Source organism: Promicromonospora sp. NPDC019610 (assembly GCF_044389365.1).
In the GTDB taxonomy this organism is placed as follows: domain Bacteria; phylum Actinomycetota; class Actinomycetes; order Actinomycetales; family Cellulomonadaceae; genus Promicromonospora.
Window position 1 is genome coordinate 335,631 of sequence record NZ_JBIRXX010000003.1, and the last position, 221,980, is coordinate 557,610.

The 221,980-nt window shown below is 72.8% G+C and carries 193 protein-coding genes and 3 tRNA genes (1 of these 196 running past the window's edge); 124 read left to right on the forward strand and 72 right to left on the reverse strand.

Going from position 1 to position 221,980, the window contains the following annotated elements; translation table 11 throughout:
- A protein-coding gene (locus ACH45N_RS22715; RefSeq protein WP_397398627.1) for a penicillin acylase family protein crosses the window boundary here: on the forward strand, window positions 1–1,258 show its 3' end. It extends 1,277 nt beyond the left edge of the window; the window shows 1,258 of its 2,535 coding nt (coding positions 1,278–2,535); its start codon lies beyond the left edge, outside the window; its stop codon occupies window positions 1,256–1,258.
- Window positions 1,259–1,298: 40 nt separating this feature from the next.
- On the opposite strand, the gene ACH45N_RS22720 is transcribed toward ACH45N_RS22715, so the two are convergent.
- Window positions 1,299–1,943 (reverse strand): 5-formyltetrahydrofolate cyclo-ligase, encoded by a 645-nt coding sequence (locus tag ACH45N_RS22720; protein ID WP_397398140.1) that lies wholly within the window; start codon window positions 1,941–1,943, stop codon window positions 1,299–1,301.
- Window positions 1,944–2,170: 227 nt separating this feature from the next.
- Between ACH45N_RS22720 and ACH45N_RS22725 the strand changes: the two genes are divergently transcribed.
- From ACH45N_RS22725 to ACH45N_RS22780, 12 genes are all read left to right on the forward strand, one after another.
- Window positions 2,171–2,782: a GNAT family N-acetyltransferase gene (locus ACH45N_RS22725; RefSeq protein ID WP_397398142.1), complete on the forward strand. Its 612-nt coding sequence runs from the start codon at window positions 2,171–2,173 to the stop codon at window positions 2,780–2,782.
- A gap of 60 nt (window positions 2,783–2,842) precedes the next feature.
- Window positions 2,843–4,006: a hypothetical protein gene (locus tag ACH45N_RS22730; protein WP_397398144.1), complete on the forward strand. Its 1,164-nt coding sequence runs from the start codon at window positions 2,843–2,845 to the stop codon at window positions 4,004–4,006.
- A 127-nt stretch (window positions 4,007–4,133) separates the two neighbouring features.
- Window positions 4,134–4,206: transfer RNA gene (locus tag ACH45N_RS22735), tRNA-Ala, on the forward strand.
- 369 nt (window positions 4,207–4,575) lie between these two features.
- Complete coding sequence (locus tag ACH45N_RS22740) at window positions 4,576–5,289, forward strand: hypothetical protein (RefSeq protein WP_397398146.1); 714 nt, start codon at window positions 4,576–4,578, stop codon at window positions 5,287–5,289.
- Between the two features lie 494 nt (window positions 5,290–5,783).
- A complete protein-coding gene (locus tag ACH45N_RS22745; RefSeq protein WP_397398147.1) occupies window positions 5,784–7,229 on the forward strand; it encodes an MFS transporter in 1,446 nt (481 codons plus the stop codon).
- Window positions 7,230–7,566: 337 nt separating this feature from the next.
- Entirely contained in the window at window positions 7,567–8,046 is a 480-nt protein-coding gene (locus ACH45N_RS22750) for a hypothetical protein (protein ID WP_397398149.1), read from the forward strand.
- A gap of 97 nt (window positions 8,047–8,143) precedes the next feature.
- Entirely contained in the window at window positions 8,144–8,539 is a 396-nt protein-coding gene (locus ACH45N_RS22755; RefSeq protein ID WP_397398151.1) for a hypothetical protein, read from the forward strand.
- The gene (locus ACH45N_RS22760) at window positions 8,536–8,874 is read left to right on the forward strand and encodes a hypothetical protein (protein ID WP_397398152.1); all 339 of its coding nucleotides are present in this window, start codon (window positions 8,536–8,538) and stop codon (window positions 8,872–8,874) included. Before ACH45N_RS22755 ends, ACH45N_RS22760 begins: the two co-directional genes overlap by 4 nt.
- 206 nt (window positions 8,875–9,080) lie before the next feature.
- On the forward strand, window positions 9,081–9,512 hold the full coding sequence (locus ACH45N_RS22765) for a hypothetical protein (protein WP_397398154.1): 432 nt from the start codon (window positions 9,081–9,083) through the stop codon (window positions 9,510–9,512).
- Between the two features lie 109 nt (window positions 9,513–9,621).
- Window positions 9,622–10,449: a C40 family peptidase gene (locus tag ACH45N_RS22770; RefSeq protein ID WP_397398156.1), complete on the forward strand. Its 828-nt coding sequence runs from the start codon at window positions 9,622–9,624 to the stop codon at window positions 10,447–10,449.
- A gap of 223 nt (window positions 10,450–10,672) precedes the next feature.
- Entirely contained in the window at window positions 10,673–11,362 is a 690-nt protein-coding gene (locus tag ACH45N_RS22775; protein WP_397398158.1) for a M15 family metallopeptidase, read from the forward strand.
- A gap of 44 nt (window positions 11,363–11,406) precedes the next feature.
- A complete protein-coding gene (locus tag ACH45N_RS22780) occupies window positions 11,407–12,021 on the forward strand; it encodes a DUF402 domain-containing protein (protein ID WP_397398162.1) in 615 nt (204 codons plus the stop codon).
- A gap of 16 nt (window positions 12,022–12,037) precedes the next feature.
- Here the strand turns inward: ACH45N_RS22780 and ACH45N_RS22785 are convergent, their stop codons facing one another.
- Window positions 12,038–12,550: a MarR family winged helix-turn-helix transcriptional regulator gene (locus ACH45N_RS22785; protein WP_397398164.1), complete on the reverse strand. Its 513-nt coding sequence runs from the start codon at window positions 12,548–12,550 to the stop codon at window positions 12,038–12,040.
- 125 nt (window positions 12,551–12,675) lie between these two features.
- Between ACH45N_RS22785 and ACH45N_RS22790 the strand changes: the two genes are divergently transcribed.
- The gene (locus ACH45N_RS22790; protein ID WP_397398166.1) at window positions 12,676–13,614 is read left to right on the forward strand and encodes an NADP-dependent oxidoreductase; all 939 of its coding nucleotides are present in this window, start codon (window positions 12,676–12,678) and stop codon (window positions 13,612–13,614) included.
- A 131-nt stretch (window positions 13,615–13,745) separates the two neighbouring features.
- Here the strand turns inward: ACH45N_RS22790 and ACH45N_RS22795 are convergent, their stop codons facing one another.
- A complete protein-coding gene (locus ACH45N_RS22795) occupies window positions 13,746–14,549 on the reverse strand; it encodes an IclR family transcriptional regulator (protein WP_397398168.1) in 804 nt (267 codons plus the stop codon).
- Window positions 14,550–14,746: 197 nt separating this feature from the next.
- Between ACH45N_RS22795 and kduI the strand changes: the two genes are divergently transcribed.
- The 8 genes from kduI to ACH45N_RS22835 all read left to right on the forward strand — a co-directional run bounded on the left by kduI (window position 14,747) and on the right by ACH45N_RS22835 (window position 28,571).
- Window positions 14,747–15,565, forward strand: a complete 819-nt coding sequence (kduI, locus tag ACH45N_RS22800; RefSeq protein WP_397398170.1) for a 5-dehydro-4-deoxy-D-glucuronate isomerase — start codon at window positions 14,747–14,749, stop codon at window positions 15,563–15,565.
- Entirely contained in the window at window positions 15,562–16,353 is a 792-nt protein-coding gene (gene kduD, locus ACH45N_RS22805) for a 2-dehydro-3-deoxy-D-gluconate 5-dehydrogenase KduD (protein ID WP_397398172.1), read from the forward strand. Before kduI ends, kduD begins: the two co-directional genes overlap by 4 nt.
- A gap of 65 nt (window positions 16,354–16,418) precedes the next feature.
- Window positions 16,419–17,519 (forward strand): sugar ABC transporter substrate-binding protein, encoded by a 1,101-nt coding sequence (locus ACH45N_RS22810; protein ID WP_397398174.1) that lies wholly within the window; start codon window positions 16,419–16,421, stop codon window positions 17,517–17,519.
- A 2-nt stretch (window positions 17,520–17,521) separates the two neighbouring features.
- Window positions 17,522–18,535, forward strand: coding sequence for an ABC transporter permease (locus tag ACH45N_RS22815; RefSeq protein WP_377230743.1), 1,014 nt, complete (start codon window positions 17,522–17,524; stop codon window positions 18,533–18,535).
- A complete protein-coding gene (locus ACH45N_RS22820; protein WP_397398176.1) occupies window positions 18,532–20,094 on the forward strand; it encodes a sugar ABC transporter ATP-binding protein in 1,563 nt (520 codons plus the stop codon). The genes ACH45N_RS22815 and ACH45N_RS22820 overlap by 4 nt, the downstream gene beginning before the upstream one ends.
- Window positions 20,095–20,096: 2 nt before the next feature.
- Window positions 20,097–21,101, forward strand: coding sequence for an ABC transporter permease (locus ACH45N_RS22825; RefSeq protein ID WP_397398178.1), 1,005 nt, complete (start codon window positions 20,097–20,099; stop codon window positions 21,099–21,101).
- 59 nt (window positions 21,102–21,160) lie between these two features.
- Window positions 21,161–22,651 (forward strand): aldehyde dehydrogenase family protein, encoded by a 1,491-nt coding sequence (locus ACH45N_RS22830; protein WP_397398180.1) that lies wholly within the window; start codon window positions 21,161–21,163, stop codon window positions 22,649–22,651.
- Between the two features lie 166 nt (window positions 22,652–22,817).
- A complete protein-coding gene (locus ACH45N_RS22835; RefSeq protein WP_397398183.1) occupies window positions 22,818–28,571 on the forward strand; it encodes a LamG-like jellyroll fold domain-containing protein in 5,754 nt (1,917 codons plus the stop codon).
- A 118-nt stretch (window positions 28,572–28,689) separates the two neighbouring features.
- On the opposite strand, the gene ACH45N_RS22840 is transcribed toward ACH45N_RS22835, so the two are convergent.
- Entirely contained in the window at window positions 28,690–28,914 is a 225-nt protein-coding gene (locus ACH45N_RS22840; protein WP_397398185.1) for a 4-oxalocrotonate tautomerase family protein, read from the reverse strand.
- Window positions 28,915–29,096: 182 nt separating this feature from the next.
- Between ACH45N_RS22840 and ACH45N_RS22845 the strand changes: the two genes are divergently transcribed.
- The 5 genes from ACH45N_RS22845 (at window position 29,097) to ACH45N_RS22865 (ending at window position 37,603) form a co-directional block, all read left to right on the forward strand.
- On the forward strand, window positions 29,097–29,822 hold the full coding sequence (locus ACH45N_RS22845; RefSeq protein ID WP_397398187.1) for a YcnI family protein: 726 nt from the start codon (window positions 29,097–29,099) through the stop codon (window positions 29,820–29,822).
- Window positions 29,819–31,501 (forward strand): copper resistance protein CopC, encoded by a 1,683-nt coding sequence (locus ACH45N_RS22850; protein WP_397398189.1) that lies wholly within the window; start codon window positions 29,819–29,821, stop codon window positions 31,499–31,501. The genes ACH45N_RS22845 and ACH45N_RS22850 overlap by 4 nt, the downstream gene beginning before the upstream one ends.
- Before the next feature lie 231 nt (window positions 31,502–31,732).
- Window positions 31,733–33,133: a cryptochrome/photolyase family protein gene (locus ACH45N_RS22855; protein WP_397398191.1), complete on the forward strand. Its 1,401-nt coding sequence runs from the start codon at window positions 31,733–31,735 to the stop codon at window positions 33,131–33,133.
- Window positions 33,134–33,298: 165 nt separating this feature from the next.
- On the forward strand, window positions 33,299–35,929 hold the full coding sequence (locus tag ACH45N_RS22860) for a LuxR C-terminal-related transcriptional regulator (RefSeq protein WP_397398193.1): 2,631 nt from the start codon (window positions 33,299–33,301) through the stop codon (window positions 35,927–35,929).
- 15 nt (window positions 35,930–35,944) lie between these two features.
- On the forward strand, window positions 35,945–37,603 hold the full coding sequence (locus ACH45N_RS22865) for an MFS transporter (RefSeq protein WP_397398195.1): 1,659 nt from the start codon (window positions 35,945–35,947) through the stop codon (window positions 37,601–37,603).
- On the opposite strand, the gene ACH45N_RS22870 is transcribed toward ACH45N_RS22865, so the two are convergent.
- Entirely contained in the window at window positions 37,600–38,379 is a 780-nt protein-coding gene (locus ACH45N_RS22870) for a hypothetical protein (RefSeq protein ID WP_397398197.1), read from the reverse strand. The two genes, ACH45N_RS22865 and ACH45N_RS22870, sit on opposite strands and share 4 nt — an antisense overlap.
- Window positions 38,380–38,527: 148 nt before the next feature.
- On the opposite strand from ACH45N_RS22870, the gene ACH45N_RS22875 reads away from it, so the two are divergent.
- From ACH45N_RS22875 to ACH45N_RS22920, 10 genes are all read left to right on the forward strand, one after another.
- Window positions 38,528–39,010 (forward strand): DUF6325 family protein, encoded by a 483-nt coding sequence (locus tag ACH45N_RS22875; RefSeq protein ID WP_397398199.1) that lies wholly within the window; start codon window positions 38,528–38,530, stop codon window positions 39,008–39,010.
- Window positions 39,010–39,306: an SHOCT domain-containing protein gene (locus tag ACH45N_RS22880; RefSeq protein WP_397398201.1), complete on the forward strand. Its 297-nt coding sequence runs from the start codon at window positions 39,010–39,012 to the stop codon at window positions 39,304–39,306. Before ACH45N_RS22875 ends, ACH45N_RS22880 begins: the two co-directional genes overlap by 1 nt.
- Before the next feature lie 43 nt (window positions 39,307–39,349).
- Window positions 39,350–40,885: an APC family permease gene (locus ACH45N_RS22885; RefSeq protein ID WP_397398203.1), complete on the forward strand. Its 1,536-nt coding sequence runs from the start codon at window positions 39,350–39,352 to the stop codon at window positions 40,883–40,885.
- Complete coding sequence (locus ACH45N_RS22890; RefSeq protein WP_397398205.1) at window positions 40,882–41,331, forward strand: hypothetical protein; 450 nt, start codon at window positions 40,882–40,884, stop codon at window positions 41,329–41,331. The genes ACH45N_RS22885 and ACH45N_RS22890 overlap by 4 nt, the downstream gene beginning before the upstream one ends.
- Complete coding sequence (locus ACH45N_RS22895) at window positions 41,328–42,680, forward strand: dipeptidase (RefSeq protein ID WP_397398207.1); 1,353 nt, start codon at window positions 41,328–41,330, stop codon at window positions 42,678–42,680. The genes ACH45N_RS22890 and ACH45N_RS22895 overlap by 4 nt, the downstream gene beginning before the upstream one ends.
- A 176-nt stretch (window positions 42,681–42,856) precedes the next feature.
- Window positions 42,857–44,188 carry an ABC transporter substrate-binding protein gene (locus ACH45N_RS22900; RefSeq protein WP_397398209.1) on the forward strand — a complete coding sequence of 444 codons (1,332 nt, stop codon included), beginning with the start codon at window positions 42,857–42,859 and terminating at the stop codon, window positions 44,186–44,188.
- 1 nt (window position 44,189) lies between these two features.
- The gene (locus ACH45N_RS22905; protein WP_397398211.1) at window positions 44,190–45,134 is read left to right on the forward strand and encodes a carbohydrate ABC transporter permease; all 945 of its coding nucleotides are present in this window, start codon (window positions 44,190–44,192) and stop codon (window positions 45,132–45,134) included.
- Between the two features lies 1 nt (window position 45,135).
- The gene (locus ACH45N_RS22910) at window positions 45,136–46,053 is read left to right on the forward strand and encodes a carbohydrate ABC transporter permease (protein WP_397398213.1); all 918 of its coding nucleotides are present in this window, start codon (window positions 45,136–45,138) and stop codon (window positions 46,051–46,053) included.
- 24 nt (window positions 46,054–46,077) lie between these two features.
- A complete protein-coding gene (locus tag ACH45N_RS22915) occupies window positions 46,078–46,869 on the forward strand; it encodes an IclR family transcriptional regulator (RefSeq protein WP_397398215.1) in 792 nt (263 codons plus the stop codon).
- A 9-nt stretch (window positions 46,870–46,878) separates the two neighbouring features.
- Window positions 46,879–47,985 (forward strand): enolase C-terminal domain-like protein, encoded by a 1,107-nt coding sequence (locus ACH45N_RS22920; RefSeq protein WP_397398217.1) that lies wholly within the window; start codon window positions 46,879–46,881, stop codon window positions 47,983–47,985.
- Window positions 47,986–47,989: 4 nt separating this feature from the next.
- Here ACH45N_RS22920 and ACH45N_RS22925 read toward each other — a convergent pair whose 3' ends face one another.
- Window positions 47,990–48,799: an alpha/beta fold hydrolase gene (locus ACH45N_RS22925; protein ID WP_397398219.1), complete on the reverse strand. Its 810-nt coding sequence runs from the start codon at window positions 48,797–48,799 to the stop codon at window positions 47,990–47,992.
- Between the two features lie 143 nt (window positions 48,800–48,942).
- A complete protein-coding gene (locus tag ACH45N_RS22930) occupies window positions 48,943–49,608 on the reverse strand; it encodes a DUF4097 family beta strand repeat-containing protein (RefSeq protein WP_397398221.1) in 666 nt (221 codons plus the stop codon).
- Window positions 49,609–49,851: 243 nt separating this feature from the next.
- On the opposite strand from ACH45N_RS22930, the gene ACH45N_RS22935 reads away from it, so the two are divergent.
- Window positions 49,852–50,616 carry a helix-turn-helix domain-containing protein gene (locus tag ACH45N_RS22935; protein WP_397398223.1) on the forward strand — a complete coding sequence of 255 codons (765 nt, stop codon included), beginning with the start codon at window positions 49,852–49,854 and terminating at the stop codon, window positions 50,614–50,616.
- Here ACH45N_RS22935 and ACH45N_RS22940 read toward each other — a convergent pair.
- From ACH45N_RS22940 to ACH45N_RS22970, 7 genes are all read right to left on the reverse strand, one after another.
- Window positions 50,613–51,260 carry a hypothetical protein gene (locus ACH45N_RS22940; protein WP_397398225.1) on the reverse strand — a complete coding sequence of 216 codons (648 nt, stop codon included), beginning with the start codon at window positions 51,258–51,260 and terminating at the stop codon, window positions 50,613–50,615. The genes ACH45N_RS22935 and ACH45N_RS22940 overlap by 4 nt on opposite strands.
- A 50-nt stretch (window positions 51,261–51,310) precedes the next feature.
- On the reverse strand, window positions 51,311–52,306 hold the full coding sequence (locus tag ACH45N_RS22945; protein WP_397398227.1) for a Dyp-type peroxidase: 996 nt from the start codon (window positions 52,304–52,306) through the stop codon (window positions 51,311–51,313).
- Window positions 52,307–52,382: 76 nt separating this feature from the next.
- On the reverse strand, window positions 52,383–53,204 hold the full coding sequence (locus ACH45N_RS22950; RefSeq protein ID WP_397398229.1) for a hypothetical protein: 822 nt from the start codon (window positions 53,202–53,204) through the stop codon (window positions 52,383–52,385).
- Between the two features lie 299 nt (window positions 53,205–53,503).
- Window positions 53,504–54,079, reverse strand: coding sequence for a TetR/AcrR family transcriptional regulator (locus ACH45N_RS22955; protein ID WP_397398231.1), 576 nt, complete (start codon window positions 54,077–54,079; stop codon window positions 53,504–53,506).
- Window positions 54,076–54,777, reverse strand: coding sequence for a DsbA family oxidoreductase (locus ACH45N_RS22960; RefSeq protein ID WP_397398234.1), 702 nt, complete (start codon window positions 54,775–54,777; stop codon window positions 54,076–54,078). The genes ACH45N_RS22955 and ACH45N_RS22960 overlap by 4 nt, the downstream gene beginning before the upstream one ends.
- The gene (locus ACH45N_RS22965; RefSeq protein WP_397398236.1) at window positions 54,777–54,941 is read right to left on the reverse strand and encodes a hypothetical protein; all 165 of its coding nucleotides are present in this window, start codon (window positions 54,939–54,941) and stop codon (window positions 54,777–54,779) included. The genes ACH45N_RS22960 and ACH45N_RS22965 overlap by 1 nt, the downstream gene beginning before the upstream one ends.
- A gap of 65 nt (window positions 54,942–55,006) precedes the next feature.
- Window positions 55,007–56,095 carry a phosphotransferase family protein gene (locus ACH45N_RS22970; protein ID WP_397398238.1) on the reverse strand — a complete coding sequence of 363 codons (1,089 nt, stop codon included), beginning with the start codon at window positions 56,093–56,095 and terminating at the stop codon, window positions 55,007–55,009.
- Window positions 56,096–56,346: 251 nt separating this feature from the next.
- Here ACH45N_RS22970 and ACH45N_RS22975 point away from each other — a divergent pair, with 251 nt between their 5' ends.
- The 12 genes from ACH45N_RS22975 (at window position 56,347) to ACH45N_RS23030 (ending at window position 66,485) form a co-directional block, all read left to right on the forward strand.
- Window positions 56,347–57,156, forward strand: a complete 810-nt coding sequence (locus ACH45N_RS22975; RefSeq protein WP_397398240.1) for an SDR family NAD(P)-dependent oxidoreductase — start codon at window positions 56,347–56,349, stop codon at window positions 57,154–57,156.
- A 92-nt stretch (window positions 57,157–57,248) separates the two neighbouring features.
- Window positions 57,249–57,893: an SDR family oxidoreductase gene (locus ACH45N_RS22980; RefSeq protein WP_397398242.1), complete on the forward strand. Its 645-nt coding sequence runs from the start codon at window positions 57,249–57,251 to the stop codon at window positions 57,891–57,893.
- A gap of 202 nt (window positions 57,894–58,095) precedes the next feature.
- A complete protein-coding gene (locus ACH45N_RS22985) occupies window positions 58,096–58,992 on the forward strand; it encodes an endo alpha-1,4 polygalactosaminidase (protein WP_397398244.1) in 897 nt (298 codons plus the stop codon).
- Window positions 58,993–59,022: 30 nt separating this feature from the next.
- On the forward strand, window positions 59,023–59,799 hold the full coding sequence (locus tag ACH45N_RS22990) for a FadR/GntR family transcriptional regulator (protein ID WP_397398246.1): 777 nt from the start codon (window positions 59,023–59,025) through the stop codon (window positions 59,797–59,799).
- 45 nt (window positions 59,800–59,844) lie between these two features.
- Entirely contained in the window at window positions 59,845–60,231 is a 387-nt protein-coding gene (locus tag ACH45N_RS22995) for a hypothetical protein (RefSeq protein WP_397398248.1), read from the forward strand.
- A complete protein-coding gene (locus ACH45N_RS23000; RefSeq protein WP_397398250.1) occupies window positions 60,206–60,448 on the forward strand; it encodes a hypothetical protein in 243 nt (80 codons plus the stop codon). The genes ACH45N_RS22995 and ACH45N_RS23000 overlap by 26 nt, the downstream gene beginning before the upstream one ends.
- Window positions 60,449–60,676: 228 nt before the next feature.
- Window positions 60,677–61,996 (forward strand): extracellular solute-binding protein, encoded by a 1,320-nt coding sequence (locus tag ACH45N_RS23005; protein ID WP_397398252.1) that lies wholly within the window; start codon window positions 60,677–60,679, stop codon window positions 61,994–61,996.
- Window positions 61,996–62,958, forward strand: coding sequence for a carbohydrate ABC transporter permease (locus ACH45N_RS23010; RefSeq protein WP_397398254.1), 963 nt, complete (start codon window positions 61,996–61,998; stop codon window positions 62,956–62,958). The genes ACH45N_RS23005 and ACH45N_RS23010 overlap by 1 nt, the downstream gene beginning before the upstream one ends.
- Window positions 62,955–63,770: a carbohydrate ABC transporter permease gene (locus ACH45N_RS23015; RefSeq protein ID WP_397398256.1), complete on the forward strand. Its 816-nt coding sequence runs from the start codon at window positions 62,955–62,957 to the stop codon at window positions 63,768–63,770. The genes ACH45N_RS23010 and ACH45N_RS23015 overlap by 4 nt, the downstream gene beginning before the upstream one ends.
- A gap of 44 nt (window positions 63,771–63,814) precedes the next feature.
- Window positions 63,815–65,029 carry a D-mannonate dehydratase ManD gene (manD, locus tag ACH45N_RS23020; protein WP_020017137.1) on the forward strand — a complete coding sequence of 405 codons (1,215 nt, stop codon included), beginning with the start codon at window positions 63,815–63,817 and terminating at the stop codon, window positions 65,027–65,029.
- A 96-nt stretch (window positions 65,030–65,125) separates the two neighbouring features.
- Window positions 65,126–65,707, forward strand: coding sequence for an ECF RNA polymerase sigma factor SigK (gene sigK / locus ACH45N_RS23025; RefSeq protein ID WP_397398258.1), 582 nt, complete (start codon window positions 65,126–65,128; stop codon window positions 65,705–65,707).
- Entirely contained in the window at window positions 65,700–66,485 is a 786-nt protein-coding gene (locus tag ACH45N_RS23030; RefSeq protein WP_397398260.1) for an anti-sigma factor domain-containing protein, read from the forward strand. The genes sigK and ACH45N_RS23030 overlap by 8 nt, the downstream gene beginning before the upstream one ends.
- 97 nt (window positions 66,486–66,582) lie before the next feature.
- On the opposite strand, the gene ACH45N_RS23035 is transcribed toward ACH45N_RS23030, so the two are convergent.
- Window positions 66,583–67,263, reverse strand: coding sequence for a fasciclin domain-containing protein (locus tag ACH45N_RS23035; RefSeq protein WP_397398262.1), 681 nt, complete (start codon window positions 67,261–67,263; stop codon window positions 66,583–66,585).
- 163 nt (window positions 67,264–67,426) lie between these two features.
- On the opposite strand from ACH45N_RS23035, the gene ACH45N_RS23040 reads away from it, so the two are divergent.
- Complete coding sequence (locus ACH45N_RS23040) at window positions 67,427–69,241, forward strand: cytochrome c biogenesis protein CcdA (RefSeq protein WP_397398264.1); 1,815 nt, start codon at window positions 67,427–67,429, stop codon at window positions 69,239–69,241.
- A 67-nt stretch (window positions 69,242–69,308) separates the two neighbouring features.
- On the opposite strand, the gene ACH45N_RS23045 is transcribed toward ACH45N_RS23040, so the two are convergent.
- Entirely contained in the window at window positions 69,309–69,707 is a 399-nt protein-coding gene (locus tag ACH45N_RS23045; protein ID WP_397398266.1) for a PaaI family thioesterase, read from the reverse strand.
- Between the two features lie 77 nt (window positions 69,708–69,784).
- On the opposite strand from ACH45N_RS23045, the gene ACH45N_RS23050 reads away from it, so the two are divergent.
- Window positions 69,785–70,357 carry a TetR/AcrR family transcriptional regulator gene (locus ACH45N_RS23050; protein ID WP_397398268.1) on the forward strand — a complete coding sequence of 191 codons (573 nt, stop codon included), beginning with the start codon at window positions 69,785–69,787 and terminating at the stop codon, window positions 70,355–70,357.
- Between the two features lie 43 nt (window positions 70,358–70,400).
- Here ACH45N_RS23050 and ACH45N_RS23055 read toward each other — a convergent pair whose 3' ends face one another.
- The 3 genes from ACH45N_RS23055 to ACH45N_RS23065 form a co-directional block, all read right to left on the reverse strand.
- Window positions 70,401–71,513, reverse strand: a complete 1,113-nt coding sequence (locus ACH45N_RS23055) for a DNA alkylation repair protein (RefSeq protein ID WP_397398270.1) — start codon at window positions 71,511–71,513, stop codon at window positions 70,401–70,403.
- 219 nt (window positions 71,514–71,732) lie between these two features.
- A complete protein-coding gene (locus ACH45N_RS23060; protein ID WP_397398272.1) occupies window positions 71,733–72,161 on the reverse strand; it encodes an organic hydroperoxide resistance protein in 429 nt (142 codons plus the stop codon).
- Between the two features lie 173 nt (window positions 72,162–72,334).
- Window positions 72,335–72,919, reverse strand: coding sequence for a TetR/AcrR family transcriptional regulator (locus ACH45N_RS23065; RefSeq protein WP_397398274.1), 585 nt, complete (start codon window positions 72,917–72,919; stop codon window positions 72,335–72,337).
- 181 nt (window positions 72,920–73,100) lie between these two features.
- Between ACH45N_RS23065 and ACH45N_RS23070 the strand changes: the two genes are divergently transcribed.
- A complete protein-coding gene (locus tag ACH45N_RS23070; protein WP_397398276.1) occupies window positions 73,101–74,717 on the forward strand; it encodes a hypothetical protein in 1,617 nt (538 codons plus the stop codon).
- 48 nt (window positions 74,718–74,765) lie between these two features.
- On the forward strand, window positions 74,766–76,409 hold the full coding sequence (locus tag ACH45N_RS23075; protein ID WP_397398278.1) for a family 20 glycosylhydrolase: 1,644 nt from the start codon (window positions 74,766–74,768) through the stop codon (window positions 76,407–76,409).
- 54 nt (window positions 76,410–76,463) lie between these two features.
- Here ACH45N_RS23075 and rsmI read toward each other — a convergent pair whose 3' ends face one another.
- Entirely contained in the window at window positions 76,464–77,339 is an 876-nt protein-coding gene (gene rsmI, locus ACH45N_RS23080) for a 16S rRNA (cytidine(1402)-2'-O)-methyltransferase (RefSeq protein WP_397398280.1), read from the reverse strand.
- Window positions 77,340–77,372: 33 nt separating this feature from the next.
- Between rsmI and ACH45N_RS23085 the strand changes: the two genes are divergently transcribed.
- A complete protein-coding gene (locus ACH45N_RS23085; protein WP_397398282.1) occupies window positions 77,373–79,145 on the forward strand; it encodes a dolichyl-phosphate-mannose--protein mannosyltransferase in 1,773 nt (590 codons plus the stop codon).
- A gap of 57 nt (window positions 79,146–79,202) precedes the next feature.
- Here the strand turns inward: ACH45N_RS23085 and ACH45N_RS23090 are convergent, their stop codons facing one another.
- Window positions 79,203–79,799 carry an isochorismatase family protein gene (locus ACH45N_RS23090; protein WP_397398284.1) on the reverse strand — a complete coding sequence of 199 codons (597 nt, stop codon included), beginning with the start codon at window positions 79,797–79,799 and terminating at the stop codon, window positions 79,203–79,205.
- 138 nt (window positions 79,800–79,937) lie between these two features.
- On the opposite strand from ACH45N_RS23090, the gene ACH45N_RS23095 reads away from it, so the two are divergent.
- The 10 genes from ACH45N_RS23095 (at window position 79,938) to ACH45N_RS23140 (ending at window position 91,459) form a co-directional block, all read left to right on the forward strand.
- Complete coding sequence (locus ACH45N_RS23095) at window positions 79,938–81,188, forward strand: PQQ-dependent sugar dehydrogenase (RefSeq protein WP_397398286.1); 1,251 nt, start codon at window positions 79,938–79,940, stop codon at window positions 81,186–81,188.
- A gap of 118 nt (window positions 81,189–81,306) precedes the next feature.
- Entirely contained in the window at window positions 81,307–81,669 is a 363-nt protein-coding gene (locus ACH45N_RS23100; protein ID WP_397398288.1) for a hypothetical protein, read from the forward strand.
- Window positions 81,669–82,325 carry a nucleotidyl transferase AbiEii/AbiGii toxin family protein gene (locus tag ACH45N_RS23105; RefSeq protein ID WP_397398290.1) on the forward strand — a complete coding sequence of 219 codons (657 nt, stop codon included), beginning with the start codon at window positions 81,669–81,671 and terminating at the stop codon, window positions 82,323–82,325. Before ACH45N_RS23100 ends, ACH45N_RS23105 begins: the two co-directional genes overlap by 1 nt.
- Window positions 82,326–82,372: 47 nt before the next feature.
- Window positions 82,373–83,998 (forward strand): methionine--tRNA ligase, encoded by a 1,626-nt coding sequence (gene metG, locus ACH45N_RS23110; RefSeq protein ID WP_397398292.1) that lies wholly within the window; start codon window positions 82,373–82,375, stop codon window positions 83,996–83,998.
- 8 nt (window positions 83,999–84,006) lie between these two features.
- On the forward strand, window positions 84,007–85,005 hold the full coding sequence (locus ACH45N_RS23115; RefSeq protein WP_397398294.1) for a TatD family hydrolase: 999 nt from the start codon (window positions 84,007–84,009) through the stop codon (window positions 85,003–85,005).
- A gap of 90 nt (window positions 85,006–85,095) precedes the next feature.
- Window positions 85,096–86,268, forward strand: a complete 1,173-nt coding sequence (locus tag ACH45N_RS23120) for a ubiquitin-like domain-containing protein (RefSeq protein ID WP_397398296.1) — start codon at window positions 85,096–85,098, stop codon at window positions 86,266–86,268.
- Between the two features lie 218 nt (window positions 86,269–86,486).
- Window positions 86,487–87,824, forward strand: coding sequence for a transglycosylase family protein (locus tag ACH45N_RS23125; RefSeq protein WP_397398298.1), 1,338 nt, complete (start codon window positions 86,487–86,489; stop codon window positions 87,822–87,824).
- Between the two features lie 526 nt (window positions 87,825–88,350).
- Window positions 88,351–89,553: a ubiquitin-like domain-containing protein gene (locus ACH45N_RS23130; RefSeq protein ID WP_397398300.1), complete on the forward strand. Its 1,203-nt coding sequence runs from the start codon at window positions 88,351–88,353 to the stop codon at window positions 89,551–89,553.
- Between the two features lie 38 nt (window positions 89,554–89,591).
- Window positions 89,592–90,512, forward strand: a complete 921-nt coding sequence (rsmA, locus tag ACH45N_RS23135) for a 16S rRNA (adenine(1518)-N(6)/adenine(1519)-N(6))-dimethyltransferase RsmA (RefSeq protein ID WP_397398302.1) — start codon at window positions 89,592–89,594, stop codon at window positions 90,510–90,512.
- Window positions 90,509–91,459 (forward strand): 4-(cytidine 5'-diphospho)-2-C-methyl-D-erythritol kinase, encoded by a 951-nt coding sequence (locus tag ACH45N_RS23140; RefSeq protein ID WP_397398304.1) that lies wholly within the window; start codon window positions 90,509–90,511, stop codon window positions 91,457–91,459. The genes rsmA and ACH45N_RS23140 overlap by 4 nt, the downstream gene beginning before the upstream one ends.
- A gap of 12 nt (window positions 91,460–91,471) precedes the next feature.
- On the opposite strand, the gene ACH45N_RS23145 is transcribed toward ACH45N_RS23140, so the two are convergent.
- Window positions 91,472–92,281, reverse strand: coding sequence for an acetylxylan esterase (locus tag ACH45N_RS23145; RefSeq protein WP_397398306.1), 810 nt, complete (start codon window positions 92,279–92,281; stop codon window positions 91,472–91,474).
- Between the two features lie 86 nt (window positions 92,282–92,367).
- Entirely contained in the window at window positions 92,368–93,357 is a 990-nt protein-coding gene (locus tag ACH45N_RS23150; RefSeq protein WP_397398308.1) for an acetylxylan esterase, read from the reverse strand.
- Between the two features lie 127 nt (window positions 93,358–93,484).
- Here ACH45N_RS23150 and ACH45N_RS23155 point away from each other — a divergent pair, with 127 nt between their 5' ends.
- Together ACH45N_RS23155 and ACH45N_RS23160 are read left to right on the forward strand one after the other, a co-directional pair.
- Complete coding sequence (locus tag ACH45N_RS23155) at window positions 93,485–95,344, forward strand: ABC-F family ATP-binding cassette domain-containing protein (protein ID WP_397398310.1); 1,860 nt, start codon at window positions 93,485–93,487, stop codon at window positions 95,342–95,344.
- Window positions 95,341–95,808 carry an Lrp/AsnC family transcriptional regulator gene (locus ACH45N_RS23160; RefSeq protein ID WP_377227827.1) on the forward strand — a complete coding sequence of 156 codons (468 nt, stop codon included), beginning with the start codon at window positions 95,341–95,343 and terminating at the stop codon, window positions 95,806–95,808. The genes ACH45N_RS23155 and ACH45N_RS23160 overlap by 4 nt, the downstream gene beginning before the upstream one ends.
- 46 nt (window positions 95,809–95,854) lie before the next feature.
- Here ACH45N_RS23160 and ACH45N_RS23165 read toward each other — a convergent pair whose 3' ends face one another.
- Together ACH45N_RS23165 and ACH45N_RS23170 are read right to left on the reverse strand one after the other, a co-directional pair.
- Window positions 95,855–96,841: an LD-carboxypeptidase gene (locus tag ACH45N_RS23165; RefSeq protein ID WP_397398312.1), complete on the reverse strand. Its 987-nt coding sequence runs from the start codon at window positions 96,839–96,841 to the stop codon at window positions 95,855–95,857.
- Window positions 96,834–97,376 carry a MarR family winged helix-turn-helix transcriptional regulator gene (locus tag ACH45N_RS23170; RefSeq protein WP_397398314.1) on the reverse strand — a complete coding sequence of 181 codons (543 nt, stop codon included), beginning with the start codon at window positions 97,374–97,376 and terminating at the stop codon, window positions 96,834–96,836. Before ACH45N_RS23170 ends, ACH45N_RS23165 begins: the two co-directional genes overlap by 8 nt.
- A 54-nt stretch (window positions 97,377–97,430) precedes the next feature.
- Here ACH45N_RS23170 and ACH45N_RS23175 point away from each other — a divergent pair, with 54 nt between their 5' ends.
- The 3 genes from ACH45N_RS23175 to ACH45N_RS23185 all read left to right on the forward strand — a co-directional run bounded on the left by ACH45N_RS23175 (window position 97,431) and on the right by ACH45N_RS23185 (window position 99,497).
- Window positions 97,431–98,150 carry an SDR family NAD(P)-dependent oxidoreductase gene (locus ACH45N_RS23175; RefSeq protein WP_397398316.1) on the forward strand — a complete coding sequence of 240 codons (720 nt, stop codon included), beginning with the start codon at window positions 97,431–97,433 and terminating at the stop codon, window positions 98,148–98,150.
- Between the two features lie 131 nt (window positions 98,151–98,281).
- Window positions 98,282–98,812: a peptidoglycan-binding protein gene (locus ACH45N_RS23180; protein ID WP_397398318.1), complete on the forward strand. Its 531-nt coding sequence runs from the start codon at window positions 98,282–98,284 to the stop codon at window positions 98,810–98,812.
- 1 nt (window position 98,813) lies between these two features.
- Window positions 98,814–99,497 carry a hypothetical protein gene (locus tag ACH45N_RS23185; protein WP_397398320.1) on the forward strand — a complete coding sequence of 228 codons (684 nt, stop codon included), beginning with the start codon at window positions 98,814–98,816 and terminating at the stop codon, window positions 99,495–99,497.
- Window positions 99,498–99,579: 82 nt separating this feature from the next.
- On the opposite strand, the gene lat is transcribed toward ACH45N_RS23185, so the two are convergent.
- Both lat and ACH45N_RS23195 read right to left on the reverse strand, forming a co-directional pair.
- Window positions 99,580–100,887, reverse strand: coding sequence for an L-lysine 6-transaminase (gene lat / locus ACH45N_RS23190; RefSeq protein ID WP_397398322.1), 1,308 nt, complete (start codon window positions 100,885–100,887; stop codon window positions 99,580–99,582).
- A 56-nt stretch (window positions 100,888–100,943) separates the two neighbouring features.
- Window positions 100,944–102,158 (reverse strand): CynX/NimT family MFS transporter, encoded by a 1,215-nt coding sequence (locus ACH45N_RS23195; RefSeq protein WP_397398324.1) that lies wholly within the window; start codon window positions 102,156–102,158, stop codon window positions 100,944–100,946.
- 158 nt (window positions 102,159–102,316) lie between these two features.
- Here ACH45N_RS23195 and ACH45N_RS23200 point away from each other — a divergent pair, with 158 nt between their 5' ends.
- Complete coding sequence (locus ACH45N_RS23200) at window positions 102,317–102,733, forward strand: hypothetical protein (protein ID WP_397398325.1); 417 nt, start codon at window positions 102,317–102,319, stop codon at window positions 102,731–102,733.
- A gap of 113 nt (window positions 102,734–102,846) precedes the next feature.
- On the opposite strand, the gene ACH45N_RS23205 is transcribed toward ACH45N_RS23200, so the two are convergent.
- Window positions 102,847–103,350, reverse strand: coding sequence for a MarR family winged helix-turn-helix transcriptional regulator (locus ACH45N_RS23205; RefSeq protein ID WP_377227818.1), 504 nt, complete (start codon window positions 103,348–103,350; stop codon window positions 102,847–102,849).
- A 101-nt stretch (window positions 103,351–103,451) separates the two neighbouring features.
- On the opposite strand from ACH45N_RS23205, the gene ACH45N_RS23210 reads away from it, so the two are divergent.
- Window positions 103,452–104,495 carry a maleylacetate reductase gene (locus ACH45N_RS23210; RefSeq protein ID WP_397398326.1) on the forward strand — a complete coding sequence of 348 codons (1,044 nt, stop codon included), beginning with the start codon at window positions 103,452–103,454 and terminating at the stop codon, window positions 104,493–104,495.
- Between the two features lie 48 nt (window positions 104,496–104,543).
- On the opposite strand, the gene ACH45N_RS23215 is transcribed toward ACH45N_RS23210, so the two are convergent.
- Window positions 104,544–105,251 (reverse strand): class I SAM-dependent methyltransferase, encoded by a 708-nt coding sequence (locus ACH45N_RS23215; protein ID WP_397398327.1) that lies wholly within the window; start codon window positions 105,249–105,251, stop codon window positions 104,544–104,546.
- Window positions 105,252–105,962: 711 nt separating this feature from the next.
- The gene (locus tag ACH45N_RS23220; RefSeq protein ID WP_285105724.1) at window positions 105,963–106,565 is read right to left on the reverse strand and encodes a TetR/AcrR family transcriptional regulator; all 603 of its coding nucleotides are present in this window, start codon (window positions 106,563–106,565) and stop codon (window positions 105,963–105,965) included.
- Between the two features lie 233 nt (window positions 106,566–106,798).
- On the opposite strand from ACH45N_RS23220, the gene ACH45N_RS23225 reads away from it, so the two are divergent.
- The 7 genes from ACH45N_RS23225 (at window position 106,799) to ACH45N_RS23255 (ending at window position 116,609) form a co-directional block, all read left to right on the forward strand.
- Window positions 106,799–106,873, forward strand: a tRNA-Gln gene (locus ACH45N_RS23225).
- A 94-nt stretch (window positions 106,874–106,967) separates the two neighbouring features.
- The gene (gene glmU / locus ACH45N_RS23230; protein WP_397398628.1) at window positions 106,968–108,545 is read left to right on the forward strand and encodes a bifunctional UDP-N-acetylglucosamine diphosphorylase/glucosamine-1-phosphate N-acetyltransferase GlmU; all 1,578 of its coding nucleotides are present in this window, start codon (window positions 106,968–106,970) and stop codon (window positions 108,543–108,545) included.
- Window positions 108,545–109,528, forward strand: a complete 984-nt coding sequence (locus tag ACH45N_RS23235) for a ribose-phosphate diphosphokinase (RefSeq protein ID WP_397398328.1) — start codon at window positions 108,545–108,547, stop codon at window positions 109,526–109,528. The genes glmU and ACH45N_RS23235 overlap by 1 nt, the downstream gene beginning before the upstream one ends.
- A 78-nt stretch (window positions 109,529–109,606) precedes the next feature.
- Window positions 109,607–110,812, forward strand: a complete 1,206-nt coding sequence (locus ACH45N_RS23240) for a glycosyltransferase (protein WP_397398329.1) — start codon at window positions 109,607–109,609, stop codon at window positions 110,810–110,812.
- A gap of 220 nt (window positions 110,813–111,032) precedes the next feature.
- Window positions 111,033–111,644: a 50S ribosomal protein L25/general stress protein Ctc gene (locus ACH45N_RS23245; RefSeq protein WP_397398330.1), complete on the forward strand. Its 612-nt coding sequence runs from the start codon at window positions 111,033–111,035 to the stop codon at window positions 111,642–111,644.
- Between the two features lie 231 nt (window positions 111,645–111,875).
- Window positions 111,876–112,481, forward strand: a complete 606-nt coding sequence (gene pth / locus ACH45N_RS23250) for an aminoacyl-tRNA hydrolase (RefSeq protein WP_397398331.1) — start codon at window positions 111,876–111,878, stop codon at window positions 112,479–112,481.
- Between the two features lie 177 nt (window positions 112,482–112,658).
- Complete coding sequence (locus ACH45N_RS23255; protein WP_397398332.1) at window positions 112,659–116,609, forward strand: DUF4082 domain-containing protein; 3,951 nt, start codon at window positions 112,659–112,661, stop codon at window positions 116,607–116,609.
- Between the two features lie 62 nt (window positions 116,610–116,671).
- Here the strand turns inward: ACH45N_RS23255 and ACH45N_RS23260 are convergent, their stop codons facing one another.
- From ACH45N_RS23260 to ACH45N_RS23275, 4 genes are all read right to left on the reverse strand, one after another.
- A complete protein-coding gene (locus tag ACH45N_RS23260) occupies window positions 116,672–117,448 on the reverse strand; it encodes a hypothetical protein (protein WP_397398333.1) in 777 nt (258 codons plus the stop codon).
- 4 nt (window positions 117,449–117,452) lie between these two features.
- Window positions 117,453–118,484: a hypothetical protein gene (locus tag ACH45N_RS23265; protein ID WP_397398334.1), complete on the reverse strand. Its 1,032-nt coding sequence runs from the start codon at window positions 118,482–118,484 to the stop codon at window positions 117,453–117,455.
- Window positions 118,481–119,695: an MFS transporter gene (locus ACH45N_RS23270; RefSeq protein WP_397398335.1), complete on the reverse strand. Its 1,215-nt coding sequence runs from the start codon at window positions 119,693–119,695 to the stop codon at window positions 118,481–118,483. Before ACH45N_RS23270 ends, ACH45N_RS23265 begins: the two co-directional genes overlap by 4 nt.
- 393 nt (window positions 119,696–120,088) lie before the next feature.
- The gene (locus ACH45N_RS23275; RefSeq protein WP_397398336.1) at window positions 120,089–121,168 is read right to left on the reverse strand and encodes an acyltransferase family protein; all 1,080 of its coding nucleotides are present in this window, start codon (window positions 121,166–121,168) and stop codon (window positions 120,089–120,091) included.
- A gap of 154 nt (window positions 121,169–121,322) precedes the next feature.
- On the opposite strand from ACH45N_RS23275, the gene mfd reads away from it, so the two are divergent.
- The 6 genes from mfd to ACH45N_RS23305 all read left to right on the forward strand — a co-directional run bounded on the left by mfd (window position 121,323) and on the right by ACH45N_RS23305 (window position 129,494).
- Window positions 121,323–124,907, forward strand: a complete 3,585-nt coding sequence (gene mfd / locus ACH45N_RS23280; protein ID WP_397398337.1) for a transcription-repair coupling factor — start codon at window positions 121,323–121,325, stop codon at window positions 124,905–124,907.
- Window positions 124,908–125,022: 115 nt separating this feature from the next.
- Window positions 125,023–125,940 (forward strand): ABC transporter substrate-binding protein, encoded by a 918-nt coding sequence (locus tag ACH45N_RS23285; protein WP_397398338.1) that lies wholly within the window; start codon window positions 125,023–125,025, stop codon window positions 125,938–125,940.
- Between the two features lie 160 nt (window positions 125,941–126,100).
- A complete protein-coding gene (locus ACH45N_RS23290; protein WP_377229938.1) occupies window positions 126,101–126,403 on the forward strand; it encodes a helix-turn-helix transcriptional regulator in 303 nt (100 codons plus the stop codon).
- 56 nt (window positions 126,404–126,459) lie between these two features.
- A complete protein-coding gene (locus ACH45N_RS23295) occupies window positions 126,460–127,713 on the forward strand; it encodes a type II toxin-antitoxin system HipA family toxin (protein WP_397398339.1) in 1,254 nt (417 codons plus the stop codon).
- Window positions 127,714–127,786: 73 nt separating this feature from the next.
- Window positions 127,787–128,647: a tryptophan 2,3-dioxygenase gene (gene kynA / locus ACH45N_RS23300; protein ID WP_397398340.1), complete on the forward strand. Its 861-nt coding sequence runs from the start codon at window positions 127,787–127,789 to the stop codon at window positions 128,645–128,647.
- A complete protein-coding gene (locus ACH45N_RS23305; RefSeq protein ID WP_397398341.1) occupies window positions 128,640–129,494 on the forward strand; it encodes a hydrolase in 855 nt (284 codons plus the stop codon). The genes kynA and ACH45N_RS23305 overlap by 8 nt, the downstream gene beginning before the upstream one ends.
- A 199-nt stretch (window positions 129,495–129,693) precedes the next feature.
- On the opposite strand, the gene ACH45N_RS23310 is transcribed toward ACH45N_RS23305, so the two are convergent.
- Entirely contained in the window at window positions 129,694–133,089 is a 3,396-nt protein-coding gene (locus ACH45N_RS23310) for a discoidin domain-containing protein (RefSeq protein ID WP_397398342.1), read from the reverse strand.
- 266 nt (window positions 133,090–133,355) lie between these two features.
- Between ACH45N_RS23310 and ACH45N_RS23315 the strand changes: the two genes are divergently transcribed.
- Window positions 133,356–134,576, forward strand: a complete 1,221-nt coding sequence (locus tag ACH45N_RS23315) for a kynureninase (protein ID WP_397398629.1) — start codon at window positions 133,356–133,358, stop codon at window positions 134,574–134,576.
- 66 nt (window positions 134,577–134,642) lie between these two features.
- Here the strand turns inward: ACH45N_RS23315 and ACH45N_RS23320 are convergent, their stop codons facing one another.
- From ACH45N_RS23320 to ACH45N_RS23370, 11 genes are all read right to left on the reverse strand, one after another.
- On the reverse strand, window positions 134,643–136,295 hold the full coding sequence (locus ACH45N_RS23320; RefSeq protein WP_397398343.1) for an AMP-binding protein: 1,653 nt from the start codon (window positions 136,293–136,295) through the stop codon (window positions 134,643–134,645).
- Window positions 136,296–136,543: 248 nt separating this feature from the next.
- Window positions 136,544–137,347, reverse strand: coding sequence for a serine hydrolase (locus ACH45N_RS23325; RefSeq protein WP_397398344.1), 804 nt, complete (start codon window positions 137,345–137,347; stop codon window positions 136,544–136,546).
- A 22-nt stretch (window positions 137,348–137,369) separates the two neighbouring features.
- On the reverse strand, window positions 137,370–138,101 hold the full coding sequence (locus ACH45N_RS23330; RefSeq protein ID WP_397398345.1) for a type 1 glutamine amidotransferase: 732 nt from the start codon (window positions 138,099–138,101) through the stop codon (window positions 137,370–137,372).
- Window positions 138,098–139,360 carry an ABC transporter ATP-binding protein gene (locus ACH45N_RS23335; protein ID WP_397398346.1) on the reverse strand — a complete coding sequence of 421 codons (1,263 nt, stop codon included), beginning with the start codon at window positions 139,358–139,360 and terminating at the stop codon, window positions 138,098–138,100. Before ACH45N_RS23335 ends, ACH45N_RS23330 begins: the two co-directional genes overlap by 4 nt.
- Window positions 139,353–140,441 (reverse strand): ABC transporter ATP-binding protein, encoded by a 1,089-nt coding sequence (locus ACH45N_RS23340; RefSeq protein WP_397398347.1) that lies wholly within the window; start codon window positions 140,439–140,441, stop codon window positions 139,353–139,355. Before ACH45N_RS23340 ends, ACH45N_RS23335 begins: the two co-directional genes overlap by 8 nt.
- Window positions 140,438–141,376 (reverse strand): ABC transporter permease, encoded by a 939-nt coding sequence (locus tag ACH45N_RS23345; protein WP_397398348.1) that lies wholly within the window; start codon window positions 141,374–141,376, stop codon window positions 140,438–140,440. Before ACH45N_RS23345 ends, ACH45N_RS23340 begins: the two co-directional genes overlap by 4 nt.
- Window positions 141,369–142,373, reverse strand: a complete 1,005-nt coding sequence (locus ACH45N_RS23350; RefSeq protein ID WP_397398349.1) for an ABC transporter permease — start codon at window positions 142,371–142,373, stop codon at window positions 141,369–141,371. Before ACH45N_RS23350 ends, ACH45N_RS23345 begins: the two co-directional genes overlap by 8 nt.
- A 119-nt stretch (window positions 142,374–142,492) precedes the next feature.
- The gene (locus tag ACH45N_RS23355) at window positions 142,493–144,115 is read right to left on the reverse strand and encodes an ABC transporter substrate-binding protein (protein WP_397398350.1); all 1,623 of its coding nucleotides are present in this window, start codon (window positions 144,113–144,115) and stop codon (window positions 142,493–142,495) included.
- A 174-nt stretch (window positions 144,116–144,289) separates the two neighbouring features.
- On the reverse strand, window positions 144,290–148,534 hold the full coding sequence (locus ACH45N_RS23360; protein WP_397398351.1) for an endo-1,4-beta-xylanase: 4,245 nt from the start codon (window positions 148,532–148,534) through the stop codon (window positions 144,290–144,292).
- A gap of 366 nt (window positions 148,535–148,900) precedes the next feature.
- On the reverse strand, window positions 148,901–149,578 hold the full coding sequence (locus ACH45N_RS23365) for an ABC transporter ATP-binding protein (protein ID WP_285105773.1): 678 nt from the start codon (window positions 149,576–149,578) through the stop codon (window positions 148,901–148,903).
- Between the two features lie 37 nt (window positions 149,579–149,615).
- Window positions 149,616–151,142 (reverse strand): ABC transporter permease, encoded by a 1,527-nt coding sequence (locus ACH45N_RS23370; protein ID WP_397398352.1) that lies wholly within the window; start codon window positions 151,140–151,142, stop codon window positions 149,616–149,618.
- A gap of 290 nt (window positions 151,143–151,432) precedes the next feature.
- Here ACH45N_RS23370 and eno point away from each other — a divergent pair, with 290 nt between their 5' ends.
- From eno to ACH45N_RS23400, 6 genes are all read left to right on the forward strand, one after another.
- A complete protein-coding gene (eno, locus tag ACH45N_RS23375) occupies window positions 151,433–152,713 on the forward strand; it encodes a phosphopyruvate hydratase (protein WP_397398353.1) in 1,281 nt (426 codons plus the stop codon).
- Between the two features lie 259 nt (window positions 152,714–152,972).
- Window positions 152,973–153,980: a septum formation initiator family protein gene (locus ACH45N_RS23380; RefSeq protein ID WP_397398354.1), complete on the forward strand. Its 1,008-nt coding sequence runs from the start codon at window positions 152,973–152,975 to the stop codon at window positions 153,978–153,980.
- A gap of 74 nt (window positions 153,981–154,054) precedes the next feature.
- Window positions 154,055–154,555, forward strand: a complete 501-nt coding sequence (locus ACH45N_RS23385) for a DUF501 domain-containing protein (protein ID WP_397398355.1) — start codon at window positions 154,055–154,057, stop codon at window positions 154,553–154,555.
- A 90-nt stretch (window positions 154,556–154,645) separates the two neighbouring features.
- Window positions 154,646–155,596 (forward strand): exopolyphosphatase, encoded by a 951-nt coding sequence (locus ACH45N_RS23390; RefSeq protein WP_397398356.1) that lies wholly within the window; start codon window positions 154,646–154,648, stop codon window positions 155,594–155,596.
- A gap of 167 nt (window positions 155,597–155,763) precedes the next feature.
- Window positions 155,764–157,218 (forward strand): NAD(P)/FAD-dependent oxidoreductase, encoded by a 1,455-nt coding sequence (locus ACH45N_RS23395; RefSeq protein ID WP_397398357.1) that lies wholly within the window; start codon window positions 155,764–155,766, stop codon window positions 157,216–157,218.
- A gap of 200 nt (window positions 157,219–157,418) precedes the next feature.
- Window positions 157,419–157,492: transfer RNA gene (locus ACH45N_RS23400), tRNA-Leu, on the forward strand.
- Window positions 157,493–157,539: 47 nt separating this feature from the next.
- Here the strand turns inward: ACH45N_RS23400 and ACH45N_RS23405 are convergent.
- Window positions 157,540–159,789 carry an ATP-binding cassette domain-containing protein gene (locus ACH45N_RS23405; RefSeq protein ID WP_397398358.1) on the reverse strand — a complete coding sequence of 750 codons (2,250 nt, stop codon included), beginning with the start codon at window positions 159,787–159,789 and terminating at the stop codon, window positions 157,540–157,542.
- 124 nt (window positions 159,790–159,913) lie between these two features.
- Between ACH45N_RS23405 and ACH45N_RS23410 the strand changes: the two genes are divergently transcribed.
- Window positions 159,914–160,438, forward strand: a complete 525-nt coding sequence (locus tag ACH45N_RS23410) for a helix-turn-helix domain-containing protein (protein WP_397398359.1) — start codon at window positions 159,914–159,916, stop codon at window positions 160,436–160,438.
- Between the two features lie 40 nt (window positions 160,439–160,478).
- On the opposite strand, the gene ACH45N_RS23415 is transcribed toward ACH45N_RS23410, so the two are convergent.
- From ACH45N_RS23415 to ACH45N_RS23430, 4 genes are all read right to left on the reverse strand, one after another.
- Complete coding sequence (locus tag ACH45N_RS23415) at window positions 160,479–161,081, reverse strand: ClpP family protease (RefSeq protein WP_397398360.1); 603 nt, start codon at window positions 161,079–161,081, stop codon at window positions 160,479–160,481.
- A gap of 92 nt (window positions 161,082–161,173) precedes the next feature.
- A complete protein-coding gene (locus ACH45N_RS23420; RefSeq protein WP_397398361.1) occupies window positions 161,174–161,881 on the reverse strand; it encodes an ArsR/SmtB family transcription factor in 708 nt (235 codons plus the stop codon).
- A gap of 30 nt (window positions 161,882–161,911) precedes the next feature.
- Window positions 161,912–162,124 (reverse strand): hypothetical protein, encoded by a 213-nt coding sequence (locus ACH45N_RS23425; protein ID WP_397398362.1) that lies wholly within the window; start codon window positions 162,122–162,124, stop codon window positions 161,912–161,914.
- A gap of 119 nt (window positions 162,125–162,243) precedes the next feature.
- Window positions 162,244–162,735, reverse strand: coding sequence for a MarR family winged helix-turn-helix transcriptional regulator (locus tag ACH45N_RS23430; RefSeq protein WP_397398363.1), 492 nt, complete (start codon window positions 162,733–162,735; stop codon window positions 162,244–162,246).
- Window positions 162,736–162,791: 56 nt separating this feature from the next.
- Between ACH45N_RS23430 and ACH45N_RS23435 the strand changes: the two genes are divergently transcribed.
- Complete coding sequence (locus ACH45N_RS23435; RefSeq protein WP_397398364.1) at window positions 162,792–164,027, forward strand: MFS transporter; 1,236 nt, start codon at window positions 162,792–162,794, stop codon at window positions 164,025–164,027.
- Between the two features lie 210 nt (window positions 164,028–164,237).
- Complete coding sequence (locus ACH45N_RS23440) at window positions 164,238–168,146, forward strand: efflux RND transporter permease subunit (protein WP_397398365.1); 3,909 nt, start codon at window positions 164,238–164,240, stop codon at window positions 168,144–168,146.
- A 168-nt stretch (window positions 168,147–168,314) separates the two neighbouring features.
- On the opposite strand, the gene ACH45N_RS23445 is transcribed toward ACH45N_RS23440, so the two are convergent.
- Both ACH45N_RS23445 and ACH45N_RS23450 read right to left on the reverse strand, forming a co-directional pair.
- On the reverse strand, window positions 168,315–169,115 hold the full coding sequence (locus ACH45N_RS23445) for an ABC transporter permease (protein WP_397398366.1): 801 nt from the start codon (window positions 169,113–169,115) through the stop codon (window positions 168,315–168,317).
- 86 nt (window positions 169,116–169,201) lie between these two features.
- The gene (locus tag ACH45N_RS23450; protein WP_397398367.1) at window positions 169,202–170,155 is read right to left on the reverse strand and encodes an ABC transporter ATP-binding protein; all 954 of its coding nucleotides are present in this window, start codon (window positions 170,153–170,155) and stop codon (window positions 169,202–169,204) included.
- Window positions 170,156–170,332: 177 nt separating this feature from the next.
- Between ACH45N_RS23450 and ACH45N_RS23455 the strand changes: the two genes are divergently transcribed.
- On the forward strand, window positions 170,333–171,214 hold the full coding sequence (locus ACH45N_RS23455) for a Bax inhibitor-1/YccA family protein (RefSeq protein ID WP_397398368.1): 882 nt from the start codon (window positions 170,333–170,335) through the stop codon (window positions 171,212–171,214).
- A gap of 75 nt (window positions 171,215–171,289) precedes the next feature.
- Here ACH45N_RS23455 and ACH45N_RS23460 read toward each other — a convergent pair whose 3' ends face one another.
- From ACH45N_RS23460 to ACH45N_RS23475, 4 genes are all read right to left on the reverse strand, one after another.
- On the reverse strand, window positions 171,290–172,042 hold the full coding sequence (locus tag ACH45N_RS23460) for a hypothetical protein (RefSeq protein WP_397398369.1): 753 nt from the start codon (window positions 172,040–172,042) through the stop codon (window positions 171,290–171,292).
- Window positions 172,039–172,698 (reverse strand): TetR/AcrR family transcriptional regulator, encoded by a 660-nt coding sequence (locus ACH45N_RS23465; protein ID WP_397398370.1) that lies wholly within the window; start codon window positions 172,696–172,698, stop codon window positions 172,039–172,041. Before ACH45N_RS23465 ends, ACH45N_RS23460 begins: the two co-directional genes overlap by 4 nt.
- The gene (locus tag ACH45N_RS23470; protein ID WP_397398371.1) at window positions 172,691–173,539 is read right to left on the reverse strand and encodes an alpha/beta fold hydrolase; all 849 of its coding nucleotides are present in this window, start codon (window positions 173,537–173,539) and stop codon (window positions 172,691–172,693) included. The genes ACH45N_RS23465 and ACH45N_RS23470 overlap by 8 nt, the downstream gene beginning before the upstream one ends.
- 128 nt (window positions 173,540–173,667) lie before the next feature.
- The gene (locus ACH45N_RS23475; RefSeq protein WP_397398372.1) at window positions 173,668–175,695 is read right to left on the reverse strand and encodes a glycoside hydrolase family 15 protein; all 2,028 of its coding nucleotides are present in this window, start codon (window positions 175,693–175,695) and stop codon (window positions 173,668–173,670) included.
- 180 nt (window positions 175,696–175,875) lie between these two features.
- Between ACH45N_RS23475 and ACH45N_RS23480 the strand changes: the two genes are divergently transcribed.
- Window positions 175,876–176,298, forward strand: a complete 423-nt coding sequence (locus ACH45N_RS23480; protein ID WP_397398373.1) for a YciI family protein — start codon at window positions 175,876–175,878, stop codon at window positions 176,296–176,298.
- A 38-nt stretch (window positions 176,299–176,336) separates the two neighbouring features.
- Window positions 176,337–177,635, forward strand: a complete 1,299-nt coding sequence (locus tag ACH45N_RS23485) for an RNA polymerase sigma factor (protein WP_397398374.1) — start codon at window positions 176,337–176,339, stop codon at window positions 177,633–177,635.
- Between the two features lie 83 nt (window positions 177,636–177,718).
- Here ACH45N_RS23485 and ACH45N_RS23490 read toward each other — a convergent pair whose 3' ends face one another.
- Window positions 177,719–178,507, reverse strand: coding sequence for a hydroxypyruvate isomerase family protein (locus ACH45N_RS23490; protein WP_397398375.1), 789 nt, complete (start codon window positions 178,505–178,507; stop codon window positions 177,719–177,721).
- 129 nt (window positions 178,508–178,636) lie between these two features.
- Between ACH45N_RS23490 and ACH45N_RS23495 the strand changes: the two genes are divergently transcribed.
- The 7 genes from ACH45N_RS23495 to ACH45N_RS23525 all read left to right on the forward strand — a co-directional run bounded on the left by ACH45N_RS23495 (window position 178,637) and on the right by ACH45N_RS23525 (window position 187,968).
- Entirely contained in the window at window positions 178,637–179,533 is an 897-nt protein-coding gene (locus ACH45N_RS23495) for an NAD(P)-dependent oxidoreductase (protein ID WP_397398376.1), read from the forward strand.
- Window positions 179,530–181,653: a beta-galactosidase trimerization domain-containing protein gene (locus ACH45N_RS23500; RefSeq protein ID WP_397398377.1), complete on the forward strand. Its 2,124-nt coding sequence runs from the start codon at window positions 179,530–179,532 to the stop codon at window positions 181,651–181,653. The genes ACH45N_RS23495 and ACH45N_RS23500 overlap by 4 nt, the downstream gene beginning before the upstream one ends.
- Window positions 181,650–182,618: a D-2-hydroxyacid dehydrogenase gene (locus ACH45N_RS23505; protein WP_397398378.1), complete on the forward strand. Its 969-nt coding sequence runs from the start codon at window positions 181,650–181,652 to the stop codon at window positions 182,616–182,618. Before ACH45N_RS23500 ends, ACH45N_RS23505 begins: the two co-directional genes overlap by 4 nt.
- 82 nt (window positions 182,619–182,700) lie before the next feature.
- Entirely contained in the window at window positions 182,701–183,993 is a 1,293-nt protein-coding gene (locus ACH45N_RS23510) for an ABC transporter substrate-binding protein (RefSeq protein WP_397398379.1), read from the forward strand.
- Complete coding sequence (locus ACH45N_RS23515) at window positions 183,990–184,967, forward strand: carbohydrate ABC transporter permease (protein WP_397398380.1); 978 nt, start codon at window positions 183,990–183,992, stop codon at window positions 184,965–184,967. Before ACH45N_RS23510 ends, ACH45N_RS23515 begins: the two co-directional genes overlap by 4 nt.
- Complete coding sequence (locus tag ACH45N_RS23520; protein WP_397398381.1) at window positions 184,967–185,836, forward strand: carbohydrate ABC transporter permease; 870 nt, start codon at window positions 184,967–184,969, stop codon at window positions 185,834–185,836. Before ACH45N_RS23515 ends, ACH45N_RS23520 begins: the two co-directional genes overlap by 1 nt.
- On the forward strand, window positions 185,833–187,968 hold the full coding sequence (locus tag ACH45N_RS23525) for a family 10 glycosylhydrolase (RefSeq protein WP_397398382.1): 2,136 nt from the start codon (window positions 185,833–185,835) through the stop codon (window positions 187,966–187,968). Before ACH45N_RS23520 ends, ACH45N_RS23525 begins: the two co-directional genes overlap by 4 nt.
- Window positions 187,969–188,055: 87 nt before the next feature.
- Here ACH45N_RS23525 and ACH45N_RS23530 read toward each other — a convergent pair whose 3' ends face one another.
- Together ACH45N_RS23530 and ACH45N_RS23535 are read right to left on the reverse strand one after the other, a co-directional pair.
- Window positions 188,056–189,069 (reverse strand): LacI family DNA-binding transcriptional regulator, encoded by a 1,014-nt coding sequence (locus ACH45N_RS23530; RefSeq protein WP_397398383.1) that lies wholly within the window; start codon window positions 189,067–189,069, stop codon window positions 188,056–188,058.
- A gap of 99 nt (window positions 189,070–189,168) precedes the next feature.
- A complete protein-coding gene (locus ACH45N_RS23535) occupies window positions 189,169–190,140 on the reverse strand; it encodes a DMT family transporter (RefSeq protein ID WP_397398384.1) in 972 nt (323 codons plus the stop codon).
- 82 nt (window positions 190,141–190,222) lie between these two features.
- Between ACH45N_RS23535 and ACH45N_RS23540 the strand changes: the two genes are divergently transcribed.
- A complete protein-coding gene (locus tag ACH45N_RS23540; RefSeq protein ID WP_397398386.1) occupies window positions 190,223–191,134 on the forward strand; it encodes a LysR family transcriptional regulator in 912 nt (303 codons plus the stop codon).
- A 58-nt stretch (window positions 191,135–191,192) separates the two neighbouring features.
- Window positions 191,193–191,594 (forward strand): FKBP-type peptidyl-prolyl cis-trans isomerase, encoded by a 402-nt coding sequence (locus ACH45N_RS23545; RefSeq protein WP_397398387.1) that lies wholly within the window; start codon window positions 191,193–191,195, stop codon window positions 191,592–191,594.
- A gap of 92 nt (window positions 191,595–191,686) precedes the next feature.
- On the opposite strand, the gene ACH45N_RS23550 is transcribed toward ACH45N_RS23545, so the two are convergent.
- From ACH45N_RS23550 to ACH45N_RS23560, 3 genes are all read right to left on the reverse strand, one after another.
- Window positions 191,687–193,726, reverse strand: a complete 2,040-nt coding sequence (locus ACH45N_RS23550; RefSeq protein WP_397398388.1) for an adenylyl cyclase — start codon at window positions 193,724–193,726, stop codon at window positions 191,687–191,689.
- Between the two features lie 85 nt (window positions 193,727–193,811).
- Window positions 193,812–195,182, reverse strand: coding sequence for a class I SAM-dependent methyltransferase (locus ACH45N_RS23555; protein ID WP_397398389.1), 1,371 nt, complete (start codon window positions 195,180–195,182; stop codon window positions 193,812–193,814).
- Window positions 195,179–195,580: a DUF5997 family protein gene (locus tag ACH45N_RS23560; RefSeq protein ID WP_397398390.1), complete on the reverse strand. Its 402-nt coding sequence runs from the start codon at window positions 195,578–195,580 to the stop codon at window positions 195,179–195,181. The genes ACH45N_RS23555 and ACH45N_RS23560 overlap by 4 nt, the downstream gene beginning before the upstream one ends.
- Before the next feature lie 87 nt (window positions 195,581–195,667).
- On the opposite strand from ACH45N_RS23560, the gene ACH45N_RS23565 reads away from it, so the two are divergent.
- Window positions 195,668–196,624, forward strand: a complete 957-nt coding sequence (locus ACH45N_RS23565) for a LysR family substrate-binding domain-containing protein (RefSeq protein WP_397398391.1) — start codon at window positions 195,668–195,670, stop codon at window positions 196,622–196,624.
- A 142-nt stretch (window positions 196,625–196,766) separates the two neighbouring features.
- On the forward strand, window positions 196,767–197,438 hold the full coding sequence (locus tag ACH45N_RS23570) for an LPXTG cell wall anchor domain-containing protein (protein ID WP_397398630.1): 672 nt from the start codon (window positions 196,767–196,769) through the stop codon (window positions 197,436–197,438).
- Window positions 197,439–197,511: 73 nt separating this feature from the next.
- On the opposite strand, the gene ACH45N_RS23575 is transcribed toward ACH45N_RS23570, so the two are convergent.
- From ACH45N_RS23575 to msrA, 4 genes are all read right to left on the reverse strand, one after another.
- Window positions 197,512–199,680, reverse strand: a complete 2,169-nt coding sequence (locus ACH45N_RS23575) for an alpha-galactosidase (protein ID WP_397398392.1) — start codon at window positions 199,678–199,680, stop codon at window positions 197,512–197,514.
- A 111-nt stretch (window positions 199,681–199,791) separates the two neighbouring features.
- The gene (locus ACH45N_RS23580) at window positions 199,792–202,338 is read right to left on the reverse strand and encodes a glycoside hydrolase family 2 protein (protein ID WP_397398393.1); all 2,547 of its coding nucleotides are present in this window, start codon (window positions 202,336–202,338) and stop codon (window positions 199,792–199,794) included.
- A 122-nt stretch (window positions 202,339–202,460) separates the two neighbouring features.
- The gene (locus tag ACH45N_RS23585; protein ID WP_397398394.1) at window positions 202,461–203,063 is read right to left on the reverse strand and encodes a pentapeptide repeat-containing protein; all 603 of its coding nucleotides are present in this window, start codon (window positions 203,061–203,063) and stop codon (window positions 202,461–202,463) included.
- Window positions 203,064–203,170: 107 nt separating this feature from the next.
- Window positions 203,171–203,857, reverse strand: a complete 687-nt coding sequence (gene msrA, locus ACH45N_RS23590) for a peptide-methionine (S)-S-oxide reductase MsrA (RefSeq protein WP_397398395.1) — start codon at window positions 203,855–203,857, stop codon at window positions 203,171–203,173.
- 144 nt (window positions 203,858–204,001) lie between these two features.
- Here msrA and ACH45N_RS23595 point away from each other — a divergent pair, with 144 nt between their 5' ends.
- Entirely contained in the window at window positions 204,002–204,775 is a 774-nt protein-coding gene (locus ACH45N_RS23595) for a metallophosphoesterase family protein (RefSeq protein WP_397398396.1), read from the forward strand.
- Here ACH45N_RS23595 and ACH45N_RS23600 read toward each other — a convergent pair.
- A complete protein-coding gene (locus tag ACH45N_RS23600) occupies window positions 204,766–205,329 on the reverse strand; it encodes a hypothetical protein (RefSeq protein ID WP_397398397.1) in 564 nt (187 codons plus the stop codon). The genes ACH45N_RS23595 and ACH45N_RS23600 overlap by 10 nt on opposite strands.
- 99 nt (window positions 205,330–205,428) lie before the next feature.
- Here ACH45N_RS23600 and ACH45N_RS23605 point away from each other — a divergent pair, with 99 nt between their 5' ends.
- The 6 genes from ACH45N_RS23605 (at window position 205,429) to ACH45N_RS23630 (ending at window position 211,061) form a co-directional block, all read left to right on the forward strand.
- A complete protein-coding gene (locus ACH45N_RS23605) occupies window positions 205,429–206,028 on the forward strand; it encodes a YdeI family protein (RefSeq protein ID WP_397398398.1) in 600 nt (199 codons plus the stop codon).
- Window positions 206,029–206,316: 288 nt separating this feature from the next.
- Window positions 206,317–207,564, forward strand: coding sequence for an AI-2E family transporter (locus ACH45N_RS23610; protein ID WP_397398399.1), 1,248 nt, complete (start codon window positions 206,317–206,319; stop codon window positions 207,562–207,564).
- 29 nt (window positions 207,565–207,593) lie between these two features.
- Complete coding sequence (ilvA, locus tag ACH45N_RS23615; RefSeq protein WP_397398400.1) at window positions 207,594–208,853, forward strand: threonine ammonia-lyase; 1,260 nt, start codon at window positions 207,594–207,596, stop codon at window positions 208,851–208,853.
- A gap of 119 nt (window positions 208,854–208,972) precedes the next feature.
- Complete coding sequence (locus tag ACH45N_RS23620) at window positions 208,973–209,317, forward strand: YciI family protein (protein WP_397398401.1); 345 nt, start codon at window positions 208,973–208,975, stop codon at window positions 209,315–209,317.
- 11 nt (window positions 209,318–209,328) lie between these two features.
- Entirely contained in the window at window positions 209,329–209,670 is a 342-nt protein-coding gene (locus ACH45N_RS23625; protein ID WP_397398402.1) for a YciI family protein, read from the forward strand.
- Window positions 209,667–211,061, forward strand: coding sequence for an RNA polymerase sigma factor (locus tag ACH45N_RS23630; protein ID WP_397398403.1), 1,395 nt, complete (start codon window positions 209,667–209,669; stop codon window positions 211,059–211,061). The genes ACH45N_RS23625 and ACH45N_RS23630 overlap by 4 nt, the downstream gene beginning before the upstream one ends.
- A gap of 21 nt (window positions 211,062–211,082) precedes the next feature.
- Here the strand turns inward: ACH45N_RS23630 and greA are convergent, their stop codons facing one another.
- Window positions 211,083–211,565, reverse strand: a complete 483-nt coding sequence (gene greA / locus ACH45N_RS23635) for a transcription elongation factor GreA (protein WP_108495916.1) — start codon at window positions 211,563–211,565, stop codon at window positions 211,083–211,085.
- Window positions 211,566–211,770: 205 nt separating this feature from the next.
- Window positions 211,771–212,289: a DUF4307 domain-containing protein gene (locus ACH45N_RS23640; protein WP_397398404.1), complete on the reverse strand. Its 519-nt coding sequence runs from the start codon at window positions 212,287–212,289 to the stop codon at window positions 211,771–211,773.
- A 187-nt stretch (window positions 212,290–212,476) separates the two neighbouring features.
- On the opposite strand from ACH45N_RS23640, the gene mca reads away from it, so the two are divergent.
- The 4 genes from mca (at window position 212,477) to ACH45N_RS23660 (ending at window position 215,774) form a co-directional block, all read left to right on the forward strand.
- On the forward strand, window positions 212,477–213,364 hold the full coding sequence (mca, locus tag ACH45N_RS23645) for a mycothiol conjugate amidase Mca (protein ID WP_397398631.1): 888 nt from the start codon (window positions 212,477–212,479) through the stop codon (window positions 213,362–213,364).
- Window positions 213,361–213,747 carry a hypothetical protein gene (locus ACH45N_RS23650; RefSeq protein WP_397398405.1) on the forward strand — a complete coding sequence of 129 codons (387 nt, stop codon included), beginning with the start codon at window positions 213,361–213,363 and terminating at the stop codon, window positions 213,745–213,747. The genes mca and ACH45N_RS23650 overlap by 4 nt, the downstream gene beginning before the upstream one ends.
- Window positions 213,740–214,558: a carbon-nitrogen hydrolase family protein gene (locus ACH45N_RS23655; protein ID WP_397398406.1), complete on the forward strand. Its 819-nt coding sequence runs from the start codon at window positions 213,740–213,742 to the stop codon at window positions 214,556–214,558. The genes ACH45N_RS23650 and ACH45N_RS23655 overlap by 8 nt, the downstream gene beginning before the upstream one ends.
- Before the next feature lie 85 nt (window positions 214,559–214,643).
- Window positions 214,644–215,774, forward strand: coding sequence for a nucleoside hydrolase (locus ACH45N_RS23660; protein WP_397398407.1), 1,131 nt, complete (start codon window positions 214,644–214,646; stop codon window positions 215,772–215,774).
- Here the strand turns inward: ACH45N_RS23660 and ACH45N_RS23665 are convergent.
- Window positions 215,750–216,508 (reverse strand): hemolysin III family protein, encoded by a 759-nt coding sequence (locus tag ACH45N_RS23665; RefSeq protein WP_397398408.1) that lies wholly within the window; start codon window positions 216,506–216,508, stop codon window positions 215,750–215,752. The genes ACH45N_RS23660 and ACH45N_RS23665 overlap by 25 nt on opposite strands.
- A gap of 296 nt (window positions 216,509–216,804) precedes the next feature.
- Here ACH45N_RS23665 and ACH45N_RS23670 point away from each other — a divergent pair, with 296 nt between their 5' ends.
- A complete protein-coding gene (locus tag ACH45N_RS23670) occupies window positions 216,805–217,566 on the forward strand; it encodes an isoprenyl transferase (RefSeq protein WP_275006590.1) in 762 nt (253 codons plus the stop codon).
- Between the two features lie 137 nt (window positions 217,567–217,703).
- The gene (locus ACH45N_RS23675) at window positions 217,704–218,171 is read left to right on the forward strand and encodes a MarR family winged helix-turn-helix transcriptional regulator (protein WP_377234691.1); all 468 of its coding nucleotides are present in this window, start codon (window positions 217,704–217,706) and stop codon (window positions 218,169–218,171) included.
- Window positions 218,172–218,249: 78 nt separating this feature from the next.
- On the opposite strand, the gene ACH45N_RS23680 is transcribed toward ACH45N_RS23675, so the two are convergent.
- A complete protein-coding gene (locus ACH45N_RS23680; RefSeq protein WP_397398409.1) occupies window positions 218,250–219,149 on the reverse strand; it encodes a LysR substrate-binding domain-containing protein in 900 nt (299 codons plus the stop codon).
- 86 nt (window positions 219,150–219,235) lie between these two features.
- Between ACH45N_RS23680 and ald the strand changes: the two genes are divergently transcribed.
- Together ald and ACH45N_RS23690 are read left to right on the forward strand one after the other, a co-directional pair.
- Entirely contained in the window at window positions 219,236–220,354 is a 1,119-nt protein-coding gene (gene ald / locus ACH45N_RS23685; protein WP_397398410.1) for an alanine dehydrogenase, read from the forward strand.
- A gap of 26 nt (window positions 220,355–220,380) precedes the next feature.
- Window positions 220,381–221,529, forward strand: a complete 1,149-nt coding sequence (locus tag ACH45N_RS23690) for a glycerate kinase (protein ID WP_397398411.1) — start codon at window positions 220,381–220,383, stop codon at window positions 221,527–221,529.
- The last annotated feature ends 451 nt before the right edge of the window (window positions 221,530–221,980 follow it).

A 221,980-nucleotide genomic window follows, 5' to 3' on the forward strand; every position in this document is an offset into this window, starting at 1 on the left:
TCAGTACGAGATCTCGCTGCAGTGGACGGCGCTCCAGCCCGGGCACACCGCGGACGCCGTGTTCGCGATGAACCGCGCCAAGACGCCGGCGGACATGAAGGCGGCGGCCGCGAAGTTCGAGGTGCCGGCCCAGAACATCGTGTTCGCCACGACCGACGGGCACATCGGCTACCAGGCGCCGGGCAAGATCCCGGTGCGCGCGAGCGTCCCCGGCGCCGTCGAGTCGGACGGCACCTGGCCGCGTCCCGGCTGGGACGCCCGCTACGACTGGACCGGCTACGTGGACCCGGCGCAGATGCCCGGCGTGGTGGACCCGAAGGAAGGGTTCATCGTCGCGGCGAACCAGGCGGTGCTGCCCGGCGGCAACGGCCCGTTCCTCAGCCGCGACTGGGACTACGGGTACCGCTCGGAGCGCATCCGCACCCTGATCACCGACCGGATCGCGGAGGGCCGCAAGCTGACGGCCGCCGACATGTCCGAGTTCCAGATGGACCAGTGGAGCGTGTTCGCCGACACCCTGGTGCCCGTGCTCCTCGAGGTGGAGCTCCCGGCGGGCTACGACTCGGACGGCCAGGCCCTCCTGGCCGACTGGGACAGGTCCATGGACGAGGACTCGGCCGCGGCGGCCTACTTCGCGGCGGTCTGGCGCAACCTCCTGCGCACCACCTTCAACGACGAGCTGCCGGAGTCCATGTGGCCCGACGGCGGCAGCCGCTGGCTCGCCGTCATCCAGGGCATGCTCGACAACCCGAACGACGCCTTCTGGGACGACCAGTCCACGGTGGCGGTCGTCGAGAGCCGGGACCAGGTGCTGACGGAGGCGCTGGTCAGCGCCCGCCAGGACCTCACGGTCGAGCTCGGCAAGGACACCAGCGACTGGGAGTGGGGCACGCTGCACCAGCTCCGCCTGCAGCACCTGGTGCTCGGCGGGTCCGGCGTCCCGGCCCCGATCTCGACCTACATGAACCCGGCCCCGGTCAAGGTCGGCGGCGGCTCCTCGATCGTGAACGCGACGTCCTGGGACGCGGCCAGCGGCAGCTTCGAGGTGACCAGCGGCCCGTCGATGCGCATGGTCGTCGACCTCGCCGACCTGGACGCGTCCACCTGGGTGGTCGTGACCGGCACGTCGGCGCACCCGGCGTCGCCGCACTACGACGACCAGCTCGGCGCGTGGGCGGCCGGGGAGACCTTCCCGTGGCCGTTCACCACCGAGGCCGTGGGGCGCGCCTCCGAGGACGAGCAGACCCTGACGCCGTAGCGGCGTCGGTCCGCTCCGCTGCTCGACCAGCGCGCCGGCGTCAGCCCAGCCAGCGCCAGTCGGTCGTGGTGGCGACGGCGTGGACCGGGATGTCGTGCTCCTCGCGCGGCAGCGGGTGGTCCGCGGCGTCGTACACCTCCTCGGGGAAGACGACGGCGACGACCTTCGCGCCCGGCCGCAGGTGGGTCAGGGCGCGGTCGTACCAGCCGCCGCCCTGCCCGAGCCGCACCCCGCGGGTGTCGACGGCGAGGGCGGGCGCCAGGACCACGTCGGCCAGCTTGACGGCGTCCGTGCCCAGCGCGGGGCCGCCGGGCTCCGGCGGACGGCCCGGGGCGCGCTCCAGCAGGTCGTCCGGGCCCGTGTAGTCGGCCCAGTCGCGGGCGAGCCCGGCGCCGAGCACCGGCAGCAGCGCGCGGACGCCGCGGCCCGCGAGGCGGTCCAGGAGCGGCAGCATGCCGGGCTCTGCGCTGCGGGCCGCGTACGCCGCGACGCACCCGGCGTCGCGCACCTCGGGGATGGACTCGATGACGTCGGCGAACATCTCCGCGGCCTCCGCCCGGCGCCGGGCCGACCGCAGGCCGCGCTGGGCGCGGATCGCGCGGCGGAGCTCCTCCTTGGCGTCGCCCGTCTCCATCCCGGGGTGGACGGGGTAGGGCTGTGGCGTCGGAACAGAGATGCCGCTCATGACCGCTATTGTGCCAAGACTCCGAGACTGGATTGTTACGAACGGCGCACGAAGAAGGCGAGAACATGACCGAGCGGCTGCTCGACGGGTCAGAGGCCACCGAGCGTGGTAGACCCTCCTCCAGCGGGGGAAACCTCGCGGGGCGTGGCAGGGGGCGAACGATGTTGCCGTCGAGTAGGTCGGACGTGCCGGAAGGCACCACGGGAAAGTTTGTGAAGGGGTGGACGGTGGCCAAGCCATGGCCGGTGACGCTGCGTGAGGACACGCCGGCGGGGACTGTCGTGCTGCGCCCGCTGCGGCGTCGGGACGCGACCGACTGGTCGCGCCTGCGGGCCGAGAACGCGGCCTGGCTGGAGCGCTGGGAGGCGACGTCCCCCGGAGCGAACCGGTACATCGCCTCGACGTTCGGCGAGTACGTGCGGTCCCTCTCGGCGCAGGCCCGCGCGGGTACGTCGCTCCCGTTCGGCGTAGAGCTCGACGGCGACCTCGTGGGGCAGCTGACGGTCGCGTCCATCACCTGGGGCTCCATGTGCTCCGCGAGCATCGGCTACTGGGTCAGCCAGTCCGTGGCCGGGCGGGGCGTGATCCCGACGGCGGTCGCGATGGCCACGGACTACGCCTTCTTCCTGGGGCTGCACCGCATCGAGATCAACATCCGGCCCGAGAACAAGCCGAGCCTGCGGGTCGTCGAGAAGCTCGGTCTGCGGGACGAGGGCGTGCGCGAGCGGTTCCTGCACATCCAGGGCCAGTGGCGCGACCACCGCACCTTCGCGGTCACCCGCGAGGAGGTTCCCGAGGGCCTGCTGGCGCGCTGGCAGCGCCTGCGCGAGGCGCTGTGACGGCAGGACACGCCGCGCGCGGTGCGGCGGGGCGCGGCGATGCTCGCCTACCGTCGTGTCGTGGAATCGACCGCGGGACTCACAGCCGTAGCGCTGTTCGTCCTGTGGCTGGGCTACTGGATGCCGAGCATGGTGCGTCGACGGGCGGAGCTGGCCGACGCCCGGGTGCCGGACCGGTTCTCGGGCGGGCTGCGCATCGTCGCCATGAGCGGCTCGGGTAGGAGAGGAGGGGCGATGGTCAACGACGGCAACCGGCGAGGTACGAGCCAGGGCGTGCCACGCGTCGCCCACCCCACCCCGAAGCAGGGCCTCCCGCTCCAGATCATGGTGCGCGGCCGCCCGCTGACGGCGGAGCGCCTCCGCCGCGTCGAGCGCCGTGCGCGGCGGGCCGCCCGGGCGCGTCGTCGCTTCATCGTGTCGCTCTTCCTGCTCGTGTCGAGCGTCGTGGCCTGGACGCTCGTCGGCTTCGGCCAGCTGCACTGGGGCGCCGCCGTCGCGACGTCGGCCATGCTGCTGTTCGTGCTGTTCCTGGGGCGCCGTGCGGCCCGCGCCGCCCGCCGGGCGGACGCGCGGTGGCACGCGACGGTCCGGGCGGCGCGGCAGCGTGCCACGCAGGCCCGCGCGCTCGCGAACGGCGGCCCGTACGCGCCGCGCAACCGCGCGCAGGTCGTGGGGCTGGCGACGCGGGGCTCGGACACGCAGACGCAGGCGATCCCGCGGGTGGGCGGCAAGAACGTGCTCGACGAGATCCTCGACGGCCCGGAGCAGCCCAAGGTCATCGAGGTCCCGGCGGAGGTCGTGGACGAGGCGCCTTCGGGTGCCGGGTCGACGGCGGACGCGCCGGCCTCGACGGACGCTCCGCCGAGCGGGCGTGCCTGGGACCCGGTCCCCGTGCCGCTGCCCACCTACGTGACCAAGCCCAAGGCGCCGCAGCGGCAGCCGGCGGCGTTGCCGCCTGCCGTGCCGCCGGGCAAGGCGTCTGCGGGCGCCTCGGGTCGTCCGGGTGGTTCGGGGTCGGGTTCGGTGCCGGCTCTGGCGTCCGGTGCGGCTTCTGGTCCTGCCTCGGGTCCGACGACGGCGGCCGGTGCCGCTGGTGCCGCCGACGCCGGTGCCGACGCGGTGGCCGAGGACGAGCTGCTCCGGGGCGAGCCGCCACGCATGAAGTCGGAGACGCTGGGACAGCCGCTCGAGGAGATCCTGGCCCGACGCCGCGCGGCGGGGTGACCTGCCGCACCCCGCCGCCGGCGTCGTGGCTGGTCGGGTGTCGCGCGAGCCATGTGTTCGTGACCCGCGCGACACCCCATCAAGTTGCGGAGCACCGGCGGTGAAGTGCTAGTCTTCTGCAGTCCGAGGGGCTATGGCGCAGTTGGTAGCGCGTCTCGTTCGCAATGAGAAGGTCGGGGGTTCGAATCCCCCTAGCTCCACAGACGGAAACCCCGCTTGACCAGGGCAGATGCTCTGGTCAGGCGGGGTTTCTTCGTTGCCTAGGAGGCGTCTTCCTCGGATTGCGGCCCCCCGGCGGCCCCCGCGTTGTCGTAGACCCCGTCGTTCAGGCGATCCAGGCCTGCCTTGTCGGCTCCGGTACCGAGGTAGTGCAGGTACCGGTTCGTGGTCGCGCAGTCGCATCCGCTGGCCCGGCAGACCATCCGTGACTCTTGCAGATCAGCCGCCGTATCCCTGCGGATCTCCAGGACCTAGCGGAGCGTGCGGCTCTTGCGTGAATTGCTGTCTCACGACCCGCTTGACACATCGCCCTAGAAGCACGGGACCTCAGCGATGAGAGGATGCGCCTCATGACGCCTGACCTGACGGCTGCCCTGGCCCACGTGGACCGGGTCTTCAGCGGGTTCACGTGCCGTCCCGACAATGTCTGTCTGCACTGCTACGCGCTCGACGATGTCGCACCTATGGCCGTCGCTGGTGCGGAGCTCGGCACGGCCACGCTGGCGTCGCTCATGTTTCGAAGTCCGTTCTCCGTTGACGACCACGCAGCGCTGGTACGGCGACTTCTGCCACAGATGGCTCACGGCATGGCGGACGGATCCATCGAGATCACCTGGTCAGCGCACCACTGCTTGGCGCGCGGCGACTGGCGCGAGTGGCCAGACCGGCAGTCCCTGGCCGTCCGTCGGTTCGTCGAGGCATGGTGGTTTGACCAGGTCACGACGCCAGGGCACGAGACGCCGTTCGATGCGTACGCGGCGATCCTCGGCGACTTGCCGAGCGCGTTGGCGTCATGGCCCGAGCACCCGGTTGCGGACCGCTACCTGGTGGACGTGAGTGAGGGCTGGATAGACGACCTGATGGTTGACTGCAACCCGCTCTGGGTATCGGACGATGCCGACGATAGCGAGACCTGCGCCGTGTTGCGGGACTGGTACATCGGCACGGCGGCGGAACGACTGGTCTGTGCGGGCGCTACCGAACTCGCCACGGCCGCGCGCCTACTGGCGTTGCCCATAGACGAGCGCATGCGCCGCTTGTACGGGGCATCGCCGACAACGTGAGAGGCCGGCACCACGGCGACGTCCGCGCACAGCGACGAAGCGAGCCCCGGACCGCATTACAGCGTTTCCTCGCTGTCAGAAGGCCCGCTTGACCAGGGCAAACGCTCTGGTCAAGCGGGGTTTCTTCGTTGCCTGGGAGGCGTCTTCCTCGGATTGTGGCCCCCGGCGGCCCCCGAGTCGTCAGACACCCCTTCGTTGAGGCGATCCAGGCCCGCCTCGTCGGCTCCGGCACCGAGGGGGTGCAGGTACCGGTTCGTGGTCGCGATCGACTCGTAGCCGCACCATGCCTCCACCGTTCCGGGGGCGATGCGCCGTGCATGCCAGGGGCACGCCCAGTCGTGACGGCCGCCACAGCCGTCCGCGCTTACCGATCGGCCCTCGCGTCGTCTAGGTTGTCCCCGTCTGACCGACGACAGCGTCGGGTCTGGTCGAGTGCCGATGAGCGCCGATCGGGGCTGGAAACCCCGGACGTCCCCTCGTCGAAGGACACTCCCTTGACCTCGCCTGCCCTGGCCGCGCCCGCGCGGCGCTGGTGGATCCTTGCCACCGTCTCCCTGACCCAGCTGCTCGTCGTCCTGGACGGCACGATCGTCAACGTCGCGCTGCCGAGCGCGCAGATCGACCTCGGGCTGTCCGACACCGCGCGTCAATGGGTCGTCACCGGCTACGCCCTGGCCTTCGGCGCGTTCCTGCTGCTCGGCGGGCGCATCGCCGACTTCTGGGGTCGCCGCCGCACCTTCGTCCTGGGCCTCGTGCTGTTCGGCGCCGCCTCGGCGTGGGGCGGCCTGGCGCACTCCGGCGCCGAGCTGCTCGTCGCCCGCGGCGTCCAGGGCGTCGCCGCGGCGCTCATGGCGCCCGCCGCGCTGGCGATCATGACCGTCACGTTCCCCCACGGCCGTGAGCGCAACACCGCCTTCGCGATCTTCGGCGCGGTCGCCGGCGCCGGGTCGGCCGTCGGGCTGCTGCTCGGCGGTGTGCTCACCGAGTTCCTCAGCTGGCGGTGGTGCCTGCTGGTCAACGTGCCGTTCGTCGTGGCCGGCGTCGTCGCGGCGCTCGTGCTGCTGACCGAGAGCCGCGCCGACGGCGACCGCCGCTACGACGTGCTGGGCGCGCTGACGGTCAGCACCGGCCTGGCCGCGCTCGTGTACGGCCTGACGCTCGCCGAGGAGTCGTGGACGTCGGGGGCGACGCTGGGCCTGCTCGCGCTGGGGCTGGTCCTGCTGGCGGCCTTCGTGCTCGTCGAGTCCCGGTCGAACCATCCGCTGCTGCCGCTGCGGGTGGTGCGGCACCGGGCGCGCGCCGCGGCGTTCCTGCTCCAGGCGATCGCCGGCGCGGTGATGATCGGCGCGATGCTGTACCTGACCTTCCACCTGCAGATCGTGCTGGGACTCAGCCCGCTGCAGGCCGGGCTGGGGAGCTTGCCCATCACCGGCGGCATCATGGTCACGGTCCCGTTCGCGACGAGGATGCTCAACCAGATCGGCCCGCGGCGGCAGCTCATCCTCGGCCCGCTCATCAGCGCCCTGGGCGTCGCCTACCTCAGCCTCATCACCGTCGACGGCAACTACTGGGCCCAGGTGTTCCCCGGCGTGCTGGTGATGGGCATCGGCATGGGCTTCACCTTCGTCCCGCTGCAGAACCTCTCCCTGCGCGGCGTCGCCCCGCACGACGCGGGCGCCGCCGCGGCCACCGCCAACGCGTCCAACCAGGTGGGTGGCTCCATCGGCCTCGCAGTCGTGACGGCCCTGTACGTCGCGGTCACGGCGAACGCCGACGACCCGGGCTCGGCCGAGGCCGCGGTCGACGGGTACTCCGCCGTCTTCCTCGCCGCGGCCGGCATCCTCGTCGCGGCGGCGGTGGTCGCGGCGACACTGATCGGCAAGGACGCCATGAAGGAGGCGGCGGCCTCCGAGCAGATGCCGGTCCTGCACGTGGGCTGACGGCGGACGGGTTGCGACCGCGGCGTCTCGAAGAAGGGATGAAACCGTTTCGTGCTCCGAAACCGGCATGCCTGGCCATTTCGCGATCAATACCATCGAGCCCCGGGGCGGAAAAGGCTGCACCCTCGCAATTGTTCGGATTCCCGAAAGTTGACCCATCGCCGATGTGCAAATCTCTTCGAAATGTCGATCACGGCCCGTTCCGGGTGCGCATCCGATGAGTCCGGCTGCGAGCTATGAGACGCGTGTCAGCGGGCATCTGCTGGAGATCAGGGATGTTCGGCAAGATCCTGCAGCCGGCGGGCGCGCGTGGGGAACGGCCGCACGCCCCACGCTGGTGACCGGCATCGACAGCGGGCCGGTCCGGGTCGAGGTCGGCGTCTTCCGGGCACCGCTCGACGTCGACGGCGAAGGGTGGGACGAGGCCGCCGAGGTCAGCGTCCTGACCGGGCCCGGAGGAGTGGTCGTCGTGGGGATCGAGGACGGCGACTCAGGGGTCCCGCGGATCGGTGTGGGCGGCGGGCCGTACCGGCTCCGGGTCTACGCACGAGGCCGTTCCCTTGCTCCCGACGCGACCGTCTCGGCGGCGACCGAGACCTATCGCGTCGTCGCGTGGCCGGCGCCCATGGCCGTGCCCGCGGTCCTCGTGCGCGGGCGCGGCACGACATCCAACCTGGTGCAGTTCATCAGCCCTGAGGGGGCGGACGTCGTGGTCCTCGACGGACTCGGCGGTGCCGAGCCCGTGGAGGACGCGCTGGAGCGGACGGAACGTCAGCACGACAACCTCAGGCGGATGAGCCGACGGCGCCCCGAGTAGCAGGGCGAGTCTCCTGAGTCAGACGAATGACGCCGGATCCTGGTGAGACGGACTTCAGCCTGTGCCCAGAGCTGGCCCTCGTCTACGCTCAGCGGCCATGATCGCCGACGCCATCGACTCCCGCCTTGCCAATGCGCTCTTCGATGTCCGGGCTGCCGGAGTGGGCATTCTTGCTGAGCCTGCAGTTGCTCTCACCCGTGCGATCTACAAAGGGGTGTGGGTCGGTGGACGTGCAACACTCACACCTACCGAGTACCACTTTCACCCGAACGACATGAATCGTTCGGTGCACGACGGTCCGATCGACTTCGTCATCCCCCTCGTCGACATTGAGCACGTCGGCTTCAGACGAGGCGTCATCACCAGTATTGTCGTCGTGCGCGCCAGCGGCTGTGAGTTCAAGATCCGGTGTTACGGTGCCCGGAAATTCGCCGACCGGATCGGCGTGGCCGTCGCTACGGCCCGAGGAGAAAAGCCTGCATCATCGGCATGAACAACCCGGCCCGTCACTCCGGCCCGATGTACCCCGTGATCTCCCGGCCCTGCTGCCCGGTGTGGGTCGCCTTCGGCGCCAGCCAGCAAGCGATCGATGACCCGGCAGCCGAGCTCGGCCGGCAGCGGGGCGAGGCCCGGCCCGCCGTCGTCGAGCCACGTCCCCAGTGCATCGGTCGCCGGGTCGCCGGCGAGACGTTCGAACCAGACCGGCCGTGCGCCGCTCGCGCGCCCGGCCGCGGTGGGGCGGGCGACGACGACGTCGCCGCGGTTGCACTCGTCCAGGCACTCGGACAGGGTCAGCCGCGCGACGCCCCGGGTCTGCAGGCGCCGTAGGCGTGCGAGCTGCCCGCCGGGCAGGGGGTCGAGATCGCCGAGAGTCTCTCCGGCGCAGAGGCTGCACGCGGTGAGACCTGGCGATTCGGCGGCAGGTTCGGCCGGTACGGGGGTCGTGGACACCGGAGGAGGATACCCCCATTGGGTATCGACCATCACGCCGTGTTGCCCCGTTCCGTGTCCATACCGTTACTCTTGGGCTCGCCATGAACGTGACCCGCGCCGCCCGCTCGCTCCTCGCCGATCCCCGGCGAGAGGCCAAGAGTGTCCTGGCCGTCATGTTCCTGGTGTTCACCGTCCTGAGCGTGCAGCTGCTGTGCGGCGTCCACCTGGACGAGGCCGGACACCCGCACCCGCAGGCCACCGTCGGGCAGTACGCGGCCTCTGCCGTGGTGCCCGCGGGCGCCGAGGGAGGCTCCGGCCACCACGGTGAGGACCCGAACCACTGCTCGGAGAACCGCACCGTGACGGCGCGGTACGACCGGACCGTGTCGCCCTCCGCCGAGCTGGCCGGCGAGCCGGAGCTCGCCCTGCGGTGGCTGGTGCCCGACCTCGCGCACCCCCGGCACGGGACCGCGTCCGGCGTCGCCGACGCAGCCGCTCCGTCGCTCCACGCCCTCGGGATCTCCCGGACGTAGACCGCCACATCCCGTCGACACCACCCCCACTGGGGTGTCGACCGGTCTCGCGCGCCCCGAACCCGGGGACGCGTGTGGTTCTACTCCGATCCGAAAGGTCCCAGCTTTCATGGAGCCCAGCTACACCCCCGACCCGACCGTGCGCGGTCGTGGTCGCCACCGGGCGGTCCGCCCGGTCCTGGCCGACGTCGCCCGAGCCGCCACCGAACAGGTCACCACGCTCGCCGGCCGCACCGCCGTCGCCGCCGCGGCAGGTTCGGGCGTGCTGCTGTCCCTGGTCGCCGCCCCGGCTCAGGCCGCCCCGGCGTCCGGCACGGTCAGCACGTCCCTGGCCGGCAAGTCCGTCCAGGGTGCCCTCAACACGGCGGACCTCAACGCCCTGGCGGCCCAGGCCAAGGAGTCCGTCGCCGCCGCGCCGGTCGTGACCGTGGCCAACGACGCCGAGCTGAAGGTCGAGCGGGCCGCCGTCTCGGTCGTCTCCGCGGCCGAGAACGACGAGTACCAGGCGCAGCTCGCCGCCGAGGCGGAGGCCGAGGCAGCCGCCGAGGCCGAGGCCACCGCGGCTGAGGCTGCCGCGGCCGCGGTCGACCTCCCGGCCTCGGCGTCGAGCTCTGCCGTGGTGTCCATCGGCATGCGGTACCTCGGCGTGCCCTACCTGTGGGGCGGTTCGACCCCGGCCGGGATGGACTGCTCCGGGTTCACGTCGTACGTGTACGCCCAGGTCGGGGTCAACCTGCCCCGCACCTCGTCCGAGCAGCGGTACGCCGGACCGGAGGTCTCCTGGTCCGAGGCGCAGCCCGGTGACCTGATCTGGTCGCCCGGGCACATCGCGATCTATGCCGGCGACGGCATGCAGATCGAGGCGCCCGTACCGGGCAAGACGGTGCGCTACACGCAGATCTGGCAGTCCAGCCCGACGTTCATCCGCGTCCTCTGACGCGGTCCACGTGAGGGGCGGGCTCCGGCCCGCCCCTCACGTCCCCAGCCCTCGACCCTGCCGATCCCCTGGAGAAACACCCATGGCAACACCGACGCGAGCGCGCTCCCGGCGGGGCCGGCACCGCAAGGGCCGGCACTCCGCCGCGCCGAGCGGTGCAGGGTCCACGGTCACGAGGCGGTGGCCGTTGAAGCTCGGGGTGGGGGTCACTCTCGTCGCCACCATGTCGGTCACCGTGGCGACCGCGGGCGGGCCGGGAGGTGACGCGCGCGACCAGCCGGGAGCCGCCGTCGCGCTCACCGGCCCCTCGGCCGACGCGGTCGACGCGGCGCGGGGCCGGGACGGCGGCGCATCGCGCAGCCAGGAGCGCGCACCGCGCAGCGCGACCGACGCCGGCATCACCGTTCCCCAGGACGCCACGATGCCCGGCGGGGACAGCGCGCCCGTAGAGGTCGAGGCCCCGCCCGTCCTCCCGGGCTGCGACGGGGAGGCGACGGGCGCCGGACTCAACGGCCAGGTGCCCGCCGACGAGCTGTGCGATCTCTGGGACGGTTACCCGCCGGTCCGTGCCGATGCCGCCGTCGCGCTGGCCCGGCTGAACCAGGCCTACACCGAGCAGTTCGGCGAGGCGCTGTGCCTCACCGACGGCTACCGCAGCTACGCGCAGCAGGTCACCGCGAAGGCGCAGAAGCCGACGCTGACGGCGACGCCGGGCCGGTCCAACCACGGGTGGGGCCTGGCCGTCGACATCTGCGCCGACAGCTACGCCGGCGAGCGCTGGGACTGGCTCAAGGCCAACGGACCGGAGCACGGCTGGGACAACCCGGGCTGGGCGCAGGCCGGAGGATCGGGGCCGTACGAACCGTGGCACTGGGAGTTCACGGAGGCCGTCGCGCAGGTCGGCGGTCACTAGGGTCGGGGGTCAACGGTCCTCGGCGATTTCCAAAGGGGGCAGCGATGACCGTCCGAGATCTCGACTTCCATCCCGACGAGGGCTATGTCCGCTGCTTTCGCGTGCCGGACCCCGGCGTCCTTGTGAACGACGCCGGCAGGTACGTGCGCCAGAGCCTGGAACCGCTGGATCTCGGGGATGTGGGCGACAAGCTCGTCCTGCGGCACCTCGCCTTCTCGACCGAGTGGTTCAAGATCAACGCGACGTACGACCTGGCCGGCGACCTGAGGGAGACGCGGCCGCCCGACGGTGTGCCGTTCGCGCTCAACTGCGACATCGCGACCCCGATGGTCCGGGTCGGCGGCGACGTCTCGGCGGTCGACCTCTTCCTCGACGTGCTCGTCGGGCTGGACGGCACCCACCGGGTGGTCGACGAGGACGAGTTCGTGCACGCGTCGGCGTCCGGCCTGATCTCGCCGGCGGAGGCGCGCGGCGCGGAGCGCGGCCTCGCACGGCTGCTGGACTGGCTGCGGACGGGACGGCTCCACGAGCTGCTCGACGACGTGTCGTTCGCTCCGGTGACGACGGCGCCGGAGCCGCTGCCGGTCGCACGGACGCCCCTGAGCGAGGTCCCGTCGGTGTCCCCGGGGATCCGCCCGAGCTGGTCGGGGACCGAGTAGGCGGCGACGCCCGGACCTAGTCCGCCGCGGCCGCCTTCTTCCGCCGCCGCGCCCCCGCCGACCGCGGCGGCGTCTGTCGCATGTGGTCCCGCGCGCGGCCGAGGATGTCGGCGAGCGTCTCGATGTCGGCGCGCGACAGCGGGGCGAACAGCAGGTCGTCGAGCGTGGCGACGTGCCCGGGGAAGACGTCCGCGAGGACGGCCCGCCCCTCGTCGGTGATCGTGACGGTGACGCCGCGCTCGTCGTCCGAGGACTGTGACCGGGTCACGAGGCCCCGCTTCTCCAGCGTCTGGGCCTGGTAGGTGAGCCCGCTGCGGCTGTAGACGACGCCGTCGGCCAGATCGGTCATCCGCCGGCTGCCCGTCGGGGAGTCCCCGAGGGTCGCGAGGAGCTGGAACTGCACGTAGCTCAGGTCCCCGACGTCCCGCAGCTGCTGCTCGACGGAGTGCTTCAGCAGGCTGCTCGCCTCGATGAGGGCGAAGTACGCGCCCAGCTGCGTGGCGTCCAGGGGCGGCGGGGTCGAGGTCACGTCCCCAGCCTAGCCACGGGCCGAGAATGCTTCCAACTCGAAACACTTGCTTCGAATTTGAAGCGGTGCTAGCGTGCTCAGCAGTTGCTTCGAATCCGAAGCATGTGACCGAAGGGAACGACATCATGAAGGCAGTTCGGTTCCACGAGACGGGCTCCGCCGAGGTTCTGCGCTACGAGGACGCCGACCAGCCGGTCCCCGGCGCCGGCGAGGTGCGCGTCCAGGTCGCCGGCTCGGCGTTCAACCCGGCAGACGGCGGCATCCGCGGCGGCTTCCTGCCGTTCCCGGTGACGCTGCCGCACGTGCCGGGCTACGACGTCTCGGGCACGGTCGACGCGCTCGGCGACGGCGTGGAGGGTCTCGCCCTGGGTCAGGACGTCGTCGGGTTCATCCCGATGATCGCCGACGGCTCCGCGGCGCAGTACGTCGTCGCCCCCGCGGCCGACCTGGTGGCGGCCCCGACGAGCATTCCGCTGCCCGACGCCGCCGGGCTGCCGTCGGTGGGGCTCACCGCCTCGCAGGCGCTGTTCGAGGCCGGCGGCCTCCAGGCCGGTCAGCGGCTGCTGATCAACGGCGCCGGCGGCCCGGTGGGCGGGTACGCCGTGCAGCTCGCCAAGCGCGCCGGCGCGTACGTCGTCGCCACCGCGAGCCCGCGTAGCGAGCAGGCCGTCAAGGCGGCCGGCGCGGACGAGATCGTCGACCACACCACCACCTCGGTGCTCGACGCGGTGACCGAGCCGGTCGACGTGCTGCTCAACCTGGCCCCGATCACCGCCGAGGGGTTCGCCGACCTGGCCGCCCGGGTCCGCGACGGCGGCGTCGTCGTCTCGACCACGCCGAGGGTGCAGACGCCCGGCGACGAGGCGCGCGGCGTGCGCGCCGTCACGGTCTTCCTGCACCCGGACGCCGACGTGCTCGCGGGCCTGGTCGCGCTCGTCGACAGCGGCGACCTGCACGTGGAGATCGCGCGGCGCGTGCCGCTGAGCGAGCTGCCGGAGATCCACCGGCAGGCCGACGCCGGGCAGGTGCACGGCAAGGTCGTGGCGGTCCCGCCCGCCGTCTGAAAGGCCGGAGACCCCCAGCACCTTTGAGGCCCGGGTTTCTTCGCTTTGACCAGTGTCAAAGCGAAGAAACCCGGGCCTCAAAGGTGCTCGGCGAGTCTCCCTGTGTGCGGGGATGCGTCCGGGTCGGACCCTCAGCGCACCATGCTGTTCTCGTGCACGGCCGCGAGCCGCGACCGCACGCTGAGCAGGGTCTCGATGATGAGGTCCTCGCGCCCGTCGCCGAGCCGGCTGATCGGCACCGCGACGCTCATCGCGTCCACGGCGTGGTGGCCGAAGGGGAGCGCGACGCCGAAGCAGCGCACGCCCATGCACGACTCCTCGCTCTCGGTCGCGTAGCCCTGGTAGGCCGCACGGTCGATGATCTCCAGCACGGCCTCCTTCTCGGTGGTCGTGTTCGGCGTGATCGCGGCGATCGACTCGGGCACCAGGTCGCGGCGGGCCTCGGCCGGCATCTCGGCCAGCAGGGCGCGCCCCAGCGAGGTCGCGTAGGCCGGGAGGCGGCGTCCGACGGCGGAGTGCATGCGCAGCGGGTGCACGGACTCGCGCTTGGCGGTGTAGATGACGTCGGCGCCGTCGAGGCGGCCCAGGTGCACCGTCTCCTGGGTGGCGGCCGCCACCTCGTCGAGCACGGACTGGGCGCGGGCGAGCACGGGGTCGCCGTCCAGGTAGGCCGAGCTGACGACCAGGGAGTGGATGCCGAGCTGGTAGACGCTCCCCGTGGGGTCCGTCTGCAGCCAGCCGCGCTCGGTCATGGTCCGCAGCAGCGCGTGGAGGCTGCTCTTGGGGATGTTGAGGCGGTTCGAGAGCTGCAGCTGAGTTCCGGGGCCGCGGGCGGCGATGTCGTCCAGCAGGTCCAGGGCGCGGGCGGCCGACTTCACCGGCCCCGCGTCGGCGGCGCCGTTCGTCCCCGTCTTGAACTCCTTCTGAAGCTGCATGAACTCTCCTCTGGTCCTACCACGGTGCACCGGGCCCTCCCCGGGGGTGAATACAACGCTACCGCGAGTTCGCATACATGGACAGGTTTCCGCCCCTTGACCCGTGAGCCGGATCACGTCTATCTTCAGACCAGTTCACATAGACGAACGCAGTTCACAGACGAACGCGATTCGCAGACCGACCGAGGGGCAGCTACGTGATCCAGGTTCGATACTCGACATCTCCGTCCAGCGCGGAGACGGCCACCACAGCGGACCTGCGGGAGAACTTCCTCGTCCCCGACCTCTTCGTGAGCGGCGAGGTCAACGGCACCTACACCCACGACGACCGGCTGGTCATCGGTGGCGCCGTCCCCGCCACCGCCGAGCTCGCGCTGCCGGCCTGGTCCGACGTGCTGGGCACCGAGTCCCACCTGGAGGGCCGGGAGCTGGGCATCATCAACGTCGGGGCGGCCGGGCACGTCGTCGTCGACGACGAGAAGTACGAGCTCGAGCACCTCGACGGCCTCTTCGTGGGCCGGGGGAGCGAGGTGTCGTTCGGCGGCGCCGACGCCGCCTTCTACTTCGTGTCCGCCCCGGCGCACGCGACCTACCCGACCACGGCACTCAGCCACAACGAGGTGGAGCCGGTCGCACTGGGCTCGGCCGACGCGGCCAACGAGCGCAGCCTCTTTCGCTACGTCTGGGGCCAGGACGTCAAGACCTCGCAGCTCCAGTTCGGCGTGACGGTCATCGCCAGCGGTTCGGTCTGGAACACGTTCCCGCCCCACCTGCACGACCGGCGCACGGAGATCTACTGCTACGTCGACCTCGACGAGGAGGCCCGCGTCTTCCACTTCATGGGCAAGCCCGGTGCCACCCGGCACCTCGTGCTCCGCAACCGCGAGGCCGTCATCTCCCCGCCCTGGTCGGTCCACGCCGGGGCGGGCACGGGCTCGTACGCCTTCATCTGGGCGATGGCGGGCGAGAACAACGTCTACACCGACCTGAGCCCCGTCGCGCTGGAGGACCTGTGACGACCGGCCCGGCCGCCACGCCGACCGGCGAGGCGCGCTCGCCCTTCGACCTGCACGGCAGGTGCGCCGCGGTGACCGGGGCGGGGCGCGGCCTCGGCCGCGCGGTCGCGCTCGGCCTCGCCCGCGCTGGGGCCGACGTCGTGCTGCTGGGCCGGCCCGGCAACCAGGACGAGACGCGCGACCAGGTCCTCGCGCTCGGCGCGAAGGCCGACGTCGTGGACCTCGACGTGAGCGACCTGGACGCGGTCGAGCGGGTCGGCGCCGAGCTCACCGGCTCGCGGCAGATCGACATCGTGGTCAACAACGCCGGGATCATCGACCGCGAGGACTCCGTGGCCGTCAGCCGCGACTCCTGGCAGCGCGTGCTCGACGTCAACCTCAACGGGCTCTTCTTCCTGACCCAGCAGCTCGGCCGGCCGATGGTCGAGCGTGGCCACGGCAAGATCGTCAGCATCGCCAGCCTGCTGTCCTTCCAGGGCGGCCTGCGGGTGGTGTCCTACGCGGCCAGCAAGCACGCCGTCGCCGGGGTGACCAAGGCGCTGGCCAACGAGTGGGGGCCGCACGGCGTCCGGGTCAACGCGATCGCGCCGGGCTACATGGTCACCGACAACACCACCGCGCTCCGCGACGACGCGGACCGCTCACGCTCCATCCTCGAACGGATCCCGGCCGGCCGCTGGGGCACGGCCGAGGACGTCGCCGGAGCGGCCGTCTTCCTCAGCTCACCGGCTGCCGACTACGTCAACGGCCACGTCCTGGCCGTCGACGGAGGCTGGCTGGCCCGCTGAGCCCGTCCCTCCCACACCAGTTTCACCGCCGGACACCGGCACCGAACGAAATCGAGGAAACGACAATGAAGTTCACCTCTCGACACACCGCCGCTCGAGGCACGGCCGCCGTCCTCGGCGTCGCCCTGGCGGCCGCCGCGCTCACGGGCTGCACCGAGACGGCCGCCGGGGACGGCGGCACCGCCGAGGGCGGCGCCGCCTGCGACCCCGCCGACGTCACCCTGGTGGGCCAGGTGCGCAACGAGTCCAACCCCTACGAGGCCTCGTGGCTCGACGGCGGCGACGCCTTCGCCGAGCAGGTCGGCCTCACCCAGGAGCGGCTCACCTACGACGGCGACTCGACGCGTCAGCAGGAGCAGATCAGCCAGCTCCTCGCCGGCGACACCGAGTGCCTCGTCATGAACATCCTGCCCAACGGCGACTCCGACACCCCGCCCATCGTCGAGGGCGCCGAGGAGGCCGGCGCCTTCCTGGTCACCCAGTGGAACAAGCCGGCCGACCTGAACGTCACCGACTACGACCAGTGGCTCTCGCACATCACGTACAACGGCGTGGAGTCCGGCAAGCAGATCGGCGACGCGCTGTCCGAGGCCATCGGCGGCTCGGGCGGCATCGTCGCGCTCCAGGGCATCCTGGACACCGGCGCCGCCAAGGACCGGTTCGCCGGGCTCGAGGAGTCGCTGGCCGCCAACCCGGACGTCGAGCTGCTCGACGACCAGACCGCCAACTTCTCCCGCGCGGAGGCGCTGGAGGTGACCAAGACGCTGCTCACCAAGCACGGTGACGACATCAAGGGCATCTGGGCCGCCAACGACGACATGGCGCTCGGCGCGCTGGAGGCACTCCAGCAGGCCGGCCGCGACGACGTGGCCGTGGTCGGCATCGACGCCGTGCCCGACGCGCTGACGGCGATCGAGGACGGCACCATGACGGCGACCGTCTCCAGCGACGGCCCGTGGCAGGGCGGCATCGGCCTGGCCATCGGCTACTGCGTGGCCACCGGCGAGCTCGCCGTCGAGGACATCGCCGACGAGGACCGCGCCTGGTTCGCCGAGCAGTTCCTCATCGAGCAGGACAACGTCGCCGACTTCGTCTCCCCGGAGACCGACGAGGCCGACTTCGCCTGCGACAACCTCTTCAGCCGGTCGCAGGGCGCGATCTCGTGACCATGGCACCCCCCGCCGAAGCCGACACCGACGTCGTGCACGCGCAACGCCCCCGGCCTCGGCGGGGGGTGTCCCTGCGGGACGCGGGACCGCCGGTGGCGCTCGTCGTCATCTTCGCGATCTTCGCGGTGCTCAGCCCCGGGTTCCGCACGCTCTCCAACGTGCAGAACGTGCTGGACGCCGCGGCGGTCCTCGCGGTCGTCACCATCGGCATCAGCTTCGTGCTGATGATGGGGTCGATCGACCTGTCCGCCCCCGGGATCATGGGCGCGTCCGCCATCACGGTCGCCCTCCTGGTCGCCAACAACCGCAACGACAACGACTGGGGGCTCCTCGGGGTCGCCGTGGCGGTCCTGCTGGCCGCCGCGCTCGGCTGCCTCAGCGGGCTCGCCCTGGTCGTGCTCAAGGTGCCGTCGTTCATGGCCACCCTCGGCGTCTCCGCCGTGGGCCTGGGCGTGGCCACGCTCCTGTTCGCGGGCGTCCAGCCCAACGTCACCGACCCGATGCTGGAGGGCTGGGCCGTGGACCGGTTCCTCGGCCTGGCCCACCTGACCTGGATCGCGCTCGCCTGCGTGGTCCTGGGCGCCCTGGTGCAGCGCTACTCGCGCCTGGGCCGGTACGCCTTCGCGATCGGCGGCGCCGAGGAGGTGCTGTCGCTCTCCGGCGTGCGGGTCGCGCCGTTCAAGGTGGCGGTCTTCACCATGGCGGGCGCGTTCTACGGCCTGGCCGGCGTGCTGGTCACCAGCCAGCTCGGCGCGGGCCTGGTCCAGGCGGGCAAGGGCTACGACTTCTCGGCCATCACGGCCGCCGTCGTCGGCGGCACCCTGCTCACCGGCGGACGCGGTGGCATCCTCCACTCCACGGTCGGCGTGCTGCTGGTGACCGTCCTGACCAACGGCCTCGTCCAGGTCGGGGTCAGCCCGTACTGGCAGGGCGGTGTCCAGGGCCTCATCGTCGTCGCGGCCGTCGCGGCCGCCGTCATCCCACAGCGTCGTAGGAACCAGGTGACCAAGTGACAACGAACCTGCGGACAGAGTCCGCGCCCCGCGTGCCGGAGCCCCGGCACGCCCTCGAGGTGCGAGGGCTCGTCAAGCACTACCCGGGCGTCAAGGCCCTCGACGGCGTGGACCTCGTGGTGCGCCAGAACGAGGTGCTCGGCCTGGCCGGCGAGAACGGCGCGGGCAAGTCCACGCTGCTCAAGGCGCTGGTCGGGCTCGTGCGGCCGGACGACGGCGAGATCTGGGTGCGCGGCGAGAAGGTGCGCCTGCGCAGCGTCGTCGACGCCGCCGACCATGGCATCGGCATGGTGTTCCAGGAGCAGTCGCTGGTGCCCAACCTGACCGCCGCCGAGAACATCGTGCTCGGCAGCGAGGGTCCCGGCGTGCGCCGCGGCATCTACCGCTGGGGCACGATGCGCCGGCTCGCGCAGGAGCAGCTCGACAAGATCGGGTCGCACATCGACCCCCTCGCGCGCACCGACACCCTGAGCTTCGCCGACCGACAGATGGTCGAGATCGCCAAGGTGCTCCGCATCGAGGAGCGCACCTCGCACCCGCCGGTGATCATCCTCGACGAGCCCACCTCCGTGCTGGAGTCCAAGGAGATCGAGACCCTCTTCACGCAGGTGCGGCGGCTGCGCGAGTTCGCGTCCGTCGTCTTCGTCTCGCACCGGCTCGACGAGGTGCTCGACGTCTGCGACCGGGTCGCCGTGCTGCGCGGCGGCCAGTCGGTGGGCGAGGTGCCCGCCGCGGGCGCGGCCCCGGCCGAGCTGCACCGCATGATGATCGGCTCGACCGGCTCCGACGACCACTACCACGACGGCGCCGCCGAGCGGTCCGCGGAGCCCCGCCGGCCCCGGCTCGAGGTGCGCGGCCTGTCCGGCCGGACGTTCCAGGGCGTCGACCTCGACGTCCACGCCGGCGAGATCGTCGGCATCGTCGGCGTGCACGGCTCCGGCCGCGAGGACGTGTGCCGGGCGCTGTTCGGCGCGGAGCCCACCACCGCCGGCGAGGTGGTGCTCGACGGCAAGCGGCTCGACCTGTCCGGCACCCGCGCGGCCTGCGCCGCCGGCATCGGGTACGTCCCGGCCGAGCGCAAGACCGAGGGCATGGTCGGGCCGATGTCGGTGGCCGACAACATGACGCTCACCAAGCAGCAGGCCCGCTGCACCGGACCCGTCGTCCGGCCGCGCAAGCAGGCGACGCTGGTGGACACGTGGATCGACCGGCTCTCGATCCGCACCCCGCACCGGGGCACCGCGATCCAGCGGCTGTCGGGCGGCAACCAGCAGAAGGTCGTCCTGGCCCGCTGGCTGGTGGCCGGCGACGTCCGGCTGCTGCTGCTCGACCACCCCACGCGCGGCCTCGACGTCGGGGCGCGCTCGGAGGTGTACCGGCTCATGCGTGAGCTCGCCAACAGCGGCGTGGCCACCGTGCTGCTGGCCGACAGCCTCGAGGAGGCGATCGGCATGTCCGACCGGATCATCGTGATGAGCGACGGCCGCGCGACCACGGAGGTCGCCGCTCCCGCGGGGAGCAAGCCGACCCCGCTCGACCTCGTCAAGGAGATGGTCTGAGCATGTCCACGCCCGTCCTCACCCAGCCGGCCCCCGGGCCCGCCTCCGAGCCCGCAGCCACGGTCCGGCCGACCACGGCCCAGCGGCTCACGTCGTTCATGCCGGTCATCGCGCTCGTCGTGCTCCTGGCGGCGCTCACCATCGCCGACCCGAGCTTCCTGACCGCCAGCAGCCTCACGGCGGCGGTCCGCACCTCGGCGCCGCTCGTCGTGCTCGCCGCCGGCGCCACCCTGGTGGTCCTGTGCGGCGGCATCGACCTGTCGATCGCCGCGCTGTGCTCCCTGGCGACGGTCTTCTTCGCGCTGTGGCTGCCCGACCTCGGCGGGCTCACCACCCTGGCGATCATCGCGGCCACCGGCGCGATCGGCGCGCTCCAGGGCGTCGCCCACGTGCTGCTGCGCATCCCGTCGTTCATCGTCACGCTCGGCGGCATGAGCATCTTCACCGCGATCGCCCTGGTGATCTCGGACGCCGGCCCGATCCGGGTGGTCGACCGGGACGCCACCCACTGGCTCACGCTCTACGTGGCCGGCGTGGTGCCGATGTCGTTCTTCGTCGCGCTGCTCGTCGTGGTGGTGGTCTCCCTGGTGCTCCGGTTCACGCCGCTCGACGCCTGGATCCGCGCCACCGGCTACTCCGAGTCGGCGGCCCGCCTGGGCGGCGCGCCGGTCGACCTGGTCAAGGTCGGCGCGTTCACGCTCTCCGGCGCCTGCGCGGGCCTGGCCGCCGTCATGCTGGTCTCCCGCAACTTCAGCGGCAGCCCGACCATGGCGGACAACCTGCTGCTGCCCGCGGTGGCCGCCATCGTGGTGGGCGGCACCGCGATCACCGGCGGCCACGGCTCGCTCTGGCGCAGCCTCGCCGGGGCGCTCGTGGTGACGCTGCTGCGTGTGGGGCTGCCGATCGTCGGCGTGCCGTCGGCCTACGAGCAGATCCTCTACGGCGCGATCATCGTCGCCGCCGTCGCGCTCACCCTCGACCGGTCGAAGGTGCTGATCATCAAGTAGCCGCGGCCGACCTCGCCCCGAACCACCTCCTGAGAACCCGACACCCCGGAAGGCTCCCCATGTCCGAGAACTCCCTTCTTCTGCCCGCCGTCTCCTCGTTCCTGTCCTCGCCCAAGCAGCTGCTGATCGACGGCGAGTGGGTCGACTCGAAGGACGGCAAGACCTTCGCCACGGTGAATCCCGCGACCGAGGAGGTCCTGGTCCAGGTGGCCCAGGCGTCCGCGGTCGACGCCGACCGGGCGGTCACCGCCGCCCGCAACGCCTTTGAGCAGGGTTCGCCGTGGTCGCGCATGACGCCGCGCGACCGCTCGCACCTGTTGTGGCGCATCGGCGACATGATCGACGAGCGCGCCGAGGAGTTCGCCCAGCTCGAGTCGCTCGACAACGGGAAGAGCCTCGCGTCCGCCCGGGGCGACGTCGGCGTGGCCGCCGAGCTGTTCCGGTACTTCGCGGGCTGGGCCACCAAGATGGAGGGCACGACCATCCCGATGTCGGTGCCCGGCCGGGACTTCCACGCCTACACGCGCCGCGAGGCGATCGGCGTCGTCGCCGGCATCGTGCCCTGGAACTTCCCGCTCACGATGGCCGCGTTCAAGATCATCCCGTCGATCACGGCGGGCAACACCGTGGTGCTCAAGCCGGCTGAGCAGACGCCGCTCACGGCGCTCCGGCTCGGCGAGCTGCTGCTGGAGGCGGGCCTCCCGGCCGGCGTCGTCAACGTGCTGCCCGGGTTCGGGGACGCGGGCGCCGCCCTGGTCGACCACGCCGGCGTGGACAAGGTCGCCTTCACCGGCAGCACCGAGGTGGGCAAGAAGATCGCCGCGGGCGCCTCGAAGAACCTCAAGAAGGTGTCGCTGGAGCTCGGCGGCAAGGCGCCCAACATCATCTTCGCTGACGCCGACCTCGACGCCGCGATCGCCGGCGCCGCCCTGGCGGGGTACTTCAACGAGGGCCAGTGCTGCGTCAACGGCTCGCGCCTGTACGTGCAGCGCGAGGTGTTCGACCAGGTCATCGAGGGTGTGGCCGCGGCCGCCAAGGCCATCCGGGTGGGCGACGCGTTCGACCCGACCACCACGATGGGGCCGCTGGTCTCGCAGGAGCAGCACGAGAAGGTCATGGGCTACGTGCGGGGCGCGGTCGCCGACGGCGCCACGATCGCCGCGGGCAGCCCCGACCCGGCCGCGGACCGCGGCTACTTCTTCTCCCCGACGCTGATCACCGACGTCACCGAGCAGATGGCGGTCCAGACCGACGAGATCTTCGGGCCGGTCATCACCGCCATCCCGTTCGACAGCGAGGACGAGGTGGTCGCGGCGGCCAACAACACGGTCTACGGCCTGGCCGCGGGCGTGTGGTCGCGCGACCTGAGCACGGCCCACCGGGTCGGCGGCAAGCTCCGGGCCGGCACGGTCTGGCTCAACACCTGGCACGCGGACGACGTCACCCTCCCGCGGGGCGGCTTCAAGCAGTCCGGCTGGGGCCGCGAGCTGGGCTCGTTCGGGCTGGACGACTACACGGAGCTCAAGACGGTCATCGCCGAGCTGCGCTGACCGGGCACCCGAGGGCACCCCGTTCCAGGGGGCACCACATGTTCAGGGGGCACTGAACGCAAGACGCACCACCGGAGAGCAGCTCCGGGGCGGCCGACCCCGTGCGGGGATCGGCCGTCCCGGCCTGCCCTCCTGTCCATCAACCACGTGCGAAAAGGGATCAACGATGAACCTGTTACGCAGACCTGACCGGCGCCATCACGCGCGTCGCTCCCGCCGGGCACGCCTGGCGGCCGTGCTCGCCGCCTCCCTGGCGGTCGTGCCCTTCCTGGGCGGCGTCGCCCAGGCCGCCCCCGCGGCGACCGCCCCCGCGCAGACCGCGCCCGGCTCCGTCGACGACGGCGTGCTGCGCGTCCTGCTGTTCTACAAGTCCAACTTCCACGCCTCCCACGTCCAGGCCCGCCAGGCCATCCGCGACCTGGTCGCCGACCTGGGCGTCGAGTACGGGCAGCCGGTCGAGATCCAGGAGACCGACGACCCGGCCGCGTTCACCACGGCGAACCTCGCGACCAAGGACACGATCGCGTTCGCCCAGACCGGCGGCGTGCTGTTCAACGTGGACCAGCGCGCCGCGCTGGAGGCCTACATCCGCGGTGGCGGCGGCTACCTGGGCCTGCACTACGCGGGCTGGTCCGTCGGCCAGAGCGAGCACGACGTGAACCCGTTCTACGCCCGGCTCGTGGGCGCGGCGTCCGAGGGCCACCCGGAGAACCCCGCGGTGCGCCCGGGCCGCGTGGTGGTCAAGGACACCTCGCACCCGCTGACCCAGGGCCTGCCGGCCGAGTTCACGCGCAGCGACGAGTGGTACGACTGGCTGGTCAACCCGGCGCCCAACGTGCGCACGCTGCTCAACGCCGACGAGTCCTCGTACGGCGGGGGCAACAACGGCACGAACCACCCGATCACGTGGTGCCAGGAGATCGACTCCGGCCGCTCGTGGTACTCGGGGATGGGGCACGAGGGCACGGCGTACGCCGAGGCCCCGATCCGCACCCAGATCAAGAACGGCCTGGCCTACACGGCGGGCCTGCTGCCGGCCGACTGCTCCGCGCCGAACAAGGCCGAGCAGGGCGCCTGGAGCGGCGTCACGCCCTGGCCGCTGGTGCCGATCAACGCGGCGCTGACGTCCGACGGCAAGGTCCAGTCGTTCGGCAGCGTCTCGTCGGGCTGCACCGACAACACGCCCTACGACTTCTACGGCAACTCGTGCGTCACGCAGGGCGGCCAGATGGAGATCGACGTCTGGGACCCGGACGAGGAGCGCACGGCCGCCAACGTCAACGACGGCATCGTCACGAACTCCACGTACACCGACCTGTTCTGCTCGATGCAGGTCCAGATGCCGCACCGGCGGGCCACGATGACGGTCGGCGGTGACGACGGGCTGGGCGGCAACGCGCCCAACGACGCCGCGATCGGCGTCACCAGCTACACGACCAACCAGGGGCTGCGCAACGAGGCCCCGATGAACTACCCGCGCTGGTACCCGACGGGTACCACCCTGCCGGACGGCTCCGTCGTGGTGCAGGGCGGTAGCCTCAAGGGCGGCCCGGGCGGCCCCGGCGTGCTCACGCCGGAGATCTACACGCCGGACGAGGGCAGCTCCTGGAAGCTCCTGGAGGGCGCCACCAGCGCCGCGGCCTACGGCGACGGCGGCAACGGCAACGGGCCCGACGAGAACCGCTGGTGGTACCCGCGCGCGTTCGTCGCGCCGGGCAACGGCAACGTCTTCAACATCACCGGCACCCAGATGTACGAGCTCGACCCCTCGGGCGACGGTGAGGTGACGCTCCGGGGCACCCTGCCGGCGAACATCGCGAACCAGGGCAACCTCGGCAACCCGGTCGGCGCCACGTCCACCGCGACGATGTACCGGCCCGGCAAGATCCTCCAGGTCGGCGGCGGCTGGTGGGCCAACGGCGGCGGTCCGGACGGCGCCCGCGCCGGCTTCACCGTCGACATCACCGGCGGCACCGACGCGCCCGTGGTCGAGGCGACCGAGCCGATGCAGTACGCCCGGCACTGGGCCACGTCGACGGTGCTGCCCGACGGCGACGTGATCGTCACCGGCGGCTCGCGCGACAACAACGGCAACGGCGGCTACGTCACCACCGCCGAGATCTGGGACCCGGACACGGGCGAGTGGACCACGATCGACGTGCCCTACGAGCACGCCCGGCTGTACCACTCGACCGCCCTGCTCCTGCCCGACGGCCGCCTGATGGTGGGCGGCGGCGGCACGCCGGGTCCGCGCAACTACACGGACGTCGAGTTCTACTCGCCGTCGTACCTGTTCGACGGCGACGAGCCCGCGGTGCGCCCGGAGGTCACGGGCGTGCCGGAGAAGGTCGGCTACGACGGCACGTTCGACGTGCAGGCCGACGTCGACGTCTCGCGGGTCACCCTGGTCCGCAACGGCTCGGTGACGCACGGGTTCAACAACGACCAGAACTTCCAGGACCTGGCGTTCGCCCAGAACGGTGACACCCTCACCGTCGAGAGCCCGGTCGACGGCACGTACGCCCCGCCCGGCGCATACATGCTCTTCGTCTTCGACGAGGACGGCACGCCGTCGGTGGCCGACATCTTCCAGATCGACCCCGAGGTCGAGATGGACTCCCCGGCCCCGCACCTGGTCGACCAGCTCGAGTACCCCCGCCTGCCCGCCGAGTGGCGTTCCGCCAACCCGCCGGCCGTCGTGGACGTCGAGCCGGGCAACGGCCGGATGTCCCCGTGGGAGGTCGACAGCGAGGTCCAGCTCGTCCGCGCCGCCGCGCCCAGCCAGGGCGGCCTCGGCCTGACCGGCTACCACCTCGCCGTGGGCAGCGAGGGCAGCCTGACCCGCACGGTCAAGGGTCTCGACCCGGGCCGCGAGTACCGGGTCTCGCTGCGGTACGCCCGCGACAGCCGGTCCGCCGGCACGGCACCCGGCACCGCCGACCTCTCGGTCGGCGACCTGTCGACCACGCTGTCGGCGGGCACGGACCTGTCGTCGCAGAGCAGGTTCGGCACCTACGCCGGGACCTTCGTCGCCGGGGCACGGTCGCAGGACCTGACCCTCACCGCCGGGGACTCCGGCGCGGGCGTCATGATCGACGACCTGGTGATCGTGGGTTCCGACGCCGGCGCCTCCGACGTCCCGGTGCACTACGCGTTCGAGGAGGGCTCCGGTACCCGGGCCGCCAACTCCGGCACGGACGGGTCCGTGGGTGCTGCCACGCTCACGGGGACCACCGGCTGGAGCGAGGACGGCGTGTTCGGCGACGCCCTCGACCTCAGCGGCGGCAGCAACGCCAACGCGGTGGACCTGCCGGACAACCTGCTCCAGGGCGAGGAGAGCTTCACCACCTCGTTCTGGGTGCGGCCCGACACCACGACGAACTGGACAGGTCTGTTCCACGTCGGCGACGGGCTCGGGGACGCGGGCAGCTTCTTCCAGATCCAGATGCAGACCAACGCCGCCGGGGCCACCGGGCTCGCGGCGACGTTCAAGGCCAAGGGCGCCGCGCTGCAGGAACGGGTCTACGCCACCCCCACCCGGGACGTGGCGGCGAACGAGTGGAACCACGTCGCGTTCACCCGGCAGGGTGCTACCGGCACGCTCTACCTCAACGGTGAGCCCATCGCGTCCCGCGACAACCTGACGATCGACATGACCGACGTCGGGCCGACGGCCAACAACTGGCTGGGGCGCAACGGCTTCCCGGACCCGGCCTACGACGGCCTCATGGACGACGTGCGGGTCTACACCTCGGCGCTCGGTGACGACGCCGTGGCCGCCCTGTACGCCGACGGCAGCGCGCTCGCCACGACCACCACGGTCACGGTCGAGCCGGGCTCGCCGTCGCCGTTCGGCGCACCGGTCACCGTCTCGGGCGCCTTCGCGGCCGCGAGCGGCGGGGCCCCCTCGGGCGTCGCCGAGCTGTGGGTCGACGGCGCCCGCGTGGGCGGGCAGGTCGACGTCGTCGCCGGCGCGGTGGAGTTCACGGACGTGGCGCTCTCCCCGGGCGACCACGACGTGCAGATCCGCTTCCTCGCCGACGACGGGTGGCGCGACTCCGCGCAGACCGTGGAGCACACGGTCGAGCGGCCGCCGCCCGGCGAGGGCACGCCGATCCACTACACCTTCGACGAGGGTCAGGGATCGACGGCGGCCAACACCGGTCTGGACAGCTCGGTCGGGGCGGCGACGCTCACCGGGTCCACCGGCTGGTCCGGTGCCGGGAAGTTCGGCGGGGCGGTCAACCTGCCCGGCGGTGCGTCGGGCACGGGCAACCAGGTCGAGCTGCCGGACAACATCGAGGCCGGGATGGAGGACGAGTTCAGTGTCTCGATCTGGGCCCGTCCGGACGCCCTGCCCACGTGGGTGCCGCTGCTGCAGATCGGCAGCAGCACCGACACGTTCTTCCTGCTCCAGTCCAACACCCAGACCAGCGGGGCCACCGGCTTCGCGGCGACGTTCAAGGCGCCGGGCACCCCGGGCAGCGCCCAGGAGCGTCTGGTCCTGGGCCAGGGCAACGACCTGCCGCTGAACGAGTGGACGCACGTCGTGTTCACCCAGAGCGGCTCGGTCGGGAAGATCTACTTCGACGGCGAGCTCCAGGCCACGCGCAACGACTTCACCGTCACCATCGGTGACGTCGGGGTGGGCGGCCAGACGACGACCAACCTCATCGGCGGGACCAGCTGGCCGGACGGCCGCTGGGACGGCCTGGTCGACGACTTCCGGATGTTCGGGTACGAGCTGACCGCCGAGCAGGTGGGCGACCTCCACGCCGGGACGGCGTCGAACACGGCCCCCGTGGGTGCCGCCGACGCCTACGGCACCGTCGAGGACGAGGTTCTGGAGGTGGCGGCGCCGGGTCTCCTGGCGAACGACACCGACATCGACGGCGACGACCTGACCGCGACCGGGCTCTCCCAGCCGGCCCACGGCGACGTCGTCCTGCGGGCGGACGGGTCCTTCACCTACACGCCCGACAGCGGGTGGTTCGGGACGGACACGTTCACCTACCAGGCCTCCGACGGCGCGGCGACGTCCGCGGCGACGACGGTGACCATCACGGTGGAGGAGGGCGAGCAGCCCGCCAACACGGCTCCGGAGGCGGGCGACGACGCGTACTCGGCCGTGGGCGGTCAGCCGCTTACCCTCCCGGCGCCGGGTGTCCTGGCCAACGACACCGACGCCGACGGGAACGTCCTGACCGCGACCGCGGTGACCCAGCCGGCCAACGGCCGGGTCACCCTGGAGGCGGACGGGTCTTTCACCTACACCTCCGACGACGGGTTCTCCGGCAAGGACGTGTTCACCTACAAGGCCTCCGACGGCACGGCGACGTCCGCCGCGGCCACGGTGACCCTCACGGTGAAGTCGCCGACGGTGACGGCGGTGGCCGGTGTGGCCCTGCCCATCACCTACGGCACGGCGGGCACGGTCTCGGTGGCGGTCTCGCCGGACACGGCCACGGGCGGGGTCGAGCTGCTCGACGGGGACACCAGCCTCGCGACGGCCACGATCGCGGACGGGCGAGGAACCCTCGTCCTCCCGGCCAAGGGCCTGAAGCCTGGGGTGTACGACCTGACCCTGCGCTACGCGGGCGACGCCGACCACAAGGCCGCGACGTCCAAGGTCCGGGTCGTGGTCGACAAGGTGGTGCCCACCATGGAGATCACCGCGAAGAAGTCGGGCAAGAAGGTGGCCGTCGAGGTCGCCTTCACCGCCGCGAACGACGTCCCGGTGACGGGGCAGGTGCGCCTCGCGGTGCAGGACGGCCAGACCCTTCTCGGGACCATCCAGGACGGGAGCGCCCGGTTCGAGGTGGACCAGCCCAAGGGGAAGGACCTGACGCTGACGGCGTCCTACCTCGGCAGCGAGCTGGCACTCGCGGCGGAGACCAGGGTGACGCTCAGGGTGAAGTGAGAGAGGCCGGGCCCGGAGGACGTGTCCTCCGGGCCCGGCCCGAGATCCCCTTTGAGGCCCGGGTTTCTTCGCTCTGAGGTCGCTCAGAGCGAAGAAACCCGGGCCTCGAGGCGAACGGTCAGTCGTCCGCGAACGTGGCGACGACGCCGGCGCGGCTCTCGTCCTCGCTGGCGAGCACACCGCCGTTGGCGACGATGTCGGGGGTGATCTCGCTGAACACCATGCGGACGTCCTGGCGGCGGGCACCCAGGATCTCGACGGCGCTGTCGGCCACGGCCTTGGCGAAGTCGCGACGCTGCTCGATCGTGCGGCCGCGCAGCAGCTCGACGGTGATGTTGGGCATGTCTTCCCTCCGGTGGCGGCCGCTCCGCGGTTCACGGCTGCGACCTTGATTCAGTGACGTGAACCACCGTACGCGCAGCGCCACCCGAAATCCATGGTCGCGGGCGCATCAGTTCACATTCTTGACACTAGTTCGGCAGGCTGGTTTGGTGTGCGGGCCAGCTCCACTCCCCAGGAGTCACCATGAATCGCACGACAACGATCCGTCGCGCGGCCCTCACCGGCCTTGCCGCCGTGGGCCTCGTGGTCCTCGGGACGACGACGGCGTCAGCCCACGTGACCATCACGCCCTCCACCACCGCTGCGGGTGCCACGGCCGTGCTCCGCGTCGAGATCCCGCACGGCTGCGCGGACTCGGCGACGACCGCGATCTCCGTCCGGGTTCCCGCGGAGGCCACCGACGTGACCGCCGCCGGCACGGACCGCTGGGCCGTCGAGCAGACCCCCGACGCCCTGACCTGGTCGACCGACGAGCCGCTCCCGGACGGGGAGCACGCCGAGGTCGAGTTCTCCGTGCGCCTGCCCGACGACGCCGGCGCGACCCTCGTCTTCCCGGTCGTCCAGCAGTGCGAGGTGGGGGAGGCGGCCTGGACCGAGGTCGCCGAGCACGGGGAGGGGCACGACGCGCTCGAACGGCCGGCGCCGGTCCTCGTGGTGACGGCGGGTGAGGGCGAGCCCGCCGACGAGGCGTCCGCGAGGGCCGAGCCCGCCGCGGAGCCCACTGCGGAGCCCGCCGCCGAGCCGAGTGTGATCGCTGAGCCGGCCGTGTCGCCGGCCGGGGAGCCTGCCGAGGAACCTGCCGCCGCCGAGGCGCGCGGCTCGCTGGTCACCTACGGAGCGGCCGGTCTCCTGATCGCGGGCGCCCTGGTGGGCGGGGCGGTGCTGCTGCGGCAGCGCCGACGCGGATGACCCGCCGTACCGCGGGCCACCGCACCGCGGGGCGGCGCGCCGGCGGCTGGCTGCTCCTGCTCGCCGTCGCCTGGGCGCTCCTGCTCGGGTCGGCGAGTCCCGCCGCGGCCCACGCGACGCTCATCAGCACCGACCCGGCGCAGGGCGCGGTGCTCGACGCCGCACCCGAGCGGGTCACCTTCACCTTCAACGAGTCCGTGATCGGGGTCCCGGCGGGCATCAAGGTGTTCGACGCGACCGGCGAGGAGGTGGCGTCCACGGCCACGGTCCGCGCCTCGCGGCTCCTCGTCGACCTCGACGAGGACGTCCCGGACGGCACGCTCGTGGTGGTGTGGCGGCTCGTGTCGGAGGACGGGCACCCGATCGGCGGTTCGCTGAGCTTCTCAGTGGGGGCGCCCAGCGACGTGGTGGACGTGCCGACCGGCGCGGACGCCGGCACCGACGCGCCCGTGCTGCTCGGCGTCGTCCGCGGGGTGGGCTACGTGGGCCTGCTGGGCGCCGCCGGCGTGGCGGCCTTCGTGGTCCTGTTCCTCCCGCGCGACCGCGTGGCCGACCGGTCACGCGGTCGGCTCCGCGCTGTCGCCCGGGTGGCGGCCGGCGTTGCCGCCCTCGGCTGGGGGCTGGCCGTGCCGCTGGTCGCGCTCTACCAGCTCGGCCTGCCGGCGTCGGCGATCACGGACGGCTCGACCTGGTCGGCGCTCGCGCCCGCCGAGTACGCCGTCCCCGCCGCTGTGGTCGCCGGGCTCGCGCTCGCCGTCCGGTCGCTCCCGGCGGGTGCCGCGCCCGACCGGAAGCGGGTTGTCCTGGTGCCGGCCGGCTGCGCGCTCGCGCTGGCCGCGCCCGCGTTCACCGGGCACACGCGGGCGGCGACCCCCGAGGCGCTCGTGATCGGCGTGGACGTGCTGCACCTGGCCGCGGGGGCCCTGTGGCTCGGCGGCCTCGTGGCGGTCGCTCTCGTGCTCGGGGACCTCGCGCGGGGGGACGCCGGCGCCGTCGTGCTCGGCCGGTTCTCCACCTGGGCCTCGGTGCTGCTGGCGGTGCTCGTGGTCGCCGGGACCGTGCTGGCCTGGCGGGTCGCCGGAAGCTGGGGCGCGCTCGTCGACTCCGGCTACGGGGCGCTGCTGCTGGTCAAGGTCCTCGCCGCGCTCGTTGCTGTCGGGATCGCCGCGTGGAACCGCTTCGCCCTGCTGCCGCGCCTGCGGGCGGCACCGCGCAAGGGTCGTGCGGCACCCGCCGCACTGCTGGTCCGGACGGCGCTCGCGGAGGCCGCCGTGCTGGTGGTGGTCCTGGGCGTCACGGGCTTCCTGGTGGACCGCAGCCCGGAGTCCGCCCCGGCCGACACCGCCGCCGAGACCCGGGGGCCGAGCGCCGAGGAGTCGGTGCGGCTGGACGACATCTCGGCGCGGATCACCCTGGCCCCCCTCGCCGTCGGCCCCGCCACCCTCACCATCGAGATGACCGACGTCGCCGGGGCACCCGCCGAGGGCTACGAGGCGCCGCGGCTCGCGCTGGCCTCGGACGAGGTGGAGCTGGGCGAGGTGACGCTCAGCTCGCTGGGGCCGGGCGTCTACGCGGGCGACCTCGTGCTGCCGACCACGGGGGAGTGGGACGTGCAGGTGTCGCTGCGCACCACGGAGTTCGACAACCCGGTGCGGACGGTGACGTTCGAGGTGCCGTGACGGACACCGGCGGCGCCGTGCACCGTGTCCGGGCGCAGCCACTCTCCGCCGAGTCAGTCGACTGGTCCGACCAACCGGCTGACTCGGCCGGTCTGGTGTGGCGAGTCAGCCGGTTGGTCGGACCAGTCGACTGACTCGGCGGCGGGTTGGAGTGCGGACCGTAGGCGGGCAGCCGCGGGGCGCAGTCCCGCCCGGGCGCGGGGCCGGCCGCGCCCCCGTACGGTGGGCGGCATGACCGATGCCCCGGCGCTGATCTGGTTCCGTCGCGACCTGCGCGTCGCCGACCAGCCGACCTTTCTCGCCGCAGGTCAGGGCGCTCGCGCGCTCGCCCTGTTCGTGCTCGACCCGCGCCTGCTCAAGCCCTCCGGCACCCCACGGCAGTGGTTCCTCTACGGCTGCCTGCGGGACCTGAGCGCGAGCCTGGACGGCCGGCTCCTGGTGGTGCGGGGCGACCCGGTAGAGGTCGTGCCCCGGGTAGCCGAGGCGGTCGGCGCGGGCGCCGTCCACATCGCCGCCGACTTCGGTCCCTACGGCCAGGCCCGGGACAACGACGTCGAGCGCGCGCTCCACGAGCGGGGCCGCGACCTGGTGCGCACGGGCTCCCCGTACGCCGTGGCGCCCGGCCGGGTGAAGTCCGGGGACGGCGGCCGCTACCGCGTGTTCACGCCGTTCAGCCGGGCCTGGGCCGACCACGGGTGGCGCGCCCCGGCGGACACCGACGCCGGCTCCCTGGACTGGATCGACCCCGCGACCGTCGACGTGCGGGCGACGGAGATCCCCGACCAGCCCGCCGTCGACGCCGACCTGCCCGAGCCCGGGGAGGCGGCGGCACACGAGCGGTGGGACGAGTTCGTGCGCGACCACCTCCAGGAGTACGCGGACGGCCGGGACCGGCCCGACCGCCCCGGCACCTCGCGCATGTCCGTCTACCTCAAGTACGGCTGCGTGCACCCGCGCAGCCTGCTCGCCGACCTCGCGGCCAAGCGCTCGAACGGCGCCCAGTCGTTCCGCAACGAGCTCGCGTGGCGCGACTTCTACGCGGACGTGCTCGACCAGCGCCCCGACTCCGCCCACCGCAACTACGACCGCTCCTTCGACGCGCTGGTCACCGACAGCGGGCCCGAGGCCGACGAGCTGTTCGCCGCCTGGCAGGAGGGCCGCACCGGCTTTCCGATCGTCGACGCCGGCATGCGGCAGCTCCTGGCCGAGGGGTGGATGCACAACCGGGTGCGCATGATCACGGCGTCGTTCCTCGTCAAGGACCTGCACCTGCCGTGGTGGTGGGGCGCAAGGCACTTCATGAGCCGGCTGGTGGACGGCGACCTCGCCTCCAACCAGCACGGCTGGCAGTGGGTGGCCGGCAGCGGCACCGACGCCGCCCCGTACTTCCGGGTGTTCAACCCGGTGCTGCAGGGCGAGCGGTTCGACCCGGACGGCGCCTACGTGCGCCGGTACGTCCCCGAGCTCGCGGACGTGCCGGGCAAGGCCGCGCACCAGCCCTGGAAGCTGCCGGACGGTCCGCCGGCCGGCTACCCCGCACCCGTCGTCGACCACAAGGCCGAGCGCGCGGAGGCCCTGGACCGCTACGAGGCCGTCCGCACGGCGCGGGAGAGCCTGCGCGAGAAGGCCTGACCGGGCCCCGGCCGGACGAGCGCAGCCCGCCCGCGCCGTCCGGCCCCCGCCCGCCGTCCGCGCGGGCAGATCCCCCGAACCGGGTGATCACCCCTGCACCCGGGAGTGATCGACTGCGTGGTGTCGTGCCCACACGACAGTCAGGCGCATCAAGGAGAGTCGGACATGAGCGACTCGTTCGGCGGGAACGTGCTCGTCTACCAGGCGAAGCTGCGGCCGGCCGTGAACCCCGAGTACCTCGTGCGGCGGCCCCGTCTCATCGAGCTGCTCGACACCGCGGTCGAGTCGCCGCTCACCCTGGTCGTGGCGCCGGCGGGCTCGGGCAAGACCTCCCTGCTGCGCGACTGGGTGGGCTGGACCGACCTGCCGCACGCCTGGCTGTCCGTCGACGAGTCGGACCGGGACCCCGCGCAGCTCTGGCTGAGCATCCTCGCCGCGCTCGACGGGATCGCCCCGGGCTGCGCCGAGCCCGCCGCCGACCTCATCCGGCGGCGGCACGCGCTGCTCGACGCCGTGGGGACGCTGCTCGACGACCTGGAGTCGCGGCGGTACGGCCCGCGCGTGCTGGTGATCGACGACCTGGAGGCCGTGGACGAGGCGGTGGCGGGCGGGTCGCTGACGATGTTCGTCCAGCACCTGCCGCGGTGGCTGCGCGTGGTGCTGGTCAGCCGGCACGTCCCGCCCCTCCCGGTGGACCGGCTGCGGGCGCGGGGGCTGCTCGGCGAGGTCCGGTTCCCCGAGCTGCGGTTCTCGTTCGACGAGGCGACCGAGATGCTGTCCCGGCTCGCCCCGACACTTCCGCCGCAGCGCGTGGCCAAGGCCGCACGGCACGCCGGCGGCTGGGCCGCCAGCATCCAGCTCGCCGCGCTGGCCGCCCGGACGGCGGACGCCCGCGCGGCCCCGGACGCGCCGCGGCAGGACGACGTCGAACGCTACGTCGGCGACTACGTCTGGCACGAGGTGCTCAGCGGCGAGCCAACCGACGTCGTCGACGTGCTGATGGCGGTGTCCGTGGTGGACCGGGTGGAGCCCGGCCTCGCCCGGGTGCTCGCCGGCCGGCCTGACGCCCCCGAGCTGCTGGAGCGGGCCGAGGAGCGCGGCCTGTTCGCCGCGCGGATCGAGCCCTCGGGGGCGTACGAGACACACGCCCTGGTCCGGGACGCCCTCCTGGTCGAGCTGCGCCGGCGCGACCCCGAGCGCCTGGCCGAGCTGCACCGCCGCGCCGCGCGGTGGTTCGAGGACGGCGGTCGGTCGGTGGCGGCGCTCGAGCACCTGCTGCGCGCCGGCCAGGACCGCGCGGCGCTCCGGCTGCTGGCGTCCTGCGTGCCCCAGCTCTACGACAGCGGGCGTGAGGTCACCGTGCGGCGCATGCTCGCGGCGATCCCGGCGGCCGCCGCCGCGGTGGACACGGCGGCGGCGGTCGACCTCGCCTGGTGCCAGCTCTTCGCCGACCGGAACGCGTTCGTGCAGGCCGTGCACACCGTCCTCGCCCAGGCCGACGGGGACGGCGCGATCGAACCGGGGCTGCTCGCGCGGCTGGAGATGCTCCGCGCGGCGTCGGCGGCCGTCTCGGGCGACTGGGGCGCGGGGGCCCGGTCCGCCCGGTGGGCCCTCGCGACGATCGGGGACCGCTGGCAGGCCGACCCGCTGTGCCGGTTCGGCTGGAACTTGCTGGCCCGGGAGATCGCGCTGGCGGAGCGGTGGGACGACGCCGGCGCGGAGGTGCGCCACGTGGCCCGCACCCTCAACCCGGTCCCCGGACGGCGGATCGCGTTCGAGGCCACCCGGGCCCTGGGGGCGGCGCTCGCGGGGCGCCCGGTCGAGGCGCTGCGCCTGGTGTACGGCACGCGGGGCATGTCCGAGGCGGCGAACCTGACGACGGCGCAGACCGAGCTGATGGTCGCCGAGGCGCTGGCCAACCGGGAGATCGGGGAGCAGTCGGCGGCGCTGCCGCTGCTGTCGCGCCTGGTCGAGACCCCGTGCGACCCGGTGCCGCACTGCCGGCTGCTGGCGTCCCTGGAGCTGGCGCGGACGGCCGTCGACTCCGGGGACGGCGCGGCGGCGGAGCGGGCCTTCGGCGCCGCCACGGAGCTGGTCGACACGGAGCTCACGGGCCCGGGCAGCCGCACGCTCCTGGCCCGCACGGGCACCCTGCTGGCCCTGGCCGGGAGCCGCCTCGACGACGCCGCGCGCTGGGCCGCCGAGGTCGACGACCCCTTCTGGGGCGGCGTCGAGACGGCGCGCGTGCTCATCGCGGAGGGCGACGTCGGGGCGGCGGACACTGCGCTGCGCGCGGCGGCCCCCCGCTGCGTGCGGCACCACGTGCTCCTGGACCTGCTGCTGAGCCGCACGACCCGCGACGCGGACGAGGCCGAGGCCGCCCTGTCGCGCGCGGTGCGGCTCGCCGCCGCGCACGGCCTGGTGCAGACGGTCGCGTCCGAGGGCACGGAGGTCGTCGAGGCGATCGAGCGGCTGGCCTGGCAGGTGCCGCGGCCCTGGCTGGACCGGCTTCGCCGCGTCCCGCTCTCCGGGGCGTCCCCGCCCGGGACGGCGGTGGTCGAGCTCGTCGAGGACCTGACGGACCGGCAGCTCGGCATCCTGCGGATGCTCCCGAGCCGGCTCAGCCTGCGGGAGATCGCGGACGAGCTGTTCATCTCGGTGAACACGCTCAAGTTCCATCTCAAGGTGATCTACCGCAAGCTCGGCTGCGGGTCCCGGGCCGAGGCGGCCGACCTGGCCCGGGCACTGATGAACCGGTCCCGGCGCGGTCAGCCCGCGGGCGCCTGGCGGCGCTGAACAGGGGAGTGCACGATGACCGCTGACGCCACGGGGCGCACGGCCGCCGCGTCGCGGATCGTGCTGCCGACGCTGGCGTCCGGGCAGTTCCTCATGACCCTCGACAGCTCGGTCATGAACGTCTCGATCGCCCAGGTCGCCGAGGACGTCGGCACCACCGTCACCGGGGTCCAGACGGCGATCACCCTCTACACGCTGGTGATGGCGACCATGATGATCACCGGCGGCAAGATCGGCACGATGATCGGCCGGCGCAGGGCGTTCGCGCTCGGCTGCGTGATCTACGGCGCCGGCTCGCTGACCACGGCGCTCGCGCCCAACCTGGCCGTGCTCATCCTCGGCTGGTCGGTGCTGGAGGGCCTGGGCGCCGCCCTGATCATGCCGGCGATCGTTGCCCTGGTCGCGGCGAACTTCGAGCCGGACGCCCGGCCGCGCGCCTACGGCCTGGTGGCGTCGGCGGGCGCGATCGCCGTCGCCGCCGGGCCGCTGATCGGCGGCGCGGTCACCACCTACCTCACCTGGCGCCTGGTGTTCGCCGGCGAGGTGGTGGTGGTGCTGGCGATCCTCGCGCTGACCCGGAAGATCCAGGACACCGCCCCGGCGAAGCGGGTGCCGTTCGACCTCGTGGGGATGGTGCTGTCGGCGCTGGGCCTGGGCCTCGCGGTGTTCGGCGTGCTCCGGTCGAGCGAGTGGGGGTGGATCCAGGCCAAGCCCGGCGCCCCCGCGATCGCCGGCATCTCGGCGACCCTGTGGCTGGTCCTCGCCGGCCTGCTGGTGATCCGGGCCTTCCTCTGGTGGCAGGCCCGCCGGACGGCGCACGGCCAGGAGCCGCTCGTCGACGTCACGCTGCTGCGCAACACCCAGCTCTCGGGCGGGCTCGTGATGTTCCTGTTCCAGTTCCTCCTGCAGGCGGGGCTGTTCTTCACCATCCCGCTCTACCTCTCGGTGGCGCTCGGCCTGAGCGCGTTCGAGACCGGCGTCCGCCTGCTGCCGCTGTCGGTGGCCCTGCTCGTCGCGGCGGTGGCCGTCCCGAGGCTTCTGCCGCGGGCGTCGCCCCGCCGCGTGGTCGCCGCAGGCCTGGCCGCCATCCTGCTCGGGATCGTCGCGCTGGTCGTGGCGCTCGACGTCGGGTCCGGCCCGGAGATCGTCACGGTGCCGCTGCTGTGCGCCGGCCTGGGGGTGGGCGCGCTGGCCTCCCAGCTCGGCGCGGTCACCGTCTCCGCCGTCCCCGACGAGCTCAGCGGCGACGTGGGTGGCCTGCAGAACACGGCGACCAACCTCGGGGCGTCGCTCGGCACGGCCGTCGCCGGTTCGGTGCTGATCACCGCCCTCACCACGAGCTTTCTCCTCGGGATCGAGGAGGATCCCGCGGTGCCGGACGACCTGTCCGCGACCGCCACGGTCCAGCTCGCGGGCGGGGTGCCGTTCCTCGCCGACGACCAGGTGCGCAGCGGGCTGACCGACGCCGGGCTGCCGGAGGACCAGGTCGACGCCATCGTCGACGAGAACGCGACGGCGCGCGTCGACGGCCTGCGCACCAGCCTCGGGGTGCTCGCCGTGCTGGCCGCCGTCGCGATCTTCCTCACCCGGCTGCTGCCGACCCGCCCGGCCGGCAGCCGGGAGCCGGCCGGCGGCCGGCCCTCCGCCCCGGGCCGGCACTCGGCCTCCGGCTAGCCGTCCGCCTCGGCCCGGTCCACCTCCGGCGCCGTCAGCGCGGCGAGCGCCGCGCGGGTCTTGGTCTCCTGCGGGGTACCGAGGTCGAGGCCCTTGCCGGCCAGGACGGCCTTGGTCTCGGCGGCGGCCTGGAACGCCTCCTCCGGGGGTGCCTTGGTGGACAGCTCGAGGATCCGTGAGCCGTCCGGCAGGCCCCAGAGCTCGGCGACCATGCGGCGGCGGTACCCCTTGGCCCGGAACCGGCACTTGATCAGGTTGATCGGGCCCAGGACGACGAGGTCGTCGGCCTGCACGTCCTCGGGCATGCGCTCGCCCAGGAGGGCGCGCTGGTCGTCGTCGAGCAGGCCGTGGATGCCGCGGCTGCCGAGCATCACCTTGCGGACCCGGCGGTCGGGCGCCTCGACGGTCAGGGAGCACGAGCACGTGTAGCCGGCGGGGGACGCGTCCAGCTCCACCTTGAACCCGTCGTGCCCGCGGTAGCCGTCGGGCACGTCGTGCGGCATCGCGGGCCGGAGCTTGACCGTCAGGTCGGCGGGCTTGCGCTGGGTGCGGCGGGCGCGCAGCACCACCCCGGCGGACGAGAGCCGCAGGTCGGGCGTGTCGACGAACGCGACCTGGCGGAGCACGGCGTCGAGCGGGTCGATGCCGAGGATCCGGACGGCGGAGCGCTGGAAGTCGTCGGGGACGGTGAGCTTGAGCTCGACCGAGTCCACGTCGGGCAGGATCGCGAGCATGCCGCTGAGCTGCTCGGCGTCGTAGGTCGGGATGGCGGACATGGGGACCTCCGGGGGTCTGTCCCGTGATCATGGCCCGGGACCGGGTGGCGCAGGTCCACCCCTGTCCGGGTGGGCCGCGACCACCCCGGGTGCTGTCAGTGTCGGTGCGGAATCGCTGTACCCGCCCGTCACCGCAGGAGGTCCGGAGATGACCGAGCTGGACGTCGGACCGATCGACTACCTCGCCGTGGAGTTCCCCGGCAGCAGGCTGCAGGGCAAGGGCCTGGCCGCGCTGCTCGACCTCGTGGAACGCGGGATCATCCGGATCCTCGACCTCCGGGTCGCCCGGCGTACCGTCGAGGGCGACATCGTCGCCGTCGCGCTCACCGACCTGGACCACGACGGCAGCCTCGACCTCGCCGTGTTCGAGGGCGTGGGCTCCGGGCTCCTCGACGACGAGGACATGGCGCAGAGCGTCGCGCTGGTGGCCCCCGGCGACGCCGTCGGCCTCATCGTCTACGAGAACACCTGGGCCGGCCCGTTCGTGACCGCGATGCGGGAGGCGGGGGCGCAGGTGATCGCCACCGGCCGCATCCCGGTCGAGGACGTCGTCGCGGCGCTCGACGCGCTGGAGGCGCAGCAGACGGCCCCGAGCAGCACACCGGCACAGACGCAGGAAGGGACCACGTGATGGGACTCATCGGAGGTATGGCACGCACGGCCGTCGTGGCCGGCACCGCGACCGCGGTGTCCAACCGGGTCTCGCGGCGTCAGGCGAACCGCTGGGCGGCGCAGGAGTCCTACGCGGCCCCGCCGCCGCAGCAGCAGGTCTACGCGGCGCCCCCGCCGCCCGCCCCGGTCACGAACCCGGGCCCCGCGTCGGAGGACGTGATCGCGCAGCTCGAACGCCTCGGCCGCCTGCGGGACGACGGCGTCCTGACCGACGCCGAGTTCAGCGCGCAGAAGGCCAGGCTCCTCGCCGGCTGACGCATTGTCCCGCTGTGCCGCCCCGACCGGACGGAGGCAGGTCATGAGCGCCATGGACGCTCCGCACGAACCCGCACACGAGCACACGGCGCGGCATGCCGCCGAGCCGACACCCACCGCCCGGCCCGCGCCGGAGCCCATGGCCGAGCCCGCCGCCCAGGCCCGCGCCACGGTGCCCGCCACGGCGTGGATCTCGTGGGTCGCGCTGGCCATGATGACCACCAGCTCGGTCGCGAGCCTGCGGGCCGCGCCGACCATGGCGGTCTACGGGCTGGCGTGCGTGTTCCTCTACCTGGTGCCCGCCCTGGTCTTCCTGCTGCCGACGTCGCTGGTCTCCGCGGAGCTCGCCTCCGGCTGGAAGGGCGGCGTCTACAACTGGGTGGCCCGCGGCATCTCCAAGCCGATGGGGTTCCTCGCGGTGTGGTGCCAGTTCGCGATGACGATCTTCTACTACCCCAGCCTGCTGGGGTTCGTCGCGAGCACGCTGGCCTACGTCTTCAACCCGGCGCTCGCGAGCAGCGGCGTCTGGACGGCGTGCGTCATCATCGTCGTCTACTGGAGCGGCGTCTGGGTCTCCTCGCGCGGCACCAAGGGCGTGGCGGGGCTCGCGAGCGGCGGCCTCATCATCGGCACGCTGGTGCCCGGCGTGGTGCTGGTGGTGCTCGGCATGGTGTTCCTCGGCCAGGGCAACGAGTCGGCCGCGCCGATGACGGCCGACAACATCTTCCCCGCGTGGGCCGGGCTCGCCAGCCTCGTGCTCATCGTGAACAACTTCCTCTCCTACTCCGGCATGGAGATGAACGCGGTGCACGTGTCGTCGTTGCGGAACCCCGCCAAGGAGTTCCCGAGGTCGATGTTCCTGGCGATGGGCATGGTGCTGCTGATCTTCATCCTCCCGGCCCTGGCGATCAGCTGGGTGGTGCCGGCCGAGCAGCTCTCGCTCACCGCCGGCGTCATGCAGGCCTTCGACGCCGTGTTCGCGAACTTCGGGACGCAGTGGCTCACGCCGATCGTCGGCATCATGCTCGTCACGGCCTCGCTCGGCGGCATGCTCACCTGGCTGGCCGGCCCGTCCAAGGGCCTGCTGCTGATCTCCCGCCAGGAGGGCTACCTGCCCCCGTTCCTGCAGCGGCTCAACAGGAACGGCGTGCAGCAGAACATCCTGGTGGTCCAGGGCATCGTCACCACCGCGATCGGCCTGATGTACGCGCTGATCCCCAACGTCTCCAGCGCGTACTGGATCTTCTCGGTGATCACCACGCAGGTGTACCTGATCATGTACCTGCTCATGTTCGTCGCGGCCATCGGGCTGCGCCGCAAGTACCCCGACCACCCGCGCGGCTTCCGCAGCCCCATGCTCAAGTCGCTCTGCGGCGTCGGGTTCGGCGCGTCGCTCGCGGCCCTCCTGGTCGGGTTCGTGCCGCCGTCCCAGTTCAGCGGGGGCAACCCGGTGGTGTACGTCGTGATCGTCGTCGTCGGCGCCCTCGGCCTCGGGCTCCTGGTCCCGTACCTCTTCTACCGGGCCCGCAAGCCCTCGTGGAAGCTGGAGGAGTCGACGGAGGAGGTGACTCCGGAATGAGCACCCACACCGAGACCCAGTCCCGGCGCGAGCGCACCATCCTGTACGTGGCGGTGGGCGTCGTGATCGGCGTCCTCCTCGTCCTGGCCCTGGTCCTCTACCGCGCGGCCGACCGGACGCGCGACGCCGAGGCGAAGGCCGACGAGCTGATCCAGGCGCTCGACGAGGCGGGGGCCACGGTCATGCCGTCGAAGGACCAGATCGTCACGGTGCTCGGCGACGACGGCGGGGCGGTCTGCGCGAACCCCAACGACGCCCTGAACCGCGCGACGCTGCAGGCGCAGCTCGCCAACGGCGCCACCGGTCCCGGCGCGCGACCCGTGATCACCGACCGCAAGATCCTGCGCGGGCAGACGCTGATCATCCAGATCTACTGCCCCGACGAGCTCGACGAGTTCCAGCAGTACGTGGACGACCTCGCGACCGACGACGTGGTGGGCTCGTGACCGCGGACCTCCGCGCCCTGGTCGACCAGGAGATGCCGCGGGTCCGGGACGAGCTCGCCGAGCTCGTCGCCATCCGGTCGGTCGCGGACCCCCGGCAGTTCCCGCCCCAGGAGTGCGACCGGGCCGCGCAGTGGGTGCTCAGCCGGTTCGCCGACGTCGGCTTCCAGGACGCGCACCTGGAGCGGACGGCGGACGGGAGCATGGCGGTGGTCGGCTCGCGGCCCTGCGCCGACCCGGCCGCCCCCACCGTGCTGCTCTACGCGCACTACGACGTGCAGCCGCCGCTCGACGAGTCCGCCTGGCGCACGCCGCCCTTCGAGCTCACCGACGCCGACGGCAGGTGGTACGGCCGCGGCAGCGCCGACTGCAAGGGGAACATCGTCATGCTCCTGGCCGCCCTACGGGCGCTGGGCGAGCCGCCGGTGCACCTCAAGCTGGTGGTCGAGGGCTCGGAGGAGCAGGGCACGGGCGGCCTGGAGGCGTTCGTGCCCGAGCACGCCGACCTGCTGCGCGCCGACGCCGTCCTCGTGTGCGACACCGGCAACGCCGCCGTCGGGCACCCCGCGGCGACCGTCAGCCTGCGGGGGATGGTGAACGTGGTGCTCACGCTCCAGGCGCTCGGGTCGGAGGTGCACTCCGGCATGTTCGGGGGCGCGGCCCCCGACGCGCTGGCGGCCCTCGTCGCGGTGCTGAGCACCCTGCGCGACGCCAACGGGGACACCACGGTGGCCGGCCTCGACCACCGCGGGACCTGGGCGGGCGAGGGGTACCCCGCCGACCGGTTCCGGTGGGACGCGACCGTGCTGGAGGGCGTCTCCCTGCTGGGCGACGGCAGCGTCGCGGACCTGCTCTGGGCGCGACCCGCGCTGACGATCCTGGGCATCGACTGCCCGCCGGTGGTGGGGTCCGCCTCGGCGATCACGCCGCGGGCCTCCGCCCGGCTGAACCTGCGCATCCCGCCCGGCACCACGGCGGACCAGGCCCGGACGGCACTCGAGCGCCAGCTCCGCGCGGCGGCGCCCTGGGGCGTCGCCGTCCAGGTCACGGTCGAGGCGGAGGGCGAACCCTTCCTCGCGGCGGTCGACGGCCCCGCGTTCCACGCACTGGCCGCGGCGCTCGAGGAGGCCTACGGCAGACCGATGGCCCGGCTCGGGCAGGGCGGGTCGATCCCGCTCTGCAACGTCTTCGCGGACACCTACCCCGGGGCGGAGATCCTGCTGGTCGGCGTCGAGGAACCGCTCGCGGCCATCCACGCCCCGAACGAGAGCGTGGACCCCACCGAGATCGCGAACATGGCGCGCGGCACGGCCCGCTTCCTCCAGCGCTACGCGGAGGCCGCCGCCCACTGACCGTCCGGACTCCGCTCCCGGGCGGTGCTCGCGCAGGCTCTCGACGCCGAGGACCTGCGCGAGCACGTCTTTGCGGCGGACTCTTGCGCACGTTCCATGCCTTTCGATAGTGTCCCGCTCATCGACACAGCGGTCCCGATGATCGGGACGGCACACAATGAGGTGGGGACGTGGAGATGAGTACGCTCACGCGCCGCGCGGTCCTGCGGGCGATCGGTGCGGCCGGGCTCGCCGGCGTCGCGGCGACGATCACGGGCTGCGCGCCGACGATCGGGACGGCGCGGCTGCCGCGGGTCCCCGCGGCCTACGACGGGCCGCCGGTCACGCTGAAGTTCTGGAACGGTCTCACCGGCGGCGACGGGCCGGTCATGCGGACCCTGATCGACGAGTTCACGCGGGAGCACCCGCACATCGGCATCGACATGTACGCCCTGCCGTGGGGCGACTTCTACCAGAAGTTCCCCGCCGCGGTGACGAGCGGCCTCGCGCCGGACTTCGCGCTGATGCACAACTTCCAGGTGGCGACCAACGCCGCGCGGAAGGTGATCATGCCGGTCGACGACGTCCTGGAGACGGTCGGCCTCGTGGAGTCCGACTACCTCCCGGTGGTCTGGGGCTCCGGCGTCTACCGCGACCAGCGCTGGTCGCTGCCGCTGGACATGTGGCCCGACTCGCTGTTCTACAACCGCCGGGTGCTGGAGCAGGCCGGGCTGGACCCGGACGCGCCGCCGACCGACCGCGCCGCGTACGAGCACGCGCTCGACGCGCTGGCGTCGGCGGGGATCCAGGGCCACTGGCTGCCCGCCGTCGACCCGCAGGGCGTGGGGCGCGGCTTCGACTCCCTGCTCTGGCAGTTCGGCGGCGAGCACTACGACGCCGCCGGGCGGGCCGCGACGTTCGGTGCCCAGGCCGGCGTGGACGCCCTCACCTGGCAGCAGTCCCTCATCCGGGCCGGCTGGAGCCCGCGGAACGTCAGCGGCTCAGACGCCTCGACGGCGTTCAAGAACGACCAGAACGCGTTCCTCTGGGGCGGCCCCGGCGCCCTCATCAACGACCTCGGCTCCGTCGAGGGGCTCGACTGGGACGTCGCGCCGCTGCCGCAGATCGGCAGCGGGCGGGCGGCCTTCTCCGGCTCGCACCAGTTCGTGGTCGCGCGCCAGCCGCGGTTCGACGCCGACCGGCTCGCCGCCGTCGTGACGTTCCTCGGGTGGATCCTCGCGAACTCGATCGGCTGGGCCACCGCGGGGCCGGTTCCCGCCCGCCTGCCGATCCTGGACTCGCCCGAGCTGGCTGAGCTGACAGCGCAGTCACACGTGGCCGAGGGGGTGGAGCACATCCGGTTCTACCCGCTGGTGCCGGGGATCGCGGAGGTGCAGACGACCATCCTGTACCCCGCGATCGGTGACGCCCTGCTCTCGCTCGGCGACCCCGCGGCGGCCCTCGGGACCGCGACGACCCAGGCGTCCTTCCTGCTCCAGGAGAACGCCGAGAAGTACGGGAGGGCCTGAGATGACCGCCACCGCCGTCCGCCCGGTCACCCGGGCCGCCGCCACCACCGCCGTCGCCTTGCCGAGCCGGCCGCGGCCCTGGACGCCCTACCTCTTCCTCGCGCCGTTCCTGCTGATCTTCGGCACGTTCGTGCTGGTCCCCGCCGTGTCGGGGCTCTGGATGAGCCTGCACAACTGGGACTTCTTCCTGCCCGACCGGCCGTTCGTGGGCCTGCAGAACTACGTGGACCTCTTCACCCCGGACGCGCTGGTGGCGCAGCAGTTCTGGGAGAGCATGCGGGCCACCGGGCTGTTCGTGGTGCTCTCGGTGCCGCTGCTCATGGCCGTCCCGCTCGGCCTCGCACTGCTGCTCAACCAGCGGTTCCGCGGGCGCACGTTCTTCCGGGCCGTCTTCTTCGCGCCGTACGTGCTGGGCGTCAGCGTGGTCGGCCTGCTCTGGCAGTACCTGCTGAACGGCAACACCGGCCTGGTCAACGGGTACCTCGCGGAGCTCGGCGTCACCGAGGCGGTGCCCTGGCTGACGGCGACGCCGTGGGTCTGGGTCTCGCTGGTGGGCGTCACGCTCTGGTGGACCCTGGGCTTCAACTCCGTGGTCTACCTCGCGGGCCTGCAGAACGTGGACGACGCGCTCTACGACGCCGCCAAGGTCGACGGCGCGGGCCGCTGGCAGCAGTTCGTGCACGTGACGATCCCGCAGCTGCGCCCCGTGATCCTCTTCGTCCTGACGATGACCGTGCTGGCCTCGGCGAACATGTTCGGCCAGTCCTACCTGCTCACCGCGGGCAACCCGTCGAACGAGACGCGCACGGCCATCATGTTCATCGCCGAGGTGGGCCTGGAGCAGTTCCGCATGGGCCTCGCCGCCGCGATGAGCTACCTCCTGGCCCTGCTGCTGATCGCCGTCAGCGCCCTGAACTTCCTGTTCCTGCGACAGAAGGAGAGCTGACGTGGCGACCACCGTCGTTCCCCCCGGCAGCACCACCCGCCCGCCCACGACCCGGCAGCCCGCGCCCCGGCGCCGGCGCGACGAGGCGACCGGCCGCGGTGTCGTCGGCACGCTGCTGCTGTACGCGATGCTGCTCATCCTGTCGGTGCTGATCCTGGCCCCGCTGCTGTGGATGCTCTCGACGTCGTTCAAGACGACGGGCGACGCCACGGCCCTGCCGCCGCAGTGGATCCCGCCCACGCCCACCGTCGAGGGCTACACCCGGCTGTTCGCCGACGCGCAGGCCCCGCTGCTGCGGTGGCTGGGCAACTCGGTGCTCGTCGGTGTGCTGCACACGGTGCTGGTGCTCGCCACGGCGTCGGCGGCCGCGTACCCGCTGGCCCGGATGCGGTTCCGCGGACGCCGGCTGATCTTCGGGCTGATCATTGCCACGCTGTTCGTCCCGGGCTTCGTCTTCCTCATGCCGAACTACCTGATCGTGGACGGGCTGGGCTGGCTCGACAGCGTCTGGGCGCTGGTGGTGCCGGGCGCGGCGAGCGCGTTCGGCGTGTTCTTCCTGGTCCAGTTCTTCCAGAGCCTCCCGGCGGAGCTCGAGGAGGCGGCGCTGATCGACGGCGCCAACCGCTGGCAGATCTTCGTCCGCGTGGTGCTGCCCCTGTCCAGGGCTCCGCTCGCGACGCTCGGCCTGCTGTCGTTCCTCGGGAGCTGGAACGACTTCCTGTGGCCCCTGTACGTGCTGTTCAACCCGGAGCAGCTCACGCTCCCCGCCGGCCTGGCGACACTGCGCGGCGCCTACGCCACCGACTTCCCGGCGGTCATGGCGGGAGCGGCGATCGCGAGCGTCCCCGTGCTGATCCTGTTCGCGTTCGTGCAGCGCTACGTGATCGCCGGCGTCGCCCGCTCCGGTCTCAAGGGGTGAGCCGGTGCCGTGCAGAATGGCAGCGTGACTGACACGAGCAACCGGACCCCCGCCGACGGCGGGGCCGCCGGCACCCTCGCACGCGGCCTGGACCTTGTCGAACGGATCGCGGCGACGCCGGGCCTGACCGTCCAGCGGCTCGCCGCGGACCTCGGGCTCAGCCGCAGCGCCGCCTACCGCATCGTGGGCACGCTGCGGGAGCGCGGCTACGTGGTGGGCGAGACCGAGCTGCGGCTCGGCCCCGTGGTGATGCGCCTGGGGCTGCAGGCGCTGGACGGCCTCGACGTCCACGCCGTGGGGCCCGAGCACCTGCGCGAGCTCGTCGCCGAGACCGAGGAGACGGCCTTCATCGCCATCTTCGACGACGACCAGATGTGCTACGTGATGCAGCAGGAGGGACCGCAGGTGGTGAAGGTGGTCTCCAAGCTGGGCAGCCGCGCCCCGCTGCACGCGTCGGCGCTCGGCAAGGCCTACCTGTCGGCGCTCCCGGCGGCCGAGGCCCGGGCGATCGTCGACCGCATCCCGCTGACCGGCTACACCCCGACCACCCTCACCAGTGCACCCGCGCTGTACGAGGAGCTCGACCGCATCCGCGACCGCGGCTGGGCCCTCGACGACGCCGAGCGCGAGCCCGGCGTGCGCTGCGTCGCCGCGCCGATCCTCGGCGCGGGCGAGCTCCCGGTCGCCGCGATCAGCGCGGCCGGACCCCGGGACCGCATCGTCGCGGCCCAGCCCTCGATCGTGGCGGCCGTGCGTCGCACCGCCGCCCGCCTCTCCGTCGCGCTCGGCGCGGCACCTCCGCCCGACCTGACCTGATTGGACCCCATGGCCTCCGCAGACCCCCGCATCCGTTCCGTCCGGCTCGCCTCGCTGGAGACGCGCTACCCCCGGACCGTGGGCCGCAACGCCCGCCTCGGCAGCCACGGCGCCGGACCCGACTCGCACGTCGCGGTGCTGGTCACCGACGACGGCCGGACCGGCTGGGGACTGTTCGAGGGGCCGCCGGGCGACGTCGCCCGGGTCGAGGGGCGCCTGCTCTCGGAGCTGATCGACCCCGCCACGGGCATCCTCGACGCCGCCGAGCACTGGCTCGACATCGCCCTGCACGACCTGCTCGGCGTGGTGCACGACGCCCCGGTGCACGCCCTGCTCGGCGGGCGGGGCGCCACGGACGTGGCGATCTACGACGGCGCGATCTACTTCGACGACCTCGACCCGGACGACGCGCCGCGCGGCGTCGGGGTGCTCGTCGAGGAGTGCCGCGCGGACGCCGCGCTGGGCTTCCGCGACTTCAAGCTCAAGATCGGCCGCGGCAACACGTGGCTGTCCCGCGCGGCCGGCGACGCCCGCGACATCGAGGTGACCCGCGCCGTCCGGGACGCGTTCCCGGACGCCCGCATCCTGGTGGACGCCAACGACGGCTACGACCGCGACGGGTTCATCACCTACCTGGAGGCCGTCGCCGAGGTGGGGTTGTACTGGGTCGAGGAGCCGTTCCTGGACGACGCCGACGACCTCAAGGCGCTGCGCGCCTGGCTCGACGCGCACTCGCCGGACACCCGGATCGCGGAGGGAGAGACGTCGCCCGACGTCGCCGCGCTCCTGCCCGTGGCCGCCGCGGGCTCGATCGACGTGCTGCTCATGGACGTGATGTCGTACGGCCTGACCGCGTGGCGCGAGCTGATGCCCCGGCTCGTGGCGGACGGCGTCCACGGCTCGCCGCACGCCTGGGGCCGGCCGCTCAAGACCCGCTACGCCGCGCACCTCGCGGCCGGCCTCGGCAACGTCGAGGTGGTCGAGGGCGTGCCCGGCACCGTGGCCGGCGTCGACCCGGCGCTGCTCACCCCGGCGGACGGCGTGCTGCGGCTGGGCGACGCCCCGGGCTTCGGCCTCCCGGTGCCGGACGACGCGCACCTGCGCCCGATCGGCTGATCCCTCAGCTCCCGAGGGCGGCGACCTCCCGCACGGCGTCGGCGACCGCGCGGAAGTCCTTGGTGAGGATGGCGCCGTGGTTGCTGGGCACCTTGGCGCTGATCTCGATGTTCGGGTTGCCCGCCGTGGTCGCCGCCAGGCCGGCCCGGATCTGCTCCTGCTCGTCGCCCTTGCTGCCGAGCGACGTCCCCGACGCGACCACGTACCGCACCGGCACGCTGATGTCGTTCAGCACCGGCGCCAGGGCGCTCTCGCGGGACAGCTTGCCGAGCTCGATGTTGCTCTCGGCCTGCTCCGCCGCGGTCATCCGCGGCGTGATGCCGGTGATCCGCAGCGGGACCGTGAACCAGCTCATCCGGCGGAACAGCTTGCGGATGCGGACCTCCATCGCGTCGTCGAGCCAGTCGTGCGGGAAGGCGCCGTCGACCAGGACCGCGCCCACGGTGCGTCCCGGATTGCGCTGCGCCCAGTGCGCCGCGACGACCGCCCCGTAGGACCAGCCGATCACCAGTGCCTTCTCCACGCCGCGGGCGGCGAGGACGGCGTCGACGTCGCGCACGGCGGCTTCGAACGAGTAGTCGGCGGATGTCCCGGACCTCTTGCCGCGGGCGCGCTCGTCGAACGTGATGTGCCGGTAGCCGGTGCCCAGGTCGGCGATCGTCCTGCGCCAGTAGCCCTGGGTGGCGAACTGGCCGTTCAGGTAGACGATCGGGAGGCCCGTGCCGCCCGTGTCGGTCACGGCGAGGGCCGTGTCGTCGACCGGCACCAGGCCGGACCACGCGGTGCTGGTCGAGGAAGCGCTGTCGTTCGTCATGTTCTCCACCTGTCGGTTCGTGGTGCGGGAGTGGTGCGGGTCGGTGCGCAGTGCGCGGTGCGTTGTCGCGTGGTGCCGGCGTGCTGTGGTGCCGTCGTGCTGTGTGGTGCCGACCCGGTCGGCCCGGGCCGGCACCGCCCCGCTCAGAGGCTGCGAGCGGAGATGTCGCCGTGGGCGGTCGTCGCGCGGAGGTCGAGCACGGCGGCGCCGTCGTTCTTGAGGGTGTTGCTGATGCGGCCGAGGGTCGTTCCGGCGTCGAGGGTGGCCGAGACGCCGGCGCCCGCGGCGACCGTGATGTCACCGGACTGCGTGTTCAGCACGACCGAACCGCTCGTGGCCTCGGCGATCCGGATGTCACCGCGGGTGGTGCTGATCTCCGCGGGACCGGTGAGCCGGCCCACCTCGACGTCGCCGTCGATCGCGGTGAGGCGCAGGCTCGCCGCCTCGTCGATCTTGATCTGCTGGTACGCGCCGTCGAAGACGACGGCACCGAGGCGGCCGACGGCGCGGAGCTCGGCGGCCTCCGACGTGCCCTCGAGACCCGAGCCCGCGGGGAGCTGGACGGTGACCTCGACCGAACCGGCGTGGCCGACGAGCTTGTTGTGGGGCTCGGCGGTCCGGACCGTCAGCACGCCGTCGGTGTAGGTGACGGTGGTCTGCTCGGCGGTCTGGACGTCGCGGCTCTTGGCGGGGTTGGTGGGCCGGACCTCGACGGTGGTGTCGGCACGGTCCGCGGCGATGAGCTGGACCCGGCCGGCGGGGATCTCGACGACGGCGGAGATCGGGGCGGGGGTGGCGAAGTTCTGCATGATGATCGGCTCCTGTGCTGGTCGTTCTCGGTGTTTCTGACATCGCAAACGCTACGTTGCTTTCCAGAACTGGGCAACATGCTTGTTGCGTTGCACTTGCATTTACGCAGGTCACGACACCAAAACTGTTGCAACGATCGTGAACGTAATGCAACGAACCGAGGTGTCGCATTGCAATGACCTGGAAGTGAACGCTATGCTGGGCGGGCAGGGACCACGACGCGCAGCACGGAGGAGACCGCGATGCCGGGAGGCCGACTCACCAAGCAGGAGCGCCAGCAGATCGCGCTGGGCCTCGCGGACGACCTGTCGTACGCCGAGATCGCGCGCCGGCTGGACCGGCCGACGTCGACGGTCACGCGCGAGGTGCTGCGCAACGGCGGGCCGGGTGGCTACCGCGCCGAGCTGGCGCACCGCGCCACGGAGCGGCGCGCCCACCGGAGCCGGCAGGCCGCGCCGCGCGCGGCGCAGGCGGCCCCGCAGGCCCACGGGCGCGACGCCGCCGCCGTGGCCGAGTTCGAGGAGGCGCTCACCGGCGTGCTCATGGCCTCTGGCCTGTCCAAGATGACCGCCCGGGTGCTGACCTGCGTGTTCACCACCGACGCCGGCAGCGTGACCGCCGCGGACCTCGTGCAGCGCCTCCAGGTCAGCCCGGCGTCCGTCTCCAAGGCGATCACGTTCCTCGAGAGCCAGGGCCTCGTGCGGCGGGAGCGGGACGAGGGACGCCGCGAGCGGTACGTCGCGGACAACGACGTCTGGTACCAGTCGACGATCGCCAGCGCTCGGTCCAACGACCTGCTCGCCGAGACCGCCCGGCAGGGCGTCGTCGTGCTCGGGGCGAGCACCCCCGCCGCGGCGCGCCTGGAGAACATCGCCCGGTTCCTCGACTTCATCAGCGAGAGCATCGTGCGTGCCGCCGAGCAGGCCCGCGAGGTGCTGCACACCGGGCCCGCCGGCCCGCCGGACGACGCCGACCGGGCGCCCGACGCGGCACCCCGCGACCGTTAGTGCAACGCCAGCTTGAGCCCGATCATGGCGACGCCCAGCAGCCCCGCCGCCAGCGTCGCGCCCAGGTGCTTGACTCCCGTCAGCCCGCTGACGCTGCTCATGCGCCAGCCCACGACCATGAGCAGCACCAGGTTGACGACGAGGGCGATGTCGACGGCGACGGGCGCGGGCACGCGCAGCACCGCCTCCATCAGCAGCACGACGACGGGCACCGTGCACGCCGCGATGATCGGCAGCCCCTCGGCGAGCACGTGGCGGCGCTCGCCGGAGCGCAGGGGTCGCCGCACGAGGGTCCGCGCGGCGATGAGGTGCGCGTACGACTCGGCGCTCCAGTAGACGAACAACGTGCCGCCCAGCAGCCCCGCGACCCGCACGAGCCCGAGGTCTGCCGGGGCGGACGCGAGCACCGAGCCGGTGATGATCAGGCCGTACAGGTACGAGGCGCGTTTCTTGAGCGACTCGCCGGGCTCGTGCGGTTCGCCGGGCCGGTGCGGCTCGCCGGGCTCGTGCGGTTCGGCGCGCGCGTGCGGCCCCGGCGGCCCGTCCGGCTCGTCGGTACTGGCGTGCCGGCCGGTGCGGCGGGGTTCCGGCTCGTCGGTGCGCACGGGGCTCCGCTTCGTCGCGGTGGGAAGGTGCGTCTGCACGCTAGGAGCCTGCGGGGTAGGCGCACCTCACCCGAAAGCGGTGAAGGTCGTCAGCCCAGCGCGTCGAGCACCGACGTGGGCGGTACGAAGAACGTGGTGCCGGTCTGCGGCGTCGAGAAGTCGAGGATCCGGTCGTGGAGGCCGGGCGGGTCGCCCACGAACATGCGCTCCAGCATCCGCTCGATGACCCACAGGTGGCGGGCGTACCCGATGAAGTAGGTGCCGAACTCGCCGTGCCCCGGCCGGCCGAACGGCATGTTGTCGCGCAGGATGTCGTGCTCGCCGTCCTCGTCGGTGATCGTGGCGAGCGTCTTGTGCGACTTCTGCCCGGCGGCCGCGTCGTCGAGCTCGACGCCGTCCGCCTTGGTGCGGCCGATGATCCGCTCCTGCTGCTCGGTCGGCAGCGCCTGCCAGGCGGCGAGGGTGTGCAGGTACTTCTGCACGACGACGTAGCTGCCGCCGGCGAACGCCGGGTCCTCGTCGCCCACCAGGGTGGACTCCGGCAGCTCCGCGCCCACCGGGTTGGCGGTGCCGTCGACAAAGCCGAGCAGGTCGCGGGTGTCGAAGTAGCGGAAGCCCGACACCTCGTCGGCGGTGGTGACCGCGGTGCCGAGCGCGGCGAGCAGCAGACGCTCCAGCTCGAAGCAGAGGTCCTGACGGTCCGACCAGATGTGGAACAGCAGGTCACCCGGGGTGGAGACCGCCGTGTGCGTGGCGCCGGCGATCTCGCGGAAGGGGTGGAGCTCGGCCGGCTGCTCCCGCCCGGTCAGCCCCGTCCAGATCCGGCTGCCGATGCCGACGGTGCACGAGACCGGGTTCGCCAGGTCCCGGAAGCCGACGGTCTTGACCAGGCCGCCGAGGTCGGCGAGCACCTCGCGGACGGTGCTCATCGCCTCGTCGCCGTCCGCCACGACCAGCGTGAGGAAGACGGCCGACCGGCGCAGCGGGGCGTCCACGCCCTGCGGCGAGACGGGTGCGCCGTAGGCCGACGGGGCGGTCCGGTCGGGGTGTCCGCTGCTCGCGCTGCTGCTCGTGCTGTCCGGCATGCCGGAAGGCTAACAGCGGCGGCCCGGCCCGCCCGGCTCAGTCGCCGGCGGCCCGCCAGGCCCGCCGGCGGGCCGGTCAGCCCCCGGCGGCTCGCCACGCCTCGGCGAGTGCGGCGACCGACGGCCAGCGCTCGTCGCGGTCGGGGTGCACCGCGCGGTCGGCGACGGCGAGCTGCGCGGCCGAGCCCGCCCAGGCCGCGGGCGACCGCGTGGCATCGTCTCCCAGGAACGTGTGCGCGAGCGTCCCGAGCGCGACGACGTTCGTGACCTCGTCGATCGGCGCACCGAGCACGTACTCCTCGGGCGACATGAACCGGGACGACCCCCACATCCGCCCCATCCGGTTGACCGTCGGCGCGGGCTCGTAGAGGTCGAGGTCGCACAGGACGACGCGCCCGCTCCGCGGGTCGATCAGCACGGAGCCGTCGTACAGGTCGACGGCGACCCAGCCGAGCGCGGCCGCGTGCGCGTGGAAGTCGTAGACCTGTCGGACGGCGTCGACCCGGGCGGCCAGGTCGAGGGACCGCACCACCTGTGACTGCTCGTACTGCCGGCCGACGGGTGTCGCGTCGGTCCAGTCGAACACCAGGGCGTGGCCGGCCCCGACGTCGACGGCCTCGCGCAGGGTCACGAGCGTGGGGTGGGCGAGCGCCCGGTAGACCTCGGAGGCCCGGCGGACCCGCGCGACGGCCTCCGCGACGTCGCCGTCGTACCGCAGGGTGGGGGCGCCCGCGTACTTGACGAACACCCGGCCCGCCGGCCCCTCGACCCCGAGGCAGAGGTTGCCCGAGTCCTGGTCGTCCAGGACGGCGAAGACACGGCCCCAGCGGGCCGTGAAGGACAGGTCGTGCGGCGCCCGCAGGCGCACGGGCAGGCCGTCGAGGTCGGTCACGATCACGCGCGGGAGCCTAGTGTCACCGGCCGGCGACGGCCCTGCTCTTTTCTCTCCTCGTCGGAGGTGGCTGCTGGCTGCCGACCTGGCTGCTGGCTGCCGACCTGGCCGCTGGCTGCCGACCGGCGGGCTGCGTCAGGGCGTGCCGGCGCCGACCTTCAGATGCTGTGCGTGCAGGTCCCGGAGATCGGCCGCTCCTCGTGACGTCGGCAGTCTGCATCGAGGTCGGCACAGGCCTGTGCCGACCTCGATGCAGACTGCCGACCTCAAGGAAGGACCGCCGAAGCGCCCGCAGACTGCCGACGTCAGGCGTCGCTGCGCAGGCCCCGCAGGGTGTGCTCGCAGCTGCGGACGAAGTCCTCGCGCTGGCGCCGCTCACAGGCGCGGGCGATGATGCCGCGCTCCCAGATCAGCACGTCGACGTCGTCCGGCGTGAGGTCGGCGCGGATCCCGCCGGTCGCCCGGGCGTCGGCGAGGAACCCGCCCACGACCTCGCTGGCGCGCTCGCACAGCGCCATCAGCATCCCGGAGCCGGGCTGCGCGCGCAGCAGCACGTCGTTCGCCGCGGGCTCGTCGAACGAGAGCAGCCAGATCTGCCGCAGGTAGCTCTCGAACCGCTCGACGGGGTCCTCGATGGCGCTCACCGCCGTGATGATGCCCGAGATCCGTTCGGCGAACAGGTCCTCCACCACGGCGTCGATCAGGCCCTGCCGGCCGCCGAAGCGGTGGTAGATGGTGCCCTTGCTGACGCCCGCCGCCCGCGCGACCTCGTCCAGCGGGCTGTTCAGCCCGCCCGCGCGGAACACGTCGAGGGCGGCGAGCCGGATGCCCTCGACGTTGCGCCGCGCGTCGGCCCTCAGGCGCGGCGGGTCAGCGGTCATCGAGCCGTCCCGGCGACGGCGGGGGAGCCGACCGTCTCGTTCCAGCTCGTCTCCAGCGTGCGCACGAACGACTCCACCGGCTGCGCGCCGGAGACCGCGTACTTGCCGGCGAACACGAAGAACGGCACACCCTGGATCCCGTACTGCCGGGCCTGCCGGATGTCGGCCTCGACGGCGTCGGCGAACTCCTCGGCGGCGAGGGCCGCGAGGGCGGCGTCGCGGTCCAGGCCGACCTCGGCGGCCAGGTCACCCAGGACCTGGTGGTCCGCGACGTTCAGGCCGTCGGTGAAGTAGGCCCGGAACAGCCGCTGGACCATCTCGTGCTGCTTGCCGTGACCGGCCGCGAAGTGGCTGAGCTGGTGTGCCGTGCGCGTGCCCACGGCCTTCGCCTGCTCGAAGCGGTAGTCCAGCCCGAGCTGCCGGCCGCGCTCCGAGATCTGCTCGTGCATGGCCGCGGCCTGCTCGCGCGGGAAGCCCTTCTCGGCCGCCAGCAGGTCCATGAGGTCCACCGGTGCGTCCTCGGTGAGCTGCGGCATCAGCAGGAAGCTGTGGTAGCGCACCTCGACCTGGGCGGAGTGCGGGAACTGCTCCAGGGCCTGCTCCAGGAGCGCGTCGCCCATGTAGCAGAACGGGCACATCACGTCGCTCCACACGTCGATCACGAGCTTGTCGGCGGCCCGGCCGAACGCACCGGCCATCAGGAGCACACCCCGTCCACGGAGCAGACGCCGAACGCGTCGTCCGCGGGCAGGAGCTGGAACGGGGAGGGGGCGGCCGGGGTGCCGTCGACGGCACCGGGGGTCACCTCCACAGGGGTCTCGACCACCGGGGTCGCTTCCACGACCGGGTCACTCGTTGTCATGCCCAAGACGGTAGGTCTAACTTGAACCCCCCGTCAACTTCCGGTCCGCCTGGTGTCGGGGAGGCTCAGCGGCCCGCGGTGACGGCTTGGGTCACCGGCGCCCAGGACAGCGCGCGCAGGCACCCCGACCGGATGTCGTGGAGGTGCGCGGCGAGCCGCGCCGGGGCGTGGCTGTTCAGGCCCTGGCGGACGGCGGTCAGCCCCGGGCCGAGCCGCAGGTGCAGCCCCCACGTGAGGTGCGCGACGGCGAAGCCGAGGGCGGCCGCCGGGCGCAGGTCGGTGCCCGCCAGGGCGCTGACGGTCTCGGCGTAGACGTCGAGGACGGCCGGCTCGTCCAGCTCGCCGTGACCGCCGAAGGCCCGGTACATGGAGACGAACGTGCCGAGGTCGTAACCGACAGGCCCCACGCCGACGTGCTCCCAGTCGATGAGCACCAGGGCGCCGTCCGCGGTCAGGCCCGCGTTGCGGGGCGTGAGGTCGCCGTGGACGAGGGTGGTCGGCAGCTCCGCCGCGCGCGCCGCGAGCTCGTCCGCGGCGTCCAGCCCGGCGTGCAGCGCGTCGACCTGCTCGGGGGTGAAGAGGTTCCGGAGCCGCGGGTCGCCGGGCAGGGCGTCGAGGTTCTCGTGCCCGTCCGGCACGTGGTGGGCGTAGGCGGCGTAGCCCGCCGTCTCCAGCCAGGGGGCGCCGAGCAGGGCGGGCTCCAGGTCGCCGGGCACGTGCAGCAGCGCGGCCCGCTCGGCGGCGACGGCGGCGGTCGCGGGTGTCCAGCTCTGCTGCAGCACGGCGTCGACGTCGCGCATCACGATCCAGTCGAGCCCGTTGTGCTCGACCACGGTGACGTGGGGCGGCGTCGTCGTGCCGCGCGGGAGCAGGGCGGGGAGGCCGCTCCGGAAGAAGCGGGCCTCGCGGTGGTCCAGCCCGCCGTCGCGCGAGTCGAGCAGGGAGGGCTGGCCCCAACCCGGCACCTTGACGATCCAGGCGGACGGCTCCGCGTGCGGAACCGCCACGCAGACCCGCAGCACGGCGGCCCGGCTGAGGCCCTGCGAGAGGTCGCGCACCGACAGGACGCGCGCCCCAGGGCCCCAGGCGCCCTCTCGGGACGCGAGGACGGTCTCGATCGTCTCGGCGTCGGGCAGGCCAGGTGCGTTCATCATCTTCCCTCGATGTCGAGAACGTGGCGGCGGCTCCGTCCCAGGGATACCAGCAGCCACACGGGCAGCGCGAATGCTTGGAGTGATACGTCCGGCGGCGGGTCGGGCGCCCGGCCGCGTGGAGGCGGCGGCCGCCACGTCGAGGTGGTGCATCCCGGCCGCGTCTGGACGCACCGGGTGAAACCGGCTAAACGGGGGTTACTACCGGCCGTTCGCCTGCTTACGCTCGTGGCAGGTGAGCCATGAGGAGCGGCATGATCTCCGAGAACTCGACAGTGATCGTCACCGGTGCGACAGGTGGCATCGGGCTCCAGACCGCGCGCGAGCTGGTCGGTCGCGTCCGGCAGGTGATCGTCCAGGGCCCCGAGCCGGAGACCATGGTGCGCCCGGCGCTCCACGTGCTCAGCGAGGGGGCCGCCGAGGTCCGCTACGTCCAGTGCGACTTCGAGTCGCTCGCGGACGTCGCCGACGCCGCCGACACCATGGCCGCACTGGCCGTGGGGCCGATCGACGCCGTCGTCAACAACGCGGGCGTCCCCGGCGCGACCACCCGCCAGGTCACGAAGGACGAGCACGAACGCACGCTCCAGGTGAACTTCCTCGCGATGGTGCTCCTCACCGAGCGGCTGCTGCCGGCGCTCGCGGACGACGCCCGCGTGGTCAACCTCGCGTCGGCCACGCACGAGATGACCGAGCTCGACCTGGCGGACATCGAGCTGGAGCGCGGCTACGAGGCCGTCCGGGCCTACGCCCGCTCCAAGCTCGCGATCATCCTGTACACCCGGTGGCTCGCGGACCGGCTGACCGGCCGAGGCGTCACACCCGTGAGCCTCAGCCCCGGCGTGATCAGCACGCCGCTGCTGCACGCGATGTTCAGCGTCGGCGGGGTCTCGGTGCGGCACGGGGCCGACAACGTCCTCGCCGCGGTCACGGGGCCGGTGCGCGCGGGCGACTACTTCGACGACGGCGAGCTGGTCGAGCCCAGCGCCCAGGCCCGGGACGCCCGGCTCGGGCGGTCGCTCATGGACTTCGCCTTCGGGGCGCTGCGGCCGTACCTGTCGTGAACGCTCTGCCCTGAGCGATCCCGCCGGTCCTGGGAGCGGCGTCCGGGGCCTTCCGGCATAGCCTGGAGCGGTCCCTGACGGAAGGAAGCACCATGTCCCGCGTTCTCATCATCGGCGGCCACGGAAAGATCGCGCTGCGGCTCGCGCCCCTGCTCGTCGAGCGGGGTGACGAGGTCACCAGCGTCTTCCGCAACCCGGACCACCAGGAGGAGGTCGCGGCCACGGGGGCGACGCCGCTGGTCGCCGACGTCGAGCAGCTCGACACCGCGGGCCTCACGGACCTGGTGCGCGGGCAGGACGCCGTCGTCTGGTCGGCGGGCGCCGGTGGTGGCAACCCGGCGCGCACCTACGCCGTCGACCGCGACGCCGCGATCCGGTCGATGGACGCCGCGAAGGCGGCGGGCGTCGCGCGCTACGTGATGGTGTCCTACCTCGGCGCGGGCCCCGACCACGGCGTGCCCGAGGGCAGCTCGTTCTTCCCCTACGCGGAGGCCAAGGCGGCGGCCGACGAGCACCTGCGCGGCACCGGGCTCGACCACACGATCCTCCAGCCCGGCCCGCTCACGCTGGACGAGCCGACGGGGCTCATCGAGGTGGCCGAGCCGGGTGACGGCCGCGTCGCGCGCGCCGACGTCGCCGGGGTGATCGCCGCCGTCCTGCTCGACGACAGCACGGTGGGCCGCACCATCGCCTTCGGCAACGGCAGCACGCCGATCGCGGAGGCGATCGCGGGCTGAGGGGGGTTGACGTGGGCTGACGTCGCCTGACGTGGGCTGACGTCGCCTGACGTCGGCTCCGGAACTCCCCTTTGAGGCCCGGGTTTCTTCGCTGTGCGGACTCGCAAAGCGAAGAAACCCGGGCCTCAAAGGGAAGTTGTGACGACGCCGTGACGCGTCCGCCGGCCGCTTGTCCAGCGGCGGCGCTCGTTACGATCGGCGGATGCCGCAGCTGATCGTCGCCGTCCTCGTCGCCCTCGCGCTCACGGCCTGCCAGAGCAGCCCGACGGCCGGTCCGGAGGAAGGCTCCGGCAGCGCTCCGGCCTCGGACGACGGCGGGGCGGGCGCCGGCACCGACACCGGACCCGGCGACGCCGCGGTGACCCTCCCGCCGACGTCGGGCCGGTTCGACTACCAGCTCGGCACCGCCTACGAGCCGGACGGCGGCCTCGACGTCGTCGTGCGGGACGCCACCGCCGAACCCGCGGACGGTGCCTACGGCATCTGCTACGTCAACGGCTTCCAGACCCAGCCCGACCAGGCGGACCTCTGGCTCGGCGACAACGAGGACCTGCTGCTCCACGACGCGGCGGGGGAGCTGGTCGTGGACCCGGACTGGCCGGACGAGTACGTCCTGGACCCGTCGACCGACGGCCAGCGCGGCCGCATCCTCGACCTGCTCGGCCCCGTGATCACGGACTGCGCCGCCGCGGGCTTCGCCGGTGTCGAGATCGACAACCTCGACACCTGGACGCGGTTCACGGAGCCGGACAGCGGCCGGATCGAGAAGGACGCCGCCCTGGCGCTGGCCAGGGCGTACATCGACCTCGCGCACGAGGCGGGCCTCGCCGTCGGGCAGAAGAACGCCGCGGAGGCCACGGCGGTGGGGCGCGACCTCGGGTTCGACTTCGCCGTGACCGAGGAGTGCGCGGCGTACGCCGAGTGCGGCGCCTACACCGGCGTCTACGGCCAGAACGTGCTGCAGATCGAGTACACCGACAACCTCCCGGACGGGTTCGACGCCGTCTGTGCCGACCCGGACCGCGCCCCGCTGGCGATCCTGCGCGACCGCGACCTGGTGGGCCCCGACGACGAGGCGTACGCCTACGAGCAGTGCTGAGCCGGTCCCGCCGGTGCTTATCCTCGACGCATGACATCCCCCCTCGTGCCGCCGCCGGATCCCCGTGACACGGGAACGACCGGCCGCAGGGGTCTGCTCACCGAGCACATCGCACGCCAGCTCGAGCAGCAGATCCGCACGGGGGAGTGGGCCGTGGGTTCCAAGCTGCCGTCCGAGCGCGAGCTCGCGGTGCAGTTCGGGGCGAGCCGGAACGTGATCCGCGAGGTGCTGCGCCGGCTGGAGGCCACCGACCTGATCGAGGTCGCGCCGGGCCGCGGGTCGTTCGTCACCGAGCAGTCGTCGGCGCATGCACGGGGCTACGACGCCCTCTACCGCACCGAGCGGCCCACGGTGCGGCAGCTCATCGAGGCGCGGATCCCGCTCGAGGTCGAGATCGCCGGGCTCGCGACGGAGCGGGCCACGGACGAGCAGGTCGACGCCATCGTGCAGGCGCTCGACCGGGTGGAGTCGGCCGGCGACGTCGTCGACAAGGCGCGCGAGGACCTCCGGTTCCACGACACCATCGCCGCCGCGTGCGGCAACCCGGTGCTGCGCATCATGCTGTCGTCGATCGGCGGCATGATGTTCGAGATGATGCTGCGCTCCAACTCCGACCCGCGGATCGGGGAGCCGGGCGTGCCGCACCACCCCGAGATCGTCGAGGCGATCCAGGCGCGCGACGTCGCGCTCGCCCGGGAGCGGATGCGGGAGCACCTCGCGCTCGGCCTGCGCACCTACGGCCCGGACCTCGACGTGGGCCTGGACCTGATGGCGTCCCGCCACATCGAGACCCTGCTGGAGCGGTAGGCGGAGTCGTCTCGCGCTAGTCGGCATCATGTTCTGCCTGCTTGGATGACGATCGTGGAAACCATCGCGACAGGTCTCTTCGCTGTGTTCGGCACCCTTCTGGGAGTGCTCGCGACTTATTGGGTCCAGAAGAGCACCGTCAAGCAGCAGGAGGATCTCGCCCGAGAAGAGCGGCTCAGGCAGGACCGCGTGAGCGCGTACACGGTATTCGCGGGAGCGCTCACGAGCTACCGGCACAGCCGCATGGACCGGTTCTTTGCGGGACGCGGGGAGAACCGTCTCGATCCGGAGCTGGTCCGCCACGAGACATTTCATCAGCGCTGCACGACTTCAGGTCGGACAGGTCTGAGAACACACGATCGTTGGCTCAAGGGAATGACACCTAGCCTGGTGGCAGGAGGTTGCCATGTCGAATATCGCCCCCGTCGGTGAGTCGGTCGAGGAGATCGTGCTGGAACGGCACGCGGGCAAGCTCTCGACCGAGCAGATGCTCGCGCGCCTTCGCGCGACCGAGGCCTGGGTGCCTCGCCGGGTCGACCCTGTTGACGGTGTGCTGCCAGGTTCGTCCGAGGAGGATGTCGAGGCGCTGCTCGACGGCGGATTCCTGACGGAGTCCGAGGTGGACCAGATCCTCGATGCGCATGAGTGAGCCGCGCGACGAGGGCGTCGTCAGCGGGGCCCGCGCCGCTCCGTAAACCCAACAGCGACTTTGGACCCGCCCCCGGCACCGTGCTAGCGTCCAACTGGTCCTACCAGTTGGACCACTGACGCTCCTTCCCCCGTTGAGTGCGGGATATCTGCGCGCTTTCAGCCCCTGAGAGCGCAAATACCCAGCACTCAACGGGCCTGGGCACACATGGAGGTGTGACGTTCCGTCATGACGTATCTACTCAGGCCGCGGGCGGCGCGGGGCATCGAGCTGAGCCGGCGGTCGTTCGGCGTGCTCGCCGCGGCGTCCGTGCTGGCCGCCTGCTCGGGCAGCCCGCGGACGGCGAGCCCGGACGCCCCGCTGCGGGTGCTCGCGATCAACCACGTCTGGACACAGGCGATCAGCCGCTACCTCCCCGAGTTCGAGGAGCGGATCGGCCGCCGGGTGTCCCTGCGGATGCTCACCGCCGACCAGCTCACCTCCAGCTTCAACGTCAAGCTCAACGCCTCGGCCACCGACATCGACGTCATGACGATCCGGCCGCTGCAGGACCAGATGATGTTCGCGCGCAACGGCTGGATCGCCGACCTCACCGACCGGGTCGAGGGCGACGCCGACTACCGCTGGACCGACTTCCAGGACGCCCCGCGCGAGCGGTCGATCACGGCGGGCGCCGCGGTCAGCGTCCCCGTCGTCAGCGAACGCCCGGCGCTGTACTACCGCAAGGACCTGCTCGAGGAGTTCGGCGGGGCGCCGCGGACCCTCGACGACATGCTCGACATCGCCCTGGAGACCCAGCGGCGCACCGAGGGCTTCTTCGGGTTCGTCGGCCGCGGCCAGCGGGCCGGCGCCGTCACCCAGTGGTCGAGCTTCCTCTACTCGTTCGGCGGTGACTTCACGGTCGACGGCCGGTCGGGCATCGGCACGCCCGAGGCGGTCGCCGCCTACGAGTTCTACGGCCGCCTGCTGCACGACGCCGGCCCGCCCGGGGCCACCAACATGAGCCTCGAGCAGGCCATGCCGATCTTCGCGCAGGGCAAGGCCGCGATGTACGTCGACGCCGACGCGATCTACAGCAACTTCCTCGACACGTCGATCTCCACCGTGTCCGACACCGTGGGCTTCGCACCCTTCCCCGCAGGTCAGGCGGGTTCCGTGCCGCACAACATCCCGTCGTGGAGCCTGGCGATCAACGAGTTCTCGCTGCTGCGGGACGACTCGTGGGAGTTCCTCCGCTGGGCCTCCAGCCCCGAGATGGTCGCCCGCCTGCAGTCCGAGGGCATCCCGGGCGCGCGCCAGTCCGTCTGGGACGACCCGGCGACCCTGGCGTCCTTCCCGGCCGACCTCGCCGAGGCCATGCGGATCAACGCGGCCAACGGCGTGGGGCACGACCGCCCCGAGGTGATGCAGGTGGGCCGCGCCCGCGACATCGTCGGCCGTCCGCTGGTCTCCGGCATCGTCGGCGAGGACGTCGCGTCCGTCGCCGCCGACGCCGACGCCGAGTTCAACGACTTCCTCGTCCGCGACAACCGTCAGCAGGAGTTCTGATGACGACCACCACCACCCGTGCCGCCGCCGGCCCCGGGAGCAGCACGCGCCGAGCGGCGCCGTCCGGCACGGCGTTCGTGACCTTCGAGCAGGCGAACCGCCGCCTCAAGTGGGCGCTGCTCGCGCCCGCGCTGGGCTTCGTGGGCCTGATGATCGCGTTCCCGCTGGTCTTCACGATCAACCTCAGCCTCACCGACGCCTTCGGCGCCGTGAACGCGGGCAGCTCCTACGTGGGCCTGCAGAACTTCGCCGACGCCCTGACGGACACGCGCCGGTTCTGGCCCACCGTCGGCCGCACCGTGACGTTCACGCTCGGCGCCGTCGTGCTGGAGACCGTGCTCGGGCTGGCCCTGGCGATGCTCATGCGCAAGGCGTTCCGTGGCATGGAGATCGTGCGCACCATCCTGATGGTGCCGCTGCTGGCCACCCCGGTCGCCATCGGCATCCTGTGGATGCTCATCCTCGACCCGACCAACGGCATCGCGAACCACCTGCTCGGCTTCGTGGGCATCCCGCCGCAGGAGTTCCTCGGGTCGGTGTCGCAGTCGCTGCCCACCCTGATGCTCATCGACGTGTGGCAGTGGACCCCGATGATGACCATCCTGCTGCTGGCCGGCCTGACCACGCTGCCCGAGGAGCCGGAGGAGGCCGCCCGGGTCGACGGAGCCAACGCCTGGCAGCGGTTCGTGCACATCATCCTGCCGATGCTCCGCACCACCATCCTGACGGCCCTGGTGCTGCGCGGCGTCGACGCCCTCAAGACGTTCGACCTCATCTACGCGACCAAGGGGCCGGGCGGCGGCTCGGACTTCGAGGCCGAGACGCTCAACGTCTACGCGTACGGCCTGACCTTCGACTACCAGGAGTACGGCCTCGCCTCCGCGGTGCTCGTCCTGTTCACGCTGTTCATCGTCGCGATCGTGGTCGTGCTGCGGCGCCGCACCGAGAGGAGCGCCTCGTGAGCGCCACCACCACCTTCCGCGTCCTGCGCGGCGTGCTGATCACCGTCGTGTGCGCGGTGATCGCGCTGCCGATCGTCTGGATGATCGCCGCCGCCTTCAAGACGAACGTGCAGGTCACCGATCCGACGGTGGGCCTGGTCTTCTCGCCCACCTGGGACAACTTCCGGAACGTCCTGGCCGACGGCGCGCTGCTGCACTCGCTGCTCAACTCGCTGGTCATCGGCGTCGTCTCGACGGCGCTGAGCGTGGTCATCGCCGTGCCGGCCGCCTGGGCGGTGGGCCGGTTCCGGATGCGCCGCACCGGCTCGACGGTCCTCGTGGCCCGCATCATCCCGGCCATCTCGCTGCTCGTGCCCTGGTACTACATGTTCGCGCAGCTCGGCCTGGTGGGCAGCCACCTGGTGCTGATCCTGAGCCACATGTTCGTCTCCGTGCCGCTGATCCTGTGGATCATGATCGGCTTCTTCGAGGGCCTGCCGGTCGAGCTGGAGGACGCCGCACGGACCGACGGCCTGTCCGCCTTCGGGGCGTTCCTGCGGATCGCGCTGCCCCTCGCGGCGCCTGGCACGGCGTCCGCCGCGGTGCTGGCGTTCATCTTCAGCTGGAACAACTTCATCTTCGCGCTGATCCTCGCGGACGAGCGCACGATGACGATGCCCGTGCTGCTGTTCAACTTCATGTCCTACGCCAGCACCGACTGGGGCGGGCTCATGGCGGCTGCCACCCTCATGACTGTGCCCGTCCTGCTGGCCGCGATCTTCGGGCAGCGTTTCCTCGTGGCGGGCCTCACCGCCGGCGCTACCAAGGGCTGACGCCCGCACTCCTGCTTCCCCCACCACCGACAGAAGGTTTCCGCATGAAGATCGTCGACGCGAAGGTCGTCGTCACGTCGCCCGGCCGCAACTTCGTCACGCTCCAGATCACCACGGACGACGGCGTGACCGGGCTGGGCGACGCCACCCTGAACGGCCGCGAGCTGGCTGTCGTCAGCTACCTGCGCGACCACGTCGCGCCGCTGCTGATCGGCCGCGACCCGCACCGCATCGAGGACACCTGGCAGTACCTCTACCGGGGCGCCTACTGGCGCCGCGGCCCGGTGACCATGGCGGCGATCGCCGCCGTCGACGTCGCCCTGTGGGACATCAAGGCCAAGGTCGCCGGCCTGCCGCTGTACCAGCTCCTGGGCGGCGCCAGCCGCGACCGGGTCCGCGCCTACGGGCACGCCAACGGCTCCAGCCTGCCCGAGATCTTCGACTCCGTGCGGGCGCTCCAGGAGCGCGGCTACCAGAGCATCCGCATCCAGAGCGGCGTGCCGGGCCTGAAGTCGGTCTACGGCGTCCACACGACGACGTCGGACGACGGCTCCGCGCCCGACGTCCTGGCGCGGCCGGCCGTCGAGGACTGGGACACCGCCGCCTACTTGCGGTACATCCCGAAGGTCTTCGAGGCCGTGCGCAACGAGTTCGGTCCGGACCTGCCGCTGCTGCACGACGCGCACCACCGGCTGTCCCCGATCGAGGCCGCCCGCCTCGGCAAGGACCTGGAGCCGTACGACCTGTTCTGGCTGGAGGACTGCACCCCCGCCGAGGACCAGGAGGCGCTGCGTCTGGTGCGGCAGCACACGACGACGCCGCTGGCGATCGGCGAGGTGTTCAACACCGTGTTCGACTACCAGACGCTGATCGACGACCGGCTCATCGACTACGTGCGCTCCGCCGTCACGCACTTCGGCGGCGTCAGCCCCATGAAGAAGCTGTTCGACTACGCGGGCCAGCGCGGGATCAAGAGCGCGATCCACGGGCCGGAGGACATCTCGCCCGTGGGGATGGCCGCCGCGATCCACCTCGACCTGGCGATCCACAACTTCGGCATCCAGGAGTACTCCGGGCACACGGACCTGACGAACGAGGTCTTCCGGCACGCGTACACGTTCGAGGACGGTCACCTGCACCCGGGCGAGGCTCCCGGTATCGGTGTCGAGCTGGACGAGGAGCTCGCGGCCGCGCACCCGTACGAGCCCGGGTACCTGCCGGTCAACCGGCTCCAGGACGGGTCCGTCCACGACTGGTGACACGGGTCACCCCCGCGTCGTCCCATCCGGGAGCGCCACCGCGCCGAACCACGGGTGCAAACACGATCGGAGGCCGTTGTGGGGCAGACTGGTTCGGTGGCCTCACCACCTGTCCGGACCTCGTCACGGGACACCGTCGACGCACTGCTCACGGCGTGCGCCGGGGGCGACCCGGCGTCGTTCACGCCCGTGTACGACGCGCTGGGGCCGGTAGCCTACGGCGCGTCGCTCGGCGTCCTGCGCGACCCCGACCATGCGGCAGAGGTGACCCAGGAGGTGATGGTGGAGGTGTGGCAGACGGCATCGCGGTTCGACGCCGCGCGCGGCTCCGCCCGCACCTGGGTCGCCACGCTGGCGCGCCGGCGTGCGGTCGACCGCGTGCGGTCGGAGCAGGCGCACCGGGACCGCGACCAGCGGGACACGGACCTGCGGACCAACGAGTCCGAGCGGGACGTGGTGGTCGAGGACGTCGAACGGCGCCTCGAGGGTTCCGCCGTGCGCCGCTGCATCGAGGGGCTCACCCCGACCCAGCGCGAGGCGGTGGTGGTCGCGTACTACGGCGGCCTGACCTACCGCGAGGTCGCCGAGCGGCTCGACAAGGCCCTGCCGACCGTCAAGAGCCGGATCCGCGACGGCCTCAACCGGCTCCGCGACTGCCTGGAGGTGCGTCGTGGCTGACGGGACGACCGGCACCGGGGCGGACGGCGTGACCGGCGACGTCTGGGACCTGCTCCCCGGGTACGCCCTGGACGCCCTGGACGACGCCGACCGCGAGGCGGTCGAGCGGCTGCTCGCGTCGGACGCCGACGCGCGTCGCGCGCTCGACGAGTACCGCGACGTCGTCGCCGCCTTCGTGGTGGAGGCCGAGCCGCCCGCCGCGCTGCGGGCCGGGGTGCTCGCGCGGGTGCAGGGCACGCCGCAGGTCCAGGGCCTCCCGGCGGAGGCGCCCTCGGCGCCCGCCGTCTCGCCGGGCAGCGCTGACGTCGTGGACCTCGCGGCCCGCCGCCGCCGTCGTCGGCGCTGGGGCACCGCGGTGGCCGCGGTCGCCGCTGCGGTCGCCATCGCCGTGCCCACCACGATCGCCGTCCAGGTGACCGCGGAGCGCGACCGCCTGCGGGAGCAGGCGCAGGTGGTCTCCGAGATGCTGGCCGACCCTGACAGCTCGATCCTGCGCGGCGCCGTCGAGGGCGGCGGCCAGGCCTCCGTGCTGGTCGCCGGCGACGAGATGCTCTTCCGTGCCGAGGGTCTGCCGGAGCTCGACCAGGACCAGGCGTACCAGCTCTGGGTCGTGGAGGGGGACGGCAGCGTCTCCTCGGCGGGCCTGCTCGCCACGCACGACGGCCAGGCGACGTCGCTCGTCCAGGGGCAGCACGGCGTGGGCATGGCGGTGTCGGTGGAGCCGGCGGCCGGTTCCGAGCAGCCGACGACGGCGCCCATCGTCGTCCTGGGTGCCTGACGCCTCTCGGTCCTGAGCCTCTCGCACCGGAAGCCCGCACACGACAGAGCGCCTGTCCCGACCTCGGGACAAGCGCTCTGCCGTACGGCGGGGAGGATCACATCGGCGGCATGAGCACCGAGTCGATGAGGTAGACGGTCGCGTTCTGGGTCATGACGCCGCCGCAGATGACGTTCGCGTCGTTCACCTTGAGGTCGTCGCCGCTGCCGGTGACCTCGACGGTGTCGCCCTGCACGGTCGTCTGCTCGCCCACCACCTGGTCGGGCGTGAGCTGACCGGGCACCACGTGGTACGTGAGGATCGCGGTCAGCAGGTCGCCGTCCGTGGACAGGGTGTCCATGGTCTTCGAGTCGATCGCCTTGAAGGCGTCGTCGACCGGGGCGAACACGGTGAACTCGTCACCGTTGAGGGTGTCCACGAGGTCGACGTCGGGGTTGACCTCACCGCTCACGGCCGAGACGAGGGTCGTCAGCAGCGGGTTGTTGGAGGCCGCCACGGCCACCGGGTCGGTGGACATGCCGGTGACCGAGCCGGGGCCGTCCGGCACCTCCTCGGCGTAGGCGGCACAGCCGGGGCCCACGAGGTTCGCGGCCGGGTCGACCATGGCGTCGTCCTCGGTGGTCTCCTCGTCCATCGGCTCGGTGGTCTCTTCGGACGCCGTCGTCTCCTCAGACCCGGTGTCTCCGCCCGACGAGTCCATGCTGCAGGCCGAGAGGCCGAGCATGGCCAGCGTGGCGATACCGGCGACGGCGTAGGACGTGCGGGTTCGAGCGTTCATCGGTCTCTCCTCGGTGTGGCGTCACCCCGCGTCTCGCGGGGCATCTTGACCGGGGTTCGGAGCCGTCGGCTCCCCGGATGGGGGTCGGTGCAGATCAGTTTTCCGGGGCGTCGGGTGTCCGGTCCGTACCCATCCGGAACGGGCCGCGCGCCGAACCCGCCACATGGGAACTCTCATCGTCATCGGCCTGCTCGGGGGCCTGATCACCGGAATCTCACCGTGCATCCTCCCGATGCTGCCGGCCGTCTTCTTCGCGGGCGGCGTGCAGGGTGCGCGCCACCGAGAGGGCGGGGGGGCCCGGCCGAAGGCGCCGGACGCCGAGGGCGGGGGTGCCGTCGCCACCGCGACGCCGGACACCGTCGTCCGGACCCGGCCGTCCCTGCGCCCCTACATCGTGATCGCGGGCCTGGTGCTCAGCTTCAGCTTCTTCACACTGCTCGGCTCCCTGCTGCTGTCGGTGCTGGGGCTGCCGCAGGACCTGCTGCGCTGGGCCGGGATCACGCTGCTGGTGCTGCTGGGCGTCGGCATGATCGTGCCCCGGTTCGAGATGATCCTGGAGCGGCCCTTCCAACGCGTCGCGGCCTTCGGGGCCAAGCGGGGCGCGGCCCGGCAGGACCGCGGCGCCTTCGTCCTGGGCCTCGGCCTCGGCGTGCTCTATGTGCCGTGCGCCGGACCGGTGCTCGCGGCGATCACGGTCGCCGGCGCCACGGGCAACATCGGGGTCGAGACCGTGGCGCTGACCGTGTCGTTCGCCGTCGGCGCCGCGCTGCCGCTGCTCCTGTTCGCCCTGGCCGGACGGCGGATCGCCGAGCGGGTGCAGGCCTTTCAGCGGCACACCAAGGCGATCCGCACCGGTGGCGGCATCGTCGTCATCCTGCTGGCGGTCGCGCTGGCCTTCAACGTGCCCGCCGCGATCCAGCGGCTGCTCCCGGACTACACGGGCGCGCTCCAGCAGCGCATCGACTCCTCCGAGACGGTGCGCGAGGCGCTCGACCTCGGCGGCCTCGTGACCGACGAGAACCGTGAGCTGTCCAACTGCTCGAACGGCGCGCCCGTGCTGGAGGACTGCGGCACGGCGCCGGAGATCCGCGGCATCGACCGGTGGCTGAACACGCCGGACGGCGAGGCGCTCCAGCTCGAGGCGATGCGCGGCCAGGTGGTGCTCGTCGACTTCTGGACCTACTCGTGCATCAACTGCCAGCGGTCCATCCCGCACCTCAGCGCCTGGTACGACAAGTACGCCGACGTCGGCAAGGGCTTCGAGGTGATCGGTGTGCACACGCCGGAGTTCGCGTTCGAGCGCGAGACGCGCAACGTGATCGCGGGCGCGAAGGACCTCGGCGTGACCTACCCGATCGCGCAGGACAACTCGTACGCGACCTGGACGGCGTACCGGAACCGCTACTGGCCCGCCCAGTACCTCATCGACGCCGACGGCACGGTGCGGCACATCCGCCTGGGCGAGGGCGGGTACCAGCGCACCGAGAACCTGATCCGCGAGCTGCTCGCCGACGCCAACCCCGGCGTCGAGCTGCCCGGGGCGACCACGGTGCGGGACGCGACGCCGCTCGACGAGATCACGCCCGAGACGTACTTCTCGATCAAGCGCGTGATCAACTACGCGGGCGAGCCGAAGTACGCGGCGGGCCGCGAGGAGTTCACGCTCGCGGACGAGCAGCAGCAGGACACGTTCTCGCTCGGGGGCACGTGGGAGGTCGACTTCCAGGGCGCGGAGGCGGTGTCCGACGACGCCGGCGTGCGCCTCGCGTACCGCTCGACCGACGTCTTCGTGGTGCTCGGCGGCGAGGGGACCGTCGAGGCGACGGTCACGGCCGACGGCGAGGAGCAGACCCGCGACATCGACGTCTCCGGGAACCCGCGGCTCTACCCCGTGCTGGAGGGCGACGAGCCGACCAAGGGCCTCGTCGACCTGAAGGTGCCGGCCGGCGTGCAGGTCTTCACCATGACGTTCGGCTGACGCCTGCGCCGTCGTGACGGACGTGCCGGACCAGGAGGGCGCAGGGGGCTCGCCCGGTCCGGTGCGGTCACGCCGGGTGGACCAGCCGCACGGTCTGGAGCACGTGCACGCACAGCTCGCCGGTCTCGTCGGTCACCCGGACCTCGACGAGCACCTGGCGGCTGCCCGCCCGGACGGGCACGGCCGTGGCGGTCGCCGTGCCCGTGACGGGGCGCAGGAAGTGCGTGGTGGAGTCGACGGTCGCGGGCAGTGCCCCCGGTGCCCCGTTGACCGACGCGCAGACGGCGGCGACGCCGTCGGCGAGCCCCATCAGGGCCCCGCCGTGCAGGCCGCCGCCCACCGTGGACAGCGGCTGCGCGTACGGCAGCCGGCCGACGACGGCCTCCGGCGTGATCTGGTCGAGCTCGACGCCGAGCGTCCTGACGAACGGTGCCGCCGCATAGACGTCGTCCGCGGTCGGTGTCATGGGTTCCTCTCGGAGCAGTTGTAGAGATCGCTCTCTAGAGACAGGACTCTAACGACGGGCTGCAGTACCGTCAACGCATGGCCCGGCCCACCCACGACACCTCGACGATCCTCGACGCCGCGGGCCGGATCCTCGGCGAGGGCGGGCCGGCGAAGGTCACCATGGCGGCCGTCATCCGCGAGGCCGGCGTGCCCAGCGGGTCGCTCTACTACCGGTTCCCCGACCGGCCCGCCCTGCTCGCGGCCCTGTGGAACGGCGCGATCGAGAGCTACCACCGCGACGCGTACCCGCTGTTCGAGGGAGACCCGGTCGACGCCGCGGCCGCGCTTGCCGCGTACACCGTGCGGTGGTGCCAGGCCGAGCCGGCCCACGCGCACGCGCTCCTCGCGGGCCGCGCGCGGTTCGAGGCCGACGCCTGGCCCGAGGCAGCCCGGAACACCGAGGCGGCGGAGAGCGCGCGCTGGAACGACGCGATCCGTGGGCTGACCCGGCGGGTCCGTGCCGAGACCTCGGTCTCGACCACGGAGCTGCTCCTGGTCGTCGTCGACCTGCCCTACGCCGCGGTGCGGCGGTACCTGAGCGGCGGCCGGCCGATCCCGGCGGACCTCGCGGACGTGGTCGCGGGGATCGTCCGGACGTCGCTGCGCTGAGCCGCCGCCGCTGGATGAGGCCGCCGCTGCCTGGGCGTTGCGCTCAGTCGCGCGACGGCGCGTCCAGCTCGAACACCGCCGGGTCAGTCGCGACCCCGTTGACCTGGAGTGTCACCGCGTGCGGCCCCGGGTAGTAGCGCCGCGTGGTGATCGGCCGGAACGAGTGCTCGCGGCTGAGCTCGACCTGCTCGCCCGGGGCGAGCGTCCGGGTGGTCAGCTTGAAGGTCTTGGTCGTCTGCGACCCGTTGGCCTTGCGGTGGTGCACCACGTAGTCGATGGCCAGCCGCGCCTCCTCGGCCCCGACGTTGCGGACCGCGGCCGTGAACCGGACGGCGCCGCCGAAGGGTACGCGGGCGGCGTCGAGCACCGGCCCGGCGATCTCCAGCGTCGCGGGGCCGAACCCGAGCAGCGTGAGAGCGCCCGCGTCCCCGCGCTTGACCAGCGTGCGGAGCGCGTGCCGCACGAGGGCCGGCGTTGTCGGCGCGGGGTCCGCGAGCCAGCGCCCCGCCGTCGCGACCACGAGCTCCGGGTGGTCGCGGCTGAGGTCGTTGAGATGGTTGGCCACCGAACGGCGCACGTACTCGCTCTCGTCCCGGTACAGGGCGTCGAGCACCGGCACCGTCACCCCGGGACGGGCCAGGATCTCCGGTACCCGGACCGACCAGGGCAGGTACGGGCGGGTGCCCTCGCTGGCCAGGCGGCGCACGTCGACGTCGTCCGACCCGGCCCACGCCGTGGCCGTGGCGAGGGCGCGGTCCAGGTCGTGCCGCAGCAGCGTGCGGACGGCGAACTCCGCGGAGAGCCGGCCGGTGAGGTCGGCCAGGAGCGCCATCGCGTCGTCGAAGGCCGCGTCCGTGCCCTCCTCGACGGCCCGGGCCGCGACCGCGCTGGTGACCGGCCAGATCAGCCAGCCCCCGAACGGCTCCGCGCCGTCGCGTGCGGCGCGTACCACCGTGGCGAGGTCCGCGTAGGAGCCCGGCAGGTCGGCGAGCAGCGCGTCCCGCAGGAGGTCTGCCCGCTCCCGCAGCGAGAGGTCGGCGAGCCGGCCCGCGGTCGCCGGCAGCGCCCGCAGCGTGACGTCCGGGGCGGCCGCCCGGATCGCGCGGGTCAGGGTCGCGGCGGTGGTGTCACTGATGAGCTCGTCGGCGAACGGCATGGGGCTCCTAGCTCGGGATGTGTCAGAGGCTCAGGTCACCATGGTGACCTGAGCCTCTGACACTGCCGTCAACGGGTGGACCAACGCTCTCGTTCCTCGGCCCCTACCCTCCGCTGTGCCTCCGGCTCAGGCGCTCTGCTTTTCTGTCGCCCGAGCCTGCGGTTCCGCTCCGGGCAGGTGCCTCGTTCCTCGGCCCCTACCCTCCGCTGCACCTCCGGCTCAGGCGACGGTGGCGTCGACGGTGACCTCGATGTTGCCCCGCGTCGCGTTCGAGTACGGGCAGACCGCGTGGGCGGCCTGGACCAGGCCGTCGGCGGTGGCCTGGTCCACACCGGAGAGCTCGACGTGCAGCGCGGCGCTCAGGTTGAACGCGCCGCCGTCCGCGGGGTGGATGCTCACCTCGGCGACCACGGCGGAGTCGCTGACCGTGACCTTCTGCGCCGCGGCGACCGCCTTGAGCGCGCTGTGGAAGCACGAGGCCCAGCCCGCGGCGAACAGCTGCTCGGGGTTGGTGGCGCCGCCCGGACCGCCCATGTCGGCGGGGATCGCCAGCTTGAGGTCCAGCAGGCCGTCGTCGCTCACCGTGCGGCCTCCCGCGCGGCCGTCGCCGGTGGACGTCGCGACGGCGGTGTAGATGCTGTCAGCCATGGATGCGCTCCTTCTCGAGGCCGGGAACCGACGTCCCAACCATGTAGACGAACTAGTACGTCTACATTACCACCCGATCCGGTCCGCAGGGACGGGCGACGACAAGAGCCCGCCGCCACGGTGAGGTGGCGACGGGCTCCGGTCGGGTGCGCGCGGGTGCGGCGCGGGAGCGGCTACACGCGGGAGCCGGCGGCCTGACCTGCGTCGATGACGGCGAAGAACGCGCGCTCCAGGGCGCTGCCGACGTGGGCGGGGTCGTCGAGGTACCCCGACAGCATGGCGCCGTCGCGCAGCATCATCAGCTCCTCGGCCGCCTGCTCGGCATCGGTCACGCCCAGCTCCGCGGCCATCGCGGCGAAGGTCTGCCGGTACCAGGTGCGGTGCCCGGCGACCACCTTGCGGACCTCGCTGTCCGGCTCCGCGTACTCCGCCGCGGCGTTGATGAACGAGCAGCCCCGGAAGCCGGGCTTGCAGGCCTCGGTGCCGACGGTCGCGGCGAACCGGCGGAGCGCCTCGGCGTCGCCGGCGGACGCGCGCAGCCCGTCGAGCGCGCCCCGCTCCCTGGCTGCCTGCCGCTCCAGGTAGGCCACCACCAGGGTGTCCTTGGTCCGGAAGTGCCGGTAGAACGTCACCTTGGTGATGCCGGCGCGGTCGATGATCTTGTCCGCGCTGACCGCCCGGATCCCCTGGGCGTAGAACAGCTCGGTGGCCGCATCGAGGATGCGGTCCCGCGTGGACGGGGCCGACGTCGTGCTCATGCGCGCACCTGCTTCCGTACTCGTTCCGACGATCTGAGGAGAAGAGTCTACCCGGTTGTGTACTGACGGGTTCGTCTACCTCGGTCGGCCCGGACCCCGGGGTTTCCACTTCGTCGTCCTGTGGGGGAGAATGTGATCCGTGGTTATCCGGAACGCCCGATTCGTCCCGCACCACCGACCTGTGTCCGTCGCGGCTCTGCTCGCGGTCGGCGCCCTCGTCCTGGCCGGTTGTACCGTGCCGACGGCCGAGGGCGATGACGGCAAGACGGGGGAGAAGTTCCAGGTCAGGGACCCCTCCGGGCCGGCCCTGGTGCTCGACTCGACCGACCCCGCCGAGCTCGCCCTCACGGCGAGCCAGGCCTTCTTCCACGCCTCCCCGATCGCGGTCATCGCCTCGGCGGACGACGTGGACGCGCGTGCGACCGCCGCGGCCACCGGCGCCGCCGTCACCGCGCCGGTGCTGCTGACCGACGGCGGTGTCTCGGACACCAACGTCGTGGCCGAGCTCGAACGGCTCGGGGCGGGCACGGTGGTCGTCGTCGGCGACGAGCAGGCCGTCGCGGACGTGGGGCCCGCCGCGGGCGACGCCGAGGTGGTCCGCTTCGACCCGGGCGCGCTGAGCGCGGCTGCCGAGGCTGCCGCCTCCGCGGGCAAGGGCGGGGCCGGGACGGGCGACGCGGGCAAGGACGGGGCCGGGACGGGCGACGCGGGCACGAAGGAGGACGCCAAGGTCGAGCTGCCGACGGCGGACCGCCTGCACGCGGCCGACCTGGCCGGGCTGCGCGCGGACATCCCCGACGTCAGCGACCCGGAGCTGCTGCAGGAGATCCTCGTCGCCGTCGACCCGAAGCCGGGGCAGGAGGCTGCCATCGGCACGGCCCTGGCGGCCGGCGCCGTGCCGGTCGAGGTGCCGGGCGGCGACGTCGCGGCCCACGCGGGCACCGTCGAGACGATCCGTGCCCTCAAGCCGCTCGGCGTGGTCGGGATCGGTGCCGAGTTCGGCGCCGCGGAGGACCTGGGCTGGCAGGTCGCGGTGGCGACGTCGGGCGCGACCCTGCCGGACGGCTCGCTGCAGCTCTTCCCCGGCCGCTACGTGTCGACGTCGTACACGGTGCCCGCCGGCATCGCGGACCCGGCGGCGGACGCCGTCCGCGCCGTGGACGCGGCCGCCACGAACGGTGAGCTGCTGGGCGGCTCGCCCCTGGTGACCGTCACGGCGTCCGTCCGGTCGAGCGCGCCGGGCGAGGACGGCGACTACGTGGACGAGCAGCCGCTGGAGCTGCTCACGCCCGCCGTCGAGGCGATCCGCGACGCCGGGCAGATCGTGCTGCTCGACGTCGCGCCCGGCGTCCAGCCGCTCGCCGCGCAGCTCGACGACCTCGAACCGCTGCTGACGAAGCCCGGGGTCGGCGTGTCCGTGCACCCCGAGTTCCGGGTCGCGGGCAACGGCGCGGAGTCGGGCTCCGTCCCCGTGGCGGAGCTCCAGGAGGTCGTGGACCGGCTCGCCAGGATCGCTACCGCCCAGGGCCTGCCGCAGATCATGCTGGAGGTGCACCAGTCCACCGCGGCGTCGGTGGTGGACCGGTCCGAGCTGCGGATCCCGTCGCAGGTCGCGGTGGTCTTCACCGCCGCGGGCCCGGCCGCGGGTCAGGCGACCGCCGGTGGCGTCTGGGCCGACGTCGCGAACGACCTGCCCGCCCACGCGGTGCTCGGCTGGTCCGCGCCGAGCGAGGTGCCCGCCGACGCGACGAGCATCCTGCCCACCGAACCGCTCCTGGGCCTGGTCTCCGCCGGCTGAACCTGCCAAACTGCGGGCATCCATCGGAGCGAAGGGGCCCTAACAATCGTGACCACCGTGAGCAGCGGCGCGGCCGTCGTCGCCGACGCCATCATCCCCGTACCTGTCGAGCTCGTCGCGGGCGAGGGGGTGCTGGACCTCAGGTCCGTCACCGTGCACGCGCCCGACGCCGGGACCGCGCGCCTCGCGGGTGAGCTGCTCACGAGCGCGGGCGCTACGGTCGTCGCGGACGACGCCGTCGGGGCGGACGGCGCCACGGCCGTCACGCTGACCGTCGACCCCGCCGCAGGCCCTGGCGGCTCCTCGAACCCCGAGCGCTACACGCTCACCGTGACGGCCGACGGGGTGTCCGTCGCGGCTCCCGAGCGCTCCGGCCTGCTGCACGGCGTCCGGACCCTGCGCCAGCTCGTCAACGCGGGCCGGTTCGGCGCGGACGGCGACGCAGCGGCGACGGACGCGCCGCTCGAGGTGCGCGCCGTCGTCGTGCGCGACGAGCCGCGGTTCGGCTGGCGCGGGCTGTCGTTCGACGTGGTGCGGCACTGGTTCGGGCCCGCGGACCTGCGGGCGGTCGTGGACCTCGTGGGCTCCTACAAGATGAACCGGCTGCACCTGCACCTCTCCGACGACCAGGGTTGGCGGCTGGAGATCCCGTCGCGCCCCGCGCTGACGGAGAAGTCGTCGCAGGGGGCCGTGTCGGGCGCGACCGGCGGTTTCCTCACCGTCGACGAGTACCGCGAGCTGCAGGAGTACGCGGCCGAGCGGGAGATCGTGATCGTCCCCGAGATCGACGTGCCCGGTCACGTCAACGCGGCGACCCACGCCTACGGCGAGCTCACGCCGTCGGGCGAGGCCACCGACGCCTACGACGGGATCGAGGTGGGCTTCTCGAAGCTGCACTTCGACCTGCCGACCACCGAGCCCTTCCTGCGGGACGTGTTCACCGACGTCGCGCGCATGACGCTGGGGCCGTGGGTGCACTTCGGCGGCGACGAGGTGCTGGTGATGCAGCCCGAGGAGTTCGGCCGGTTCGTGGTGCTCTGCCAGCAGATCATCGCGGGCGCGGGCAAGATCCCCGTCGCCTGGCAGGAGGCGGCCGGCTCCGCGCACGGCGACCAGGCGGCGGTCGCGGCGCTGGCCGGTGCGGACGCCGGTTCGGACGCCGGTCCCGGCGCGGGTCCCGTGGACGGCGGTCCGGCGGACCACGCCGCCACGCCCGACGGCGAGGGCGCGCCCGCTCTGGTCGAACCCGGCACGGTGCTCCAGTACTGGGACACCCGGCCCGACCCGGCGCCGTTCCTGCGCGCCGCGCAGGCCGGCGCGAAGTTTGTGATGTCCCCGGCCGACCGGGCCTACCTCGACATGAAGTACACGCCGGAGCACCCGCTGGGCCAGCAGTGGGCCGCTTTCGTCGAGCTGCACGACTCCTACGACTGGGACCCGGCGACTCTCATCGAGGGGCTGCCCGAGTCGGCGATCGAGGGCGTCTCGGCTGCCGTCTGGACCGAGACCCTGCTGAACCGCGACCACCTGTTCTCGATGCTGCTGCCCCGGCTCGCGGCGGTGGCCGAGGCCGCGTGGTCACAACCCGGCGCCAAGGACTGGGAGTCGTTCCGGGGCCGGATCGCGGTCGAGGCCGGCGCCTGGCGCCGCGACGGCGCCAGCTACCACCCGACACCCCAGATCGACTGGTAGCCCTCACGTGTCAGACGTACAGGTCCCCCGGGGGACCTGTACGTCTGACACGTACTACTTGGTTGTGCGCGCCGCCAGCGCCGCCGCGTAGAGGTCGCGCTTGGCCACGCCTGCGGCGTCGGCGACCTCGGCGACCGCGGCCTTGAGCCGCTCGCCCGCGGCGACCCGTTCGAGGACCTCGCCGACGACGTCGTCCACGCTCGCCTGCACCGCCGGGGCCCCGCCCACCACCACGCAGATCTCGCCCCGGAGCTGCTCGGCCGCGGCGCGCTCCGCGAGGTCCGCGAGCGGGCCGCGCAGCACCTCCTCGTACGTCTTGGTCAGCTCGCGCGCGACGGCGGCCGGGCGGGTGTCGCCGAACGCCGCGGCCATGGCGCCCAGCGTCTCGGCGATCCGGTGCGGCGCCTCGAAGAACACCATGGTGCGCGGCTCGGCAGTCAGCGCGGCGAGCGTCCGGGAGCGGTCGCCGGCCTTGCGTGGCAGGAAGCCCTCGAAGGTGAACCGGTCGGTCGGCAGGCCCGACAGTGCCAGCGCCGTCAGCACCGCGCTCGGCCCGGGCGCGGCCGTGACGCGCAGGTCACGCTCGATCGCCCGCTCCACGACGCGGTACCCCGGGTCGGAGACGGACGGCATGCCGGCGTCGGTCACGACCACCACGGTGCCACCGTCGGCGACGACGTCGAGGAGCTCGTCCGCGCGGGCCGTCTCGTTGTGCTCGTGGTAGCTGGTCACCCTGCCGCGCACCTCGACGCCGAGCCGCCCGGCCAGGGCGTGCAGGCGGCGCGTGTCCTCGGCGGCCACCACGTCGGCGTCGGCCAGCAGGCGGACCAGGCGCGGTGAGGCGTCCTCCACGTTGCCGATCGGGGTGGCGGCCAGGATGAGAGTGCCGGCCTCGGGCGCAGGCCCGGGAACCGGGGACGAGTCGGTCATGAACCACAGGGTCCCACGCTCTATGCTGGCCCGGTGTCTCAGCAGCCTGAAGCCACCGGAGCGCATCACGCCGCAGTGCAGCAGGCTCTGCCTGGAACCTACGGGGCGCACGTGCGCCGCGAGGCGGTGGGCGCCCGGATGACGCCGACGGGATCGTTCCCCGCCGTCGCCCCGGCTGAGCCGCCGGTGCGCGACCGCCTCCTGCGCGACCTGCTGGGCGAGCGCCGCCTCGCGCTCGGCCGCCGCGCCTCGGACCGGTTCTGGGGCGTCTTCGGCGCGCTGGTCGTGACGGCGATCGCCGCCGGTGCGCGGCTGTACGCGCTGGGCCGCCCGGGCAAGCTGGTCTTCGACGAGACGTACTACGTCAAGGAGGCCTGGTCGCTGGCCAGCCTCGGCTTCGAGGCCGCATGGCCCGACAAGCCCAACCCGGCGTTCGAGGCCGGCGACGTCAGCTCGTACAAGACCGACGAGGCCGAGTACGTCGTCCACCCGCCCGTCGGCAAATGGATGATCGCCATCGGGATGCGCCTCATGGGCGGCGCGACCGACCCGATGGCCTGGCGCATCGCGAGTGCCGTGATCGGCGTGGTGGCCGTCTTCCTCATGGTGCGGATCGCGCGCCGCATGTTCTCGTCCACCCTGCTGGGCCTGGTCGCGGGCCTGCTGCTCGCGGTCGACGGCGAGGCGATCGTGCACTCGCGCACCGGTCTGCTGGACCAGTTCCTCATGTTCTGGGTGCTCGTCGGGTTCGGCTGCCTGGTGATGGACCGCGAGTGGGCCAGGCGCCGGCTCGCGGACCGCGTGGCGCACATCGTCGAGGCGGGCGGGGCGATCGGCCGGTACGGGCCACGTCTGGGCTTCCGCTGGTGGCGGCTCGCGGCGGCCGTGTCGCTGGGCCTGGCCTGCGGCGTGAAGTGGTCGGGCCTGTACTTCGTCGCGGCTTTCGGCCTGCTCACCGTGGTCTGGGACCTCACGGCTCGTCGCACGGCCGGCATCGGGCGGTGGTGGGAGGACGCCCTGGTGGTCGACGCCGTCCCGGCCGCCCTGGTCATGCTGCCCACCGTCCTCGCGGTGTACATCGCGTCGTGGTCGGCCTGGTTCGCGCACCCGAAGTCGTACCTGCGCGACTGGGCGGTGGTCAACGGCGTGACGCCGCCGGGCTGGTGGCCGGACTGGGGCTGGGCGCAGGGCGCCTGGGAGGCCGGCCGGTCGCTGTGGGAGTACCACCACATGATGTGGGACTTCCACACCAACCTGGACTCGGACCACAACTACGCGTCGCACCCGCTGGGCTGGATCGTGCAGTGGCGGCCGACGTCGTTCTTCTGGGAGAAGTTCGCCCCGGGCCAGGGCCCGTGCCCCGCGGACTCCGTGGGCGACTGCGCCACCGCCGTCACGTCGCTCGGCAACCCGCTGCTGTGGTGGCTGGGCGCCCTCGCCATCCCCGTGGTCCTGGTGCTCGTGATCAAGTTCCGGGACTGGCGCGGCACCGCGGCCCTCGTGGGGATCGCCGCGGGCTGGCTGCCGTGGTTCCTGTACTCGTGGCCGCTCGCGGACCGCACCATCTTCACGTTCTACTCGATCGTGTTCACGCCGTTCGTGATCCTCACGCTCGTGTACGTGCTGGCCGTCGGGCTGGAACGGACGCCGCGCCGGAGTGCCGACCGGCGGATCGTGTGCTGGCTGGCCACGGTGCTCGTGGTGCTGATCGTGGGCGTGAGCGTGCTCTACTACCCGATCTGGACGGCGATGCCGGTGCCGTACGAGTACTGGCAGCGGCTCATGGTGCTCCCGAGCTGGATCTAGCCCGGCGTGTCAGACGTACAGGTCACTCGGGTGACCTGTACGTCTGACACGGGTTGGCTAGAGGGCCGAGGAGTCGCGCAGGTCCACGCCCGCGGCGATCAGCTCCTGCTCGGCGACCAGGCCCTGCTCCTCCGAGACCGGGATCGTCAGGTCGGTCAGCACCCGGGCGTGCAGCCCCGCGCGGCGGGCGTCGAGCGCGGTGTGCTTCACGCAGTGCGACTGGACGAGGCCCACGACGTCGACGGCGGTGACTCCGGCCTCCGACAGGACGGTGGCGAGGCTGCGGCCGTGCTCGTCCGCGCCGTCGAAGCCGGAGTACCCGTGCGAGTACTGGCCCTTCAGCAGCTTGGCGTCCGGGGCGAGGTCGGCCAGCGCGGGGTGCAGCTCGGCGTTCGGCGAGCCGGCGACGCCGTGCGGCGGCCACGAGTCGACGAAGTCGGGGGTGTCGCTGAAGTGCTCGCCCGGGTCGATGTGCCAGTCCTGGGTGGTCACCACGGTCGTGTACCGGTCCCGGTGGGCGGCGGCGTAGGCGGCGACGCGGTGCGCGATCTCGTTCGCGCCCTCCGTGGCGAGCTCACCCCCCTCGCAGAACGTGGGCTGCACGTCGACGACGATGAGGGCCCGCGGCTCGGGCGAGGACTCGGCAAGGCTCATGAACCTCACTCTTCCACTCGCGGGAGGGAGGAGGTACCCCCGGGTGATCGGTAGTTCGTCACATGGTCGGCAGCCCGGGATGCCGACCACCTGACCTTCCACCGACCACTCGGCGCCCTGCGGTGCTTGGATGGGGGCGTGGAGAGGTTCTCGCGTTCGTGGTGGCTCGCATCTGTGCTGGTCCTGGCGGCTTTCGGGCTGGCCGGGTGCGGCGGGGCGGCCGGGCCCGGGGTCGTGTCGCCGAGCCCGTCGGCCTCGCCGAGCCCGTCCTCGTCGGGTAGCCCGACGGCGCCGTCGGGAGCGGATCCCTCGAACGGCGACGACCCCTGGGACGGCGAGGTGACCGCCGAGGCCGAGGTGATGGCCCAGGAGCTCCCGGTCCCGTGGGGCATCGCCCCGCTGCCCGGCGGGCGCTTCCTCGTCACGATGCGCGACGACGCGACGCTTGCCGTGGTGCACCCGAGCGGCGACGTCGAACCGCTCGACGTGTCCGGCGGTGCCCAGGAGGTGGCCGACCAGACGATGCCCGGCGGCGAGGGCGGCCTGCTCGGCGTCGCCGTCGACCCGGAGGACACCGGGCCGACGTTCACCGTCTTCCTGTACCGCACCGGCGCGGCGGACAACGCCGTCCTGCGCGCCGAGCTCGACCTCGACGGCATGACGCTGCGCGACGTCACCACGATCCTCGACGGCATCCCGAGCGCGTCCAACCACAACGGCGGCCGGATCGCGCTCGGCCCGGACGGGTACCTGTACGTCGCGACGGGCGACGCCGGGAACCCCGCGAACGCGCAGGACCCGGAGTCGCTGGGCGGCAAGATCCTGCGCGTCACGACCGACGGCGAGCCGGCGCCCGGCAACCCGGACCCCGGCTCGCCGGTGTGGTCCCTCGGGCACCGCAACGTGCAGGGCCTGGGCTGGGACGCGAGCGGCCGGATGTTCGCGAGCGAGTTCGGGCAGAACGAGCTGGACGAGCTGAACGTGATCGAGGCGGGCGGCAACTACGGCTGGCCCGACGTCGAGGGCCCGGGCGAGCGGGCCGGGTTCGTCGACCCGGTCGCCTGGTGGCCGACGTCGGAGGCGTCGCCGTCGGGCATCGCCGTCACCGACGACGCCGTGTACCTCGCGGCGCTGCGCGGGGAGCGGCTGTGGCGCGTGCCGCTGCTCGGCACGGCGCAGGACGTCGCCGACGGCGAGAGCCCGGGCTTCGGGGAGCCGCAGGAGCTGCTGGCGGGGGAGTACGGGCGGCTGCGCGCGGTCCAGGCCGGGGACGACGGCGAGCTGTTCGTGCTGACCGGCAACACGGACGGCCGGGGCGAGCCGGCGTCCGAGGACGGTCGGGTCGTCGACGACCGGCTGCTGCGCGTCACACTGACACCGGCGGGGTAGCCGCCGACCCTGCCCACCGCCATCCACTGGCAGACGTCTAGGGCTGTGGATATCCTGGCTGCCGGGACGGGGCCTCGTCGTAGGCTCGAACCACTGTCGACCGAGAGGGGTGAACGGGATGTCCGCAGAACCTGGCGCGTACCGGACGGTGCCGCGCGGCTACGTCTACGCCGACCACATCCCGTACGTCACCCCGGAGTCCCTGGACGAGCTACGGGGGCCGAGCCACGGCCTCGTCCGGGTCTGGGCGCCGATCTCCACCGCACCCGACCCGGTGTACGACATCGACGACCCGGCGCAACGCTGGAGCCTCTACAGCGCGACCGTCCGGGACGGTACCCCGCGGGATCACGCCATGATCCTCGACCGCCGGTTCCTCATCGAGCTCTGGCCGGAGCTGAACCTGCCGCGGCGGTGCCGAGCGATCTGGGAAGGCACCTTCCCGGAGCTCGCCGCGCGGAGCATGGCGAGAACCGCCTGATGCGCCCGTTCCACGACCGCCTCGCCCGGATCGGGCTCGGGGCGGCGGACAAGTACGGGTTTGTGCTGGCCGGCGGCTACGCGATCTCAGCGAACGGTATGGGAGATCGCCCGTCGGTCGACGTGGACCTCTTCACCGACCGCGGCGATCCCGAGCAGTTCGCCGAGGCGGTCGACGCCGTGCGCCAGGCGTTCCGCGCCGAGGGGTTCGTGGTGGTCGACAACCGGATCGGCCCCACGTTCGCTGACCTCCGCGTCACCGACGAGGCGACCGCGACGTGGAGCGACATCCAGCTCGGGTGGGACTACCGGGAGTTTCCGCCGCGGTTGCTCGATATCGGTCCCGTGCTCGACCCGCGCGACGCCGTGGCGAACAAGATGGGGGCACTGTGGTCGCGTGGCGAGGCGCGCGACTACATCGACATCGACACGGTGATCGGGTCCGGCCGGTTCAGCCGGGGCGACGTGCTCGCGATGGGGGACCGGATCGAGGCCGTGCCGCTGGACCGCCGTATGCTCGCCGAGCGGTTCCGGCAGGTCGGGCGGTTCCCGGCCTCCGACTTCGCGCTGTACGACGTCGGCTCGGTGCAGCGGATCGCCATCGTCGAGCGCTTCCTCGACTGGGCCGACGAGGTCGACCCCGCCGTCGTCCGCTGACCCCCGGACGCGCTGATCGGGCTGGACCGCACACCTACGATGGACTCATGCCGGAAGCCGAGAAGACCTTCTACCTCACGACGCCGATCTACTACGTGAACGATGCCCCCCACATCGGGCACGCGTACACGACGGTCGCCGCCGATGTCGTGACGCGCTGGCACCGCCAGCGCCAGGAGAACGTCTGGTTCCTCACCGGCACCGACGAGCACGGCGAGAAGGTGCTGCGCACCGCCGAGGCCAACGGCGTGAGCCCGCAGGACTGGGCGGACCGGCTGGTCGAGACGGCCTGGAAGCCGGTGCTCGAGACCCTCGACGTGCGCAACGACGACTTCATCCGGACCACCGAGGAGCGGCACGAGAAGGCCGTCCGGGCCTTCCTGACGGACCTGTATGACAAGGGCGGGATCTACGAGGGCTCGTACGAGGGCCCGTACTGCGTGAGCTGCGAGGAGTACAAGCTGCCCGGCGAGCTCCTCGACGGCACGGGGGACTACGAGGGCCAGAAGGTGTGCGCCATCCACGGCACGCCCGTCGAGATGCTCTCCGAGCAGAACTACTTCTTCCGGATGAGCGAGTACGCCGACCGGCTGCTCGCCCTCTACGAGGAGCACCCCGAGTTCGTGCAGCCGGCGTCGGCCCGCAACGAGGTCGTGAGCTTCGTCAAGCAGGGGCTGCAGGACCTCTCGATCTCGCGCTCGACGTTCGACTGGGGCGTGCCGATCCCGTGGGACTCCTCCCACGTGCTCTACGTCTGGTTCGACGCCCTCCTGAACTACGCCACGGCTGTGGGCCTCGACAGCGACGACCCGGAGCGCAAGGAGCAGTTCGCCCGGACCTGGCCGGCCGACGTGCACCTCGTGGGCAAGGACATCCTGCGCTTCCACGCGGTGATCTGGCCGGCCATGCTCATGGCCGCGGGCCTGCCGCTGCCCAAGACCGTGTTCGCGCACGGCTGGCTGCTGGTGGGCGGCGAGAAGATGAGCAAGTCCAAGCTCACGGGCATCGCGCCGTCCGACATCATCGACACCTTCGGCTCGGACGCGTTCCGCTACTACTTCATGCGCACCATCGCGTTCGGTGGTGACGGCTCGTTCTCCTGGGAGGACATGACCGCCCGCTACAACGGCGAGCTCGCCAACGGCTTCGGCAACCTCGCGTCCCGGACCGCCGCGATGATCGGCAAGTACTTCGGTGGCTCCCTGCCCACCCCGGGCGCCCGCACCGACGCCGAGACGGGCCTCGCCCGCGTGGCCGCCCAGGCCGTGGCCGACGCCGAGGCGGCGATCGACCGGCTCGCCATCCACGACGCGGTCTCCGCCGTCTGGACGCTCGTGGACGCCACGAACGGGTACCTCGCCGAGACGCAGCCCTGGAAGCTCGCCAAGGAGCCGGGCGAGACCGACGAGTCCGGCGCGGGGGTCGGCGGCGGCCGCCTCGCGACGTCGCTCGTCACCGCGACGGAGGCGCTGCGCTCGCTCGCGGTGCTGCTCAACCCGATCACGCCGAAGGCGGCGGCCGGGCTCTGGGAGCTGCTCGGCGCGGAGGCCTCGCTCGGGGCGCTCGACGCCCAGCCGCTCGGCGGCGCGGCGACGTTCGGCGTGCTGCCCGCGGGCACCACCGTGATCAAGGGCGCGGCCCTGTTCCCGCGCCTCGACGACACGGCGGCCTGAGCCCGGAGATGGCGAAGCGCACACGCGAGCGTGGGTTCCCGGCCGACCCGGAGCCGCTCCCCGTCCCGGTCGTGGACAACCACACCCACCTCGACCACATCACGGCGGTGCTGCCCGACGTGGCGCCGGAGGGCGAGCGGGGCCCCTGGCCGCCGTCCGTCGCGGACCACCTGGCGCGCGCCGCGGCAGCGGGCGTCGACCGGGTGGTCCAGGTGGGCTGCGACCTCCCGTCGGCCCGCTGGACGGACGCCCTCCTCACCTCGTTGAGTGCTGGCTATCTGCTGGCCGAGACCCCGGAATCGCAACAGATACCCAGCACTCAACGGGGAGCGCGGGTGGTGGGGGCCGTTGCGATCCATCCGAACGAGGCGACGCTGCACGCCGGGGTGCTCGAGGTGGGGCCCGACGGGCTCACGCCCGAGCCCGAGGAGCGGCACGCCGTGGGGCTCGACGACGCCGTCGCCGAGATCGCCGACCTGGCCAAGGGCAACGACCGCATCCGCGCGATCGGCGAGACGGGCATGGACCTGTTCCGCACGGGCCCGCGCGGCGAGCAGGCGCAGCGGGACGCCTTCCGTGCGCACATCGCCCTGGCCAAGGAGCTCGGCCTGGCCCTGCAGATCCACGACCGGGACGCGCACGCCCAGGTCATCGAGGTCCTGCTGGCCGACGGTGCGCCCGAGCGCACCGTCTTCCACTGCTACAGCGGCGACGCCGAGATGGCCCGCGTCTGCGCCGAGCACGGCTGGTACCTGTCGTTCGCCGGACCGGTCACGTTCAAGGCCAACGACCACCTGCGCGCGGCCCTGGCCGTGGCGCCGCGTGAGCTGATCCTCCTGGAGACCGATGCCCCGTACCTCACGCCGCACCCGTACCGGGGGCAGCCGAACGCCCCGTTCGCGGCGGCCCACACGGTGCGCGGTATGGCGGCCCACCTGGGGGAAGACCTCGGGGTGCTGTGCGCCGACATCGGTGCCAACGCGGAGCGCGTCTACGGCACCTGGTAAGAATGGCGCATTGGGCGGAAGAAAGCGGCATTTGATTTCATATCCCCACGCCTTTTGCTGCGAGGTTTGTTCCGTTACGGTCTGGTGCTCGTGGTGAGGTATGCACGGCCGTGGCTCGCGAGCAGACCGGCCCGCTGGCTGGTTCGTGGTGCCGTCGTCGGCGTGCTCGCCGGCGTCGCCGGCATGTACACGGCCAACGCGACGACCCTGACGATCGACTACAACGGCGACGTCCGCACGCTCGGCGTCTACGGCGACACGGTCGCCGAGGCGCTGGCGTCGCAGCACATCGAGCTGCAGCCCGACGACGTGGTGCAGCCGTCCGCCACGTCCGGCGTCGGCCCGGGCAACACCGTGGTGGTCCGCACCAGCCGGAACGTCACCGTCGAGCTCGACGGCCAGGTGATCACGCTGCGCACCACCGCGGGCACCGTCGGCGAGCTGCTCGCGGCCCTCGGGCCGCGCGGCGACGGCGCCCTCGCCACGGCTTCCCGGACCACGCAGCTCGACCGCGACCCGGTCCGGTTCTCCACCGTCAAGAAGGTCAACATCGCCGTCGACGGCTCGGTGCTGGAGTTCAGCACGACCCGCTCGACGGTGCGCTCCGTGTTCGACGAGGCCGGGATCGCGCTGGCCGACGGCGACGTCACGTCCGTGCCGCTCGACGCCGCCGCCGTCGACGGGATGATCATCATGGTCAGCCGCGACGCGTCGTCGTCGCGCACGGTGACCGAGGTGGTGCCGTTCGAGACCGAGACGGTCGAGGACCCGAGCCTCCCCGAGGGTTACGAGTCGATCCGCACCGCGGGGATCGCCGGTGAGGCGAAGGTGACGTACGAGGTCAAGACGGTGGGCGGCGCCGTCGTCGAGCGCACCGTGGTGGACCGCAAGGTCACGCGCGAGCCCGTGAACGAGGTGCTCGTGGTGGGGACCATGGACGTGGCCACCGCGCCCGTGGACCCGGGCTCCGCGCGGGCCCTGGGCCAGGCGATGGCCGCCGAGCGCGGCTGGGGCGCCGACGAGTTCTCCTGCCTGGACCAGCTCTGGCAGAAGGAGAGCGGCTGGCGCTGGAACGCCGACAACCCCAGCAGCCAGGCGTACGGCATCGCCCAGGCGAACCCGGGCTCCAAGATGGCCACGGTCGGCAGCGACTGGCTCACCAACCCGGCCACCCAGATCGAGTGGGGACTGGGCTACATCTCGGGTCGCTATGGCACGCCGTGCGGTGCGTGGGCGCACTCGGTGGAGATCGGCTGGTACTGAGCAGGCCGTTTTTCACCCTGGAACATTTGGGATATTTAAGGATCTATCCCGACGTTTCCGCGACGTATTTCGCGGATAGGCTTGCATTTGATAACGGCAGGGTTACGGTCTCTGGGACCGCCGGATCGGCCGGTCGGGCCCGCGCCCCCGCGCGGGAGGTGCGTGCGACTCGTACCGTCCCGGCCTCCGTGCCCGGACCGCGCGAGGACTGGACCCGCGTGTCATCTCCCCACCCAGCTCAGGGCATCCCCAGCGAACTGCCCCCCACCCCTGAGGCCGGCTCCGACGTCGGCATCACCGAGATCTTCGAACCGCCCCCAACGGTTCACCCCCTCACCCCGCCGGGCTCCCCCGACCCGGCCCCGCCCCGTAAGCGCCACCGCAGAGCCGCCCTCCTCGCGGGGGCCGCGGCCATCGCGGTCGTCGGCGCCGGTGGCATCACCGCCTACGGTTCGGCCCACAAGTCCGTCACGCTGGACGTGGACGGCAAGGTCACGACCGTCGAGACCTTCCAGGGCGACGTCGCCGGCCTCCTGGCCGACGAGGGCGTCGACGTCACCGACCGCGACGCGGTGACGCCTGGCGGCCCCCTCCGGGACGGCGGCACGGTCGTGGTCCGCTACGGCCATGAGGTCACCCTCCAGGCCGACGGCGAGCGGCGCACGACCTGGGTCACCGCGCTCGACGCCGACGAGGCGCTCGCCACGCTCTCCGAGCGGGCCGGCGACGTCGCGCTGGTCCCGTCCCGCTCCGGCGGTCGCGTGACCCTCCCGTTGCGGCTCGACGCCGACAGCCCGGTGAACCTGGTCGTCGGCGGCAAGACCCAGCGGGTGGCCGACGGCGCCGCGCAGCTCGACGACCTGCTCGCCGAGCACGACGTCGCGGTCGACGCGGACGACCGGATCACCGTCGAGAGGTCGGACGGCGCGCCGGCGGACCCGGGCGTCGCGACGCTGTCCGTCGTCGTCGAGCAGGTCCGGAGCTCGGTCCAGAAGACCGTGACCCGGCTGCCGTTCGACAAGGTCCGGACCGCGGACCCGGACCGGTACGAGGACCTCGACCCGTACGTGGCGACCGAGGGCGTCGTGGGCAAGCGCGTCACCAAGTGGGACGTCACGACCGTGGACGGCGAGGTCGTCAAGCGGGACAAGCGCTCCTCGGAGGTCGTGCGCAAGCCCGTCGACCAGGTGACCGTGTACGGCACCAAGGACCGGCCGGCGCCGAAGCCCGAACCGAAGCCGGAGCCGCAGCCCGTCGCGAAGGAGCCGGCCCAGAAGGCCGCCCCCGCGCCGGAGCCGAAGGCCCCCGTGGTCGCGACCGGCGGCGTCTGGGCCCAGCTCGCGCAGTGCGAGTCGGGCGGCAACCCTGCCACCAACACGGGCAACGGCTACTACGGCCTGTACCAGTTCTCGCAGCAGACCTGGGTGGCGATGGGCGGTTCCGGCCTCCCGTCGGACGCCTCGGCCGCCGAGCAGACCATGCGGGCCCAGAAGCTCCAGGCGCAGTCCGGCTGGGGACAGTGGCCCGGCTGTGCCGCGAAGCTCGGCCTGCTCTGACCGTCCTCTCCGCCTGTCAGGCGCGCAGGTCACCCGAGTGACCTGTGCGTCTGACAGGGGAGCGAGTTGGACGGTTGTCCTAGACGAGTGACCGACAACACAGCCCGATAGCACCGAGAAACTTGGCCGGACGATAACGGATCAGTTACGTTCGGTTGTCCTCGCTGGCGGGAGGGCGCTGAGTGGTGTAGGCCACAGCGCCCGAACGGCGGCAGGACAGCACTGAGAACGGAACCTCGTGATCAGTGCGAGACCGCCGGATCGGCCGGTCGAGACCGCGACGGCTCGCAAGAGTCGCCAGGCCCCCAGGCCGAATCGTGGTGGGGACGCTCGCGCGAGCGCGCGTCCCCTGAGCTCGCCGCCCGTGCCCGGGACGTCCGACGACTGGACACGAGTGAACCCCCGTTCTGAGCAGCAGAGTTCTGGCTCCATCCCCAGCATCAACTCAGAGTCCGAGGCCCCGAACCCTCAGACGACCCTCTCGAAGCGTCGCCGTCGCTGGCCCCTGGTCGCCGGCCTCGCAGCCGTGGCGATCGCCGCCTCCGGCTCCGTCGCCTTCGCGGAGGCGCGCAAGACCGTCACGCTCGACGTCGACGGCACCAGCAAGACCATCACCACCTACTCCGGTTCCGTGCAGGGCATGCTCGAGTCGCAGGGCGTCCGGCTGGGCGAGCGCGACGTCGTCGCCCCCGACACCGACGCGAAGCTGTCCGACGGTGACCAGGTGGTCGTTCGCTACGCCCGCCAGGTCACCATGTCCGACGGCGGCGACGAGCGCGACGTCTGGGTCACCGTGACCGACGCCGTCGAGGCGCTGACGACCCTCGCCGAGCGCGGCGGGGACGTCGCCCTGGTGGCGTCCCGCTCCGGCGACCGCGCCTCGCTCCCGCTCCGCCTGAACGACGACGGCCCCGTCGCCGTCGTGGCGGACGGCAAGACGCGCGTGGTCGAGGACCACGCCGACGGCGTCGACAGCGTGCTCGACGGCCTGAAGGTCGAGCTCGACAAGGACGACCTCGTGAACATCGTGCCCGTGGCCACCCTGGCCGAGGACAAGGCGATCGACGCGAAGTCGGCCAAGGCCGCCACGAAGGCCGGCGCCGACGTCGCCGTCCAGGTGCAGCGGGTCGAGACCAAGAAGGTCACGCAGAAGTTCGACGTGGACCACGAGGTGAAGACCGTCCAGGACAAGAACCGCTACGAGGACGAGGGCGACCACGTCCGCACCGCGGGCAAGGACGGCGTGCGCACGCGCATCGTCCAGCTCCGCACGATCGACGGCGAGGTCGTCGCCCGCAAGGAGCTCTCGAACAAGGTGACCAGGAAGCCGGTCACCGGCGTGATCGTCGAGGGCACCAAGGAGCGTCCGGTGGAGAAGAAGGCCACCGTCGAGGCGACGAGCACCGAGAGCAGCACCCCGGCGCCGTCCGGCTCCGTCAAGGAGATCGGCCAGCAGCTGGCCGCCGCCCGCGGCTGGACCGGCTCGGAGTGGACCTGCCTCGAGTCCCTCTGGGAGCGCGAGTCCGGCTGGAACTACCAGGCGGCCAACCCGTCCTCGGGTGCCTACGGCATCCCGCAGGCGCTGCCGGGCTCCAAGATGGGCTCGGCGGGCTCGGACTGGGCCACCAACCCGGCCACCCAGATCAAGTGGGGCCTCGGCTACATCGCGGACCGCTACGGCACGCCGTGCGGTGCGTGGGGCCACTCGGAGTCGGTGGGTTGGTACTGATCCGCTGACTGCGACATTCTCCAGTTAGGCTCACCTGCATGAACGACACCTCAAGCGCCCTGCTCGGTCCCGCGGAGATCCGCGACCTGGCAGGGCGCTTGGGCGTCCGGCCCACCAAGACGCTCGGCCAGAACTTCCTGCACGACGGCGGCACCGTCCGCAAGATCGTGCGCACCGCCGGGCTCCGGCCCGGCGAGCGGGTGGTCGAGGTCGGGCCCGGGCTGGGCTCCCTGACGCTGGGCCTCGTGGAGGCCGGCGCCTCCGTCGTGGCGATCGAGATCGACCCGGTCCTGGCCGGGCAGATCGCCGACACCGTGCGGACCCGGGTCCCGGGCGCCGACGTCGAGGTGGTGCTCTCCGACGCGCTGGACGTCACCGCGCTGCCCGGTGAGCCGCCGACGGCGCTCGTCGCGAACCTCCCGTACAACGTGGCCGTCCCGGTGCTGCTCACCATGCTGCAACGGTTCGCCTCGCTCGAACGCGTGCTCGTGATGGTGCAGGCCGAGGTGGCCGACCGGATCGCCGCCGTGCCGGGCTCCAAGATCTACGGCATCCCGTCCGTGAAGGCCGCGTGGTACGCGTCGGCCCGCCGCGCCGGGACCATCGGGCGCAACGTCTTCTGGCCCGCACCCAACGTCGACTCCGCGCTCGTGTACCTCGAGCGCCGCGACCCGCCGTCGACCACGGCCTCGCGCGAGCAGGTCTTCGCCGTCGTGGACGCCGCGTTCGCGCAGCGCCGCAAGACGCTGCGCGCCGCCCTGTCCGCGGTGTTCGGCTCCGGCGCCGCCGCCGAGGCGGCACTCCGGGCCGCCGGCGTGGACCCGGGCGCCCGGGGTGAGACGCTCGTGGTCGAGCAGTTCGCGCGCATCGCGGAGCAGCTTTCTGCGACTTCGTCGGTCGAGCCTGTCGAGACCTCGGATCTCGACAAGCTCGATCAGCGAGAGAAGGGGGACGAGTGATCCCGCGTCTTTCAGCGGCCCCGCCGCCGTCGGTCCGGGTCCGCGCGCCCGGCAAGGTCAACCTCGGGCTGCGCGTGGGTCCCGTCGGCGACGACGGCTACCACCCGCTCGCGACGATCTTCCAGGCCGTCTCCCTGTACGAGGAGGTGACGGCGACCCAGGCGGCACCCGGTGCCGGCATCTCGCTGACGGTCTCGGGCCCCCAGGCCGAAGTCGTCCCGACCGACGAGACCAACCTCGCGTGGCGCGCCGCCGCGCTGCTGGCCGAGCGCACGGGCCTGCCCGACGACGTCCAGCTGCACATCACCAAGGGGGTGCCCGTCGCCGGCGGCATGGCGGGCGGGTCCGCCGACGCCGCCGCGGCGCTCGTGGCCTGCGACGCCCTCTGGGAGGCCGGCATCCCCCGCCCGGACCTCGTGGAGCTGGCGGCCGAGCTCGGCGCCGACGTGCCGTTCTCGCTGCTGGGGCACACCGCCGTCGGCACGGGCCGGGGCGACCTGCTCACGCCCGCGATGACCCGCGGCGAGTTCCACTGGTGCTTCGCGACGCAGCGGGAGGGCCTCTCGACGCCCACGGTGTTCCGCCGGTTCGACGAGCTCGCCGGGCCGTCGACGCCGCGCGTGGCCCCCACCGACGACACCGCGATCATGCACGCGCTGCGCGCCGGTGACGCGGTGGCCCTCGGCAAGGCGCTGCACAACGACCTGGAGGGTCCCGCGCTCGACCTGCGGCCCGAGCTCGCCGACGTGCTGGAGGTCGCCACCGAGTCCGGCGCGCTGGGCGTCGTCGTCTCCGGGTCGGGCCCTACGGTCGCCGCGCTCGGCCGGTCCCGGCAGCACGCGCTGGCGCTGGGCGCCGCGTGGACGGCGGCCGACGTCGTCGACGCGGTCTGGTGCGCCACCGGGCCGGCCCCGGGCACGCAGATCGTGACCCCGATGCGCGCCTGAGCGCGCACCGGGTCAGTACGCGACCTGGGGGACGAAGACGTTCGTCAGGTGCGTGTGCCGCGTGATCCAGCGGGTGCGCCGCGTCGCCAGGTTGGTCTCGGCGGTCAGGGTGCACTCGACCACCCGCTCGACGGTGCCCGTCATGGCGCTGAGCGCCAGGGCGGCGTTGCGGCCCCACTCCTCCAGCAGCACCTGGGCGCCCGCGCCCTGCGTGAGCTGCAGCGGGGTGCTCGCCCGGCGGGCGAACGCGACCAGGGAGTCCTTGTGCGCCGCCGGGATGTCGCCCTCGACCAGGGCGCACGCGAGGTCGGGCAGCAGCCCGGCCGCGGCGACGGCCGCGGCCGCGACGGGGCCCGTGCCGAGCACCGCGATGCGCGAGGGGTCCACGCTCTCGAGCGTGCGCAGGGCCTGCACCGCCCGGACCGCGTCGGTGAAGACACCCCGGTTGTACGGGTCGTCCAGGTCGTCCTGCGGCACCTCGACGACCAGGTGGGCGAACCCGTCGGACGCGAGCCACTCCAGGTCGCGCGCCGCGGCCTTGCCGGCCGGCCGCAGCTCGACCAGGCCGGGCAGCGTCGCGGCGGCCCCGACCGGCATGACGAGCCAGCCCGTCACCGGGCGGCCCTCGAAGCCGGCGAACGTCACCGTCTCCGCGTTGAGGTCGCGCGAGCGGGCGAACGTCGTGGTCAGGACCGGCGCGACCTCGATGTCCCGGTGCGCGGCGAGGTTCGCCGCCCAGAACACGTCGAAGTCCGTGGGCTCGTCGGTGGCAGGCGGAGCAGCCGGTGCCACCGTGACGAGCGGCAGGTCGTACTCGGGCACGGGCGGTACCTCCGGGTCTTGGGCGTGCGCTCGGAGCGTACCGCCCGTGTCCGACACTCCGGACGCCGGTCCAGGACCCCCGGCCGTCAGATGATCTTGTTCAGCCATGCGAGCTTGCGGGGGAAGCGGTAGTCGCCGCCGCCCTCGTGGTTGTTGTACGGGTAGACGTCGATCTCCTTGCTCACCGCACCGGCCCCGCCCGGGCCCCAGCCGTTGTACGCCGCGTACACGGTCGACGGCGGGCACGTGGCGTCCATGAGCGCCACCGAGAACAGCGTCGCCGCGCGGGCGCGCCGGGCGAACGACACCCCGTCCAGGTAGGAGAAGGTGCGCCAGACCTGCTCCTCGACCGCCGGGTCGCGGTGCACGGAGAGGTACTTCGTGATCTCGCTGTACGGCGCGTTGTCCGTGATCGACACCGCGCGGCGGTAGTGGCTCAGGAACGGCACGTCCGGCATGGCGGCCACGACGTCCGGCACGAGGCCCGCGACGGCGATGGTGATCCCGCCGCCCTGGCTGCCGCCGCTCAGCGCCACCCGCGCCGGGTCCAGGCCCGGGATCGCGCGCACCGCGTCGACGGCGCGGGCGCCGTCGGTGAACACGCGCCGGTAGTAGTGGTCGTGCGGGTCGCGCACGCCGCGCGTCATGAAGCCGGGGGACGCGGGGCCCGAACCGGCCGGGTCCGGCGTGTCCCCGCCCGCGCCCCAGCCCGACCCCTGGCCGCGCGTGTCCATCATGAGGTGCGCGTAGCCCGCCGCGGCCCACTGGATGTGCTCGTGCGGCAGGCCCCGCCCGCCGCCGTAGCCCTGGTACCCGACCACGACGGGCAGGTCGCCCGCCGCGTGCGCGGGGCGCGTCAGCCACCCCTTCACCGGGTGCCCGCCGAAACCGGCGAACGTGACGTCGTCGACCAGGATCTCGGTGAGCCCCACGTCGATGCGCTCCACCTGCGGTGCGTCGTCGAACGTGCGGGCCTCGGCCAGGGTGGTCGACCAGAACTCGTCGAAGTCGGCGGGCTCGTCGACCTCCGGGGTGTACTTCTCGAGTTCGGGCAGCGGCATGTCGAACTGGGCCACGTGGTTGCTCCTCGGCGTCGTGTTCTGCTGTGCCGGCGGCGAAGTCTTTCCTGTGCGGTCGGCGCGCCGCCCTGAGCCTGTCGAAGGGGCGGCCGGGGTGAGCGTAGCGCGCGACTACCCTTGGTAGGTGGCACATCTTCTCGGCGCAGACGGCATCGCGCTGACCATCGGCACCCGGACCCTTCTGGCGGACGTCTCGCTGGGGCTCGACGACGGCGACCGCGTCGGCATCGTGGGCCCCAACGGCGCGGGCAAGTCCACCCTGCTGCGCATCTTCGCGGGCGCCACGCCGCCCGACGGCGGCCGCGTCACCCGGGTGGGCGGCTCCACCCTGGGCCTGCTGGACCAGCGCGACGAGCTGCCCGAGGACGCCACCGTGCTCGACCTCGTGCACGGCGACGCCGAGACCCACGTCTGGGCCTCCGACGCCCGCGTCCGCGAGGTGCACGACGGCCTGATCGCCGACCTCGCCTGGGACGCCCCGGTCGCGAAGCTCTCGGGCGGCCAGCGCCGCCGCGTGGCGCTCGCGGCCCTCCTCGTCCAGGACCCGGACGTGCTGCTGCTCGACGAGCCCACCAACCACCTCGACGTCGAGGGCGTGGCCTGGCTCGCGGCCCACCTGCGCGAGCGGTACGGCCGCCCGGGCACGAACGGCGCGCTCGTGGTCGTGACGCACGACCGCTGGTTCCTCGACGAGGTCTGCTCCCGCATGTGGGAGGTGCGCGGCGACGGGACCGGCGCCGTCGACGGGTACGAGGGCGGGTACGCCGCCTACATCCTGGCCCGCGCCGAGCGGGCGCGGCAGGCCGCCACGGCCGCGGAGAAGCGGGACAACCTGCTGCGCAAGGAGCTCGCGTGGTTGCGGCGCGGGGCTCCGGCCCGCACGTCCAAGCCCAAGTTCCGGCTCGACGCCGCCTCCGCCCTGATCGACGACGAGCCGCCGCCGCGCGACTCGATGGAGCTGACGCGCATGGCGACGCGGCGGCTCGGCAAGGACGTGCTGGACCTCGAGTCGGTGTCGGTCACGGTGCCGGGCAAGGTCCTGTTCGACGACGTGACCTGGCGCCTCGGCCCCGGCGACCGGTACGGCGTGGTGGGCGTCAACGGCGCCGGCAAGACGACGTTGCTCGCGCTCCTGGCGGGCCGCCGCGAGCCGGACTCGGGGCGCGTCAAGCGCGGCAAGACCATCCACGTGCGGGAGCTCTCGCAGGACGTCGCCGAGCTCGACGAGCTCGGGACCCTGAAGGCGGTCGAGGTGATCGAGCAGGAGAAGGGCCGGGTCGTCGTCGACGGCAAGGAGCTCACCGCCGCGCAGCTCACCGAGAAGCTCGGCTTCACGCGCGAGCGCGCGTACACGCCGGTGCGGGACCTCTCCGGTGGCGAGCGGCGGCGGCTCCAGCTCCTGCGGCTGCTGGTGTCCGAGCCCAACGTGCTGCTGCTCGACGAGCCCACCAACGACCTCGACACCGACACCCTCGCCGCCGTCGAGGACCTGCTGGACGGCTGGCCCGGCACGCTCATCGTCGTCTCGCACGACCGGTACCTGCTGGAGCGGGTCGCCGACCGGCAGGTCGCGCTGCTCGGTGACGGGACCATCCGCGACCTGCCCGGGGGCGTCGAGGAGTACCTGCGGCTGCGGGCGGCGGCCAGGTCGGCGGGCGCCTCCGGCGCGTCCGGCTCGGGGGGTGGTTCCGGGGCCGGCGTAGGTTCCGGCGCGGGTGCGGCCGGCGCGGCGACGGGAGCTCCGGCGCCGGGCGGCGAGGAGCTCTCGCAGCGTGACATCCGCGCCGCGAAGAAGGAGGTCTCCCGGATCGAGCGGCAACTTGCGAAGATTGCCCAGAAAGAGGCCGAGCTGCACGAGAACATCGCGCGGCAGGCAACGGACTATCAGGCCGTCGCGCGGCTGGACGCGGAGCTCCGCGACCTGGCGAGCGAACGGGACGAGCTCGAGGCGGCCTGGTTGGAAGCTGCGGAGGTGGCGGGATGACCGACAACGATCTGACACCGCTCGACGGGGTGGACCGGGCGCTCGTCGACGCGCTGCGCAAGGACGGGCGCACCACGCTGGCGGTGCTGTCCGAGATCTCGGGGCTCTCCCTGTCCGCCGTGCAGGTGCGGGTGCGCAAGCTGGAGGCGCGCGGCGTCATCACGGGGTACCGGGCCGTCGTGAACCCGGAGGCGGTGGGGCTGCCACTCTCCGCCTTCATCGAGATCACGCCCCTCGACCAGGCCCAGGAGGACGACGCGCCCGAGCGGCTGCGCGGCATGGCCGGCATCGAGTCCTGCTACTCGGTGGCGGGCAACGCGAACTACCTGCTCACCGCGCGGGTGGCGTCGCCACGCGCGCTGGAGGAGCTGCTCGGCAAGATCCGGCGCACGGCGAAGGTCTCGACGCGCACGACGGTGGTGCTGCAGACGTACTTCGAGGGGCAGACGGCCGAGCTCGACTGATCCGGCCCGGCCGGCCCGGCCGGTCCCGCCCATCCATCCCGCAGGCTCAGCGCAGCGCCAGGGCCGGGTGGTCCAGCGTGAGCGTGCCGGCGTCGGCGTCCAGCTCCGCGGCGACGCCGAACGGCACGGTGAGCGGGTCGGGGCCGTGGCCGAACCCGAGCTCGCCCAGGATCGGGATGCCGAGCGGGCCCAGCAGGTCCAGGACCACCGGCTCGACCGGCTCGCAGTCCTGCCACGACCCGAGCACGATGCCCACCGCGCCGTCGAACCAGCCCGCACGCAGCAGGTGCGTGAGGAACGAGTCGATCCGGTAGGCCTTCTCCTCGATGTCCTCCAGGAGCACGATGCCGCCCGCGGCCGAGGGGGTCGTGGGGCCGATCCCGACGGACGTCGTCAGGAGCGAGAGGCAACCGCCCGTCGTGACGCCGCGGGCCGAGCCGCCCACCAGGGTGTGCGCGTCCGGGCCGGTGAGCACCTGCGTGGTCTCCGGCTCGAAGAGCGTGCGCCGCAGGCGCTCGCGAGCGACGTCGGACTTGAGGAACGACATGGTCCCGGACATCGGCCCGTGCAGCGACACCAGCCCGAGCCGCGCGGCGACCGCCTGGTGCAGCACGGTGCAGTCGCTGTACCCGACGAGCACCTTGGGGTCCGTGGCAGCGAGCGCGTCCCAGTCGACGAGCTCGACCATCCGTGCGGCGCCGTAGCCGCCGCGCGCCGTGACGATCGCCCGGACGTCCGGGTCGAGCCAGGCCTCCTGGAAGTCCGCGGCGCGCGCCTCGTCGTGGCCCGCCAGGTAGGCGTGGTCCGGGTGCGTGTCCAGCACGTGGGGCATCACCTGCACGTCGAGGCCCCAGGCACGCAGGTGGGCGACGCCCTCGTCGAGCCGGTCGGCCGGGACGGGGCCGGACGGGGCGACGACGGCGACCGTGTCGCCCGGACGCAGTCGCGGCGGGCTGAGCAGGGGCCGCAGCATGCGGCCGACATTACCGGCCGGCCCGTCGTGCGCCTGCTGGTGGAGCTTTCTTTCACTCATCTGAAATCTCTTCCGAGATCTGGCCCCGGAGCGCCGTGGTGAGCCGGGTGAGAAGTCCTGACAGGAGCAGGCGGTCCTCGGCCGGCAGCCCGGCCAGCAGTGACTCCTCGTGGGTGAGCAGCTCGCGCACGGCGCGTTCGACGAGCGCGTGCCCGGCGTCGGTCAGGGTCACGGCCACGGCCCGCCGTCCGGCGTCGGAGGACGAGCGCACGACCAGGCCCTCCCGCTCTGCCCGGGCGACCCGCTGCGAGATCGCGCCGGCGGTGACGAGCGTGTGCGCCGCGAGCTCGCGCGTGGTCAGCGACCACGGCTCCCCGGACCGGCGCAGGGTGCTGAGCAGGTCGAGCGTCGCGGGGTCGATGCCGATCCGGCGCAGCGTCCGGCGGCGCTCGTCGGCCAGGGTCTTGGCGGCGCGCCACAGCGGTGTGATCACGCCGATCGAGGCCACCGGCACACCCGGCAGCTCACGCTCCCACGCCGCGGCGATGTCCTCGGGCGGAACGGCCGCCGTGGTGTCGAAGGGGTACTCGGTCACACCGGCCTCCTGTACGTTTAGATCTAAACGTACACGTCACCAGGAGGTAGCGGCATGTCCGGACTCGTGCTCGTCACCGGCGGATCGGGCGGCATCGGCGGCGCGGTGGCGCGCCGGTTCGTCGAGGAGGGGCGCCAGGTCGTGATCACCGGCCGCGACGCCGGGCGGCTCGACCGGGTCGCGGAGGCGACGGGCGCGCGCGGCGTGCGCTGCGACGTCGGGCGGCCGGACGACGTCGAGGCGCTCGTGGCGCAGCTCGACGCGCCCGTCGAGGTGCTGGTGGCCATGGCCGGCGGCAACACGGACTTCGACGGCCCCGAGCCGGCGGGCCTCGCGCAGGTGGCCGACGGCTGGCGGGCCAACCTCGACGCCAACCTGATCAGCACCGTGCTGGTCGTCACCGCCGTCCTCGACCGGATGCCGGCCGGCGGCACCGTCGTCACCGTCGGATCGATCGGCGCCGAGTACGCGGGCACGTCCTACGGCGTGGCCAAGGCGGCCGTCCAGGCGTGGACCGCCGGCCTGTCCGCGACGGTCGGGCCGCGCGGGATCACCGCGAACTGCGTGGCGCCCGGCTACATCGAGGACACCGGGTACTTCAAGGGCCGGCTCACCGAGGAGCGCCGGGGCCGGCTGGTCGCGGCCACCCACGACAAGCGCCCCGGCACGCCGGACGACGTCGCCGGGCTGGTCTCGTTCCTGGCCTCGCCGGCCGCGCGGCACCTCACGGGGCAGACGCTGCACGTGAACGGCGGCGCGCACACGACCCGGTAGCCCAGCACGCGGCACGTAATCCGGTTTCTGCCGGTACGCCGCTTCCGTCGTGTAAGTGCGAGTTGTTACGCTCGCGGTAGCCAGCACCCGCGCCCGGCTCCGTCGTCGGGCACACGAAGGAGCGCGAGGAAATGCCCACCACCCGAACCTGGCTGCAGGCGGGCGGGGGCACCGTGGTGCTCGCCCTGATCGTCGCCGCCGTGGTGCAGGCGGCCAACTCGAGCGCGACCTGGGTCTCCAACGACCCGGTCGGCGAGTGCGGCAAGACGTCCGGCGGCCAGGTGGTCGCGGCGCAGAACGTGCTGTCGGCCGCGACGGGGCTGGAGACCGTGGACGGCACCTGGGACAGCCAGTCGGACGCCGCGACCCGGGCGTTCCAGGCCTACAACGGGTTGCCCGTCGACGGCTGCGTGGACACCAGCACGTGGGTCACGATGCGGGCGCTGGCCATCTCGCTGTGCGATCCCGACTACAGCTGCCAGGGCCCCGACCACCGCATCCGCTACGCGGCGCCGGGCGGTGCGCGGGACGCCTACCTCGCGGAGAACGACTGCGACTGGGGCTCCTACGTGCTGCCCGGGGTGGCGCGGAGCCCGGTCACGTCGAACAAGGTCATCGCGCTCTCGCGGGACGCCGTCACCGAGATCGAGTGCGGGGGCTGACGTGGTCACCACCATCGACGAGCCGAGGATCCGGCCCGAGTGGCTGCTCGGCGGGGCCGTGACGCTGCTGGGCGCCATCATCATCGTGGTGGTCACGCTGGTGCTCGGCGCGGGGGAGGACGAGCCCGTCGTCGTCCCGGCGGACGCCACCGACCTCACGGCGAACACCTGCGCCGCCGACCTGCGCCAGCCGCACTGGGTGCCCGACGACGTGCGCCGGGCCGTGGCCGAGTGCCCTGCCGAGATCTCGGCGGGGATGGGCCGCACGACGGCGGAGGACCACCTCGGCACCTGGATCACCTACCCGCTGGACGGCCCCGAGAACGCGGAGACGTTCCGCGGCCGGCCGGGGACCGGGTGGCCCGAGGAGGAGGTCCGCAGCGGGGCGTTCCACCCGGCGTCGGCCATCGTCTACGTGGCGTACCCGGGAGCGAAGGAGCTGTCCGGCAAGCTGTCCGGCGACACCGTGACGGTGGAGTGGAAGGACCTGGAGGAGTCGGGCCTGGAGGCGCGCGTGACCCGCGTGGACAACAACGGGTTCGGCCCGGTCCGGGTCGAGTGGACCGACGACGTGGGCTCCTACCTGCTGCTCGCCACGATCGGGCGCACACCGACGGCCAACGCGGGGCCCTCGGTGGCCGAGCTGATCCGGATCGCGGACAGCGTCGCGGCCGAGGACGAGTGACCGGCCGGGCGCCCGGGTCTTCTGGGCACCCGAGCGCCTGACCGGTCGGTCCGGGGGCCGCCCGGGAAGGGCGGCCGAGCTGTCAGAGGGTCGCGGTGAGCGCCTCGTCGAGGGCCAGGACGCCGGCCTCCAGCGCCTCGGTCGTGACCGTCAGGGCCGGGCGGAAGCGCACCGACCGCTCGCCGCAGCCCAGCAGCAGCACGCTCCGCTCGGTGAGCGCGGCCAGCACCCGGTCGCGCACGTCGCGCGAGGGCAGGGTCAGCGCGCACATCAGGCCGCGGCCCCGCACGTCGGTCACGCCGTCGTGCCGCCCGGCGAGCTCGGTGAGGGCGTCCTGGAGCTGCTTGCCCATGATGAGGGCCCGCTCGACCAGGCCCTCCTCCTCGTAGGTCTCCAGGATCCGGCGGGAGCGCACCATGTCGGTCAGGTTGCCGCCCCAGGTGGAGTTGATCCGCGACGAGACGGCGAACACGTTGTCCGGCACCTCGTCCACGCGGCCGCCGGCCATGATGCCGCAGACCTGCGTCTTCTTGCCGAACGCGACGATGTCGGGCGTGACGCCGAGCTGCTGGTACGCCCAGGTGGTGCCGGTGATCCCGGCGCCGGTCTGCACCTCGTCCATGACGAACAGGGCGTCGAACTCCCGGCACAGCGCCTGCATGCCCTGGAGGAACGAGGGGCGGAAGTGGTGGTCGCCGCCCTCGCCCTGGATGGGCTCCATGATGAAGGCCGCGATGTCGTGCGGGTTGGCCTCGAACGCGGCGCGGGCGGCGCCGAGCGCCGCGGCCTCTGCGGCGTCCATGTCCTTGCCCTCGGCCAGGTAGGGGGACGGGATGCGCGGCCAGTCGAACTTGGGGAAGCGGGCGACCTTGCCCGGCTCCGTGTTGGTGAGCGACATCGTGTAGCCCGACCGGCCGTGGAACGCGTGCTCCAGGTGCATCACCTGGGTGCCGAGCTCCGGGGACCGGCCGTTCGCCTCGTTGTGACGGGACTTCCAGTCGAACGCGACCTTGAGCGCGTTCTCGACGGCCAGTGCGCCGCCGTCGATGAAGAACAGGTGCGGCAGGGCGGGGTCGCCCAGCACCCGCGCGAACGTGTCGGCGAACCGCGCCATCTCGACCGTGTAGATGTCGGAGTTCGACGGCTTGTTGACCGCTGCGGCGGCAAGCTCCTCGCGGAAGGCCGGGTCGTCGGCCAGAGCGGGATGGTTCATGCCGAGCGGCGAGGACGCGAAGAAGGTGAACAGGTCGAGCCACTCGTGACCGTCGCGCGCGTCGACGAGCGTGGACCCGTGCGACCGGGTGAGGTCGAGGACCAGGTCGAACCCGTCGACGAGGAGGTGCTCGCGGAGGGTGGGGAGCACTGCGGTGGGCTCAAGGTGTGTCGTCATGCTGGAAAGATTGGCAATGATCCTGCCAAGTTTCAACGAGTATGGAAAAGTTCCTGTTACGGCCGTGCCGACCCCCGACGCCGGGTCGCGACCAGCTCGGCCGTCCCGAGCGCCAGCGTGGACCCCAGCAGCACCACGAGCGCCGCGGTCCAGCCGCCCGACGCCGCGTGCACCGCCCCGATCACCGCGGGCGCGGACGCCGCCACGGCGTAGCCGAAGGCCTGCACGGCCGCGACCGTGCGCCGGGTCTGGGCGACGGTCTTGCACCGCTGCGCGACCACCGTGAAGATCACCACGAAGTTCCCGCCCTGGGCGATCCCCGCGAGGCTCACCCACAGGAGCCACCACTGCGGCGCGAGCAGCAGGCCCGCCGGCAGCGAGACCCAGAGCAGGGCCATCACCACCGCCGCGCCGCGCATCGGCACCCGGGCGGCCAGCGCGAGCGGCACCAGCACGCTGCCCGCGATGGCGAGCCCCTGGAACGGCGCGGCCGCGTTGCCCGCCGTGGTCACCGACACGCCCAGCAGGTCGCGCAGCAGCTCCGGCAGCCAGCCGGTCACCGCGAAGTAGGAGAACGACTGGCCCGCGAACGCCACGGTCAGCACCCAGGTGATCGGACGCCGCAGCACGCCGGCCCAGGTCTCCTCGGGCCGCTCCGCCACGGGCGGAGCGCGCAGGGCGGCGGGCCGGTCGACCAGGCGGCGGGTGGTGATCTTCCACACCACGAGCGCGACCATCGCCACGACCGACCACGACGCGACAGCGCCGCGCCACCCGAGCAGGACGGCGAGGGGAGCGGTGAGCGACGTCGCGAAGACCGACCCCAGGTTCATCACCGACGAGTACAGGCCGGTGGCCAACGCCGTCCGCGCCGGGAAGTCCCGCGCGATGATCACCGGGACCACCACGTTGCCCACCGTGATGGCCGCGCCCAGCACGACGGTCCCCGTGAAGGCCGCCACCACCCCTACCGTGCCCGACCCGGCCGACCGGATCAGCGTGCCCACGATCACCCCGACCAGGGCGACCGTCACCGCCGCGTACGGCCCGACCCGGGCGATCAGGGTCGACGCCGCCGGGGCCACCACGCTGAAGCAGAGCGCCGGGATGCCCACCAGCAGGCCCGCCAGGGTCTGGTCGAGGCCCAGCCCGGCGGCGACGTCGGACATGACCGGCGGGAGAGACGTGATGGGGGTGCGGAGGTTCAGGGCGAAGACGAGTACCGCGACGAGCAGCGCGGAGCCGCCCGCCGCCGCGCGGATGTTGCTCATGATGCGTTCATTGTGCGCGACGGCGGCAGTTGGTTGCGTCGGGCGTCCATCGCATCACCACACGATGTGCTGCTCGACACCCCGGTTCCCCCAGGAGGGATTGCGGCTTTCCCGCTAGATTGGGCGACCGGTCACGACTGGAACAACTGAGGTGTGGAATGAACCAGCGACAGGTCTTCCCCGCGGTGGGAGCACTCGTCGGCGTACTCATGCTGTCGGGATGTGGGTTCGATCTCGGCAAGGTGGACTACACGGAGCCCGAGTTCGTCGGCTCCTGGGTGGGTGACGGCGCAGGGACCGTCGTGGCGCTCGGCGAGGACCGGACGTTCACGGCCGTCGGCGTCCCGGACGAGCTGCTCGACGGGGCGGGCAGCGACGTACCCGCCGAGATCGAAGGCACCTGGAAGTACAACTCGAAGAGCTCCGCGGACCACGTCGAGCTGACGGTCACCGACGCCGACGGCATGCCGGCGAAGCTCGGCGAGCTGCCCCTGTACGTGGCCGACGCCGACGACCTCTTCTTCCTGCCGGACCAGGTGGGCCGCGAGAAGATCATGGTGAGCCGGGACCGCTGAGGCTCTGCGGCGCCGCCCTCCGGCTCAGGCTCTGTTGTCGTCGCCTGAGCCTGCGGCTCCGCTCCGGGCGGGTGCCTCGTTCCTCGGCCCCCACCCTGCACTGCGCCTCCGGCTCAGTCGTCGAACTGCGCGGTCACCGTGCGGAGCAGGGCCGCGAGCTGCGGGCGCTCCGCGGGGGACAGGGCGGTGAGCACCTTGGCCTCGATGTCGAGCAGGTCGCTCATCGCGGCGTCGACCCGCGCCAGCCCCTCGTCGGTGAGCTCGACCAGCACACCGCGGCGGTCGTCCGGGGACCGGTGCCGCTGGACGAACCCGCGCGACTCCAGCCGGTCGATCCGGTTGGTCATGGTGCCGCTCGTGACCAGCGTCTGGGTGACGAGCGTGCCCGGCGACAGGCGATAGGGCTCCCCGGCGCGGCGTAGCGCCGAGAGCACGTCGAACTCCCATGTCTCCAGGCTGTGCCGCGCGAACGCCGTGCGGCGGGCCAGATCCAGGTGCCGCGCCAGCCGGGACACCCGGCTGAACACCGTCAGCGGTTCGAGCTCGAGGTCCGGGCGCACGTGGTGCCACGCGGCGACGATGCGGTCGACCTCGTCGGCGGGACCTGTGTGCTCCATGGCGAGAGGCTACCGGATGTCTCGATGTCAAGAATCTCGACCAGACGCCCGGCGTGCGTACCGTGGTGGACGACGGGGCGGCGACCGTAGGCTCAGGCATCGTGGGAACAGACATCAGGGTGCACCAGGTCTACGCCGGACGAGTGCTGCAGGGCGCCGGCGCACGAGCCCTCGTGCCGGACGAGATCGAACGGCTCGGCGCGCAGCGGGTGCTGGTGGTCGCGGCGCCGTCGTCGGCCGAGGTGGCGCAGGACCTGGCCACGAACCTGGGGGAGCGGCATGCCGCGACCTTCGGCCGCCCGGCCCAGCACACCCCCGTCGAGGTGACCGCCGAGGCGCTCGCCGTGGCCCGGGAGGTGCGCGCCGACGCGCTCGTGGCGATCGGCGGCGGGTCGGCGATCGGGCTCGCCAAGGCGCTCGCGATCCGGACCGGCATGCCGCAGGTCGCCGTGCCCACCACCTACGCGGGCTCGGAGGCGACGCCCGTGCTCGGCGAGACCGAGAACGGCGTCAAGACGACGCGGCGCGACCCCGCCCTCGCGCCCGGCACGGTCGTCTACGACCCGGAGCTCACGCTGTCGATGCCCCACGGGCTCACGCTGACCTCCGCGCTCAACGCGCTGGCCCACGCCGTCGAGGCGCTGTGGGACACCGGGGCGAGCGCCGCGACGCGCGCGTACGGGGTCGAGGCCGCCGACGGCATCCTGTCCGCGCTCCCGCTGGTGCTGGACCGGCTGTCCGACGTCGACGCGCGAGGCCGGCTCCAGGAGGCCGCGTGGCTGGCGGGCGCCTGCCTGGCGCAGGCGCGGATGGGGCTGCACCACCAGCTCGCCCACGTGCTCGGTGGCACCTACGGCCTGCCGCACGCCGAGCTGCACGCCCTGTTGCTGCCGCACGTCATGCGGTTCGACCTGGTCGCCGCCCCGGACGCGGCAGCGCGCCTGACCCGCGTCGCCGACGGCGACCCGGCGGCCGCGGTCGCGGCGCTCGCGGCCCGGCACGACGGCCCGACGACGCTCGGTGCGCTCGGCCTGCCCCGCACCGCGCTGCGTGAGGCGGCCGAGCGGGTGGCGGCCGACCCGTACCCGAACCCGCGCCAGGTCACCGCCGACGCGGTGGAGGAGCTGCTGCTCGCCGCGTGGTGAGCGGTGGGATCGGCCGCGTGGCCGGCGGCGAGGCCGGCCGCGGGTGCCTCAGCCGGCCGCCCGGCGGCCCAGGAGGTGCGCCTGCGGGAACCCCCGCACCGGGTCCTCGCCCGGCGCGATCACCAGGCGGGCGACCTCGGTCACGCCGTGCCGGCCGAGCAGGCCGACGACGTGGTCGGGCGAGTACCGCCAGGCGGGCGACACCTTGTGGTCGAAGGATTCGGCCGGACCGCCCGCGGCGTCGAGCGCCTGGAACGACACCAGGAGATACCCGCCCGGAGCCAGCACGCGGGTCAGCTCGGCGAGCGTCGCCGGCAGCGCGTCCGGCGGCGTGTGGATGAGGGAGTAGTTCGCCATCACCCCGGCCAGGCTCGCCGTGGCGACACCGAGTGCGCCGAGGTCGCCCAGGTCGCCGACGTCGAACCGCACGCCCGGGTGGGCCGCGTGGGCGTGCTCCACGAGCCGGGGCGACAGGTCGACGCCGAACGCGTCGACGCCCCGGTCCCGGAGGAAGGCGGTGACGTGCCCGGGCCCGCAGCCGACGTCGGCCACCTGCCCGCCGGCTGACCGCCCGCCGGCTGCCTGCTCGCCGGCTGCCTGCTCGCCGACGAACTGCCGGACCAGGTCGGCGAACGCCTGGACCATCACGTGGTTCAGGGGCTGGCCGGCGAACGCCTCGCCGATGAACGCGGTGTAAGCCTCGGCCTTGGCGTCGTAGTCGTCGCGGACGGTGGCGAGTCGCTCGGAGGAGGTCACGCGCCGCAGCCTAGATCGCCGCCGGCGGCAACTGTCAGTGCTTGCCGCCATGCCCAGGCGAGGTCGGCAGTTCCCCGCGACGTCGGCAGTTGGCTTTGAGGTCGGCACAGGCCTGTGCCGACCTCAGCGCCAACTGCCGACCTCAGCGCCAACTGCCGACGTCGCGACGGCGACTACGGACGCCGCCGGCCACTCCCGGACAACTGACTCTCGTTCAGAAATATGTCCGCTTCATGGCGGACCATGGCCCAGTTTCACCCCCAATATCACAGGGTGAAACCGGGCGCGCATTAAAGCCGAATATCCATTTCCCGTTGCAGAGTCCGTGTCGTGTGCTTAATGTATGGAACGCGAACACTGTTCCGCTCGCAGGTGATCATCCTGTGATTCCCGTTTTCCGGAAGGAAAAAGCACCATGTCTGTTGTTGACATCGTCTCGACCCTGCTCGACTCCCTCGGCATCACCCTGGCGCAGATCCGCGTCCTTCTGGGTCTCTGAGCAGGGAATACGCCGCTATAGCGGCGTGAGCAACATCCCCAGCCAAAGCGAACGCCTCCTGCGTATTCAACGCAGGAGGCGTTCGTTCTTTTGCGCTGGCGCAGACATTGTTGCGTCGGCGCAAACTGACTTGACGACACCGGGCATTTCAGTTGTCTGCGGCATTTCGCCGACGGTATTGACGCTCCGTCAGTGTGTGGCTGCCCCAGGCCTCAGCGCGACATCTTTGTCAGAGCCGGCTTCTTCTCCATGTTGTGCAGGCCGTTCCAGGCGAGGTTCACCAGGTGCGCCGCCACCTCGGTCTTCCGGGGGCTGCGCGCGTCCAGCCAGTACTGGCCCGTGAGCGCGATCATCCCGACCAGCATCTGCGCGTAGAGCGGGGCGGCCTTGGTGTCCAGCCCGTTCTCGCGGAACTGCGGCTCCAGGATCGCCTCGACCTGGGTGGCGACGTCGCCGATCAGGCTGGAGAAGGTCCCCGTCGCCTGCGCCACGGGGGAGTCGCGCACGAGGATCCGGAAGCCGTCCTCGGACGACTCGATGTAGTCGAGAAGGGCGAGCGCCGTCCGCTCCAGCAGCACCTTCGGGTGGCCGCCGGAGCCGAGCGCCCCGGTCAGGGCGTGGGTCAGGGCCTGCACCTCGCGGTCCACGACCACGGCGTAGATGCCCTCCTTGCCGCCGAAGTGCTCGTAGACGACGGGCTTGGAGACCTCGGCCCGCGCCGCGATCTCCTCCACGCTGGTGCCCTCGAAGCCCTTCTGGGCGAACAGGCCGCGGCTGACCGTGAGCAGCTGCTCACGCCGCTGGCTGGCCGTCATGCGAGGTCGATGGGTACGTCGGTTTTCGGCGGCCATGGGGTTCATTGTGCCCGAGCGGCCGTTCGGGGCGTGTCCCGGCCGGGCGCCGGCGACGGCGTCCCGGGCCGCGGATGTGGCTGACGACTCGACCCGTCCGGCATGGGGCATGCCCCGGGACCTGGCAGACTGTTCACGGACGTGCGACGGTGGCACACGCCCGCCTCGGGTCACGACGGAGCCTCCCGCGCGCCCGGTCCGCCTTGGTGTAATCGGCAGCACAGAGGTTTTTGGTGCCTTTAGTCCAGGTTCGAATCCTGGGGGCGGAGCCATCCGGATCTGACGAACCCACCGATCGGAGCACTCGTGACCGAGACACCTCAGCCGGCAGCAGTCATCGTTCTTGCCGCCGGCCAGGGCACCCGCATGAAGTCAGCGCTGCCGAAGATCCTGCACCCGCTCGGCGGCAAGCCGATGGTGGGGCACGCGCTGGCCGCGGCTCGCGAGCTCGAGCCCGCGCAGGTCGCCGTGGTGGTCCGGCACGAGCGCGACCTGGTCGCCGACGCCGTCGGCCGGCTCGACCCGGCCGCGATCCTCGTGGACCAGGACGACATCCCCGGCACGGGTCGCGCCGTGCAGTGCGCGCTGGCGGCGCTCGACTCCAAGGCCCAGGCGGCGTCCGCCGCGGCGGGCCTGGCCGACGGCGAGATCGTGGGTGACGGCATCGAGGGACCGGTCGTCGTCGTCGCGGGCGACGTCCCGCTGCTCGACGGCGCCACGCTCGGCCAGCTCCTCGCCGCCCACCACGCGGACGGCAACGCCGTCACCATCCTCACCACCGAGGTCGCCGACGCGACGGGCTACGGCCGGATCGTCCGCGAGAAGGACACGGGCGACGTGCTCGAGATCGTCGAGCACAAGGACGCGAGCGCGGACCAGCTCGGGATCCTGGAGATCAACTCGTCGGTGTACGTGTTCGACGCCGCCACCCTGCGCCGCGGGCTGAACGGGCTGGACAGCAAGAACGCGCAGGGCGAGGTCTACCTGACCGACGTCGTCGCGTTCGCCCGCTCCGAGGGCCTGCACGTGCGCGCGCTGCTCGCCGACGACCCGATGCTGGTCGAGGGCGTCAACGACCGCGTGGCGCTCTCCGTCCTCGCCCGCGAGATGAACCGCCGCGTCGTCGAGGAGTGGCAGCGCGCGGGCGTGACGGTCCAGGACCCGGCCACCACGTGGATCGACGTCGACGTCGAGCTCGCCCCCGACGTCACGCTCCTGCCGAACACGCAGCTCCAGGGCGCCACCGTGGTCGCCACGGGCGCGACGATCGGCCCGGACACCACGCTGACCGACGTCGAGGTGGGCGCGGACGCGACGGTGGTCCGCACGCACGGGTCGCTCGCCGTGATCGGCGAGGGCGCCTCCGTGGGCCCGTTCGCCTACCTCCGCCCCGGCACGAAGCTGGGCCGCAAGGGCAAGATCGGCACCTTCGTCGAGACCAAGAACGCCGAGATCGGCGAGGGCAGCAAGGTGCCGCACCTCTCCTACGTCGGCGACGCCTCGATCGGCGAGCACACCAACATCGGCGCCGCGTCGGTGACGGTCAACTACGACGGTGTGCACAAGCACCGCACGGTGATCGGCTCGCACGCGCGCACCGGCGCGGACAACATGTTCGTCGCACCCGTGACCGTGGGTGACGGCGCGTACACCGCTGCCGGCTCCGTGATCCGCCGGGACGTGCCCGCGGGCGCGCTCGGGGTCACCGCCGGGCAGCAGCGCAACATCGAGGGCTGGGTCGGCCGACGTCGGCCGGGCACGGCCGCGGCGGACGCCGCGGCGTCGGCCAACGCGCCGTCCGGCCTCGGTGACCAGGCACAGCGCCAGCTTGCCCAGCAGAATGCAGCCGGGGCCCCCGCGGCCCCGCAGGCCGCGGCCACCCAGGCCGGACCGGCCGACCAGGCCCCCGCCCCGGGGGCCGACGAGGAAGGAAAGTCGCACTGATGTCCAGCACCGTTCCCGGACCCAACCGCCACCCGCTCGTCCTGGCGGCGGGCCGAGCGCATCCTGAGCTGGCGAAGAACGTCGCGAAGGAGCTGGGCATCGACCTCCTGGGCGTGTCCGCGTACGACTTCGCGAACAGCGAGACCTACGTCCGCTTCAGCGAGTCGGTGCGTGGCATGGACCTGTTCCTGCTCCAGTCGCACACCATGCCGGTCAACCAGTGGATCATGGAGCAGCTGCTCATGGTCGACGCGGCCAAGCGCGCCTCGGCGCACTCCGTCACCGTGGTCGCGCCGTTCTTCGGCTACGCCCGGCAGGACAAGAAGAGCCGCGGCCGTGAGCCGATCTCGGCCCGGCTCATCGCGGACCTGTTCAAGACGGCGGGCGCGGACCGCCTGATGAGCGTGGACCTGCACACCGCCCAGATCCAGGGCTTCTTCGACGGGCCGGTGGACCACCTGTGGGCCATGCCGATCCTGGTCGACTACGTGCGCACCCGTGTCGACGTCGAGAACGTCACCGTCGTGTCGCCCGACGCCGGCCGTATCCGCGTCGCCGAGATCTGGGCCTCCAAGCTGGGCGGCGGCCCGCTGGCGTTCGTGCACAAGACGCGCGACGTCACGCGGCCCAACCAGTCGGTCGCCAACCGCGTCGTGGGCGACGTCCAGGGCAAGGACTGCGTGCTGGTGGACGACCTGATCGACACCGGCGGCACCATCGCCGAGGCCGTCAAGGTGATCATGGCCGCGGGCGCCAAGTCCGTGACCGTCGCGGCGACGCACGGCGTGCTGTCCGGCCCGGCCGCGCAGCGGCTCACCGAGTGCGGGGCGCGCGAGGTGGTGGTCACCGATACGCTGCCGATCGAGGAGGACCGCCGGTTCGAGAACCTGAAGGTGCTCTCGATCGCGCCGCTGCTGGCCTCCGCGATCAACGAGGTCCACTCCGACGGGTCCGTGACCTCGCTGTTCGACGGCAACTCCTGATCCGGAGCGCCGAGCGGGACACTTGACTCAGACCCGGCCAACGGTGGACCGTGTCTTGACATCGATCTGGGAGGGTCAGTGACCGTCACCGTCGTGGTCCCGACGTTCAACGAGGGACCCAACGTCGCCGCGCTCACGGAGCGGCTCTGTGCCGCCTTCGGGGTGCTGCCCGACGACGGTCGCCGCCCCGGCGTCCCGAGCGGACCCGAGGGCGGCCCCGCTCCGGTGGGGGCACCGGAGCTGGCCGAGATCCTCTTCGTCGACGACTCGAACGACGACACCCCCGACCGGATCCGCGAGGTGGCGGCCAGCGCACCCGTCCCGGTGCGGCTGCTGCACCGCGACACGCCGCAGGGTGGGCTCAGCGGTGCCGTCGTGGCCGGGCTGCGCACGGTGGACACCGAGTGGGCCGTGGTGATGGACGGCGACCTGCAGCACCCCCCGGAGCTCGTGCCTGCCCTCGTCACGCGCGGGCGGGAGGCGGGCCTCGACCTCGTGGTGGCGTCCCGGTACACGGGCGACGGCGACGCCGGGGGCCTGGACGGCTGGTGGCGGCACGGCGTCTCGATCGCGTCGGCCCTGCTGGCGCGCTCCATGTTCCCGGTCCGGCTGCGGAACGTGACCGACCCGCTCACCGGCTTCTTCGCCGCCCGCGTGGCGCGCCTGGACCTCGACGCCCTGCACCCGCGCGGCTTCAAGATCCTGCTGGAGCTGCTGGCGCGCAACACCCTCGCCGTGGGCGAGGAGCCGTTCGTGTTCGGCGAGCGGTACGCGGGGCACTCCAAGGCGACCTTCAAGACCGGCCTGCGCTACCTGGAGCAGCTCGCGGCCCTCCGGTTCGGGCGGATGTCGCGGTTCGCGATCATCGGCGGCTTCGGGGCCGTGCTCAACATCCTCATCCTGTGGCTCCTCACCGCGCTGAGCGTGCACTACGTGCAGGCGGCGGTGATCTCCGCCGTCGTGACGATCCTGATCAACTTCCTGCTGCAGGAACGCTTCGTGTTCCGCGACCTGCGGAACGAGGGCCGCGGTGTCTGGTCGCGGTTCGCGCACTCGTTCGCGTTCAACGGCACGGAGGCGGCGATCCGGCTGCCCGTGCTGTGGTGGCTGGTCGAGCACACGGGCATGTGGCCCGTGCTGGTGCAGGCGGTGACGCTCGTCGTGGCGTTCCTGCTGCGGTTCGTGTTCCACGTCCAGGTGGTCTACAAGCCCCGGCGCACGCAGCCGGCGATCGGCGTCACACCGCCTCTCGGTGCGGACCGGGCCGACGAGCGGGTACAGTAGTCAGGTTGCCTCGGCGAGGGACGTCTGACGGCCGCGGCGGGACCTGATCCCGCAAGCACTCGGCCGGCGTCCGTGATCGACTGGGCGGCCGTCGGCGGCCCCGGGCGGAGTACTCCTCCAGCACCTCGCCCCGCGTGCCCGCTCCGCGCCCGTCACGTGTCCCGCGCCGACGCAGCCGCCATCTTCGAGTTGCACACATATCTTCCAGGAGTGAGTTCCCATGGCCGAGATCAAGCTCGCCGCTGAGCCCCGCACCGAGTTCGGCAAGGGTGCGGCCCGTCGCATCCGCCGCGACAACAAGATCCCCGCTGTCCTGTACGGCCACGGCACCGACCCGGTGCACGTGACCCTGCCGGGCCACGAGTCGATGCTGGCCCTGCGCCAGACCAACGTGCTGCTCTCCATCGAGCTGGACGGCAAGGGCCAGCTGGCGGTCGCCAAGGACATCCAGCGCGACCCGGTCCGCAACGTCATCGAGCACATCGACCTGCAGGTCGTGCGCGCCGGCGAGAAGATCACCGTCGACATCAGCGTGAACATCGTGGGCGAGTCGGCCCCGGGCACCATCCACCTGGTCGAGGCGCAGACGCTGTCGGTCGAGGCCGAGGCCACGCACCTGCCCGAGTCCGTCGAGGTCTCCATCGAGGGCCTGGAGAACGGCGCGCAGGTCCACGCCGGCGACGTCGCCCTCCCGTCCGGCTCCACGCTGCTCACCGACCCGGAGCACGTCGTCGTGCTGATCACCGAGCCGCGCGGCGAGGCCAGCCCGGACGAGGCCGAGGAGTCGGCGGAGTCCGCCGGGTCGGCCACCGAGGCGCCCGCGGAGGGCTGAGTCCCTCCCGCGACCCGCGGCGTCCCGGCCTGAGCCGGACGCACCGGGTCCAGGCACGACGGGCCGAGGTGGAACGTCCTGACGCGCGCACGAGAGGATCGTGCGCGGCGCGGGTTCCACCTCGGCCCGACCTGTCTCCGCCGTGCCGTCTGTCCGGCACGGTGCGGCACCCCGCCCCGTGAACGCCCCCCGTGAACGCCCCCGTGAACGCCGTCGTGAAGGGAACATGACATGAGCGACCGGCCCTGGCTCGTCGTCGGGCTCGGCAACCCCGGCCCCAAGTACGCCGGCAACCGGCACAACGTGGGGCAGATGGTGCTGGACCTGCTGGCCGAGCGCACCGGCACGCGCTTCTCGAAGCACGCCCGGGCCCAGGCCGTCGTCGCGGAGGCCCGGCTCGGGGTGCTGCCCGGTGGCGCCCCCGGCCCCCGCGTGATCCTCGCGAAGCCGACCACGTACATGAACACCTCGGGCGGTCCGGTCAGCGCCCTCGCGAAGTACTACGACGTCGAGCCCGACCACGTGGTCATGGTGCACGACGAGGTGGACATCCCCTTCGACACCATCAAGCTCAAGGTCGGCGGGGGCGAGGGCGGCCACAACGGCCTGCGCGACACCACCAAGGCGCTCGGCACCAAGGAGTACCACCGGGTGCGCGTCGGCGTCGGCCGCCCGCCCGGCCGGATGGACACGGCGGACTACGTGCTGCGCGACTTCAGCGGCACCGAGAAGAAGGACCTGCCGATCCTGGTCGACGACGCCGCCGACGCCGTCGAGATGCTGCTCACCGAGGGGCTGCTCGCGGCCCAGGGCAAGTACCACGTGGCCAAGGCCTGAGGCGGCGGCGCCGCCCTCCGTCTCGCGCACCCTGCCGGATCCCCGGGCCGCTCACGTGACCTGGGGATCTGCCGTGTCCGGCGGGGTCGGACAGCGCTGTTGGCAACCGGGTGAACCGGGGGTGATCATGCCGTCCTGGCCGGGCCCAACCGGTAGGGGCGCTCCTAGGGTTGCGATGTGGGCAGCACCTTCGCACTCTCGTCACACCGGACCCGTCGGGGCCGGCGTCCCCTCGCGGCCTTCGTCGTCGCCGTTCTCGCGGCCTCGTCGGCACTGCTGGCGGTGGTTCCCGCGGCGTCCGCGGCCGATCCCTGCGCGCCAGGGAGCAACCCGATCATGTGCGAGAACTCGAAGCCGGGCACCTCCCCCGACGTGTGGGACATCGACCGGTCCGGCGACGCCAGCATCCAGGGCTTCGCCACCGAGATGAGCGTGGACACGGGCAAGCGGGTCTCGTTCAAGATCGACACCGACGCCCGGGCCTACACGATCGACATCTACCGGACCGGCTGGTACCAGGGGCTCGGCGCACGCAAGATCGCGTCGGTCACGCCGAGCGCCACGCTGCCGCAGCGGCAGCCGGAGTGCGCCTGGGACGTGACCACCGAGCTGGTCGACTGCGGCGGCTGGGGCGTCTCGGCGGGCTGGGACGTGCCGACCACCGCCGTGTCCGGGGTGTACATCGCCCTGCTCACCAGGACGGACACCGGCGGCCAGAGCCACATCACGTTCGTCGTCCGCGACGACGGCTCCACCTCCGACGTCGTCTTCCAGACGTCGGACACCACGTGGCAGGCCTACAACACCTACGGCGGGTCCAGCTTCTACACCGGCGGCGCCAACGGGCGCGCCTACAAGCTGAGCTACAACCGCCCGTTCGCGACCCGTGGCCTGGAGAACGGCCGTGACTTCTACTTCAGCGCCGAGTACGCGATGGTCCGGTTCATGGAGCAGAACGGCTACGACGTCACCTACATCTCGGGTGTCGACACCGACCGCGACGGGGCCCGGCTGCTGAACCACAAGGCGTTCCTGTCCGTGGGGCACGACGAGTACTGGTCGGGTGCGCAGCGGGCCGCCGTCGAACGGGCGCGCGACGCCGGGGTGCACCTCGGCTTCTTCGCCGGGAACGACATGTACTGGCACACGCGGTGGGAGTCGTCCACCGCCGGCACGCCGGCCGACCACCGCACCCTCGTCTCGTACAAGGAGACCTGGGGCCGGGCCAAGATCGACCCGTCCGGCGAGTGGACCGGGACCTGGCGCGACCCCCGGTACGCGAGCTCGGCCGCGGGCGCCGGGCGCCCCGAGAACGCCGTCATCGGCACCCTGTACACGACCAACTACTCGGACCTGCCGCTCACGGTCACGTCCGAGGACGGCAAGCTGCGCATCTGGCGCGGCACCACGTTGAACAGCCTGCCCGCGGGGACCTCGCAGGCGCTCGCCCAGCACACGGTCGGGTACGAGTCCAACGAGGACCTCGACAACGGCTTCAGACCCGCGGGCCTGATCCGGATGTCGACGACGGTGGGCAACGTGCCCGAGTACCTGCAGGACTTCGGCAACACGGTGGCGCCCGGCGTCACGAACCACGCCATCACCCTGTACAAGGCCTCGAGCGGCGCCCTGGTGTTCTCCGCCGGGACCGTGCAGTGGGCCTGGGGCCTGGACCAGGAGCACGACGGGAACGGCGCGCCCGCCGACTCGCGGATGCGCCAGGCGACCGTCAACCTCTTCGCGGACATGGGTATCCAGCCGGGCACCCTGGCCTCGGGCATCACCCCGGCGACCAGGACGACGGACACGACCGGGCCGACCACCCAGATCACGAGCCCGGCCGCGGGGCAGACGTACCGCGGCGGGGCGAGCGTCACCGTCACGGGCACGGCCACCGACGCCGCGGGCAAGGTGGCCGGCGTGGAGGTGTCGCTCGACGGCGGCAAGTCGTGGCACCCGGCCGAGGGCCGCGCGAGCTGGAAGTACACGGGCCAGGTCTTCGGGTCGGGCGCGACGCAGCTCCGCGCCCGGGCGATCGACGACTCCGCGAACACGGGGGCCGTGGCGACGGTGGGCGCGACGGTGACCTGCCCGTGCACCGTGTTCGGCACCACGACGCCGCCGACCGGCCCGGCCGACGACTCGTCGGCCGTCGAGCTGGGCATGCGGTTCGTGCCCGCGGACAGCGGCTACGTGAGCGGCGTGCGGTTCCACAAGACGGCGGCGAACACCGGCACCCACTTCGGCGCGCTGTGGAGCGCGTCCGGCGAGCAGCTCGCCCGGGTGCAGTTCACCGGTGAGACGGCGAGCGGCTGGCAGGAGGCGTCGTTCAGCAGCCCCGTCCCCGTCGTCGGGGGGCAGGCGTACACGGTGTCCTACACCGCGCCCAACGGCGGGTACACCTCGACCCCGTGGGCCTTCCAGACCAAGGGACGCGAGGCCGGGCCGCTCACCGTCGAGGGTGGGTTCGGCGCCGAGCCGGCCGGCCTGTACGGCTCGCCCGGCACGGTCCCGACCCAGAACTGGGACAACGCCAACTACTGGGTGGACGCCGTCTACACGACGAACGACAGCTCGCCGCTGGTCGCCTCCTCGCGGACCCCGGTCCCCGGCGAGGTCAGCGTGCGGCTGGACGCCCCGGTGCGGATCACGTTCTCCAAGAGCGTCGTGGCGTCGTCGATCAGCATGGCGCTGACCGACCAGGCCGGCACGGCGGCCCCCGGGACCGTGTCGTACGACGCCGCCACCCGCACGGCCACGTTCACGCCGTCGTCCCCGCTGGCCGGGTTCGCCACCTACAAGATGGTGGTCTCGGCCCGGACGAGCGACGGCACCACCCTGTCCGACGGCGGCACCTGGAGCTTCCGGACCCTCCGCCCGCCGTCCACGACGTGCCCGTGCGGCCTGTTCGACGAGACGACGGTGCCGGGCGTCACGGCAGCGGCCGACAACGCCGCCGTGGTGCTGGGCATGCGCTTCACGCCGCGTGTGACCGGCAAGGTGTCCGGGCTGCAGTTCTGGAAGTCGACCCAGATGGCGGGGCCGTTCGTGGCGACCCTGTGGGGGCCGAGCGGCCAGGTGGTCGCGCAGAAGACCGTCTCGGACCCGGTGCCGCAGGGGTGGCAGGACGTCACGTTCGACACGCCCGTGGACGTGACCGGCGGCCAGGAGTACACCGTGGGCTACCGCGCGCCGACGGGCCGCTACCCGGTGACGCTCGGTGCGCTCGGCGCCGCCCGGACGGTCGGGGACCTGAGCACGCCGCAGAACGCGGGCGTGTACCTCTACGGCTCCGGCCGCCCGACCACCCAGACGTCCTCGTCCTACCTCGTCGACGTGCAGTTCGAGCCGGCCGCCGCCGCCCCGACCATCACGTCGCGGACGCCGTCCGCCTCCGCGGTCGACGTGGCGACGAGCACCAAGGTCTCGGTCACGGCGTCGCAGACGCTGGCGACCTCCGGGACGACGCTGACGCTGACCGGCCCCGGCGGGCAGGCGGTGACCGGCACGCTGGCCGTCTCCGGCACGACGGCGACGTTCACGCCCGGGAGCGCGCTGACGGCGGGCGCGGCCTACACGGCGGCGTTCACCGGGAGGACGACCGGCGGGCAGACGCTCGGGCCCACCTCGTGGTCGTTCACCACGAAGGCGGCCGACGGCCAGTGCCCGTGCACGATCTTCGGCGCCGCGGTGCCGCCGGTCGCGTCCGCGGACGACGGCGCGGCCGTGGAGCTCGGCACGCGGTTCACGGCGAGCCGCAGCGGCTTCGTCACGGCCGTGCGGTTCTACCGCGGGCCGGCGAACACCGGCACCCAGACGGTGTCGGTGTGGAACTCCGCGGGCACGCGCCTGGCGACGGCCCAGGCGGCGTCGGGCGGGAGCGACGGCTGGCAGACGGTCACCCTGGCCCAGCGGGTGGCGGTCACCGCCGGGAGCACCTACACCGTGTCCTACCTCGCGCCCGACGGCGGCTACGCGGCAGGGTCGGGCTACTTCTCCCAGGCGCGCACCGTCGGCCCGCTGACGGCGCCCGCGAACGCCGGCACCTACCTCTACGGCGGCGGGTTCCCGCAGTACACCTGGCAGAGCACCGGGTACTGGGTAGACCCCGTGTTCACCGACCAGTAGGACGACGCCGGTGCGGCGGACGCCGCCGTGCCGGCGTCGTCCGCCGCACCGGTGTGCCGGGCTCAGCGCGCCGTCAGCGTGGCGAACACCGTGACGGTGCACCCGTCGCCGGCGCGGACGGTGGTGAGCACCACGCTGTCGCCCTTGCGGGTCAGGTCGACGGTGGTGCGGCGCGGCCGGTTCGTCGTGTCCTTCTCGGCGAAGCCGCCGGAGGTGAACCAGGAGCGGTAGTCGAGCAGCACGTCGGTGCACGCGGCGTCGACGGTGGCGTCGAGCGTGACCTGGTAGCGGCCGTCCGCCCCGGTGACGGAGCTGGACTCCACGTCGGCCCCCTTCGGCACGAGGACGACGTCCTCGGGGAAGCCCGCCACGAGGCCGGCGGCGCTGCCGGTCCGTGGTGCGCCGCCGAGCCGACCCGCAGCGGGCCCGGTGGCGTTGCCCAGGCCGTTCACGGGCGACCCGTCCTGCGCGACGGGCGGGATCACCTCGCTGCCGTCGCCGCCGCTCTGCCCGTCGCTGCCGCCGTCCGGCATGGGCGCCGTGGCCCCGGTCCTCGTCGGCTCGGTCTCGGGTTCGGCGCTCGGCTCGGCGCTCGTGCCCGGTTCCGTGCCCGGCTCGGCCGACCCGGTGCCGGCGTCGTCCGGCTCGTCCGACGGCGTGGCCGTGGCCGTGGCCGTGCCGCGACTCGTCGCGGAGGCCGTGCCGTCGTCGGGCGTCCGGCCCGCCTCGGGCGTGCCGGTGCAGCCGGTCAGGACCAGGGCCGCGACCAGCAGCGGGGTGGCCGCGATACTCCTGGCCGCGATGCTCCGTGCCGCGGTGCTCCTACGGTTCGTGCGCATGGTGTCATCCCCTGACCACGCTCGGGGACCAGGCCTGCGGGATCGCGACGGCCGGGGCCGTCGAACCGTCCGCGGGCAGGGCCCAGACGTCGGTGGTGCCCGGCTCGTCGGCGCGGGGCAGCCCGTACAGGATCGTCGTGTCGTCGAGCCAGGTGATCTGGTCGTCGACGTTCCGCTCCTCGCCGTCGAGCACGGTGATCGCCATCGTGTCGAGGTCGAGCACGGCCGGGGTCCAGTGCGGCGTGGCCGCGCCGGGCTCGCGGGCGTCGTGCTTGAACGCCAGACGGGTCCCGTCGGGCGAGAGCGAGGGGCACTCCACGCCGTCGAGCAGCGTGACGAGGGTGCGGTCGTCCAGGTCGCCCCGGACGAGCCAGGTGCGGCCCAAGGACTGGGACTGGACCGTCGCGTAGAAGGTCCGTTCGTCCACGAAGGTCACGCCCCACACGTTCCGGTCCACGGGGGCCACCGGCTCACCGTCGACGAGCAGCGTGAAGTCCTCGAGGTTGCCGGACACGTCCGAGCCGTCGGCGCGGTGCACCGTCGTCTCCGTGGAGAAGCCCGTCGTGGCGTACGAGTGCCCGGTCACGAACGCGGTGGTGGCCACCAGGCCGTCCGGCGAGAGCCGGGTGCGGCTCGGGACGCCCGGCAGGGGCCAGCTCGCCGTGGGCCGCCACGCGTCGTCGAGCACCTCGGCCTCGTAGGTGGTGACGACGCCGCGGCGGGTGTGCAGGCAGACCGTCGTCTCACCGTCGGTGTCGACGCGGTCGCAGACGGCAGGCGTCACCTCGCGGGGGCCGGACAGGTCGTCCAGCGCGACGGCGGACACCCTGCCGTACAGCTCGCCGGGCGCGGTGCCGCGGAAGAGCACGTGCGGGCCGTCCAGCACGTCTTCGGCCACCTCGACCGCGCTGGGGGCGGCCTGCTCGGCCCGGGCGCGCAGCACCTCGGTGGTGACGTACCAGCCGGTGCCGGCCAGCACGACCACGGTCAGCACGCCGAACGCCGTGCGCCGGCGCCAGGTCGGGCGCGGGCTCATGCGGGGGACCTCCGCAGCAGGTAGGCGCAGACGGGGACGGCCAGCACGAGCGCCGTCGTCGCGATCCACAGCGCGTCGACCCGGCCGGTGGCGTACCAGAGCACGCCGAACCCGGCGGAGGCGGCCATCCGCGCGACGGCGGTGACGGTCTGCGCGGTGCCGATCGCGGTGCCGCGGACGGCCGCGGGGACCAGCGCGCTGGTCAGCGCGGACAGCACGCCGTCGGTCGCGGCGTAGAAGGCGCCGAGCAGGACCAGGGCGACCACCGTCGTCGTCGTGCCCGCGAACGGGGAGGCCGCGCACGCGTAGGCGGCCGCGAGCAGCACGTGCCCCCAGACCAGCACGCGGGCCCGGCCGAAGCGGTCCGCGAACCGGCCGACGGGCGCGGCGAGCAGCATGTACACGGCGTTCGTGCCGACGTAGAGCAGCGGGAACCACTGCGTCGCGAAGCCGTCGCGGTCCTGGAGCGCCAGGTAGACGAACCCGTCGCCCACGGTCAGCAGGCCCAGGAGCCCGGCGACGACGAGGAGGCGCACCGTGGCGCCGCCGCGCAGGAAGCTCCACGAGAACGGCCGGCCGGCGAGCTCCAGGCCGCCCGGTGCCTCGCAGGTGCAGCCCTTGCACTTGGGCAGCCCGCGGGACTCGCGCGTGCGGTGCGTCTTGAGCCAGGCGGCCTGCCGGGGCCGGAGGTCCGGGACGAGGAGCACCAGGGCGCCGACGCCGAGCACCGCGGCGCCGAGCGAGATCACGAAGACCGTCGTGTACCCGTCGGGGATGGCCCAGAGCACCACGAACGCGAGCAGCGGGCCGAGGGCGGCCCCCGCCGTGTCCAGGGCCCGGTGCACGCCGAAGGAGCGCCCGAGGTTGCGGGGGTTGGCGGACGCGGCGATCAGGGCGTCGCGCGGGGCCGTGCGCACGCCCTTGCCCACCCGGTCGGTCACGACGAGGCTCGCGACGGCCGGGAGGCCCGCGGCGAACAGCAGGCCGACCCGGGTCAGGGCGGAGAGCCCGTAGCCGACGGCGGCGACCCACTTGGGCCGGTCGGTGCGGTCCGCGGCCCAGCCGCCGGCCACCCGCACCAGGGCGCCGGCGCCCTGGACGAGCCCGTCGACCACGCCGTACGCGACCACCGACAGGCCGAGCGCTGCGGTGACGTACAGGGGCAGGATCGCGGTCACCGCCTCGGAGGACATGTCCGTCAGGAAGCTCACCACGCCGAGCGTGACCACGGTCGACGAGACCCGTCCGGCGCGCCGGCGCGCAGCGTCCTGCCGGGCGGGAGGTCGCGCGCCCGGCCGTTCGGGGGACGGAGTTCCGGTCGGTGTGCCGGTCCCTCCCGGAGCAGCGCGGAGGAGCCCTGACATGTCGCTCAGGCTACGGCCGGGGGCCCTGGTCCCGACCGGTCAGGCAGGGGTGAACTGGGTTTCTCACCCGGGTGAGGCGGGTGCTCGGCGGGTCGACGTCGGCACCTTCCTGACCTGTTCGGCAGTTTGCATCGAGGTCGGCACAGCCCTGTGCCGACCTCGATGCAAACTGCCGAGTTTGCGGTGCAAACTGCCGCGGTGGGGCGACCGAGCTGCCGAGCCGTGGCGCGGTCGCCAGGGTCAGCGGGTGTCGCCGGCCAGCCACCGCGGGGGCGCGAACAGCCAGCGCGCGCCGATCCGGGGCGCGAGCGCGCCGAGCCCCAGCCCGACGGCGATCGCCGCTGCCCAGAGGACCACGGGCAGCCACTGCGACTGCGGCGCGGGGATCCAGATCGCGTTGCGGTACAGCAGGCAGAGCAGCGCGAGCACCACCGACGTGTGGGTCACGAAGACCGGCAGCGTGCGCGCGCCGATCCAGCCCAGCCCGAGCGCGCCGGGCACTCGGGAGACCAGCACGCTGACCGCCACCCCGGTCGGCACGCCGGCGACGTTGGCCAGCAGGTACAGCCCGGGGACGTCGGACAGGCCGAGGTCGCGCACCGCGATCTGGATGCCGAGCCAGAGGCCGACGGCGAGGAGCGCCCAGAGCCAGGTGACGCGCTCGGCGAACCGCTCCAGCAGCGGCCGCAGGTGCAGGCCCGCCAGGAAGAACACCGCGAACTGCGCCGTGCCGCGCCACGCGATGCTCTCCGGCTCCCAGCCGGCCAGCGCCCACCCGCTCACGGCCGCCGCCACCAGGAGCTGGACCGGCACGGGGACCCCGCGCAGCAGCCGCGCGAGCACGAAGAACGCGGCCAGCGTCCACAGGAACCACAGCTCCGACCGGGGGACCAGCAGCGACCACGCGAGGTCGTGGGCGAGGGTGCCCCAGCCGGCGTCCGCCACCTGGTAGTAGCCCGTGAGCAGGCGTACCACCAGGGAGATCGGCTCCCACAGCACGAAGACCCAGGCGAAGTGGAGCAGCTTGCCGCGGGCCAGCCGGGACCACGACGCCGCCGTCCACTTCCCGGCGAACATGCCGGCGACCGCGAAGAACAGCGGCATGCGCAGGCTGCGCAGGGTCTCGTTGACCTCGCGCAGGACGCTCACCTCGTAGCCCGTGGACCACGTCCAGTTGGTGGCGTGGTACAGCACCACGAGCCCGATGGCGAGGCCGCGCGCGGCGTCGGGCCAGGCGAGGCGGAGAGCGCCGCTGTGCGCGACGGCGGCGTCGCGCGCCGCGGGTGTGCCGTGCCGCGGGGCACCGGAGGGGGTGAACATCGCCGGTCATCGTAGGACAGAGCGGGACGGAAGGCACCGCAAACTGCGGTGTCGGTGGCCAGGAGTAGCCTGGACCCAGCCCCTCACCCCTTGACCCTCCCCGGGTCATGCCCGTGAAGGGCCCGTCGTCGTGCGCCCTCGAAGGAACAGATCTATGAACCTCACCGGCCTCCTCCCCGCTCTTCTGCGCGACCCCGGCGCGTCCGCCGCCGTCGAGCACGTGCGCGCCCGCGGCTTCGCGGACGTGGTGGGCCCTGTGGGGGTACGTCCGCCGCTGCTGGTGGCGGCGGCCGAGCGGCGCCCCCTCGTGGTCGTGACCGCGACCGGCCGGGAGGCCGACGACCTGGCCGCGAGCCTGCGCGCCTACCTCCCGGAGGAGCGGGGCGACGAGGTCGCCGTGCTCCCCGCCTGGGAGACGCTGCCGCACGAGCGGCTCAGCCCGCGCGCCGACACCGTCGCCAAGCGCCTGGCCGTGTTCCGCCGGCTCGCGCACCCGGCCGAGGGGCACGGGCAGGCGAGCGAGGTCCGGCTGCTGGTCATGCCCGTCCGGGCCCTGCTCCAGCCGGTCGTCGAGGGCCTGGGGGAGCTGGAGCCCGTCCAGCTCGAGACCGGCACCACCGCCGACCTGACCGACGTGGTCGAGCGGCTCACCGCCGCCGCCTACACCCGGGTGGACATGGTGGAGCGGCGCGGCGAGTTCGCGGTGCGCGGCGGCATCCTCGACGTGTTCCCGCCCACGGAGGACCACCCGCTGCGGTGCGAGTTCTGGGGCGACGAGGTCACGGAGATCCGCTGGTTCGCCGTGGCCGACCAGCGCAGCCTGGAGATCGCCGAGCACGGCGTCTGGGCGCCGCCGTGCCGCGAGATCCTCCTGACGGACGCCGTCCGGGCCCGCGCGGCGGAGCTGGTGGAGACGCTGCCGGGCGCGGTCGAGATGCTCGACAAGCTCGCCGCCGGCGTGGCCGTGGAGGGCATGGAGTCGCTCGCCCCGGTGCTGGTGGACCGCATGGTCCCCGTGCTGGAGCTCGTGCCCGCCGACGCGCTGCTCGTGGTCAACGAGCCCGAGCGCGTCCGCCGCCGCGCGCACGACCTGGTGGCGACCACCGAGGAGTTCCTCGCCGCCGCCTGGACCGGAGCGGTCGCCGGCGGGGCGGCCCCCATCGACCTGTCCGCGGCGTCCTTCGAGACCTTCGCCGAGGTGCGCGAGATCGCGGCCCGCCGCGGCCTGGGCTGGTGGACCCTCTCCTCCTTCACGCAGGACACGGAGCTGTCCGCGACCAGCGGTGCGGACGAGACCGTGTTCACGATCAGCGCCCGCGACGTCGAGTCGTACCGCGGCGACCTCGCGCGCGCCCTCGACGACGTGCACGGGCTGCAGGTCGCGAGCTGGCGGCTCGTGCTGACCACCGAGGGCCACGGCCCCGCCAAGCGCATGACCGAGCAGCTCTCGGCGGCCGGCACCGCGGCCCGGCTGGCCGTGTCGCTGGAGGAGGAGCCCGAGCCCGGCGTCGTGCACGTGCTGGCGGGCGGCGTCGGCAAGGGCTTCGTGGCACCCGAGCTCCAGCTCGCCGTCTTCTCCGAGCAGGACCTGACCGGCCGCGCCGGCGCGAACACCCGCGACATGCGCCGGATGCCCAGCCGGCGCCGCAACGTCGTCGACCCGCTCCAGCTCAAGGCGGACGACTACGTGGTGCACGAGCAGCACGGCGTCGGCCGGTTCGTCGAGATGGCCCAGCGCACCATGGGCACGGGCGGCAACCGGGCCACCCGCGAGTACCTCGTGATCGAGTACGCGAGCAGCAAGCGCGGCCAGCCGGGCGACCGGCTGTTCGTGCCCACCGACCAGCTCGACCAGGTCACCAAGTACACGGGCGGGGAGTCGCCGTCGCTGTCCAAGATGGGCGGCGCCGACTGGAAGAACACCAAGGCCAAGGCGCGCAAGCACGTGCGCGAGATCGCGAGCGAGCTCATCCGGCTCTACAGCGCGCGCATGGCGACCGAGGGCCACGCCTACGGCCCCGACACCCCGTGGCAGCGCGAGCTCGAGGACGCGTTCGCCTACGTCGAGACGCCCGACCAGCTCGCCACCATCGACGAGGTCAAGGCCGACATGGAGAAGTCCGTGCCGATGGACCGCCTGGTCTGCGGCGACGTCGGCTACGGCAAGACGGAGATCGCCATCCGGGCCGCCTTCAAGGCGGTGCAGGACGGCAAGCAGGTCGCCGTGCTGGTGCCGACGACGCTCCTGGTGCAGCAGCACTTCGAGACCTTCTCCGAGCGGTACACCGGGTTCCCCGTGAACGTGCGCGCGCTGAGCCGCTTCCAGTCGGCCAAGGAGTCCGAGGAGACGCTCGCCGGCCTCAAGGACGGCAGCGTCGACATCGTGATCGGCACCCACCGCCTCATCACCGGCTCCGTCGCCTTCAAGGACCTGGGCCTCGTGGTCATCGACGAGGAGCAGCGCTTCGGCGTCGAGCACAAGGAGACGCTCAAGCAGCTCCGCACCAACGTGGACGTGCTGGCCATGTCCGCCACCCCGATCCCGCGCACGCTGGAGATGGCGGTGACCGGCATCCGCGAGATGTCCACGCTGGCCACGCCCCCGGAGGAGCGGCACCCCGTGCTCACCTACGTGGGTGCCTACGAGGAGAAGCAGATCGCGGCCGCCCTGCGCCGCGAGCTGCTGCGCGAGGGCCAGGTCTTCTACGTGCACAACAAGGTGGAGACCATCCAGCGGGCCGCGTCCCGCCTGAACGAGCTCGTGCCCGAGGCCCGGATCGGCGTGGCCCACGGCAAGATGAGCGAGCACCAGCTCGACCAGGTCATCCGCGCCTTCTGGGAGAAGGAGCTCGACGTGCTGGTGTGCACCACGATCATCGAGACCGGCCTGGACATCTCCAACGCCAACACCCTGATCCTGGAGCGCTCCGACATGCTCGGCCTGTCGCAGCTCCACCAGCTCCGCGGGCGCGTCGGCCGCGGGCGCGAGCGCGCCTACGCCTACTTCCTCTACCCGCCCGAGAAGCCGCTCACCGAGACCGCCCACGACCGGCTCGCCACCATGGCCGCCCACACCGACCTCGGCGCGGGCATGCAGATCGCCATGAAGGACCTCGAGATCCGCGGTGCGGGCAACCTGCTCGGCGGCGAGCAGTCCGGCCACATCGCCGGCGTCGGCTTCGACCTCTACGTGCGCATGGTCGGCGAGGCCGTCTCCGCGTTCCGCGGCGACACCGAGGAGGAGGCGCCCGAGGTCACCATCGAGCTGCCCGTCGACGCGCACCTGCCCGAGGCCTACATCGCCACCGAGCGACTGCGGCTGGAGGCCTACAAGAAGATCGCCGCCGCGCACGACGCCGGGGCGCTCGCGGAGGTCCGCGCCGAGCTCACCGACCGCTACGGCGTCCTGCCCGAGGTCGCGGGCGCGCTGTTCGACGTCGCCGACTTCCGCAACCACGCGCGGGAGGCCGGGCTCTCGGACATCACGGCGCAGGGCAAGTACATCCGGTTCGCGCCGGTCAACCTGCCGGAGTCGGCGCAGCTCAGACTCAAGCGGCTCTACCCGGGCACCATCCTCAAGCCGGCCATCCGGGCGATCCTCGTGCCGTTCCCGACGACGGCGCGGATCGGCGGGCGGCCCCTGCGCGGGACCGAGGTGCTGGAGTGGGCCCGGGGCCTCATCGACGCGGTGATTCTGGCGGACGTGGCGGCTGCCGCTAAGGTCGGCACACGCTCGTGACCCCAGGCCTCGCGTCGGTGGGATAGGTGAAACTCGAATTCACAGCAACTCACCCGGACCGTATAGGCTCCACCCGCGTAACCCGCTCATCATGTCGTTTCGTGGAGGACACCGCATGGCACTCGGACATCGCGTGCGTGGACACCGTGCACGCGCGGTCATCGGCTCGATCGCGGCGCTGACCGCGCTCGGCGGCCTGCTGACCGGCTGCGCGACTGATTCCGCCGAGTCGGCGGAGAGCACCGCGGTCGAGGTGCGCCCAGAGCTGCGCGCCCTGCTGCCGGGCGAGCTGCGGGCCGAGTCGGCACGCATCGCCGTCGGTACGGAGTCGGGCTACCCACCCTTCGAGTACACGAACGAGGCCGGCCGCATCGTCGGCTTCGAGATCGACCTGTTCGACGCCGCGTCGAAGCGCCTGGGCCTGAAGTACAACTTCGTGGACATGCCCTTCAAGACGCTGCTGGGTGAGTTGTATGGGAGCAACGTCGACGCACTGGCAGCGGCGATGTCGGACACCGCTGAACGTCAGGCCGACTACGACTTCGTCGACTACTACAACGACAGCGACGCGATCATGGTCCCTGCAGGTAACCCCGAGGGCATCAAGGCGCTCCCGGACCTCTGTGGCCGTACGGTTGCCGTGCTCACCGGGTCTACCCAGCAGGAGGCGCTCGCACAGCTGAACACGGCCCAATGCCAGGCCAAGCCGGTCAACGTGCTCCAGTTCGAGACCGACGCGGACGCGCTCGCCCAGGTGCAGGCGGGCAAGGCGGACGCTGAACTCACCCAGTGGTCGACCGGCGCGTACAACGCCAAGCAGGTCGGCTCGGGCGACGTCTTCGAGGTGGCGAACACCGAGATCATCAACCCGACGCCTCTGGGCTTCGTGTTCCAGAAGGGCGACGTCGAGATGGTGCGGGCCTACCAGGCCGCGGTGCAGAGCATCATCGACGACGGCACCTACGCCGAGATCCTCGAGAAGCACGACCTCTCCGCCGGTGCCCTTGACAAGGCGACCGTCAACGGACAGTGACGCACAGCTGAACACCGCACCGAACGGGCCGTCCCACACACCGTGGGGCGGCCCGTCGCGGTTTCATCCTCGGAACACCCCCTCCGCATCGCGAAATAACGGCCACCCTGGTGACCGTTAGGGGGCTCGTCGGTTAGCCTGATAACCGAAAGGAGCAGTCATGGCCAGAACATCCCTCCGCACCCAGCGCGATCTCGCGTCGCTCGGCGACCACGTGCGCGCCTGGCGCAAGATCCACGGCCTCACGGCCCAGCTCGTCGCCGACCGTGCGGGCATCACGCGCACGACGCTGCGAGCCATCGAGACCGGCACGGGAACGGTCAGTCTCGAGAACACGTTCGCGGTGCTGCGGGTGCTCGGCGTGGCCGACGCCATCGTCGGCGCGAGCGACCCGCTGACCACCGAGATGGGCCGGTTCCACGCGGACCGGGCCCTGCCGCAGCGGGTGCGGGTACCCAACTGAGCAGACCGAGCCCGGGTGGACCGGGCAGCCCGAACCAACCGAGAAGGTGATCGCCGTTGTCGATACGTGTCGAGGTCGAGCTGCCCGGCGGCGGACAGGTCCGCGCCGGTGACCTCGACATGCATCTCAACCGCGGCGGCGCCCTCGTCGGCTGCACCTTCCGCTACGACGCCGCGTACCTCCGCGACCCGCGCGCGTACCCCCTGTGCCCCGAGCTGCCGCTGACGCCGGGCAACATCCCGTCGGGCAGCGACCGGCCCCTCTTCGGCGTCCTCGCCGACTGCCAGCCCGACCAGTGGGGCCGCACCCTGCTGTTCAACGCTGAGCGGCGCGCCGCCCGGGCGGAGGGCCGCGGCTTCATGACGCTGACCGAGGTGGACTTCCTGCTCGGCGTCCAGGACGAGACGCGGCTGGGCGCACTGCGCTTCTCGCTCGACGACGGCAAGACGTTCATGGGCCCGCCGCGCGCGGAGGTCCCCGACCTGGTGGACCTGCCCTCGCTGACCGACGCCGCGGACGCCGTCGCGCAGCACCGGGAGACCGACCACGACGTGCGTCTGCTGGTCGCCGCGGGCACGTCCATGGGCGGCGCCCGCCCCAAGGTGACCGTGAAGGACGCCGAGGGCGACCTGTGGATGGCCAAGCTGCCCGAGACCGGCGACCGGTGGGACGTGCAGGCCTGGGAGTACCTGACGTTGCGGCTGGCCTCGGACGCCGGCATCGAGGTACCCGTGGCGCGGCTGCACCGCATCGGCCCGTCGCGCTCCATCCTGCTCACCCGGCGTTTCGACCGGCGGCCGGACCGCGGGCGCATCGGCTTCCTGTCCGCGGACAGCCTCACGCAGAAGGCGTTCTTCGAGGTCATCGACTACCGCACGCTCGCGGAGACGCTGGCGGACCACTCCGGGCGGCCGGCGACGGACGGGCACGACCTCTTCCGCCGCGTCGCGTTCACGCTGCTCGTGCGCAACGTGGACGACCACATGAAGAACCACGGGTTCCTGCGCCGCGCGGACGGCTGGTCGCTGTCCCCGCTGTTCGACGTGAACCCCAACCCGTTCGCCGTCGTGGAGTCCACGCCGCTGCGCCCGGGTGGCAGCCGGATCGACCGGGACGTGCGGGTGCTGCTGGCCACGGCCGACTCCTACGGCCTGCGGCAGGACGACGCGCGGCGCGTGCTCGCCGAGGTGGCTGCCGCGACGTCGGGCTGGTCGCGGATCGCGCGCGACATGTCCCTGCCGCCGGAGGAGATCGCGCTGATGGCGGAGGCGTTCGAGAACCCGAACCGGGACGAGGCGCAGGCGGCCTGATGCCCGGCCGTGAGACTCTCATCGGTGAGAGTCTCACGAATGAGAGTCTTCCTGGCGGGGTTACGCTCGCCCCATGAGCGGCAACACCCGGCCCATCGAGGCCTCCATCCGTACGGACTTCCGCGACGAGATGGACTACGGCTCCTACCTGGGGCTCGACGCGCTCCTGTCGGCGCAGCACCCGGTGAGCGACCCGCCGCACCACGACGAGCTGCTGTTCATCATCCAGCACCAGACCACGGAGCTGTGGCTCAAGCTGGTGGTGCACGAGCTGCTGGGCGTGCGCCGGTTCCTGGACGCCGACGACCTGCCCCGCGCCCTCAAGGGCCTGGCCCGGGTCAAGCACATCCAGCGCACCATCACCGAGCAGTGGTCCGTCCTGGCGACCCTCACCCCGAGCGAGTACGCCGAGTTCCGCGGGTCCCTGGGGCAGTCCTCCGGCTTCCAGTCCCACCAGTACCGCGCCGTGGAGTTCCTGCTGGGCAACAAGCACGCCGGGATGCTCCAGGTCTTCCGGGACAAGCCCGAGATCCACGCCCAGCTCGCGCAGCTCCTTCGGGAGCCCACGGTCTACGACGCGTTCCTCCGCCTGCTCGCGCGGCGCGGGCACGCCGTCCCGGCCGCGATCCTGGAGCGCGACGTCACGCAGGCCTGGACCGAGCACCCCGAGCTGGTCGCCGTCTTCAAGACGATCTACGAGGACCCGCACGCCTACTGGGAGCTGTACGAGGCGTGCGAGGACCTGGTCGACATCGAGGACGCCTTCCAGCTCTGGCGGTTCCGCCACCTGCGCACGGTGCAGCGCACCATCGGGTTCAAGACCGGCACGGGCGGCTCCAGCGGCGTCGGCTTCCTCAAGCGCGCGCTGGACCTGACGTTCTTCCCCGAGCTCATCTCGGTCCGCACCGAGATCGACGGCCCGCTCGGTGCCTGAGGTCCCGTCGACGACGCTCCCCGGCGTCGTCGACCGGCACGTGCACCTGGGCCTGGTCGACCGGGACCTGCTCGCGGGCGGGCCGGTCACCGAGGTGCACGACCTGGGCTGGGACCCGCGCGAGGTGAGCGCCTGGGCCGCGGCGCCGCCGTCGGGCGTCCGGGTGCGGTTCGCCGGTCCGTTCCACACGGCGCCCGGCGGATACCCGACCGGCCGCTCGTGGGCGCCGGGCGCCGTGGTGCGGCACCTCGGCTCGCCGGACGAGGCCGCCGTAGCCGTGTCCGACGTCGTCCGCGCGGGCGGCTTCGCGGTCAAGGTCGCCCTGCACGCGGGCATGCCCCTGCTGCCCGACGGCGTGCTGCGGGCCCTGGTCGGCGCGGCCCACGCCGCGGGGCTGCCGGTGCTGGTGCACGCCGAGGGTCCGGGCCAGGCCGAGCGCGCCATCGACGCGGGCGCGGACACGCTGGTGCACGTGCCCTGGACCGAGGCGCTGCCGGCCGGCGTGATCGCCCGGGCCGGGCACATGACCTGGATCTCGACCTTCGCGATCCACGACGGGCCGGGCGGGTCGGCGGGCCTGACGCGCGCGCTCGACAACGCGCGCCGGTTCGTCGCCGCGGGTGGGCGCCTCGTGTACGGCACGGACATGGGCAACGGCCCGACGCCGGTCGGGGTGAACGAGCGCGAGATCGAGCTGCTCGGGCTGGTGCTCACGGGGGAGGCGCTGCGTCGCGCCGTCGTCGGCCCGCCGGACGCCGCGCCCGCGCTGACGGCTCCGCTGCCCGTGCCGGAGACGGCGGCCGACATGATCGACTGGCTCCGGGCGTCCACCCGACTACCCGACTGACTCGCCCCACCCCGTCCGCCGAGTCAGCCAGATGGTCGGACTACCCGACTGACTCGCCCCACCCCGTCCGCCGAGTCAGCCGGATGGTCGGACCACCCCACTGACTCGGCCCACCCCGTCGGCCGAGTCAGCCGGATGGTCGGACCACCTGACTGACTCGGCGGGCGGGATGTGCCGAGTCAGTCAGGTGGTCCGTGACCTAGTTGCGGTTGATGGTGAACGTCGACGTCGGGTTCTCGATGTCGCGGAAGTTGTTCCCGAACGTCAGCCCGTTGAACGTCGCCGACCCGACCGCCGGACCCTGGCCCGCCTCCGGCAGCGGGTTGGCCCAGATGCCGTAGCCCGACTTGGCGTCGTAGGCGTCACCGCTGCGCTGGGCGCCGGTGATCGACACGTCGGTGAACACGGTGTCCTGGACCGGGTTCACCGGCTGCCCGCCGACGTACTGGGTCTGGAACATGATCCCGGAGTACGTCGGGTCCACGATGTCGAGGTCGTTCACCCGGATCGCGGTGAACGTCTTCGACGCCGAGAACAGCCACACCGCCGGGAACACCTGCGCGCCCCAGAAGTGCCCGCCGGAGCGCACCACGGAGATGCCCTCGAAGACGGTCGGCGCGGGGCCGAACCCCTCCATCGGGTACCCGAAGTCCAGCGAGCTGATCGTCACGCCCGAGTACACGAGGGTGTCGGCGATGTAGATGTTGCGGAACGTGTTGTCCTGACCGCCGTAGACGGCCAGTCCCGCGGCGCGCCAGGTGTTCGTCGACGTCAGGTTCTCGAACACGTTGCCCCGCTGGCCGCTGCTCCCGGCGTCGGTCGCCGCGAACAGCGCGAACGAGTCGTCACCGGTGCCGCGCGCCTGGTTGTTGTGCACGTGGTTGTTCGCGCTGCCGTTGGTCATGTTCAGCGCGTCGGCGAACGTGTTCCGGATCCGCGAGTCCTTGATCTCCGAGTCGTCCATGTTGGCCGCCCAGAACATGCAGATCATGTGCTCGACCCAGATGTTGTCGATCGTCATGTCGCGCACGTTGGCGAAGTCGAAGACCTTGCCGGGCCCGTCGATCCGCGACGTGTAGTTGCCGAAGTACGCGAAGTCGCGGAACGTCGAGCCGTTCGCCGTCCCCTCGGCCCGGAAGCCGATGTCCGTGTTCTCCTGCCCGGCCGGCGCGTGGAACCGGGTGAACCAGGGCCCGGCGCCCACGATGTCGACGGCCTTGCCGTAGACCTGGAACTTGCTGGCGGTCTGGTAGTCGCCCGCCGGCAGGTAGACGCCGGCCAGGTTGCCGGTGGTGTCCATCCGGAACCGGTCGAGCGCGTTCTGCACGTCCTGGTGCGTGAACCCGGCGGGCTGCACGTACCGGGCCGGGTCCGGGTTGGCCTGCGCCGTCGCCTGTTCCAGGTCGACGAAGTCGACGGTGTACGGCCCCGGGTTGCTCGCCGTCTTCTGCAGGCGGATCGTCGAGCCGGCCGGGACGGTCCGGCCGAGCAGCGCGTTCGCCTCGTCGTAGATGTGCCGCGGTGCGCCCTGCCCCGGCTGGTTGCCCGGGCTGGCCTCGTTGCCGTACAGCCAGGCGTAGCGCGAGGTCAGGTCGATGTTCTTGACGAACTGCCCGTCCACGTAGACCCCGAGCGAGCCGCTCGTGCCGCCGCCACCCGCGGCGTCCGGCATCGAGAAGCGCACCACCAGCGAGTTGGCGGTCGCCCGCGTGGTCCACTCGACGTAGGAGCCGGTCTGGCCGAGCGTGACGGCCCTGCGGCCGGATGCCTCGCCGGCCAGGTCGCCGACCACCCGGTTGGGCCCGATCGCGGTGGCACCGCCGCCGGCGACACCGTCCTCCGCCTCGTAGGTGTCGAACGGCAGGTTCGCGCCACGGCCGATGAACAGCGACCGCGTCACCTCGTTGTTCGCGCGTTTCGCCGCGACCTCGTTCGCGTCGGGTGCCGCCGTGACGGTGACGTCGAACGAGCCGTCGGCCGCCGTCCACGTCCCGAGGTTCACGCTCTGGCTGGTGGCGCCCGGCGCGATGGCCCCGGAGACCGAGCCCGTCAGGGTGCGCACCACCGCGCCGGAGCCGTTCCGCAGCACGACGGTCAGGCCGTGCGCGCCGGACGACGCCGCGACGGTGCCGCGGTTCGCGATCGTCGCCGAGAACGTGACGGTCTCGCCCGCCGCCGGCGTGGTCGGTGTCCACGACACGGTCGGCACCAGGTCGGAGCTGGCGATCTCGGTGACGACGAGCGGGTCCGGCCGCGTCCAGCCGTTGTCGGTCTCCGACTGCTCGGCCACGGCACCCGACGGATCCGCCTCCGCGCCGATCTCGTACGACCCCGCCGTCAGCGTGCCGACGTCGGCCGTGACCGTGGCCTGCGCGCCCGCGGCGAGCGCGCCCACCTGGCCGGTCGCCACCTCGTCGCCGTCCACGGTGAACGACACGTCCGTGGCCGTCGAGGCCCGCGTGCCGATGTTCTTCACGACGGCGGACAGGGTCACGTCGTCCGACTCCGTGGGCGACGCCGGGGTGGCCGAGACGCCCGTGACCGTGAGGTTCGGGTTCGCCGCGGGCGTGCCGAACACCTGCAGCTCGGCCACCTGACCGTTGCCCGAGCCCGTGTTCGCGGTGAACCGGAGCCGCACCTCCCGCGCCGTGCCCGTGACCGGGACCGTCACCGTGTTGCCCGTCGCGGGGGAGAAGGCGCGCGCGGCCGACGGCGCGAGCGTCGCCCACGCATCACCCGACCCGGTCCGGCCCTGCACCTCGAAGGTCTGCGTGCGCGGCCCCCACGCCGTGGCCGGCGGCAGCTTCACGACGACGCCGCTCAGCTCGGCCGCGGACTCCAGCGTCACCGCCAGGGTGCTCGGGTACTGCCCGCCCGCACCCTCCCAGTACGTGCTGGTGTTGCCGTCGTTCGCGTTCGCCGCGACGTACGTCCACTCCGTCGACGACGCCGCGATGGCGCGGCCAGCCGCCAGGTCCGTACCGTCCACCGGCTCCTCCGGGTCGGGGGCGTCGCGCGTGCCGCGCACCTCCAGCTCGGAGAGCTGCCCGGCCGGCCAGCCCGTGTTCGCCGTGATCGCGACCCGCACGTACCGGGCCTCCGTGTTCGGCACGTCGATGGTCACCGTGTTGCCCGACGCCGGGTCGAACCGGCGGGCGGCGCTCGCGGACAGCGTGGTGAACGTGGAGCCGTCGGCGCCGGCCTGGACCGACAGGGTCTGGGTCCGGGCCTCCCAGCCGGCGGGCAGCTTGAGCACGACCTCCTCGACCGTGGCTCCGCTGCCGAGGTCGACCTGGGCCCACTGCGGCAGGCTGTTGTTGGTCGACTCCCAGTAGGTGGCCGCGTTGCCGTCGGTGAGGTTGTCGGCGAGGTAGGGCGCGTTGGCGCTGCTGGCCGCGGCGGACGCGCCCGCGGACAGGACGGCGGGCGCGGCGGCGGCCGGCGTCGTCGTCGGTACGAGGACCACCGCGGCGAGGGCCGTTGCGGTCAGGGCTGACAGGAGGCCGGGGGCGAGCCCCCGTCGTGGTGCATGGCGTGCGGCGGAGCGGAACATCAGCGTCCCCGATCTCCCGTCGTCGTCGACGGGGGTCGTCACCAGGATTGACCTTGGGTACTTGCCATGGTTCTGTACGTAAAAACGCATACTCTTGTCGAGTTCTTGCGTTTGATTGGCACGGACATTACTGATGCCGGGGCTGGGGCGTCAAGGGTTCCGCCGGGTCGGCGGTGCACAGGACGTACGCTCGGGCCGGAACCGATCGACCTGGAGCCCCCGTGACCGACACCGCACCGTCCGCCCACCTGCCCGCGCCGCCGTCCGCCGTGACGGCCGCGCCGCCGTCCGCCGTCCTGCCCGTGGCGCTGCCCGTGGCGCTGCCCGCCGCGCTGCGCGACCGCGCCGCCGCCCTCGACGCCGCCGACCCGCTGGCGCGTTTCCGCGACCTCTTCGTCCCGAGCGAGGGTCTGGTCGCCTACCTCGACGGCAACTCGCTGGGCCGGCCGCTCACCGCCACCCGCGAGCGGCTCGCGTCGTTCGTGGACGGGCCCTGGGCCGCGCGGCTGATCCGGTCCTGGGACGAGGGCTGGATGGACGCGCCGACGGAGCTCGGCGACACGCTCGGCCGGGTCGCGCTGGGTGCGGCGCCGGGGCAGACCGTCGTCGCGGACTCCACCACCGTGCTGCTCTACAAGCTGGCCCGCGCCGCCGTCGACGCGCGGCCGGGCCGCAGCGTGATCGTCGCCGACACCGAGAACTTTCCGACGGACCGGTTCGTGCTGCAGGGGATCGCGGCCGAGCGCGGTCTGGAGCTCCGCTGGATCACGCCCGACGCCGAGGCGGGCGTGACGGTCGACCAGGTGGCGGCCGCCGTCGGCCCGGACACCGCGCTCGTGCTGCTCAGCCACGTCGCCTACAAGTCCGGCTATGTCGCCGACCTGGCCGCGATCACGCGCATCGTGCACGACGCCGGGGCGCTGGTCCTGTGGGACCTGTGCCACTCGGCCGGCTCGGTGCCGCTGGACCTGGACGCCGACGGCGTGGACATCGCCGTCGGCTGCACCTACAAATACCTCAACGGCGGGCCGGGCGCACCCGCCTTCGCCTACCTGGCCGCCGACCTCCAGGGTGAGGTGCGCCAGCCGGTCCAGGGGTGGATGGGCGCCGCCGACCCGTTCGCGATGGGGCCCGAGTACGAGCCCGCCGCCGGGATCCGACAGCTCATCAGCGGCACGCCGCCCGTGATCGGCATGCTGCCGATGCGCGACATGCTCGCCCTGATCGAGGAGGCCGGCATGCCGGCCGTGCGCGAGAAGTCGCTCGCGCTGACCGCCTTCGCGATCGAGGTCGCCGACGAGCACCTGCCGGGCGTGCGCGTGGCGTCCCCGCGCGACCCCGAGCGCCGCGGGAGCCACGTGATGCTCGACCACCCCGACTTCAAGCGCGTGGTCGCGCAGGCCTGGGAGCGGGGCGTGATCCCGGACTTCCGCCCGCCGCAGGGCCTCCGCGTGGGCCTCAGCCCGCTGAGCACGAGCTTCCGCGAGGTCGCGGAAGGCCTCTGGACGATCCGAGACCTCCTGGGCTGATCGTGGCTCGCTGAGTGCTGGCTATCTGCGCCCTCGAACCGTTTCGAGAGCGCACATAGCCAGCACTCAACGAGGCGGGGGGTGGGGGAGGTCGCGGCGGAGAACCTTGCCCGTGGGGTTGCGGGGGAGCTCCGGCAGGAAGTGGACGTCGCGGGGGAGCGAGAAGCGCGGGAGCGTGTCCCGGAGGCGGTCCAGCAGGGCGTCCGCCGTGAGCGTCGCGCCCTCGCGCAGCACCACGTAGGCGGCGAACCGGTGGCCGAACCGCTCGTCGGGCACGCCGAACACCGCGACGTCCGCGACCTCGGGAAGGGCGGTGATCGCGTCCTCCACGGGGCGGGGGTAGACGTTCTCGCCGCCCGAGACGATCATGTCGTCCGCGCGGCCCACCACGTAGAGCCGGCCCTCGGCGTCGAGGCAGCCGCGGTCGCCCGTGGCCATCAGGTCGCCGAACATCGGCTTGCCCGTGCCGTTCGTGTACCCCTCGAACAGCATGCCGTTGCCCACGCAGATCTGGCCGACGGCGCCCTGCGGGACGGGCCGGCCGGCGTCGTCCAGGATGCCGATGCGGGTGCCGAGCGGCGGCCGCCCCGCCGTCGTCGGCTGCGCGGCCAGGTCCGCCGGCGTGGAGATCGAGGCCCACGAGGCCTCGGTCGAGCCGTACAGGCCGTAGAGCACCGGGCCGAACTCGTCGAGGAACTGGGTGATCCGCTCGGCCGGCATCGCCGAGCCGGAGTAGGCGACGACGCGCAGGGACGACGTGTCGTACCGGGCCTTCACGTCGGCGGGCAGGTCGAGGATGCGCTGCAGCATGACCGGCACCGCGATCAGGGCCGTCACCCGGTGCTCGGCGATCATCCGGAGCGTCTGCTCGGCGTCGAACCGGCGCGGCAGCACCAGCTCGGCGTGCAGCGCCATGCCGAGCTGCAGGGCCGCGAGCCCCCACGTGTGGAAGATCGGCGTGGTGACCATCATCCGGTCGCCGGCGCGCAGCGGGATGACCGACAGCAGCGAGGCGGCCTCGCTCAGGCCGTGCGGCTGCGGACGACGGGCGCCCTTCGGGGTGCTCGTGGTGCCCGACGTCATGACGACCGTCCGACCGGGCTTCTCGGGGATGCGCACCCGCGCCGGGTCGCCGTTCGTGACGAGCTCCGCGAGGCCGGAGGCGCCGTCGTCGGCCCAGGTGGTGACGACCGGCAGGTCGGCGGGCAGGTCGGGTCCCTGGTCCAGGAACTCCTGGTCGGCGAGCAGCAGTGCGGGCCCCTGCTCGGCGACGACGGCGGAGACCTGTGCGGGGGAGAGCCCCGAGTTGAGCAGCAGCGTGGTCGCGCCGAGCTTGGCCAGCGCCACCATGCTCTCGATGAGGCCGCCGTGGTTGCGGCACAGTACGGCGACGGGCGTGCGCAGGCCGACGCCGCGGTCGCGCAGGGCGTTGGCCAACCGGTTCGCGCGCTCGTCGAGCTCGCGGAAGGTCACGCTGCGCTGCTCGTCGGCGAACGCCGTCTGGTGCGGGGTGCGCACCGTGCTGGCGCGGTAGCCGCCGGCGATCGACGGGCCCCACGTCACGAGCTGCCAGATCGCGCCGACGTCACGATGCACGCGCAGGCCCGGGGCGAGGACGCCGGACCTGACGAGGTAGAAGCCCTGGTTGAGCAGGTTCTCCTTGCGGTCGACCTGCGCGAGGCCGCCGGCGCGGACCTCCGCGGCACTGGTGGTCAGCACATCGCCCCCTTTGGCTCGCCACTATTGCACCCGCATTCAATAGGAAACGAGTGCGAGAGGCAACCCTCGGCCGCGTGGAGAGGCCGGGGCGTCCCTCCCCTTCGAGGCCCGGGTTTCTTCGCTTTGAGCCAGCTCAAAGCGAAGAAACCCGGGCCTCAAAGGGAAGTGCGGGGGCGGGGGTCCAGGTCGGGACGGCCCGCGTCAGGGACGGGACCCGTCAGGACCGGCCCGGGGCAGGGACGGCCGGGTCAGGCCAGCGCGACCGCCAGGGCGCCCAGGGACTTGAGCGTCTCCTCGGCAGCCTGCTCGTCGTAGCCGCGGGTGCACACCGCGATCACCAGGGCGTCCGGGCCGGGCTCGCCCACGAAGGCGACGTCGTGCCGGATGCCGTCCACCCACCCGGACTTGGAGCCGAACGGGACGGCGCCCGGTTCGCCCGGGCCGGGGACGGCGGCGGTGAGCTGCCGGTCCGTCTGACGGCCGAGCAGCTCGCACATCCAGGCGGTCCGCTCCGGGCTCGCGAGCGCGCCCGTGACCACGCCGGACATGAGCAGGCACAGGTCGGCCGCCGTCGTGCGGTGCGAGGCGCCTGCCTGCTCGGCGGCCAGGTCCGAGTACTTGCGGCCGAAGGTCGACCGCGTGGCCCCGGCGTCGGCCAGTACCTTGTTCACGGCGGGCAGGCCCACGCGCTCGGCCACCATGTTGGTCGCCTCGTTGGACGAGACGGTGACCATCCGGTCGATCACGTCGCCGAGCGGCATCGGCGTGCCGTCGGGCGGCAGGCCCTCGTCGACGTCGTCGGGCTCGATCGTGTACTCGCCCGCGCCGGGCACCTGCGACGTGAAGGTGCGGGTCGCGGTGCACGTCTCGTCGAGGCGTGCCGTGCCGGCGTCGAGCTCGCGCGCGGCTGCCACCAGGACCGCGAGCTTCACGGTGGAGGCGGCGTAGAAGTCCAGGTCGTCCTGGCGCGCGGCCAGCACCTCGCCGGAGGCCCGGGCGACCCGGTAGGCAACGACCGGCACCCCGTCGCTGTGCGTACCTGTCGACACCATGTGCGTGCTCGTCCTCTCGTCGTCACTTCGCCGTGGCATGCACGACGTCGGCCCAGGCGCGCAGCAGCGCACCCGACTGGGCCTCGTTCTCGTCCGCCCGGGCCAGCGCCGCCTCGGCCAGCGCCGCGCGGTCGATGCCCTGCTCCGAGAGCGCGGCCTCGTCCCACGTCGCCACCCGCTCCGGCCGGGCCTCGGGATGGAACTGCAGCCCCCAGGCGGCCGCGCCCACGCGGAACGCCTGGTTGCGGCAGGCGTCGCTCGTCACCAGCAGCGTGGCCGACGGCGGCAGCTCGGTCACCGAGTCCTCGTGGTTCTCGATCATCCACAGCGGCCCGTCAGGCACGCCTGCAGCGCCGGACACGCCCGGCAGGTCGCCGAACACCGGGTCGTCGGTGGCGGCCGGCAGCACCGTCAGCGCGCACATGCCGCGCTCCGTCTCGCCGGACCGTGCCGTCACGCCGCCGCCCGTGACGTGCGCCAGGAGCTGCCCGCCGAGGCACAGCCCGAGCAGCGGCACGCCGGCGGCCAGGGCCTGGAGCGTCAGCGCCCGCTCGCGGGCCAGGAACGGGTGGCCGGCGTCGTCGTCCGGCATGAAGCCGCCGCCCAGCAGGACCACACCCCCGAAGCCGTCGAGCGTCCCGGGCAGCTCGGCGCCCGGGACGAGGACCGGGTCGAGCCCGGCCTCGGGGAGCAGCTGCTCCAGCCGCCCCATGGAGCTGGTGGAGGAGTTCAGGACCACCAGGACGCGCGTCACGCGCCGCTCCGGGGCGCGGTCCCGGGGGCGGCCAGCTCGCGCGCGAAGTGACAGGCGGCGACGTGTGCCGCGGCATCGGCGGCCCCCGCTCCTCCGGCCCCCGAACCCGTGCCCGTCGTACCCCGGACCACCAGCGCGGGCACGTCCGCCTCGCACGCGTGCGGAATCGTCCGCAGGCCGCCGTCCGCGGCGCGGCCCGCCTCGGGCAGCGTGGGCGCGAGCCAGCAGCGCGTGTGGAACGGGCAGCCCGACGGCGGGTCGACCGGGGAGGGCGGGTCGCCCTCCAGCACGATCCCGCCGATACCGGGCCGCCCGGCGTTCGCGGCGGCGTCGCCAGCGGCCACGTCGCCAGCGGCTACGTCGCCGTCCGCGTCCCCTGCAGCGCCCGTCGCGTCCGCCGTGACCAGCCGCACCGACGGGTCGGGCACGGGCACCGCGGAGAGCAGCGCCTGCGTGTACGGGTGCTGCGCGGCGTCGTACACCTCGGCCTCGGGCCCCTGCTCGACGATGCGGCCCAGGTACATGACGGCGACGTCGTGGGCGATGTGCCGCACCACGCCGAGGTCGTGTGCCACGAACAGGTACGGCAGGCCCAGCTCGTCCTGGAGGTCCTCCAGCAGGTTGATCACCTGGCCCTGCACGGACACGTCGAGCGCCGAGACCGGCTCGTCGCAGACCAGGATCTTGGGCCGCAGGGCGAGCGCGCGGGCGATCCCGACGCGCTGCCGCTGCCCGCCCGAGAACTGGTGCGGGTACCGGTTGGCGTGGTCGGGGTCCAGTCCGACGAGCTCCAGCAGCTCGCCGACCGCCGCACGCCGTCCACCCGCCGGGTCGATGCCGTGGATCGCGAACGGCTCGCCCACGATCTCGCTCACCGACATGCGCGGGTTCAGCGACGTGTACGGGTCCTGGAACACCATCTGCACGTCGCGGCGGAGCTGCTTGCGGCCCGCCCGGGACCGGCCCGTGACGTCCTCGCCGTCCACCAGCACCTGCCCGCTGGTCGGCGTCTCGACGCCGACGAGCACGCGGGCGAGCGTCGACTTGCCCGACCCGGACTCGCCCACCAGGCCCAGGGTGCGCCCCCGGTCCAGGGTGAGCGAGACGCCGTCGACCGCCTTGACGGCGCCCACCGAGCGGCGCAGCAGCCCGGAGCGCACCGGGTAGTGCTTGACGAGGTCGCGCACCTCGAGCACGGACTCGCCGCGCGCGGGCAGCTCGTCGACGAGCCCGGCTCCCGCCGGTCGCGACTCAGTCATCGGAGTCTCCCTTCGGCCCGGGCACCGAGGTGCCGGACGCCGCCGTCGTGCCGCCGGCGTCCGGCGCCGGCTCCCGTCCGGCCATGATGTCCGACGCGAAGTGGCACGCCGACATCCGGCCGGGCGCCGGGGCCGCCCGCGGCGGCACGTCGGTGCGGCAGACGTCGCGCGCCGCGTCGCAGCGCGGGTGGAACGGGCAGCCCGCCGGCATGGCGGCCGGGCTGGGCGGGCGCCCCGGGATCACGGGCAGGCGGCCCGTCCCGGCCGCGGACGGGATGGACCGCAGCAGCGCCCGCGTGTACGGGTGCGCGGGCGTCGTGTAGACGGGCACCACGGGCGCCTGCTCGACGGCTCGGCCCGCGTACATGACCGTGACGTCGTCCGCGACGCCCGCCACCACGCCCAGGTCGTGCGTGATGAGCACGAGGCCCATGTGCCGCTCCGCCTGGATCTCGGCGAGCAGCCGCAGCACCTGCGCCTGGACCGTCACGTCGAGGGCGGTGGTGGGCTCGTCCGCGATGAGCACGTCGGGGTCCATGGCCAGCGCCGACGCGATCATCACGCGCTGGCGCATGCCGCCCGAGAACTGGTGCGGGTACTCCTTGACGCGTGCCCTGGCGTTCGGCACCTTGACCAGGTCGAGCAGCTCGACCGCCCGGGTGCGGGCGTCGGCGCGGGACAGCCCGCGCCGGGCCCGGAGCGCCTCGGTGAGCTGGTAGCCCACGGTGTGCACGGGGTTGAGCGCGGCCAGCGCGTCCTGGAACACCATCGCCACCTGCTCGCCGCAACGGGCGCGGTGCTCCTTGCGGCTCAGGCCGAGCAGGTCGGTGCCGGCGAGGCGGACGCTGCCGCGCGTGATCCGCGCGGTGTCGGGCAGCAGGCCCATCACGGCCAGTGACGACACCGACTTGCCCGAGCCGGACTCGCCCACGATCGCGAGCGTGCGACCCGCCTCCACGCGGTAGGACAGCCCGTCGACGGCGCGCACCGTGCCGTCCGGCGTCCGGAACTCGACGGCGAGGTCGGTGACCTCCAGGAGGGGCTGTGCCGTCTGCTCGCCCGCGCTGCTCGCCGCGCTCATGCGGAGAGCCTCGGGTCGAGGGCGTCGCGCAGGGCGTCGCCGAGCACCACCAGCGACAGGACCGTCGCGAGCAGGCAGCCCAACGGGATCAGCAGCATGTGCGGATAACCGCCGAGCACCCACGAGGAGCCGTTCTCGATCATGATCCCCCAGGAGATGGCAGGCGGACGCACCCCGATACCGAGGAACGCGAGCACGGCCTCCGCGCCGATCACGCCGGCGATCGCCGTCGGGACCAGTGCCGTCACCGGGCCGATCGCGTTGGGCAGCACGTGCCGGAACATGATCCGCAGGTCGGAGGCGCCCAGCGCGCGGGCGGCCGTGACGTAGTCGAGGTTCTTGGCCTCGAGGACGCTCGCGCGGACGTAGCGGGCGTAGCCCATCCAGCCGAACAGCGTCAGCACGATCGCGGGCAGCATGATCGTGGTGAACGTGCCCGAGCCCAGGTCCACGTTCTTGAACAGGCTCAGCAGCAGCATCGCGGCGAGCAGGTACGGGATCACCAGGAAGACCTCGATCGTGCGGGACACCACGAAGTCCACCCAGCCCAGGTAGTAGCCCGCGAGCAGGCCGAGCGTGACGCCGATGACCAGCGCGGTGCCCACCACCACCAGGGCCAGCAGCAGCGACGGCCGGGAGCCGTGCGCGAGCTGGGCCAGGATGTCGCACCCGAACGGGTCCGTGCCGAGGGGGAACTCGTTGCCGAACCCCTGCGGCTTGACCTTGGCGTCCCCGATGACGCAGTGCCGCGGGCTCACCGAGGTGAACAGCGTGGGGAACGCCGCCATGACCACGAAGAACAGGATGATCAGGCTGGAGACGATGACGTCCGGCCGACGGCGGAGGCTGCGCCAGGCGTCGGAGGCCAGGGTGCGGGACGCGCCGGTGACCTTCCCGGCCCCCTCGCCCACCGATCGGGATGCTGCCTCACTCATAGCGGATCCTCGGGTCGAGCGCGGCGTAGGCGATGTCCACGACGATCATCACCAGCACCGTGACAGCGGTCAGGATGGTCACGATGCCGAGCACCAGGCCGACGTCGCTGCTCTGGACGGCGTCCCACAGGACACCGCCCATGCCGTAGATGTTCATGATCCCCTCGGTGATGACGGCGCCGCTCAACGCCTCCGCGAACGTGAGGCCGACCGCCGTCACGACGGGGATCGACGAGTTGCGCACCACGTGGTGCACGACGACGCGCCCCTCGCTCAGCCCCTTGGACCGGGCGGTCCGCACGTGGTCGCCGCCGTACGAGTCGAGCTGGCTCGCGCGCACCAGCCGGATGAACGCGGCGGAGCCGGCCAGGCCCAGCAGGATGCCGGGCACGGCGACCGTGGCCCACGGGTGCTCGGGGTCGAAGGACGGTTTGAACCAGTACGGCGGCCAGCTGTTCTCGCCGAAGGTCTCCTCGGACCAGCTGCTGAGCGGCACGGTCACGACCTCCTTGTAGACCAGGAGCAGCACGAACACGGGCAGGGCGTCGATGAGCACCGACGTCAGCCGGATGCCGTGGTCCGACGCCGATCCGCGCCACCGGGCGGCCACCGAGCCCAGCACCATGCCGAGCACGAGCCACGTGATCGAGACCATGACGAACAGCCGCAGCGTGTTCGGGGCCGCGCTGGCGACGATGTCCGTCACCTCGCGACCGCGCAGGTTGGTGCCGAGGTCGCCCTGTGCGTACTGGCCGAGCCGCTCCACGAACGGGCCGAGGCACGGGTTGCCGGGCTGGTCGTAGCACGGGTCGTCGAGCCCGAACCGCTGCTCGACGGCGGCGACCTGGGCGGGCGAGGGGATCTTGTCGCCGAAGAACGCGAGGGCGGGGTTGCCGTTGAGCTGGATCGCGAGGGTCGTGAGCAGGTGCAGCACGAACATCACCAGGAACAGCATGCCGACCGCCTGAGCGACCCGGCGGAGGATGTAGCGCCCCATGGGGTCTCCTCAGATGTACGCCGAGTCAGTGCCGTGGTCGGACCCCGGCACTGACCCGGGGGTGTTCAGGCGCCGAGTCAGTGCCGGGGTCCGACCCCGGCACTGACTCGGCGTGAGGGTTACTCCGTGATCGTCAGCTGGCGGACGCGGACGGCACCGCTGAACGGGTCGAGCACCACGTTGTCCAGGCGCTCGCTGTAGTACTCGGCGCCCGCGTTGAACCGGAACGGGATGGTCGGGAACTCCTCGGCGAGGATCGCCTCGGCCTCCTGGTACTTGACCACGGCCTCGTCCAGGGTGGCGGCCTGGTCGCCCTCGGCCAGCTTGTCCTCGAACTCCTTGTCGTACCAGCCGAAGTTGCCCGCGCCCTCCTCGCCCACGGCGTAGAAGGCCAGGTAGTTCTCGTTCAGCGGGTAGTCCGGGAACCAGTTGTTCCGGAAGATGCCGTCGAAGCCCTGCTCGGACCGGACGGTGGAGAAGTCGGGGTTGGGCTTGAGCTCGTACGGGATGCCGAGGTTGGCCTCGATGGAGTCACCGATCGCCTTGAAGTACTCGATCTCGGTCTCGTCGTTGCTCAGGCCGATGGTCAGCGTCTCGCCCTCGGGCCAGCCGCCGGCCTTCTCCAGCGCCGCCTTGGCGGCCTCGGGGTCGAACGTGCACCACTCGCACGTCCCGGCCTCGCCGCCGGGCACGCCGTCCGGCACGACCCACGAGTCAGCCGGTGTGGCCAGGCCGCCCGAGAGCTGGTCGACGATGCTCTCCCGGTCGATCGCCAAGGAGATGGCCTTGCGGAACTCCTTGTCCTGCCACGGGCCGTCCTTGTAGAGCGGGAAGCCGATGTAGGTGAGCGCGGCGCCCGGTGCCTGGGCGAGGCGCTCGGAGAGCTCGGGGTCCTCCTGGGCGGCGGCCAGGTCGGCCGGCGCCGGGTAGCTGACGTCGAGGTCGCCGGCCTCGAAGTCGGCCCAGGACGACGCACCGGCGTACTCGCGCCAGTTGATCGCGTCGATGTCCTCGGGCGTCTCGTCCAGCGGGTAGTCCGCCCAGCGCTCGGCCTCGACGGAGACACCCTGGTCCCACTCGGTGATCTTGAACGGGCCGTTGCCGATCGGCTTGACCGAGCAGGCCTCGACGTCCGCCAGGCACTCCTCGGCGACCGGGTAGAAGCCGGTGTACCCGAGCATCGTGGAGAAGCCGGCGAACGGCGCGCTCAGCTCGACCTGGAGCGTGTGGTCGTCCACGACCGTGAGGCCGGACAGCTCCTCGATCGGGTTCTCCTCGGCGATCTCGCCCTCGTCGTCGATCTCGTCCTGCATCTCCTCGTAGCCCTTGAAGCGCTCGAAGAAGTAGTTGCTGTAGAGCTCGGAGTGGCCGGCCGTGTAGTTCCAGGAGCGGGCGAACGCGGCGGCGTCGACGGGCTCCCCGTTCTGGAACGTCAGGTCGGGCTTGATCTTGATGGTCCAGACCGTGTTGTCGTCCGACTCGATCGACTCGGCCACGTAGTTGTACGGCTCCTTGGTCTCGGGGTCGTACCGGACCAGGCCGTCGTAGACCACGTCGAGGATCGCGATGTTGTCGGCGATACCGGAGTCGCCAGGAAAGAGGGTCTCCATGTCCTGGTCGATCGTCAGCTTCAGGGTGACCGGCCCGTCGCCTTCGACGGTGTCGCTCGGGGTACACCCGGCCACGGTCAGGGCCACCACGGCCGCCGCCGCGGCGAAGGTGGTGATGCGTGCTTGCCTCACTGATTGCCTCCCCAGTTCGTCTCCCCGGTCAACTGGCGGGGAGGTTTGGACCATATCGCCACGGAAGTGGGGCCGCCTGGAAAGTCGTGTTAACCGTCTGTAACGATTCGTCAGGTCTCCTTCCTTGCGAGCGACCAGCGCCCACGCGGAAGGAGACCCGACGAACCGTCGGCGTCAGCAGCCGCCGAGGTCCCGCCACGGGCCCCACGGCGTGGCCGAGGGCTCCTGGTTGCGGCTGTACCACTGCGCGGTCCAGCGGTGGCCGTCGTGCACCACCGTCTCGCCGCCGTCGTACACCGCGGTCGGCGTCCAGGCCCGGTAGGTGCCGCCGGCGCAGGCCTGCGGGGCGCCCACCTCGGCCCACGGGCCCCACGGCGTGGCGCCCGGGGTCTGGCCGCGCGTCCACCACAGCGCGGTGAACACCGCACCCTCGTGGCTCACCTGGTCACCCGCCGTGTACACGGCGCTCGCCGACCACGCCGGGACCGCCGGTGCCTCCGGCTCGACGAGCCGTCCCACGCCCCAGCGCGCGGTGGACTGGTAGCCCGTGCCCGTGGGGTCGGCCCAGTTGCGGACGGCGGTCCGTGCGCCGCCCGTCGCGTCGTTGACCTGGAAGTCCAGGCCGTGGAACGTGCCCGGACCGCCGTACGACAGCAGGTCGACCGACGCCTCGACGCGGTAGCCACCGTCGGTCGCCGTGGCCGCGCTGGACACGCGGGCGCGCTGCGCCGCCTCGTCGCCGGTGCCGAACGAGACGGCGTTGCGGGCCGAGACGCGGATCTGCGTGTCGTCGGCCCGGTAGCCACCGTTCTTCGCGTTGCCGCCGTCCACGTAGATCTCCACGGAGTCCTGGATCCACGGGTCCGAGCCGGAGACGTCGACCACGGGGTCGGCGACGTCCGCCAGGACGTACAGCGTGCCGTCCCGCCACAGGGTGCGGACGGTCGCGACGGCGCCGCCGGAGCCCTCGACCTCCTTGGTGGTGGTCACCGCGGGACCAGCCGCGTCCCACACGTCGTCCACGTCGCCGTCGACCACCGGGGCCTGCGCGGCCTCGGCGACCTCCAGGTACGACAGCTCCTCGACCAGCGTCAGCGTGCCCACGGCGCCCGGCGAGTTCCACGCGGTGGTCTCGTCGCCGCTGGTCACCCGGGCGTCGAAGGTGGCGGTCGCGCCCTCTTCGAGGGCGGCGGGCAGGTGCACGACGACGTCGTAGCCGCCCTCCCGCTCGCTCACCTCCGCGTCGGCTCCGTCGCCCGGACCGGTCACGGAACCGGCCCGGGTCACCGTGTACTCGGCGTCGTCGAGCACGAGCGTGACGGCGTCCCCGGCGGCGTCGCCGGCGTCGTCCCCGGCGTCGTCCACCGTGACGAACGCCGTCAGGTGGTCGGCCGCCCAGCGGAGCTGGAAGGCGGCCGCGCCGCCGTCCGGGGCCTCGAACGTGTGCCGCGGCAGCCGGTCCCACACCGGGGACGCGGTGGCCGAACCGTCCAGCGGCACGTCCCCGGCGAACACGTTCGCCGTACGCAGGCGGGCCGGCAGCTCCGCCCCGGCCGCGCCGAAGTAGGCGGGCTTGGCCTGGAAGCGGTCGTCGAAGAGCAGCGGCGCGCCGCTGTCGACCCGCCACGACCGGCCGTCGGTCAGGCCCCAGGCCGTCACGCTGAACAGGTCCTCGGCGTGTGCGCGGAACACGTCGAACGCGTCGCGGTAGTAGTAGCCCTGGTCGACGAGCCGGGCCTGCGTGACCGGCGTCCCCGTGGTGACGTCCAGCTCCGTGACGGCCTGCGTGACCGGCAGGTCCGCGAACCGCTCGATCGCGCCCTCCAGCGCGCTCACGGGCATCGCGAGGGACACGTGGAACTGGTGCCCCACGCCGTCCACCGGCACGCCGCGCTCCAGCAGCCGGTCCACCAGCGCGCGGTACCGGTCCTGCTTGCCGCCCTGCTCCGTGTTGTAGTCGTTGATGAACAGGGTCACCGGTCGCTCACGCACCGCGTCCGACGGCGCGGCGGCGTACGTCTCGTTGAACGCCTCGTCCGCGTACTCGAACGCGAGGTCGATGTACTCCTCGCCCAGGACGCGGAACCACTCGCTGCGGCGCAGGCCGTCCGGGTTCTCCGCGCCGTCCGAGACCACCTCGTTGACCACGTCGAACGCGACCAGCGGGTTGGTGGCCGAGCCGAAGAGCCCGTAGTCGTCGCTCAGGTTCTCCGCGATGCCGAACACGTGGTCGCGCAGGCGCTCGCGGAGCACCGCCCGGCCCGCCTCGTCGGCCGCCAGCGGCTCGCCGGCGTCGTCCTGGAAGAACCAGTCCGGCGTCTGGCTGTGCCACACCAGCACGTGGCCGTAGACCCGCAGGTCGTTCTCCTGCGCGAAGTCCATGAGCGCGGTCGCCTCGGGGTGCCGGCGCAGGGTGCCGTCGGCGTCGTACCAGGCCTCCGGCTTCATGTGGTTCTCGGGCGTGATCTGGCCGAAGTGCCGGTCCAGGAGCTGAGCCGCCGCACCCGACGTCTCGCGGCTGTCGATCGCGACGCCCACCGGGAAGTCGACGGTCTCCTGGAGCCCCGTCAGGTCCTCGATCAGCGGCGGCTCCGGGACGGACACCACGATGTCGTCGATCAGCCAGTCGCTGGTGTTGCCGCCGTTGTACGCCGTCTCGAGGTAGAGGAGCGCGCTGTCGTGGTCGGGCATGGTGAACGTGGCGGTCACCTCGGTCCAGCCGCTGCTGGTCAGGCCGGTGAACTGGGCCAGGGTCGAGAAGTTCTGGGCGCCGTCGACCGTGCTCGCGAGGCTCAGCCAGACGTCGCCCGGCGTCTGCCCCGCGGGGAAGCGCACCCAGGCGGAGACGTCGTAGGTGACGCCCGCGCGCAGCACGCCCGTGACGTCCCGGCCGATGCCGTCGCCGGTGGCGTCGCGGCCGGTGAGCGCGGCCGCCCGGGTGCCCCCGTGCGCGTCGTCGTCCGTGACCGCGAGCGTGAAGTCGGAGGCGTCGGTGCCGGTGCGCGGCCCCCAGCCGCCGAGGGTGCCGTCCTCGAAGTCGGTGCTCAGCACGGTGCCGGACGCCGGGGGTGTGCCCTGCGGGAACGTGAACGTCCAGCCGTCGGCGAGCCGCTCGGTGACGACGGTCCGTACCGCGGCGAGCGTGCCCGACCGGTCGCCGCCGCCGTCGTGCGCGAGGACCAGCTCGCCCGGGACCATGGCGGCGCGCAGGTTGGCGGTGAGGGTCGGGACGTCCTGGGTCTCCCAGTCGGCGATGGTGTTCCGGACGGCGAGCGGCTGCATGCCCAGCTCGACCGCGACGCCGGGCGTCGCGCCCCAGGAACCGTTCGGGGCGCGCCAGAAGGGGACCTTCTGGTTCGGGTCGCCCAGCGCGTCGCGGATGATCCCCAGGTTCTCGACCAGGTCGGCGCGCACCTGCTCCTGCGTCCAGGAGCCCATGTCGGCGTACGACGTCGAGTGGTTGCACAGGACGTGGCCCTCGGCGACGATCCGGCGCAGCAGCGCGGCGCCGCCCTCGGCCTCGATGTTCTGCCCGATCACGCAGAAGACGGCCTTCAGGTCGTGCTCAGCGAGGAAGTCCAGCAGGGCGGGCGTGGTGCCGGGGTTCGGGCCGTCGTCGAAGGTGAGGGCGGCGACGTTCCCGCTGCCCTCGGCGGCGTACACCGGGGTGGGCACGGGGTTGATCGCGCCGCCGGGCACGACGTCGTCCGGGGGAACCGTGTCAGAGGTGGTCACCATGATGTCGTCCACGAGGAGCGTGTAGGGGGCGTCCTGGTCGGTGCTGCCGAGATAGGCCTGCAGCTCGGCCGGGTCGGCGTCGGCGGCGGCGGTGTACGAGCCGGTCACCGTGGTCCAGTCCGTGCCGACCGTGGTGTTCCCGACCCAGGTGTACGCCGGCTTCACGACGAAGCGGACGCCGGTGCTGGTCGGGGCCGGCGGGTCGGTGGGTTCCGCGGGCTCCGCGAGACGGGCGCGCATGCTGAACGTGTAGGTCAGCCCCGGGCGGAAGATCCCGGTGGGGGACTGGAGGCTCTCGTAGTCGGCGGCCCGGGTGATCGCGAGCACGCTGCCCGTGCCGTCCGGGTCCGGGACGACGTCGAGGGCCGCGCCACCGCTGGGGATCCAGGTGCCGGTGGTGCCGTCCTCGAAGTCGACGGCGGTGACGACGGTGTCGGTCGCGGCGTCGAGGAGTGGTGCTGTCCCGGCGGTGGGTGTTGTCGCGGCCGTGGTGGCGGGCGCCGCGATCAGGGCGCCGGCGGCGACGAGCGCGGCGGCGGCGAGGCCGGCGGCCGAGCGGTGTGCCGAGTGATGCGCCGAACGGTGTGGCGAGCGGGGTGCCGATGGGGGTGCCGATGGCGGTGTGAAACGATTTCTGCTCGGCGAGCGATCTCGGGCGATGAAACGATTTCGATGAGGCATGCTGCGCTCCCTTGCGCGTGTCTCCGGTGGGGCGGACGCCGGGGCGACAGTGCCGCGGCGAACGTAGGGGCAGCGTAGCCAGCCTGCCCGGACGCCGTCGAGACCCGCTCGGCAGATCGGCCGGCCACCGAGTTCGGCACCTTCCTGCGAGTTCGGCACCTTCCTGCGAGGTCGGCAGTTTGCATCGAGGTCGGCACAGGGCTGTGCCGACCTCGATGCAAACTGCCGACCTGCTGAGGGAACTGCCGACCTGCTGAGGGAACTGCCGACCTCCTGAGGGAACTGCCGACCTGCTGAGGGAACTGCCGACCTCGCAGAGTGAGCTGCCGACCTCGTCGAGGGGAGTGCCAACCGCAGGGCGCCGGCTCAGGCCGCCGTCAGGTCCTTGACCGCGCCCTTCGCGATGCGCAGCCGGCGCGGCGTGCGCTGTGCGACCACCGAGTCGTGCGTGACCAGCACGATCGTCAGCCCCTGGTCCTTCCACAGCCCCACGATGAGGTCCACGATCTCGTCGCGGGTCTCCTCGTCGAGGTTGCCGGTGGGCTCGTCCGCCAGCAGCACCTTCGGGTTCTTCACCAGCGCCCGCGCGATCGCGACGCGCTGCTGCTGCCCGCCCGACAGCTCGCCCGGGAGGTGGTCCCCGCGGTCGCCGAGCCCGACGGACTCGAGTGCCGCCAGCGCCCGCGCCGTCCTGGTCTGCCGCGGGATCTTGGCCGGCACGAGCGCCGTCTCCACGTTCTCCAGCGCGGTGAGCGTGGGGATGAGGTTGAAGTTCTGGAAGACGAAGCCGATGGTCTCGGCCCGCGCGGCGGTGAGCTGCGCGTCGCTCATCCCGGCGAGGTCGGTCCCGTCGAGCTTCACGGTGCCGGACGTCGGCCGGTCGAGCCCACCCAGCATCTGCAGCAGGGTGGACTTGCCGCCGCCGGTGGGTCCCTGGACGGCGACCAGCTCGCCGTCGCCGATGGTGAGGGACACCCCCTTGAGCGCGCGCACGACGCGCTTGCCCTGCTGGTACGTCTTGGTCAGGTCGTCGATCTGATACATGTCTGCCTCTTTCGATTCACGCTCTGCTTGGGGTCGCTCACGCGAGGGAACGGAGGGCCTCGACGGGTCGCAGTCGCGCGGCGCGCTGGCCGCCGACCACACCCGCGATCAGCCCGCCCAGCACGGCGAGGCCGATGGCGGCCAGGACGATCCACAGGCTGACGGGCGCCTGGAGGGCGACGTCGACGGCGCTGCTCGCGGCGTCGGCCAGGCCGCCGGGACGTGCCCCGCCGAAGCCGCCGGTCGCCCCGGCCTGCCCGCCGGCGTCCTGCAGCGCGCCGGCGGGACCGCCGCCACCGCCCGGGCCGCCGATCGTGAACCCGCCCCCGGAGGTGCCGCCGCTCAGGGTGATGCCGGCCAGGTTCACGGCCCACACGGCCAGCGCGCCGATCGCGAGGCCGGCCACACCGCCGATCAGGCCCTGCACCACGGACTCGCCGGCGACCTGGCCCACGACGCGGCCCTTGCTCCAGCCGATCGCCTTGAGGGTGCCCAGCTCCCGAGTCCGGCGGTTCACGCCGGAGACGGTGAACAGGATCGCGAGGCCGAACGCTGCCGCCAGCACGGTGACGCTCAGCCAGGTGCCGAGCGTGCCGATCAGGTTGGACGCCGTCGAGAGGGACCCCGTGACGTTCTCGGCGAGGTCGGACTGGGTGCTCACCGACGCGTCGGGCAGCTCGGCCTCGATCGCGCTCGCCACGGCGTCCACGTTCTCGGCCGAGTCGACCTGCACGTAGACGTCGGTGACCTGGTCGGCGAGGTCGGCGAGAGTCTGGGCCGTGGCGAGCGGCACGTAGACGTCCGACGCCGTCGCGACGTCGTCGCCCGTCGTGGAGGTGACGGTGCCGACGATCTTCAGCTTCTCGCCGCCGGTGGTGAGGGTGTCGCCGACGGCGAGCTCCTGCTGCTCGGCGTACGTGGCGTCCAGGACGGCGACGTTCTCGTCGCCCGCCTCCAGCGTCCGGCCGTCGGCCACCGTGGCGGTGGTCAGCGGCCCGACGGCGGCGGCGTCCGGATCCACGCCCGTGACCGAGAACTGCTCGATCTCGAAGGACGACCCGCCGGCCGAACCCTCGCCGGTGCCGTCCTCGCCCATCCGCAGCTCAACAGGTCCGCCGCCCTCCTGCATCGCCTCGAAGTCTGGCATCTCACCGGAGAAGGACATGTTCTGCAGGTCGAGGGTCGCCGCGACGCCGGACACGTGGTCCAGCCCGGAGACGGTCTCCAGGGCGGAGGCATCGAACGACGTCGAGCCCATGGCCGTGCTCAGGTGGTCCTGCGCGAGGCTGCGGGTACCGTCCTCGCTCGCCTCGCCGTCGTCCCCGCCGAAGTCGAAGCGGCCGGGGCCGCCGCCCTCGCCGGGGCCCTCGCTCGCCTGGGTGACGGTGATGTCGGTACCCACGCCGTAGACGGACTCGAGCACCTCGGACTGGGCGTTCCGGACGCCGGTCGAGACCGCGTTGACGACGATGACCAGCGCGATCGCCACCGCGAGGCCGATCGCGACCACCACCGTCTGCTTGCGTCGGTTGCGCAGCTCTCTGCGCAGATAGGTGAAGAACATGGGCTCCTGCCTCGGTCCTGAGGGAGACGTGCGGGGACGTTGGTGTCCGCGCAGACCGCCACGCGGGCTGTGGCGCCACGCCGAGGGGTGGGGCGAGCGGCGGTGCGGGTCGCACCGTGGGCGGTCTGCGCCGGACGATCGGGACGCTAGGAAGGCACACTGTGGTCGGGCTGTCGCAAACCTGTGGTGGCGCTGTGAACTGCGGCCCGGTGGACGGTTCCGCGCCCCCTCGCCCGACGTCCTAGGCTGGGGGCCGTAACCTCCGAGCAACATCCTTAGAAGGAGACCCCGTGGCTAGCATCGAAGCCGTTGGAGCACGCGAGATCCTCGACTCGCGCGGCAACCCCACCGTGGAGGTGGAGATCGTCCTCGACGACAACACCTTCGCCCGTGCGGCGGTCCCGTCCGGCGCATCGACCGGCGCGTTCGAGGCCGTCGAGCTGCGCGACGGCGACAAGGGCCGTTACCTGGGCAAGGGCGTCGAGAAGGCGGTCGCGGCCGTCAACGACGAGATCGCCCCCGAGCTGATCGGGTACGACGCCGAAGAGCAGCGCATCATCGACCAGGCCCTCCTGGACCTCGACGGCACGCCGAACAAGGGCAAGCTGGGCGCCAACGCGATCCTGGGCGTCTCGCTCGCCGTCGCGAAGGCCGCCGCCAAGAGCTCGGGCCTGGACCTGTTCCGCTACGTGGGCGGCCCGAACGCGCACGTCCTGCCCGTCCCGATGATGAACATCCTCAACGGCGGGTCCCACGCGGACTCGAACGTGGACATCCAGGAGTTCATGGTCGCCCCGATCGGCGCCCCGACGTTCCGTGAGGCGCTGCGCACCGGCACCGAGGTGTACCACTCCCTCAAGTCCGTGCTGAAGGAGAAGGGCCTGGCCACCGGCCTGGGCGACGAGGGCGGCTTCGCCCCGAACCTCGGCAGCAACCGCGAGGCGCTCGACCTGATCCTCGTCGCCATCGAGCGCGCCGGCCTCAAGCCGGGCACCGACGTGGCGCTCGCGCTCGACGTCGCCTCGACCGAGTTCTTCTCGGACGGCGTGTACGCGTTCGAGGGTGGCAAGAAGACGCCGGACGAGATGATCGCGTACTACGAGCAGCTCGTGGCGGACTACCCGCTGGTCTCGATCGAGGACCCGCTGTCCGAGGACGAGTGGGACTCCTGGTCCGGCCTCATGGGCAAGGTCGGCGACAAGGTGCAGATCGTGGGCGACGACCTGTTCGTCACCAACCCGGAGCGCCTCGCCAAGGGCATCGAGCTCAAGTCGGCGAACTCCCTGCTGGTCAAGCTCAACCAGATCGGCACGCTCACCGAGACGCTCGACGCCGTGACGCTGGCCCAGCGCAACGGCTTCACCACGATGACCTCGCACCGCTCCGGCGAGACCGAGGACACCACCATCGCGGACCTGTCCGTGGCGACCAACGCCGGCCAGATCAAGACCGGTGCCCCCGCCCGTGGCGAGCGCATCAGCAAGTACAACCAGCTCCTCCGCATCGAGGAGGCGCTCGACGAGGCCGGCACCTACGCCGGCCGGTCGGCGTTCCCGCGCTTCCAGGGCTGACCACGCCTGATCCGGGCCTGGTCCAGGCCTGATCGCGCCGGTCGAGGGGGCCTCAACCGTTCGACCGGCGCCGGTGCGGCAGCACCGCGCCGAGCTGTCAGACACGCGCCGTCGTGTCAGGCGGACAGGTCACCCGGGTGACCTGTCCGTCTGACACGACGGCGCGCGTCTGACAGCTTTGTGCGTTCCACAGGTTCGACACACGGCGCGCCGGAGGTAATGCCGGTACAAAGGACCGGCGAATCGGCACAATCGACCCATGCCTTCCTCACGTCGCCCGGCGCGGCCCACGGGTTCGGCGCGCGGCTCGGGTGCGCGCCCGTCGTCGACCCCGCGCACGGGCTCCGGCGCGGCTTCCCCCGGCGCGAAGGGCGCCGCGGGGAGCACGGCGAAGGGACGAGCGGGAGCGAAGGGTTCGACGGCGAAGAGCTCGTCCGCGAAGGGTTCCTCCGCGAAGGGTTCCACCGCGAAGGGCTCGTCCACGAAGGGTTCGTCCACCGGGGGAGCGAAGGCGGCCAAGCCGCCGGCAGCGAAGGGATCCACGGTCAAGAAGGCGGGCACGGCGGGGGCGACGGCGGCCAGGTCGGCCGCGAAGCCGGCGTCGGCCCGCACGACGACCGGCACGTCGACCGCCCGCAAGCCCGCTGCGCCGTCGACGTCGGCGGGCCGCCGTGCGGCCGCGCCCCGGAGCACTCCGGGACGCCCGGCCGCGCGCTCCGGCGGGGCTCCCGCCCGCGGTGCGCGGCCGACGTCGGGCAGCGGGGCGAAGCGGCCGGCGCAGCCGCGCCGCCGGAGCACGGCCACCGGCAGCGTCGCGCCGCCCACCCGGCCGGCGCGCGCCGACCGCAAGCGCGGCAGCTACGGGCTCGTGGTGCCCGAGGTGCTCACCGTGCGCGCCATGGTGCTGTCCGTCGTGGTGCTCCTCGCGGTGGTGCTGCTGCTGCCGACGGTGCGCGCCGTCATCACGCAGCAGGCGGAGCTGCGCGAGCTGCGCTCCGAGCTCAGCCAGCAGCAGGAGCAGAAGGCCGAGCTCGAGACCGAGCTGGCCCGCTGGGACGACCGGTCGTACGTGATCGAGCAGGCGCGGTCGCGCCTGCGCTTCGTCATGCCGGGGGACAAGGTGTGGCGCCCGCTGGACACCGACTCGGTCGAGCAGGAGGAGCCGGAGCCCGGCGTCGTCGAGCCGTCACCGGGGGCGTCCGAGGATGCGGACGTCCCCTGGTACACGAACGTCTGGGACTCCGTGCGGATCGCGGACGGCGAGTAGGCACCGCGTGTGCGGTGCGCCACGGCGGGCCGGCGGCGCGTGGTGCCGGCCGCGCGCTGGGAGACAATGGGGCGGTGAACACCGCGACTGAGACCGTGTCCGACGACGACCTGCGCGTCCTGGCCGAGCAGCTCGGCCGCGAACCGCGCGGCGTCGTGGGCATCGCGGCGCGCTGCGTGTGCGGCCGTCCGACGGTGGCGCGCACCGCGCCCCGCCTGCCCGACGGCACCCCGTTCCCGACCGTCTTCTACCTGACGCACCCCGGCGCGGTCGCCGCCGCCTCGACGCTGGAGGCGAACGGCGTCATGAAGGAGATGACGGCGCGGCTGGAGACCGACGAGGATCTGGCCGCCGCCTACAAGAAGGCGCACGAGCACTACCTGGCGCAGCGCGAGGCCATCGGGCACGTCGACGAGATCGACGGCATCTCCGCGGGCGGCATGCCGACTCGTGTCAAGTGCCTGCACGTCCTGTTCGCGCACGCGCTCGCCGCCGGCCCGGGCGTGAATCCGCTCGGCGACGAGGCGCTGGCGCTGGCCCGGGACACGTGGCGCCCGGACCGCTGCACCTGCTGAGGCGCCCGCCGGCCGCAGGCCGGGAGTGAGGTTTCTCGCGAACCGGCACGTCCTGCGCCCCGCGGCAGGCGTGCCTGGGAGAATCCTCGCGTGACTTCCTCTCGCGTGGCCGCGATCGACTGCGGCACCAACTCGATCCGCCTGCTGGTCGCGGACGTCGACGCCGCCGGAAACCTCACGGAGCTCGACCGCCGCATGGAGGTGGTGCGGCTCGGCCAGGGTGTGGACCGCACCGGCGAGCTCGCGCCGGAGGCCCTCGAACGCACCCTCGCGGCGACCCGGGCGTACGCGGCGGCGATCGACGCCGCCGGGGCGGAGCGCGTGCGGTTCGTGGCCACGTCGGCCACCCGGGACGCGCGCAACCGGGACGCCTTCTTCGACGGCGTCCGCGACGCGCTCGGTGTCGACGTCGAGGTGATCAGCGGGCACGAGGAGGCGCAGCTCTCGTTCCGCGGTGCCACCGGCGCCGCCGCCGCGGCGCACGCCGGTCCCTTCCTCGTGGTCGACCTGGGCGGGGGCTCCACGGAGCTGGTGCTCGGCACGAGCGAGGTCGAGGCGAGCGTCTCGATGGACATCGGCTCGGTGCGGATGACAGAACGCCACCTGCACACCGACCCGCCGTCCGCGGCCGAGGTCGAGGCCGCCCGCGCCGACGTGCGGGCCCACCTGGACGACGCCGCCCGCGTGGTCCCGCTCGGGCGGACCGCCACCCTGGTGGGGCTGGCCGGCTCGATCACGACCGTCACCGCGCACGCCCTCGGCCTGACCGAGTACCAGCGGGAGCGGGTGAACCAGGCGGAGCTGCCGGTCGAGAAGGTCCTGGCGTCCTGCGCCGCGCTGCTGGCGGCGCCGCGCACCGAGCGGACGGCGATGGGCTTCCTGCACCCGGGCCGGGTCGACGTGATCGCGGCGGGGGCGCTCGTGTGGTCCGAGGTGATCCGGCGTGTCGTGGCCGACGTCCGGGCCGCGGGCGGGTCGCTGAGCCACGTGGTCACCAGCGAGCACGACATCCTGGACGGGATCGCGCTCGCCATGGCCTGACCTTTTCCGGCATTCTTCACCCGCGGATATCCGGTGGTCGGGAACTCCCCTCCCCGGTGGTCCGTTGACCGGGCACGATACGCAGCGAAGCGGCGTGGTGGGCGTCACGCACCCGCCGCTCTTTGCCATGTGAAGAAACACGCTTAGGGCGCGGTACCCTGGGAATCATGCCTCAGAACGACCTGACCTCGGTCAGCCATGCTTCCGACCCGGCGACGCCGCGCCCGCGGAAGGTACCGCGCATCGTGGTGCTCGGCGGCGGGTCCGTCGGCCTCTACGTGGCGCGCCGCCTGCGAAAGAAGCTGAAGAAGCGGGAAGCGGCCATCGTCGTCGTCGACCCGCGCCCGTACATGACGTACGCACCCTTCCTGCCCGAGGCCGCTGCGGGCTCCATCGACGCCCGCGACGTCGTCGCGCCGCACCGGAAGGCCCTCAAGGGCATCGACGTGCTCCAGGGCAAGGTCACCACGATCGAGCACGGGCGCAAGGCCGTGAAGATCCAGCCCGAGGAGGGCGACGAGTACGAGGTGACGTACGACCAGCTGGTCGTCGGCCTCGGCTCGGTCTCGCGCACGCTGCCCATCCCGGGTCTCGCGGAGGCCGCGATCGGGTTCAAGAACGTGGAAGAGGCCATCGCGGTCCGCAACCACGTCATCAACCGCATGGACGTCGCGTCCTCGACGTGGGACGCCGACCTGCGCAAGCGCATGCTCACGTTCACCTTCGTGGGCGGCGGGTTCGCCGGCATCGAGGCGCTCGCCGAGATCGAGGACATGGCGCGCTACGCGACGCGGCAGTACAACACGATCGAGCCGTCCGACCTGCGGTTCGTGATGATCGAGGGTGCCGGGCGCATCCTGCCCGAGGTCACGGAGCCGATGGGCGAGTACGCCCTCGCCGAGCTGAAGAAGCGCGGCATCGAGTTCCACCTCAACACGTTCCTCTCGTCCTGCGTGGACGGGCACGTCGTCACCTCGACCGGCGTCGAGTTCGACACCGAGACCATCGTGTGGACCGCGGGCGTCAAGGCGAACCCGGTCATCAAGGAGGCCTCGGACCTCCCGTTCGACAAGCTGGGCCGCGTCATCGTGCTCCCCACGCTGCAGGTCGCCACGGAGGACGGCGAGATCGTCGACGGCGCCTGGGCCGCAGGCGACTGCGCCGCCGTGCCGGACGTGCTCAACCCCGGCAAGTTCTGCCCGCCGAACGCGCAGCACGCGATCCGCGAGGCCGTACGCCTGGCCGACAACATCGTGGCTCTCTACAAGGACAAGCCCGCCGTCGAGTACAACCACAAGAACGTCGGTGTGGTCGCGTCGCTGGGCCTGTACAAGGGTGTCGCCGAGCTCTTTGGCTTCGTCAAGCTGCGCGGGTTCCTCGCCTGGGTCGCGCACCGCGGCTACCACGTCATGGCGATGCCGACCGGCAACCGCAAGGCGCGCATCCTGGTCGGCTGGATCGGCCAGTTCCTGATGGGCCGCGAGCTCGTCTCGCTCGGTTCGCTGCACGACCCGCGGCAGGAGTTCCGCAACGCGTCGGTGCCGCCGAAGCCCGCGGGCGAGAAGGTCGAGCAGAAGGCGGAGTCGTCCGCCGAGCGTGCGGAGTCGGGCGCCAAGGCCTGACGGGTCTCGTTCCGCCGGCGGCCCGCGGGGCAGGCTGAGGCGTGTCCGGCGTGAGTTCGGTCGGTTGTGTTGAGATCGGTCCTTTGACTGACCGATCTCAGAGCAACCGACCGAACTCGTTGCTGGGACTGGGCACCCGACCGGACTCGGCCGGTCAGATCTCCCGTGAGGCGATTGCCGCTCGGTAGTCTCTGGGGTGCGCCCCCATAGCCCAACTGGCAGAGGCAGCCGGCTTAAACCCGGCCCAGTCCCGGTTCGAACCCGGGTGGGGGCACGATCGGGCTGGGCCGGTGGTCGCCGCGGGCGATGTTCAGGTGGTGCTCAGGGGGTGCCGGCGAGGAGCTCCGCGAGGTGGCGGCCCGTCAGCGACGCCTCCTCGCGTGCCAGGTCTGCCGGCGTCCCCTCGAAGACCACGCGACCGCCGTCGTGCCCGCCGCCCGGGCCCATGTCGATGACCCAGTCGGCCCGCGCGACGACCGACAGGTTGTGCTCCACGACGATCACGGACCGGCCGGAGTCGACGAGGCGGTCGAGCAGGCCGCCCAGGTTGTCGACGTCCTGCATGTGCAGGCCGGCGGTGGGCTCGTCGAGCACGAACGTCGGGGTGTCACCGCCCATCTCGATGGCCAGCTTGAGGCGCTGCCGCTCCCCGCCCGACAGGGTGTTGAGGTGCTGGCCGAGCGAGATGTAGTCCAGCCCGACGTCGGACAGGCGGGACAGCATGGGGAGCACTGTCTTCTCCGTGAAGAAGTCCAGGGCCTCCTCGACGGACATGGCGAGGGCGTCGGCGATGTTCTTGCCGCGCAGCGTGTAGCCGAGCACCTCGTCGGTGAACCGCTTGCCGCCGCACGCCTCGCACACGCTGGCGACGCCTGCCATGAAGGCGAGGTCCGTGTAGATGAGGCCCACGCCCTTGCACTCCGGGCACGCGCCCGCCGAGTTGGCGCTGAACAGCGCGGGCTTGACCCCGTTCGCGCGGGCGTACTGCTTGCGGATGGGTTCGAGGATCCCGGTGTAGGTCGCGGGGTTGGACCGTCGCGACCCGCGGATCACCGTCTGGTCGACGAAGGTCACGCCGTCGCGCGGCAGGCAGCCGTGGATGAGCGAGCTCTTGCCGGAGCCGGCCACGCCCGTCACCGCCACGAGGACACCCAGCGGTACGTCCACGGAGACGTCCTGGAGGTTGTGCAGGTTCGCGTGCTCGATCCGCAGGAAGCCGGTCGGGGTGCGGGGCGTGGGCCTGAGCGTCACCGCCTGGTCCAGGTGCTTGCCGGTCGCGGTCCCGGACGTGCGCAGCCCCGCGATGTCGCCCTGGTAGACCACCGTGCCGCCGTGGGTGCCGGCGCCCGGGCCCATGTCGACGAGGTGGTCGGCCGCCGCCATGACCTCGGGCTTGTGCTCCACGACGAGCACCGTGTTGCCCTTGTCCCGCAGGCGCTGGAGCAGGGCGTTCATCTGCCGCACGTCGTGCGGGTGCAGCCCGATGGTCGGCTCGTCGAACACGTAGGTCAGGTCCGTCAGGGCCGAGCCCATGTGCCGCACCATCTTGGTCCGCTGCGCCTCCCCGCCGGACAGCGACGACGACTCCCGGTCCAGCGACAGGTACCCGAGCCCGATCTGCTCGAACGTGGCGAGCAGGTCGTTGAGCCCGTCCAGGATGGGCTGGACCTGGGGGTCCGCGAGGTCGCGCACCAGCTCGGCCAGGTCCGTGAGCTGCATGGCGGCGGCCTCGCCGATGTGCTTGCCCTTGACCAGCGACGACCGCGCCCGGTCGTTGAGGCGGGTGCCGCCGCAGTCGGGGCACGCCGTGAAGGTGGCGAGCCGGTCGACGGCCGCCCGCAGGGCGCCCTTCATCGACTCGACGTCCTTGACCAGGTAGAGCCGCGTGATCTTCGGGACCAGCGACTCGTACGTCACGTTGATGCCGCCCGAGACGATCTTCCGCTCGTCCCCGTACATCAGGTCGTGCCACTCGGTGTCGGTGTAGTCCTTCAGCGGCTTGTCGACGTCGAACAGGCCGGAGTCCGCGTAGACCTTCCAGTACCAGGTGCCGACCCCGAAGTTGGGGAACGTGATGGCCCCCTCCTTCAGCGACTTGCTGCGGTCCACCAGCGCTTCCGTGTCGATCGCGGAGACGCGGCCGAGGCCCTCGCAGCCGGCGCACATGCCCTGGGGGTCGTTGAAGGAGAAGAGGTTGGAGCCGCCGACGTACGGCTCACCGAGCCGTGACCAGATGACGCGCAGCATCGTGTAGGCGTCGGTGGCCGTGCCGACGGTCGAGCGCGCGTTGGCGCCCATCGGCTCCTGGTCCACGACGATCGCCGCGGACAGGTTCGACAGCGTGTCGACGTCGGGCCGCGGGCGTGAGGGCATGAAGCCCTGGAGGAACGCCGAGTACGTCTCGTCGATCAGCCGGCGCGACTCCGCGGCGACGGTGCCGAACACGAGTGAGCTCTTGCCCGACCCGGAGACCCCCGTGAAGACCGTGAGCTTGCGCTTGGGGATGTCGATCGAAACGCCCTGCAGGTTGTTCTCGCGGGCTCCGCGCACCTCGATAGATCCGAACACCACTGTCCTCTCCTGGTCGGTGGTCCCATGGTGCCAGGAGCCACTGACACGCACCCGGCGCCGGGTCCCGCCGTTACGCCAGCAGCAGACGGCGGAACGACCCGGCATGTCAGTGGGGTTGGGTAGCGTGACGGGTACCAACGGCGGGAGTGGGCACATGGCGATGATCTCGACAGTTACTGCGGGCCCCGTGGGGCCCGGCACCACGAACGAGGGCACGCCGGGCGCGCGGGCCGGCACCCTGGAGCACACGCGCGAACCGCTGCTGCGTGACCTCGTGGGCGGCATCCTGCGGCGCGCGCGGCGGGAGCAGCGTCGCACCCTGGCCGACGTCGCCACGGACGCCCGCGTCTCGACCGCCTACCTGTCCGAGGTCGAGCGGGGGCGCAAGGAGGCCTCCTCCGAGGTGCTCGCCGCGGTGTGCGAGGCGCTCGGCATGCGGCTCGTCGACCTCGTCGAGCGCGCGTGGGCCGATCTCGCGATCGCGCTCGCGGCCCAGGAGGAGGGCCGGCGGGTCCGCGTCCTGTCGTCCGCGGCCCGCCGTTCGGCCGGCTTCTCCTCGTCGCGGCACCCGCTGCAGGCCGGGCAGCCGGCGCCGGCCGGCACCTCCGCCGTCGGGCGGCGCGGGGAGGCCGTGCTGCTGGCGGCCTGAGCAGCCGGGGCCCTGGACGGCGCCGGAGCCCGCTCGCCCGTCAGAGTCCCGCGCGCCGCTTCCCGCCCGGGCGCACGTCGTGCACCCGGTCCACGACCTTGTCGATCATCCCGTAGGCCAGGGCCTGCTCCGCGGTGAACCAGCGGTCGCGCTCGGAGTCCGCCGCGATCGTCTCCACCGGCTGGCCCGTGTGCTCGGCCTGCAGCCGGGTCACGACGTCCTTGACGTGCCGGATGTTCTCCGCCTGGATCACCACGTCCGACGTCGTGCCGCCCGCCCCGCCCGCGGGCTGGTGCATCATGATCCGCGCGTGCGGCAGGGCGTACCGCTTGCCGGCCGTGCCGGCGGTGAGCAGGAACTGCGCCATGCTGCCCGCGAACCCGACCGCCACGGTGGAGACCGCGTTCGGCAGCAGCTTCATCGTGTCGTGGACGGCGAGGCCCGCGCTGATGGAGCCGCCGGGGGAGTTGATGTAGAGGCTGATGTCGGCGGCCGGGTCCTCCGCCGAGAGCAGCAGGAGCTGCGAGGTCACGCGGTTGGCGACGGCGTTGTCGATCTCGCTGCCGATCAGCACGATCCGCTGGTGCAGCAGCCGCGTGGCGAGGTGGTCGTCGAAGGGCTGGACAAGGGTGGTCTCGGTCATGTCTCCACCCTTGCCGGACGCCGGCCTGCCGGACAGCCGTCTCTGCCCGCCGCAGATCTGCTCAGGGCAGAGGCCGACGCGCCCGCGCCGGGTCAGAGCGGGTTGCCGGCCGGGTCGATCGTCGGGAACGCGTCGAAGTGCACCTCGAACGGCACCATGCCGGGGGCGTCCCCCTGCGAGCTGAGCGGGTCGATGTGCTCGGCCGTGAACTGCTCCCACGCCACCACGATCGCCCGCATCTGCTCAGGGGTGGCCCACTTGTTGGAGGAGAAGAACGTCGTCGTCCCGTCCCAGGCCTTCAGGGTCTCCTCGTCGGCGCCCTGCCCCGCGCGGACGAAGGCCATCACCCGTTCGTGGCGCAGGCGGAGGAACTCGATGTTGACGGCCTCGGCCGTCTGCCGGGCGGCGGGGGAGTCCTTGCCCAGCGTGGAGATGCTGAACCCGCCCGGGGTGCGTTCCCACCAGCGCTCGCGCGCGGTGCCCTTGCCCTCCACCTCGCGGACGAGGCCGTGCTTGGCGAGCTGGCGCAGGTGGTAGCTCGTCGAGCCGCTGGACTCGCCGACGATCTCGCCGAGCTTGCTGGCGGTGAGCGGACCGTGGCTCGGCAGCAGGTCGAGGATGCGGATGCGGAGCGGGTGCGAGAGCGCACGCAGCGCCGCCGGGCCCAGCTCCGCCGGCGGGCCGGCGGGCCTGGGCGTCGCAGGGGAGTCGGCGGCGGAGGAACCGGCGACGGGTGACGTCGGCGAAGCGCCACCCTGGTCCGCCTCGTGCCCCGGGGAGTCCTCACGCGCAGTCGCCATAGGTAGGACGTTACCCACTGCGCGCCGGGTTCAGCGCAGCGCGAGCGGGTGGCGCGCCGCCGCGTTGTCGCGGGCGCGCTCGGCCTGGGCCCGCCGGCGGGCGACGCGCTCGGCCTCCCGGCGCTGCGCCTCACGGGCGGTGGCCGGAGCCTCGGGCCGGCGGACGGGGCTCGTCGCCGCGACCGCGCGCGGCGCGAGGAGGTGGCGGACCTGCGGGACGGCGGTGGGGGCGAAGGTGCTCATCGTGGCTGCTCCTGGCTCGGTGTGGATGGCGCGGTGCGGGGTAGCTCGTGCGACCCACCCTACGCATGCCAACACACCTTTGCAAGGGTTTCTTTGCAACTAGTTCTTTGGAAGTAGGCTCACTCCTCCGGGTCGCGCCGGAACGCGTCCAGGTCGTGGTTCAGCCGCTCCAGCAGCTCGGCGAGCAGGGACCGCTCGAAGGGGGACCAGTCGGTGAGGATCTGGTCGTACATCGCGCTGCGCCGGACGCGCTCGCTCTCCAGCTGGGCCCTGCCGGACGCCGTCGCCTCGACCAGGACCGCCCGCCCGTCGAGCGGGTCCTTGCTGCGCCGTGCGAACCCGGCCTTCTCCAGGCTGACCACCTGGCGGGTCACGGTCGACGCGTCGAGGCCCTGGCGGGCGGCGAGCGCGTTGATGCCGAGCGGGCCCTCGGTGCTGAGCACCTGGAGCAGCAGGTAGCCCGACCGTTCGAGCGCGGGGGTGTGGCCGGCGCGGACGGCGCCGGTCCGTTCCGCCCGGCGCAGCAGGAGTGCGAGCTGGAGCTCGACGCGTGACAGCGGGGCCTCGCCGGGCTGGTCGTCGCCGGCGCTCTCTTCCGTCTCCCTCGACATAGGTGTAGCCTACAGGCATATACCTGTGTGATACAGATAAATCCTGAGGAGGCCGCGTGGCCAGCGCGCGCAACGAACCGAACAAGACAGCCATCTACGCCACCGCGCTCACCGCGTTCTTCGCGATCGCCGGCATCGCCGTCGTCGACCCGATCCTGCCCGTCATCGGCGCGGAGATCGGCGCCACCACCTGGGAGATCGAGCTCCTGTTCACCGCGTACATCGCGGTGATGGCCCTCGGCATGATCCCCGCCGTGATGGCCACGGGGAAGTTCGGGTACAAGAAGATCCTGGCGACCGGCGTCACGCTCGTCGCCGTCGCCGCCGTGCTCGCGGCCCTGAGCGGCAACATCGTGCAGCTCGCGGTGCTGCGCGGCGTGTGGGGCCTCGGCAACGCGATGTTCTTCGCCACCGCCATGGTGCTGCTCGTCGCCCTCGCCAAGGACCGCGAGTGGGTGGTCGGCCTGTTCGAGACCTGCGTGGGGCTCGGCTTCGCCGTCGGGCCGCTGATCGGCGGGCTGCTCGGGCACATCAGCTGGCGCGTGCCGTTCTTCGTCTGCGGCCTGCTCATGGTCGTCGCCCTGCTGGTCTCCGCCACCCGGCTCAAGGACCCGGCCGAGAAGCCCGCACCGCTCAAGCTCGGGCAGGTCTTCGGGCTGTTCCGCAAGCCGGGCTTCCTGGCGCTCGCGGTCGTCACCGCCGCCTACAACTTCGTGTTCTTCGTGGTTCTCGGCTATGTGCCGGTCTTCCTCGGCCTCGACGTCGTGCCGCTCGGCCTCGTGTTCACCGCCTGGGGCATCGGCGTGGCCGTCGGCATCCTCGCGGTGGGCCACAAGCTCGCGCACCGGATCGGGTTCGTGCAGACGCTCGGCGTCGCCATCGCGGGCGTGCTGGTGTGCGTGGCGCTGCTCGCGATCGGCGTCGGCACCGCGGGGTCCATCGTCGTGACCATCGTGGCCGGTGTGTTCATGGGTATCGCCAACGCGAACCTGACCGACCTGTCCCTCGCGCTCGGCGACCCGGACCGCCGGGTCACGACAGGCGCGTTCAACCTCGTCCGCTGGGGCTTCGCGGCTCCCGCCCCGGTCGTGGCGGGCCTGCTCGCCGAGGGCGTCAGCCCCGCGTCGCCGTTCTGGGTGGCGTCGGCGGTGCTGCTGGTCGGCGTGGTCGTCTTCCTGGTGACGGCGCGCCTCATGGCCCGGCCGATCGGGGAGCGCGTGCTCTGGCAGCGCTGGAACCGGGCGGCCGAGGTCGCCGAGCACACGCCTGAGGAGGCCATGTCCGAGCTGTGACGTGGAGCCCTGGCCCGCCGTGCGGACGGGCCAGGGCGCGCGGTACGGGACGGAATCCGGGCGGCTGTCAATGTCCCCGACCGCTTGCAGGCGGTACGGCGCACTGCCCTACTCTGTGACATCGGTCTGATTTCACCCCGTTGGTCCCGCCGGGTCACGACGGCGGCGTCGTGCCGTATGCCCGATCCTCGTCCGCACCGTGGAGTCCTCGTGTTCCGTCTCGCCCGGCTGTCCCTTGCGAACCGAGCCGTCGTAGCACTGGTGACGATCGCGATCGCGGTGTTCGGGGTGCTGAGCATGACCTCCCTGAAGCAGGAGCTCATCCCGTCGCTCCAGCTCCCCACGGGCATCGTGAGCGCGCAATATCCGGGCTCCTCGCCCGAGGTCGTGGAGGAGCAGGTCACCGACGTGATCGAGGAGGCCATCGCCTCCGTCGACGGGGTCGCGTCGGTGCGGTCGACGGCGTCCACCGGCATCTCCCTGACCACGGTCGAGCTCACCTACGGCACCGACATGGAGTCGGCCACCCAGCGCCTCCAGACCGCCGTCGCCGGGGTGCAGCAGGCTCTGCCCGAGGACGTCGAGCCGCAGGTCACGACCGGCTCCGTCGACGACGTGCCCGTGGTCCAGATGGCCGTGTCAGGAGACAAGAGCCCCAACGCCCTGGCCTCCACGGTCGAGGACGTCATGGTGCCGGCGCTCAAGGAGGTCGACGGCGTCCGCTCCGTGGCGGTGACCGGGCAGAGCGAGACCGAGGTCCGCATCCTGCCGGACCAGGACAAGCTCGCGGCGGCGGGCCTCACGGCCGAGGACCTGACCACCGTGCTGCAGGACAACGGCGTGGTCATCCCGGCCGGGGAGATCACCGAGGGCGGCCGGGCGTGGTCGGTCCAGCTCGGCAAGCCGGTCGACATGGTCGACCAGCTCAAGCAGCTCCCCGTGATCCCGGGCGGCACCGCGGGCGGGGGAACGGCGGCGGCCGGGGGCGCGACGCCCGACGCGGCGGCCGGCGTCCTGCCGGCCGAGCCCGCCGCCCCCGTGGAGCTGGGCCAGGTCGCGTCCGTGGAGCTCAAGCCGGTCGAGGCGACGTCCTACTCCCGGCTCGACGGCTCGCCGTCCCTCGGCCTGGCCATCACCAAGACGCCGGAGGCCAACACCGTCGAGGTGTCCCACGCGATCGAGGACGCGCTCGCCGAGCCCGAGGTCGCGGACACGCTGACCGAACGGTCGATCGCGACGGCGGTCGTCTTCGACCAGGCCCCGTTCATCGAGGACTCGATCCACGGACTGGCCACCGAGGGCGGGCTCGGCCTGCTGTTCGCCGTGCTCGTCATCCTCGTCTTCCTGATGTCGATGCGGTCGACGCTGGTCTCCGCGATCTCGATCCCGCTGTCGCTCGCGGTGACGTTCATCGCGATGGACGCGGGCGGCTACACGCTGAACATCCTGACGCTCGGGGCGCTCACCATCTCGATCGGGCGCGTGGTCGACGACGCGATCGTGGTGATCGAGAACATCAAGCGGCACATGTCGTACGGCGAGGAGCGCGGGCCGGCCATCCTCGCGGCGGTGCGCGAGGTCGGCGGGGCGATCGCCGCCTCCACCATCTGCACCGTCGCCGTATTCCTGCCGATCGCGCTGGTGGGCGGCATGGTGGGCGAGCTGTTCCGGCCGTTCGCGCTGACCGTCTCGATCGCGATGCTGGCCTCGCTCGTCGTGGCCCTGACGATCGTGCCGGTGCTGGCCTACTGGTTCATCCGGCCGCCGAGGAAGGCGCGCCGCGGCGGCGCGGTCGACCGCGAGGCCGCCGAGGAGAAGGAGAGCCGCGGGATCTGGCAGCGCATCTATGTGCCGACTCTGAACGGCGCGCTGCGGCTGCCGGCCCTCACCATCGGCGTGGCCGTGGCGATCCTCGGCGGCACGGCCGCCCTCGTCCCGAACATGGAGACCAGCTTCCTCGGCGACAGCGGTCAGGACACGGTGACCGTCACGCAGCACTACGCGCCCGGCACCTCGCTCAAGGGCCAGGACGAGGCGGCCCAGCAGGTCGAGGCCGCGCTGGCCGGCGTGGACGCCGTCGACAGCGTGCAGGCCACGGTCGGCAGTGGCGGCGACATGTCGATGGCCGCGTTCGGCGGGGCGAGTGCCGGGCTCAAGGCCAGCTTCGCGATCACCCTCGACGAGGACGCCGACGGCGAGCAGGCCGCCGCGGACATCCGCGCCGCCGTCGTCGACCTGACCGAGGCGCCCGCCACCGAGGTCTCCGTGTCCGCCGGCGACTCCGTGGGTACGTCCTCGATCGACCTCGTCGTCCGCGCCCGCGACGTCGAGACGCTGACGGCGGCCACGAACCAGCTCCAGGAGGCGATGGGCGCCCTGCAGGGCTCCGCCGAGGTGAGCAACGACCTCGCCGCCGCCCAGGAGATCGTCGAGGTGACCGTCGACCGCAAGGCCGCGGCGCAGTTCGGGCTCACCGAGACACAGGTCTCCGGGATCGCGTCGGCGGCGATGACGGGCGCCCGGGACGTCGGCGAGCTGCAGACCGCGGAGGGGCCGGTGGGCGTCACCCTGGCCGCCGGCGCCGTCCCGACGACGATGGCCGAGATCGGCGAGATCCCCGTCCCGACGGCGGCCGGCGCCGTCCCGCTGAGCGACGTGGCGCAGGTGAAGATCGCCGGCTCGCCGACGTCCATCTCGCGGATCGACGGCGAGCGGTCGGCCACCGTCTCCGTGACGCCCGCCGGCGACGATCTCGGCGCGGCCACCGACGAGGTCGACGCGCAGCTCGCGGCGATCGACCTGCCTGCCGGGGCCACGGTGACGGTCGGCGGTGCGGCCGCCGACCAGGCCGAGGCCTTCAGTGACCTGGGTCTGGCACTGGTGGCGGCGATCGCGCTCGTGTTCGTGGTCATGGTGGCCACGTTCCGGAGCCTGGCGCAGCCGTTCATCCTGCTGGTGTCCGTCCCGTTCGCCGCGGTGGGCGCCCTGGTCGCGCTGGTCGCGACGAACACCCCGCTGGGGGTGCCCGCCCTGATCGGCACGCTGCTGCTGGTGGGCATCGTGGTCTCGAACGCGATCGTGCTCATCGACCTCATCAACCAGTACCGCATGCGCGGCATGGGGCTCGACGAGGCGGTGCGCGAGGGCGCCCGCAAGCGGCTGCGGCCGATCGTCATGACGGCCCTGGCCACGGTCTTCGCGCTCACCCCCATGGGGATCGGCGTGACCGGCGGGGGCGCGTTCATCTCGCAGCCGCTCGCGCTGGTCGTGATCGGCGGCCTGGTGTCCTCGACGCTGCTCACGCTGTACGTGGTGCCAGTGATCTACACCCTCTTCGAGCGCCGCGCGGAACGACGGCGGGCGGCCGACGAGGCCGCGGGGCGGGTCCGCCGCCCGCTCACGGGTGCGCTGGTGAGCGTCGCGACCGGCGCGCTCCGGGCCGTCGGCCGGCCGGCCGGAGCGCGGCCCGCCGCGGGTGTCGCGGGGCAGGTGGGTGCGGTGGACCAGGCCGGTACGGTGGGCCAGGGCTGGCCGCCGGCCCGGGAGTCGTCCCCGGCTCAGCACGCGGCGCACTACGAGGGGCCTCGCCACGGGGGAGCGGACCAGTACGCCCGGCAGGCGGAGGCACCGCAGGCCTGGCCGACACCGTCCGCTCCGGCACCGCCGCAGTTCGCGCCGCAACGGCGTGCGCCGCAGCAGCCCGCGCCGCAGGAACGCGCCCCGCGGGAGCCGCGCTACGCACCGCAGCAGGCGGCTGCGCCGCAGCCCGGTTCGACGTACGCGCCAGCGCAACAGCCAGCAGCACGACAGGAGTCGCCGTTCGTGCCGCAGCAGGCGGCCCCGCAACCGGCACGGCACCGGCCGGGTCCGCAGCAACCTGGTCCGCAGCAGCCGGCGCCGCAGTACAGGCCGCAGTTCGCGCCGGAGCAACGTTCACCGGAGCAGCGTGTGCCGGAGCAGCGTGCGTCCGGGAGCCCGCAGCAGCCGTACGTCCCGCAGCGGCACCCGGCGTCGCACGCCGAGCTGCCTCAGCGCCGTCAGGAGCCTGAACCGCAGCCGGAGCGCCGGCAGCAGACGCCGACACCGATGTGGCCGCACCCGCTCGACCCGATGGACTGACCGCGCGGCTGACCGGCGGCGCGGCCACGGTCCGCCGCGGGAATGGTGAGCAGGACGGGAGAAACGTGCTCCCCGAGCCGTGTTGCGACCGGTAGACATTGTCTACCCGAAGCAACACGACTCGGGGAGCAGCCGCTCTCCCGCGGGAACGCCCGCGGGCCGAGGTCGCTACGCGTCCTGCAGCTTCAGCCGCGCCGACGCGCCGGCCAGCACGAGCACCGTGTAGCCAGCGAGCACGCCGATGCCCACCCATGGGTCGAGCGCGCCGGGGAACGCGCCGGCATTCGGGGTGATCTGCGCCCCCGCCATGCTTGGCAGCAGCTTGGTCACCCACACCACCCACTCGATGTCGCTGGCGAAGACGATCACACCGCCGAAGATCGTGGGCAGGACGAAGAACAGCGCCGCCACCGTGAAGATCGCGCCGGCGGTGTGGCGGAGCAGGGCGCCGACTCCGAGGGAGAAGAGCGCGACCAGTACGACATACATCACGACGCCGGCCAGCTGCCGTACCTGCGCGCTGTCCGAGAAGTCGACCGTCGCGTCGTTGGCGTTGAGAACGGGGTAGGTGACGGCCCAGGCAATGGCGAGCGAGACCGCCGTCAGCACAGCCGTGACGCCGGCAAGGACCGTCGCCTTGGCGAAAAAGGCGGTGAGGCGGTCGGGTACAGCGGCGAAGGTGGAGCGAATCATCCCGGTGCTGTACTCACCGGTGATGATCATGCAGCCCAGCACAGCCACGACGAGCGCGGCGGTGTCGTACCCGATCGCGACGACCAGGGTGCCAGGGATCGTGCCGCCCCCGCCGGCGGCCTCGGCCTCGGGGCCGGGCGCGGCCATCTGGTCGCCGAGGAACTGCACGACCAGCGACATGCCGAAGGCGAAGCCCACCATCACCGCGACAGTCGGACCGAGCGTCCACCACGTCGAGCGCAGCGTCCACAGCTTGATCCACTCCGAGCGCAGCACACGCCAGAAGGTGACGTTGTGCACCGGGGTGTGTTCCGTCGCCGGGCCCGACGCCGCTCCGCTCGCCGGAGCGGTGACCGTCGCGCTCATGCCTTGCTCCCCTCGTGGTGGGACGTCGCCGCGGCAACGGCGGCGAGGTCCTCGGACTGGTACTCCACCGAGTCGGCGGTGAGCGACATGTACGCCTCTTCGAGCGTGGATGCGACGGGCGTGAGCTCGTGCAGCACGATCCGCGAGCCGGCGGCCAGCTCGCCGACGGCGGACGCCTCGGCTCCGCGGACCTCCAGCAGGCCGGGCTCGACGTCCTCGACCTCGGCGTTCCTGGCCTTCAGGAGGTCGGCGAGCTCCGTGGCCTGCGGCGACCGGACGCGCACGACCTTGCGGGCGGCGCCGTCCACGAACTCCGCGACCGGGGAGTCGGCGAGGATGCGGCCCCGGCCGATAACGATCACGTGGTCGGCGGTGAGCGCGACCTCGCTCATGAGGTGGCTGGACAGGAAGACCGTGCGGCCCTCCGACGCCAGGTACTTCGCGATGTTGCGGACCCAGAGCACGCCCTCGGGGTCGAGCCCGTTGACGGGCTCGTCCAGGATCAGGGTGCGCGGGTCGCCGAGCAGGGCCGCCGCGATGCCGAGGCGCTGGCCCATGCCGAGCGAGAAACCGCCCACACGCTTGCTCGCGACAGGCTGGAGGCCGGTGAGCTCGATGACCTCGTCGACACGCCGGGTGGCGATGCCGTGCGTCGCGGCCATGGCGAGCAGGTGGTTGCGCGCGGTGCGGCCGGTGTGCACGGCCTTCGCGTCGAGCAGGGCGCCGACCTCGGCCAGCGGACGGCGGTGCGCCGTGTACGGCTTGCCGTTCACGGTGACGGAGCCGGCCGTGGGCCGGTCCAGCCCCACGATCATGCGCATGGTGGTCGACTTGCCGGCGCCGTTCGGGCCGAGGAAGCCCGTCACCTGGCCCGGCTGGACGGTGAACGTGACGTCGTTCACGGCGGTCTTGGCGCCGTACCTCTTTATCAGGCCTCTGGCCTCGATCATCACTTGCCCTTCCAGGAGACTCGTAACTACGAGAGTAGGTAGGGGACATGGCCGGCGCACCCAATACAGGTCCGGATCATCCCGTGGTCGGACCCACTTCATCCGTTGGTATGACCTGGGAACTCCTGGAGTGTCTGCAGCGTTCCCTAGGATGGTCAGACAGACCAGGAGGAGCAGATGAGCAACCCCGTCTTTTCTAGAAGCGACGTCTTCGGTGAGCCCCGTCGCACCGGCGCTGCCGGTGCGCGTCGCGGCGGCACCGCCACCTACCCCAACCAGACTCCCGCATACGGCACTCCGCCGCAGCCTGGCCAGTACGGCCAGTACGGCGCCGCGGGACAGCAGGCGATGGACGCGTCGCAGCTCGACGCGATGTACCAGTCGCCGTCCGCCACCACGGCGGACACCAAGCGGCTGACGTACGACGACGTGATCGTGAAGACCGGTGGGCTGCTCGCCCTCCTGGTCGTGGTCGGTGCGGCGACGTGGACGCTCGCGCCGGGCCTGTGGATCTTCGGCATGATCGCGGGTCTTGTGCTGGGCCTGGTCAACGCGTTCAAGCGCAACCCGAGCCCCGTGCTGATCATCCTGTACACGATCGCGCAGGGCATGTTCCTCGGCGGCATCTCGATGTTCTACGAGGCGCAGACCAACGGGATCGTGCTCCAGGCGGTGCTCGCGACCGTCGCGACCTTCGCCGCCGCGCTCTTCCTGTTCAAGTCGGGCAAGGTGCGGGTCACCCCGAAGTTCACGCGCTGGCTGATCATCGCGATGGTCGGCTACGCGGCGTTCTCGCTGATCAACCTGGTCCTGGTGTGGACCGGCGTGCTCGGCGGCTGGGGCATGCGGGGCGGCACGCTCGGCATCGTCATCGGCCTGGTGGCCGTGGGTCTGGCCGCCGCGTCGCTGATCGTCGACTTCGACTCCATCAAGCGTGGCGTCGAGGCGGGCGCGCCCGCCAAGATGGCGTGGTCGGCGGCCTTCGGCCTGCTGGTGACGCTCATCTGGCTGTACCTGGAGTTCCTCCGCCTGCTGGCGATCTTCAACAGCAGCGACTGACGCTCCCTCCGACCGCTGACGCGGTCGGCGCAGGCACGACGAAGGCGTGCACCCCGTCCGGGGTGCACGCCTTCGTCATGCCCGACGGTTCCAGACGGCGCCGGCCACCAGCACGCAGCCCACCGCGACCAGGAAACCGTGCGTGATCCGCAGCTCGGGGCCGCCGAAGAACTGGGGGAGCACCAGCACCAGGCCGAGCGCCAGCGGCAGCCCGATCCACCGCGGGTGCGTGCCCGAACCCGGTGCGCCCGAACGCCACAGCGCGACGGCGGCGAGCACCCCGGCCGCCGCGAGCAGGAGCAGCCCGGCGCCGAACGCCGTCACGGCCCAGGGCTGCATGCGCAGCACCTCGACGTCGGCCAGCAGGCCGAGGTCGCCGTCGCGCAGCGCCGCTTCCGCGAGGGTGCGGATGCCGAAGATCTCGGCCCCGAAGTAGAGCGCGGCGAACCCGGCGCCGGCCCAGGCGGTGATCAGCGCCCAGGTCGCGCTCCGGACGCCCGGGGCGCGCCCGGCCGGGGCGCCGGCACCAGCGCCGGCACCACCATCAGCACCGGCGAGGAGCGTCCGCAGGCCGAGCAGCGCCGGCGCGACCAGGCCCAGGCCGAGGATGCCGCACAGGTGCGCCACGACCCAGCGCTCGGAGGCGAACGCGGTGGCCAGGTCGGTGCTCGCGACGGTCTCGTCCGGCCAGGGGCGCAGCAGGGGGAACAGGAGAAAGGCGAGCCCTGCTGCCAGGAAGGCGATCGCGGTCCAGCGCGCCGTGGTCGAGCGCGCGGCGGTCCGGCCGGCGTCGGACGAGCGAGTGGTGGTGTCCTGGGCGGTAGTCATCGGTGGCTCCCAGCGGTCTCGTGGTCCTGCACGGTGTCGGATGGTGCGGGGGTGGCATCGGGCGCGGAGCCCTGGGCGGCGAGCGCGGTGACCCCCGCGACGAGCATGTCGAGCAGCACGGCGAAGCTCTGGTCGACGTCCTCCCGCATCCGGAACCCGCCGCCGAGCTCCAGCACGACGAAGCCGTGGAAGCCCGCACGGACGGCGCGGATGGCGTCGATCAGGCGGTCGTCGGGCAGTCCGAAGCCGTGCAGCACGGCGCCGACCACCCGGACGCTCTCGGCGGCCGCCTCGCGCGACGCGGCGTCGGCCGGGTCCTCCGGGTCGGGGCCGATCTGCGTGGCCGCGTACCGGCCGGGGTGCTCGTGCGCGTAGGTGCGCCACGAGGTCGCCAGCGCGCGCAGGGCGTCGCTGCCGGCCCGGCCGACGGTCGCGGAGGTCGCGGCGGCCGTGACCTCCCGGACGGCGATCAGGGCCACTTCGCGGCGCAGGTCGGCCAGCGAGCCGACGTGCTTGTAGAGGCTGGGAGCCGCGACGCCGGCCTTCGCGGCGACCTTGGCGAGGGTCAGGTCCGCGAACCCCCCCGCCCCGCCGTCGTCGACCACCTCCAGCGCCAGGCGCACCACGGCGTCGTGCGACAGGCCCGCCCTAGGCATTCCGGCCGCCGTCCGGGAGCCCGGCGAGGAAGTCGAGCACGGCCGGCACCACCACGTCCGGCGCCTGCTGTGCCGGGTAGTGCCCCACCTCGTCGACCAGGACGCCGCGCGCCCCGATCGTCTCGGTGATCCAGGCGAGCTCCTGCGCGGGGTCGGCGAAGTCGGGGTCGAGCGCGCCGACCACGGCCAGCGACGGCGCCGCGACCTCGGACAGCCGGGCCTCGACGACCGAGTGGTCGAGCACCAGGGAGAGGTCCCGGAACGAGCGCAGGTGCGCCGGGTCGCGCAGGCTCTGCCGGACCGCCGCGACCTGCTCGGCATGCCGCGCGGAACGGCGGCCCTTGCTGATCGACGAGTAGTAGGCGGCCCAGAACGCGGCGCCCCAGGGCCGGGCGAGGAGCACCCGGAGGGCGAGCCGCATGGTCGCCTGCATCGCCGGGGAGCCCGGCTGGCGCAGGAGCGGGCTGAGCAGCACGAGCCCGCGCACGAGCTCGGGGCGCTCGGCGGCAGCCCAGGCGGCGGCGGACGACGCCATCGAGTTGCCGAGCAGCACCGCGGGCCCGGCGCCGAGGTGCTCGACGAGCGCGATGAAGTCGGTGCCGGTGGCGTCGTCGCCGTGCGTGCGGAACGTGGTGTCGGAGTCGCCGTGGCCGCGCAGGTCCGCGACGACCACGCGGTAGCCGGCGTCGACGAGCGTGGGGGCGAGGTCGTCGTAGGTGGACCGGAGGTCACCCATGCCGGGCATGGCGACGACGAGCGGGCCGGATCCCGTGTCGGTGTAGGCGAGGTTGCCCTCGGGCCGGGGCAGGTAGGCGAGCCGGTTGCTCTGGCTGGTTGTCATAGCCATAAAGCTACGCCCATTAGCCAATGGGCGCAAGACCCCCCGGAGAACACGACGAGTGCGGGATCTTCGCGCTGCCGACCAGGGCAGACAGGGCGAAGATCCCGCACTCGGCGGGGCACTACGGATCACATGGGCCGGGGCACCCCGAAGTAGCCCTTCTCGGCCTCGCCGGTCTCCGCCTTGATCACGTGCATCACGGCGTTGATCAGGGCCAGGTGCGTGAACGCCTGCGGGAAGTTGCCCAGGTGCCGGCCACTGCCGGGCTCGATCTCCTCCGCGTACAGGTCGAGCGAGGACGCGTAGCCGAGCAGCCGCTCGCACAGCGCCCGGGCCCGCTCCACCTCGCCGATCTCGACCAGTGCGGACACCAGCCAGAACGAGCAGATCGTGAAGGAGCCCTCCTCGCCGCGCAGGCCGTCGTCGGTCTCGTCCGTCCGGTACCGCAGCACCAGGCCGTCCTCGGTGAGCTCGTCCGCGATCGCCAGCACGGTCGCCCGCACGCGCTCGTCGTCCGGCGGCAGGAACCGCAGCAGCGGCACGAGCAGCAGCGACGCGTCCAGCGCGGGGTCGCCGTAGCGCTGGGTGAACACGCCGCGGTCGTCCACGCCCTTGGTGCAGATGTCGTCGGCGATCTCGTCGGCGATCTTCTGCCACGCCTTGGCGTAGTCGGGCTCGTCGTACAGCCGGGCGAGTTTGGCGCCGCGGTCCATCGCCACCCAGCACATGAGCTTGGAGCTGGTGAAGTGCTGCGGCTCGCCGCGCACCTCCCAGATGCCCCGGTCCGGCTCGTGCCAGTGCTTCATGGCCTCCTCGACCTGCCGCTTGAGGATGGGCCACAGCGACTCGGGAAGCTGGTCGCGGGACTTGGCGTGCAGCCACACGGAGTCCAGCACCGCGCCCCACACGTCGTGCTGGCGCTGGTCGTACGCGGCGTTGCCGATCCGCACGGGCTGGGCGCCCTCGTAGCCGGAGAGGTGCGGCAGCTCGAACTCCTCCAGAGTCTCCTCGCCGCCCACCCCGTACATGATCTGGAGCTGCCGGTTGTCGCGGCAGACGTCCTGGATGAACGCGAAGAAGTCGTTCGCCTCGCGCTCCAGGCCCAGCGTGTACAGGCCCCACAGCGCGAACGTCGAGTCGCGGATCCACGCGTACCGGTAGTCCCAGTTGCGCTCGCCGCCCGGGGTCTCGGGCAGCGACGTCGTCGCCGCGGCGATCAGCGCGCCCGTGGGGGAGTAGGTCAGCCCCTTCAGGGTGAGCGCGGAGCGCTGCAGGTAGACGCGCCACGGGTGGTCGGGGAAGGTGCCCTGCGTGATCCAGCCGCGCCAGAACCGCTCGGTGCGCCACATCGCGTCGAGGGCTTCCTTGTAGCTGGTCGGCGGGTCCTGCGAGCCCCAGGACATCGCGACGAAGTGCTCGTCACCCTGCGACATCCGCGTGCGCGCCGTCGCCCGCTTGCCCTCCAGCCCGAACCGCAGGCTGGACCGCAGGTGCACGTCCGGCGTCGAGTCGCCGATCTTGGCGACGACCGCGGAGTACCCGCTGTTCTCGTACTCCCAGTCCACCTCGGACCGCGCGTAGTCGGGGCGCGGCTCGCACTCGACCTCGACCTCGACCGTGCCCGACACGCACTTGATGGTGCGCAGCAGGATGTGCTCGGCGTCGTCGTCCGTGGGCGTGCGGCGGTGCGTGCCGGACCGCGACTCGAGGTCGTGCCACGGCCCCATCAGCATGGCGTCGCGCACCACGAGCCAGCCGGTCTCCGTCTGCCACGTCGTCTCGAGGATGAGCGTGCCGGGCAGGTAGCGGCGGGCGCTGGGCACGCGCACACCGTGCGGGCCCACGCGGAAGTGGCCGGCTCCCCGGTCGAGGATCTTGGCGAAGATGCTGGGCGAGTCGGGGCGCGGGATGCACATCCACTCCACGCTGCCCGACGGCGCGATGAGCGCGTTGGCCTCGCAGTCCGAGAGGAACCCGTACTCGCCGATGTGCGGGAACTTGCTGCGCCCGTCCCAGGCCTGCGGGGACGGAGCGTCGCTCGATCTGTGCGTTCTGGCCGGTGCCGGGCTGGCGGGCGTCGGCTTCTTGCCGCGCCGGGAGGACGTACCGGCGGCAGGGGCGTCGGGCCCCTGCGCTTCAATCGATTCGAGCGTCATGAGCATCAAGGGTTCCGCACGTTCCGCGCGCCTGGCAAGCCGGATCTGTGTGACGCGCGGAACCTGTCCGCATGCTCCACGAAACAGATTCGCGGGCCGTGTCGATCCACCTGTTTCCCGTTCGACCTGTGGATGAGAAGGTCCCACCAGGGACCGGAAAACCACGGAGGAGAAGAAGCCATGGCGAAGTACATGCTCATCATGCGAGCGACCGACGAGACGGTGACCGCCTACCAGAACATGGACTTCCAGAAGATCATGAACGACATGGGCGCGTTCAACGAGGAGATGATCAAGGCGGGCGTGCTCGTGGCCGGCGAGGGCCTCGAGGATGCCGCCGACTCCGTCGTCGTCGACTACTCCACCGAGACGCCCGTCGTGACCGACGGGCCGTACGGCGAGACCAAGGAGCTGTTCAACGGCTTCTGGATCCTGGAGGTCGCCTCGAAGGAGGAGGCCGTCGAGTGGGCCAAGCGCGCGCCGCTGGCCGGGCCTGGCAGCAAGGCGGAGATCCGCAAGGTCACCGAGCTCGACCAGTTCCCGGAGGACAACGAGTACATCCAGAAGGAGAAGGCCTGGCGCGAGTCCACCGGCCAGCGCTGAGCCGGGACCGACAGGGCAGCGGCAGGAAGGGCGAGGAGATGGACGACGACGCCGCGCGGCGGGCCGTCGAGGCGGTCTGGCGGATCGAGTCCGCGCGCATCGTCGGCGCGCTCACCCGCTACACCCGCGACTTCGAGCTCGCCGAGGACGTGGCCCAGGAGGCGCTCGCCGCGGCGCTCGTCTCCTGGCCGCGCGACGGCACGCCGCGCGACCCCGCGGCGTGGCTCATCGCGACGGCGCGGCGCCGGGCGATCGACGCCTACCGGCGTCGGGCCGGGCGGGACGAGCGGTACGCCGCGCTCGCGCACGGCCTGGCCGAGGGCGAGGCGGTCGTGGGCGGTCCGACGGCGCCCGGGACCGGCGCCGGCGCAGGAGACCCGGGCGCCGAGCCGGCCCTCCTCGACCCCGGGCGGATCGACGACGACGTGCTCGCCCTGATGTTCGTCTCGTGCCACCCCGTGCTGTCGCGGGAGGCGCGCATCGCGCTGACCCTGCGCGTCGTGGGCGGCCTGACCAGCGAGGAGATCGCCCGCGCGTTCCTCGTGCCCGTCGCGACGGTCCAGGCGCGCATCACCCGCGCCAAGAAGACGATCGCGGCGGCGCAGGTCCCGTTCGAGGTGCCCGACGGCGAGGACCGGGTCGCCCGGCTCTCGTCGGTGCGGAACGTGCTGTATGTGATCTTCACGGAGGGCTCGTCGGCGACGTCGGGCGACGACTGGATCCGGCACGACCTGGCGCGCGAGGCCGTGCGCCTGACCCGGGTGCTGGCCCGGCTGGCCCCCGAGCCCGAGACGTTCGGCCTGCTCGCGCTGCTGGAGCTGACCGCCGCCCGGTTCCCGGCCCGGACGGGCCCCTCGGGGGAGCCGATCCTCCTGGAGGACCAGGACCGGCGGCGCTGGGACCGGGCCGCGATCACCCGGGGCCGGGCGGCGCTGCGGCGCGGCGTCGGCCCGGCGGGCATGGGCAGCTACGCCCTGCAGGCCGCGATCGCCGAGTGCCACGCGGTGGCCCCGTCCGTGCCGGAGACGGACTGGCAGCGGATCGTGCTGCTCTACGAGGCGCTGGGCCGCATCGCGCCGTCGCCCGTGGTGGACCTCAACCGGGCCGTGGCGGTGGCCATGGCGCACGGGCCCGACCTGGGGCTGCGCGTCGTGGACGGCCTGGTCGACCAGGGCGTGCTCGCCGGGTCGCACCTCCTGCCCGGCGTGCGGGGCGAGCTCCTGTCGCGGCTCGGCCGCACGGCCGAGGCCCGCGGCGAGTACCTCCGCGCGGCGGAGCTCTGCGGCAACGCCGCGGAGCGAACGGTCCTGGAGTCCAAGGCGGCCGCCCTCCCGTGATCCCCACTTGTTGAGTGCTGGGTATTTGCGCGTGCGAAACGTTGTCGGACCGCAAATACCCAGCACTCAACGGGAGCGGGGGGTCAGGGGGCGGGGAGCCACGTGAGGGTCTGCTCCGTCCGGGTCGTCGGGCGGTACTCGCAGCCGACCCAGCCCGCGTAGCCCGTCGCGTCCAGGGTCGCGAAGAAGGCCGCGAAGTCGATCGTGCCCGTACCCGGCTCGCCGCGGCCGGGGGAGTCGGCGACCTGTACATGGCCGACGGCGCCGGCCGCGCGACCGAGGTCCGCGACCACGTCCGCGCCGTTGTTGTGCAGGTGGTAGGCGTCGAAGAGGACGGCGGCGCCGTCGCCCACGCGGTCGACCACGGCCAGCGCGTCGTCCAGGGTCCGCACGGGGTAGTCCCCGTTCTCGCCGTCCGTCAGGGGCTCGACCAGCACGGTCGCGCCGACCTCGCCGAGCACGTCCGCCGCGCGGCGCAGGTTGCGCGTCGCCGTCTCGTCCTGGACCTCGGCCTGGACGCCCGGCAGGCGCTGCCCGTACAGCGCGTTGGCGCACGCGCAGCCGGTCGCCTCGACGATCGCCCGGACCACCGCGAGGTTCGCGGCGAACTCCTCGGTCCGGCCAGGGTGCGAGACGATGCCGCGCTCCCCGCCCGGCATGTCCCCGGCGAACAGGTTGATCCCGGTCAGCCGCACCCCCGCGTCGCCCAGCCCCCCGACGAAGGCGTCCACCTGCGCACCCGCCGGGTCGGGGTCGGAGAAGGGCCACCAGCACTCCACCGCCTCGAACCCGGCGGCACGGGCGCGAGCGAACCGCTCGGACAGCGGCACCTCGCTGAACAGGAGGGAGACGTTGGCGGCGAACCTGGGCATCGAGCTCTCCGATCTTGGGGCATTGACCGTGACAGGTATATCGAAATACCCTTCCTCAGGCCAGGGTCGATAAGCAAGTGAGATCGCACTGATCAATCGATAGATCATCGAACGAGGGAGTTCGGTCATATGGCAGTCGTGGGCTTTGTCGGGCTGGGCGTCATGGGGCGGCCGATGGCGGCCAACCTCGTCCGCGCCGGGCACGAGGTGCGGGCGTTCAGCCGGGGAGCGGCGGGCCGGGCGAGTGCCGCAGCGCTCGGGGTGCCGGTCGTCGCGAGCGTGGCCGAGGCGGTCCAGGGCGCCGACGTCGTGCTCACGATGCTCCCCGACACCCCTGACGTCCGGGCCGTCGCGCTCGGGCCGGACGGCGTGCTGGAGCACCTCGCGCCGTCGGGCGCCTACATCGACCTGAGCACCATCGAGCCCGGGGCCGCCCGCGAGATCGCGGCCCGGTTCGCGGAGGCGGGACACGGCGTCCTCGACGCCCCCGTCTCCGGCGGTGAGGCCGGGGCCCGCGAGGGCACGCTCTCGATCATGGTCGGCGGGCCCGCCGACGTGGCCGAGCGGTGGCGGGACCTGCTCGGCGCCCTGGGCACCACCGTCGTGCGGGTCGGCGAGGCGGGCGGGGGACAGGTGGTCAAGGCCGCCAACCAGCTCGTGGTCGCCACCCACCTCCAGGCGCTCGCGGAGGCGGTGGTGTTCCTGGAGGCGCACGACGCCGACGTCGCCACGGCGCTCTCCGTCATCGCGCGCGGGCTCGGCGGCAGCACCGTCATCGACCGCAAGACCGCCGGCGTGCTGGCCGGGGACTACACGCCGGGCTTCCGCCTGGAGCTGCACCACAAGGACCTGGGCATCGTCGAGGACGCCGCGCGGGCCCGCGGGGCGGTGCTCCCGGTCACCGCCCTGGTCGGCCGGCTCGTCCAGTCGCTGGTGCAGCGTGGGGACGGCGGCCGCGACCACTCGGCGCTGGTGGCGCTGGCCCGCGAGCTCAACGGCACCACGGACGGGACGGGGGCGCGATGAGCCTGACCACGCAGCAGCCCGGCACCGGCGAACAGGTCCGCCCCGGCTGGTGGGACGAGCCGTTCCAGGTGTTCCAGACCAACCTCCGCGAGATCGACGCGGGGCTCGACGTCGAGCGCACGTTGGACGACGTCGAGCGGCACGGCGCGAACGTCTGGCTGCTCAACGTGGGCGGCATCCTCTCGCACTACCCGACCGGGCTGGACGTCCAGACGCGCAACCCGCACCTCGACGCGCGGCCCGGCGGGGACCTCGTCGGCGACGCGCTGGCGGCCGCCCGGCGCCGGGGCGTCCGGCTGCTCGCCCGGATGGACTTCTCCAAGGTGGCCCCCGCGATCGCCGACGCGCACCCCGAGTGGCTCTACGTCTCGCCGTCGGGGGAGCGGCAGGTCTTCGAGGGGCTGGTCAGCGTCTGCCCCAGCGCCGGGTACCAGCAGGAGCGGCTCTTCGACGTCGTGGACGAGGTGCTCGACCGCTACGCCGTGGACGGGTTCTTCTTCAACTGGTTCGGCTTCAACGAGGTGGACTACGCCGGGCGGGTGCACGGCGTGTGCCACTGCGCCGCGTGCGTGGCCGGGTTCCGGTCACGGACCGGGCTGACCCGGCTGCCCGAGCGGGCGGGCGACGAGGGTTACCGGCAGTGGCGCGGCTACGCCGCCGCCACCATCGAGGCGCTGACGGCGCGGGTGCGGGCGCACATCGCCGCGCGCCGTCCCGACGCCGCGCTGATCCTCGGCACCGCCGCCGACGTGCTGTTCCACGAGGCGAACAACGCGATCGGTCGCACGCTGTGGCCGTACGCCACGGGCGAGGCGGTCAGCGCGCTGCGCTCGGCGCGGCCCGGGAAGCCGGTCCTGGTCAACGCCGTCGCGTTCTGGGACATGCCGTACCGGCTGGCCGACGAGCAGCCCGAGATGCTCGGCCAGTACCTTGCGCAGGCGATCTCGCGCGGCGCCAACCCGTCGACCTACATCATGGGCCCCACCGGAGGCATCGCCTACGGCGGGCTCGCCGCCGCGGCGGCCGTCACGCGGTTCCACCGCGACCACCGGCGCGAGTACACCGGGCTGGCGCCCGCGGCCGAGGTGGGCCTCGTGCGCCCCGACCCCCTGGACGACGACGGCCGGTACGGCACCGGCACGGCTGAGCACCGCGGCCTGCTCACCGGGCTGGTCGAGCGGCACGTGCCCTTCGACGTGGTGCCCGTGGGCGCCCTGGAGACGCGGGACGTCGACGCGCGGTTCCGGGTGCTCGTACTGCCCGACCTGCCCTCCCTGTCACCGGGCGCGGTCGCCGCGCTCGACCGGTTCGTCCGGGGCGGCGGCTCGCTCGTGGCCACCGGCCGGAGCGGGATCGGCCCCGACGGTTCCGTGGTCGAGTGGTTCCCCGGGCGGCGAGTGGTCGAGGTGGCCGCCGACCGGGACGCACTCAGGTCGAGCTACGTGCGGCTCGACGGCGGACCGGGCCACGCCGGGGACCCGGCAGGCAGCTCGGCCGGCGACGCGGCCGGTACAGCGGTCGAGGGCGCCGTGCTCGTCCCGCGCCACGGCCGGCACCACCGGCTCGCGTGGCGGCCCGACGTCGTCGGCAGGCACCTCCTGATCAGGAGCGCGCCCTACGGGCCGCCCGAGAAGGCGTACGGGCACGTGGCGGGTACCGAGCACGTGGGCGGCGAGCGCCGGCACGGCGCGGGCACCGTGGTCCAGCTGCCCTGGGTCGCCGGCACGGCCTACCTGGACACCCGGCTGACCCGGGTCCGGGACGTGGCGGTCGACCTCGTGGTCGAGCGCCTCCTGGACCGGCCCGAGCGGCGCCTGCCGGTCACGGTCGAGGCCCCGGAGCAGGTCGAGGTCGTCGTCGGCCGCTCGGCGGCGGGCCTCGTGGTGCACCTGCTCAACCACTCCGGCCAGCGCGGCAACGGGTACGGCCCGACGCTTCCGGTGCACCGCGTCACGGTGCGCGCCGCTGGCCTGGCCGGGCGGCCGGCCCGGGCCCTGGCGGGCGCCGCCTCCGTGGTGGACGACGGCGAGGACCTGCTCGTGCGGGTCGCCACCGTGGCCGAGCTCGAGGTGGTCGTGATCGACGACGGCGCACCGGCGACCGACGGGAGACCGTCATGACCGACGTGGTGGTCGTCCGGGGCGGCCAGGGCGAACGGGTCGTGGACCGGGTGCGCGCCGCGCACCCCGGCCTCGTGGTCGCCTCCGCGGACGACGCCGGCGCGCTGCGGGCCGCGACCGTGGCGGCCGGCCGGCTCACCGACGACGAGGTCGCGGCCATGCCGCACCTGGCCTGGGTGCACTCGTGGGCGGCGGGTGTCGAGTCCGACGTCGGGCCGGCGCTGCGCCGTCGCGCGACGGGACCGGCCGGGCGGCCGGACGCGTCGGGAGAGGTGACGGTGACGTCGTCGGCCGGGAACGGGGCGGTGCCCCTGGCCGAGCAGGCGCTCATGCTCATGCTGATGCTCAGCCGCCAGGCGCTGCGCTGGGGCGACGCCCAGCGGGCGCACCGCTGGGAGCGGTTCACGCACGACGAGCTCGCCGGGCGGACCGTGGGCATCTACGGCTACGGCAACGTCGGGCGTGAGCTCGCGGTGCGGGCACGGGCGTTCGGCATGCGCGTGGTGGCGCTCCGCCGTCGGCCCGCGGAGCCCGGCGACCCCGTGGACCGCATGCTGCCCCCGGACGCGGTGGACGAGCTGGCCGCGGGCAGCGACTTCCTGGTCGTGGCCGCGCCGCTCACCGACCAGACGGCCGGGGCGATCGGCCTGCGGACGCTGCGCGCGCTGGGCTCGGACGGGCACCTCGTGGTGGTCTCGCGCGGCGGGATCGTGCGTGAGGCCGACCTGGTCGCCGCCGTCCGCGACGGACTGATCGCCGGGGCGGGCCTGGACGCCCACACCACCGAACCCCTGCCCCCGGACTCACCCCTGTGGGACCTGCCCCGCACGATCGTCACCCCGCACAACGGGGCGACGACGCCCGCCACCGCGGACCGCGGCACGGCGATCTTCCTCGACAACCTGGACCGGTGGCTCGCGCGGCGTCCGCTGCGCAACGTCGTCGACGTGGGGCGCCTGCCCTGACGCCGTGCCCCTGAGACCGCGCTCCGTGCGCACCAGCAAGTCCGTAGGACTCCGTACAACGACGTACTGAAAGAAGGACACCATGTCAGACCTCACTCGCCGGTCGTTCCTCACGTGGACGGGGATGGGGGCGCTCTCCGTCGCCGCCCTCTCGCTCGCCGGCTGCTCCCCGTCCGGCTCCTCCGGAGGGGGCGACTCGGTCCGGTTCGCCTGGTGGGGCGGCTCCGACCGGCAGCGCGCCTACCTGGCGGCGCTCGACGCGTTCACCGCGGAGCACCCCGAGATCAAGGTCGCCCCGGAGTTCGGCGACTACGACGCCTACCAGGAGCGCATGACCACGCAGATGGCGGCGCGCGACGTGCCCGACGTCTTCTGGATCCCGTCGCCCGCCGTCCTGACCTACCGCGACGCGGGGCTGTACCGCGACCTCGACGGCATCGACGGGCTGGACCTCGCCGCGTTCGGCGCGGACCAGGTCGAGACCTTCAAGCTCGGCGGCGAGCTCAACACGCTGCCCAAGTCGATCTTCAGCCCGGTGGTGCGCTGGAACACCACGTTCCAGGAGGAGGACGGCGTGTCGCTGCCCGACCAGCTCTCCTGGGACGGCCTGGCCGAGCTGCTCGTCGACTACTCGAAGAACAACGCCGGCGGTCGCAAGGGCACCACGTACGGCCCGTACCACGACATGCCGTTCGAGTCGTTCCTGCGCCAGCGCGGCGAGGACCTGTGGACCGAGGACGGCACGCTCGGGGCGAGCGTGGACGGCGTGGCCGCCTGGATCGACTGGTGGGAGAAGCTGCGGCTCGCGGGCGCGACGACGACCGTGAGCGAGCAGGACGGCATCGAGCCGTCCTGGGCCCAGGTGGGTGACAAGGTGCTGCTCACCTTCGCGAACTCCAACCACATCGTCGACGACGCGCAGGCCTTCCCGGACTACTCGTTCGACCAGCGCGACGTGCCGGCCGCCGAGGACGCCGCCGCCGGCTACCACTTCACCTACTACAGCCGGTTCGCCATGTACTCGGGCGTGCCGGACGACCGGGTCGAGGCGGCCGCCGCGCTGATGAGCTTCAACCTCAACTCGCCCGAGCTGCTGAGCCTGGTCGGCCTGTCGGCCGGGGCGCCGCCCAACGCGGACCTCCTCGACGCGTACGAGCCCGACGCGACGCCCGACGAGCAGAAGGTCATCGCCATCACCCGCGAGGTCGCCGGGACGGAGCAGCGCCCGCGGTACGAGGCGCCGGCCGGGTCGGGGAGCTGGCGTGACCTCCTGATCCGCGAGCTCGAAGAGGTCACGCTCGGCCAGAAGAGCGTGCCCGACGCCGCCGCGTCCTTCGTCGAGGCCGTCGAGGGCGAGATCGCGGGCGCACGATGACCCTCACGTCGTCGAAGGACACCGGGCGCCGGGCGCGCGGGGCGCCCGGCGCGGCCGGGACGAAACCGCCGCGGGGCAGGGCCAAGGCGTCGGGCGCCACCCGGGGCCAGGGCCTGGTGGCCCACGTCTTCCTGCTGCCGTGGATGATCGGGATGGTCGCCGTGACCGCCGGCCCGCTGGTCGCCTCCCTGGTGCTGGCCTTCACCGACTACGACCTGCTGAGCCCGCCGCAGTTCATCGGGCTCGACAACTTCGTGCGGATGGCGGGGGACGAACGGTTCTGGGCCGCCGTCCGCGTGACGCTCGTCTACGTGCTCGTGTCGGTGCCGCTGCAGCTCGGGTTCGCGCTGTTCCTGGCGGTCGTGCTCGACAAGGGGCTGCGCGGGCTGTCGCTCTACCGCAGCGCCTTCTACCTGCCGTCCCTGCTCGGGGGAAGCGTCGCCATCGCCATCCTGTGGCGGCAGATCTTCGGCGAGAACGGCCTGGTCAACCACGTCCTGGGCTGGTTCGGCCTGGAGCTGGGCTCGTGGCTGCAGGACCCGTCGCTGGCGCTGTCCACCCTGGTGGTGCTCAACGTCTGGACCTTCGGCTCGCCGATGGTGATCTTCCTGGCGGGGCTGCGGCAGATCCCCGAGGAGCTGTACGAGGCCGCCATGATCGACGGCGCCGGCCGCGTGCGGCGGTTCTGGTCGATCACCATCCCGCTGCTCACGCCGATCATCTTCCTCAACCTGATCCTGCAGATGATCAGCGCGTTCCAGGCCTTCACGCAGGCGCACGTGGTCAGCGGCGGGAGCGGCGGGCCGCTCGACTCGACGCTCTTCTACACCCTCTACATCTACCAGCGCGGCTTCGTGAACTTCGACATGGGATACGCGTCCGCGATGGCGTGGGTGCTCCTCCTGGTCATCGCCGCCGCCACCGCCGCGAACTTCATCGTGTCGCGGCGCTGGGTCTACTACGGAGACGAATGATGGCTGCCACCACCCCGACCGTGACCCGCGGCGGCAGCAGCCGCGGTGCCGTGAGCCGCGTCGTGCGGCACGCCGTGCTCATCGTGTTCGTGCTGCTCATGACCTATCCGCTGCTGTGGATGCTCGTGAGCTCGTTCAAGCCGAGCAACCTCATCCTGTCCCAGACCGGGCTGTTCCCCGGCGAGGTCACGCTGGAGAACTACGCCGACGGCTGGGACGCGCTCGGTTCCCCGTTCAGCCTGTTCCTCGGCAACTCGCTGCTGATCGGCGTCGGGTCCGTGCTGGGCAACCTGTTCTCGTGCTCGCTCACGGCCTACGCCCTGGCCCGGCTCAACTTCAGGATGAGCAAGCTCTACCTCGCGCTCACGCTGATGACGATCATGCTGCCGTTCCACGTGCTCGTGATCCCGCAGTACATCCTGTTCGCGGAGCTGGGCTGGATCAACACCTACATCCCGCTGCTGCTGCCCAAGTTCCTGGCGACGGACGCCGTGTTCATCTTCCTCATGGTGCAGTTCATCCGGTCCCTGCCGCGGGAGCTCGACCAGGCCGCGATGATCGACGGCGCCGGGCCGTTCCGCATCTTCTGGTCGGTGATCCTGCCGCTGATGCAGCCCGCGCTCATCACCACCACGATCTTCACCTTCATCTGGACGTGGAACGACTACTTCGGCCCGTTGCTGTACCTGACCCGGACCGAGCTGTACACGGTCCCGGTGGCGCTGAAGTCGCTGGTCGACACCGAGACGCAGAGCGGCATCGGCACGATGTTCGCCATGTCGCTGCTGTCCCTGGTGCCGATCGTCCTGTTCTTCGTCTTCGCTCAGCGCTACATCATCAAGGGCATCGCGACGACGGGAATCAAATGACTGCTGCGCGCACCGGACTGGACGGCACCCACCGCTGGACCCAGCTCACCTTCGTGGAGAACGACCCGCTGGACTTCGACCTCGACGAGTGGGCCGACGTCATGGAACGCACCGCGTCCACGGCGGTCTGCATCAGCGCCGGCGGCTACGTCGCGTACTACCCGACCAAGGTGCCGCTGCACCACCGCAGCACGTACCTCGGCGACCGGGACCTGCTCGGCGAGGTGGTCGACCTGGCCCGCTCGCGCGGGATGGCGGTCATGGCCCGCGTGGACCCGCACGCGGTACACCGGGACGTCGTCGAGCAGCGGCCCGACTGGATCGCGCGGACGGAGGACGGCGAGCTCCTGGAGCACTGGGCGATGCCCGGTATCTACCTCACCGATGCGTTCGGCGGGTACAGCTGGGAGCTCACGACGGAGGTGCTGCGCGAGATCGCGCGCGACTACGACGTCGACGCGCTGTTCGCGAACCGGTGGCAGGGGCACGGCCCCGGCTACACCGCGACGACGGCGGCGGACTACCGGGCGGCGACCGGGCGCCCGCTGCCCACCTCGAAGGACCCCGCCGGGGGCGAGGCCTGGGCGACCTACCGCGCCTGGCGGCGCTCGCGGCTCAGCGACCTCGTGGCGCACTGGGACCGGGCCGTGCAGGAGGTGGCGCCCGCCGTGCGGTTCGTGCCGAACCTCGGCTCGTTCACCGCCGCCGACCTGGAGCCCCGGGTCGCGCGGGCCGTGCCGTTCCTGCTGGTGGACCACCAGGCCCGGGGTGACGGCGAGGCCCTCTGGTCCGCCGGCCGGGACGCCAAGCGGGTGCGCGCGCTGCACCCGGGCAAGCCGGTCGGGCTCATCACCTCCGTGGGGCCGGAGTCGCACGACTTCCGGTGGAAGGACTCGGTCAACGCGGCGGTCGAGACCACCGGGTGGATCGTCGACGGGTTCGTGCACGGCGCCTTCCCCTGGTTCACCAAGTTCGCCGCCAAGATCCACGACCCGCGGTGGATCCCCGCCGTGGAGCGGGCGTTCGGGCTGCACCGCGCGGTGTCCGGCGGGCTCGCCGGCGCGCGGCCCGTGGCGGAGACGCTCGTGTGGGACGCCGACGAGCGCGCGGCGTCCCAGCCGGTGCGGGACGCGGCGTCGGGCGTCTACCAGGCCCTGGTCGAGCTGGGCGTCCCGTTCGAGTACGTGGGGCCCGGGTCGCTGTCGGCGCTGTCGCGCCCCGGCGTCCGGCTCGTCGTCCTGCCCGAGGTGCCCACCCTCGAGGCCGCGGCGGCGGACGCCCTGCGGTCGTTCGCCGAGGCTGGCGGTGCGCTGCTGCTCACCGGCGGCGGGCCCGACGTCGCGGGCCGCGGGCCCCTGGTCCGGGAGCTGCTCGGGGTCGACGTCGTCGAGCGGCGCGGCGGGATCGTGCGCAACAACTATGTGCAGCGCGAGCCGGGCGGGGCCCTCCAGGACGGGTTCGGCGACGCCCGCCGGGTCGTCGGCGGCACCCGGCTGGTCCGGTTCGGCGTGCCGGCGGATGCCGGCGGCCTTCCGGACGGCGCGGGCGGCGTCGACGTCTCGTGGCGCTTCGTGCCGGACCACCCGGACCTGCCGATGGAGGAGGTCTACCCGAGGTCGGTCGCGACGGACCCGGCGGTCCTCGGCGGCGCGGTCGGCGCGGGCCGGGCCGACGTCGTCGGCTTCAACGTCACCGAGCTGTACTGGCAGGCGCTCCAGGCCGACCACCTGACGCTGCTGGACAACCTCGTGCGCCGCGGGCTGGACGGCGGGCGGGCGGTCGAGGTGCGTGGCCCGGGTGTGCTCGACGTCGCGACGTGGGCCGGCGACCGCTCGTTCACCGTGCTGGCCGCCAACCTGACCGACCCGATGATGATGCGCGGGCAGCGCCGGGTGGTCGTCCCGCTGGACGGCGTGCGGGTCGTGGTCGACCTCGACCGGGTCGCGGCGCTGGCCGGGGCGCCGGTGCCGCGCGACGTGGCCGGGGACGGTGCAGGGGAAGGGGCCGGGGTTCGGGTGGAGGTGCTGGTCGGCGAGGACTGGGCGCGGGCCGAGGTGACGGCGTCCGCCGGGCGCCTCGAGGTGGCGCTGCCGCCGGTCGAGGAGCTGGCCGCCGTCCGGCTGACCTGGTAGCCCCAGGGGGCTCCCGCCCGAGACCATGCACCCGCTGCCGGGACGCGCGTCGTCCTGGCAGCAGGTGCATGGTCCGCAGGTGCGTGGTCAGGGGTGGCAGGGGCCTGTCGACCCGCGGACGATCAGGGTGGGCCGCTCCAGCGGGACCGGCTCGTCGACCGTCTCGCCGAGCAGCGTCAGCACCTTGGCCGCGGCCGCGCGTCCGCGCTGGAAGGCGAACCGCTGGACCGTGGTGAGTGGCGGGTCCACCCACTCGCCGAGCGTGAGGCCCTCGAAACCCACCACCGAGAGGTCGTCCGGCACCCGGAGGCCCGCCGCCTGGATCGTCCGCATCCCGGCGATCGCCATGGTGTCGGTGCCGTACAGGATCGCCGTCGGCCGCACCGGTCCGGCCAGCAGGGCGGAGGTCTCCTCCGCGGCGCGTGCCGGCGAGTACTCGACCGGGACCACGGCGTGCGGCCGCAGCCCGTGGTGCGCCAGGCGTTGGACGAAGGCCTCGCGGCGCAGCTCCGGCAGCACGAAGTGCCGGGGCCCGCTGATGAACGCGACACGCTCGTGACCCAGGGACACGAGGTGGTCCACGGTCTCCGCGATGCCGGCGCTCGGCGGGTCGGCGTCGACGAACTCGATGGCGCCGGGGGTCCACGGGGCCCCGACGAGCACCGCGGGGAGGCCGAGCCGGGACATGAGCTCGGGCCGGGTGTCGCCGATCCGGGAGTTGGTCAGGATGATCCCGTCCATGCGCTGGCGCTCGGCGAGCGTGCGGTAGAAGTGGTCCTCGTCGTGCTGCCCGGTGATGAAGACGTTCAGCAGCAGCCCGTACTCCCGGGGGCTGAGCAGCGACTCGATGCCGGAGATGAAGTCCATGTTCCCGGCGCCGACACCCGGCACCTTGCTGTCGCTGGTCAGCACCAGCCCGATCGCCTGCGACCGCGCGGTGCGCAGGGCGATGGCGGCGGCGTTGGGGCGCCAGTTGAGCTTGCGGGCCGCCTCGCGGATCCGCTCCGACGTGGCCTCCGAGATGCGGCCGTTCCCGTTGAAGACCTTGGAGACGGCCCCCGGCGAGACGCCCGCGAGCGCGGCCACGTCACTGATGGTCACACGGCCGCTTCCCCGCGATCCGGGCGTTGTCCTGGGTGCTGTCATGGGGCGCTCATCTCGAGCGCCATCCTACGTGGTCAATCGGTAAACCAAGGGGGTTCAGCGGAGCCTGAGCGTCGCCACCAGGACCCCCGTCAGGCACAGCGCGCCGCCGATCAGCGCGACCGGTGTCGGGACCTCGCCGAGCAGCGCCCACGACATCAGCACCGCGAGGGGCGCGGCGGCGTAGGTGGCGGCGCCGAGGCGCCCCGCCGTCGTCCGGGTGAGGGCGAAGCCCCAGGTGACGAACGCGATCGCGGTGGGGAAGACGCCCAGGTAGACCACGCTCAGGGTGGCCGGCGCGGGGGCGGCGGCGAGCTCGCGCAGGAGTACCGGCGCGAACGGCAGGCAGGCGATCGTCCCGGCCAGGCAGCCCAGCCAGGTCATGGTCAGCGAGTCGACCTGGGGCAGCAGCCGCTTCTGCAGGATGGTGCTCCCGGCGTAGATGACGGCGGCGGCCAGCCCGAGGAGCACGCTGACGACGTCGGACGCCCCGCTGGAGGTGGCCAGCGCGATACCGGCCACGCCCGTGAACGCGATGCCGATGCCCGCCAGGAGCCGCGCGGGGAAGCCCTCGCCGAGCGAGATCCCGGCGAACACCGCGATGAGGATCGGCGCGAGGCCCACCAGGAGCGAGGCCGTGCCGGCGTCGAGCGTGCGCTCCGCGGCGTTGAGCGCGAGGTTGTAGAGGCCGAACCAGAGCACGCCCCAGACGGCGACCCCCACCAGGGTGCGGCCGCGGGGCAGCCGCAGCTTGCCGGCCAGCCCGGCGATCACCGTGAGCGCGAGCGTGCCCACGAGGATGCGGCCCAGGGCGAGGGCGCCCGGCGAGTAGTCGAAGCCGGCGGACCGGATGCCGATGAACGCCGACCCCCACAGCACCACGGTGACCGCGGCGGCGGCCGGGACCAGGAGGCGGTGCGTGGTCGGCGGTGCGCCCGGGGCGTCCTGGACGGTGGCGGTGCTCATGGCCGCAACACTGCCCGGCGCGAGCGGCGGCGTCTGGCGGCTATCGGCCGTGGTGTTGGTCATGGTGCGATCCTGGCCCGAACCACTGTGAAGCACCAGCGATTGTTCCTACATCTGGATTCAGTCTGGCTGTACAGTGGTGCGCATGCTCGACGTCCACCGCCTCCGCGTCTTCCGCTCCGTCGTCGCGTCCGGGTCCATCGGCGCCGCGGCGGCGAACCTCGGCTACACGCCGTCCGCCGTCAGCCAGCACGTCTCCGCGCTCCAGCGCGAGACCGGCCTCAAGCTGCTGGCCCGGCACGGCCGGGGCATCCGCCCCACCGCCGCCGGGCGGGCGCTCGCGGCGCAGGCGGACGGCGTGCTCGAACGCCTCGGCGAGGCCGAGTCCATGGTCGCCGACCTGCGCGCGGGACGGACCGGCTCGCTCTCGATCGCCTACTTCGCGTCCGTGGGCTCGGCCTGGCTGCCCGACGTCGTCCGGGTGATCACCACGGACTTTCCCGGCGTGCGCCTGGACCTGGAGCTCGCCGAGCACATCCCGGACAAGACCGAGGACCGGGCCGACCTGCAGGTGGCCGTCGCCCAGACGGGGTTCGACGCCGGCAGCGGCTTCACCGCGCACCACCTGCTCGACGACCCGTACGTCGCCGTGCTGCCGCGCAGCCACCGGCTCGCCGGCCGGGACGAGATCGAGCTCGCCGAGCTGGCGGACGAGTCGTGGGTCGACAACGACTTCGCGCGCGGCTGGTGCCGCCGCAACCTGCTGGAGGCGTGCACGGCCGCCGGGTTCAGCCCCACGTTCCACGTCGAGGCGCACGACTACCCGACGGCCGTCGCGTTCGTCGAGGCCGGGATCGGCATGACGGTGCTGCCCGAGCTCGGCGCCGTCCAGCTCCCGGCCGGCACGATCGCGGTGCCCGTGGTGCGGCCCGCCCCGGTGCGCTCGATCTACGCGGTGGTGCAGGAGGCCGTCGCGCACACGCCGCCCGTGATCGCCGCGCTGGAGGCGCTGCGCCGGGCCGCCGTCGCTTCGCGGGCAGCGGTGGTGGCCGCATAGGGTGGGCAGGTACCCGACGCCGGGCGACCGGCGTCATCCCGAGCGAGAGGCAATCCTCGTGACCACGCTTCCTACCGCCTCCGGGTCCTTCGGTGACAAGCCGGAGCTGACCTTCCCCGAGGGTGGCGCACCCGCCGGCCTGCAGGTGCAGGTGCTCTCCGAGGGCAACGGCCCGGTCGTCGAGTCCGGCCGCACCATCGTGGTGAACTACCTGGGCCAGACCTGGGGCGGCCACGTCTTCGACAACTCCTACGACCGCGGCACCACGATCGACTTCCCGATCGGTGTCGGCGCCGTCATCGGTGGCTGGGACAAGGGCATGGTCGGCCAGAACGTCGGCTCGCGCCTGCTGCTCTCGATCCCGCCGGAGCACGGCTACGGCGCGCGCGGCGTGCCGCAGGCCGGCATCGGCGGCGGCGACACCCTCGTCTTCGTGGTGGACGTCGTCGACGTCAAGTGACCTGACCGAAACCGCTGAGTGCGGGGTATCTGCGGTCTGACAGGCGTCAGAGCCGCAGATACCCCGCACTCAGCGGTCTCGGTGTGAGCGGGTTACGGGTAGCTGACCACCTGGGCGCGCTGCGTGCCCTGCTGGACCGAGCCGCCGGTGCCGTTGATGACGTGGTTGATGCCGCCCGAGCCGTTCAGGAAGATGGCGGTCATCGACCGGAACGTCACCCCCGGGGTGTCCGGCGCCTGGATGCCGGACTCCAGCCGGATGTCCTGGCCCTGGTTGAAGAACGAGTACGTGCCGGTGCCGATCGCGGAGTGGTTCTGCACGTCGTCGGCGACGCGGTAGGCGGCGTAGCCGAGGCGGTCGCCGTCCATCCACGCGGCCTGGTTCGGCACGTCGTACGGGATCTCGTTCTGGTAGAAGAGCGTCTGACCGTCCTCGCCGTTCCAGATGGTCTGCTCCTCCTGGTAGTGCTCCACGAACAGCCCGGTCGCGGTGACGCGGTCACCGTTGACGACGACGCCGTGGGCACCGGTGTTGACGTCCCAGCCGATGCCGTTGCCGTGGTCGCCGCGCCAGGCCCAGATGTGGTCCAGGAGCGTGTCGGGGCTGTTCACCTCGATGGAGGTGACGGCCTTGCCCGCCCAGGGGCCGCCCACGCGGACGAAGACGTCGGTCAGCGTGGTCGGGTCGGCGGCGTCGGACACCGCGGCACCCCGCGGGCCGACCTGGATGAGCGTCTCCGACTCGGGGACGTTGGCGTCGGCCGTGATGCCGGCGATCTTGACGCCCGCCACGTCGCCGACCTCGACGACGGCGTTGCCGGCAGTCGGGGTGAGCGAGGCGTAGCCCAGGCCGAGGACGACGGTGTCGGCGCGGTCGATCTGCAGGGGTGCGTCGAGCTCGTACACGCCCGGCGTCAGGATGAGGTTCTTGCCGCCGGCGAGCGCGGCGTTGATCGACGCGGCGTCGTCCGTGCCCTCCTGGGCGACGTAGAAGTCGGAGATCCCGATCGACCGGCCGGCGTCGGACCCGGTGGACCAGTCGGTCCCGCTGCTGTCGGTCTTCGCGTTCGGCACGAACACGGACAGCTCGCCGTTGTCACCCCGGTACAGGAACGGGGCCTCGCGGCTGACCGGCGTGGAGCCGACGGTCGTCGTCACGCCCACGTTGTCGCCCACCGGCTGGCCGAAGTTGGTGGCCGGAGCGCCCTGCACCCCGGCGAAGACCATGTTCCACACGCCGCCGTCCCAGGCACCCACCTCCGAGTTCCGGGTGAACCACTGCTGCTGGGAGCCGGACACGATGGTGCCCGAGACGCGCGAGTTGGCGAGGTAGCCGCCCGAGGCGAACTCGCCGTACCGGCCGAAGATCGTCAGGTTGCCCTGGATGTCCATGCGACGCATGGGCGCCGCCTGCGAGACGGCGAAGCGCATCTGGTGCGGCTCGGTCACGCCCGCGGGGTACGGCAGGGCCGCGTCCTCGCCGACCGGGCGCTGGATCGGGTTGATGCCCATGTTCGAGATCGACCGCCAGAAGCGGGTCAGTGAGCCGGGGTCGGCGCAGGCCCAGGGCTCGTTCGGGCAGCCCACGACGGGCTCCACGTGCAGGGCACCGTTGATGTGGACGTCGTCGGGCTGCGCGCCGAGGCCCGCGATCGACTCGTAGTAGCCCACGTGGGCGTTCACGATGCCGGTGGCCGTGGCCGGGTCGTCCTGGCCGGCGGCGCTCCCGTAGGTGCCGGGCTCGAAGAAGACCTGGTGCCGGTCCAGGCTGAACTCCGCCTCGTCGTTCACGGTGTCGAGGAACGCGTTGATCCGGTCGGCGGTCCAGGACTCGTCGATGAACGTGACGTTGGGGCCGAAGTCCGGGTCGGCCGCCGCCTTCTTCGGCTTGGGCGTCTTCGGCTTGGTCGGCTTGTGCTTGCCGGGCTGGTGCGTGCCGGGCTGCTGCGTGCCAGGCTGCTGCGCGGCCGGTCCGGCCTGCTTCGTCGCGGAGGCCTTTGCCATGGTCCTGCCCTCGTCGGCTGCGGCCGGGGCGGCGGTTGCGGGGAGCGCCGTGACCGCGGCTCCCGCGGCCAGCGATGCTGCGACCGCCGCGACGGCGGCGCCGCGCAGGGTGGTGCGAAGTGTCCTCATCGACAGTTCCTTACATGCTCGGGGCAGGCCGGCCGGGGCCGGGCGTGCTGCCGTGCGGGTGCGCCCGGTCGAGCGCCCAGCCAGGCTAGCCGCCGGTCACTGACATGTCGGTAAGTAGTTTCCGCACGCTCCGGGTCACGGTGAACCGCCGGTCCTGGGCCACGTGCTCCGTGGGCCCGACGGCGCGCTCCAGCGCACGCCGGTAGTGCAACCCCGTGTTGAAGACGGTCCACAGCTCGCCGCCGTCACGCAGCACGCGTCCCGCGGTGGCGAACATCCGGTGCGCCGCGTCGGTGCTCAGCGCGGCCCGGTCGTGGAAGGGCGGGTTGAGCAGCACGAGGTCGGCCGAGCCGTCGGGGACCGGGAGCAGGGCCCCGGCGTCGTCCCGCACGATCCCGACCGCGCGGACGCCGTTCGCGGCGAGCGTCGCCCCGGTCGAGTCGCAGGCGGCCCGGCTCCGGTCGGAGGCGAGCACGTGCGCGGTGGGGTACCGGAGCGCCAGGACGGTGGCCAGGATGCCGGTGCCGCACCCGAGGTCGATCGCGACCGGGTGGGCGTCCATACCGGGGACAGGGGCCTCGGACGTGTCCGACGTGGAGGTCACCGGGGGGACCTGGAGGTCTGACAGGTGGGGCCAGCGGTGCGCCTGGGCCAGGAGGAAGCGGGTGCCGTGGTCCAGGGTGGCGCCCGCGAACGCGGCGCCGTGCGCGACGACGGTGAGGCCGGCGGGTCGGCCCGGACCCCGGTTCCCCGGGGCAGGACCGGGCGGGACGATCGCGTCCAGGATCTCCCGGTCGGTCAGCCGCGCCGTGACGGGGTAGGTGAGCGGCCCGACGTCGGACCGCGGCTCCCGCGCGACCAGCAGCCGCGACTTCTGCCGCGCGAGCGAGGCGCTGACCTGCGCGAACGACGCGCCGAGTACGTCGTTCATCGCGTGCGTCATGTGCTTGACCCGACCGCCGGCGAGCAGGGTGACGGCGGGGTCGGCGTACCGGGCGACGTGCTCGGCGATCTCGGTCAGCTCCGCGAGCGACGCCGGGAGCTGGAGCAGCACCACGCGGGCGCCCTCGAACAGCCGGGGCTCCAGCCGGTCGTGCTGGGTGAATCCCGGTCCGGCGGGTTCGTGCGGGTCGGGGGCGCTCGCGGTGGCCCACGCATGCGCGTCCCACAGGGTCTTGCTCACCCGCCTGGAGTTGGCGGAGAGCGCCGCCTCGGCCGTGACCGCGTCCATCTGGGTGCGGACCCGGCGGGCCCCGCTCGCCAGCGCGCCCAGGGTCAGCGCGCCGAACCGGTCGCCGACCACCACGACGTCGTCGGGGAACGCACGGACGAGCGCGGCGGCCTCGTCGAGCAGGAGTCGGTCGGTGGCGTCGGCCGCGACCGGGCCGTCGGCCCGCGACCCGTCCTCGGGATACGGCTGCAGCCGCGCGAGGACGGCCTCCACCTCGGGGCTCACCGCGCGGAGCGGGCCTTCTTCTCGGCCGCCTTGCGGGCCTCCTCGACGCGCTCCTCCTCGGCCCGCACCTGGGCTGCGGTCTGACGCTCCTGGGCCAGCCACTCCGGCGGGTTGTCGCGCAGCTCGTTGATCTGCTCGGTGGTCAGAGGGTCGGTGATACCGCCGCGGGCCAGGCCCGCGATCGAGATGCCGAGGCGGCCGGCCACGACGGGCCGCGGGTGGGGGCCGTTGCGGCGCAGCTCGGCCAGCCACTCGGGCGGGTTGGTCTCCAGCTCCTCGAGCTCCGCGCGCGAGATCGGGGTGTCCTGGAACTCCTGCGGCGTGGCAGGCAGGTAGACGCCGAGTCGCTTGGCGGCGTTGGACGGCTTGAACCGCTGCGAGGCGAAGGAGGAACTCATGTTCCCAGGGTATCGGCGTGCGCCCGCCGCGCTCTCCATGGCGGGCGTGATCCTCGCCGCTCCTGTCCGGCCCCGTAGCCTGGGGGCGTGAACCAGCCCGCACCCGACGCCGGATCCGCCCCTCCCGAGGACGTCCCCGACGAGACCTCCGACGAGGCCTTCGACGAGACCCCCGGCGCCGGCCCCGCCGGCGAGCCCGGCTTCCGGCTCGCCTACGTGCCGGGCGCGACGCCGGGCAAGTGGGCGAGCGTGTGGCACGAGCGGCTGCCCGACGTGCGCCTGGAGCTGGTCCAGGTCGAGGCCGGCGCGGTCGCTGCCGCGCTGGAGACCGGCGACGTGGACGCCGCGATCGGCCGTCTCCCGGTGGACAAGGACGTGTTCTCCGCGATCCCGCTCTACGAGGAGACGTCGGTGGTCTGCTTCTCCCGGGACCACCTGCTCGCCGCCCTCGGCGACGACGAGACCGTGACCGCCGGCGACATCGCGCAGGACCCCGTCTGGGTGCCGGGCGACGACGTCCTGTTCACCGGCGGCCGCACCGTGCCGGGCACGGTGCCGGCGGACCCGGACGGCAACCCGCTGGAGCGAGTCAGGACCACCGCAGACGTCGTCGCGACGGTCGCCGCGAACGTCGGGGTGGCGGTGCTGCCGATGTCGCTGGCGCGGCTGCACCGCCGCAAGGACGTGACCTACCGCCCGCTCGCCGACGGGCCGACGGCGCCCGTCGGCCTGGTCTGGCCGATCGAGCGCACCACGGACCTCGTCGAGGAGCTCATCGGGATCGTCCGCGGACGGACGGTCAACAGCTCGCGCGGCCGGGGCGCGCCGTCGTCCCGTCCGGGGCCGGACGGGACGTCCGCCGATGCGCCGACAGCGAAATCCGCGCGGAACGGGGTGAAGAATTCGTCGAAGGGAGTGCCCGGGGCCAAGAAGAGGTCTGGTTCCGGGCGCGGTACGGCTGCCGGCGGAGGCCGAGGGGGCGCGCAGCGGGGCAAGGGTGGGCGCTCGGCGTCGCAAGGAAAGAAAAAGGGCAAAGGCCGGTAGTCCATACTAAAAGTGCTTGTAAGGTATTTTACCGAGATGCACTGATATTGGCGATCTGCGCCATTGTCGCTACGCTCCGGGAATCGTGCTCGACGTCGGGCACTGCCCCATCCCTTTCCCGAAGGAGCGCTCAGTGCGCAAGATGACCGTCCTGGGAGCGTCCGCGCTCCTCGCCGCGGGACTTCTGGTCCCCTCGACCGCCGCGTTCGCCGCGCCGGTCGCCGGCGCTCCTGTCGCGACCACCGGCTCGGCCACCTGCCCGAAGGACGGCAAGGTGGACGTCAGCGGCGAGCACACCACCCTGGTGGTCACCGCGCCCGACGGCTACCTCATCACCGGCTACTGCGTGAAGGCGGGCTCCGCCAACCAGGGCCTCGGCCCGGAGGACGTGGTCGTCGACCCGCCCGCCACCGAGGTGACGATCTCGCACTCGTCCGGCAAGGCGATCAGCCACTACACGCTCGTCACGGTCAAGGCCGAGCCGGCGCCGGAGCCGAGCGCCCCGGGCGAGGAGCCGACGACGCCGGGCGAGGAGCCCGGTGAGGAGCCGACCGACGACACCGGCACCGAGCCGTCGGAGCCCGCCGTCGAGGAGCCCGAGGCAGGGGAGCCCGAGGAGGGCAACGCGCCGGCCGAGGAGGCCGCCCCGGTCGCGGGCACCGACGAGACGGCGTCCCCCTCCGCCGAGGAGCCGGAGGAGCTCGCCGCGACCGGTGCCAGCACCGTCATCGGCTTCACGCTGATCGCGCTCGCGCTCGTCGGCGGTGGCGTGACCCTGCTCGTACTGCGGCGCAAGGGTGCGCTCAGCAGCTGAGCAGCCCCTGCACCACCACGGCAGCGGGGCGGGTCGGGACCGGAGCACCGGTCCCGACCCGCCCTGCTTCGCGTCAGTCGGCCGCCGTCACCTGGATGATGAGCGCCTGCATCGGCCAGAGCGTGGGGAGCTGGAGACCGACCTCGGTCAGCACCGCGCCGGGCACGTCCACCGCCTCCTTGCCGAGCCAGCCGGGCGTGATGCCGCCCATCCACTTCGCGGACCCCACCTCGTCGCGCACCCGCACGCTGTAGCGCCGGGCCGGGTCGAGCCCGTCGAGCCGCACCCGCTCGGTCAGTGCGTCCTGGAGCGAGGCCACGGTGGCCACCGTCCACACGCCCGCGGTCCGGTCGGGGGAGACGAAGCCCGTGACCCGCAGCGCGGGGTCCACCGTGTCGCCGTGCACGACCGTCCCGGTGTGCACGAGCGAGCGGAGCTCCTTGTAGAGCGCCGCGTACGCCGTGACCGCGACCAGCTCGTCGTCCGTGCAGGCCAGCAGGTCCCACTCGAACCCGGCGTGGCCCTGGAGCGCGGTGGCCACGCGGTACGAGAGATCGGTGGTGCGCCCCGACGAGTGCGCCGGCGACGGGCCGACGTGCGCGCCGATCAGCTCGGGCGGGAGCACGAGCGACGTCCACCGCTGGATGTCCTGGCGCTCCACCGGGTCGTTGGAGTCGGAGGCCCACACGCGGTCGGTGAGCTCCAGGATCCCCAGGTCGGTGCGCGCGCCGCCCGAGGAGCACGACTCGATCTCCAGCCCTGGGTGGTCCGCCTTCAGCCGCGCGATCAGCGCGTACGCGGCGAGCGTCTGCACGTGGGTGCCCGGCCGCCCGACGCCGTCCGCCCCGACGTGGACGGGCTCCGTGAGGTCGCGGTTGTGGTCCCACTTGATGAAGTCGATGCCCAGCTCCGTCACGAGCGCCGAGATCTGGCCGCGCACGTGCTCCCAGGCCGCGGGGACGGCGAGGTCCAGCACGTACTGCGTGCGGAACGACAACCCGTCCGGTGACGGGACGGCCGCGGTGTTCGAGAGGATCCACTCCGGGTGGGCGCGGGCCAGGTCGGAGTCGAGGTTGACCATCTCCGGCTCGAACCACAGCCCGAACTCCATGCCCAGCTCGTGGACCAGGCCCGCGAGCGGGCCCAGGCCGTCGGGCCACACGTCGTGGTCGACCACCCAGTCGCCCAGCCCGGTGGTGTCGTCGCGCCGGGAGTGGAACCAGCCGTCGTCGAGCACGAAGCGCTCCACGCCCACCGCCGCGGCCCGCCGCGCGAGCCGCTCCAGCTTGGCCGGGTGGTGGTCGAAGTACACGGCCTCCCACGTGTTCAGCACCAGCGGCCGCGGTCCCGTCACGTGCTGCGGCCGGGCCCGCATCCAGGTGTGGAACCGGTCCGCGACGCCGTCCAGGCCTCGCGGCGACCAGGCGAAGTACGCGACCGGCGTGCGGTACGCCGCGCCCGTCGCCAGCCGCACCTCGCCCGGCCGCACGAGCTCGCCCGCCCCGAGCAGCGTGGCGTGCTCGGTGAGGTGGTCCACGCGGTGCGTCACGTCGGCGCTCCACCCCAGGTGGGTGGCCCACGCCTCGCCGGTGCGGTGACGCGGGGTGCCCGACGACGCCACCGTGACCCAGGGCGCGTCGTGACCGGACCGGCCCCGGCGGGTCTGCCGGGCCGTGCTGCCGCCCGGCATCGTCGTGGTGACCGGCGACTTCTCCCGGGACCAGCGGCCGGTGAACTGGGTCAGGTGGTCCGCGGCCCGCGGCACGGGCAGCGTGGCCTCCAGCCAGTGCACGTCCACCGGGTCCTGGCCGTCGTTCGCCAGCTCGTGCCACAGCAGGACGAGCCCGCCCGCGCCCACCTCCAGGTGCGAGCGCAGCGTCAGCCCCAGGTCCGGGTCGTGTGCCGTGACCAGCAGGTCGGCCGTGTCCCGCTCCACCTCGGTGACGGTCCAGCGCGGGAACAGCGAGATGCCGCCCGCCGCCACGAGCAGGCCGGGGCGGCCCGCCCAGCCGTCCGACTCCTGCGGCAGCAGGGAGGGCCGCCACGCGGCGTCGAGCGTGCCGGGTGCGGTCTGCCGGCTGGTCGCCGCGTCGAGCGCCTGCAGGTCGGCGGGCGACAGGTCGCCCAGGTCGGGACCCCAGTGGAGCACGAGCGGCAGCCCGCGCTCGGGGTGGGCCACGACCACGGCGACACCGTCGCGGCGCAGCACCGACCAGCTGGAGACCTCGTCGAACCTGTGCATCGTGCTGTCCTCTCGCCCCCTGGACCACACCGTACGCGCGGTCACTGACATGGGATCGGGTTTCGCCCTGCTCGGACGGGTGATGTGCCGTGGGTGTCGCCGGGGGCTCGCCTAGCGCGGCACGAGGTCGTTCTCGGTGCGCAGCACCGGCCGGGAGACCAGGGCCGCCGGGTCGAGGTCGCGGCTCGTCGTCACGTGGAACACCGCCGTCGTGCCCGCCGGGAGGTCGACCACCTGCTCGTCCACCTCGGCGTCCGGGTCGAGCCGGTCGGCCAGCACGGACACGCCGAGCGCCAGCGACGTCGCGGTGACCTCGACCCGGTAGCCGCTGTCCTGGGCGGTCACCGCGGTCTCCAGCGGCGCGGGGTCGAGGGCCAGGTCCTTGCTCTCGGCCCAGCGGTGCAGCCCGCGCTCCGCGCCGAGGGACACGACCAGCACCTCGTGCGCGGCGTCGGCCACGGCGACGAGGTCGCCCGTCAGCGGCACCAGGGTCACCGAGCGCGGCGGGACCACCACCTCGCTGTCCGACGTCGCCAGCACCTCGCCGCCCAGCGTGGTGCGGGCCGCCGCCACCGGGCCGCCCCACGGCTCGTCGGTGTCGTTGACCAGCGCCGCGACCAGGACGTTCCCGCGCGGCTGCACGGTGACCGTGCGGTCGGCGAACGCGTTCCGCAGTGCGTACCAGAGCGGCTTGCGCCGGCCGTCGCCGTCCACGGCCGCCCAGGACGTGACGGGCCAGCAGTCGTTGAGCTGCCACACGATCGCGCCTGCGGTGCGCGGCCACCACGACCGGTAGTGCTCCACGGCATACCGCACCGCGCGCGCCTGGTTGAGCTGTGTGGCCCAGTGCCAGTCGACGAAGTCGTCGGGGACGCCCAGGTGCGGGGCCAGGCCGCGGTCCAGCTTGCCGTTGCCGTCGATCGCCTTCTGGTGCAGCAGGAAGACCTCGGACTCCTTGAAGCCGTCCGGCACGACGGCGTCGTCCGGCGCCTCGGCGCTGTCAGGAAGGATGGCTCGCCGCAGGGTCGCCCAGGTGGCCGGGCCCTGGAAGCCGAACTCCGACGCGAACCGCGGCACGTCGTCGCGGTAGTGGGTGTAGTCGACGCGGTTCCACACGTCCCACTGGTGGTGCGTGCCGTGGTCCGGGTCGTTGGGGTGCACCTGCTCGGGCGTGGAGCCGGGGGAGTAGGGCGAGCCGTCCGAGTAGGGGCGGGTGGGGTCGACCTCGGCCAGCACCTTCGGGAAGAGCTCGTAGTAGTAGGCGGCGCCCCAGGTCAGGTCGCCGAGCTGCTCCTTCCAGCCCCAGTCCTCGTGGCCCCAGATGTTCTCGTTGCCGCCGTTCCACAGCACCAGAGACGGGTGCGGCGCCAGCCGGGCGGCGTTCTCCCGCAGCTCGGCCTCGAGCTCGGACCGGTGGGGCTCCTCCTCGGGGTAGGCGGCGCAGGCCAGCAGGATGTCCTGCCAGACCATGACGCCCTTCTCGTCGCAGACGTCGTAGAAGTCGTCCGACTCGTAGATGCCGCCGCCCCACACCCGCAGCAGGTTGAGGTTCGCGCCCAGCGCCTGGTCCACCCGCCGTTCGAGGCGCTCACGCGTGATGCGCGTCAGCAGGTGGTCGTCGGGGATCCAGTTGGCCCCGCGGGCGAAGATGGGCTTGCCGTTGATCAGGAACGTGAAGCCCGTGCCGTGCTCGTCGCGCTCACGGTCCACCTCGACGGTGCGGAACGCGACGCGGCCGGACCAGAGGTCCAGCGGGCTCGAGCGGTCCTCGCCGTCGCCCTCGTAGACGACCACCTCGATCGGGTGGAGCGGCTGGTCGCCGTGCCCGGCGGGCCACCACAGGTCGACGTCGCCGGCCTCGACCCGCACGTCCAGGACGCCGCCGGCCCAGCCGGCGGGGACACCCGTGGTGGTCCCGCGGTCCCCGACGGAGACGTCGACGGTCAGCCGCGGTGTGTCGGCCAGTCCGGAGGTCTCGATCTCGACCCGCACGTCGACCAGCCCCGTGCCGTCGTCGGCCACGGTGGCCAGCGGGGTCACCCGGGCCAGCCGGGCAACTCGCCAGCGCTCCACCCGCACGGGCTTCCACAGGCCGGCCGTCTGCAGGTCCGGACCCCAGTCCCAGCCGAACGAGCAGGCCATCTTGCGCACCATGTTGAACGGGTGGGTGTTGGCGGAGGGCCGCGCGCCGAGGCGCACCGCCTCGGCCTCGGCGGTCTCCAGCGCGGAGTCGAGGTCGACCACCAGGTTGGCCGGCGTCCCGACGAGCTCGCGCACGTCGTACCGGTAGGAGCGGTGCATGTTCGCCGTGCGGCCGAGCTGGGTGCGGCCCTGGCCCACGGCGGCGTGCTCCACGTCCGTGTCGACGGCCACGCTCGCGACCGTGTCGATGCCCTCGAAGAGCAGGTCGACCCGCTCGTCGTCGGCGGCGGGCGGCTCGTCCAGGACGGTCGCGTACCGCCAGGTGGTGCGCTGCATCCAGGCCAGCGCCGTCTCGTTGGTGCCGACGTACGGGTCGGGGACGAGTCCCTGCTCCAGCAGGGCGGTGTGGCTCGTGCCCGGGACTGTCGCGGGGACGGGGACCCCGGCCAGGTCCTCCGGGACGGGGCCGCCCGTCGCGGTCAGGGTCCAGTCGGTCAGGTCGCGGCTGATCTTCATCGATCCTCGTCCTCCCAGAGCGCGGTGCGCTCAGTGCGTGTGCGAGCGACCCGAGCATAGGGTGCGCGTCGCCGCGGATCGAACCGATATCACCGGTCGGTTCACCCGCGCGCGGACGGCGTTCAGTCCGGCCGGACCACCAGGCCGAGCCGCTCGGCCAGCAGGATCGCCTGGGCCTCGCCGACCACCGCGCCGGTGAGGTTCGCGGCCAGGGGGTCGAGCGTCGACAGGTCGCTGCCCCGCAGGTCGGCGTTGGTGAGGTCGGCCTCGTGGAGGTCCGCGCCCGACAGGTCGCAGCCGACCAGGACGGCGCCGTTCGCCTTGATCCCGGACAGGTCGGCCTCGCGCAGGCGGACACCGTCGAGCTGGGCGCCGGCCAGCGCCGCGCGGTGCAGGTTGGTGAACGACCAGTTGCCGCCCTCGACCTTGAGCAGGTCGAACCGGCAGTCGTTGAACTGCGAGCCCACGAGCTTGCAGCGCTCCAGCGTGGTGTCGAAGAAGACGCACGCGTCGAAGACGCACGAGGTGAACGCGAGCTCGGTCAGGTGCGCGCTGTTGAAGCGCACGCCCCGGAACACGCACGAGTCGAACGTGGCGCCCGTCCCGGTGGCCTCGGTCAGGTCGACGTCGGCGAACAGCGTGGCCGTGTGGTCCTCGCCCGACAGGTCGCGGGCGTACCAGTCCTCGCCCCTGACGGTGAGCTCTGTGGCGGGCATCCGGATCATGCGGTCGACCCTACGGGTACCCACTGACAGCGCCCCCGCCGCTGCGGGGCGGCGGGGGCGCTGGGTCGGCGCGGCGTGGCCGTCAGACGGTCACGCGGCGCTGGTGGTCACGCGGCGTCGGGGAACGGGACGCCGGTGGTCGCGTGGCAGCGGTAGCCGTTCGGGTTCTTCGCGGCGGACAGGTACTGCTGGTGGTAGTCCTCGGCGTAGAAGAACGGCCCGGCCTCGGCGGCGGGAGCGATCTCCGTGGTGATCGCGTCGTACCCCTTGGCGCTCAGCACCTCGGCGTACCGCTGGGCCGTCTCCTGCGCGGCCGCGGCCTGCTCCGGCGTCGTCCAGTAGATGCCCGAGCGGTACTGGGTGCCCACGTCGTTGCCCTGGCGGAAGCCCTGCGTCGGGTCGTGCCGCTCCCAGAAGATCTTGAGCAGCTCGGCCTCGCTGACCTTGGTCGGGTCGTAGGCCACGAGGGCGGTCTCCGTGTGGCCGGTCCGCGCGGTGCAGACCTCCTCGTACGTCGGGTTGGGCGTGGTGCCGCCCATGTAGCCGACGGCGGTGCTGATGACGCCGGGGACCTGCCAGTAGATCTCCTCGGCGCCCCAGAAACAGCCCATCGCCAGGTAGAGCACGCGCGTACCCGGCTCCCACGGACCCGTGATCGACGAGCCGAGCACGGTGTGCGGGCGCGGGGTCTGGAGCACCGGTGCCGAGCGGCCGGGCAGGGCGTCCTCGGGGGCCACCATGGTGGTCTTGCTCGAACCGGAGCCGGGGCCGAAGAGCGAGTTCAGAAAGGTCATCGAACACACATCCTTTGGATCTGATTCGTGCGGTGGCACGTTTGTCCATCACAACACGGACGGGAGCGGCGGTGTTCCGGCCGAACCCTTCTGCCGTCGGCAGATCCGGTGGCACCGCGCGCCCGTGCGGGCCATCGTCGGCACATGAGCAGCGAGGTCTCCACGGTAGCGGTCCTGTCGGACGTCCACGGGGTGCTCCCCGTCCTGGAGGCGGTGCTCGCGGAACCCGACGTGGCGGCCGCCGACCGCATCGTCGTCACCGGCGACCACGCCGCCGGGCCGCAGCCCGTCGAGGTCCTGGACCGCCTCCGGGCCCTGGGGGAGCGGGCCGTGCTGGTGCGCGGGAACGCGGACCGCGAGCTCGTGGCGCTCGCGCGCGGCGGCACCACCGACATCCCCGACCCGGTCGCGCCGTGGGCCGCGTCCCGGCTGCGGCCTGGCGACGTCGCGCTGCTCGCCGGCCTGCCCCATCCCGTCGAGCTGACGGTGCGCGGCTTCGGCCGCGTCGTGTTCTGCCACGGCACCCCGCGCGACGACGAGGAGGTGGTGCTCGTCGACTCCTCGCTGGAGCGCTGGGCGGACGTGCTCGGGGGCCTCGACACCGACGTGACCACCGTGGTCATGGGGCACACCCATATGCCGTTCGTCCGGCTCGTCGACCGGCGCCTGTGCGTCAACCCCGGCAGCGTCGGCATGCCGTACGGCCGCGCCGGCGGGTCGTGGGCCCTTCTGCGCGACGGCCAGGTCGAGCTGCGGCACACCCCGGTCGACGTCGAGGCGGCCGTCGCCGCGGTCGCCGCCGGCAGCGCCTACCCCGGGGCCGAGGAGTGGGCGCGGCAGTACGTGACGTCGGCCAACAGCGACGCCGACGCGCTGCGGGTGTTCGGCCTGCGGGACGGGCGCGCGGCTCAGAGCTGAGCCGCGAAGCGCTCCACGGCCCCGGTGACGCGCGCGAGGATCTCGTGCGACACGCGCCAGTCGCCCACCTCGAGCGAGTGGTCCGCGCCGTCGACCTCCAGCACCTCCGTGTCCGGGGCGGTCACCACCCCGCCGTCCCACAGCGGGTCCGCCGTGCCGCCGGCGAGCAGCCCCGGTGCGGTCCCGGCGGCGAGCGCGGCGCGGACCGGCTCGGACGCGTCGCCGGTGAGCACCGGCGTCAGCCAGACCCCAGGGAGCCCGAGCTCCGCGGCGACCGGCAGGGCGAACGAGCCGAGCGACTTGGCGACCACGAGGTGCCGGCCGCCGTCGGGCACCGGAGCGTCCCGGAGCGACTCCCCGTAGACCTGGCGGGCCTCGCCCCAGTCCGGGGAGAGCTCGTCCCAGGCGAACGTGCGGACGCTCCAGCCGGCCGCGCGCAACGCCTTGGCGGCGTACCAGAGCAGCGGGCCCTGCGCGGTGTACCCGCTGCCCGGGAGGATCGTCGCGACCCGCGTGGGATCGCCCGTGGTCGTGCTGATCTGCCAGGTCGTCATGCCGCCACGGTAAACTCCGCGGCCTGTCGCCGTCGGCGTCATCGTCGGTGGCGATGTCAGTCGGTGGTGATGTCAGTGGTCCGGCGTAGCGTCCTGTCCATGGCCGACACCGACACCGAGGTCCTGTTCACCGACGTCGCGGCGTGGCGCGCCTGGCTCGACGAGAACGAGGAGACGTCGGACGGCGTCTGGCTGATCCTCGCGCGCAAGGGCAAGGACGCCCCGACCACCCTGACCTACGACACCGCGCTCGACGAGGCGCTGTGCAGCGGCTGGATCGACGCGCAGGGCCGCAGCCGGGACGACACGACGTCGCTCCAGCGGTTCTGCCCGCGCCGGTCGCGCAGCCGCTGGTCCGCGCGGAACGTGCGCATCGTCGCCCGCCTGACCAGCGAGGGGCGCATGCGACCCCGCGGCCAGCAGGAGATCGACAGGGCCAAGGCCGACGGCCGCTGGGACGTCGCGTACGAGGGCAGCAAGAACATCGAGGTGCCGCCCGACCTCGCGGAGGCGCTCGCGGCCAGCCCGCGGGCCGCCGCGATGTTCGGCATCCTCACGGCGCAGAACCGGTTCGCGATCCTCTTCCGCGTCACCGGCGTCAAGAAGCCGGAGACCCGCGCGCGGAACATCGCCAAGTTCGTGGGCATGCTGGAGCGGGGCGAGACGGTCTATCCGCAGAAGCGGAAGCTGGAGGACTGACCGCGGCCGCGATCTGCCCGCGAGCCGCCCCGTGAGTTCGGTCTGTTGCACCCAGATCGGTCGATCGGCGGACCGATCTCGGTGCGACCGACCGAACTGGCAGCGCCCGGCCCGCGAGGCTACGAGCGCGTGCCCGCAGCGGCACCGGTCAGGTGGCGGGGGTTGCCTCCGACATCTGTCGGATCCGTGTGCGCCCGGTGCACCTTCCGTGCGGCGCGTGAACGCGCCAGCGGGGTGTCGGTGTGCTCCCCTAGGGTGTTGTCCGTGCCGCAGACCGAGGAGACAAGCGTGACGTCGAGCCAGACCACAGCGCCGCCCCGCACCGACGAGTCGGGCGCCGTCCCGCCGGCCATCCGGGCCGCCGCCTCGTGGTCCTGGCGCATGCTCCTGATCGGCGCGTTCGTCGCGGCGATCCTGTGGCTGCTCGCGCTGCTCAAGACGATCGTGGTCCCGGTCGCGGTCGCACTGCTGCTGACGATCATGCTGACGCCGGTGCGGCGCGTGCTCAACGAGCGGCTGCGGGTCCCGCGCGGGCTGTCCGCGGGGCTCTCCCTGATCGGCCTCGTGCTGGTGGTCGCCGGCCTGATCACGCTGGCGGGGCAGTCGATCGCGAACGGGTTCGCCGACCTGCGTACGCAGGCCATCAGCGGCTTCAACGAGCTGTGGTCGCAGCTCTCGGCCACGTTCGGGCTCGAGAACGAGCTGGAGAGCTACAGCCAGGACATCCTCGACCAGCTCGAGGCGCAGCAGGGCGCGATCGTCAGCGGCGCCCTGGGCGCCGCGGCGACCGCGGGCAGCGTCCTGGTGGGCGCCCTGATCGCGCTGTTCTGCACCTTCTTCTTCCTGTACGACCCGCGCGGCATCTGGGGCTGGATCGTCGGGCTGCTCCCGCGGTCCGCCCGCGAGCGGGTCAACCAGGCCGGCCGCCGCGGCGCCGTGACGCTCGCCGCCTACACCCGCACGCAGATCCTGGTCGCGGCGGTCGATGCCGTCGGTATCGGCATCGGTGCGGTGTTCTTCGTCCCCTCACTGGCGCTGCCGATCGCGATCCTGGTGTTCGTCGGTTCGTTCGTGCCCGTGGTGGGTGCCATCGTGACCGGCGCCATCGCCGTCGTCGTCGTGCTCGTCTCCAACGGCTGGGTCGCGGCGCTCATCATGCTCGGCGTGGTGCTGCTGGTGCAGCAGATCGAGTCGCACGCGCTCCAGCCGTTCCTCATGGGCCAGGCCGTCTCGCTGCACCCGGTGGCGGTGATCCTCGCGGTGGCCGCCGGGTCGTTGGCGGCCGGCATCGTCGGCGCCCTGTTCGCCGTGCCGCTCGCCGCCCTGCTGAACACCGTGATCCTGTACCTCAACGGGCACGACAAGTTCCCCGAGCTCGGCGACGAGGACGCCCTACCGATCCGATGGCGCGCGGCCGACGCCCCGCCCATCCCGCTCCGGCTGCGCCGCAGCCCCGGCGTGGTGGCCGAGAACGCCGTCGCGGACGCCTCGACCGACGCGGAACCGGCCGCGCCGGAGGGTGATCCGAAGCTCTGAACGTGCATCTGGCGGCGCAGTCGGGCAACATGCGCGCTGTGCCACTGGATCCGTTCGACCTGGAGTCCTACGGCGGCCACCTCACGGTGTCCGCCGACGACGCCCGGGCTGCCGCCGAGCTTCTCGACGGCGTCATCACCCGTACCCCCGTGACCGAGAGCCGCGCGCTCTCCACGATCGCGGGCACGAAGGTGCTGCTCAAGTGCGAGAACCTGCAGCGCGCGGGTTCGTTCAAGGTGCGCGGCGCCTACGTGCGGCTCGCGCGCCTGTCACCCGCCGAGCGAGAACGCGGCGTCGTCGCCGCCTCCGCCGGCAACCACGCGCAGGGCGTGGCGCTCGCCGCGAGCATGCTCGGCATCGACACCGTCGTCTACATGCCGGTGGACGCGGCCCTGCCCAAGGTCGCCGCGACGCGCGGGTACGGGGCCGAGGTGCGGATGGTGGGCACCTCCGTGGACGAGGCGCTGGCCGCCGCGCGTGTCGAGGCCGCCCGCTCCGGGCGCGTGCTCATCCACCCGTTCGACCACGTCGACGTCGTGGCCGGCCAGGGCACCGTTGCCCTGGAGATCCTGGAGCAGGTGCCCGACGTCGCCACCGTCGTCGTGCCGCTGGGTGGCGGCGGGCTGGTGGCCGGGATCGCGGCCGTGCTGGCCGAGGCCGCGCCGCACGTCAAGGTCGTGGGCGTGCAGGCGGCGTCGGCGGCGGCCTACCCCGGCTCGCTGAAGGCGGGCAAGCCGATGGCGGGCACGCTCGGCGCCACCATGGCCGACGGCATCGCCGTGGGCCTGCCGGGCGACGTGCCGTTCGGGATCGTGCAGAAGGAGGGCGTCGAGGTCCGCACGGTCACCGAGGACCAGCTCTCGCGGGCCCTGCTCGCGGTGCTGGAGCGCTCCAAGCTGATGGTCGAGCCGGCCGGCGCGGCCGGGGTCGCCGGGATCATGGCCGCCGGGCCGGGCGTGTTCCAGGGGCCGGTCGTCGCGGTCCTGTCCGGCGGCAACATCGACCCCCTGGTGCTGCTCCGCGTGGTGCAGCACGGTCTGGTCGCCGCCGGGCGGTACCTGAAGCTGCAGGTGCGGCTGATGGACAAGCCCGGCGCGCTCGCGCGGCTCGTGGAGACCATCGCCGCCGCCGGCGCCAACATCGTGGCCGTGGACCACACGCGCACCGACGTCTCGCTCTCGGTGTCCGAGGTGTCGGTCAACCTGCAGCTCGAGACCAAGGGCGAGGAGCACCGGACCGCGGTCGTGGAGCGGCTGGAGTCCGAGGGGTACGAGGTCGCCGCGTTCTGACCCCGCGTTCTGATCGGGTCCGGGTGTCGTGCGGGCGTGCTCCCGTTCGTCGTCAGGGTGACGCGGCCGACCGGCCGCGCCACCATGTGACCGGGGACCACCCCGGAAGGGAGCACGCCATGCGTTACCTCATGCTCGTCCTGTCCACCCCCGACGCCCCCGTCGAGCCGGAGAACGTGCCCGAGATCGAGGACTGGGTGCGCGACACCTACGACACCGGGCGCGCCGTGCTCGGCGACCGGCTGCGCCCGCCCGCGGACGCCGTGGGCGTGCAGGTCCGCGCCGGAGAGGTGATCGTCACCGACGGCCCGTTCTCCGAGACCAAGGAGGTCATCGCGGGCTTCGACGTGCTCGACGCCCCCGACCTCGACGAGGCCATCCGGATCGCCGCCGCCCATCCGATGGCGCACACGGGCGCGATCGAGCTGCGCCCCTTCTGGCCGCTCGAGCTGGACCAGGCCTGAGGGGAGCAGCCGTGCGCTACCTGATGCTCACGATCGAGCCCGACGACCCCGACCGCGGTCCCGCGCCCGAACTCGACCGCTGGGTGGCCGAGCACGACGCGTCGGGCACCCGCGTGACCGGCTCGCGCCTCCGGCCCGCCGCCGACACGCGGCGGGTCGCGGTGCGGGACGGCCGGTCCATCGTGACCGACGGCCCGTTCACGGAGTCCAAGGAGGTCATCGGCGGTTTCGACATCATCGAGGCGCCCGACCTGGACGCCGCCCTGGCGATCGCGGCGGCGTACCCCGGGGCGCGCGGCGGCCTGGTCGAGGTCCACCCCTACTGGCCGATCGACGAGCCGCCCGCGGCATGAGCACCTCCGACGCGTCCGTCGGGCAGGCCGTCTCCGCCGCCTTCCGGGACGAGTGGGCCCGCGTGCTCGCCGCCGTCGCGCGCAGCACGGGCGACCTGGACCTCGCGGAGGACTGCGCGCAGGAGGCGTTCGCGGTGGCGCTGCGCACCTGGGAGCGCGACGGCGTGCCGGACCGCCCCGGCGCCTGGCTCACCACCACGGCCCGCAACCGTGCGCTGGACCGGTTGCGGCGCCGCAAGGTGGAGCGGGAGAAGACGGCCACCGCGGCCCGGCTCGCCTACCGGGCAGGTGGGGTGCCCGGCGCCGACGACGCCGCGGCAGACCCCGACCCGGTGGGCGACGCGGCGGTGAGCACGCTGGACGGCGAAGCCTGGGACGCCGTCGGGCCGGACGAGCCCGACGGCGACCTGCTGCGCCTGGTCTTCACCTGCTGCCACCCGGCCCTGCCGCTGGAGGGTCGCGTGGCGCTCACGCTGCGCTCCCTCACCGGTATGACGACGGCGCAGGTGGCGCGGGCCTTTCTCGTGCCGGAGGCCACGATGGCCCAGCGCCTGACCCGCACCAAGCGCAAGATCCGCAGCACGGGCATCGCGTTCCGGGTGCCCCCGCCCGAGCTGCTGCACGAGCGCGTCTCCGCGGTGCTCGCGGTGCTGTACGTGCTGTTCACCGAGGGCTACGACGCGTGGGCCGAGCCCGCGGACGACGTCGCGGGGGCCGCCGCCCGCCGTGCGCTGGCCGACGACGCCGTGCGCGTGGCCCGGCTCGTCGCCCGGCTGCTGCCCGACGAGCCCGAGGCTCGCGGGCTGCTGGCCCTGCTCCTGCTCCAGCACGCCCGGCGGGACGCCCGCCTGGACCAGGACGGTGTGCCCGTGCTGCTGGAGGAGCAGGACCGCTCGCTCTGGCGGCACGACGAGATCGCCGAGGGTCTGGCGGTGCTCGACGACGCCCTCGCGCAACGCCGCGCGCGCCCGTTCCAGGTCCAGGCGGCGATCGCGGCGCTGCACGTGCGGGCACCCTCAACCGAGGAGACGGACTGGGCCGAGATCACGGCCCTCTACGACGTCCTGCTCGGCATGACGCGCTCGCCGGTGGTGGCGCTCAACCGCGCGGTCGCGGTGGGGATGCTGCGCGGGCCCGAGGCCGGGCTGGCCGCGCTGGACGAGCTCGCGTCCGCGCCGGAGCTGGCGGCGTACCACCTGCTTCCGGCGGTGCGGGCCGACCTCCTGCGCCGGGCGGGCCGCCCGGGCGAGGCCGCCGCGGAGTACCGGCAGGCCCTCGGGCAGGTGGACCGCGCGGGGGACCGGCTGCTCCTGCGCCGACGCCTCACGGAGCTGTCAGACGCCGACGGACCTGTCAGTCGCACAGGTCACCGGAGCGATCCGTACGTCTGACAGGTCCGTCAGGTCAGGGCGTCAGCCCTGGAAGGGCTTGGCCCCCGTGATCTCCACGGGGATGTCGTTGCCGTTGGGCGCGTGGTAGCTCGTCTTCGCGCCGATCGACTTGCCGTCGATGGCGGCGCCCAGGGGCGACGTCGGCGAGTAGACGTCGAGGTCCGTGGACCCGGCCATCTCGCGCGACCCGAAGAGGAAGTTCATCTCGTCGCCGGCGACGATAGCGGTCACGACCATGCCCGGCTCGACCTTGCCGTCGTCCGCCGGCGTGCCGACGTGGACGTTGCGAAGCTTTTCGGTGAGCTCGAGGATGCGTGCCTCGTTCTTCGCCTGCTCCTCACGTGCGGCGTGATACCCGCCGTTCTCCTTGAGGTCGCCCTCGTCTCGGGCAGCGGCGATGCGCTCGGTGATCTCCGACCGGTAAGGGCCGGAGAGATGCTCCAGCTCAGCCTTGAGCTTGTCGTGCGCCTCCTGGGTGAGCCAGGTGACAGAAGCGTCGGCCACGGGGGCTCTCCTTTCGTCGTTGCTCGTTCGAGCCACAGTTTTGGCAGCGCGCAGATCCCGGCCGACGGAGCGGAACGGGCACGCGCGTCAGCCGGTCAACACAGCGTGTGAAACGACAAGAATACCAATTGCCGGGAAAGACATGCCAAGACATTCCCCGGTTCCGCTGTGAGCGGACGGTGTATCTATTTCCGAGGGCGAACTCTCAGCGCAGGTCACAGTGGTCGACGAGGCCTGTCGTGGCGAGCTCCGTCGTGGCGATCGTCACCACGTGGCGTGTGGTGCGCGTCTCCTCCGGACCCACCTCGACGTCGACAGCGCCGACCTCGGCGAAGTTCCGTGCGAGGGCCGTCACGGTGCACACGGCCTCGGTCCCGGGCGGCATGCTGACGTCGAACGTCACCTCGACCTTCTCGGGGCTCGCCACGGAGAACCCGACGTCGACGAAGCTGACCGGGTCGCGCTGCGTGTCGACGATCGTGAACCACGCGGCGATCGCGACGCCCGCGGCCAGGGCAAGGGCCACGGCGATCCGCGCGCCGACCGACAGCTTGGGCCGCGGCCGGACGCCGTCGGCCTCGTCCCACGGGTCGTCCTGGCCGGCCCGCGCGGCGGGGTGCCGGGTGCCGGTCCCTCCGCGGCCGTAGCGCGCGGCGAGGTCCGGTGCCGGCTCGTTCGGATCGCCGGAGGGGACGGCGGGGACGGCTGGGTCGTGGTCGCTCATCACAGCTCGCTCGGATCGGGGGTGTCGGTGGTTCGTAGCAAGATTGTCCGTGGACCATCATGGTCCATGAGAGTGAATGTCTCTGAGAGCGATTGTCCCTCAGGCGCTCCGACTCTCAGAACCCGACCCAGTCCCTGCCCCACAGGAGGACCCAGTGTCCGTACCCGAGCGCGAGCCGCTCCGTCTGATGGCGGTGCACGCGCACCCTGACGACGAGTCGAGCAAGGGGGCCGCGACGACGGCCCGCTACGCCGCAGAGGGGGTGGAGGTCCTCGTCGTGACGTGCACCGGGGGCGAACGGGGCGACATCCTGAACCCGTCGTTCGAGGTGCCCGAGGGGCACGAGTTCGAGTCGATCGAGGGGCGCCGGGCCGTGCGTCGCCTGGAGATGGCCCGGGCCGCCGAGGCGCTGGGCGTGCGGCAGCAGTGGCTGGGCTTCGTGGACTCCGGCCTGCCGGAGGGCGACCCGCTGCCCCCGCTGCCCGAGGGCTGCTTCGGGCTGGTCCCGCTCCAGGAGGCGGCGGAGCCGCTGGTGCGCGCGGTGCGCGAGTTCCGGCCCCATGTCATCACCACGTACGACCCGTCCGGCGGCTACCCCCACCCCGACCACATCAAGTGCCACGAGGTGTCGTTCGAGGCGTTCGCCGCGGCCGGCGACCCGGACCGCTACCCCGGCACGGGCGAGCCGTGGGAGCCGCTCAAGCTGTACTACAACCACGGGTTCTCGATGAAGCGCATCCGCGCGGTGCACGAGGCCATCGAGGGCGCCGGGCTGGAGTCGCCGTTCGGCGAGTGGGTCGAGTCGCGCGACGCGCGCGAGATCCCCGAGCGCACCGTGACCACGCTGGTGCCGGTCGCCGACTACTTCCCGCAGCGTGACGCCGCGCTGACGGCGCACGCCTCGCAGATCGACCCCGCCGGCTTCTTCTTCGCGGTCCCGCGCGACCTCGAGGTCGACGTCTGGCCCTGGGACGAGTACGAGCTCGCCGAGTCCCGCGTCCCGCTGCCCGAGCGTGCCCCGGGCGAGTACGAGGCGGACCTGTTCGAGGGCGTCCGGTCGGAGGTCCACGCATGAGCCCCCTGTTCGCCGGCGCGCTCGCGCTCGCGACCGAACCGTCGCCCAACCCTACCGAGGGCCAGCTCCGCCCGGGGCTGGAGTCGTGGCAGGTCTCCCCGGGCCTGGTCGGTTTCCTCGTGACGTTCGCGCTCGCCCTCGCGTGCGTGCTGCTGTTCCTGAACATGAGCAAGCACCTGCGGCGGGCCGGGCACAACGCCCGCCAGCAGGGCCTGCCCGTCCCCGAGCCGGAGGTCATCAGCTTCAGCCGCCCGGGCGAGGGCGACGCGGCGAGCCAGGGCGACGGCGCCGGCGCCGGGAAGGACAGCGCCTCGGACGGTGACGGCGCTCCCGGTGCCGACGGCGCCGGCAGCACCAAGGGCGGCGGCGGCTCCGTTGGCTGACCCGGCCGGCGCCGTCCGCGTGACCGTCGCCCAGGTGGCGGTCTCGGACGACCACGCGGCCAACCGCCAGACGGTGACCGACGCGTTCCAGGTCGCCGACCGGGTCGGGTCCGACCTGCTCGTGCTCCCGGAGTACGCGTCGGCCTACGACCCTCGCGGGGTCGGGCCGGAGCACGCCGAGCCGCTCGACGGCCCGTTCGTCACGCTCCTGCGGGACCGCGCGCGCAAGCACGGGATCGCCGTGATCGCCGGCGTCACCCTGCCGGGCTCGGACGGCGTCCGCGCGGTGAACGCCCTGGTCGTGGTCGACGGCGCGGGCGAGCTCGCCGGGGTCTACCGCAAGGTGCACCTGTACGACGCGTTCGGGTACCAGGAGTCGGAGCTGCTCGAACCCGGCCCCGCGGACGCCGAGCCGGTCACGCTGCGCCTGGGTGGGCTCACCTTCGGCGTGCTGACCTGCTACGACCTGCGGTTCCCCGAGTCGGCGCGCCGCGTGGTCGACGCCGGGGCGGACGTCCTGGTGTACCCGGCCGCCTGGGTCGCCGGCCCGCTCAAGGCGGACCACTGGCGCACGCTGCTGACCGCGCGCGCCATCGAGAACACCGCGGTGGTCATCGGCGTCGGCATGACGGGCAAGGGCGTCACCGGCCGCACGCTGCTCGCGGGTCCGGACGGCGTCGTCGGGCTGGAGATGGGCGAGGAGCAGGCCTACCGCACGGTCGACCTGGACCCCGCGCCGCTCGCCGAGGTGCGCAGGACCAACCCGTCGCTGGCGAACCGCCGGTACACGGTCGTCCCCACCGGCGCCTGAGCGCCTTCGGACAGCGCCGAATGTCGTGGGCACGCGCCGGCCGCGCGAGCACCATGGCTCCATCCGTCGTCGGAGGGAGTCGGTCATGGTGGTCGCCCGGAGGTTCTCGTCGAGCGTTCGCGCACTCGCGTCGGCGGCGCTCGCCCTGGGCGTGGCCGGCGGCGCGGTGACGCCGGCCGCCGCCGTCGAGCGGCCCGGCGGGACCGACGCGGCCGGGCCTGCCCGGCCCGTACCCGTCGTCTACGACTCCGACCTGGACTTCGACGACGCCGCGACCCTGCTGTACCTGTGCCAGGCCGACAAGCGCGGGCTCGTCGACCTGCGCGCCGTCACGGTCGTGAACAACGGCGTGGGCACGCCGGGGCGCTCGCTGACGCACGCGCGCACCATCCTGGCCCGCTGCGGCCTGCCCGACGTGCCGGTCGCGGACGGGTCGCCGGAGTGGGTCAACGAGCCGCCGCCGGAGGCGCGTGTGCTGTTCGAGCAGGTCCTGTCGGGCGCCCTCGGCGACGCGGACGTCCCGGACGTGCCGGGTCCGACGGCGGCGGCCGACCTCATCGCGGCCACGGTCCGCGCGTCGCGGGCGCCGGTGACGGTGCTGGCCACGGGGCCGCTCAGCAACGTGTCGGCGGCGCTGGACCGGATGGGCCCGCGCACGCTGCGCGACCGCCTGGGCCGCGTCGTCGTCATGGGCGGCGCCTTCGACGTGGGCGGCAACCTGTTCGGCTCGACCACCGCGGGGTTCGACAACACCCAGGAGGTCAACCTGTGGATCGACCCGCCCGCGGCCGACCACGTGTTCGCCACGGTGCCCCGTGCCCGGGTGAGCGTCGTCGGCCTGGACGCCACGAACCACGTGCCGATCACGCCCGCCTTCGTGGACCGCCTGGGGGCGGAGGCGGCGACCTACGAGGCGCGCACGGTGCACGCCATCGTGACGCAGCCGGGCATGCCCGAGCTGATCGGGCAGGGCGTCATGTTCTGGTGGGACGCGCTGGCCGCCGTCTCGCTCGTGACCGGCGAGGCCGTCGACTACCGCGTGCGCCCCGTCGACGTCGTGCTGGGCGGTCCGTCGTCGGGCCGCACCGTGAGCGTCCCGGGAGGGACGCCCCAGCACGTGGGCACGACGGCGGACGGCGCGCTCTTCGAGGAGCTGTTCCGCGAGGGCCTGAACGGCACCGCGGCCGACGATCAGATGGCGAGGTTGGCCAGGTAGATCGCGACCACGTGGCAGGCGAACCCGAGCACGGTGAACACGTGGAAGATCTCGTGGAACCCGAACCACGCGGGGCTCGGGTTCGGCTTCTTCGTGCCGTAGACGATCGCCCCGGCGGTGTAGGCCACGCCGCCCGCGGCGATGAGCCACACGACCGCCGGCCCGCCGGTGGCCCAGAACTGGCCCATGTAGGCGACGGCGACCCAGCCGAGGGCCAGGTAGACCGGCACGTAGACCCAGCGGGGGGCGTTCAGCCAGAAGACGCGGGCCAGCAGCCCGACCAGCGCGCCGCTCCACACGATGGCCAGCAGCACGGTGCCCTGGCCCGGGGGCAGGAGCAGCACCGCGAGCGGGGTGTAGGTCCCGGCGATGATCAGGAAGATGTTGGTGTGGTCCAGCCGGCGCAGCACCGCCTCGGTGCGGGGGGACCAGTTGCCACGGTGGTAGACGGCCGAGACGCCGAACAGCAGGCAGGCGCTCAGGCCGAAGACCGACGCCGAGATCTTGCCCGCCGGGCTCGGCGCGAGCGCGATCAGCACGATGCTGGCCGCGAGGGCCAGGGGAAAGGTGCCGGCGTGGATCCAGCCGCGCAGGCGGGGCTTGACCTTCTTCTCGACCTTCTCGACGGTCGAGGACACGGAGGTGGAGAGGTCCTGGAGCGTCTCCGAGACCTTGCTCGTGACCTCGTCCAGGCGGCCGGCCGGGCGATCGGGCCCGTCTGCTCGGTCTACCACGTGGTCTCCTCACCGTCGGCGACCGGTGCCCTCCTGGTGCCGGGACACTACCTACGGTCGCGTAACTTACTCTAGCGTAGGTTGGGTGGCCGCAGGCCGGACAGGGGCCTTGTGAAGATCCTGCGCCGGGTTGGCGGGAGTCGCCCGTGCAGTGCCCTCGGAGGGCCCGGGGCGGCAGGAACATGCGTGTTCGAGGGGTACCTTTGTCCACGTCCTGCCGGGTACGAAGCCCAGCGTCAGAGCTGCCGTCCGGACCGCGCACCGCGGGTCCGACGGCCCGATCCCCTGAGGTATCCGTGCGCCTGCCCAGCCCGCTGTACCGCCTCTACGAGCGACGCCTGGCGTCCGCCCTGCACGGCGCCACGCTGCCCCGGCACATCGGTGTGATGCTCGACGGCAACCGCCGCTGGGCGCGCTCGTTCGGCGAGACGGCGGCCACGGGCCACCGCCGCGGTGCCGACAAGATCACCGAGTTCCTCGGCTGGGCCGAGTCGCTGGGCATCGAGGTCGTCACGCTGTGGATGCTCTCCACCGACAACCTGAGCCGGTCGGCGGACGAGCTGAGCAACCTCCTGGACATCATCGAGGACGCCGTCTCCGACCTCGCCGAGTCCGGCCGCTGGCGCCTGCGCGTCATCGGCCGCCTCGACCTGCTCCCCGCGCGCCTGGCCGCCGCCCTGCGCGCCGCGGCGGACCGCACCGCCGGGGTCAAGGGTCTCCAGGTCAACGTCGCCATCGGGTACGGCGGCCGCACCGAGATCGCCGACGCCGTCCGCTCCTACCTCACCGAGCGCGCGAAGGACGGGGCCACGCTCGCGGACCTCGCCGAGTCGATCGACGTCGAGCACATCGCCGAGCACCTGTACACCAAGGGGCAGCCCGACCCGGAGCTGGTCATCCGCACGTCCGGGGAGCAGCGCATCGGCGGGTTCCTCATGTGGCAGAGCCAGCACACCGAGTTCTACTTCTGCGAGGCCTACTGGCCCGCGTTCCGTCGTGTCGACTTCTTGCGCGCGCTGCGCGACTTCTCCCTCCGGGAACGCCGCCTCGGGCGGTGACCGGAGCCGTACCGGACGCGCCCCGGAACCCTGCGCCTGCTGGAAATTCGCATGGTGAAATTCGCCACCACGCGCCCAGGTAGGTGACTGAAAGTTCATTCAGGTAGCGTGCCGAAGATGACAAGGTGGGCACACTGATGACCGAGCGACGGGTGCCCTCGGCGCGGGAGGCCGCCGAGGCGTGGGAGTCGTTGTTTCGCGCCCAGGTGACGGTGATGCGCCGGCTCCTGGCGGACGACATCTGGGGCGACCTGAGCATGCGTGAGTACGACGTGCTGTTCACGCTCGCGCTCGCGCCCGGCGAGACGCTCCGGCTGCGGGAGCTCAACGAGAACATCCTGATGGCGCAGTCCTCGTTGTCGCGCATGGTGGAGCGGCTCGAGAAGCGCGGCCTGGTGCGCCGCCACCCCTCGCCCGACGACGGCCGGGGCGTGCTGGTGAGCCTCACGCCGGAGGGTTCGGAGACCCAGAAGGAGCTCGGGCGCCGGCACGTGCGGTCCATCGCGCACTACGTGGGGCCCGCCCTCGACGCGGAGGACCTGGACCACCTGCGCCAGCTCGCCGACGCGCTGCGCGGGGCGCAGGCGGACATCGACGACTTCTGACGGGTCACCGGCGGCCGGGGGGTCACCGGCGGCCGGGGGGTCACCGGCGGCCGGAGGGCGGGGTCGCCGGTCCCCTGATCAGGCGCTTCGCGCCTGGGCGCGGAGTGCCTCCACGACGATGCGCACCGCGGCGCGGTCCAGCGTCGTGCGGCGCGCCACCAGGTGGATGTCGCGCCGGGGCGGGTCGACGAGGTCGAGCGTGCGCACGGCGTAGCGGTCGTGCACGGCGAGCAGCGGCAGCAGGGTGATCGACAGGCCGGCCTCGACGTGGCTCAGCAGGGTGCCGTGGCTCTCGAACCGGGCCACGGCCCGCGGCGTGAAGCCGGCGCGCCGGCACAGGCGTTCGGCCAGGTCGGCCAGGTGCGCCCCGGGGTGCTCGAACGCCCACGGCTCGCCCGCGAGGGTGGTCAGGTCCACCCGCCCCGAGCGCTCGCCGGTCACGGTGTCGCGCGCCGTCACGAGCACCACGCGGTCGCCCGTCAGCGGCAGACGCGCGAGGTCGGCGTCGGGCGGCACGGGCGCGTCCGGGAAGTCCGCGCAGATGGCGACGTCCACCTCGCCGCGCTGCAGCGCACCCCGGCTGACCTGGGGTTCTGCCTCGGTGAGCTGGACCGAGATGCGCGGGTACTCCTCGGTGAGGGCGGCGACGGCGGGCACGACGATGCCGTGGAACGCGCTGGTGAACGCCGACAGCCGCACCACCCCTGTGGGCTCCGAGTGCAGGTCCGCGATGTCGGCCTCGGCGGCCGCGATGCGGTCGAGGATCTGCGCGGCGTGGTCCGCGAGCGTGACGCCGGCGGGCGTGAGCCGGATGCGCCGTCCGACCCGCTCGAAGAGCTGCGTCCTGGCCTCGGTCTCCAGCGTGGAGAGCTGCTGGGAGACGCTGGAGGGGCTCAGGTGCGTCGCGTCGGCGACGGCGCGCACCGTCCCGAGCAGGTGCAGCTGGTGCAGGAGGCGCAGGCGCCAGGGGTTGAGCATGGGCACATCCTTGTGCAGGTTCGCCGAACATTCTATTCGGGAACGTGGTCTGGACCCGCACACCGGGAGGTGCTTACCGTCACCCTATGAACATCGGCGTTCCCACGGAGATCAAGAACAACGAGAGCCGGGTCGCGCTCACGCCCGCCGGCGCTCACGAGCTGGTCCGCCGTGGGCACGACGTGCTGGTGCAGGCCGGCGCCGGGCAGGGCTCGGGCTTCGACGACGACGCCTACCGGCTCGCCGGAGCGCGCACCGTCCCCACGGCCGAGGAGGTCTGGGCCGAGGCCGACCTGCTCGTCAAGGTCAAGGAGCCGATCGAGCCCGAGTACGGGCTCATGCGCCCGGACCAGACCCTGTTCACCTACCTCCACCTCGCGGCGTCCGCGCCCTGCACCGACGCGCTGCTCGCCGCGGGCACCACGGCCATCGCCTACGAGACGGTGCAGCTCGCCGACCGCTCGCTCCCGCTGCTGAGCCCCATGAGCGAGGTCGCCGGGCGCCTGTCCGCGCAGGTGGGCGCCTATCACCTGATGCGGCCGCACGGCGGCACGGGCGTGCTCATGGGCGGTGTGCCCGGCACGCCCCGGGCCAAGGTCGTGGTGATCGGCGGCGGCGTCGCCGGGGAGCACGCGGCCGCGAACGCCCTCGGCATGGGCGCCGACGTCACCGTGCTGGACGTGTCGCTGCCCGCGCTGCGCCGCATCGAGGCGCGGTTCGGCGGGGCCGTCGGCACCCGGGTGTCGACGACGTACGACGTGGCCGACCAGGTCGCCGGAGCGGACCTGGTGATCGGGTCGGTCCTGATCCCCGGCGCCGCCGCGCCCAAGATCGTCACCGACGCCATGGTCAAGGTGATGAAGCCGGGCGCCGTGCTCGTCGACGTCGCCATCGACCAGGGCGGCTGCTTCGAGCACTCGCATCCCACCACGCACGACGCCCCGACGTTCGCCGTGCACGACACCCTCTACTACTGCGTCGCGAACATGCCCGGCGCGGTGCCCGCGACGTCGACCCGTGCGCTGACCAACGCGACGCTGCCGTACGTGGTGGCCCTCGCGGACCGGGGCTGGCGCGAAGCCCTGCGGGCCGACGAGGCCCTGGCCCGCGGGCTGAGCACCCACGCCGGGCACATCACGAACGCCGGGGTGGCCGAGGCGTTCGGGGCCGAGGCGGTCCCGGTGGCCGAGATCCTGGCGGCGTGACGGCCGCGACAGCCTACGATCGGCGCGTGGAGCCGCTGCACATCGTCGTCTGCCCGGACTCGTTCAAGGGCAGCCTGTCCGCGTCCGAGGTCGCGTCCGCGATCGCCGACGGCGTCCTCGACGCCGCGCCCGGCGCCGTCGTCACGCGCCTGCCCATGGCCGACGGCGGCGAGGGCACCCTCGACGCGCTCCTCGCCGTCTGGGGCGGCGCCGCGAACGTCACCGCGACGGTGGACGCGATCGGGCGGCCGACGTCGGCCCGGTGGGCGGTCTCGCCCGACGGGCGCACCGCCGTGGTCGAGCTCGCCGAGGCCAGCGGCCTGCCCGGCGTCTCCGACGCGCCCCTGCAGCCGCTGCACGCGAGCACGCGCGGCACCGGCGACCTGGCGCGCGCGGCGCTCGACGCGGGCGTGACCGAGGTCCTGCTCTGCCTGGGCGGCTCCGCCTCCACGGACGGCGGCGCGGGCATCCTCACCGGCCTCGGCGTCCGCCTCCTCGACGCCGAGGGCGACCAGGTGCCCGACGGCGGCGAGGGGCTGGCCTCCGTCACCTCCCTCGACCTGTCCGGGCTGCACCCGCGGGCGCGCGAGGTGCGCTGGCGGCTCGCCGTCGACGTCACCAACCCGCTGGTCGGCGAGCACGGCGCCGCGCGCGTGTTCGGCCCGCAGAAGGGCGCCCGGGACGGCGATGCGGAGTTCCTCGACGCCGCCCTCGCGCACTGGGCCGACGTGCTGTCGCGGGAGACCGGTGCCTCCGTCGCCCAGCTCCCCGGAGCCGGCGCCGCCGGCGGCGTGCCCGCCGGGCTGATCGCGGTGCTCGGCGCCGAGACCACCCCCGGCGCCGAGCTGGTCGCCGAGGCGGTCGGCCTGCCCGCCGCCCTTGCTGACGCCGCCCTGGTGATCACGGGGGAGGGATCCTTCGACTCGCAGTCGGTCAACGGCAAGGTGGCCGACGGCGTCGCGCGCCTCGCCGCGGCGTCGCCCACCCGGCCGCCCGTCGTGGTGCTGGCCGGCCAGGTGCTGCTGCCGGAGGCACAGGCGCGCGCCGCGGGGATCGCCGCCGCGTTCTCGATCGCGCCCGGCCCGGTGGGGCTGGACGACCTGATCGCCCGCACCGCGCCCCGTCTGCGCGACCTCGCCGCGGCCGTCACGAGCCTGGTCCGCGCGAGCCGCTAGCGGCAGCTCGCCGCGCTGGGTGCGCCTTGGGGCGCGGGGTCGGCAGGTTGCAGTGCTGGGTGCGCCTTGCGGTCGGGGTCGGCAGGTTGCGGCGCTGGATGCGCGTCGCCGTCGGGGTTGGCAGTTTGCGGTGCTGGGTGCGCGTCGCGGTCGGGGTCGGCAGGTTGCCGCGCTGGGTGCGCGTTGGGGCGCGGGGTCGGCAGTTTGCGACGCAAAGTCGGCACTCTGCATCGAGGTCGGCACAGGCCTGTGCCGACCTCGATGCAGAGTGCCGACCTCGCAGGAAACTGCCGACCGAGGAGGCAAGCGCCGACCCGGGCCGGGCTGCCGCCCCTGCTGCCGACCTTGCGGCCAAGCTGCCGACCTTGCGGCCAAGCTGCCGACCTTGCGGCCAAGCTGCCGACCTTGCGGCCAAGCTGCCGACCTTGCGGCCAAGCTGCCGACCTTGCGG

Bases quoted from the DNA above. Each gene is read 5' to 3' on its own strand.
- ACH45N_RS22720 (WP_397398140.1), bottom strand. From the start codon at position 1,943: ATGAGCGGCATCTCTGTTCCGACGCCACAGCCCTACCCCGTCCACCCC.
- ACH45N_RS22740 (WP_397398146.1), top strand. From the start codon at position 4,576: ATGACGCCTGACCTGACGGCTGCCCTGGCCCACGTGGACCGGGTCTTC.
- ACH45N_RS22755 (WP_397398151.1), top strand. From the start codon at position 8,144: ATGATCGCCGACGCCATCGACTCCCGCCTTGCCAATGCGCTCTTCGAT.
- ACH45N_RS22760 (WP_397398152.1), top strand. From the start codon at position 8,536: ATGAACAACCCGGCCCGTCACTCCGGCCCGATGTACCCCGTGATCTCC.
- ACH45N_RS22765 (WP_397398154.1), top strand. From the start codon at position 9,081: ATGAACGTGACCCGCGCCGCCCGCTCGCTCCTCGCCGATCCCCGGCGA.
- ACH45N_RS22770 (WP_397398156.1), top strand. From the start codon at position 9,622: ATGGAGCCCAGCTACACCCCCGACCCGACCGTGCGCGGTCGTGGTCGC.
- ACH45N_RS22775 (WP_397398158.1), top strand. From the start codon at position 10,673: ATGTCGGTCACCGTGGCGACCGCGGGCGGGCCGGGAGGTGACGCGCGC.
- ACH45N_RS22780 (WP_397398162.1), top strand. From the start codon at position 11,407: ATGACCGTCCGAGATCTCGACTTCCATCCCGACGAGGGCTATGTCCGC.
- ACH45N_RS22790 (WP_397398166.1), top strand. From the start codon at position 12,676: ATGAAGGCAGTTCGGTTCCACGAGACGGGCTCCGCCGAGGTTCTGCGC.
- ACH45N_RS22795 (WP_397398168.1), bottom strand. From the start codon at position 14,549: ATGCAGCTTCAGAAGGAGTTCAAGACGGGGACGAACGGCGCCGCCGAC.
- ACH45N_RS22810 (WP_397398174.1), top strand. From the start codon at position 16,419: ATGAAGTTCACCTCTCGACACACCGCCGCTCGAGGCACGGCCGCCGTC.
- ACH45N_RS22815 (WP_377230743.1), top strand. From the start codon at position 17,522: ATGGCACCCCCCGCCGAAGCCGACACCGACGTCGTGCACGCGCAACGC.
- ACH45N_RS22825 (WP_397398178.1), top strand. From the start codon at position 20,097: ATGTCCACGCCCGTCCTCACCCAGCCGGCCCCCGGGCCCGCCTCCGAG.
- ACH45N_RS22830 (WP_397398180.1), top strand. From the start codon at position 21,161: ATGTCCGAGAACTCCCTTCTTCTGCCCGCCGTCTCCTCGTTCCTGTCC.
- ACH45N_RS22835 (WP_397398183.1), top strand. From the start codon at position 22,818: ATGAACCTGTTACGCAGACCTGACCGGCGCCATCACGCGCGTCGCTCC.
- ACH45N_RS22840 (WP_397398185.1), bottom strand. From the start codon at position 28,914: ATGCCCAACATCACCGTCGAGCTGCTGCGCGGCCGCACGATCGAGCAG.
- ACH45N_RS22845 (WP_397398187.1), top strand. From the start codon at position 29,097: ATGAATCGCACGACAACGATCCGTCGCGCGGCCCTCACCGGCCTTGCC.
- ACH45N_RS22850 (WP_397398189.1), top strand. From the start codon at position 29,819: ATGACCCGCCGTACCGCGGGCCACCGCACCGCGGGGCGGCGCGCCGGC.
- ACH45N_RS22855 (WP_397398191.1), top strand. From the start codon at position 31,733: ATGACCGATGCCCCGGCGCTGATCTGGTTCCGTCGCGACCTGCGCGTC.
- ACH45N_RS22860 (WP_397398193.1), top strand. From the start codon at position 33,299: ATGAGCGACTCGTTCGGCGGGAACGTGCTCGTCTACCAGGCGAAGCTG.
- ACH45N_RS22865 (WP_397398195.1), top strand. From the start codon at position 35,945: ATGACCGCTGACGCCACGGGGCGCACGGCCGCCGCGTCGCGGATCGTG.
- ACH45N_RS22870 (WP_397398197.1), bottom strand. From the start codon at position 38,379: ATGTCCGCCATCCCGACCTACGACGCCGAGCAGCTCAGCGGCATGCTC.
- ACH45N_RS22875 (WP_397398199.1), top strand. From the start codon at position 38,528: ATGACCGAGCTGGACGTCGGACCGATCGACTACCTCGCCGTGGAGTTC.
- ACH45N_RS22880 (WP_397398201.1), top strand. From the start codon at position 39,010: ATGGGACTCATCGGAGGTATGGCACGCACGGCCGTCGTGGCCGGCACC.
- ACH45N_RS22885 (WP_397398203.1), top strand. From the start codon at position 39,350: ATGAGCGCCATGGACGCTCCGCACGAACCCGCACACGAGCACACGGCG.
- ACH45N_RS22890 (WP_397398205.1), top strand. From the start codon at position 40,882: ATGAGCACCCACACCGAGACCCAGTCCCGGCGCGAGCGCACCATCCTG.
- ACH45N_RS22900 (WP_397398209.1), top strand. From the start codon at position 42,857: ATGAGTACGCTCACGCGCCGCGCGGTCCTGCGGGCGATCGGTGCGGCC.
- ACH45N_RS22905 (WP_397398211.1), top strand. From the start codon at position 44,190: ATGACCGCCACCGCCGTCCGCCCGGTCACCCGGGCCGCCGCCACCACC.
- ACH45N_RS22920 (WP_397398217.1), top strand. From the start codon at position 46,879: ATGGCCTCCGCAGACCCCCGCATCCGTTCCGTCCGGCTCGCCTCGCTG.
- ACH45N_RS22925 (WP_397398219.1), bottom strand. From the start codon at position 48,799: ATGACGAACGACAGCGCTTCCTCGACCAGCACCGCGTGGTCCGGCCTG.
- ACH45N_RS22930 (WP_397398221.1), bottom strand. From the start codon at position 49,608: ATGCAGAACTTCGCCACCCCCGCCCCGATCTCCGCCGTCGTCGAGATC.
- ACH45N_RS22935 (WP_397398223.1), top strand. From the start codon at position 49,852: ATGCCGGGAGGCCGACTCACCAAGCAGGAGCGCCAGCAGATCGCGCTG.
- ACH45N_RS22945 (WP_397398227.1), bottom strand. From the start codon at position 52,306: ATGCCGGACAGCACGAGCAGCAGCGCGAGCAGCGGACACCCCGACCGG.
- ACH45N_RS22955 (WP_397398231.1), bottom strand. From the start codon at position 54,079: ATGACCGCTGACCCGCCGCGCCTGAGGGCCGACGCGCGGCGCAACGTC.
- ACH45N_RS22960 (WP_397398234.1), bottom strand. From the start codon at position 54,777: ATGGCCGGTGCGTTCGGCCGGGCCGCCGACAAGCTCGTGATCGACGTG.
- ACH45N_RS22965 (WP_397398236.1), bottom strand. From the start codon at position 54,941: ATGACAACGAGTGACCCGGTCGTGGAAGCGACCCCGGTGGTCGAGACC.
- ACH45N_RS22970 (WP_397398238.1), bottom strand. From the start codon at position 56,095: ATGATGAACGCACCTGGCCTGCCCGACGCCGAGACGATCGAGACCGTC.
- ACH45N_RS22975 (WP_397398240.1), top strand. From the start codon at position 56,347: ATGATCTCCGAGAACTCGACAGTGATCGTCACCGGTGCGACAGGTGGC.
- ACH45N_RS22980 (WP_397398242.1), top strand. From the start codon at position 57,249: ATGTCCCGCGTTCTCATCATCGGCGGCCACGGAAAGATCGCGCTGCGG.
- ACH45N_RS22985 (WP_397398244.1), top strand. From the start codon at position 58,096: ATGCCGCAGCTGATCGTCGCCGTCCTCGTCGCCCTCGCGCTCACGGCC.
- ACH45N_RS22990 (WP_397398246.1), top strand. From the start codon at position 59,023: ATGACATCCCCCCTCGTGCCGCCGCCGGATCCCCGTGACACGGGAACG.
- ACH45N_RS22995 (WP_397398248.1), top strand. From the start codon at position 59,845: ATGACGATCGTGGAAACCATCGCGACAGGTCTCTTCGCTGTGTTCGGC.
- ACH45N_RS23000 (WP_397398250.1), top strand. From the start codon at position 60,206: ATGTCGAATATCGCCCCCGTCGGTGAGTCGGTCGAGGAGATCGTGCTG.
- ACH45N_RS23005 (WP_397398252.1), top strand. From the start codon at position 60,677: ATGACGTATCTACTCAGGCCGCGGGCGGCGCGGGGCATCGAGCTGAGC.
- ACH45N_RS23010 (WP_397398254.1), top strand. From the start codon at position 61,996: ATGACGACCACCACCACCCGTGCCGCCGCCGGCCCCGGGAGCAGCACG.
- manD (WP_020017137.1), top strand. From the start codon at position 63,815: ATGAAGATCGTCGACGCGAAGGTCGTCGTCACGTCGCCCGGCCGCAAC.
- ACH45N_RS23035 (WP_397398262.1), bottom strand. From the start codon at position 67,263: ATGAACGCTCGAACCCGCACGTCCTACGCCGTCGCCGGTATCGCCACG.
- ACH45N_RS23040 (WP_397398264.1), top strand. From the start codon at position 67,427: ATGGGAACTCTCATCGTCATCGGCCTGCTCGGGGGCCTGATCACCGGA.
- ACH45N_RS23045 (WP_397398266.1), bottom strand. From the start codon at position 69,707: ATGACACCGACCGCGGACGACGTCTATGCGGCGGCACCGTTCGTCAGG.
- ACH45N_RS23050 (WP_397398268.1), top strand. From the start codon at position 69,785: ATGGCCCGGCCCACCCACGACACCTCGACGATCCTCGACGCCGCGGGC.
- ACH45N_RS23055 (WP_397398270.1), bottom strand. From the start codon at position 71,513: ATGCCGTTCGCCGACGAGCTCATCAGTGACACCACCGCCGCGACCCTG.
- ACH45N_RS23060 (WP_397398272.1), bottom strand. From the start codon at position 72,161: ATGGCTGACAGCATCTACACCGCCGTCGCGACGTCCACCGGCGACGGC.
- ACH45N_RS23065 (WP_397398274.1), bottom strand. From the start codon at position 72,919: ATGAGCACGACGTCGGCCCCGTCCACGCGGGACCGCATCCTCGATGCG.
- rsmI (WP_397398280.1), bottom strand. From the start codon at position 77,339: ATGACCGACTCGTCCCCGGTTCCCGGGCCTGCGCCCGAGGCCGGCACT.
- ACH45N_RS23090 (WP_397398284.1), bottom strand. From the start codon at position 79,799: ATGAGCCTTGCCGAGTCCTCGCCCGAGCCGCGGGCCCTCATCGTCGTC.
- ACH45N_RS23100 (WP_397398288.1), top strand. From the start codon at position 81,307: ATGTCCGCAGAACCTGGCGCGTACCGGACGGTGCCGCGCGGCTACGTC.
- ACH45N_RS23105 (WP_397398290.1), top strand. From the start codon at position 81,669: ATGCGCCCGTTCCACGACCGCCTCGCCCGGATCGGGCTCGGGGCGGCG.
- metG (WP_397398292.1), top strand. From the start codon at position 82,373: ATGCCGGAAGCCGAGAAGACCTTCTACCTCACGACGCCGATCTACTAC.
- ACH45N_RS23115 (WP_397398294.1), top strand. From the start codon at position 84,007: ATGGCGAAGCGCACACGCGAGCGTGGGTTCCCGGCCGACCCGGAGCCG.
- rsmA (WP_397398302.1), top strand. From the start codon at position 89,592: ATGAACGACACCTCAAGCGCCCTGCTCGGTCCCGCGGAGATCCGCGAC.
- ACH45N_RS23160 (WP_377227827.1), top strand. From the start codon at position 95,341: ATGACCGACAACGATCTGACACCGCTCGACGGGGTGGACCGGGCGCTC.
- ACH45N_RS23165 (WP_397398312.1), bottom strand. From the start codon at position 96,841: ATGAGTGAAAGAAAGCTCCACCAGCAGGCGCACGACGGGCCGGCCGGT.
- ACH45N_RS23175 (WP_397398316.1), top strand. From the start codon at position 97,431: ATGTCCGGACTCGTGCTCGTCACCGGCGGATCGGGCGGCATCGGCGGC.
- ACH45N_RS23180 (WP_397398318.1), top strand. From the start codon at position 98,282: ATGCCCACCACCCGAACCTGGCTGCAGGCGGGCGGGGGCACCGTGGTG.
- lat (WP_397398322.1), bottom strand. From the start codon at position 100,887: ATGACGACACACCTTGAGCCCACCGCAGTGCTCCCCACCCTCCGCGAG.
- ACH45N_RS23195 (WP_397398324.1), bottom strand. From the start codon at position 102,158: ATGAGCAACATCCGCGCGGCGGCGGGCGGCTCCGCGCTGCTCGTCGCG.
- ACH45N_RS23200 (WP_397398325.1), top strand. From the start codon at position 102,317: ATGAACCAGCGACAGGTCTTCCCCGCGGTGGGAGCACTCGTCGGCGTA.
- ACH45N_RS23205 (WP_377227818.1), bottom strand. From the start codon at position 103,350: ATGGAGCACACAGGTCCCGCCGACGAGGTCGACCGCATCGTCGCCGCG.
- ACH45N_RS23220 (WP_285105724.1), bottom strand. From the start codon at position 106,565: ATGACGGCCAGCCAGCGGCGTGAGCAGCTGCTCACGGTCAGCCGCGGC.
- glmU (WP_397398628.1), top strand. From the start codon at position 106,968: ATGAAGTCAGCGCTGCCGAAGATCCTGCACCCGCTCGGCGGCAAGCCG.
- ACH45N_RS23235 (WP_397398328.1), top strand. From the start codon at position 108,545: ATGTCCAGCACCGTTCCCGGACCCAACCGCCACCCGCTCGTCCTGGCG.
- ACH45N_RS23245 (WP_397398330.1), top strand. From the start codon at position 111,033: ATGGCCGAGATCAAGCTCGCCGCTGAGCCCCGCACCGAGTTCGGCAAG.
- pth (WP_397398331.1), top strand. From the start codon at position 111,876: ATGAGCGACCGGCCCTGGCTCGTCGTCGGGCTCGGCAACCCCGGCCCC.
- ACH45N_RS23260 (WP_397398333.1), bottom strand. From the start codon at position 117,448: ATGCGCACGAACCGTAGGAGCACCGCGGCACGGAGCATCGCGGCCAGG.
- ACH45N_RS23265 (WP_397398334.1), bottom strand. From the start codon at position 118,484: ATGAGCCCGCGCCCGACCTGGCGCCGGCGCACGGCGTTCGGCGTGCTG.
- ACH45N_RS23275 (WP_397398336.1), bottom strand. From the start codon at position 121,168: ATGTTCACCCCCTCCGGTGCCCCGCGGCACGGCACACCCGCGGCGCGC.
- mfd (WP_397398337.1), top strand. From the start codon at position 121,323: ATGAACCTCACCGGCCTCCTCCCCGCTCTTCTGCGCGACCCCGGCGCG.
- ACH45N_RS23285 (WP_397398338.1), top strand. From the start codon at position 125,023: ATGGCACTCGGACATCGCGTGCGTGGACACCGTGCACGCGCGGTCATC.
- ACH45N_RS23290 (WP_377229938.1), top strand. From the start codon at position 126,101: ATGGCCAGAACATCCCTCCGCACCCAGCGCGATCTCGCGTCGCTCGGC.
- kynA (WP_397398340.1), top strand. From the start codon at position 127,787: ATGAGCGGCAACACCCGGCCCATCGAGGCCTCCATCCGTACGGACTTC.
- ACH45N_RS23325 (WP_397398344.1), bottom strand. From the start codon at position 137,347: ATGGTGTCGACAGGTACGCACAGCGACGGGGTGCCGGTCGTTGCCTAC.
- ACH45N_RS23335 (WP_397398346.1), bottom strand. From the start codon at position 139,360: ATGACTGAGTCGCGACCGGCGGGAGCCGGGCTCGTCGACGAGCTGCCC.
- ACH45N_RS23340 (WP_397398347.1), bottom strand. From the start codon at position 140,441: ATGAGCGCGGCGAGCAGCGCGGGCGAGCAGACGGCACAGCCCCTCCTG.
- ACH45N_RS23345 (WP_397398348.1), bottom strand. From the start codon at position 141,376: ATGAGTGAGGCAGCATCCCGATCGGTGGGCGAGGGGGCCGGGAAGGTC.
- ACH45N_RS23350 (WP_397398349.1), bottom strand. From the start codon at position 142,373: ATGGGGCGCTACATCCTCCGCCGGGTCGCTCAGGCGGTCGGCATGCTG.
- ACH45N_RS23360 (WP_397398351.1), bottom strand. From the start codon at position 148,534: ATGCCTCATCGAAATCGTTTCATCGCCCGAGATCGCTCGCCGAGCAGA.
- ACH45N_RS23365 (WP_285105773.1), bottom strand. From the start codon at position 149,578: ATGTATCAGATCGACGACCTGACCAAGACGTACCAGCAGGGCAAGCGC.
- ACH45N_RS23370 (WP_397398352.1), bottom strand. From the start codon at position 151,142: ATGTTCTTCACCTATCTGCGCAGAGAGCTGCGCAACCGACGCAAGCAG.
- ACH45N_RS23380 (WP_397398354.1), top strand. From the start codon at position 152,973: ATGCCTTCCTCACGTCGCCCGGCGCGGCCCACGGGTTCGGCGCGCGGC.
- ACH45N_RS23395 (WP_397398357.1), top strand. From the start codon at position 155,764: ATGCCTCAGAACGACCTGACCTCGGTCAGCCATGCTTCCGACCCGGCG.
- ACH45N_RS23415 (WP_397398360.1), bottom strand. From the start codon at position 161,081: ATGACCGAGACCACCCTTGTCCAGCCCTTCGACGACCACCTCGCCACG.
- ACH45N_RS23420 (WP_397398361.1), bottom strand. From the start codon at position 161,881: ATGGCGACTGCGCGTGAGGACTCCCCGGGGCACGAGGCGGACCAGGGT.
- ACH45N_RS23425 (WP_397398362.1), bottom strand. From the start codon at position 162,124: ATGAGCACCTTCGCCCCCACCGCCGTCCCGCAGGTCCGCCACCTCCTC.
- ACH45N_RS23430 (WP_397398363.1), bottom strand. From the start codon at position 162,735: ATGTCGAGGGAGACGGAAGAGAGCGCCGGCGACGACCAGCCCGGCGAG.
- ACH45N_RS23450 (WP_397398367.1), bottom strand. From the start codon at position 170,155: ATGATCGAGGCCAGAGGCCTGATAAAGAGGTACGGCGCCAAGACCGCC.
- ACH45N_RS23455 (WP_397398368.1), top strand. From the start codon at position 170,333: ATGAGCAACCCCGTCTTTTCTAGAAGCGACGTCTTCGGTGAGCCCCGT.
- ACH45N_RS23460 (WP_397398369.1), bottom strand. From the start codon at position 172,042: ATGACTACCGCCCAGGACACCACCACTCGCTCGTCCGACGCCGGCCGG.
- ACH45N_RS23465 (WP_397398370.1), bottom strand. From the start codon at position 172,698: ATGCCTAGGGCGGGCCTGTCGCACGACGCCGTGGTGCGCCTGGCGCTG.
- ACH45N_RS23470 (WP_397398371.1), bottom strand. From the start codon at position 173,539: ATGACAACCAGCCAGAGCAACCGGCTCGCCTACCTGCCCCGGCCCGAG.
- ACH45N_RS23475 (WP_397398372.1), bottom strand. From the start codon at position 175,695: ATGACGCTCGAATCGATTGAAGCGCAGGGGCCCGACGCCCCTGCCGCC.
- ACH45N_RS23480 (WP_397398373.1), top strand. From the start codon at position 175,876: ATGGCGAAGTACATGCTCATCATGCGAGCGACCGACGAGACGGTGACC.
- ACH45N_RS23485 (WP_397398374.1), top strand. From the start codon at position 176,337: ATGGACGACGACGCCGCGCGGCGGGCCGTCGAGGCGGTCTGGCGGATC.
- ACH45N_RS23490 (WP_397398375.1), bottom strand. From the start codon at position 178,507: ATGCCCAGGTTCGCCGCCAACGTCTCCCTCCTGTTCAGCGAGGTGCCG.
- ACH45N_RS23495 (WP_397398376.1), top strand. From the start codon at position 178,637: ATGGCAGTCGTGGGCTTTGTCGGGCTGGGCGTCATGGGGCGGCCGATG.
- ACH45N_RS23500 (WP_397398377.1), top strand. From the start codon at position 179,530: ATGAGCCTGACCACGCAGCAGCCCGGCACCGGCGAACAGGTCCGCCCC.
- ACH45N_RS23505 (WP_397398378.1), top strand. From the start codon at position 181,650: ATGACCGACGTGGTGGTCGTCCGGGGCGGCCAGGGCGAACGGGTCGTG.
- ACH45N_RS23510 (WP_397398379.1), top strand. From the start codon at position 182,701: ATGTCAGACCTCACTCGCCGGTCGTTCCTCACGTGGACGGGGATGGGG.
- ACH45N_RS23515 (WP_397398380.1), top strand. From the start codon at position 183,990: ATGACCCTCACGTCGTCGAAGGACACCGGGCGCCGGGCGCGCGGGGCG.
- ACH45N_RS23520 (WP_397398381.1), top strand. From the start codon at position 184,967: ATGGCTGCCACCACCCCGACCGTGACCCGCGGCGGCAGCAGCCGCGGT.
- ACH45N_RS23525 (WP_397398382.1), top strand. From the start codon at position 185,833: ATGACTGCTGCGCGCACCGGACTGGACGGCACCCACCGCTGGACCCAG.
- ACH45N_RS23535 (WP_397398384.1), bottom strand. From the start codon at position 190,140: ATGACCAACACCACGGCCGATAGCCGCCAGACGCCGCCGCTCGCGCCG.
- ACH45N_RS23540 (WP_397398386.1), top strand. From the start codon at position 190,223: ATGCTCGACGTCCACCGCCTCCGCGTCTTCCGCTCCGTCGTCGCGTCC.
- ACH45N_RS23550 (WP_397398388.1), bottom strand. From the start codon at position 193,726: ATGAGGACACTTCGCACCACCCTGCGCGGCGCCGCCGTCGCGGCGGTC.
- ACH45N_RS23560 (WP_397398390.1), bottom strand. From the start codon at position 195,580: ATGAGTTCCTCCTTCGCCTCGCAGCGGTTCAAGCCGTCCAACGCCGCC.
- ACH45N_RS23570 (WP_397398630.1), top strand. From the start codon at position 196,767: ATGACCGTCCTGGGAGCGTCCGCGCTCCTCGCCGCGGGACTTCTGGTC.
- ACH45N_RS23575 (WP_397398392.1), bottom strand. From the start codon at position 199,680: ATGCACAGGTTCGACGAGGTCTCCAGCTGGTCGGTGCTGCGCCGCGAC.
- ACH45N_RS23580 (WP_397398393.1), bottom strand. From the start codon at position 202,338: ATGAAGATCAGCCGCGACCTGACCGACTGGACCCTGACCGCGACGGGC.
- ACH45N_RS23585 (WP_397398394.1), bottom strand. From the start codon at position 203,063: ATGATCCGGATGCCCGCCACAGAGCTCACCGTCAGGGGCGAGGACTGG.
- msrA (WP_397398395.1), bottom strand. From the start codon at position 203,857: ATGACCTTTCTGAACTCGCTCTTCGGCCCCGGCTCCGGTTCGAGCAAG.
- ACH45N_RS23595 (WP_397398396.1), top strand. From the start codon at position 204,002: ATGAGCAGCGAGGTCTCCACGGTAGCGGTCCTGTCGGACGTCCACGGG.
- ACH45N_RS23600 (WP_397398397.1), bottom strand. From the start codon at position 205,329: ATGACGACCTGGCAGATCAGCACGACCACGGGCGATCCCACGCGGGTC.
- ACH45N_RS23605 (WP_397398398.1), top strand. From the start codon at position 205,429: ATGGCCGACACCGACACCGAGGTCCTGTTCACCGACGTCGCGGCGTGG.
- ilvA (WP_397398400.1), top strand. From the start codon at position 207,594: ATGCGCGCTGTGCCACTGGATCCGTTCGACCTGGAGTCCTACGGCGGC.
- ACH45N_RS23620 (WP_397398401.1), top strand. From the start codon at position 208,973: ATGCGTTACCTCATGCTCGTCCTGTCCACCCCCGACGCCCCCGTCGAG.
- ACH45N_RS23630 (WP_397398403.1), top strand. From the start codon at position 209,667: ATGAGCACCTCCGACGCGTCCGTCGGGCAGGCCGTCTCCGCCGCCTTC.
- ACH45N_RS23640 (WP_397398404.1), bottom strand. From the start codon at position 212,289: ATGAGCGACCACGACCCAGCCGTCCCCGCCGTCCCCTCCGGCGATCCG.
- mca (WP_397398631.1), top strand. From the start codon at position 212,477: ATGGCGGTGCACGCGCACCCTGACGACGAGTCGAGCAAGGGGGCCGCG.
- ACH45N_RS23650 (WP_397398405.1), top strand. From the start codon at position 213,361: ATGAGCCCCCTGTTCGCCGGCGCGCTCGCGCTCGCGACCGAACCGTCG.
- ACH45N_RS23660 (WP_397398407.1), top strand. From the start codon at position 214,644: ATGGTGGTCGCCCGGAGGTTCTCGTCGAGCGTTCGCGCACTCGCGTCG.
- ACH45N_RS23675 (WP_377234691.1), top strand. From the start codon at position 217,704: ATGACCGAGCGACGGGTGCCCTCGGCGCGGGAGGCCGCCGAGGCGTGG.
- ACH45N_RS23680 (WP_397398409.1), bottom strand. From the start codon at position 219,149: ATGCTCAACCCCTGGCGCCTGCGCCTCCTGCACCAGCTGCACCTGCTC.
- ald (WP_397398410.1), top strand. From the start codon at position 219,236: ATGAACATCGGCGTTCCCACGGAGATCAAGAACAACGAGAGCCGGGTC.